This window comes from Streptomyces sp. NPDC043854, from assembly GCF_056436005.1.
Genome location: NZ_JBWKDK010000001.1, coordinates 191352 through 417879, shown reverse-complemented (window position 1 = coordinate 417879; position 226528 = coordinate 191352). Strand labels below are relative to the sequence as shown.

Genomic DNA, 226528 nt, shown 5'->3' with positions numbered 1-226528 from the left:
GGCGTCGAGGTGGGCGCGGGAGGTGGAGTTCTCCGGGAGCCGGATGTGGCGGATGCCGGCCAGGTCGGCGGTGTCGATGCGGGGCCGGGAGGCGAGGGGGTCGTCGGCGCCGACCGCGAGGACCCAGGGCAGTTCCATGACGGGGCGCTGCTCGATGCCGCGCACCGGCTTGCCGATGGTGATCCAGGCGAGGTCCAGGTCGTCGGCGGCCAGGGCGTCGAAGCAGCTGCGGCTGGAGTTCTCGGTCTGGAACTCCAGGCTGATGTTCGGGTGGCGGCGGCGGAAGCCGACGACCGCCTCGGACATGAAGTGCCGCACGGTCGTCGCGCCCGTGGTGATGCGGACCGACCCGGTGTCCCCGCGGACGAGGTCCTCCAGCCGGCGCAGCGCCCGGTCGAGGCCGGAGATGCCGTCGGCGGCGGCCGCCTGGAGGATCCGGCCGGCCTCGGTGGCGACGACGCCGCGGGCGTGGCGGGCGAGCAGGGCCGTGCCGGTCTGCTTCTCCAGGCGGCGGACGTGCTGGCTGACGGCGGACTGGGTGCAGCCGAGGTCGCGGGCGACGGCGCTGAGGCTGCCGGCCCGGCAGACGGCCACGAAGACACGAAGGTCGTCGAGAGTCATGGATCCAAGCTATCGCTTGGAGGTTGATAGGAAATCAGAGGATTGACTTGGATGTACGGGTGGACAACGATCGTTGCGGGTCCCAGGGCGGCAACCCGTCCCCGCCCGCTCCGCCGGTCCGGACGCAGGAGTGGGCGGTGACGGGTGCCGACCCGCCCACGAGAACGGGAATCGAGCCATGGCCACCCCGGCAGCACCGCAGTCCCCCGAGCCCCCGAAGTCCCGGAAGTCCCCCGAGGGCGGCGACAGCCGCGACGGCCGCGCGGCGGGCGCACTCGCGCTGCTGCGCGGGCTGGGCGCCGAGCGGATCCCGCATCCCGGCGGGACGCTCCTGGCGCACCTCACGCGCGTGCAGGCGCTGCTCGCGTCCTGGGGCGCACGGCCCGAGCTGCGGCTCGCCGGGCTGTGCCACGCGTTCTACGGCACGGACGGCTTCGCCACCGCCCTGCTGCCGGTCGGCCGGCGGGCCGAACTGGCCGCGGTCATCGGGGCCGAGGCCGAGGGGATCGCCTACCTGTACGCCGGCTGCGACCGCTCGGCCTCGTACCCCTCGCTCACCGCCGGGCAGCCGGCCTTCCGGGACCGGTTCACCGGCCGGGTCCACGCCCCGGACCTGCGGGCGCGGCGGGACTTCGCCGAGCTGACCGCCGCGAACGAGCTGGACCTCGCCCGCACCGACCCCGCGTTCCGGGCGGTGCACGGCCCGGAGCTGCGCGCTCTGTTCGACCGCTGGCAGGAACTGCTGAGCGGCCCGGCCCTCCTGGAGTGCCGGGCCGCACTCGGGGACGCCTGACGCCCGGGCCGATCCGGGCCGGACCGGATCGGGCCGGTCAGGGCGTGGACGGCAGGCTGGAGGAAGCGGCCGGGACCGGGTCGGCGGCCGGGACGGTGGTACCGGTGGCGGTGACGCTGAACGCGCCCGACTTTGTACCGGACTTCACCCACAGGATGCCGCCGCGGTCGGCGGGGTCGAAGAACCAGCCGGTCGCGGCCGCGTCGTAGGCGGCCTTGGAGGTCAGGCCGACGAGGGCGGCGCCGTCCGCGGTGACCCGGCCGGGGGCGGACGCCACATGGAGGGTGAACTCGTAGCCGCGGGCGGCGGGCTTGCCGGCGTAGTCGCCGGCGGGGGCGCCCACGGAGACGGTGACCGTGCCGGATCCGGCCGTCGGGGCGGTGACGTCGACCTGCTGCCGGGCGTACGCGCCGGACAGGTGGGCGCGGGTGAGCCCGTCGTCCTCGTACAGGCTGAACGAGGAGGCACCGCGCGGGTGGATGTCGTAGGTGAGGGTGGAGACGGGCTTCTCCCCGGTGTGGTTCATCTGCGGCCACATCGGGACGATCGCGCCGCCCTTGACGAACAGCGGCAGGGTGTCGAGGGGCGCCCGGTACCCGTTCAGCCAGCCCGGCCCGGCGTACGTCTTCCCCGTCCAGTAGTCCGTCCACGTCCCTGCGGGCAGGTAGATGCCGTCGCGGACGGAGGTGTCGGAGACGACCGGCGCGACGAGGAAGGAGTCGCCGGCCATGAACTGGCCGCTGGTGAGGTTGCCGCGGGCCACCGGATCGTCGGGGTGTTCGAGGACCATGGCGCGGGTGCTGGGCACGCCGGTCTCGTGGGCGGTGCGGCTCATCGTGTAGAGGTACGGCATCAGCCGCATCTTCAGCTGGAGGTACTTCCGGTTGACGGAGAGGTACGGTTCGGCGAACCGCCAGGGCTGCTTGTCCTGGTAGCCGGCGGCGGGGTTCACCGCGCCCCAGCCGGACATGGTCATGAAGGCGGGGGTGAAGGCCTTCCACTGGAGGTCGCGGGTGTACGTCTGCGGGCTGCCGCCGAAGATGCCGTCGACGTCGCCGGCGGCGTAGTTGAGCCCGGAGAGGCCGGCCCCGGCGATGGCTGGGACGTGCCAGCGCATGTCGTCCCAGGTGCCGTACGTGTCGCCGGTCCAGACGACGGCGTTGCGCTGGGTGCCGGCCCAGCCGTCGACGGTCCACACGAAGCGGCGGGCGTCGGAGTTCTTCTCGATGCCCTCGACGGCCTGCTGGACCCCGTCGAAGGCGTACTTGTGACCGCTGCCGATCCAGGCGACGTCGGTCTTGACCGCCCGGGTGCCGGCGGTGCCGACCTCGTCGGCGATCCCGGACAGCCCGGTGGAGGTCCACAGCCCGGTCCTGAAGCCCTTGGCCGCGAGGGCGTCCACGGTGGGCTTCAGCGGCGTGGTGTAGCCGCAGCCGTAGCCGTCGTTGGGCAGGAACCAGCCGGAGGGCATGTCGGCGGCCCGGGCGTCGGCCGCGTACCCGACCACGTCGGGGGTGGTCTGGTGGCGGGGCCGGCCGTGGTCGCCCTGGTAGTCGGGGTTGGAGGCGTTGAAGCAGTCGGCGTTGCCGAGCTCCAGGCCCCACAGCGGGGCCAGGAACGGCTTGCCGCTCACGTCGGTGTAGCCGTCGAGCACGGATTTCAGGGAGTCGCCGGTGAAGTACCAGGCGTCGAACCGCTTCTCGTCGTGGGTGAGGGTGGTGGGGGCGCCGAAGCCGTACGAGCCGGGGGCCCAGGTGTTGCGCATCACGCCGTAACCGTTGGTGGACATGTAGAAGGGGACCGGACTGGCGTTGCTGTTCTCGCGCCACTTGTTGTCGACGGCCACCGGCACGGTCTTGCCGCGCAGCGCCCACTCCCCGAGCCGCAGGCCGGTGCCGTAGAACTGCTCGTCCGCACCGCGGGTCAGGTACTGGGTGGTCCGGCTGCCGGTCCATGCGGTGGGCCGGCTCTCCTCCCAGACGAGGGTGGCGTTGTCGGCGCGGTAGACGGAGAACTTCAGGGGCGACTTGTGGACGCGGATGTTCAGCGAACCGGTGGTGATCCGGTAGTGGGAGCCCGCGTCGGTCCAGCCGGCGCCGACGGGGCCGAAGTCGGTGGTGGCGGCCAGGTCGGAGCCGGCCGGGTCGTGGGTGAAGGAGCCGTCGGGCGAGAGCCAGAGCCGGAAGATGTCGCCCCGGGCGATGACGACGCGGGCCTTGGCGCCGCTGGACGCGGTGACGGTGAAGGTGTTCCCCGACCGGGAGAACCCGGTGACGTGGCCCGCCGTGGCCATGGCCGCGGCGCGGGCCGGGGCCGCGGCCGCGGCGGCGGCGGGGAGGCTGATCGGCCCGGCGGCGGCCAGCCCCGCCATGGCCAGGCCCCCGGCGGCCAGTGCGGCGAGGTGCCCTCGCCAGCGCGTGCGCGGACTCGTGCGAATGCCGAGCAATGTCATGGTGCAGCTCCTCGTGCGGTCCGGAGTCACGGACACACCGCTTTGGCATGCGCCTGGCAACATAGCGACCCGCAGAGATCAGTTGGAGAAAGCTGCTCGAACTGTCCGATAACCAAGCAGCTTCGAGCACACCCCATGCGCTCGGCCCTACGGAGGAGCAGTCCGCCGGCTCCGGAGGCACGCAGGTGACGATCAGTCGGATCAGGGGTCCCGCATACCACCTTGGCCGGATCCCGCCACCGCCTCCCCGTGCGCCCCGCCCCCGCCCCCGCCCTTACCGCAGCGGGTTCGGCAGCGGGATGTAGCGGGCGTCCGCGCCGTCCGCCCGGGTCCAGCGCAGCAGCAGGTTCGTCTTGGCCGGCAGAGCGGGGGCGGCGAGCAGTTCCGCGACCTCCGGCAGGCCCCGTTCGGCGTCGTAGCGCAGGAACTCCTCGCGCACCGCGGGCCACACCGGCCCGGCCGCGCCGGGGTGCGCCTCGGCGAGGGCTCCGGCCACCTCCGCCAGGTGGTTGACGACCAGGCAGTAGACCAGGCGCTGCCAGGCGGCCGCCCGGTCCGGCTCCGGCAGCAGTTTCACGCCCTCCGCGTCGCGGAAGAGGGCCTGTACCGGCATGCCCTGCCCGTCGAACGCGACCAGGGTGTTCTGGAGGTGGGCCTCGAGGACGGCTCCGTGCCGGGCGAACAGCTCCAGCACCGGCGGCACAACCTGGCGCAGGTAGGCCCGCCACCAGCCGGCCGGGTCGCCGGTGCGGGCGAGCGGGCTGTCCGCGTACCCCTCGGCGAGCGAGGCGGCGAGCACGGGCACGGCCCCGGGCACCAGGTGCGCGCGCAGCCCGTCGCGGACCAGCACCGCGAGTTCCTCGAAGGCGAAGGCGGCGGTGCGGTAGCCGCGGTCGGGGAGCCAGGCGGCGTTCGACCCGGTGCTCCGCAGCGCGGCGAAGCCCGCCTCGACGGCCGCGTCCGTGCGGCGCAGCTTCAGCAGGTCGTGCCGCCACAGCCGGCGTACGTCGTTGGTGATCCGGACGTCGAGGCTGAACTTCACGAAGAGGTCGCCGACGGCCTCACCGGCGGCCCCACCGCCGGCGTCCTCCCCGGCCCCGCCCCCGGGCACGTACAGCGTCCGGACCGAGGCGGTGGGCCAGGCGGGCCGCCTCCCCCGGCCGAGGTGCAGCAGCCGCCCGTCGGCGAACGCCGCACGGACCGCGGCGGAGCCGTCGAGCAGTTCCAGCTGCCAGGGGTGGGCGGGCAGCAGCCGGTAGCCGGCGGGCGGGCGGGGACCGTCCTGGAGGGCGGCCAGGGCGTCGATGGCATCGGCGGCGGCCGGCCCGCCCTCCTCCGCCACCTGGTCCTCGCGGAGCCCGAGGAAGACCAGCGGGAAGCGGGCGTGGGCCTCCGGCGCGTACGGCAGCCAGCGCGCGGCGGGCGCACCGCCCCGGGCCTTGGGCGCGGGGTGGTGCGGGTGGCCCATGACGAGGGACTGCTCGGACAGGACGTACGGGTCCTCGGGCGGTTCGGCGGCGGCCCGGGCGGCGAGCAGTGCGGCGATGGCCTCGCGGCTGTCGGCCATCTCGACCGGGAGCTCGTCGTTCGGTGTGCCCGTGTACCGCAGGAGTTCGTCGGCGACCAGCTTCACCAGTTCGGTGTGGCTGAGCGGGCGCCAGCCTTCGTCCGTGCCCAGTTCGGGGTGTGCGGGCCGGCGGCCGGGGCGCACCCGCAGCAGGCGGCCGCTGCCGCGCAGCCGGTGGACGCCTGCGTCCTCGGGGTCGGCCGCCTCCCGCAGCAGGCAGTTGAGCAGGGGGGCGGCGGCGCGTGCGTCGGCGACGGCGTTGAGGTCCACGGATTCCATTCGGTCCATCCCATGCGCCGGAGGCCCGCTGGGCGGACGACCGGCCGTGATCATCAGTATCCGCGATGATGACGTGATCACCACAACCATCCGCGAGAGCGAGAGGAGCAGGGCCCTGCACCCCAGCATGAGCCTCCCCGACTCCCCGGCCGAAGAGGCCGTATCCGCCGAACTGGCCGACGTGCACCCCGCACTCGGCGCCCCGTACGGGTCCGCGCTCGGCGGTGCGCGGGCCGCGGTGCTGACCCGGCTGTGGCGGGCGCTGGCGTACGAACCGCTGCCGTGGGTGGTGCGCCGCGAGCGGGGCTCCGGCGGCCTGGCCCTGCTGCTGTCCGACGGCAGGCGGCTGGAGGGTCCGCCGCCGGACCCGTACGCGACCGGTTCGCGCGTGACCGAGCTCCTCCTCGACGGCACCCCGTACCGGCAGGCCGGGCGGCTGATGGCGGCCCTGCGGGTGCCGCACGGGAACGCGTTCGCCGCCGAGCTCGACGGCAGCACCGCCTCCCTGGCCCTGTCGCGTGCGGGGCAGCCCCCCGCGGGCGAGCCGGATCCGGATACCGCCTGGAAGTGGGAGCAGCGGGTGGTCGACGGGCACCCGTACCATCCGAACTGCCGCTCCCGCCCCGGGTTCTCGGTGGCCGAGCAGCTGGCGTACGCCCCCGAGCACCGGCCGGTGGTGCAGCTCGGGCTGGTGGCCGTACGGGCCGAGGAGTGCCTGGTCACGGGCGTCTGGCCGGCCGAGCTGCGGGCGGAAGGCCGGATCCTGCTGCCCGTGCACCCCTGGCAGGCGGAGCACGTCTTGAAGCAGATGGGCCTGCAGCAGACGGGCCGGGGCGCGGACGCGCTGCGCCCGGGCGGGGCGGCGCATCCGCTGATGTCGCTGCGCACGCTCAGCCCGGCGGCGGGCGGTCCGCACGTCAAGACGGCGCTGAGCACCCGGCTGACCTCCTCCGTGCGGGACATCTCGGGCTATTCGATCGAGACGGCGGCCGCCGTGTCCGCCTTCGCCCAGGCGCTGGCCGAACGGCTGGACGGACGGCTGCACATCACCCGCACCCTGGGCGCCGCGTCGGCGCACAGCCCGGACCTGGCCGCCGTGCTGCGCGAACCGCCGGAGGTGTACGCGGACGCGGCGGCGGGCGAGCGGGTCGTGCCGGTGGCGGCGCTGGCCGGGGCGCCGTTCGCCCGCTCGGCGGCCTGGCAGGCGGCGTTCGCCCGCCTCGCGCTCTCCGTGTGCCTGCGGGTGCTGGACCTCGGGGTGGCGCTGGAGGCCCACGGGCAGAACCTCCTCGTGGTCCTCTCCCCCGACGACACCCCGCTGCGGCTGGTCTACCGGGATCTGGCCGACATCCGGATCAGCCCGGCCCGCCTCGCCCGGCACGGCCTGCCGGTGCCGCCGGTGTCGGGCCGGCTGATCACCGACGACGTGACCGCCCTGCGGCGCAAGCTGTTCGGCTCCCTGCTGGCCGGATCCCTGGGCGCCACGGCGGGCTCGGCGGCGGCCTTCGCGGAGGTGCTCGGGCGGGCGGTGGCCGGGCTGGCGCCCACCGCCGACACGGGGGCGCTGCTGGGCGCTCCGCTGCCGGCCAAGGCGCTGACCCTGATGAGGCTGAGCCCGGGGATCCCGGGCGACCAGTGGACCGGCCTGGACAACCCGCTGATCGGGGGTGAGCCGGGCGGGCGCGCGGGCTAGTCTCCGGGGGCATGAGCGAGACCTCGTACCTGAGCTCCGTACGGGCGTCCTACGACGCCGTCGCCGTCGACTACGCCCGGCTGCTCGGGTCGGACCTGGACGGCAGACCGCTCGACCGGGCCATGCTGTCGGCCTTCGCCGAGTGCGTGCGGGGCGGGGAGGGCGGCGGGGCGGCCGGGCGGGTGGTCGCCGACCTGGGCTGCGGTCCGGGCCGGATCACCGCCCATCTGGATGCGCTCGGCCTGCGGGCCTTCGGGGTCGATCTGTCGCCGGCGATGGTGGCGGTGGCCCGGCGGAGCTTTCCGGGCCTGCGGTTCGAGGTGGGCTCGATGGGCGCGCTGGACGTGTCGGACGGCGTGCTCGGCGGGGTCCTGGCCTGGTACTCCACCGTGCACACCCCGCCGGCCGGACTGCCGCCGCTGTTCGCGGAGTTCGCGCGGGTGCTGGCGCCGGGCGGGCATCTGCTGATCGCGTTCAAGGCGGGCGACCGGCGGATCCGCCTGGAGCACGCGTACGGGCACCGGGTCGACCTGGACGTGTACTGGACCCCGCCGGACCTGATCGCCGGACTGCTGGCCGACGCCGGGCTGGCCGAGGTGGCCCGCCTGGTGCGGCAGCCCGGCCCCCGCGAGTCGGGCCCGCAGGGCTTCCTGCTGGCCCGCCGGGCCGGCGACGGGGAGCGGACGGCCCCGGAGGCGGAACCCGGAGGCCCCCGGCGGGGGGCGGCTCCGGGGCACTGACGGCCCGCCGGACGGCCGTCGGCCGTTCGGGGGGCAGCGGGGCGGCGGCGGGCCCGCCTGCACGGCGATCGGCGCGGGCGGTGGCAGGAAGGAGGAATGAGCCTCCACCGCCGCCGGCTCCTGGCCGGCGCACCCTTGGCCGTCCTCGCGGCCGCCGGGTCGGCCGCCGGGTCGTCCGCCGGGTCCGGCGCCGGGGCAGCCGCCGGGTCGGGCACGGGTTCCGGCGCCCGGGCGGGCATCGCTTCCGGCGCCGGGTCGGCTGCCCGGGCGGGAGCGCCCGCCCGGGGCCCGGACCACGGGGCGCTCGCCCGCGGCATCGACGGGCGGATCGTCCTGCCGGGCGACCCCGACTACCCGGAGGCCCGGCAGCTGTTCCAGCCGCGCTACGACACCGTCGCCCCGGCCGCCGTGGCCTATCCGGCGCACGCCGGCGACGTGGCCGTCTGCCTGGACTTCGCCCGCCGTTCGGCGGTGCCGGTCGTCCCGCGCTCCGGCGGGCACAGCTACGCCGGCTGGTCGACCTGCGCAGGCGGGCTCGTCGTCGACGTCAGCGCCATGGACGGGGTGGCCGTGTCGGGGACCGGGGTGCGGATCGGCGCCGGCGCCCGGCTCGGCGACGTCAACCGGACCCTCGCCGCACACGGCCGCGGCATCCCGACCGGCCTGTGCCCCACCGTGGGAATCGCCGGGCTCACCCTCGGCGGCGGGCTGGGCCTCGCCTCCCGGGCGTACGGGGCCACCTGCGACCGTCTCACCGGCGCGACCGCGGTCACCCCGGACGGAGTCGTCCGGGAGGTCGACGCCACCGGGGACCCGGACCTGTTCTGGGCCCTGCGCGGCGGCGGGGGCGGCAACTTCGCCGTGGTCACCGAACTCCGCTTCGACACCCACCCGGCCGCGGACTGCGCCTACGCCGAACTCCACTGGTCCGGCACCGACGCCGACTCGGCGGCCGTGCTCCGCGGCTGGCAGCGCTGGCTGGCCGCCCTGCCCGAACCGTTCTGGAGCCAGGTGGAGTTCCTCCTTCCGTCCGGCCCGCCGCCCCCGCCCGCCGTCCGCGTGCTCTGCCTCGACGGGCGCGCCGAGCTGGACCGGCAGCTGACCCGGCTGGCCGACCTGGTCGGCAGCCCGCCCCGGGACTCCCGGGCCGTCGTCCGCGGCTACGAGGAGACCCTGCGGGCGATGTCCGGCTGCCCGGAGCGGTCCGCCGCCCAGTGCCGGCTGCCGGGCACGCTGCCCGGCCGCGGCGCCGAGGGCCGGATCGGCCGGGACTCCTACGGCGCCCGCTCGGACTTCTGGCCGGCCGCGGGGCTCCCGGACGCCGCGGTGGCCGCGGTCCTGGCCCGGATGCGCCGGTACGCACGGGACGTGCCCGCCGGCGGGCTGGGCGTCGTGCAGTTCACCGGGGACTGCGGCGGCGCCGTCAACCGGCCCGCACCCGCCGACACCGCGTTCGTGCACCGCGACAGCGCCTTCCTCACCCAGTACCTGGCCTACTGGCCGGACACCGCCACGCCCGCCGGGACGGCCCGGCACCTGGCCTGGCTCGACGCGCTCTGGCAGGACCTGCGCCCCTGGGCGGGCGGGCGCGCGTACCAGAACTACACCGACCCGAAGCTGACCGGCTGGCGCACGGCCTACTACGGGCCGAACCTCGCCCGCCTCGAAGAGGTCCGGCGCGCCCACGACCCCGGGCGGCTGTTCCGTTTCCCCCAGGCCGTCTAGCGGAGCCCCAAGGAGTCCGACATGCGAAGACTGTTGACGGTGGCGGCGATGGCGGTCGCCCTGCTGCTGCCGGGCGGGCCGCTGCCCGTGGCCGAGGCGGGCAGCGGCCTGCCGCCGACGACCGGCCGGTGGTCCGCCCGGGAGGCGGAGGCGTTCTGGACGGCCGACCGGATGGCGTCCGCCGCCCCCGTCAACGCGAGCGGCCCCGACGGGCCGGCCGCGGCCGCCGACCCCGGCACCGGCAGGGACTTCGACGGGATCCCGGTCGTCGGCCGGATGTTCGTCATGAAGGGCGGCGGCGCATACTTCTGCACCGCCAGCGTGGTCTCCTCCCCCGGCCGCAACCTGGTGCTCAGCGCGGCGCACTGCCTGCTCGGCACCGATGCCCGGCAGGTGGCTTTCGTACCGCTGTACACGGCGGAGAACCCGCAGCCGTACGGCATGTTCCCGGTGTTGCGGGACGCGCAGGGACGGTCGAAGGTGTGGATCGACCCGCGGTACAAGAGCCTCGGGGCGGACGGGGCGGCAACCCTCGACGCGGCGTTCGCGCAGGTCGGCCCGGATGCCGACGGGTTCCCGGTGGAGGAGGTGGTCGGCGGGAACCGGCTGGTCACCGACGCGGGCTACGCGCACCCGCAGGTGACGCTGATCGGCTACCCGGCGTCCGCGGCACGGCCGCGGCTGTGCGTGAACCGCACGACGAGGTTCACCAGCACCGATCCGGGCATCCCGGGGTCGTTCCTGCGGATCGACTGCACCGGGTACCCGGGCGGCACCAGCGGAGGCCCGTTCCTGACCCGCTACGACAAGGAGACCGAGACGGGGGACGTGGTCGGGGTCATCGGCGGCTGGAAGACCGGCGGGGACACCGCGGACACCTCGTACAGCTCCTACTTCGGCGCCGACGTCAGGAAGCTGTACCAGAAGGCCGTTGCCGAGGCAGCGGCGGGGTGACCACCCGCGCCCAGCGGGTCCGCCGCGGGTTGCCCACGCTGCGGGGCGCCGTCGGAACCTCCGCGGCGGTCAGCGGGTCGGCGGGCGCGAGGGAGAACCGGCGGCGCAGGTCGGCGAGGGCGGCGTGGACCGGCGCCAGGATGGCCTCGGCGCTCGGGTGGAGGTACGCCAGCGCGTGTGCGGTGGTCTCGATGGTCTCGGCGGCGTCCTCGGCCGCCGTACGGCTCCACCCGCCGGTCCGGGCGGAGTTCCAGGGGGCGACGGCGTCGTGGAGGTGGCAGGCGGCGTCGGCCGCGGCGTCGGCCCGCTCACCGACGCCCGGGGCCGCGATGGCCGGCAACTGCTCCGGCTGCCTTCCGGCGGTCTCCCCCTCGGCTGAAGCCGAAGGGGGGATCGCTTCGGGGTGCAAGCCCGCTGCTCCGGCGGTGGGTGGGGTCACACCGGGTCAACGAGCGGGACGGCCGCGAGGAACGGGCCGACGTCCCGGATGGTCCGGATGGCGGGCCGACGGCCTGACGGGGCGACGGTCCGGCACGCCTGTCCGAGCCGCAGTGCCGGCCGGGCTCACACCGGCCCGCCGGGCCTCTGTCAGACGGCCGGCCCGGTACGGCGCACGATCCGCCGGGCAGCGGCCTGCGCGCCAGCCGCGGTGGCGGCGGCCAGGGCCAGCCCGAGCACCGCATCGCGCGGCCGCGTCGGCCGCAGCACCCCGGCGCGCCGGAGCCGGCCACGGGCCCAGACGGTGAACGGGACCACGAGCAGCGGCGAGGTGACCACGCCGGGGGTGTAGCCGCGGGTGGCGGCGGCCTGCGCGACGTGGACCAGGCCGTGCAGGCCGAAGGCGTTCAGGGAGGCCTGGTAGAAGGCGGACCTCCCGCCGGTGCGGTGGCCGTCGGCGGCCGCCGCGCCCACCACGACGGCCGCGACGGCGACGGCGGTGGCGAACTCCCGCCCGTCCACCGACCCGAGGCGGTCCCACACCCGGTCGGGCACCCGGGGGTGGCGTGCGCGCAGGACGGGGACCCGGTCGCGGGACCAGCGCCCCATCGTCGCGATCTCCTCCGTGTCGTGCAGGGCCCAGGCGGCCAGCAGGCCGAGCGTGGCGGCGGCCGTGACGCCGGCCGCAGCGGGGGCCGGTGCCGGGGGCGTGGCGGTGGTTCCGGGTGCGCTCATGGGCCACAGTCTGCAAGATCGTCAGCCGCGGCAGGAGCGATATTCGGCCGAACTCCCGTTGCCCGGGGGCGCGATGCCGGTCCGGGCGGCGTGCGGTCCCGGGTCCGGCCCGGCCCCGGCCCGGCGACCGCGCGGCGCCTACGCTGGTCGGACCATGAGCGATCGTGATGAGCCCCGCCGCCGTTCCCGGTTCCGCCGGCGCCCCCGTACGCCCGGGCCCGCCGCCGCACAGAGGGACGCGGCCCCGCCCGCGTCCGGCGTCGCGGCGCCCGCCCCCACCCCCACCCCCGCCCCGGCCCCGGCCTCGGCCGCCGCGCGGGCGACGCCGGCCCGGCTCGGCCGGCTGCTGCTGCGCTCCCCCGCCCGGCCGGGTGAACCCCTGTTCGCGCAGGCGCCGAAGGCCTGGCAGCGGCTGCTGCCCTTCGCCGTCGCCGCAGCCTTCGTGGCGGCCCTCCTGCCGGTCACGGTCGTCGTGCTGACCGACTCCTACGGGGCCGGCGGCGGCTGGGCGGGGGCGCTGGGCGTGGCCCAGACCGTGCCGCTGCTGCTGGCCGTGACACGGCCGGTGCGCGCCTGGGCGATCGTGCTGGGCGCGGACACCGTGGGGGCGCTGGTGGTGCTCGGGTCGGACGGCCTGGCCGGAGTTGCCTGGCCGTGGACCCCGATGGCGATCGTCGGCTACCTGGTGGTGATGGTGTGCCTGGGGCTGCGCGAGCCCGTCAGGACGCTGATCGGGGTCTGGCTGGCCACGGGTGCGGTCGGGGTGGTGCTGGGGTTCTTCCATCCGGCCGGGACGACGGACACCGTCGCCCTCCTCTTCGTCCTCGGCGGGGCCCTGCTCGCGGTGACGGGATCCCTGCGCGGACTCGGCGACGCCCAGCAGCGGATCGCCGAGCAGGAGAGCATCAGCGAGGCGGAACGGGCCCGGCGCACACTGCTGGAGGAACGGGCCCGGATCGCCCGGGAGTTGCACGACGTGGTGGCGCACCACATGTCGGTGATCACCGTGCAGGCGGATTCCGCGCCGTACCGGCTGCCGGGCATGGCGGAGCCGGTGCGCGAGGAGTTCGCGGCGATCGCGGCGAGCGCGCGGGAGTCGCTGGGCGAGATGCGGCGGCTGCTGACCGTACTGCGCAGCGACCGGGCGAGCGGGGCGGACGCGGACGGAACGCCCGGAGCCGACGGCGGATCGGGCGCCGGCACCGGCGCCGAACGGGCCCCGCAGCCCGGCATCGGCCGCATCCAGCAGCTCGTCGAGGCGACCGTACGGGCCGGGCAGCCGGTGGAGTTGTCGCTGGCCGCCGGGGCGGACAGGGCGGCGCCGCCGGCCGTGGACCTGTCGGCGTACCGGATCGTGCAGGAGGCGCTCGCGAACGTGGTGCGGCACGCACCCGGGGCACGGGCCCGCGTCTCGGTGGCGTACGACGCGCAGGAGGTCCTCGTCCTCGTCGTCAACGGGCCCGGCCAGGAGGGTGTGCCGGTGCTGGAGACCGCGGGCACCGGGCACGGCCTGGTGGGGATGTGCGAGCGCGTACGGTTGACGGGCGGGACGCTGGACACCGGTCCGCTGCCCGACGGCGGCTTCCGGGTCGCCGCCCGCCTGCCGCTGAACGGATCGAGCGAGGACACCAGTTGACCATCCGAGTGATCATCGTCGACGACCAGGCCATGGTGCGCGCGGGGTTCGCCGCGCTGCTGTCGGCACAGGCCGACATCGATGTGGTGGGCGAGGCCCCCGACGGGCGGCAGGGGGTGGCCCTGGCCCGGTCGGTCCACCCGGACGTGGTCCTGATGGACGTGCGGATGCCGGAGCTGGACGGGCTGAGCGCGGCCCGGGAGATCCTCGACCCGCCGCCCGGGGTGGTGCACCGGCCGAAGGTGCTGATGCTGACCACCTTCGACATCGACGACTACGTGTACGAGGCGCTGCGCGCCGGCGCATCCGGGTTCCTGCTGAAGGACGCGCCGCCGGCCGACCTGATCTCGGCGGTCCGCGTCGTCGCGTCGGGCGAGGCGCTGCTGGCGCCCTCGGTGACGCGGCGCCTGATCGCGGACCTCGTGCAGCAGCGGCCGGCCCCGCGCCGGGATCCGGCGCTCCGGCTGAAGGGGCTGACCCCGAGGGAGTCCGAGGTGCTGGAGCTGATCGCACGGGGGCTGTCGAACCAGGAGATCGCCGGGCACCTGGTGGTGGCCGAGCAGACGGTGAAGACGCACATCGGGCGGGTGCTGGCCAAGCTGGACCTCCGCGACCGGGCGCAGGCCGTGATCTTCGCGTACGAGGCGGGAGTGGTGCGGCCCGGCGACGGCGGCTGACCTCCTGCCCTGCTGCCGGGCTCCCTCCACCCGCTGCCGGGCTCCCCAACCCGCTGCCGGGGCAGGCACCTGCACCCGCCGGCCGCGGCTCCTCCACCCCCTACCGGGGTATGACATCCGGCTTGGCTCCGCGGTCCGACGCGGCGGCGGACACCTCCTTCCTACCTTCCTCGGCGTCACGAGGAGAGGAGAAGGGGAATGCGCCGCTTCGGAAGGACCCTGGCCACTGCCGCGCTGGCGGTGGCCGTGGTCGCGGGGACCGCCGGATGGGCCGCCGGAGACAGCCTTCAGGAGGCGGTCACCGGCCCGCCGCCGGGCACGTCCGCGTGGCGGGCCGACACCACGTCCGGGCGGCCGCTGCCCGATCCGGCGACCGCGTCCCCGTACGAGGTGGCCCGCTTCTTCGCCGGGCTCGACGAGGCGGGGCGGCGGGAGCTCGCCCGGCGCCACCCGCTGGTGGTCGGCAATCTGGACGGTGCCCCCCTCGCCCTGCGGTACGAGGCCAACCGGCTGGCGGTGGCGGCCACGGGGCAGGCGCGCTTCGCCCCGCTCGCCGCGCCCGGACGGCAGGTCCTCGCCTTCGACCCGCGGGGGCGCGGGCAGGTCGCCGAGGTGTTCGGGGACCTGGAGCGGGCCGCGCACGTCGCGGTGGTGGTACCGGGGTCCGACAACGACGCCGCTTCCCACGACGCCGGCCGCACCCCGCACACCGGCCCGGCCGGAATGGCCCGTTCGCTGCACGCCGCGGCCGGCGGGGACACCGCCGTGGTGGCGTGGACCGGCTACACGACCCCCGTCGGCGTCGGCCTGGACGCGGCCGCCGGCCGGCTCGCGGAGGCGGGGGCGGTCCGGCTGGCCCGGTTCACCGCGGGGCTCGACGCGGTCGGGGCGCCCGATCCGGTGCTGTTCGGGCACAGTTACGGGTCGGTGGTGTGCGGGCTCGCGGCCCGGCACACGGACGCCTCCGACATCGTCGTGTCCGGCTCCCCCGGCCTGCGCGCCGACACCGCCGCCGGCCTGCGCACCCGGGCCCGGATCTGGGCGGCGCGGGGGCCGTCGGACTGGATCGCGGACGTGCCGAACGTGGCGTTCGCCGGGCTCGGCCACGGCGCCGACCCGGCCTCGCCCGCCTTCGGCGCCCGTACGGTGCCGGCCGCCGATGTCCGCGGCCACACCGGGTACTTCGTGCCCGGAACCCAGTCGCTGGCGGCGTTCGCCGCGATCGCGAAGGGGCAGGTGCAGTGAGCGCCGCGGCCGTGCTGCGGCGGACGGCCGACCGCATCGAGCGGCGGACGCCCGCCCACCGGGACCGGGCGCTCGACGGGCTGCGGGCCCTCGCACTGCTGGCCGTGCCGACCGGGCACTGGCTGCTCGGCGGGTTCACCCTCGACCCCGACGGCGGACTGCACAACGCCAGCCCGCTCTCCGCGTTCGCGGCGCTCGCGCCGGCGAGCTGGGTGCTGCAGATGCTCGGCATCTTCTTCCTGGTCGGCGGCCACGCCTCGGTGTTGTCGTACCACCGGCGCGAGGGGTCCACCGGGGCCTGGCTGCGGGGCCGGTTCGCCCGGCTGGGGCGGCCGGTGCTCGGGGTCGCGGCGGTGTGGGCGCTGGCCGCGCCGGTCCTCTACGCGGCCGGGGTGCCGGAGGTGACGCTGCGGACCGCGGCGACGCTGGTGATCCAGCCGCTGTGGTTCGTCGGGGTGTACCTGGTGGTGACCGCACTGACCCCGTACTGCGTGCGGGCCGCCCGGCGGCTCGGCGGGTGGGCGGCGGCCCCGCTGCTCGCCTCGGTCGCGGTGGTGGACTTCCTGCGGTACGGGCCGTTCGCCGGGTCCGTGCCGTCCTGGCTGGCGGTGCTGAACATCCTGCCCGGCTGGCTGTTCGCCTACCAGCTGGGGGTGTCGTGGGGCGAGCGGCGGATCGGGCGGCGCGGGGCCCGGCTGCTGCTGGCGGGCGGGGGCCTGCTGTTCGCGGTGCTGCTCGTGGTGTTCCACTACCCGGCGTCGATGGTCGGCGTACCGGGCGCGGAGCGGACCAACTCGCACCCCCCGTCGCTGCTGGTGCCGGCGCTGGCCGCGGCGCAGTCGGGGGCGGCGATGCTGCTGCGGGACCGGCTGGCGCGGCTGCTGGAGCGGCCGGCGCTGTGGGCGCCGGTGGTGGTGGTCAACCTGTGCGCGATGACGATCCTGTGCTGGCACCAGACGGCCATGCTGGCGGCGGCCGTTCCCGGCTCGTTCGCGGGCGGGGTGGCGGGTCTGACGACGGCTCCGGACAGCCCGGTCTGGATCGCGGCGCGGCTGGCGTGGCTGCCGGTGTTCGCGGTGCTGCTGGTGGGCATCGCCCGGTACGCGCGGCGGTTCGAGGAGCCGTGGACGGGGGCGACGGCGGTGCGGCGGACGGCTGCCGGACTGCTGGCGGCCGGGTACGCGGTGTTCGCGCTGGGCCTGGCCTGATCCCGCGGTACGACGAGAGCGCCGCTCCCCGCCGGGTGCGGCGCTCTCGCGCGGGTGCTCGGGTCAGGCGATCGAGGCCGCGACGATGGCGGCCACGGCCAGGTTGCAGCAGGCCGTCACCCAGACCGCCGGGTGGGGCTCCGGGTCGACCACTATGGCGCCGAGCTTGCCCGGGGTCACCCAGTCCAGCACCAGGAAGGCCAGCGCCATCAGGACCAGGCCGAGGATGCCGAAGGCGGCCGTGGACAGCAGGCCCTTGCCGAAGGTCTCGTACGTCGTCCAGATCGAGGTGAACACGATCCCGCCGATGCCGAGGAGGGCCGAGCTCAGCGTGATGGCCGCGTTGCGGTTGCGCTCCTCCCAGATCTGCTTCGGGAGCTTCCCGGGTGTCAGCACGTCCACCAGGACGATCCCGAGGATCAGCAGGACCAGGCCCAGGGCGCCGTAGGCGCTGGTACGGCCAAGTCCGTTGACGATGTCGCTCATTGTGAAGCCTGTCTTCGCGGGGGTTGGAAGGGAACCGGTGGGAGGGGCCGGGAGTGGCCGAATCTATCGCACCGCCCGGCCCCGGACCATGGGCAGGTCAGGTATGGGTAAAGGCCTTGGGCAGGCGGTGCAGTTCGCGGTGGGGCGCGACGGTTGACCTCAAGATTGGTTGAGGTTCTAGCGTTCCCCTCATGGACATGGAAGTCACCGCCTGGACCTCACTGCGCAGCGTGATCGACGCCCAGCAGGACCGCCGCCCCGTCTCCCGGGCGAGCCTGCGCCGGATCGCCGCGTTCGCCCGCCCGCACCGCCGCGGGCTGACCCTGTTCCTCCTCCTCAGCATCGTGGCCGCCCTGCTCGCGGTCGCCACCCCGGTGCTGGCCAGCCGGGTCGTCACCGCGATCGTCGACGGCCGGGACTCCTCCACCGTCGTCCGGTTCGCCCTGCTCATCGCGCTGATCGCGGTCGCGGAGGCCGGACTCGGGCTGCTGGCCCGCAAACTGTCGGCCACCCTCGGCGAGGGGCTGATCCTCGACCTGCGGAGGGCGGTCTTCGACCACGTCCAGCGGATGCCGGTCGCCTTCTTCACCCGGACCCGGACCGGCGCCCTGGTCAGCCGGCTGGGCAACGACGTCATCGGCGCCCAGCGGGCGTTCAGCAACACCCTGTCCGGGGTGGTCGCCAACACCGTGACCCTGCTGCTGACGCTGGCCGTCATGCTGGGCATCTCCTGGCAGATCACCCTGCTGGCCCTGCTGCTCCTGCCCGTGTTCGTGGTCCCGGCCCGCCGGATGGGGGCGCGCATGGCCGCGCTCCAGCGGGAGGCGTCCGCCCTCAACGCCGCCATGGGCACCCAGATGACCGAACGGTTCTCCGCGCCCGGCGCCACCCTGGTCAAGCTGTTCGGACGGCCGGCCGACGAGTCCGCGGAGTTCGCCGCCCGGGCGGGCCGGGTCCGCGACATCGGCATCCGCACGGCGATGGCGCAGTCGGCGTTCATCACCGCGCTCACCCTGGTCTCGGCCCTCGCCCTCGCGCTGGTCTACGGGCTCGGCGGGTACTTCGCCCTGCGCGGCACCCTGGACGCCGGGAGCGTCGTCGCCCTGGCCCTGCTGCTCACCCGGCTGTACGCCCCGCTGACCGCGCTGGCCGGCGCCCGCGTGGAGGTGATGAGCGCCCTGGTGAGCTTCGAGCGGGTCTTCGAGATCCTCGACCTGGAACCGCTCATCGCGCAGAAGCCGGACGCCCGCAGGGTCCCGGACGGGCCGGTCTCCGTCGAGTTCGACCGGGTCTCCTTCGGCTACCCCTCCCCCGACAAGGTCTCGCTCGCCTCCCTGGAGGATGTCGCGGCCCTCGACGCCCGCGGCGGCGACCGGGTCCTGCACGAGGTGTCGTTCCGGGCCGAGCCCGGCCGGATGATCGCCCTGGTCGGCTCCTCCGGCGCCGGGAAGTCCACCATCGCGCAGTTGCTGCCCCGCCTGTACGACGCGGACGCGGGCTCCGTGCGCCTCGGCGGGGTCGACGTACGGGACCTCAGCGCCGACTCGATCCGCGAGACCCTCGGCATGGTCACCCAGGACGGGCACCTCTTCCACGAATCGGTACGGGCCAACCTGCTGCTGGCCCGGCCCGAGGCCACCGAGGAGGAGCTGTGGGAGGCGCTGCGCCGCTCGCGGCTGGACGGGCTGGTCGCCTCGCTCCCGGACGGCCTGGACACGGTGGTCGGCGAACGCGGGTACCGGCTGTCGGGCGGGGAGCGGCAGCGGCTGACCATCGCCCGGCTGCTGCTGGCCCGGCAGCGGGTGGTGATCCTGGACGAGGCCACGGCGCACCTGGACTCCACCTCCGAGGCGGCGGTGCAGGAGGCGCTGGGCGAAGCCCTGGCGGGCCGGACCGCGGTGGTGATCGCGCACCGGCTGTCGACGGTGCAGGCGGCCGACCAGATCCTGGTGGTCGAGGACGGCCGGATCGTGGAGCGCGGTACGCACAGCGGTCTGCTGGCCGCGGGCGGACGGTACGAGGAGCTGTACCGGACCCAGTTCGCGCCGGCCGGGTACGCGCCGGCCGGGTACGCGCCGGCCGAGACGGCGCCGGCCGGCGCCTGAGGCGGGTGCCGGGCGGGCCCGGCGCGCGGGCCGTACGCGCGTGCTGGGCGGCGCCCGCCGGCCGGCGGGCGCATGATGCGGGGAGGCCCCGCACCGGGCAAGCGCCGAGCCGGCACCGAGCAGGCACCGAGCGAGCACCAAGCGAGCACCGTGGAGCAGGAGATGGACATCAAGCTGGAGCTGGTCGCCGTCCCCGTCACCGACGTCGACCGGGCCAAGGCCTTCTACGAGCGGGTCGGTTTCCACGCCGACCACGACGTCACCGTCAGCGAGGAGATCCGCTTCGTGCAGCTGACCCCGCCCGGGTCCGCCTGCTCGATCGCCCTGGGCAAGGGGCTCACCCGCATGGCCCCGGGATCGCTGGACAACATGCAGGTGGTCGTGGCGGACGTCGAGGAGGCGTACGCGGACCTCAAGGGGCGGGGCGTGGAGGTGAGCGAGATCGAGGACCTGCCCTGGGGTTCGTACGTCCGCTTCTCGGACCCGGACGGCAACCGGTGGGCGGTGCAGCAGACCACCCCGCGCACGGCGGCCCCCGGCCGGTGAGCGGCGGCAGCCGGCAGGTGGCGGTGGTGGTCATGGGGGTGGCAGGCACGGGCAAGACGACCGTGGGCCGGCTGCTCGCGGACGCCCTCGGCGTCCCGTACACGGAGGGCGACGACCTCCACCCGCCGGCCAACGTCGCCAAGATGTCGGCGGGCGTCCCGCTGGACGACGAGGACCGCCTGCCCTGGCTGGACGCCATCGCCGACCGGATCCGCCGACTGCCGGCCGGGCGGGGCGCGGTGGTGTCGTGCTCTGCGCTCAAGCGGGCCTACCGCGACCGGCTGCGCGCCGCCGCGCCCGACGCGGTGTTCGTCCACCTCACCGGCGAACGCACGCTGATCGAGCGGCGGATGGCGGAGCGGACGGGACACTTCATGCCCGCCGCCCTGCTGGATTCGCAGTTCGCCACGCTGGAGCCGCTCCAGGCGGACGAAGCGGGCGTCGCCGTCGACGTCTCCCGCAGTCCCGAGAAGACCGCCGGGCAGGCCCTCGCGGCCCTGGCCGCACTGCCCGCCCCGCACCGCCCCTGAACCTGCCGGACGGCCGGGGATCAGCGGCCGGCGATCAGCAGGGACCGGCTGCCGGCGGGCGGCAGCGGACTCGTTCGTTCACCGCCCCTGGAGCCGGGCCACGGCGAGGGCGAGACCGCTCGCGGCGGTCGCGCAGCGCTCGGCCAGCTCCGCGACCTCGCTCCGGAAGGCGGCGGCGTGCGGGCTGTCCTGCCGCTCCAGTTCACCGGCGGCCGCGGCCAGCCGCTCGGCGTGGGCGCGCAGGGCCGCGCAGTGGGCGCGCAGGCCCTCCACCGGGTCCGGCCGGGACGACCGCAGCCGCAGGGCCGCCCTCACCGGGCGCGCCAGGGCTGGACGAGCAGGAGGCCGCCCGTGCCGAGGAGTCCCATGGTGTGGACGCAGCCCCGGTGTCCGACGGGTGGGGGTGGGGCGGGGGCGGCCCCCGGGTCGCGGCCCGCCCTCCGGCCGGCTCCGCGGCCCGGGGCGCGTCCGCGGGCCCGGTCGCGGTGCAGGAAGGCCCGGACGGCGGCGCCGAGGCCGAGGAGCGGCTCGGCGGTGGCGGCCCGTCCGGTCGCCACCTGCCATCCGGCGTGGTCGTTGAACGGGTTCGCGTCGGTCAGGGCGCGCCAGGCGAACACGTCGGCGAAGGCGGGGGCCAGAGCGGTGAAGGCGTGCTCGGTGCCCTGCTCCCGCACCACCCGGCGGAACACCCGGGCGGCCACGGCCTGCCGGTCCTCGTCCACGGCCCGCAGCAGCGCCGCCCCGTCGGGGTCGGCCAGCAGCTCCGGCCGGTCCAGGCCGGTCGCCCGGATCCGGGCCTTGAGCCCGCAGACGGCGAGGCTGACGGCGAGGCTCTCGCGGCCGGTCAGGATCCCGGCGAGCCAGCCGGCCCGCGCGACGCCCCGGCCGCGCGGGGCCCAGCCCAGGCCCGCCGGGTCGGTGAGGGTGCGCAGCAGCGCGCGGCGGGCGAGCCGGCTCCGGCCGCCGCGGCTGCGGGGGGCGCCGTGGCCGGCGGGGCAGTCGGGGTCTGCGATCGGGATGCGGGGGCCGAGGGCCAGTTCGGAGGCGTAGCGGGCGGCCTCCGCGACGGCGTCGGCGGCGTCGGCGAGTTCGCGGGACACGGCGCCCAGCAGATCGGCGTCCGGGTCGGTGGACACGGAGGAGGTCGCGGCGTCGGACATGGAAATCCTCGCGGGATGTGGTGTCGGGGTAAGGAAGAGGAAGAGGCGGGCGCGCCGTCGGCGGCGGTGTGTCAGCGGCGGGTGAGGGTCAGCCGGATGGCGCGCGGGTCGAGTACGGCGGGCAGCGGACCCGGCGGGTCCAGCACCGGCCGGACGCCCGTGATCCGGCGGCGGCGCAGCACCTCGGCGCACAGTCCGGTGGCCACCAGCAGCCCCAGCCGGCTGCCCGGGCAGCGGCCGGGTCCGTGGCCGAACGGGGACATGCGGATGTCCCCGTCCGCGCCTGGTGTTTTCCAGCGGCCCGGGACGAAGACGTGCGCGGCGGGCACGTGTTCGGGGTCGCGCTGGAGGAAGTGGACGGGCAGCAGCACGCGGGTGCCGGCCGGGTGCCGCACCCCGCGCCACTCGGTCCCGGTCCGGGTGACCCGGACCAGGTCGGGCACCGCCGGGTACAGCCGCAGCGACTCCCGGACACAGGCCTCCAGCCGGGCGAGGCCCTCGGGTGCGGCGCATCCGGCGGCCTCCGCGGCCGCCGCCTCCTGCTCGGCGGGATGCGCGCCGAGCAGCAGCAGGGTGCGCAGGACGGTCGCGGGGACGGTGTCCAAGGCCCGCATCCAGGGGTGGAAGGGGCCCGCGGGATCGGCGTACGGGGCCGTGCGCCGGGCCGGGGCGTGCCCGTCGGCGGGAACCCCGAGCTCCGCGCGGCCCCGGCGGCGCAGCAGGCCGAGCAGGCCCGCGGATGCGCGGCCTCCCGGCCCGGGTACGGGTACGGCGCCCCGGCCGCCGAGCACGATCCGCCGGGCGGCACGGGCCACGGCCTGCCGGACCCGGACCAGTTCGAGGGTGGTGGACGCGGCCAGCTGCCCGGCCTCCTCGGTGACGACGGTGTGCAGTGCCTCGCCGGAGAGCAGCGCGGGCTCCGCGGCTGCGCAGCCCGCTCCGGCGGGAGCACCCGCACCGCCCGCCCCGCCGACCGGTTCGGTGACCGTTTCGGTGACCGGTTCGGCGACCGGTTCGGCGTAGAACTGGCGCAGTTCACGGGGGTCCAGCAGGACGAGCACCGGGCCGGACAGGCCGCGGACCAGGACGGGCGCCCCGCCGTGGCGGGCCCGCAGCTCCCGCAGGGTCTCCGCGGAGAACGCCGGGCGGGCGCCGGGGACGCTGCGGACGAAGAAGGGGATCGCCCGGGTGGCGGCGAACCGCACGGACTCGGCGCGCCCGGCGCGTTCCGTCGGCCCGCGCCTCCCCCGCGTGACGGCCGCCCGGGTCGGCCCGCCGGGGGCGGCGTAGTGGAGCATGCGCATCCGGTACCTCCGCACAGCCGGGAACCAGCGGTCGGTGACTTCGAGCTCACCGTACGTCGATCTTGGAAGGGCCGCGCTCCGAGCACGCGTGGGCCGGGGCCGGGCGGGCGCGTCCGTACGGGCGCGTCCGCGCCGGGGCGGCGGCCGGACCCCGCCCCGGCGGGCACAGCCGTACGGGCGACGCGGCCGCGGCTCCGGCGTGACGGCGGCCGGCCGGCGCTCAGGAACCGGGCGGGGGCGCGAACACCGCCTCGCGGAAGGGCCTGCGCAGCGGGCCCCGGGGGTCGGCCGGGAGCAGGACCGCCCAGCGGTGGCGGGCCGGGTGGACCCAGACGGCGGCGCTGTCGCCGTGGGTCCAGGTGCCGTGTGCGGCGGGATGCCACAGGAGGCCGCGGGGAGGGGTGAGTTCGCCGGTCCGGATGCGCAGGGACTCGGCCGTCCAGGAGCGCGGGACGGGGTGGTCCGCCGCGGACAGCAGGTGGCCGAGGAAGCGGGCGAGGTCGGGCAGGGGGGCGTACAGGGTGCCGTCGGCGAAGCGGGTGCCGGCCATGCCGAGCGGCTGCCAGACGCGGGCTGCGGCGAGTTCGGGGAGCGGGCCGCCGCCGAGGTGCTCGGCGAGGCGTGTGAGTGCGGCGGTCGCGGCGGGGGTGGCGCGGCCGTCCGCGTGGGTGAGCAGGTGGTGGGTGGTGGTGCCGGCGGGGGTTCCGGCGGCGGCCTCGGTCCCGTAGGCGGTCAGCGGGGTGTGCAGGTACAGGGCCTCTTCGGCGACGAGGCTTCCGATCACGGGCCACAGGGCGAGGACACCTGCCAGGGCGCCGACGTCGTACCCGGGGGCGTCGTACCCGGATCCGTCGTGCCCCGGTCCGGTCTCGGGGCCGGTCCCGGGGCTGTCCGAGCGGGCCAGGATCCCGTCCGGTCCGCCGACCGCCCAGACGGCCTCCGGGTCGGCGGACTCCAGCACCCGCCGGATCCGGTCCGCCGCGTCGCCGCAGCCCGTTCGGTCGTCGCTCAGGAGCGTCATGGTGCCCCACGCTAGCGACCGCCGGGCCGCCCTCCCGGGCGCGCCGCAGCAGGGCCGCCGCCCGCCACCCGAATGCACCGCGGCAGCGGAAGGGGGCGGGACGCCCGCGGCGCCCCGCCCCCGGTCAGCCGGAGGAGCCGTGCTCCCCTACCTGGCCGGCCGGTTGCCCGGCTGGTTCTTGTCGGGCCGGTCCGTCACCCGCAGCGTGTTCAGCAGCGGCTTGCCGAAGCCGGTGTGCGTGACGAAGCGGAGGTTGAGGACCCCGTCCGTGACCGTGACCGTGTAGGTGCGGGTCACGGCGGCGTAGCTGCCCGCCTCCAGGGCGATGTCCAGGGACGGCAGGACCTGCGTGCCCTCGGCGAGGACGTCGAAGACCCGCTTGTTCGGCCTGGTGGACGACAGCTCCGCGAAGCCGAGTTCCACCGTGTACGTGCCGTTCGGGACGTTGTCGAAGCGGTACTCGTACATGCCCTCGCGGGCGCTGCGGAAGAGCTGCTGCTCGTCCGTCCCGGCGATGCCGCGGCCGGTGGACCGCACCGAGCCGCTGCCCTGGTAACCGTACGAGCCGGGGGTGTACCTGCGGTCCGGGGACCAGCTCTCGCCCAGGGTGTCCGTGACCGCGCGGTCGGATCCGGCGTCCAGGGCGACCTGGTAGCGCGGGACCACGACCTTCACCGGCACGGTGAGCACCGGGCTGCGGCCGCTGACCGAGCCGATCCGCAGGTCTGCGGTGAGGACCGAGCCGGCGGCCAGGCCGGTGGTGTCGACGTTCAGGGTGACGGTGGCCTTGCCCCCGACCGGGAGGTTCGCCGTGTCGGCGGTGGCCGTCAGCCAGGGCGCGTCCTCGGCCACGGTGAAGGCCGTGTCGATGGTGCCCGTGTTGGTGAGGCCGAGGGTGCGGGTGCGCTTCCGGTCGGCGGCGAGGACGACCTCCACCGACGGCTGGGAGGCGGCGACCCGGCCGGTGGCCAGCGACGGGGTGAGCGTGGTGACGTCACCCGGCTGGACGTGCAGCGCCTCGGTGAGGCCCCGGTACGACTCGGCCAGGATCGTGACGGAGTTGCGGCCGGCGCGGGCCTGGAGGGCGTAGCTGCCGTCGGCCGTGGTGGTCGCCGTGACGGCGTCGCTGCCGATGCCGACGGTGACGGTCGCGCCGGCGACGCCGCCGCCGTCGTTGGCGTCGAGCACCCGGCCCGCGACGACGCCGGTCTTGGTGGTGCGGAAGGAGACGGTCAGGCCGTCACTGATGACGGGCGTGTTGAAGGAGTACGTGAAGGCGTCCGTGCCGGTCGCGTTCTCCACGCCGACCGTGGCGGTGGAGCCGCCCTTGATGCCGGAGCCGCCGGTCCCCTTGTACGCGTAGGTGACGCTGCCGTCCTCGCCGACCGCCGCCGAGAAGGAGAAGGTGTCGGCCTGGGCCGACCAGTGGGCCACGTTCCGCCACTCGATCACGTACTGCCGGTGCGGTGCGGTGCCGGTGACGGCGGTGAAGACGCCCGAGCCGCTGCCGGCCGGGCCGACGACGAGGTCGTCCCAGAAGGGGTAGAGGGCCGCGTTGGGCGTGGCGGTGCTCGGGAGGTCCCCGTTGATGTCGCCGGTGTGGGCGCCGCCGAAGCTGACCGTGCCGTTCGTGCCGATCCAGGCCTGCCCGTACGTCTTGCCGTACAGCGGGAGCGGGAACGGGAGGTCGACGCGCTCGGTGGTGTTGTCGCCGGTCAGCGCGAGCTGCCGGGTGCCGGCCTGGTAGGGGCGGCCGTTCGGGGTGGAGCAGGCGTACCCGTAGCCGTCGGTGCGCTCGGGCAGGGTGATGGCGACGGTGGTGTCGCCGGCGACGACCGCCTGGGCGCTGCCGCCGGTCACGCAGCGGGAGGCGTGGCCGGCCCGGATCTCGTACGTGCCGTGCGGCAGGGTGACCTCGAAGCGGCCCTGGTCGTCGGCTGTCGCGGTCACGGGGGTGTCGGCGACGGTGACGGCGGCGCCCGCGGCGGGCCCGGCGGGCGCGGTGACGGTGCCGGTGACCTTGCCGGAGGGGGCCTGGGTGAGGGTGAAGTCGCCGGTGGCGGTGGTGTTCTCGGTGACCGTCGCGGTGGCGGTCTCCTGGCCGTAGCCGAACTTCGCGGCCGTGAGGGTGTACGAGCCCACCGACAGGGAGCGGAAGGAGTAGGTGCCGTCGGCTCCGGTGGTCGCCGTACGGGCGATCGGGCCGGTGGCGGTGACCTTGACGCCGGCGAGCGGGGTACCGCCGGAGCGGACGGTGCCGCTCAGGGCGCCGGTCGCGCCGCGCGGGGCGGAGGTGACGGCGGCGAGCGCGTCGAGCTTGCCCTCGCCGAAGACGTTGTTGTTGGCGGCGGTGCCGCCGCACTGGTTGTTGTCGGTGTCCTGGGCGGTGGCGCCGAGCAGTGCCTCGGTCTGCGCGATGTCGCCCTCGAGGGCGGGGGCGGCGGACCAGAGCAGGGCGACGGTGGCCGCGGTGTGAGGGGAGGCCATCGAGGTGCCGGAGAAGGCCTCGTAGCCGCCGCCGGGGACCGAGGAGCGCACGTTCACGCCGGGGGCGGCGATGTTCGGCTTGACGATGCCGCCGGGGCCCGCCCCGCGCGAGGAGAACGCGGCGATGGTGCCGTTGATGTCGAAGGCCCCGGAGCTGTAGGAGCCGGGGTAGTCGCCGGGGGATCCGCTCGTGGAGCAGTTGGGGCCGGCGTTGCCGTTGGAGAAGGCGGGGAAGATGCCGGCGGCCCGCCAGGCGTCGACGATCTGGCGGTACCAGTCGTCGTGCGCGGCGCTGCCCCAGGAGTTGTTGACGATGTGCGGGGCGAGGTCGGGGCGCGGGTTCTGCCCGTTCAGGTCGGTCGGGGCGACGATCCACTGGCCGGCGGCGAGGAGGGAGGCCTCGGAGCAGGAGTTGGTCTCGCAGCCCTTAGCGGCGATCCAGCGGGCGCCGGGGGCCACGCCGATCCGGTTGGTGCCGTCGTCGCCGACCATGGTGCCCATGGTGTGGGTGCCGTGGTCGTTGTTGTCGCACGGGGCCGCTGTGGGGCAGATGCCGGCGGGGTCGAACCAGTTGTGGTTGTGGTCGTGGGTCCCGTCGGCGTTCCGGCCGCGGTACTGGGCGTTCACCGCGGGGTGGGTGTGGTCCACGCCGCTGTCGATGTTGGCGACGACGATGCCCTCGCCGCGCACGCCGAACCGGTCCCACACCTGGGTGGCCTTGATCCGGTCGATGTTCCACTCGACGGCGTCGGCCGCCGTCTTCTCCCGCGTGCCGTCGGCGGGCGCGGGGAGGGTGACCTTGTCGTCGGCGTCGATGCGGGAGACCTCGGAGCGCTGGGCGAGGGTGCCGGCGAGCTTCTCGGTGCCGACGACGCGGACCGCGTTGACGATCCAGTACGAGGTGTACTCGGCCTGGGCGCCGTCCAGGGCCTTGAGGAGCCCGGCCTGGCTGCGCGCGGCGTGCTCGCGCTTGCTCCGCAGGACCGTTTCCGCCTTGGCCGCCCGGGTGGTCTGCCGCTGCGCGGCGCTCAGGTCGGCGGCGCTGTCGAGGTAGACCCAGAAGGCGGCTTTGCCGGAGTCGCCGAGCTGGGCGCGGAGCTTGGGCTCGATCTTGCGCTCGGCCGCACTCGGATTGGGGCCGGGTTCCGGTGCGGCGGCTGCGGCGCCCGCGCCGAGGGGCAGGAGCAGCGCTGCGGTGAGGGCGGCGAGCGCCGCGCGTAAGGGGTGCCGGGATCGACGGGATCGTCGGGTGTCGCGTTGGGCCACGTGTGTCTCCTCGTACGCCGTGTGCAGGTCGTGCGGATAGGGCGTGCGTGACGTGCGCGGCAATGGTGAAGGAGACGTCATGCTCACTACAAGAGCGCCTAATGAGACGGAGACACGGCCGCCCGACAGACCGACCGTCCGCCTGTGTGTCCGTGCGTCGGTGTATCCGTCCGTCGTCCGTCCGGGTGGCCTTTCCACGGCGCGGGAGCGAGCCTGGGGACATGAACGGTCCAGCTCCTCGCGAGCCGGCGCCGGACGGCGGGCCGCAGGGGTCCGACGCCGGCCCCGGTGGCCCTTCGGGTGCGACGCCCGATGCCGTGCCCGGCGACGCCTCCGGTGCCGCGCCCGGTGCCGTGCCCGGTGCCGTGCCCGGTGGCGGGAGCGGGCCCGGGGTGGCGCTCGCCTCCGCCCGGGGCCGGTGGATCGTGCTGGTCACGGTGCTCGGCTCGACGATGGCCCTGCTCGACTCCACCGTGGTGAACGTCGCCCTGCCCAGCATCGGCCGGGACTTCGGCGCGGATCTGGCCGTACTCCAGTGGATCGTGAACGCGTACCTGCTGACCCTGGCCGGCCTGATCCTGGTCGGCGGGGCGCTCGGCGACCGGTTCGGGCGGCGCCGGATCTTCGTGCTGGGCGTGGTGTGGTTCGCCGCCGCCTCGCTGCTGTGCGGCATCGCCCCCAACGAGGGGGTCCTGATCGCGGCGCGCGCCCTCCAGGGCGTGGGCGGTGCGCTGCTGACCCCGGGATCCCTGGCGCTGATCCAGGGCTCGATCGCGACCGGGGACCGGGCCAGGGCCGTGGGCCTGTGGTCGGGGTTCGGCGGGGTGGGCGCAGCGGTGGGGCCGTTCCTGGGCGGCTGGCTGGTGGACGGGCCCGGCTGGCGCTGGGTGTTCCTGCTGAACGTGCCCCTGGCCGCGGTGTGCGTGCCGGTGGCCCTGCGGCATGTTCCGGAATCACGTGATCCGGCGGCACGGGGGCGGTTCGACGTGCTCGGCGCGGTGCTGGGCGCGGTGGCCCTCGGCCTGGTGACGTACGCGCTGATCGAGGCGCGCTCCGGGTCGCCCGCGGTGGTCGCGGCGGCGGTCGTCGGCGTGCTGCTGTCGGTCGCGTTCGTGTACGTCGAGCGGCGGCGGGCCGAACCGATGATGCCGCCCGGCATCTTCGCGTCCCGGCAGTTCACCGCGGTCAACCTGGTCACGCTGTGCGTGTACGCGGCCCTCGGCGGGTTCTTCTTCCTGATCGTGCTCCAGCTCCAGGTGGTCTCCGGCTACTCGGCCCTGGCCGCCGGGGCCGCGCTGCTTCCGACGACCGTGCTGATGCTGCTGCTCTCGTCCCGGGCCGGGGCGCTCGGGGAGCGGATCGGGCCGCGGATCCCCCTGACGGTGGGGCCGCTGCTGTGCGCGGCCGGAATGCTGCTGATGCTGCGGGTGGGGCCCGGGGCCTCGTACGCGGGGGACGTGCTGCCGGGGATGGTCGTGCTGGGCATGGGCCTGGTGACGCTGGTGGCACCGCTGACGGAGGCCGTGCTCGCCTCGGTGGACCCGGGCCGGGCGGGCCTCGCCAGCGGCATCAACAACGCCGCGGCGCGGGTGGCGGGGCTGCTGGCCGTGGCGGCGCTGCCGCTGCTGGCCGGGATGGGGCCGGACGCCTACCTCTCGGCGGCCCGGTTCGACAGCGCGTTCGGGCGGGCCATGGTGTGGTGCGCGGGCGCGCTGGCCGTGGGCGCCGCCCTGGCCTGGGCGACCGTACGCGCGCCCCGGCCGGGCGCGTGCCATCCGCAGTGCCGCACCCACTGCTCGCTGGCCGCTCCCCCGCTGGAGCCGCCGAGGGCGGGCCCTCCCCCTCGTTGACTGAATATTCAGTCAAATCCCTGTGGCCTGCCTGGAACTTCAGTCAGACCGGGAGGCGCGGGGAGCCGCCGTCGCGCACGGCGCGAGCGGCCGAAAGTTTCCCGTTCACGGGTAGTGACTTCACCACCCCGTCGCAGTAGAACTCGTTCCCATTCCGTCGAGAGTGAGGAACGTCACATGAGCGACAGGACCCTGCACGGAAACGACTCCAAGGGAATCTCGCGGCGCGGATTCATGGCGGGAACAGGTTCCCTTCTCGGGGCCGCCGCCCTGGCCGGGCACACCCGGCCTGCCCACGCCCGGAGCCGGACCGCCGCGCCGGCCCTCGCAGCCGGGCCGATCGAGTCCGGGGCCCGCGTACCGGTCCTGGTCATCGGTACCGGTTACGGGGGCTCCGTCGCCGCCCTGCGGCTCGCCGAGGCCGGCGTCGACGTCCACATGGTCGAGATGGGCATGGCCTGGGACACCCCGGGCCCGGACGGCAAGGTGTTCTGCAACACCACCAGCCCGGACTACCGCGCGTACTGGCTGCGGACCCGGACGAAGCAGCCGCTGAGCAGCTTCCTCGGCTTCCCCCTCGACAAGGACGTCCCCCGCTACACCGGCATCCTCGACGCCGAGGAGATGGGCGGCATCACCGTCTACCAGGGCCGCGGGGTCGGCGGCGGCTCGCTGGTCAACGGCGGCATGGCGGTCACCCCGCGACGGGCGAACTTCCCCGCGATCCTGCCGTCGGTGGACCCCGAGGAGATGTACGCCACCTACTACCCGCGCGCCAACGCCGGACTCGGCGTCGGCCTGGTCGACCCGGCCTGGTTCGACTCGGTGGACTGCTACCAGTTCGCCCGTGTCGGCCGCAAGCACGCCCAGCGCTCCGGATTCCCCTTCGTCTTCGTCCCGGACGTCTACGACTGGGACTACATGGAGCAGGAGGCCGCCGGCACCGTCCCGAAGTCGGCGGTGGCCGGCGAGATCCTCTACGGCAACAACCACGGCAAGAAGTCCCTCCAACAGACCTACCTGGCCCGGGCCAGGGCCACCGGGCGGGTCACCATCTCCCCCCTCCACAAGGTCGCTTCGGTCGCCCCGGCACCCGGCAGCGGCTACACCGTCACCATCGAGCAGATCAACACCACGGGCACCACCACCGCCACCAAGACCGTGACGGCGGACCGCGTCTTCTTCGCCGCCGGCAGCGTCGGCACCAGCAAACTGCTCGTCAGGCTGAAGGCCGTCGGCGCCCTCCCCGGTCTGAACGACGAGATCGGCAAGGGCTGGGGCGACAACGGCAACGTCATGTGCGGGCGCGCCAACCACCTGTGGGACCCCACCGGCAAGGTCCAGGCCTCCATCCCCTGCGGCGGCATCGACAACTGGGACGCCGGCGGCGCCTTCGCCGAGATCGCACCGCTGCCGACCGGCATCGAGACCTACGCCTCCTTCTACCTGTCGATCACCCGCAACCCGCACCGCGCCGAGTTCACGTACAACGCGTCCTCGGGCCGGGTCGAGCTGAACTGGCAGACCGCCTGGAAGCGGCCGTCCATCGACATGGCCCGGACCGTCTTCGACCGGATCAACGCACGGGAGGGGACGATCTACCGCAGCGACCTGTTCGGCACGCACAAGGTCTGGGGCGACCACCTCACCTACCATCCGCTCGGCGGCGCGGTCCTGAACAAGGCCACCGACAACCACGGGCGCCTGCACGGCCACCCTGGCCTGTACGTGATCGACGGCGCGCTGATCCCCGGCAACACCAGCGTGAACCCGTTCGTCACCATCACCGCCCTCGCCGAGCGCAACATCGAAAGGATCATCGCCACCGACCTGTAGGCGCAGCCGGGCCTCAGCGGGCCGGCAGCACGCACACGCTGTCGAGGCCGAGCACGTGGTTGAGGCGGCCGAAGGCCAGCCAGGACCCGATGCTCATGGTCAGCTCCACGATCTCCGGCTGGCTGTAGTGCGCGGTCATCCGCTCCCAGAACGCGTCGTCGAGGCCGTGGTGGTCGAGGGTGTACCGCTCGGCGTACTCCGCCGCGAGCCGGGTCCGCTCGTCGAAGCGGTCCGTGGTGCGCCAGTCGGCGACCGCGTCGGCGAACTCCTCCTCGACCTTCTCCCCGTCGCGCTCGGTGCGCCAGTCCAGGCAGAAGGCGCACCCGTTGATCTGTGCGACGCGCAGCCGCGCCGCCTCGAACTCGCGCAGCCCCAGGGTGGTGTGGGCGTACACCGACAGCGAGAAGTTCGCGGCGGCCGGCCCGATCCCGGGGACCAAGTCGCCCCAGACGTACTCGATCGGGTGCTGTCCTTCGGGGATGTCGATCCTCATGGCGGTCATGGCCGTTTCCTTCCGAGTCTGCCGACGGCGGGGCGCAGCGGGATGTCCAGGGCGTCGTAGAGGCCCGGGCCGGCGCCCACCAGCCAGTCGATGGCGCCGACCAGGCGGCCGACGGCGGTGGCGTTGCCGCCGGCCGAGCGGTTCCCGCCCTCGTCGGTGGCCTCGACGGTGACCTCGATGCGGGGGCGGCCCTCGATGACCACGCGGTGGGCGCCGTCGCCGCCGTCGGGCGGCATCGGCCAGTCGGGGGCGCAGGAGGGGTGGATGCGGGTGACGTGTTCGATGACGAGGCGGGGTTCGCCGTCGACGATGCCCTGGACCTCGAAGCGGATCGCGCCCTGGGTGCCGGCCTCGAAGACGCCCATGGTGCGGGTGGTGACGGTGTGGTCGAGGGGACGGCGGTCCACCGTCTCGCGGATCCCGTCGAGTCCGACGCCGAGGGCGCGGGCCATCATGCGTATCTGGCCGCCCCACACCATGGTCGGGACGGACGGCATGAGCATCATCGGCTGGTGGTCCATGGGCCGGCCCATGCCGACCAGGTCGCGTACGGAGTCGGGCTGGTCGTAGCCGGAGTAGTCGAATATCTCCTGGCAGCGGATGGCGTCGATGGCGGTGCCCAGTCCGCTGACCAGGAGCGGGAGCACGTCGTTGCCCCAGCCGGGGTCGACGCCGGAGGCGAAGAGCGAGCCGCCGCCCTCCGCGACGGCGGCCGCCACCGGATCGCGGAACTCGGGCGGGGCGCTGCGGTGGTCGTAGAGCGGGTAGAGGGCGGGGCTGACGACGACCGCCCCGGCCCGGATGGCCCGGGTGATGTCGGCGAGGGCGCCGTCGGGGCGGATGTCGCCGGTGGCCGCGTAGACGACGGCGCGCGGCCGGGTCGCGAGGACCGCCTCGGCGTCGTGGGTGGCCGCGACCCCGGTGTCGTACGCGAGGCCGGCGAGCCGGCCCGCGTCGCGGCCGACCTTGTCGGGATGGTGGACGATGACGGCGGCCAGTTCCAGCGCCGGATGGGCCTCCACGGCACGGATGGCCAGACGGCCGACGTTGCCGGTGCCCCAGACAACCGTGGGAATCATGCGCGGAGGGTAGCGACAGGATCCCGAGGTTCCCAGAGCCGCGCGGGGAAATCTCCGCGGGCCGCCGCTACTGGTTCTCCCCGCCGAGGAGGAAGAGGAGGTAGACGAAGAAGGCGAAGAGGTGGCCGACGAACAGGTAGGCGATCAGCCGTATCAGCAGTCCGCGCGGGAACTTCATCTGCATGCGCATGGTGGTGCGGTGCTCCTTGGCTTTCAGTGGTGGGTGGTCGGGCGGCCGCCGCCGCTGCCCGGGCCGGTGCCTGCGCCGGTGCTGCCGCCGCCGAGGCACAGGCCGGCAAGGCTGCTCTGGAGCAGCGTGTGGACGAACAGCAGGTCGGCTCCCGCGCGGGTGGCCGCGGCGATCCGGTGCGGGGTGAGCGAGTCGAAGTGGGCGCTGTCGCCGGGTTCCAGCAGGTACTCGGCCTCGCCCAGGTGCAGCCGCAGCCGCCCCTTGAGGACGTGCAGCCACTCCTCGCCGGGATGGACGCGGACCAGCTCGCCCTGGCTGCGGTCGCCGTACGGGACGTGCACGCGCAGCGCCTGCATGCCGCGGCCGGAGCCGCCGGCCTGCCAGTACGTCCAGCCGTCGGCCTCGCGGGCCCCCGGACCGCCCGCGCGTACGACGGGATCGGCCGCGGCGGGGGTCTCGCCGAGCAGCTCGGAGACCGTCGTACCGTAGGTGCGGGCGAGTCCGAGCAGCAGCGGCAGCGAGGGCTGACGCCGCCCCGTCTCCAGGCGGGAGAGGTGGGCGGGCGAGAGCCGGGCCCGGGCCGCGGCGGCCTCGAGGGTGAGTCCGGCGCGGCGGCGCAGCTCGCGCAGCTGCGGGGCCACGGCGGGCAGCTCGTCGGCGTCGGTGCCGGGCGCGCCCCCTTCGGGGCCGGCCGGACCGGGGGGACCAGGTGTCATGCCCCGATTGAGCCAGAACCTTGCCTCATCGGCAATCCGTCTTGCCTCTGAGGCAAAGCCCTTCCCGATGGCCCGCCCGGTCAGGGCTCCGTCGGCCGGCCTGACCGGCCGAGCACCGTCTCCACCGTGTCCGCCTCGTCCGCGCTCTTGTCGGGCCGGTGCCGCAGCACCCGCGCGAAGCGCAGCGCCACCCCGGCCGGGTAGCGGGGGGAGCGCTGGAGGTCGTCGTAGGCGATCTCGACGACCAGCTCCGGCCGGACCCGCACGGTGTGGCCGTCGTCCGCCACGGCCAGTTCCCGCAGCCGGCCGGTCTGCCAGCGCAGCATCTCGTCGGTCAGCCCCTTGAAGGTCTTGCCGAGCATGGCGTACGAGCCGCCGCCGGCCCGGGCGCCCAGGTGCAGGTTCGACAGGGTCCCCGTGCGCCGGCCGTGGCCCCATTCGGCGGCGAGCACGACGAGGTCCAGGGTGTGCACGGGTTTGACCTTGAGCCAGTGCCTGCCGCGCCGGCCGGCCGCGTACACGGAGTCGAGGGCCTTGGCCATGACCCCCTCGTGGCCGCGGCGCAGCGTCTCGGCCCAGAACTCCTCGGCCTCGTCCGCCTGCGCGGCCGGGTCCTCGACGGCGAGCCGGCGGACCCGGGAGTCCTCGGGCACGAGCACGGCGAGAACGGCGTGGCGCTCGCGGACGGGCAGGTCGAGCAGGACGTCGTCGCCTGCGGCGAGCACGTCGAAGAAGTACGGGGCGACGGGCAGCGCCCGGCGGGCGGTCTCGACGTCGATCCGGGACCCGACCCGGCTCGCGATCTCCTGGAAGGGCACCGGGCGGCCGTCCGCGCCCTGGCCGATGACCTCGCCGTCCAGGATGAACCGCTCCCCCGCGAACCCCCGCGCCGCCTGCACCACCTCCGGCAGTCGGTCGGTGATCTCGTCGAGGGAGCGGGTGTAGACGTGGACGGCGTCCCCGTCGCGGTGCACCACCGGAGAGCAGGCTGCGCAGGAACCGCTGCTCGGGCTCGGTGGCGGCGGCGAACAGGGCGTCGACGATGCGGTTCCGCGCGGCCTGGGAGCCGGGGCCGGCCAGGGCGGCGAGCTCGGTCACCGCCGCGTCGACCTCGGCGACGCCCAGGGTGGGCCGGTCCGCGGGTGCGACGGGCCGGCCCAGGGTGCGCCAGCCCAGGCCCGGCCGGCCCTGCGGGAGCCGCCCGGCGAGGTACGAGATGACCAGGGCGGCCTCGTCCGCGGGCACGGCCGCGAACAGCTCCGCGAGCAGGGCGGTCTTGCGGGACCGGGCGGCGGTCTCGGCGACCTCCCGGGAGACGCGCGCGACCTCGGCGAGCAGCATGCCGCCATCCTCCCGCCGCCCGGGGTGCGGCGCAAAAATCCAGCCGCTCCGGTGTTTGAGGCGCAAGAATCCAGCCCCTCCGGCGTTCGAGGAGCGGGGTCCGGGGGCGGACCCCCGGGGGCCGGGCGCGCAGCGCCCGGCGGGCGGCGGGCGGGGTCGCAACCCCCGGTTTCGGGAAGGGGCGGGGTGGGGGGAAGGACATACCGCGGATGCGGTACACCGGCAGGCGCCCGGCTAGTCCTCAAGGATGTGGGCGGCTCCGCCTGAGGGCGCTCAGCGCGGGCCGGTGATCCGTCTAGGGTGCCGGTATGACGCTCCGACTGCCGAAGCTCCCGCTGCCCCGGCGCCGCCGAAGCCGCCTGATCGCGGGCGCGGCCGCACTCGCCGTCGTCGCGGGCGCCGGGACCTGGGCGGCCGCCGCGTCGGGCGAGGAGCCGCCCGTACGCCGCGAGGACCGGGTGCTCCAGATGGCGGGCGCCGGGATCGACACCTCGTACTTCACCGCCCCGGGCGCGCAGAAGCGTCCGGCGGTGCTGCTGGGCCACGGCTTCGGCGGCAGCAAGGACGACGTCCGCGCGCAGGCGGAGCGGCTGGCCCGGGACGGGTACGCGGTGCTGACCTGGTCGGCGCGCGGCTTCGGCCGCTCGGGCGGGCAGATCGGGCTGAACGACCCCGAGTACGAGGTCAAGGACGTGTGTCCCGGCTGGTCGACTGGCTCGCGTCGCGCCCCGAGGTGCGGCTCGACGCGGCCGGGGATCCGCGGGTCGGCGTCGCCGGGGCCTCGTACGGCGGGGCGGTCGCGCTGCTGGCCGCCGGGTACGACAGCCGGGTGGACGCGATCGCCCCGCAGATCACGTACTGGAACCTCGCGGACTCCCTCTTCCCGCAAGGGGTGTTCAAGAACCTGTGGGCGGGGCTGTTCTTCACCACCGGTTCGGCGGGCGGCATGCAGCCGGGCCGGCCGGCGGAGGCGTCCGCCGACCCGTCGGCGGGGGCGGGGCCCGCCGGCCCGTCGGCTACCGCCGCGGAGTCCGATCGCCGCGCGGACGGCGCCCCTGCGGCTGGCACCACGGCGTGCGGGCGGTTCCTGCCCCAGCTGTGCGCGATGTACGAGCGGGTCGCGGTCTCCGGGAGGCCCGACGCCGAGGCCCGCGCGCTGCTGGAGCGGCGCAGCCCGTCGGCGGTCGCGGACCGGATCAGGGTTCCGGCGCTCATCGTGCAGGGCCAGGACGACTCCCTCTTCCCGCTGGACCAGGCCGACGCCATGGCGCGGGCCATCGCCGCGAACGGCGCGCCCGTGGCCGTGGACTGGGCGGCAGGCGGGCACGACGGCGGGATGCGCGAGGCCGGCCGGGTCGAGGCCCGGGTGGCGGCCTGGTTCGACCGCCACCTCAAGGGCGACGCGGGCGCGGACACCGGCCCGGCGTTCCGCGTCTCCCGCTCCGGGGGCATCGACTCCACCGACGGCGCGGTGCGGCTGCGCGGCGCGACCGGCGAGCGCTATCCCGGGCTGACCGCGGGCCGCCGGGAGTTCGCCCTGGCGGGCGGCGGCAGCGGCCGGGACCGGGACCGGGAGCAGACCTTCGCCAATCCGGCGGGCGGGACGCCGTCCGCGCTGTCCTCCGTGCCGGGGATCGGCGGCCGGCTGGCCGCCTTCGGGGCCGGTCTGTCCCTGGACTTCCCCGGGCAGCACGCCCGGTTCGACACGGAGCCGCTGTCCGAGGAAGTGCGGATCACCGGTGCGCCGACCGTCACGTTGACGGTGCGGTCGACGGCCGCGGACGGATCGGCCGTCCTCTTCGGCAAGGTGTACGACGTCGGGCCGGACGGGCGGCAGCAGGTGCTGCCCCATCAGCTGGTCGCCCCGCTGCGGGTGGAGGACGCGCAGCAGGGCCGGACCGTGGAGCTGCGGCTGCCCGCCGTCGACCACGCCGTGCAGGCCGGTCACCGGCTGCGGCTCGTCGTGGCGGCCACCGACCTCGGCTACGCGTCCCCGGCGGCCCCGGCCTCGTACACGGTCACCGTGCAGGGGCCGCTGGCGGTACCCGTGGCCGACGGGGTGCGGACGGCCGCGGCGGGGCTGCCCGCGTGGACCTGGGGGCTGCCGCTGGGTGCGGTGCTGGTGGCGGCGGCGCTGCTGGGGATCCGCCGGCCCGGCCGGACCGGGGCGCCGGCGTACGCGCCGGAACCGCAGCCGGGGGCTCCGGCGGGCACCGTGCTCCCCGCCCCCGGGCCGGGCGACGACGTACCGCTGGACATCAGGGGCCTGACGAAGCGGTACGCGAAGGGGCAGGACCGGTACGCGGTGCGGGACCTGTCGTTCCGGGTGGAGCGGGGCCAGGTGCTGGGCCTGCTCGGGCCCAACGGCGCCGGGAAGACCACCACCCTGCGGATGCTGATGGGGCTGATCACGCCGGACGCCGGGGAGATCCGGGTGTTCGGGCACCCGGTGCGGCCCGGAGCCCCGGTGCTGTCGCGGGTCGGGGCCTTCGTCGAGGGGGCCGGGTTCCTGCCGCACCTGTCGGGCCGGGCCAATCTGGAGCTGTACTGGCAGGCCACCGGGCGGCCCGCCGGGGACGCGCACATGGCGCAGGCCCTCGAGACCGCCGGACTCGGCGACGCGCTGGAGCGCGCGGTGCGCACGTACTCGCAGGGCATGCGGCAGCGGCTCGCCATCGCCCAGGCCATGCTCGGCCTGCCGGACCTGCTGATCCTCGACGAGCCGACGAACGGTCTGGACCCGCCGCAGATCCGGGAGATGCGGGACGTGATGATCCGGTACGCCGCCGGCGGCCGCACGGTGATCGTCTCCAGCCACCTGCTGTCGGAGGTCGAGCAGTCCTGTACCCATCTCGTGGTCATGGACCGCGGGCGGCTGGTGCAGGCGGGCGAGGTCGCCGAGATCACCGGTGGCGGGGACACGCTGCTGGTCGCCGTCGACGGGCCGGTGGACGAGGGGACCGTCGCGAAGGTGGCGGCCCTGGAGGGGGTGGAGTCCGCCGCGGCCTGCGGGGAGGGGCTGCTCGTACGGCTCGGCGGTGCGACGGCCGCGGAACTGGTCGCCGAACTGGTGCGGCTGGAGGTGCCGGTGAGCGGGGTGGGCCCGCACCGGCGGCTGGAGGACGCATTCCTGACCCTGATCGGAGGCACGGCGTGAGCGGCGCGAGCGGTGTGAAGAGCACGGGCCGTGTGAAGAGCACGGGCGGCGCCGCGGCGGAGGGGGCGCCCGGCTACCGGCCGGGGCGGACCCTGCCGCTGCGGGTGGAGGCGCTGCGGCAGTGGCGCCGGCGCCGGACGCTGGTGATGGGCGGGGTGCTGGCCGCACTGCCCTTCGTGATGATCATCGCGTTCGCGGTGGGCGGCGGCCGGGACGACGGCGGCCGGGACAACCGGATCACGTTCATCGACACCGCGACGGCCTCGGGCACGAACTTCGCGGCCACCTGCCTGTTCGTGTCGGCCGGGTTCCTGCTGGTGGTGCCGGTGGCGCTGTTCTGCGGGGACACGGTGGCCTCGGAGGCGAACTGGTCCTCGCTGCGCTACCTGCTGGCCTCGCCCGTGCCCCGGGCCCGGCTGCTGTGGAGCAAGCTGGTGGTGGCGCTGGGCTTCAGCCTGGCGGCCATCGTGCTGCTGCCGGCGGTGGCGCTGGCGGCGGGCACGGCCGCGTACGGGTGGGGGCCGCTGAAGCTGCCGGCCGGCGGGATCCTGGCGGCCGGGGACGCGCTGCCGCGGCTCGCGCTGGTGGTGGCGTACGTCTTCGTGTCCCAGCTGGTCACGGCCGGCCTGGCGTTCTGGCTGTCGACGCGGACGGACGCGCCGCTGGGCGCGGTGGGCGGGGCGGTCGGGCTGACGATCGTCGGCAATGTGCTGGACGCGGTGACGGCGCTGGGGTCCTGGCGCGAGTTCCTGCCCGCGCACTGGCAGTTCGCCTGGGCGGACGCCCTCCAGCCGAACCTGGAGTGGGCGGGCATGGTGAAGGGGGCGGCGGTGTCGGTGTCCTGCGCGATCGTCCTGGTCGCGCTCGCCTTCCGCGGCTTCGCCCGCAAGGACATCGTCTCCTGACGCCCTCGTCGGAGCCGAAGCCGGCCCGGGACCCGCGCCGGGTCCCGGGCCGGCGGGGTCTCACACCGCCCTGCCGGCGGGTCCGCCCGTAGCCCATGTCCACGCCGTCGTAGCCGAACTTGGTGGCGAGGACGACCTGGTCGCGGCGGCCCTTGAGGGCCTGGCCGAGGTGGACTCGGAGCCTCCGCGGCCGCCGTAGATGTCGGCGGTGTCGAGGAGGGTGATCCCGGCGTCGAGTTGTCCGGTTCATGATCGTTGATCGGGCGGCCCAGGCTAGGCACGGGCGGGCGGGCGGCGGTGGGCCTCGGTCGGGCGGCGGTGGGGACGGTTGGGACGGGTGGGACGGGTGGGACGGTTGGGGCGCGGCCGGCGCTCCGGGTCGGCCGCCCCCCTGCCTCACAGCACGCGGTGGGCGCCGGCCGAGGGCGCCGCCGCGGTGATGCGCGGCGGCCGGTGGCCCGCCCGGGCGAACGCCTCCGTCACGGCGCGCGTCACCGCCGGCTCGGCGTCGGCGTCGATCAGGGCCAGGGCGGAGCCGCCGAAGCCGCCGCCGGTCATCCTGGCCCCGTACGCGCCCGCCGCGGTGGCGGTGGCCACGGCCAGGTCGAGTTCGGGGCAGGACACCTCGTAGTCGTCGCGGAGGGAGGCGTGCCCCTCGGTCAGCAGCGGGCCGGCCTCGCGCAGCCGGCCGGCGCGCAGCAGTTCCTCCACACGGACGACCCGCTCGTTCTCGGTGACGACGTGCCGGACGCGGCGGCGGACGGCGGGGTCGTCGAGTCTGCCCAGGGCCCGGTCGAGTTCCGGGTACGGCAGGTCGCGCAGGGCGGGCAGTCCCAGGGCGGCGGCGGCCGCATGGCAGGAGGCGCGGCGCTCGGCGTAGGCGCCGTCGGCGAGGTCGTGCTGCACGCGGGTGTCGATGACCAGGAGGCGCAGGCCGGCCGCGGCGCAGTCGAAGGGGATGTGCTGCTGCCGGAGGTCGCGGGTGTCGAGGTGGAGGGCGTGCCCGTCGGTGGCGCAGGCCGAGGCCATCTGGTCCATGGCCCCGCAGGGCACGCCGGCGTAGGCGTTCTCGGCACGGCGGGCGAGGGCGGCCAGTTCGGGCCGGGTGAGCGGGATCCCGTACAGCTCGGCGAGGGCCAGGGCGGTGGCCACTTCCAGGGCCGCGGAGGAGGACAGGCCGGCCCCGGTCGGGACGTCGGAGCGGACGTGCAGGTCGGCACCGCCGCGCGGGCTGACCGGAAGGTCAGCGTCCATCAGGGCCCACACGACACCGGCCGGGTAGCGGGCCCAGCCGTCGGGGGCCTGCGGGGGGTGTGCCGGGTCGAGGTCGGCGACGCGGAGGGTGAGCACGCCGGACGGGACGTCGGCGGAGTGGAGCCTGAGCATCCCGTCAGTGCGCCGGGCCGCGGCGACGCGGGTGCGCTGCGGCAGGGCGAAGGGCAGGGCGAACCCGTCGTTGTAGTCGGTGTGCTCGCCGATCAGGTTGACCCGGCCCGGCGCCGCCCAGACCCCCTCCGGCGCGGCCCCGTACAGGCGGCGGAACTCGTCGGCGGCCCGGATCGCGGGCTCGTCCGCGGGTGTGCCGGTGGCGCCCGTACTCCTGGTGCTCTTCGCGCTCATCGGGTCGCCACCTCCCGCAGCCGGGCGGCCGCGTCCTCGGGCCGGACATCGTTCATGTAGGCCTCCATCCCGGACTCGGTCCCCGCCAGGTACTTGAGCTTGTCGGCGGTGCGTCGGACCGTGAACAGCTCCAGGTGGAGGGCGAAGTCGGCCCGGCCCTCGCCCGAGGCCGGCGCCTGGTGCCAGGCGGAGACGTACGGCGTCGGCTCCGGCCTGTCGAAGAGCCGGTCGAAGCGGCGCAGCAGTTCCAGGTACACCCGGGGGAACTCGGCGCGGGCGTCCTCGTCCAGCGTGGTGAGGTCGGCGGTGCGGCGGTTCGGGTAGAGGTGGACCTCGTACGGCCAGCGGGCGGCGTAGGGAACGAAGGCGGTCCAGTGCTCGGCGGCGAGGACGATCCTGGTGCCCTCGGCGCGCTCGGCGGCGAGGACCTCCTCGAAGAGGTTGCCGCCGGTGCGGGCGCGGTGGGCCTCGACGGTGGCGAGCATGCGGGTGGTGCGGGGGGTGAGGAAGGGGAAGGCGTAGACCTGGCCGTGCGGGTGGCCGAGGGTCACGCCGATCTCGGCGCCGCGGTTCTCGAAGCAGTACACCTGCCGGACGCCGTCGCGGGCGGAGAGCTCGGCGGTGCGATCGGTCCAGGCGGCCAGGACCAGCGCGGCGCGCTCCTCGTCGAGCTCGGCGAAGGAGGCCAGGTGGTCCGGCGTGAAGCAGACGACCTCGCAGCGGCCGGTGTCCCCGGCGAGCGAGGGGAAGCGGTTCTCGAAGACCACCACCTCGTAGTCGGCGGCCGGGATCTCGCTCGCCCGGCCCTCGGCGGAGGGGCACAGCGGGCACGCGTCGGCGGGCGGCAGATGGGTCCGGCCCTGACGGTGGGAGGCGATGACGACGGGGTCGCCGAGCAGCGGGTCCCGGCGTACCTCGGAGGCGACGGCGGAGGCGTCGAGGGGGCGGGTGTCGGGGACCGCGCGGGCCCCGCCGTCGCCTGCGTCGTAGTACAGGATCTCGCGGCCGTCGGCGAGGCGGGTGCTCGTTCTTTTCACCGGATACCTCCGAGGACGCCCCGGCCTGCCGGCCCGGGGAGGAATCGACTCCTGCGGAGCAGGGTATGGAACGGTCTTTCGCCCCGGGGCGAAAGACCGCCCGCACAAACGGTGGGCCGCACTCCGTGCGTTGCGGTGGAGGGTGGCCCCGCGGGGGCGACCGGCGCGGGGCGGGGCACCCGGTCCGGTGGCAGGAGGCCGCGGGCGGTGACGTAGCGTGCCTGCATGCATCAGGATCATAGGACCGGACACGGTGAAGGCGCAGCCAGGCGGCGGTTCCTCACCATCGCCACCGGGGCGGCCACCGCGGCCGGCCTCGGAGCCGTGGCCGGCTGCGGGACCGGCGATTCCGGCGGGGTCGGGGGAGCCGGGTCCGGCAAGGGATCGGCCGCGGGCGGACCGTCCGGGACGACCGCACCGGGCGGCTTCGACGTCAAGGCCGAGAACGCCAGGCCCGGGAACGCCGACTGGCACGTCACCAAGGCCGGACCGGCCCGGGCCATCGAGGGCTTCGCCGACAAGGTGAGCGTGCTGCCCGGCGAATCCTTCGGCCTGCACGTGTCCACCGCCGCGCCCCGGTTCACCGTCTCCGCCTACCGGATGGGCTGGTACGGCGGCGCCCGGGCCCGGCTCGTGTGGCGCTCCGAGACCCTGCCCGGGGTGCGGCAGCCGGAGCACACCGTGGACCCCGCGACCCGGACGGTCCGCGCCCGGTGGCCCCGTACGGCCACCGTCGACACCAGGGGCTGGCCCGAGGGCTGCTACCTGCTGCGGCTCGACGCGCAGGGCGGCGAGGGCCAGCGCTTCGTGCCGGTCACGGTGCGGTCGGCGGCCACCGCCGGGCGTACGGTCGTCGTCAACGCGGTGGCGACCTGGCAGGCGTACAACCGGTGGGGCGGCTACAGCAGCTACGACGGCCCGAGCGGCGGATACTCCTCCCGCTCCCTGGCCGTCACCTTCGACCGGCCCTACGAGTACGACGACGGCGCCGGCCTGTTCCTCGTGTACGAGGCCCCGCTGCTCGCCCTGGCCGAGCGGCTCGGCATCCCGCTGGCCTATGCGACGACCACCGACGTGGCGCGCGAGAAGCGGCTGCTGGAAGGGGCCGCGGCGGTCCTGTCCCTCGGGCACGACGAGTACTGGTCGCCGGAGCAGCGGACCCACTTCACCGCCGCCCGCGACGCCGGCACCAACATCGCGGTCCTGGGCGCGAACTGCTGCTTCCGCCGGATCCGGCTGGAGCCCTCCGAGCTGGGGCCCGACCGCACCGTGGTCTGCTACAAGACCGCCTACGACCAGGACCCGGGACACAAGCGGGGCCACCCGGCGACCACCGACTTCCGCTCGGGGCCGGGCGCCGACCCGGAGAGCTCGCTGCTCGGCGTGATCTACGACGGCTACCCGGTGGACGCCCCGTACGTGGTGGCCAACCCGGGGCACTGGCTCTTCGACGGCACCGGCGTGAAGGCCGGCGACCGCTTCGCGCACCTGGTGGGCGTGGAGTACGACAAGGTCGACACCGGCTTCCCGACACCCCGGCCGATCGAGATCCTGGCGCACTCCCCGGTGGTGTGCGAGGGCCGGCCCAGCCACCAGGACACGGCGTACTACACGGTGCCGAGCGGCGCGGGCGTGTTCGCCACCGGGACCATGCGGTGGGTGGAGGCCCTGGACGCGACCGGCGACGGCAGCAGCGGCGCCAACCACGGACTGGACGCGAAGGCGGGCGCACTGACGACCCGGGTGACGGAGAACCTGCTCCGCGCCTTCGCGGCGGGACCGGCAGGCCGTACCCATCCCGCGCAGGACAACGTAAACACGGTGTACGGGCCTTGATCGGTGGACTCCCCCCGGACGGGACGTCTAGGATCGTGATCACGGCATCGCGTGCCGGTCACCGACCGGGTGAGGCATGGAGGTGCCCGTGATGTGCCTTGCGGAGGCATTCACACATGTCCGTCAAGCTGAACCACACGATCGTCCATGCGCGGAACAACCGGGAGTCCGCCGAGTTCCTCGCCGACGTCCTCGGCCTTGAGGTCGGCACCGAATGGGGACCGTTCATCCCCGTGGAGACCGCCAACGGCGTCACCCTGGACTTCGCGACCGTCCCGGCCGAATCCATCACCATGCAGCACTACGCCTTCCTGATCTCCGAAGCGGAGTTCGACGCCTCGTTCGGGAAGATCCGGGCGGCCGGAATCGAGTACTGGGCCGACCCCCAGCAGAAGCACCCGGGCGAGATCAACCACAACGACGGCGGCCGCGGCGTCTACTTCCTGGACCCGTCCGGCCATGCCATGGAACTGATCACCCGCCCGTACGGCTACCAGGAAGGCGCGGCCGGGTAGGCGTTCCGCTCCGGCCGTCCTCTCCCACCCGGCGGAGCCCGGCCGCCCTCAGCCGGCGAGCCGCTCCATCACCGTGAGCGGCAGGGCCGGGTTGGCGGCCGCGGACTCCGCGGTGCCGGTCCCGGCCAACAGCCCGGCCAGGACCGGCACCGGCAGCCGCGGGTGCCGGGCGGCCGCCGCCCGGACACCGGGGTCCGGATCACCGAGCAGCCGTACCGCCGAGTCGGCGGACAGCCGCGGGTCGGTCGCGGCCCGCAGCCGGACCTCCTCGTGGGCATCCCGGCCGAACCGTTCCACCAGTGCGGGTGTGGAGTCCGGGTCGTCCACGGCCAGCTGCCGCAGCCTCGGATGCGGATCGGCGGCGAAGCGGAGCAGGTCCCGGCGGGGAAAGTTGGGGTGCCCGTAGGGGCGGTCGGGGGTGGAGAGGCTCCCGTTCCACCACTGCCACACCTCCAGCAGCCTGTGCGCCGGCGCGTCCTCGCAGCGCTCGGCGAGGAAGAGGCGTACGACCCGGTCCCCGTCACGGGCGAGCCGCTCCACGACGTCCGCCGGCAGCCGCGGTGCCAGCGCCACGCTGCTGCGCAGCAGCAGGTGCGGCGACCCCGCGAGGCGCCTCATCGCCTCCGGGTCCTCGTGCAGGGCCACCACCCACGGAACGGGGCGGCGAGCCGCCTCCGGATCGACGTCCACGTGCACGGCGGACCGCTGCCGGTCCGTCAGCTCCGGCCGTACCGACACCTCCAGGCGTACGCCGTCGTCCGCGTCGGCGGCGAGCACCGCGACGAGGCCCGCGTCCAGGTAGGGGTTCCGGGCCAGGCCGGCCCGGATGCGCGGGTCCGGGTCCTGCGCGAGCCGCTGCGCGAGGTCCTCCGCCAGGCGGCAACGAGCCGCCAGACCGGGCCTTCCCGGTGCCGCATCGAAGAGGCCGGCCGTGAGCGGGACTTCCTCGTGCCGGGCCACCGCGACCGCCCGCCGGACCTGCGGGTCCGGATCCGCGGCGAGGCGTGCCCGGGCCCCCGGGTCGAGTTCCGCCCAGGCGGCCTCGCATGCCGCGGCCCGCACGGCCGCAACCGGATCCGCGGCCAGGGCGGCGCACAGCCCGACCGGCAGGCCGGGCAGCCGGGCGGCCTCCGCGCGCACCGCGTCCACCGGGTCGGCGGCGAGCGCCTCGTAGGCGGCGGCCGTGAGTTCCGCCCGCCCCGCCACCGCCGCCTCGACCAGCAGCTGCCGCCGTGGGCCCGACGGCTCCCCCAGCAGCAGGCGCGACGCCTGCCCGGGCGTCAGCCCTCGATGCATCCGGGCTTCCGCCAACCTGGCGCGTACCTGCCGGTCCGCGTGGTCGACGGCGGCATCCACCACCGCCTGGGGCAGCTCCTGCCGCCAGAGCAGCCCCGGGTGCCGGTCGAGCAGCCGGACGAGGAGTCCGTCGGGAGCCGCACGGTTGCGGGACAGGCCGGCGCACCAGGCCTGCCTGAGTCCGCGCGGGGTGCCCGGCCCGCACTCCAGCCGGTCCCAGCGCCGGTCAGTGGGCTGCTCGCTGCTCATCCTTGGGAAGGTAGACGATGTTGGGGGTGCCGGTGCGGGGGTGGGTCGTGATGTGGGTGCGCACCCCGTAGACCCTGCTCAGCAGTTCCTCCGTCAGGACCTCGGCCGGTGGGCCGGAGGCGGCTACGCGGCCGGCCGACAGGACGTACAGGCGGTCGCAGAACACGGCGGCCAGGTTCAGGTCGTGCAGGACGAGGACGGCCGTGGTGGGCAGGGCGCGCACCAAGGCCAGGATCTCCAGCTGGTAGCGGATGTCGAGGTGGTTCGTCGGCTCGTCCAGGGCGAGCAGGCCGGGGTCCTGGGCCAGGGCGCGGGCGACGAGGGCGCGTTGGCGTTCGCCGCCGGAGAGCCCGTCGAAGCGGCGGTCCGCAAAGACGGCCGCGCCGACGGTCTCCAGTGCGTCGGCGACGCGCCGGGCATCGTCCGGTCCGTCCTGCTCCCAGAACCGCTTGTGCGGGCTGCGCCCCATGGCGACGACCTCGCGGACGGTCAGCCCCGGCATGCCGGTCGCGTCCTGCGGGACGACCGCCGTGCGCCGGGCCCGGTTCTTGACCCCGAGCGTCGCCGCGTCCGCGCCGTCCAGCAGGACGCGGCCGCCCGTGGGCCGCAGGGTGCCGTAGACGCAGCGCAGCAGGGTGGTCTTGCCGCTGCCGTTGGGGCCGACCACGCCGACCGTCTCGCCGGGCCGGGCAGTGAGGTCGACTCCGTGGAGCAGGGTGTGTCCGCCGGTGGTGTAACGCACGCCCTCCACGGCGAGTTCCACCGGGCGGCCGCGCTCGCCCGCGGTCATCCCGCCACCCCCTCGGTGCGCGTGGAGCGCCTCAGCATCCACAGGAAGAACGGACCTCCGGCCAGCGCGGTGACCACGCCGACCGGTATCTCCTCGGGCGCCGCGGCCGTACGCGCAATCAGGTCGGCCAGGAGCAGGAACACCGCCCCGCCCAGTGCGGCGACCGGCAGCAGGGCCCGGTGCCCGGCGCCGACGACCATCCGGGCGGCGTGCGGAACCATCAGCCCGACGAAGCCGATCGCCCCGCTGTACGCGACGAGCACCCCGACGACGAGGGAGACGAGGACGAAGGCGGCGGCGCGGAAGCGGCCCGCGTCCAGCCCGAGGGTGTGCGCGCCCTCCTCCCCCGCCAGGAGCAGGTCCAGCGGCCGGGCGAGGGCGATCAGCAGGGCGGTGCCGGCGAGCAGCACCGCGGCGGGCAGGGCCAGTTCGTCCCGGCGGGCGCCGCCGAGGCCGCCCAGGGTCCAGAAGAGGACGGACCGTACCTGGTCGGGGCGGGCCGCGAGCACCAGCACCAGGCTGGTGAACGCGGACAGGACGTACTGGACGGCGACGCCGGCGAGGACCAGCCGCCCGGTGGTCATGGTTCCGCCGCGCCGGGCCATGGCGTACACGGCGACGAGTGCGCACATCGACCCGGCGAACGCGGCCGCGGGCACTCCGACCCGACCGGCGACGCCCGCGGTGCCGGCTCCCGCCCCGAGGACGATGACGAGGACGGCGCCGGCCGAGGCCCCCGAGGAGGCGCCGAGGAGGAACGGGTCGGCGAGCTGGTTGCGGACGAGGGCCTGCAGGACGGTGCCGGCCACCGCGAGCCCGGCTCCGACGACGGCGCCGAGGAGCACCCGCGGCATCCGCACGTCCCACACGATGGAGGTGAACGCGCCGCCGCCCGGCCCGGGTCCGCGGAGCACGAGCTCGAGCACCTGTCCGGGGGCGATGCGTACGGGCCCCAGGGCGAGCCCCGCCACGGTGGACGCGAGGAGGGCGGCGGTGAGGACGAGCAGGGCCAGGGCGACGGGCTTACGGGGCCGGATCACGGGCCGGGTCACGGGGTGTCGGGGTGGAGCTGGCGGGCCAGCGCCTCGACGGCGTCGGCGACGCGCACGCCGAGGACGGCCGAGGACAGCGGCAGCACGGCGAACCGCCGGTTCTTGACCGCGGGAACCTCGGCGAGCGCCGGATCGTTCAACAGGCGCTGCTTCTTGGCCTCGGCGCTGGTGCTGCCGTAGTCGTAGATGAGGACGACCTCGGGCTTTCGCTCGATGACCTTCTCCCACGACACGTCGCCGAAGGTGTCCTCGAGGTCGGCGAAGGTGTTCGTCCCGCCCGCCAGGGAGACGATCTCGTTGCCGATGCCCTGGCCGCCCGAGGTGAAGGCACTGTCCTCGCCGGAGTCGTAGACGAAGACGGAGGGGCGGCCCCTGTCCTTGACGCGGGCGGTGACGGCGTCGATGCGGCGCTGCTCCTCCGCGATGAGCCGTTCGCCCCGCTCGGGCACGCCGAAGGTGCGGGCGACCTCGGTGATCTCGGTCTTCAGCTGGTCCAGGCCGACCGGCCCGCCGGTGCAGTACTCCACGCTGAGCCGGGTGTTGATGCCCGCCTTGGCGAGGGTCTCGCGGTCGCGGCCCTGCGCCTTGTCGAAGGCGCTGGCGTAACCGCCGTACACGAAGTCCGGGTTGGCGCCGAGGAGCACCTCCTTGGACGGGTACTCCTTGGCCAGTACCTTGATCCGGTCGTACGCGGGCCGGTACGCGGGCAGTACCGAGTCGTCGAGGTAGGCGGTGCCCGCCATCCGGTCCTGAAGGCCGAGGGCGAGCAGCAGTTCGGTGGCGTGCTGGTTCATGGTGACGGCCCGCTGCGGCGGGGCCTGGTAGGTGCTGGTGAAACCGCAGTTGGTGGCGGTGTACGGGAACCCGGGCGCGGCGGCCGCCCCCGAGGCCGTGTCCTGCCCCGCACCGGCCGCCCCGCCGCACGCGGCGAGCGGTATCAGGAAGGGAAGCGGGGCGAGTGCGCGCAGCAGAGCGCGGGAACGCGACATGGCGAAGCCTCTCCGGGGGATCCTCGTCCCCTGGTCGACGTGAAGAGGCGGCGCGTCAGTGTCTGGCTTCCGGCTCCGCGGAGGGGCCGGCCACAGTGGCGGGACCGCACCGGATTCGCACCGGTTTCCTGTCCTGCACCGCCGAGTTGGTCCACATCAGTCTGCCAGACCACCACGAACCCCCAGAAAACGGCCGCCCGCCGACGCGGGCCTGGGGCCGGGAACGCCGAAGGCCCAGGTCCGCCAACCCGGACCTGGGCCTTCGACCGTGAACACCGGTTCACTGTGGCAGGGGCGACAGGATTCGAACCTGCGGCATTCGGTTTTGGAGACCGACGCTCTGGCCAGCTGAGCTACACCCCTTCGATGAGGACAACCATGCCATGCCGCGGCGAGAAGATCCACTCGATTGAGGGTGCGTGTCCGCGGGGCAGCGAGCGGCGCCCCTCAGCGGTCGGGGGCGCTGCGGCGCCGGGTGGGCGGCGGCCACGTCCCGCGCCCCGCCCCCGCCCCCGGAGCCGTTTTCGAAAATCTTCCTCCGAATAAGTGTTATCCCGCCGCCGCTCGACGGTCTCCCAGGTATCGGGCATCATCGACCGCCGGTACGGACAGGGAACCTCATATGACTACACAGCACACGGCAGAGCTGGTCGCGGCCGCCCGCGCGGGCGATCCCCGCGCGCAGGACGAGCTGGTCGGCACCTACCTGCCGCTCGTCTACAACGTCGTCGGGCGGGCCCTGAACGGGTCGGTGGACGTGGACGACGTCGTGCAGGACACGATGCTGCGCGCGCTCGACGGTCTGGGCACCCTCCGCGCGGACGACAGCTTCCGGTCCTGGCTGGTGGCGATCGCGATGAACCGCGTGCGGGCGTACTGGCAGGCCCGGCGCACCGCGCCCGGCGAGAGCGGTCTCGAGGCCGCCTGGGAACTCGCCGACCCGGGTGCCGACTTCGTGGACCTGACCGTCGTACGGCTCCAGCTGGAGGGCCAGCGCCGCGAGACGGCCCGTGCCACCCGCTGGCTGGAGCCGGACGACCGGGCGCTGCTGTCGCTCTGGTGGCTGGAGTGCGCGGGTGAGCTGACCCGGGCCGAGGTGGCCACGGCGCTGGAGCTGTCCCCGCAGCACACGGCGGTGCGGGTGCAGCGGATGAAGGCGCAGCTGGAGTCGGCCCGGGTGGTGGAACGGGCGCTGGAGGCGCAGCCTCCGTGCGAGATGCTCCAGATGGTGACGGCCGGCTGGGACGGGCACCCGTCCACGCTGTGGCGCAAGCGAATAGCCCGGCACGCGCGGGAGTGCATGCGGTGCGCGGGGCTGTGGGGCGGGCTGCTGCCGGCGGAGGGGCTGCTGGCGGGCCTGGCCCTGGTGCCGGTCTCGGTGGCCCTGCTGGACAGCATACGGTCGGCGGCGGCCGTGACGGGCGGCTTCGCCCCAGCGGGCGCGGCCTACCCCGCCTACCCGGGCAACCCCGCCTACGCCGCCTACCCCGGCGAGGCCGCCTACTCGCCCGACAGTGCCTACCCGGCCGGAACCGCATATCCGGGTGATGCCGCCCACCCGGGCGGCGACGGCGGTACGGGTCTCACCGACACGGGCTTCGGCGACCCGGGCCTCGGTCACCCGTACCCCGGCGGCACGGACCTGGCCGATGCCGCCACGCAGCTGTCCCCCGCCGTCTCCGCGCAGGGCGGCCTCCCGGAGCCGGACCCGGCCACGGCCGGCGGCCGCAGCCTGCTGCGCAAGCGCCGGCGCAGCCGCCGCCGGGCGGTCGGCGGTGCGGTGCTCGCCGCGTGCGTCGCGGGCGGCGGGCTCGTCTACCTCGGCGGCTTCCCCGGCTCGGGCGGCAAGGACGGCCAGGACACCGCCGCCCCGGTGAACGCGCTCTCGGCCCCGGAGTCGGCGGCGGCTTCGGCCTCGCAGCCGGCCTCGCCGTCCCCCTCCGCTTCGGCCTCGGCCTCCCCCTCCCCGTCGGCGTCCGCCTCGCCGAGCCCCTCCGTGGACGGCGCGAGCCCGAGCCCGAAGCCGACCCCGTCCAAGCCGGCCCCCCGCTCCTCGGCCCCGGATCCGGCTCCCACGCCCCAGGGGCCCGCGGGGCAGGTGGTGGCCCTGGTCAACGCCGAGCGGGCGAAGGCCGGCTGCGGCCCGCTCAGGGACGACACACAGCTGCGGGAGGCCGCCCAGCAGCATTCCGACGACATGGCGAGCCGGAACTTCTTCTCGCACACCAGCCCCGACGGCACCGACCCGGGAGACCGGACGACAGCCGCCGGGTACCGGTGGTCCACGTACGGGGAGAACATCGCCAAGGGCCAGCAGACGCCCGAGTCGGTGATGAACTCCTGGATGAACAGCCCCGGCCACCGCGCGAACATCCTGAACTGCTCGTTCAAGGACATAGGCGTCGGGATCCACCGGAGTTCCGGCGGCCCCTGGTGGACGCAGAACTTCGGCGCCCGGTGACGCCGCGCGGCCCCGGCCGCCTTCCCTGCGACTGCTTCAGCTTTGGAGCAGGATAGAGTCTGGAGCAGAACGAGCAGATCAGCGGGAAGATCAACGAGAAGATCACAGGGGCACAGGGGAGGCGGGGTGGCACGCACCGCGAGGCTGGAACTGCGGCCGCACCAGCGCGAGGCCGTCGACGCCGTCGTGCGGGCGCTGGCGCTGCCTGCCGGGGGCCGGCTGCCCGAGGCCGGGCTGCGCACCCAGGTCATCATGGCGACCGGTTCCGGCAAGTCCCTGGTCGCCGTGCGCGCGGCCGAGGAGTTGCAGGCCGGGCGGGTGCTGGTCCTCGTGCCCTCCCTGGACCTGCTCGTGCAGACGGTCGCGGCCTGGCGGGCGGGCGGCCGCAGCGGCCGGGCCTTCGCGGTGTGCTCCCTGCGCGCCGAGGAGGCGGGCCTGCCGGCCACCACCGATCCGGCCGAACTGGCCCGCTGGGGCGGCCGGGCGACGGCCCGGCCGACAGAGCGGGTGACGGTCTTCGCCACGTACGCCTCGCTCGGGCTCGGCACGGTCGAGCGCGCCCACGAAGCCGGGCTGCCCGGCTGGGACCTGGTGGTGGTCGACGAGGCGCACCGCACGTCCGGGCGGATCGGCAAGCCGTGGGCCGTGGTCCATGACAACACCCGGATCCCCTCGCTGCGGCGGCTCTACATGACGGCCACGCCCCGGGTCTGGCAGGACGCCGAGGAGCCCCAGGAATCCGGACTCGAGGGCTCCGGCACAGCGGAGGCCGGAGGCGGCGGTGTCCGGGGCCGCGGGGTGCTCGTCGCGTCGATGGAGGACGACCCGGACGGCCCCTTCGGTGCCCGCTGCCACACCCTGACCCTGGCCGATGCCATCGACCGGGGGATCTGCGCCCCGTACCGGGTGGTGTGCGTCGACGTCAGCGATCCCGCGTTCCAGGCAGCGGTGCTGCTGGGCGCCGACGGCCGCTCGGACGAGGTGCGCGGGGTCCGCCTCGCGGCCCTCCAGGCGGCCCTGCTGAAGGCCGCCGCCGACCAGGGGTTCAATCGGACCCTCGTCTTCCACCATCTGACGCGGGAGGCCGAGGCGTTCGCGGCCGGACTGCCGGCGGTCGCGGAGCGGCTGCGCGCGGCGAGCGAAACGAGCCGGACGAGCCGGGCGGCCGCGGAGCCGGTGCCGTACCCCCGTACCGTCTGGGCGGACTGGCTGTGCGGGCAGCACCCGGCGGCGCACCGGCGCCGCGTCCTGGACGAGTTCGCCTCCCACGGGGTCGCCGACAAGGCTTTCCTCGGCAGTGTCCGCGTGCTCGGCGAGGGGGTGGACACCAAGGAGTGCGACTCCGTCTTCTGGGCGGACGTACGCGGGTCCATGCCCGACCTGGTCCAGGCGGTCGGGCGGGCGCTGCGCATCCGGCCCGGCGAGGGCAAGGTCGCCTCGCTGGTGGTGCCGGTGCTGCTGGGTCCGGGCGAGACTCCCGAGTCGATGCTGACCTCACGGTCGTACGGGGACCTCGCGCGGCTGCTGGAGGCACTGCGGGCCCACGACACCCGGCTCGTGGAGGCCCTGGCGCAGCAGCAGGCGCCGAGCCGGCCGGGGCCCGCGGCGATGGAGTCCGTGACGGGCTCCGGCCTGCGCGTCGGTGCGCAGGCGCTGCTGAGCTTCTCCACGCCCCGGGATCCGGCGCTGCTGGCGGCGTTCGTCCGGCTGCGGGTCCTGCGCCCGGAGCACGAGCACTGGCGGCGCGGGGTGGAGGCCGCCCGGATCTACCTCGCGGAGGCCGGGGACCTGAAGGTGCCGTTCGCCTTCCGGGTGCCCGAGCCGGCGCAGCCGGGCGCCGAGGGCTGGCCGCCCGGGCTGGCCCGGTTCCCGCTGGGCCAGTGGATCGCGGACGTGCGCCGGAACCACCGCCGCGGCACCCTCGGCCGGGAGCGGGCCGCGCAGCTCGACGAGCTCGGCATGGTGTGGAGCCACTTCGACGTGGCGTTCGAGGAGGGGCTCGCCGCCGCCCGCGGCTGGGCGGCGGAGCACGGGCACCTGCTGCCGCCGGCGGACGCCACCTGGCGGGGTGCGCCGGTCGGGATCTGGGTGAAGAACCAGCGGGCCGCGGCCCGCCGCGAGGGCCCGGGCTCGCTGTCGGAGGAGCGCCGGGAGGCCCTGGAGGCCGTCGACGCGTCCTGGTGCCCGGCCTGGGAGGTCTCCTGGCAGCGGGCGTTCCACCTGACCCGGGTCCATCTGGACGCGGGCGGCCGCCTGCCGCTCGGCCCGGGCGAGGTCGTCGTCCAGGGCGAGGACCTGGGCCGGTGGGTCCGCGCCCAGCGGCTCGGGTGGGAGCGGCTTACCTGGGCACAGCACTGGCTGCTGGAGCACACCCTGGGCGTGACCGGGGCGGGGGAGGCCGAGCGGCCCCGGCCGCGGCGCAGTCAGGCCGAGAAGTGGGCCGACCACCTGGCCGCGGCCCGGCAGTTCCACGCCCGGGAGCAGCACCTGCGGGTCCCCCGCAAGCATGTGGAACGCGTCGGCGGGCAGGAGTTGCGGCTGGGCTCGTGGATCGCCAACCAGCGCTCCCGCGCGGCCGCCCTCACCCGGGAGCGCGTCGCCGCACTGGACGCCCTGGACATGCGCTGGTCGGCCTCCGACTGATCGGGCTGATACCGAACTGACCGAGCCGACCGAACCGCCCGCATACGCACACTGATCGATCGGATTCGGTCACTTCACGGCAGTTCGGCGGCTTGCGGTGTGATGAGCCGGTGTTCGGAGAAGTACACCCCTGTCAGCGTGCGGTCCGCGCGGCCCGGGAGGCCTGGTGACATCAGCCCGACGCAGTGTCGTCCTCACGGCCGCCCTGTGCGCCGTGCTCGCCCTCGGCGGGTGCGAGGACCCGGACGGAACGCCGGCCGACCAGAGCGGCCGGGCACCCGTGTGGGGGCAGCCCGCGCCGCAGATCCCGTCCGTCCTCATCGGGGACTGGAGCGGCGGAGGCACACGGTTTCCGGTCCTCCGCGTGGAGCTTCCGTGCGGACGGCTCGTACCGGCAGAACATCGGCGGCGGCGTGCTCTCCGGCCGCTTCACGGTCGGCGGGGGCGAGCTGGCGATGTACCCGGACGGCGGGGGCGGCCCCCTCGGCTTCCGGTGGGCCGTCAGCCAGGACGGCCGCACCCTGTACCTCGACGGCGAGAGCTACATCCGCTTCAACTGACCGCGCGGAAGCCGGGACCCGCCGGCCCTGGCCTCGACCACGGCCACGCCCCCGGCCCGTCGCATCCTCAGCCCGCCTCCGGCGCCCGGGGAATGCCCGAGATCAGCATGTCCACCAGGTGTTCCAGGGCCTCCGCCGCACCCTCCCCGTCGGCCACCGTCTCCGGGGCGGTGTCGGGCACGGCCCGGCGCAGCTCGATCCAGCCGAGGTAGGCGGCGTAGGCGGCGACCGCGCGCTGCCGGGCGCTCCGCGGCGGCAGCCCGAGGTCGGAGAAGACGGCGGTGAGGTAGTCCAGCCGGGTACGGGTGACCCGCCGGAGCACCTCGGCGACGGCCGGGTGGTCGACCTGGGCGACGATGGCCGGCTCCAGGCCGGCGATCTCCTCGTCCCCGAGGGCCACGGCGAACAGTGCCCTGACCCGTTTCAGCGGGTCCGGCTCCGCGTTGACCTCCTCGATGACCTCGCCGGTGGCCAGGCGCTCCCACGCCTCCAGCGCGGCGACGAGCAGCGCCTCGCGGTTCTTGAAGTGCCAGTAGAAGCTGCCTCGGCTGACGGCCAGCTCCTTGGCGAGCACGTCCACCGCAACCGCGGCGACGCCTCCCCGGGCGAGCGCCGCGAGCGCCGCCATCGTCCAGTCGTCCTTGGTGACCTTGCCCTTCGCCATGATCCGTACGCTACTGTATGGATTATCCGTACAGCACTGTATGGAACACCTTTCGGGGAAGGGGACTGCCATGCCCGCCAACCAGAGCGAGTGCACGGAACCCGGTGTCAAGGCGGCCGCGGGGGTTGCCGCCACCGGCCTGATCGCCGCGGGGGCGCTGCACGCGCTGTGGACCGTCGACCCGTGGCCGCTGGGCTCGGCGGCCGAGTTCGCCGAAACGGTCGTCGGGGTGCCCGAGGACCAACTGCCCTCCGTTCCGCTGACCCTGGCCGTGGCCGCGGCCCTCGGCGCGGCCGGGTACCTCGTCCTCGGCAACGGCGGGATCGCCCGCACCCTCGGGCCGGAGAAGCTCAACCGGGCCGGGCTGTGGACGCTCGCCGGAGTGCTGGCCGCCCGCGGGGCGGGCGGCCTGGTCACCTCGGGGCTGGGCCTGGGCTCCGCGCCCGAGGTCTACCGGCACTGGGACCTGGTCCTGTACTCGCCGCTGTGCCTGACCCTGGCCGGCCTGACGGGCTTCGTCGCCCGCCGCACCGCCACCGGCCGGACCCGCCGGACCCGCCGGGGCCAGGAGCGACACGAGGCCCAGGCCCAGACCCCGGCATAGACCTCGCGCCGAATCCGGGACCCGAACCCGAACCCGGCGCCCAAGCAAGGCCGCGCGCCACCGCCCGCCGCGCGCAGCCCGCCGCGCCCAGCCCGCCGCGCGACGGCGACGGCTCAGTGGTGGAAGCCCGAGCGGGGCGGCGTCGCCGGCTGCGGCGGGGGCTCGGCCTGGAGGTGTTCGACCGCGCGGCGCAGGTCCTCGACCAGCAGCGCGACCTGGTCCCGGGTCACCCCGTGCCGGATCAGGATGCGCTGGATGACCGTGTCGTCGCGTTCGGGGGGCAGCGGGTACGACGGCACCTGCCAGCCCCGCATGCGCAGCCGGTCGGAGAGGTCGTAGAGGGTGAAGCCCGCCGACGCGGGGTCGGTGAGCCGGTAGGAGACGGCGGGGAGGGCGCCCTGGCCGTCGTAGAGCAGGGTGAAGGGGCCCAGGGCCTCGATCTCGCCCGCGAGGTAGGCGGCGGTGTCGGCGCACACCTGGTGGACCCGCCGGTAGCCGCCGCGGCCGAGCCGCAGGAACAGGTAGTACTGGGCGATGACCTCGCCGCCCGGGCGGGAGAAGTTGAGGGCGAAGGTCGGCATGTCCCCGCCCAGGTAGTCCACGTCGAAGACGAGTTCGGGCGGCAGGAGGTCGGCGGTGCGCCACACGATCCAGCCGACGCCGAGCGGCGCGAGCCCGTACTTGTGGCCGGACGTGTTGATGGACGCGACGCGCGGCAGCCGGAAGTCCCACACCACGTCGGGGTGGAGGAAGGGTGCGACGAAGCCGCCGCTGGCCCCGTCCACGTGGATCGGCACGTCCCAGCCGGACTCGCGCTGGATCCTGTCGAGTTCGGCGGCGATTTCGGCGACGGGCTCGTAGGTGCAGGTGTAGGTGACGCCGAGGATGGCGACCACGCCGATGGTGTTCTCGTCGACGCAGGCGGCGAGCTGGTGCGGCCGCAGGCCGGTCGCGCCCTCCTCCACCGGGACCTGGCGCAGCTCGACGTCGAAGTAGCGGGCGAACTTCTCCCAGCAGACCTGGACGGGACCGCACACCAGGTTGGGCCGGTCGGCGGGCAGGCCCCGGGCCTGCCGGCGGGCGCGCCAGCGCCATTTGAGGGCGAGTCCGCCCAGCATGGCGGCTTCGCTGGAGCCGGTGGTGGAACAGCCGGTGGCGGGGCCGTCCTCGGCCGGGGAGTGCCACAGGTCGGCCAGGATGTTGACGCAGCGGGCCTCGATCTCCGCGGTCTGCGGGTACTCGTCCTTGTCGATCATGTTCTTGTCGAGGCACTCGTTCATCAGCCGGTGCACGCCGTCGTCGGACCAGGTGGTGCAGAAGGTCGCGAAGTTCTGGGCGGCGTTGCCGTCGAGGAGGAGCTCGTTGTGGAGGAGCTGGTAGACCACCTCGGACGGCGAATGTTCCTCGGGAATCCGGTACTTGGGGAGGACCTGGCCGCTCAGGACGGACGTGAACACGTCCGTTTCGGTGTCGGCCTCGTGTACGTCCTTCGTCTCATGAAGAGCCATATTCGGACTATAGGCGACATAACCCCCATATCCCTGCTTCGAGTTCCGGCCGACTCCGCGATGTGACCCCGCACATACCCCCTTGGGTGCAGCAGAAGAAATTACTGTCCAGTAGGATGATTTTCGATGATCTTCCCGTTCCGGCCGTTCAAACCGGCCGGAACGGGAAGATCGACCAAATTGTTCTATTGGCAACTTATCCGCTCATGTCCGGATCACTGCCAACTCTCTGTGATGGCCTGATAACTCTTCGGGCCATGAACAAGATCACCCGCCGGCAGGCCTTGGGCACCACCGCCGGCGCACTCACCGCTCTCGGCATCGCCGGCGCCACCGCGCACGCAGCCGCCACCGACTCCCGCGCCTCGCAACCCGTAGGCGCGGTCGACGAGGTGTACCAGGGTCGCCGTATCCAGATCACCCCCGCCCGAGGCGGCCACCACGGAGGCCACCACGGGGGCGGCCACTCCGCCGGACTGCCCACGGTCCTCATAGACGGCCGCGAGCTCCACGTGATGCGCAACGCCGACGGCACCTGGATCAGCGTGGTCAACCACTACGAGACCTTCACCGATCCGCGCACGCTCGCCCGCGCCGCCGTGCGCGAGCTCCAGGGCGCCGTCCTCGCCCCGTTCGCGCCCATGGGAGGCTCGGCATGACCGTCCGCAAGAACCAGGCCACGCTCACCGCCGAGGAGAAGCGCGCCTTCACCAACGCGGTGCTCGAACTCAAGCGCACCGGCGTCTACGACCGGTTCGTCACCACGCACAACGGCTTCATCATGAGCGACACCGACTCCGGCGACCGGGTCGGCCACCGCTCCCCCTCCTTCCTCCCGTGGCACCGCCGCTTCCTCATCGAGTTCGAGGCCGAGCTCCAGAAGGTGGACCCGAAGGTCGCCCTCCCGTACTGGGACTGGACCACGGACCGCACCTCCCGCGCCTCCATCTGGTCCCCCGACTTCCTCGGCGGCACCGGCCGGGCCCGCGACGGCCAGGTCATGGACGGGCCCTTCGCATACTCGGCAGGGAAGTTCCCCATCAACGTACGGGTCGACGGCCGGAACTACCTGCGGCGCACGCTCGGCTCCAGCGTGGCCGAACTGCCGACCAAGGCCGAGGTCGACGCCGTCCTGAACATGCCGGTCTACGACGCGGCCCCCTGGAACAGCTCCTCGAACGGCTTCCGCAACCACCTCGAGGGCTGGCGCGGCGCCAACCTGCACAACCGGGTCCACGTATGGGTCGGCGGGCAGATGGCCACCGGCGTCTCCCCCAACGACCCGGTGTTCTGGATGCACCACGCCTACATCGACAAGCTGTGGGCCGAATGGCAGGCCCGCCACCCGCAGTCGACCTACCTGCCCGCCGCCGGCACGGCGAACGTGGTGGACCTGAACGACACCATGCGGCCGTGGAACGACGTCACCCCGGCCGACATGCTGGACCACCGCAAGTTCTACACCTTCGACACCGAGCCGGCCGCGGCCGCCGCCAGCCAGCGGTAGTGCAGCTCGGGGCGGCCCACCTGGCCGTACCGGGGGGTGCGGTCCGCGCGGCCGGTGTCCACCAGGTGCTCCAGGTAGCGGCGGGCGGTGATCCTCGAAATCCCGGCCGCCTCCGCCGCCCCGGCCGCGGTCAGCCCCTCGGGCGACGACCGCAGCAGCGCCGCGACCCGGTCCAGGGTCGGCGCGCTGAGCCCCTTCGGGAGTTCGGCGGGAAGCGGCGTGCGCAGGGCGGCCAGCGCCCGGTCCACGTCGTCCTGCCCCGCCGCCTCCCCCGCCGTTGAGCGGAACTCGGCGTAGCGCAGCAGCCGCTCGCGCAGCGTCGGGAAGGCGAAGGGCTTCAGTACGTACTGGACCACCCCGAGCGAGACGCTCTCGCGGACCACGGCCAGATCCCGCGCCGAGGTCACCACGATCACGTCGACCGGATGCCCGGCGGCCCGCAGCCCGCGCGCGAAGCGCAGCCCGTGGCCGTCGGGCAGTCCCAGATCGAGCAGCAGCAGGTCGACCCGGGTCCGCTCCAGGACCCGGGTGGCCTCCGCCAGCGAGTGGACGACGCCGACCGCCGTGAAGCCGGGCACCCGGCCGACGTACAGCGCGTGCGCGTCGGCGGCGACGGGGTCGTCCTCGACCACCAGCACACGCACCGCGGACCCTTGGCCCGCACCCGTCCCGGTCATGCCGGCACCCCCTTCCGAACAGGCAGTCGTACGGTGAACTCGGCTCCCCCGCCCAGGACTTCGGCGGCCTCCGCACTGCCGCCGTGCCGCAGGGCCACCTGCCGGACGAGCGCGAGGCCGAGCCCCCGCCCCTCCCCCTTCCCCGACCAGCCCCGCCGGAACACCTCGGCCGCGGCCCCCTCGGGCAGGCCGGGCCCGTTGTCGGCCACTCGGATCAGCAGCCCGTCCTCCTCCGCACGCACCGTGACCTCGATCCGGGCCCCCGGGACACCGGTCAGCGCGTCCACGGCATTGTCGAGGAGGTTGCCGAGAACGGTGACGAGGTCGCGGGCCGGGAGCGCCTGAACGCCAGTGGCGCCGCGCCCGGGTTCGACCCCGCGGCTGTTCCGGGTCACGACCAGCTCGACCCCGCGCTCGTGCGCCTGGGCGGCCTTTCCCAGCAGCAGCGCCACCAGCACCGGCTCACCGACGGCGGTGACCACCTCGTCCGTGAGGGCCTGGGCCAGCTGGAGTTCGGCGGTGGCGAACTCCACCGCCTCGTCCGCGCGGCCGAGTTCGATGAGCGAGACCACGGTGTGCAGCCGGTTGGCCGCCTCGTGGGCCTGGGACCGCAGTGCCTGCGTGAACCCGCGCTCGTGGTCCAGCTCCCCGGTGAGGGCCTGGAGTTCGGTGTGGTCGCGCAGGGTGACCACGGTGCCGCGGCGGCCGCCGCCCGCGACGGGCGCGCTGCTCAGGACCAGCACCCGCTCCGCCGTCAGGTGCACCTCGTCCACCCGGGGCCGGTCGGCGAGCAGCGCCCCGGTCAGCGGCGGCGGCAGCCCGAGGTCGGCGACCGAGCTGCCCCGCACGTCCCCGCGCAGTCCCAGCAGTTCGCGGCCGGCGTCGTTGATGAGGGTGATCCGGCGCTGCCCGTCGAGCATCAGCAGCCCCTCGCGGACGGCGTGCAGGGCCGCCTGGTGGTAGTCGTACACGCGGCACAGCTCGGCCGCGTTCATGCCGTGCGTGTGGCGGCGCAGCCGGGCGTTGACGACGTACGTGCCCACCGCGCCGAGGGCGAGGGCCCCGGCCGCGACCCAGACGAGGGCCGAGAGCTGCGCGGCGAGGCGGGCGCTGATCACGCGGACCGTGATGCCGGAGCTGACCATGCCGATCACGCGGCCGTCGTCGAGGAGCGGGGTGACCACGCGGATGGACGGGCCGAGGGTGCCGGTGTAGGTCTCGCTGAAGGTCTCGCCGCGCAGGGCGGGGGCGGTGTTGCCCAGGAAGGGCTCGCCGATGCGCCGCGGGTCGGGGTGGGTCCAGCGCCGCCCGTCCGGGGCCATGATCGTCACGAAGTCCACTTCCGAGTCGACGCGGACACGCTCGGCGTAGGGCTGGAGCTCGGCCGTCGGATCGGTGCCGCGCGCGGCTCCCCGTACGGCCTCCAGGACGGCGGGCGAGTCGGCGACGGCGCGGGCCACGGCCCCGGCCTGGCGCCGGGCGGCGTCCTCGGCCTGGCCGTGGGCGGTGGCGTACGCGAAGACCGCACAGCCGGCGACGACCACGGCGACGAGCAGCACCTGCATGGCGAAGAGCTGGCCGGCGAGGCTGCGCGGCGGACGGGGGAAGCGGAGCATGGCGCTCAGTGTGCACGGGGCGTGAACTCAATGAACGCAACGGTGACCGGGGTCACAGTGCTGGGCGATGGTCTGGCGGGACGATTTCCACCACCAGGAGGCGAACGTGGCCGCCAGACGCGACAAGACCCATTACCTGTACATCGCGGTGATCGCCGCGGTGGTGCTCGGCATCACCGTCGGCTTCGCCGCCCCCGGCCTGGCCGTGGAGCTCAAACCGCTGGGCACCGGCTTCGTGAACCTCATCAAGATGATGATCTCGCCGGTGATCTTCTGCACGATCGTGCTGGGCATCGGCTCGGTCCGCAAGGCGGCGAAGGTGGGCGCCGTCGGCGGTCTCGCCCTCGGCTACTTCATGATCATGTCCACGGCGGCGCTGGGCATCGGCCTGCTGGTCGGGAACATGCTGGAGCCGGGCAGCGGCCTGCACCTGACCGAGGCGGCGAAGCACGCGGGCGAGGCGCAGGCCAAGGCGGGCGGGGCGCAGACCACGCAGGAGTTCCTGCTCGGGATCATCCCGACGACGCTGGTGTCCGCCTTCACCGGCGGCCAGGTGCTGCAGACCCTGCTCGTGGCGCTGCTGTGCGGGTTCGCGCTGCAGGCCATGGGCCCGGCGGGGGAGCCGGTGCTGCGCGGGATCGGGCACGTGCAGAAGCTGGTGTTCCGGGTCCTGGCGATGATCATGTGGGCGGCGCCGGTGGGCGCGTTCGGCGCGATCGCGGCGGTGGTCGGGGCGACCGGGATCGACGCCCTGAAGTCGCTGGCCGTCATCATGATCGGCTTCTACGTGACCTGCCTGCTGTTCGTGTTCGTCGTGCTCGGCACCCTGCTGCGGCTGTGCACCGGGATCGGCATCCTGACGCTGCTGCGCTACCTGGGCCGGGAGTTCCTGCTGATCCTGTCGACCTCCTCCTCGGAATCGGCCCTTCCGCGGCTGATCGCGAAGATGGAACACCTGGGCGTCTCCCAGCCGGTGGTCGGCATCACCGTTCCGACGGGCTACTCCTTCAACCTGGACGGCACCGCGATCTACCTGACGATGTCCTCGCTCTTCGTCGCGGAGGCCATGGGCCAGCCGCTCGCCCTGGGCGAGCAGGTCTCGCTGCTGCTGTTCATGATCATCGCTTCGAAGGGAGCCGCCGGTGTGACCGGCGCCGGTCTGGCCACCCTGGCAGGCGGGCTCCAGACGCACCGGCCGGAGCTGGTCGAGGGCGTCGGGCTGATCGTGGGCATCGACCGGTTCATGAGCGAGGCCCGCGCCCTGACGAACTTCGCGGGCAACGCGGTGGCCACGGTCCTCATCGGCACCTGGACCAAGGAGTTCGACCGCGAACGGGCCGCCGAAGTCCTCGCGGGACGGCTGCAGTTCGACGAGGCCACGCTGGTCGACGACGGGCACGGTACGGAACCCCCCTCCGTACCCGGCCAGTCGGCCGGCGCCAGGGACGGCGTACCGGCGTAGCCGGTCCGTCGGCCGCGGGCCGGCCGGGCCGGGCTCGCCCCCACGGTGCCCAGCCCGGTCGGCCCGCCGATTCCACCGATCGTTTTCAGCCATTCGATCTTCAATTCGGCTGCACTAAAAGGTACTTCCGCCAAGGGGCACGCGTCTGACATCTTGCGTCCACCACTCGTTTCGTACTGCCCGGTAACTGCCATCCGCACACCGGGTCATCGGAGGACGCATTGATACCCCACATATCCAGCCGACCCCGACGTACCCTCGTTCTGGCCGCGTCGCTCGGTGCGGCCCTGGCCTTCGGAGCCCCCGCGGCATTCGCCGGCACCCCGGTGGTGCCGTCCGCCCCGGCCGCCAAGGCCCCGGCCAAGGCCCCGGCCGCGGCGCCGACTTCCCAGAGTGCGACCTGGGCTGCCGGCACCCGCGCCTACCTCGTGATCACCGCCCCCGGTGACAACTCCGCCGTGCGCTCGGCCATCACCGCCAACGGCGGCACGGTCTTCTCGGCGTTCGACGCCATCGGCGTGATCGTGGCCCACTCCGCCTCCGCCGACTTCGCGACCGCCATGCGCGGTGTCAGCGGCGTGCAGCAGGTGGGCGCGACCCGTACCTCGGACGTGCCGGCCGATGCCTACAACCCGGCGCTGCCCGCCAACCCGGCGCAGTCGACCACCCCGGCCGGCGAGCCCGTCCGCGCCGACATGAGCCAGATCAAGGCCGACCAGGCATGGGCCGTGACCACCGGCTCGTCGGCGGTCAAGGTCGGCATCCTCGACACCGGTGTCGACGACCAGCACCAGGACCTGGCCCCGAACTTCAACACCGCCGACTCGGTCTCCTGCGCCTACGGCAAGCCCGACACCCGCGCCGGCGCCTGGCGGGACGTCGGCGACCACGGCACGCACGTCGCCGGTACGGTGGCGGCCGCCAAGAACGGCAAGGGCGTCATCGGCGTGGCCCCGAGCGTGAAGATCTCCTCGGTCCGCATCGCCGAGCCGAACACCTCGCTCTTCTTCGCCGAGAACACCATCTGCGGCTTCGTGTGGGCCGGCGACCACGGCTTCAAGGTCACCAACAACAGCTACTACACGGACCCGTGGCAGTTCAACTGCCCGGACAACGCCGACCAGGCCGCCATCATCGAGGGCGTCCGGCGCGCCCAGGAGTACGCCGAGGGCAAGGGCTCGCTCCAGGTCGCCGCGGCGGGCAACGAGAACTACGACCTCGCCAACAAGACGACCGACAGCGCCAGCCCGAACGACTCCACGCCGGTCACCCGCACCATCACCAACGCCTGCCTCGACATCCCGACCGAGCTGCCGGGCGTGGTGACGGTCGCCGCCAACGGCGACGGCGTCACCAAGGCCTCCTTCTCCAACTTCGGCCGCGGCGTGATCGACGTCTCCGCCCCGGGCAGCAACGTCTACTCCACCGTCCCCGGCGGCAAGTACGGCTCCAAGAGCGGCACCTCGATGGCCTCCCCGCACGTGGCCGGCGTCGCCGCGCTCATCGCCAGCACCAACCCCGGCATCACCCCGGCGCAGATCCGCGAGAAGCTGGCCACCCAGGCGAACGACATCCCCTGCCCGGCGGACGGCCGCTGCACCGGCACCACCGCCAACAACGGGTTCTTCGGCGAGGGCCAGGTCGACGCCCTGAAGGCGGTGGGCACGCCGCCGCCCGGCAAGTTCTTCGAGAACCCCGGTGACTTCGCCATCGGCGACAACACCACCGTGGAGAGCCCGATCACCGTCAGCGGCGTCACCGGCAGCGCGCCGGCCGCCCTCAAGGTGGGCGTGAAGATCGTGCACACCTACATCGGCGACCTGAAGGTGGACCTCATCGCTCCGGACGGCACCGTCTACACCCTGCACAACCGGTCCGGCGGCAGCACCGACAACATCAACCAGGTCTACACGGTCAACGCCTCCTCCGAGGTGGCGAACGGCACGTGGAAGCTCCGGGTGAACGACAACGCGGGTGGCGACACCGGCCGGATCGACTCCTGGAACCTCACCTTCTGACGCAGGACGTCACAGCGTCACCACACACAGACGCAGGCCATCGGGGAGCGGCCGTCCGCCCCCGGTGGCCTGCGCCGTTCCCGCCCCGCCCCTACCGGGTCCGCAGCACGCAGTCCCCGCACAGGCCGCCGCCGGCCACCTTGTAGTACAGGCAGCAGCTGCGCCGTACGAAGGCCACCCCCAGGCCCTCCTCGTGGATGAAGGTGCCGGTCCCGCCGAGCGCACCGCCGTCGGCCAGCAGGCCGGCCGCCAGGGCGACCGCCGCGCCGCCCGGCACCCGGTCGAGCAGCACCCGCAGCGCCCCCACCAGCCCGGACGCCGCGTTGCCGCGCAGCACCTTCGGCGACACCCCGTAGCGCTCCCGCAGGCCCGCTTCGAGGAGTTCCAGGTTTCCGAGGACGTTCGCGCCGAGCTCCGCGGCCGGCCGGGCCCCCTCGCCGGGGGCGGGCAGCCACAGCTCCAGCGATCCGGCGGCGGGCAGCCGCCACCACACCCGGTCCGGCGCCAGGTCCGGCACCCGCCCGCCGAGTGCGGCGCAGCCGAGGCCGAGGGACCACAGCCGCGAGGCGATCCCGAACTGCGCCGTCGACGCCGCCACCCGGCCGGGGCCGCTGCCGATCCGCCGGCCCACCTCGGCCACGTACGGCCCGAGCAGATCCCCGTACAGCTCGGTCAGGGGCCGGAATCCGTCGCCGGGCGGCTCCGCTCCGTACGGCACGGCGAAGAACGGCCCCACGGCCGCCAGGCGGCGCAGTACGTCGTCCATGTCCATGGCGAAGATGATCTCAGGCGGCGGGTGCGTCGCCGACGGGGCCCGCCCCCGCCCCCGGCCGCACCGGCTCCCCGGCCGGTACGCCGCCCTGGGCGGGCCCGGCGCCGCGCCGGCCGGCCCCGGCCCACCGGACCGCCGGGCCCATGGCGTACGAGGCGGCCAGCAGCACCGCGCCGAGCAGCAGCCAGCCGGGGATCCCCCACAGCAGGAGCAGGGACGTCAGCACCGTGGGTCCCAGGGTCCGGGCGATCGGCACGCCCGTCCCGAAGAACCCCTGGTACTGGCCGATCCGCTCGGCGGGAGCCAGCGAGAAGCCGATCTGCCAGGACCCGGCGGACTGCCGCATCTCCCCGTCCGCCTGGAGCACCGCGCCCGCGACGAGCAGCGCCGCGGCCGCCCAGCCCGCCCCGGGCAGCGCCGAGAGGGCGAACACCGCGCAGGAGGCGGCCATGACCAGGCCGGACACCCGTACCGCCCGCCGTGCGCTGTCCAGGTCGGTCACCGGCCGCGCCATCCGCACCTGGAACAGCATCACGGCCACCGTGTTGAGCACGAACAGCGCCGAGACCAGCCAGCCGGGGGCGGTGGTGCGCTCCGCGATCCACAGCGGGATCGCCAGGCTGAGCAGCGGCATCCGCAGCAGCAGGACCGCGTTCAGCAGGGTCACCAGTGCGTACGGCCGGTCCCGGAGCACCTCCAGCCGCGGCTCCCCCGCCGCCCGCCCGGGCACGGGGGACACCCGGGGCAGCCGGAGCAGGACGGCGGCGCAGACGAGGAAGCTGACCGCGTCGACGGCGAGCACCGCCAGGTAGGCCCGCTCCGTGCCGGCGCCGAGGGCGAGGCCGCCCAGCGCCGCGCCCAGCGCCAGCCCGGCGTTGAGCACGGCCTGGAGGTGGGCCAGGACGCCGGTGCGCTCCTGCGCCGGCACGAGGCCGGCGAGCAGGGCCTGCCGGGCGGCCGCGAGCCCGCACTGGGCGATGGCGTAGCCGGTGACGGCGACCAGGAAGGCCCCGTACGAGCGGATCAGCAGGAAGGAGGCGACACAGGCGGCGGTGGCCAGCGCCAGCAGCACGGAGGTGCCGCGCGGGCCGCGCCGGTCTGCGAGCGCGCCGAGCGGGATCCCGGCGGCCGAGCCGACGGCCCAGGCGAGGGTGAGGCCCAGGCCGATCTGGGCGGGTGAGAGGCCGACCACGCGGGTGAAGTAGAGGGCCGAACAGACGTAGTAGGCGCCGTCCCCGATCGAGTTGGCGAGCTGGGCGGCGGCGAGTCGGCGGGGCGCTCCGGGCGCGGGGAGTATCCGTGTCGTCACCCGTTCATTCCACCAGCGGAGTGGCCCACGGGAGTGGTCCAATCAGCCGGCGCTTCACCGGGCCAATCCGCGCGGGCCGGGGCCCCTCGGCCCGCTGTCGGCGGACCCGGCGGGATGTCCGGCAACGTCCGGTTGACGGCCGTCGGCCGGGCCGCGTCGGGCGGGTGTCCGGCGGCGACTCGGGGCGCGCGCATCTTCGCAGGTCAGAGGTGATAAAAACGGTCTTCGGCGATCTTCGGGGCGGCCGTCCGGGGGGCCGTCGAAAAACATGGCCGTGCCGTTGCCATTTTGGGGGTTCATGCGAGCCCGTTATCGGGCTACATTGAGCCACTCGCGTTCACCTGACATCTCGTTGCCTTTCACCCACGTTTTGCGCGGGGGGTGACGTCAGGAGCGCACGCTGTACAACCACCCCACCGCCCAGAAGGACCGAAGGCTCCGTGCCCGTACCCGTACTCCTCGCCGGCCGCACCGTGCGGCTGGAGCCCCTCGCCCCCCACCACACCGAGGCCTTGGCCATGGCCGGGGCCGAGGATCGTACGACCTACGCCTTCACCCCCGTACCCCACGGGGTGCAGGCGTCCCACGAGTACATCGAACGTGCCCTCGCCGATCAGGCGGCGGGCCGATCGCTCCCGTTCGCCGTGGTGAGAGCCGCGGACGGCCTGGTTGTCGGTTCCACCCGGTTCCTGGAGCTGGACTACTGGCAGGGGCCCCTGGTGTGGCCCGCCGTGCCGGGCGTCCCCTTCGGTGATCCGCTGACGGCGATCCCCGATGCCGCCGAGATCGGGAACACCTGGCTGTCCCCGAGCGCCCAGGGCACCGGGATCAACACGGAGGCGAAGCTGCTCATGCTGCGCCATGCCTTCGAGACCTGGGGTGTGCGGCGGATCTCCCTGCGTGCGGACGCCCGGAACGTCCGCTCGCGCGCCGCGATGGAGCGCCTCGGGTTCACCCCGGAAGGGGTGCGCCGGGCCCATTCGCGGGGGCTCGACGGCGTCGTGCGCAGCACCGCCTTCTACTCGATCCTCGACGAGGAGTGGCCGGCCGTCCGGTCGATCATCGAGCTGAGGCTCTCGGCCCGCGCTCCGCGCAAGCGCCGGCGCAAGGCGCTCGTTCCGGCGTAACGGTCCTGCACGCGGCTCCCCGCGCGGCCCCGCACGGCCCCCGCCCCGACTCCCGTACGGCATCCGCCGCGGCGGGTCCGGGGCGGGGGCCGCTGCCGTCCGGCGGGCGGGGCCGCTGCCGTCCGCCGACAGAAACGGAATCGGAAGCGTCACTTTCCGGGGGTGTGCGGACCCGCGGGGAGCTCGGCCCGGTCGGGCGCGGAGCTCCGTCGCTCCGTCAGCTGTTCGGCAACGAGCGTCTCCAGAGGAAACCAAGAGCTGGAAAAAAGCGGAACCGGGGAACACGTAGGCTCATCCTTCGAACCGAAGAGACCGACCCCCCGATGGGGCAGCACCAGCCGGAGAGCAACCGCACATGTCGTACTCACCCGACGGACAGCACCAGCCGTACCGGGAAAGGCAGTACCGTCAGCAGCCCTACGGCACCTCGTACGCACAGCCGTACGACCCCCAGGCGCAGCACCAGCCCCCCTACGGGCCCCCGCAGCCGCACCACGGGGAGCAGGAGCCCGAGGACGTCCGGCGGCCGCGGCGCGGCCGCCGCTGGCTGCTGGCGGGCGTGTCCTTCCTCGCCCTCGCCGGCATAGCCGCCGGCGTGATGTGGCACTTCGAGATACCCCCGTTCACCGACAAGGGCAAGGATGTCTCCTTCGGGAAGCCCGCCGCGGACGGCAAGGGCGGGGCCGAGGTCAAGCAGAACCCGAACGCCAAGGCGCTGATGCCGACCGGCCCGAAGGCCGAGTTCAAGAACTCGATGACCTTGAACGACGGCACCCACGTGGCCGTCACCGTGCTGGACGGCAAGAAGTCCGGCTTCAAGGGCAAGGTCTGGGTGTGGGCGCCCAAGGAGTACAACGACCCGAAGTTCGCCAAGAGCGGCTTCCCGGTCCTGATCGCCCTGCCGGGCGGCGCCGGCTACCCCAACAACTACTGGATGGGCACCGACCTGGGCCTCCAGACCAGCATCAGCAAGTGGTACGCCGAGGGCAAGAGCAAGCCGTTCCTGCTGGCCATGCCGGTGCTCAACCCGTCCGGTGACGAGAAGGGCATCTACTGGGACGGCTCCGACATCCCCGGCCAGCCCAAGATGGGCACCTGGCTCACGGAGGACGTGCCGGACTTGATGAAGGCGAACTTCCGCACCATCAAGTCCCGTGACGGCTGGGCCTTCATGGGCTCCTCCACCGGCGGCTTCGCGAGCCTGAAGTCCGTGCTCAAGCACCCGGACAAGTTCAAGGCCGCCATCTGCTCCGGCCCGGACGTGGTGCCGGACTCCCCGCTGTGGAAGGGCCACGAGAAGGAGAAGGCCGAGAACGACCCGGGGACGCTGGCGAAGGCCCTGATCGACAAGAAGGGCCCGGAGGTCTACCTCGCCTTCCAGGTCGGCGACAACGAGAACAACAAGAAGACCCTGCCCGACGTGCAGAAGTGGATCGCGACCTACGGCAAGGGCCCCGTCCACACCAGCATGAGGGTCATCCCGAACGGCCAGCACAACGCCAAGACCTACGTGCCCAGCATGGGCGAGGGCCCGATCCAGTTCATCAGCAAGGTCATCGAAGGCCCGGTGGAGTAACGGCAGGCACCGACTCCTCCGTCCGAGTACGCCGCGGCCCGCCGAACACCATCGGCGGGCCGCCGCCGTCCCAGGCCGCCCAGCCGGGGCTGCCGGACACGGCGAAGCGCACCCAGGCCGCGTGCATCCGGTCGGCCAGCTCCTGCGGGGCGCCCGGCCCGGCCAGCCGCTCCCCCTCCGGCACGGAGAGGGTGTCGAAGACGAAGCCCAGCTCCAGGGCGTGGCAGGCGCCCAGCCCCGGGATGCCGGACGGCCAGGCGAACTCGTACAGGAACCTCGGCGCCGCCTCCGGGTCCGCGGCGCGCGTGCCGGCGAGGCGGCGCAGCGGGTCGCGCAGCAGCCGGTCCGTGAGCAACTGGCCCGCGATCTCGGCCGGGCTCGCCCCGGGCAGCGCGGCCCGCAGCGCCTCCACCGCGGCGCGGTCCTTGCCGCTGCGGGCCCGGGCCAGCGCCACGGCGAGCGGGCCGAGCCGGTCCAGCAGCCGCATGGCGCCCGTGGGGGCGAGCCAGAGCCGGTACTCCTCGCTGGTCCAGCCGAGCAGCAGCGGCAGGTCCGCGGCCCGGGCGGCGGCCTCCCGCAGGGGGTCGCCGGGCAGTGTGCCCGGATCGGTGACCAGCCCGAAGGCGGGTCCGGCGGCCAGCGGGCTCGAGCGGCGCGAGGCGGCGCCCTGGGTGGCGAGGAGGTCCGGCAGCGGGACCGCGGCGAAGGCCTCGGCGGTCGCGGGCACCTTCAGCAGGGAGGCCATCCGCCGGACCATGGCGCGCACCCGGTCGCGGGGCAGCACCTCGGGAGCCCCGCTCTGCAGGGCGGCCTGCGCGAACAGCCCGGCGGCCCGCGGGGCGGCGAGCAGGGCTCCGACGCTGATCGCACCCGCGGACTCGCCGAACACGGTGACGCGGCCGGGGTCCCCGCCGAAGGCCTCGATGTTCTCCTGCACCCAGGTCAGGGCGGCGATCTGGTCGAGCAGGCCCCGGTTGGCGGGGGCGTCGGGGAACAACCCGTACCCGAGGACGCCCAGCCGGTAGTTGGCCGAGACCAGGACCACCCCGTCGCGGGCGAAGGCGGAGCCGTCGTAGACGGGGACGGCAGAGGAGCCGCGGGTGAGCCCCCCGCCGTGGAGCCACACCATGACCGGCAGCCGCGCCGCGGGGTCCGGGTCCGGGGTCCACACGTTGAGGTTGAGGCAGTCGTCCCCGGGGATGTCCGGGTCGGCCAGCAGGGCGGCGAACTTCGGCGGGTAGGGCACCTTGGGGGCGGTGGGCCCGTACGCCCCGGCGTCGCGGACGCCCTCCCAGGCGGCCGGGGGCCCGGGGGCGGCGAACCGCAGGGGCCCGACGGGCGGGGCGGCGTACGGGATGCCGCGGAAGACGGCGATCCCGCCGGATCCGGTCCGGCCCTCGACCACGCCGTGCCGGGTCCTGGCCATGGGCCGGCCGCCGATGCCCGCTGTGCTCATCGCGTCCTCCGTGGAACCGTTGCGTCCGGCACGTCCGGCGCGGTACTCCAGTGTGCCGTCAAACGCCGCGCACGTTTCGCACAGGCGCCCCACGGGTGACACCACACGTCCGCCACCGCGCCGCTCTCCTCGGAGCCGGGCTGCCCGGGCAAGGCGGCCGCGGTGCTCCGGGCCGGCGCCGGCGGCCGGAGCACACCGCGGTTCGCGTCCGTACGGTCCGGGATCACCGCGAAGGCCCGGCAACCGTGACTCCCGGGCTCCTGCCGCGTTGTATGCCATGTCGAATGCCGCAGATCCTTGCGGCGCCCATCTCAGGAGGAGATTCTTGATGTCGCGTATCGCGAGGGCAATCGCCGTCACCGCTGCCGCCGGTAGCGCCCTGGCCGCCGGTGCGGGTCTGGCCGTCGCCGATGCCGGAGCGCACGCTGCGGCGACCGGCTCGCCCGGTGTCCTGTCGGGCAACGTCGCCCAGCTTCCGCTGCACGTTCCGGTCAACCTGTGCGGAAACACCGTGAACGTGATCGCCCTGCTGAACCCCGCGTTCGGCAACACCTGCGCGCCGGGTGAGGCGTACGACACCGACGGCTACGGCGGCTGATCGCCTTACCGGCCCTGCCGACGCCATGAGGGCCCCCGCCGCGCGGCGGTGGCCCTTCCGTGTGCCGGCCGTGGATCACTCGTAGCGGTACAGGCCCTGGTGGCCGAGCATCTCGCGAGGGGTGACGTTCCACGGCGGCATCGGCTCGTCCAGGGAGATCACCCGGCCGCGCTGCAGGTCGCCGGGCTCCAGGGGGGCGGCGGGCAGGTAGCCGGAGCCCGGGTGCTGCTGCTGCCAGCGGTCCCAGAGCAGGTCGATGAAGGCGTGGTGCAGCCAGAAGGCCGGGTCGTTGGGGGCCGTGCCGCCGGTCATGTGGCCGCCGATCCACTGGTGGACCTTGTTGTGGTTGCGCCAGCGCTCGCTCTTCGGGGCGACCCAGCCCTCCAGCTTGTTGCGGAACCCGCCGTCGGCCGCGGTGGAGTTCCAGGGCGAGGTGTCGTACACCGGGTCGTCGAGCGCCCACTGGAGCTCGGCCCGGGTGGGCAGGGTGATGGGGTTCTGCGGTCGGCCCAGGTTGCGGGTGAGGAAGCGGGCCTCCGAGAAGCCGACCGTGACTTCCCAGTTGCCCTGCCGGTGGGCGAACGGGCCGGTCATCACCTGGCGGTCGCCCTCCCGGCCGGTGCCGCCGAGGAAGTCCTCGGCCCACAGCGAGGAGGCCGGGCTGTTGTCGGTGGTCCAGTCCCAGTACGGGATGCTCACGCCCGGGTCGACGCCCCGGAGCAGCTGCTCGAACTCGAGCAGGTAGCGCCGGTGCCAGGGGAAGAACGAGGGGGACATGTGCCCCACCCGCAGCTTGGTTTCCCGGTCGGGCACGAAGTACTTGTCGTGCGTGCGCACCAGCGCGTCGTACGCGCCGGTGCGCTTGAGCTCCAGGACGGCCGCCGTGAACCTCCTCTTCTGGGCACTGGTCAGATTCCGCTGGTTCTGCCGGGTGTACATCGCGAATTCCCCTCCCGATCCGTGCGTCAGCCGTGGTGCGGGGCGCCGAGTGCCAGCTGCGTGGTGCCGAGTTCGTCGACGGCCGCGCGGGCGAGCTCCAGCGGGGTCGCGAAGGACTGGAAGTGGTTGATCCCGCTGAGGTAGCTGCCGTCGGCGCGGCGCATCACGTGCAGGGGCCGGCCGTCGATGCGGACCCCGGACCCGGTCACGGCGATGTGCCGGCCGCGGTACGTCTCCGTCTCCTCGGCCAGAGGCGCCGGGGTGAGGGTCTGCCGGGGCCGGCGGGCGCGCAGGACGGGCGCCAGGATTGCGGCGGTGCCGGCCAGCACCGCCGCGGTGAAGGCCGTACGCAGGACTGCGCGGCGGGTCGGTCGTGCGCAGGCGGATGCGGCATGCATAATTCTCTCCCTCGCTCGGTGGCTCGCGCTACGGGGTCTAACGCGGCTCGGCGGTGGAGGTCACCTGGGCTGCCCGGGGCGCTTGTAGTAGAGGGTCGTGGGACGGAGGCGGCCCGCCGTGTCGGCGGCGTAGTCGGGGATGGTGCCGGCCTCGGTCCAGCCGGCGGCCCGGTAGACGCGCTCGGCGCCGCTGCCGGTCTCGGTGTCGAGGAAGAGGAGCAGCACCCCGGCGCGGGCGGCGGCCCGCTCGGCCTCGGCGAGCAGGGCGCGGGCCGTGCCGCGGCCGCGGGCCTCCGGGTGGACCATGAGCTTGCGCAGCTCGGCGCGGTGCCGGCCGTTGGGCTTGGCCTCCCGCTGCCAGCTGACGGTGCCGTCGATGCGGGCGCCGGCGGCGAGCCGGGAGACCCACAGGGCGGGGGAGCCGTCGTCGAGGGCGGGCCGGAGCCCCTCCCACCAGGCGGCGGCGCCCGTGTGGTCGAGGTCGGCGAGGAAGCCGATCGGGGCGCCGCCCCCGACCACCGCGAGGAGCAGGTCGGCGAGTTCGTCGCGGTGGAGGGGCAACTGGTCTGCGGTGATACGGGTGATGAGCGCGGTCACGGGCCGAGCATAATGATCGCCGGGAGGGCCCCGCCGGGGCGGATCCTCCCGGCTACGGGGCGGGGAGTTCCGTGAAGTCCGCGACCAGGCCGTGGTGGTGTCCGGCCGTGCCGAGGGCCAGCGAGTCGGCCTTGGCCCGCTTGAGGTAGAGGTGGGCCGGGTGCTCCCACGTCATCCCGATGCCGCCGTGCAGCTGGACGCACTCCTCGGCGGCCCGCACCGCGACGCCGGAGCAGTGGGCCTGGGCCACGGCCACCGTGAGCGGCGCGTCCGGGGAGGCGGTGGCGAGGGCGTCGGCGGCCGCCCGGGCCGCCGCGCGCGCCGAGGCGACGTCCAGCCAGAGCCGGGCGAGGCGGTGCTTGAGCGCCTGGAAGGAGCCGAGGGGACGGTTGAACTGGTGGCGGGCCTTGAGGTGGGCCACGGTCTGCGTCAGGCACCACTCGGCGATCCCGACCTGCTCCGAGGCGAGCAGCCCCGCCCCCGACAGCAAGGCCCCGGCCACGGCCGCGCGGGCCGTCCCCGGGTCGGCGAGCAGCGTGCCGGGCGCCCGGTCCAGGGTGACGTGGGCCGGCGGCCGGGTCAGGTCCAGCGGGACCTGCGGCGCGAGCGAGACGGCGGCCGCCTCGACCGCGTACAGCCCGGTATCCGCGAGGACCAGCAGCACGTCGGCGGCGGCCGCGTCCGCCACCGTCGTGGCCCGCCCGGTCAGGATCCCGCCCCCGGCGTCCCGTACGGGGGCCGGCAGCGGCGCCCCCGGGGCCAGGGTCAGCGGCAGCGCCGGTACGCAGACCCGCCGGCCGGCGGCCAGTTCGCGCAGCAGCGGCTGCGATGCGGCCGGGTCGCAGCCCAGCAGGATCTCGGTCGCGAGCACCGCGCTGGTCAGGTACGGGGCCGGGGCCGCGGCGCGGCCGAGTTCCTCCAGGACGACGGCGGCCTCGCGGTGGCCGGCGCCCTGGCCGCCGAGCTTCTCGGGGACGAGCAGCCCGGCCGTGCCGATCTCCGCGGCCAGGGTGTGCCACAGGGCGGGGTCGTGGGGCCGGCCGGTCTCGATGCGGGCGAGCAGGGCGGCGGGGGTGCAGCGGTCGGCGAGCAGGGCCCGTACGGCGGCGCGGAGGGCTTCCTCGGTGTCGGAGTAGAGCAGGTCGAGCTCGGCCGCGGGGAAGGTCGTCATCGGGAGAGGTCCTTCCAGGGGATGTCCTTGTCGTCGCGCGGCTCGGCGGGCAGTCCGAGGACGCGTTCGGCGATGATGTTCAGGAGGATCTCGCTGGTGCCGCCCTCGATGCTGTTGCCCTTGGCGCGCAGGTAGCGGTAGCCGGCGTCGCGGCCGGTGAAGTCGACGGTCTCGGGCCGGCGCATCGTCCAGTCCTCGTACACCAGGCCGTCCTCGCCGAGGAGTTCCACTTCCAGGCCGCTGATCTCCTGGTTGAGCCGGGCGAAGGTGTACTTCATGCCGGAGCCCTCGGGGCCGGGCTGCCCGGCCGCCAACTGCTGGCGCAGCCGCTCGCCGGTCAGCCGGGCGACCTCGGCCTCGACCCACAGCCGGAGCAGGCGCTGGTGCAGGGCGTGGGTGCGCAGGCCGGGCCGTTCGCGCCAGGCGGCGGTGACGGGTGCGATCATGCCGCCTTCGCGGGGGATGCGCATGCCGCCGATGGAGACCCGCTCGTTCATCAGGGTAGTGCGGGCGACCTCCCAGCCCTGGCCGACGGCGCCGAGCCGGTGGGCGTCGGGGATGCGGACGCCGGTGAGGAACACCTCGTTGAACTCGGCCTCGCCGGTGAGCTGGCGCAGCGGCCGGACCTCGACGCCGGGGGCGTGCATGTCGCACAGGAAGTAGGTGGTGCCCCGGTGCTTGGGCAGGGCCGGGTCGGTGCGGGCGATCAGGATGGCCCAGCGGGCGGTGTGGGCGCTGGAGGTCCACACCTTCTGGCCGTCCACCACCCACTCCCCCGCGGCCTCGTCGAGGACGGCCCGGGTGCCGAGGGCGGCGAGGTCGGAGCCGGCGCCGGGCTCGCTGAAGAGCTGGCACCAGACCTCCTCGCCGACCCACAGCGGGCGCAGGAAGCGCTGCTTCTGCTCCTCGGTGCCGTACGCCAGGATCGTCGGGGCGGCCATGCCGAGGCCGATGCCGATGCGGCGCGGGTCGTTGCCGGGGGCTCCGGCGGCCTCCAGCGCGGTGTCCACGGCGGCCTGGAGGGAGCGGGGCGCGCCGAGCCCGCCGAGTCCTTCGGGGTAGTGGACCCAGGCGAGGCCGGCGTCGAAGCGGGCCCGCAGGAAGGCGGTGCGGTCGGTGGTGGCGGGCGGGTGCGCGGCGAGCAGTTCCCGGACCCGCCCGGCCAGTTCCTCGGCGGTGGTCACCGTCGGGCACCTCCGTCCGGGCCCGGTACGACGACCAGCCGGCCGGTGGTGGTGCCGTCGGCGACGCGCTGCACGGCGTCGGCGGCTGCGGTGAGCGGGACCCGTTCGCTGATCAGCGGTGTGACGGCGCCCTCGGCGGCGAGCCGGGTGAGTTCGGTGTGGCAGGCGAGGACCGCGGCCGGGTCCTTGGCGGCGTACAGCCCCCAGTGGAGCCCGAGGATGGAGTAGTTCTTGACCAGGGCGTGGTTCAGGGCGGGGGTGGGGACGGTGCCGCCGGCGAAGCCGACGACGACGATCCGGCCCTCGAAGGCCACGCACTTGGCGGAGGCGGCATAGGCGCTGCCGCCGACGGAGTCGTAGACGACGTCGGCGCCGCGGCCGCCGGTGAACTCCTTCACCCGGGTGGCGATGTCCTCGGCGGTGCGGTCGATGACGAGGTCGCAGCCGAGTTCCTCGGCGGTGCGGGCCTTGGCCTTGCCGCCGACGACGCCGATGACGGTGGCTCCGGCTGCCTTGCCGAGCTGGACGGCGGCGCTGCCGACCCCGCCTGCGGCGGCGTGCACGAGCAGGGTCTCGCCCGCCCGGAGGCGGGCGCGGCGGTGCAGGCCGAACCAGCCGGTCTGGTAGCCGATGTGCAGGGCGGCGGCCTCGGCGTCGTCGAGGCTGTGGGGGGCCGGCAGCAGGCCGTGGGCGGGGGCGGTGACGTACTCGGCGAAACCGCCGTGGGGCAGGCTGGGGTTGGCGATGACCCGGCGGCCGTCCTCGGTCTCGCCGCAGACCTCGAGACCGGGGGTGAAGGGCAGGGGCGGGCGGATCTGGTACTGGCCGCGTACGAGGAGTGCGTCGGGGAAGTTGACGTTCGCGGCGAGGACGCGCAGCCGCACCTCTCCCTCGCCGGGCACGGGTTCGGGAACCTCTTCGAGGCGCATGGCCTCGCGGGGCTCGCCGGTGGTGTGAACTCGCCATGCCTGCATCCGGGGCCTCCAGCCGCCGTCGGGAACCACGCTCCGCGCGCATACTAAGCGGTCGCTTGCCGTCTTGGGAACGGTGTGACGGGGCTGGGGGGCCGGGAGGGTGGATCAGCGTGAGAAGAGTTCGAACGTCACGGCCGGGCGGCCCCCGAAGCGGGCCGCGGCCCGTTCGGCGAACCCGGTCAGGAAGGTGCGGCAGTACTCGTGCGGATCCTGGTCGGTGAGGACCTCTATGTACGTCTTGTGCTCCATCAGCGACTGGATCGAGCGCTCGAGTCCGGCGGTGGCGTCCGCCGCGTGCGTCGGCGTCGGGGAGCCCGCGACGGCGATCCAGCGCACCCCGTTCCACGGTTCGAGGCCCTGCTCGGTCAGCAGCTCGGGGAAGATCCACCGGTTGCCGGCGTCGGCGGCCGCGTCGAGCGTGGCCCGGCCGACGGCCTTGTGGTCGGGGGTGTTCCAGAACCCGCCGTACTGTCCGCCCCAGCTGTCGCGGTGGTTGAGGGTGATGAGCAGTTCGGGCCGGTGCCGCCGGATGGCGGCCGCGATGTCCCGGCGCAGGTCGAGGCCGTACTCGAGGACGCCGTCGGGGTGGTCGAGGAATTCCACGGTGGAGACCCCGACGACGGCCGCGCTGGCCCGCTGCTCGGCCTCGCGCAGCGGTGCGCACTCCTCCGGCGGGATGGTGTCGATGCCGGCCTCGCCGCGCGTGGCGAGGAGGTATGTCACCTCGCGTCCGCCGTCCGTCCAGTCGGCGATGGCAGCGGCGCCGCCGTACTCCAGGTCGTCGGGGTGGGCGACCACCGCGAGGGCGCGCTGCCAGTCGGTGGGCATGGGCTCCAGCTGCGCGGGCTGTTCCTGATGTTCGGTCATGTCTCGCACAATAGCGAGCGCTCCGTGTTCCCGCCGTCGCGGCGAGTGCGGCGAGGGGGACGTTGAAGCCTCCCCTCCCGACAGGGAGGGGATTCCTCGCACTTCGCCTGACACCTGGCAGATGACAGGTGTCAGGTGTCAGGTGTCAGGTCTTTCAAGATCGGCACTGGCCGGGTCGAGGGCGGAACGGGGGTTCAGAGGACGACGACCGAGCGGAGGACCTCGCCGCGTTCCATCCGGGCGAAGGCGTCCTCGATTCCGTCGAGGGGGATGGTCTCGGAGACGAAGGCGTCCAGGTCGAGGCGGCCCTGGAGGTAGAGGTCGATCAGCAGCGGGAAGTCCCGCTCGGGCAGGCAGTCCCCGTACCAGGAGGACTTCAGGGCGCCGCCGCGGCCGAAGACGTCCAGCAGCGGGAGTTCGAGCTTCATCTCCGGCGTGGGGACGCCGACCAGGACCACGGTGCCGGCCAGGTCCCGGGCGTAGAAGGCCTGCCGGTAGGTCTCGGGGCGGCCGACCGCCTCGATGACGACGTCCGCGCCGTTCCCGCCGGTGAGTTCCTGGATCGCCTTGACCACGTCCTCGGTGCGGCCGTTGACGGTGTGGGTGGCGCCGAGTCCGCGGGCCCACTCCAGCTTCCGGTCGTCGAGGTCGACGGCGATGATGCGGGCGGCGCCGGCCAGCCGGGCCCCCGCCACGGCCGCGTTGCCCACTCCCCCGCAGCCGATGACGGCGACCGAGTCGCCCCGCCCGACGCCGCCGGTGTTCAGGGCCGCGCCGAGGCCGGCCATGACCCCGCAGCCGAGGAGGCCGGCCGCGGCCGGCGAGGCGGCCGGGTCGACCTTGGTGCACTGGCCCGCGGCGACCAGGGTCTTCTCGGCGAACGCGCCGATGCCGAGCGCCGGGGACAGCCGGGTGCCGTCCTCCAGGGTCATCGGCTGGGTGGCGTTGTGCGTGGCGAAGCAGTACCAGGGGCGGCCCCGCTTGCAGGCCCGGCAGGTGCCGCACACCGCACGCCAGTTGAGGACCACGAAGTCGCCGGGGGCGACGGAGGTGACGTCGGGGCCCACCGCCTCCACGGTGCCGGCGGCCTCGTGGCCGAGGAGGAAGGGGAACTCGTCGTTGATCCCGCCCTCGCGGTAGTGCAGATCGGTGTGGCAGACCCCGCAGGCCTGGACACGGACCAGCGCCTCTCCGGGCCCGGGGTCCGGCACGAGGATCGTCGTCGTCTCCACCGGTGCGCCCTTGCTCCGCGCGATGACCCCGCGTACGCGATGCGTCACGTCATACCCCGCTCTGTTCGGATCTGTCTGGATCAACGAACGTACACGGGCGGGGCGGGGTACGGGAGTTGTGTCACGCCCGCGTTTCCGTGGTGGCCAGTTCCGGCGGTACCGCGGCGCGAAGTGCCACCCCGAAGGCGGCCACGGCAGGGTGGGCGGCGGCACCGCTGCGGAAGGCCACCAGCGTACGGCGCTCCATGAGCAGCCGGGTGAGGGCCACGGCCGGGACGGTGTGCCCGGGGATGCCGAGCTGCGGTACGACGGCGACGCCCTGGCCCGCCGCGACGAGGGCGAGCACGGTGGCGAACTCGTCGACCTGGTGGCGCACCCGCGGGGTGAACCCGGCGGCCTGGCAGGCCCGTACGGTCATGGCGTGGCAGAGGGTGCCGGGGGTCGCGGTGATCCAGGGGGCGCCGGCGTGGGCCCGCAGGACGGCGCCCTGGTCGGAGGCCGGCCCGTCCCCGGATCCGGGTCCGGGGGCGGATCCGGGGACGGGTGCGGGGGCGGGTCCGCGATCGGGTGCGGGTCCCGCGGCGGGTGTGACTGCGGATGCGGGTGCGGCTGCGGATGCGGATGCGGCCAGGTACATCGTCTCGCGGTAGAGGGGTGCGGTGGCGAGGCCGGGCTCCGGCGGCGCGGGGACGAAGTCGTACTCGTGCACCAGGGCCACGTCCAGGTCGCCGGCGCGCAGGGCGTGCGCCACGGCCGCCGGGTCGGTCTCCGACACCATCGGCTCCAGCCCCGGATGGCGCCGGGCGAGGGCGACCAGGGCCGCCGGGACGATGGCCCGGGTGGCGGTGGGGAAGGCGCCGATGCGCAGGGCGCCGGCCAGGCCGCTGCGGGCCTCGGCGAGGTCGGCCGCTGCCTCCTCCAGCCGTTCCAGCACGGCCTCGGCATGCCGGACCAGGTTCTGGCCGGCGGGGGTGAGGCGCACGCTGCGGCCGGTGCGTTCCAGCAGCGGGAGGCCGGCCTCGCGTTCGAGGACGGCGAGTTGCTGGGACACGGCCGAAGGGCTGAAGGCAAGTGCCTCCGCCACGGCGGCGATCGTGCCGCGGCGGGCGAGTTCGCGCAGCAGGCGCAGGCGTCGTACGTCGAGCATCGGCCCAGCTTACGGTTCGGGTAAGAAACGCGAACTGGATTCGGCGATCGGGGCGTCCGAGGATCGTCGGCATGGCACAGGACACCGCCCTTCACGGGATTCACGTACCGCTGATCACCCCCTTCACACGCGCCGGGGACGTCGCCGCCGGGGCGCTGGAGGCACTCGCCCACCAGGTGCTCGACGAGGGCGCCACCGGCATCGTCGCCCTCGGGACCACCGCCGAGACCGCCGCCCTGGACGAGGCCGAGCGCGAGCAGGTCACCGACGTCTGCGCCCGGGTCTGCCGGGAGCGGGGGGCGGTGCTGACCGTGGGCGCCGGGGCGAGCGGCACCCGGGCCGCCGAGGCCGCGCTCGGCCGGCTCGCGGACCGGCCCGAGGTACGGGCGGCACTGGTGACCGTGCCGCCGTTCGTACGGCCCGGGGCGGAGGGGGTGGTGGCGCACTTCGCGCGGCTGGCGGAGGTCAGCCCCGTACCGCTGGTCGTCTACCACATCCCGTACCGCACCGGGCAGCCGCTGGACGCGGCCGCACTGCGGCGGCTCGGGGAGCTGCCGGGGGTGGCCGGGGTGAAGTACGCGGCCGGCGGCATCGGCCAGGACGCGGTCGCGCTGCTCGGCGACCTGCCGGACGGCTTCGCGGTGCTGGCGGGCGACGACGTGTACCTGTCGCCGATGCTGGCGCTGGGCGCGACGGGCGGGATCCTGGCCTCGGCGCACCTGGCGACGGCGCGGTTCGCGGAGCTGGCGGCGGCCTGGCGGGCCGGTGACGCGGCCCGGGCCCGGGCGCTGGGCCACGCGCTGGCCGCGCTGTCCGCGGCGGCCTTCGGCGAGCCCAATCCGGCGGTCGTCAAGGGGGTGCTCCACGCCCAGGGGCGGATCCCGAGCCCGGACGTGCGGCTGCCGCTGCTGCCGGCGAGCGCGGGGGCGGTGGCGGAGGCGCTGGAACGGCTGGATCAGCTGGATCGGCTGGATCAGCTGGAGCGCGGGGAGCGGTCGGCGCGGGTCTGAGGCGCCTCGCGGAATGCCCCGACCCATGGCGGGCGCGCCGGAAAGCGCCCGCCGTGGGTGGTTGGGAAAGAACAGCCCGGATGCCCGAATCGGGCGCATTGATGGATGACTTGCCCGTTTTGCTCTCGACGCCCGGAACCCGTGATTTGGGTCACGCGAACAGCCTCAACATCATTTGTCCGGAAGTTCCGGTCCCCTTTCCTGGAAAGGAATTCCGGCATTTCCCGAAGCGGTCTCCAAGGTCATTTCCCGGGCACGTGCGAGCCATTCGATCACCGGGGTGATTTCGAGCCTTGTTCCGTTCCCGCGGACTCGCTTACGGTCACGTCGTTCCCGGCGGGCAGCTGCCGAATCCGGCCGCCGCCAGGGCTCCCCCCGCACCCGCACGTGAGGAATTCCGCCATGCCCGGACACGGCAAGCACCGCCGCCCCAAGCGTCGTCCGATCACCCGCAAGCTGGCCTTCGCGGGCAGCGGCGGCGCTGCCCTGGTCCTCCCGCTGATCAGCGCGACGACTGCCGGTGCGGCCGTCGTCCGGCCGGCCGTATCCCCCGCCGCGACCACCGTGTCGCTGCCTGCGGCGGCTCCTGCCGCAGCGGCGCCCGCCAAGGCTCCCGCGGCCAAGACGGCCGCGGCCCCGACCTACTCCGTGGCCGCCGGCGACACCCTCTCGAAGATCGCCGCCCAGCACTCGGTGACCGGCGGCTGGAAGGCCCTGTACGAGGCCAACCGCAGCGTCATCGGCGGCAACCCGTCGGTCATCCGCCCCGGCACCAAGCTGAGCCTCGGCACCGCGGCGAAGGCCGCGGCGGCCAAGGCGAAGGCCGCGGCCAAGCCGGCCACCGCCTACCCGAACAACCTCGACGGGTGGATCCGGGAGTCCCTGGCCATCATGGCCAAGCACGGAATCCCCGGCACCTACAACGGAATCCACCGCAATGTGATGCGCGAGTCCTCGGGCAATCCGAAGGCCATCAACAACTGGGACTCCAACGCCGCGGCCGGCATTCCCTCCAAGGGCCTGCTCCAGGTCATCGACCCCACTTTCCGGGCCTACCACGTGCCCGGCACCTCGACGGATTCGTACGACCCCGTCGCGAACATCACCGCCGCCTGCAACTACGCGGCCGCCCGCTACGGCTCCATCGACAACGTCAACGGCCCGTACTGACCGGGCCGGACCGGGCGGCGGCCGCCCGGGACGCGCGGGCGCGGGCCAGGGTGCGCAGGGGTGCCACCAGGCCGTAGCCGACGTCGCGGCGGAGGGCGGCCGCGCCGGCCCGCTCCACGGCCGCCAGCTGGTGTCCCATCAGCTCGGTCATCGTGGCGACCACCGGGCGCAGCCCCGGCTCCACCACGTCGAGGATGCCGTCGACGGCCTCCAGGGCGGTCCGGGCGCGCTGCGTGGCCGCGTCGAGGAGGGCGCGTACGGCCGGGGTGTCCCGGGCCTGTTCGAGGTCGGCCCGGGTCACGGAGTGCTCGGCGAGGAGGGCGCGCGGCAGGCAGAGCCGGCCGTCGGCGAGGTCGCCGGCGAGGTCGGCGAGGAAGTCGACGCGCTGGGCGGCGTCCACGAACCGCCGCCAGCCGGCCGCCTGCTCGACGTCGGGGCCGCCCGGGTACTGGAGGCCGGTGAAGGCCATCAGGCCCGGCCAGGCGTAGGCGTCGAGGTAGGCCTGGAAGTCCTCCTCGGTGCCGAAGCCGTCGAAGCCTGCCTCGGCGGTGGCCGCGCCGTCCAGGAACCGGGTGATCCAGTGCGCGGGCAGCCCGCGCGAGGCCACCGCGTGCGCGTAGGCGCGCAGCAGCGGGTCGGGGCTGTCGCCGGTCCGCAGTGCCGTGTCGACGCGCCCGGCCAGCACGGCCAGGCCGTCGTGGCGCTGTTGCGGGGTGCCGGTCTCGGCCACGTCGTCGACCAGGTTCATGAAGCCGACCCCGGCCGTCATCCACGGCACCAGTGCGGGTGCGGCGAGCAGGCGCAGCGTCAGGTACGGGGCCGGTTCCCGGCGCAGGACCCGGCGGGCGGCGCGGGTGTAGTCGTCGCGCAGCCGGGGGTCGCGTATGCCGGCCGCCGTGAGGGTCGTGCGCCAGGTGGGCATGGGGGTCGTGCTCCTCGAACCGTGTCGGACCGTACGCACGCGTATGCGACGTGCGTACGGGTACACGATCTCAGAGGCGGTAGACCTTCTTCACCTTGCCCTGGGTATCGGCGTAAACGTACCCGCCCTGCCCGTACTCGTCGGTGAGGTAGGGCCGCATGGAGGGGGTCTGGTCGAGGAGCCAGGGGTCGATGATGACGTAGCGCGAGGTCGGGTTGGCGACGCCGAGCTCCTGCTTGGCCGTGTCGAGCAGGCCGGGCAGTGCGTCCCAGTTGACGCCGTCCATGTCGATCGGCGGCTCGTTCGGCTTGATGGTGCCGCCGGGGCCGCTGCGCTTGGCCTCGCCGTCGCGGTAGTCCCAGCGGTCGTAGGTCTTGGCGCCGGGGCTGGTCGGGATCGACGCGATGGCGTACTCCTCGTAGACGGTCATCTCCACGAAGGTGGTGGTGCCCGTCTTCTGCTTGAACGCCTCGATCGCGGTGCGGACGTTGGCGGGGGTGAGCAGGCTCCCCTTGGGGGCGGCGGGGCCGCCCTTGGCGCTGGGCGCGGCCGACTTGGCGCCGCCGGTCGCGGCCGGGGTGGCGGGCGCGGAGGCACTGGAGCCGCCGGAGCCGCTGCCGTTCTTGGCGCCGTCCCCGGCATTGCCGCCCGGGAATCCGTTGACGAGGGCGATCGCGCCGCCGACCAGGGCCACCGCGAGGAGGCCGCCGATCAGGGCCGGGCGGCGCCGCGGGGTGTGCGACGCGGGCACGGGCGCGGTGGCCCCGTACGGGGATCCGCCGCCGGGAGTGAACGGCGGCGGCGCGTACGGCCCGGCGGGGGCCGTCCCGCCGGGCGGGGGAACGGCCATCGCCGGGGGTACCGCCACCGCCGGCGGGACGGTCCCGGGCGGCGCCGCGGCGGGCTGTGGCGCGGAGAGCTGGGTGCTCGGCGGGCCGTACCGGCCGAGGCCCGCCGGGGGCGTCCGCGGGGCCGCCGAAGCCCCGCCGAGAGCAGCGCTCGCGTCCCGGAGCAGCTGTTCCAGCCGGGCCGCGTCGGGCCGCACCGCCAGGTCGCGTACGAGCAGCTGCTCCAGGACGGGCCCCAGCGGGCCGGAGCGCACCGGGGCCGGGATCGGGTCCTCCAGCACGGCGACGACGGTGGCCAGGCTGGTGGCGCGGCGCATCGGGTGCGTGCCCTCCGCCGCCACGTACAGCAGCATGCCGAGCGACCACAGGTCGGAGGCCGGGAGCCCCTCCTCGCCGCGCGCCCGCTCGGGCGCGATGTACTCGGGCGAGCCGATGAGCACGCCGGTGGAGGTGAGGGCGGTCGAGCCGTGCAGGGCCGCGATGCCGAAGTCGGTGAGCACGGCCGAGCCGTCGGCCCGCAGCAGCACGTTGGCCGGCTTCACGTCGCGGTGCAGCACCCCTTCGGCGTGCGCGGCGCGCAGCGCGGACAGTACGTCGAGGCCGATCCCGATCACGTCGGCTACCGGCATCGGCCCCGACTCCAGCCGGTCGTGCAGGGAGCCGCCCTTGACCAGCTCCATCACGATCCACGGGTGCCCGTCCGTGCCGGCCGGGGGCTCGACGATGTGGTGGATGGTCACCACGTTCGGGTGCGCGAGGCGGGCCAGGGCCCGGGCCTCGCGCACCGCGCGCTCCCGCAACTGGACGGTGAGGCCGGGCGTGGCCGCGGCCGTCGCCGGGTCCGGCGGGCGCACCTCCTTCAGGGCGACATCGCGGTGCAGGGCGATGTCGCGGGCGCGCCACACCGTGCCCATGCCACCGGCGCCGAGCGGCGCCACCAGTTCGAATCGGCCGTCGACCAGCTGTCTGCCGGCCTCACTTCTGTCCATGGCGGGACATCGTAGGCGGCGCCGCCGTCAACAGCGTCGCCGGTCCTCCGTCAGCAGGCCCTGCACGGTGGTGACGGTGCGGTCGTAACATCCGCGCGGCGCTCCGGCCCCGTACAGCCGGTAGCGCTCGGTGCTGGTGCCGACGGCGTGCCGCTGCTCGCGCGGCACGTTCGCCGTGTAGCTCGCGTCGCCCGTGTACGTGTCGTCGAGGCGGGTGCGGTCCACGGTCCGGCCGCCGCGCAGGGTCGTGGTCTCGGCCCGGTCGCCGAGCGTGATGACGGTGCGCAGCCGGTCCCCGGCGCCGAGGGTGGTCTCGCCGTCCATGGTGTACGTGCGTGCGGTGCGGGTGGTGGCGTGTCCGCGGGTGACGCTCTCCTCGTCGGTCCAGGTGCCCGTCAGGGCGTCCTGGTTCTCGCCGTCCGTCCAGCGGTGCACGGAGGTGTTGCGGACGGTGCGGGTGACGGTGGTGGTGAGCCGGCCGTGGGAGGTGTCGAGCCGTCCGGAGACGGTCAGGCGGTGCCCGCCCTCGGTGTCGAGGCGGTGCGGGGTGCCGGCCGTACCGGGCGTCCAGGGGCTGGAGTTGGCCGGTTCGCCCTCCTCGTGCCGGGTCAGGGAGCCGGTGACGACGGCCCGGCCCTCGTCCTGCCACAGCAGCAGGTTCGCCGGGGTGCTCCAGCCGGTCTGCCCGGCCGGGACGCCGGCGACGGACACCTCGATCCGGTGCTCGCGGCCGTCGTTGAGGAGCGCGGCGAAGGGGGTCAGGTCGTAGACGACCGGCCGGACGTCGAAGGCGCGCGGTGCGGGAACCACGTACCAGAGGAAGGGGTTGGACCAGCCGCCGGTCCACACGTGCGGGAAGGGCGCGGCGATGCCGGCGAGCCGTCCGTCGACGGAGATGCGGACCTCGCGGTAGGGGCCGCCGGAGGCCTTGCAGGAGTACGGGGCGGCGTCGGGGGTGGTCATGTACCAGTACTCCTCGCAGCCGCCGCCGGAGCCGGTCGCGTACACCTCGGCGAGGATCCGCTCGGTGTTGCGCGGGGTGGTGACGGCGGGACTGGTGAGCGGGAGGACCCGGTCGGGGGTGTCGGGGGCCGCGGTGTGCCGCTCGGCGGCGTGGAAGGTGAGGGTGGCCTTGACGTCGATGACGCCGGTGTAGGTGTCGTTGACGACGTTGCCGATCAGCATCTCGACGGGCTGGGGCCGGCTGAGGGTGTCGCGGTAGCGGGTGACGTCCTTCTCGACGGACCAGGTGATGCCGTCGGGTGAGGGCTCGGGGGTGGAGGTGCGCAGGATCTCGACACCGCCGAGGGAGAGGTGGCCGAGGCGGTCGTACTGGCGGCCCTTGACCTTGCCGTCGAGGCGGAGGACCACCTTGGCCCAGGGGCCGGTGCCGCAGCCGGCGGGCGGGGTGTAGGTGCCGGTGTACGGGGTGAAGTCGCGGAACTGGGCCTCGGCGAGGGTCAGTTCGCAGGACCGGGTCGCGGGGCGCTCGATCGGCGGGGCCGCGGTGAGCGGGTCGTGCCAGTCGGTGCCGAACTCGGCGGGCGGCTCGTCCGCGGTGGCGGCGGCCGCCGGAGCGGGCGGGGGCCCGGCGGCGTGCGCGGGCCCGGAGGCCTGCGCGGGGCCCGCGGCGGCCAGGGCGGCTGCGGCGAGCGCGAGCGCGCCGAGCAGGCCGGTGATCCGGTGTCGTGTCATGGCCCCGCAGTGAATCCCGCCCCCACCACCCGCCGCCAGGCCCCCGGCCCGCCCCGTGGCCGGATCCCGCCTCCGTCGGCGGGACCGTCCTGGTGCGGCGGGGCGGGCCTTGGACGGCGGGGTGGTCGGGCGGGGCGGGCGGGTCAAGGCCGGCCGGCTGCCGCCGGGCAGGGCCACGACGCCGTCGTCGTCCGCGCACCCGGTGTCCCCGGTCCGGGACCGGGTCGTCAGGCGGGGTGCTCCCGGGCGATCGCGTGCAGCACGTCCGCGAGCCACACCAGGTGGTGGCCGACGGCGCGGTCCGGGTCCGCGAGCAGGTTCCGCAGGTGCTGCCAGGACTCCGACAGCTGCCCGATCGTCAGCTCGTCCGGCTCCTCGGTGACGTCGAAGCGGCGGTCGGGCGGGACCGACCAGAAGTGCTCGTGCTCCAGGGGCACGGCGCCGTCGGCCGCGGCGGTCTGTTCGAGGTGGCGCAGCAGCACGTCGAACGAGGCGCGCAGTTCGGCGAGGGGGACGTACAGGGGCTGTCCGGTCATGGACGCCATCGTGCGCCCTCTGCGGGGGCGGTCCGGTGTGGCGGCGCCGGGCCGCCCGGTCAGTCGCGGGAGTGGCCGAAGAGGATCCGGTAGCCGATGAGCAGCACCAGCGAGCCGGCGATCGCCGAGCCCCAGGTGGCGGGGTCGTAGAACTCGTTGGCGATCGGCTTGTCCAGGAACTTCGCGGAGAGCCAGCCGCCGGTGAAGGCGCCGGCGATGCCGATGAGCGTGGTGCCGATCAGGCCCCCGGGGTCGCGGCCCGGCAGCAGGAGCTTGGCGACGGCGCCGGCGAGCAGCCCCAGGATGATCCAGCTGACGATCCCCATGCCGTGTGACTCCGCTCTCCCGTGCCTGGTAGCTCTCGGGGAGAAGGACGCAGGGAGTGCCGGAACGGTTCTCAGCCCTGGCGGGTCCCCGCACAGGCGACCGCCGCGACGAGCACCGCGGCCGCGGCGAGGCCCCCGCAGGCTCGCCGGCGGCGCACCGCGCCGTGCGAACAGGAGGCGAGCACCGACCGGTTCGACCGGTAGGACAGCAGCGAGCGGTGCGACAGCGCGCTGAGCGCGGAGCCCGTGCTCAGGCAGGAGCCGGCGGAGCCGAGCGGGAGCGCGGAGCCGACGAGGGGCTCGTGGCGGGCTGCGGACACCCGCCGCCCGGGATCGTACGGGTCGGCACCCGGCGCCCCGGCCCCCTTTCACCCCTGGCGGGTCAGGGCCCTTCGGCGCCCATGACCCGGACGAACTCCTCCGCATCGGCGTCGAAGCCCCGTACGGCGGTGTCCAGCAGCCAGCCGCTCGCGCCGTCGCGCGTGAACCGGGCGACGGTGGCCGCGGTGGCGTGCGGGACGGAGGCGAAGTCGGTCACCGCGAGGTCGGTGTGGCCCTCACGGATCCGGACGCCCGTCCCCCCTATGGCGGCGAACGTCTTGCGGTGGCCGCCGCGCGGGCCGGCGTCCTGGATCAGCACGCCCACCACGACCCGCACCGACTCCGGCCGCATCCGGTCGAGTTCGAGGGTCATCACCTCGTCGAAGCCGAAGCCCTGGCCGGTGCGGCTGTCGCGGTTGAGCGTGATGGTGCCGTCGGGTGAACGGCTGCCGAAGTGGACGACGTGGACGGGCTCCCCGTACGGGTCGGCGGCGCCGTAGACCGCCGCCACGATGTCCATGTCGTTCGGGGGCGTGCCCGCGGGGCTCGGGTCCCACCGCAGCGCGACCTCGACCTTCGCCAGGCTCTTGCGAACTCCGCTCACGGGACCGCTCACCGAACTCCCCCTCCGCATCTCGGGTGTTGCCCGGCCATGCTGTCATGCGGGGGCGGCTCCGGCGCGGGCGACCGCATGTTCCCGGCCATTCGGGAGCCGGGATGCGCGGTCCCGCTCCGGCGGCCCGCCCCTACGATTCGGGGGCGACCCGGACGGTCTCCACCCAGTCCGGGGGCTGCGGGGCCCCCTCGCCGATCAGCGCGGCGATCAGCCGGCAGGACGAGGGCTCGTCGGGCCATGGCGTGAAACCGTCGGTCAGGACGACGACGATGTCGGGCCGGTCCGGCATCGCCAGCGCGGCACCGATCCCGACCCGCATGTCCGTGCCGCCCCCGCCGGCCAGGGCCACCTGGTCGGCGCTGGTGACCCGGGCGACGGCCTGCACGTCCGCGTCGCAGGCCAGCACCGCGACCCGGTTGCCGCGCACCCCCACCTCCCGCAGCACGCCGGTCACTTCGGCGAGCGCGGCGGCCAGGTCGTCCTCCCCCATCGACCCCGAGGTGTCGATGACGATCGCGACCCGCGGCAGCGGCCGGCGCAGGCTGGGCAGCACCACCCGGCCGCCGAGGGCGGGCGTGCGGCGCGAGGGACGCCGGTAGGTGTAGTCGACGGCGCCGGCCGCCCAGGCGGCGGCCTCCCGTACGGCCCCGGTCAGGGCGCGCCGCCAGTCGACGGTGGGCTCCAGCACCTCCATCGCCCAGCGCTGCCAGCCGGCCGGGAGGGTGCCCCGGCTGCGTTCGTGGGCGCGCATGGCCTGGGCGGTCTGGCGGCGCAGCGCCTCCGCCTCGACCGGGCTGATCCGGGCGCCGCCCGCGGTCTCGCCGAGCTCCCAGGGGGCCGGCACGCCGTGGGCGCCCGAACCGCAGTCGACCCGGTGCCGCGGGGTGGGCGGGATCGACGGCAGGTACGTCTCGAACATTCCTCCGGTGGGCAGGCCGAACAGGCGTGGCTCCATCCGCCCCTCGGGCAGGGCCAGCCCGTCGGCGAGGAGGTCGTCGTTGATCTCGCAGTCCTCGGCGATGTTGATCCGGACCTGGTCGCCCTGGTCGGCGGCCGGGAGCCGGTCGGCCCGGCCGTGGTGGTCGCGCAGCAGGTGGGCCGCCTCGTGGATCCACACGCCGGCGAGTTCGGCCACGGGGGTCGCGTCCACGAAGGCGGGCGAGACGTAGCAGCGCCAGTGCCGGTCCACGCCCATGGTCGGGACGGCCGTCGAGGGGACCACCGTGAGCGCGTACAGGGCCGAGGCCAGGTAGGGCCTTTCCTCCGCCGCCCGGTAGCGGGCGGCGAGCAGCTTGGCCCGGTCCAGGCGGGGCTGCGCCGTGTCCACGGCCGTCAGCCGCTGCCGGGCAGCGCGCCGGAGAGCTGGAGCAGTTCGACGAACGCGTCGATGCCGGAGGGCACCGGCCAGTCCAGGTCGCGCATCGCGGCGAGGTCGGCGGCGGCTCGCGCGGCCACGTCCGGCACGCCCGCGTCCACGGCCTTGGCCAGCACCGTCCAGCCGGCCTCCCAGCGCGGGCGGGTGAGCTCGCCCTGGACGGCCGCGACCACGGCGATGAGGAAGGCCAGCTGCCGGTCGCCGCGTTCGGGCAGGGCGAAGGCGTCCGGATCGGCCAGTACCCGGTCGGGGTCGGGCAGGTCCAGGTTCTCCAGGTACGACAGCAGCTCGATGCCGGCGGCCTCGCCGACGGCTCCGGTGAGCGCGGTGGCCAGGGCCTCCCGGCCGGCCCCGGCCGCGTACCCGGTGGCCAGCAGGCGCAGCGCCATGTCCCAGGTGCGCGGGGACGGCCAGGCGCGGCCGCGGCCCTCGGCCTCGGTCGGCATGTGGTGGACGAGGCCCGGCCGGGCGGTCAGGAAGCCGGAGACCACGCCGCGGGCCCGGGCGACGGCGCCGGAGACGCGGGCCGGGTCCACGGCCGGGAGGGCCACCTCGGGCCAGGTGCCGGCCATGCCGCGGGCGACGGTGCGCGGGCTGTGGGTCCAGTCGAGGTGGACGAACCGGTTGGCCAGGGGCGGGCTGAGGTGCCAGCCGTCCGCGGCGCTGGAGGGCGGGTTGGCGGCGGCCACGATCCGTACCGATTCGGGCAGGACGAGGCTGCCGACCCGGCGTTCGAGGACCACGCGCAGCAGGGCCGCCTGCACGGCGGGCGGGGCGGAGGACAGCTCGTCGAAGAAGAGCAGGCCGTGTCCGGTGCGGGCGAGGCGTACCGCCCAGTCCGGCGGTGCCATGGGCACACCGGTGGTGGCGGGGTCGTCCCCGACGATGGGCAGGCCGGCGAAGTCGGAGGGCTCGTGGACGCTGGCGATGACCGTCTCCAGCCCGATGCCGAGGGCATCGGCGAGCTGCTGCATGCCGGCGGACTTGCCGATGCCGGGCTCGCCCCACAGCAGGACCGGCTGGTTGGCGGTCACGGCCAGGGCGAGTGCTTCCAGTTGGGGGTTGGTGGCGGGCTCGGTGCGGGTGGCGCGGAGCCGGGCGCCGAGGTCGTCGGCGGCCGCGAGGGGGCCGGGCGGCTGGGGGCTCATGCGTCGTCGTCCCCGTATTCGGCCTCGTATTCGGCGTTCATGGCGTCGCGCTCGTCCATGTACTCGTCGAACCATTCGGAGCCGATGCCTGGGAACTCCTCCTCCACCCGGGCGCGCAGGAAGGCGAGATCGGTGCGCTGGTAGCGGCGGATCACCTGGGCCAGCGACAGTTCCATGTCGTCGATGACGTCGATCCGGGAGCCGGCCTCGATGAGCGCCCGCACCAGGTCGGCGGAGCCGCCGTTCTGGACGGCCACCTGCAGCGGGGTGAGGCCGGCCTTCGACTCGGTCTCCACGTCCAGCCCCGCCGCCAGCAGCCGCGACAGCAGCACCTCGTGGTCCATGAGGTGGAGAACGTGCAGCAAGGTGTGCCCGCGCCGGTCCCGGACCCGCGGGTCCATGCCGGCGTCCAGCAGCGCGACGACTCCCGGGGTGTCGCCGTGCTGGGCGCGCAGGAACAGGTCGCGCATCTCGGCCCGCAGGGCACGCGGCAGCCGCCCCTCGCCCGTGGTCCAGTCGTGCTGTACGGCGAAGCAGCCGGCGACGGCGCCGCCGAACGCGCGCATGGCGCGCTCGCGCTGCTGCTCCTCCGCGGTGTGCGCCGGCAGGTCCAGTGCGCCGCCCTGCGCGCGCACCTCGTGCCACTCGCCGCGGCAGCGCACCCGTACCGGCTGCGCCGGGGACGTTCCGGGCGGGCCGGAGGCGGGTCCGGCCTCGGGGAAGAGTGCCTCGGCGACGAGGGGGTGCAGTTCGCGCGGGGTGATGCGGCCGGTGCGGACCAGTTCGAGGTCGGGCAGCCGCTTCCGGGCGAACAGGGGCATCCTGGCGGTCTCCTGCGGCGTGTCCCATCCCGTTGCGACGGCGGACAGGCGCACGCCGTGCGCGCCCACCGGCTCCACCGCCAGGGCGCCGTTCCACTGCACGGGAATCCGGAACCTGCCGCCTTCGCCCGCCTCCGCCAGACGGCGCACCTCCGCTTCGAGGCGGGCCAGATCGAAGACGTCGGTGGCCATCAGCTCCCGCGGGTCCACCGGACGGCCGTACGTCGACGTGGGCTCGGGGACGGCCATGTCCCGTTCGGCGCCGACGGCTTCGTAAGCCGCGTCGTACTCGCCGCGGGCCTGCAGCAGGGCTACCCATTCGGCGTGTGCGGCCGGGTCCGCCGGGCCGGGGTCGGCGGTGGGCAGCTCCTCGGGGCCGAGCGGTGTGCCGTCCGGGCGGAAGAACGGCAGCCGGTCCGCGCCGCCGGTGAAGTGCTCGCGGAGTTCGGCGGTGTGCCGGGCGTCCCAGAGGGATCGGGCGGCGATCCAGTTCTCGGGGGTGTAGCTCGCCCGGTGGTGGTCGACGAGGTGGTTCTCCTCAAGGGGGTCGACAGGGGTGCAGCGCAGCCTCAGCCGCTGCGCCCCGTCGGCCTGCGGGCCGGTCGTGACGGAGAGGACCGGTGCGGCGGGGCCGGCTCCGTAGCGGGCGAGCAGCACCCGCGTCTCGGAGGCGTAGGTGGTACGGCCGCCCAGGAGGCGGGGCAGGTGCCAGCGGACCAGGTCCGGGGCGAGGTGGTGCAGGTCGTCCTCGACCGCCTCGGCGACCGGCCTGCCGTGGTCGGCGGCGATTTCGGACAGGTCGAAGGTGACGTCGACGGCGGCGGCCGCGCAGGCGGCGCGCCAGTCGCCGGCGAGCCGGTGCCCGGTCGCGCGCTCGATCATCCAGCCGGGCACGGCGTAGCGGCGGATCCGCTGCCATGCCGGGCCGTCCTCCTGGAGGAAGCCGCCGGGCAGCCGGTCGAGGGCGCGGTCCTCGGGGCGCGCGTTCATCGGTACACGCTCGTGATGGCGCTGAGGTCGGGGTGGGCGCCGCGGGCGGGGCGCAGCCGGCCGGCGAAGGAGCGCTTCACCTTGCGGGGCAGGCCGGGGCCGAGGCCCACGTACTCCAGGGGCGAGCCGTCGGGGACGGCGGCCAGCAGGCACTTCGCGCCGCGTCCGGTGAGCCCGGTGTGGCGCAGCTCCAGGCGGCGCAGCGGGCTGCCGGGCAGGGCGGCGGCGAGCGCGTACGCCCCTTCGTCGCCGGTGGTGTTGCCGGTGGAGCCGAGGCTGCGCTCGGACAGGGCCCGGCCGAGGTCGAGGGCTTCGATGCCGCCGAGGGCGTCGGCGAGGGCCCGGGCGCCGGCGGGGCCGATGCCGTTGCCGCCGAGTCCGAGGCGGACCGGGCGGGCGGGGTCGGCGGCCGCGGCGGCGGCCAGGACGGCGGTGCCCTCGTCGCCGAGGTGGTTGGCGGGGAGGTACAGCTCGCGGACGCCGGCCTCCCGGATGAGGGCGGCGAGGAGCGGGGCGTCGTCGGCGGTGAGGCCGTTGCCGCCGAGGAAGAGGCGTTCGATCGGGGTCTCGCGGGTGCGGAGGGCGTCGAGGAGGAGGCGTACGCCGTCGCTGCCGATGCCGGTGTTGACCAGGTCGAGGGTGCGCAGGGTGCGGTTGCGCCGGAGCAGGGCGGCGAGGGTCGCGGCGCCGTCGGCGAGGACCGGGTTCCGCTTGAGCCAGAGGGCCTTGACGGAGGTGTCGTCGGCGAGGGCGTCCGCGAGGGCGGCGACGCCGTCCGGGCCGATGCGGTTGCAGCCGAGGTAGAGGGTGTGCAGGCCGTGGCCGTCCGCGAGGGCGCCGGCGAGCGCACGGGCGCCCTCGTCGCCGATGGAGTTGGTGCCGAGCAGGAGGTGCCGGGCGTGCGGGGAGCCGGCGGCGACGGCCGCGACGCGGGCCGCGCCCGCCGGTCCGAGGCCCTGCTTGCACAGGTCGACGCGGCCGTCGGCGCGCAGGGTGCCGATCGTGAAGGCCTCGTCGGCCGCGACCTCCTCGGCCGCGGCGAGCCGCACGAGCAGCGGGTCGAGGCCGGCCGGGTCGGCGAGCGGCAGGTCGGGGTGCTCGATCGCGGGGCACCGTACGGGTATCGACCGTGTCATCACCACTCCACCGGTTCCTTCGCCGGTGCCCGGCGTCCACTGCGGCATGAAAGAAGGCGCAAGACCGGTCGGATTCGAACCGACGTCCTCCAGCTCGATGCTTGGGCGCGACGACCTCTGCGCTACGGCCTTGCTGCGGAGATCATAGCCGCTTTTCGGCCACAGTCGATCACAAGTTTGAATCCGTGGCCGATCGACTGCCACTGATGGCGGGCGCCCCGCGGGGCCGCCGTCGCCACACCCGGTGTTGGACCTGGCATCAGGTCACCGGCCGGCGTTCTGCATGGCTTTGCCCGGACTCGCGGCGTTTCCGGGAGGCGAGCCACTCCGGCGGCACGATGTCCGGATAAATCGGATGCATGCCCCTTTCGCCAATAAACAGGGCATTTCCATTGACCTGCCCCGAAGGGGGCACCCCGCGCGCGCCCTTTTATCCCGTTCGAAGGCGCAATCGACGCAGAAATGTCGGTCGAGCCGGATCGTTACCTCAAGTTTTGCTCAATTCCAGTGACACCGCGGCGGCGGCATTCCTAGCTTCCTCGTACACGCGTCTTGACGCTTTTCACGTTCCCGCGGTTTCACGCGTTCCGGCGATCCCGCTCCGCGTCCCGCGTCCCAAGGAAAGAGTGCACAACATGAGGGTTCCCAAGGCTGGTGCGATGGCCGTGGTCGTCGGCATCGCCCTGACCGCCACCGGCTGCGGCGGCGACGAAGGCCCCAAGGGGACCCTGCCGATCGGCATCAAGTTCGACCAGCCCGGTGTGGGCCTGCGCGAGACCGGCGGCGTCTTCTCCGGCTTCGACGTGGACGTCGCCAACTACATCGCCAAGGAGCTCGGCTACAAGCCCGAGCAGGTCGAGTTCAAGAAGGTCGACAGCTCCGACCGCGAGCTCCTGCTCCAGTACAACGAGGTCAAGTTCGTCGCCGCGAGCTACTCGATCAGCGACAAGCGCAAGGAGAAGGTCGACTTCGCCGGCCCGTACTTCACGGCCCACCAGGACCTGCTGGTCCGCGCGGACGACGCCACGATCACCAAGGCCGAGGACCTCAACAACAAGAAGCTGTGCTCCGTCTCCGGCTCCACCTCCGCGCAGAACGTCAAGGAGAAGCTGGCGCCCAAGGCGAGCCTGCTGGAACTCGGCGGCTACTCGGAGTGCGTCATCGCCCTCCAGGACGGCCTGGTCGACGCCATGACGACCGACAACGCCATCCTCGCCGGTTACGCCGCCCAGAAGGCCAACATGGGCAAGTTCAAGCTCGTCGGGCTGAGCCTGAGCAACGAGAGCTACGGCATCGGCGTCAAGAAGGGCAACAAGGAGCTGGTCGACAAGGTCAACGCCGCCCTGAAGAAGATGGTCGCGGACGGCTCCTGGGACGCCGCCGTGAAGAAGAACTTCGGTCCGGCCAACTACCGCAACGAGCCCGCCCCGCAGATCACCACGGGCAGCTGACGACGCTCGGCGCGGTGGCGGGGTCCGACCGGTCGGAGTCGAAGGCGGCGTTGACCGCCCACAGGCGCCCGCCGTGCACCGCCGCCGCCGTCGGCTCGTCGTAGCGCGGGGCGGTGACCGCGGTGGTGGAGCGGCTCCGGTCGGTCCTTCCCGGCTCACCACACCGTCGCCGCCCCGTCAGTCCCCGGCCCGGACCTTCACGGGCAAAGGGGGAGCGTCCCCTTCTCCACCGAGGGGGTCAGGCCGTCGAGGCCTCGACGGCGAGGACCTTGAGGAACTCGCGCATCCACGCCGGGTGGTCGGGCCAGGCGCGTGCCGAGACCAGCTTGTCGTCGACGACGGCCTCGGAGTCCTCGAAGTCGGCGCCGGCCGCCTTCATGTCCGGCTGGAGCGCCGGGTACGCGGTCACCCGCCGGCCGTCCAGCGAACCGGTCGCCGCGGTGATCAGCGGGCCGTGGCAGATTTGGGCGATCGGCTTGCCGGAGGCGGCGAAGGCGCCCAGGATCCGCTGCACGTCGACGTTGTTGCGCAGGTACTCCGGCGCCCTGCCGCCCGGCACGACGACGGCCGCGTACCGCTCCGGGTCCACGTCGGCGAAGGCCACGTCGGCGGGCCAGGTGTAGCCCGGCTTCTCGGTGTAGGTGTCGAAGCCCTCCTCGAAGTCGTGCACCACGAACCGCAGCTGCTTCACCGCGGGCGCCGCGATGTGGACCTCGTACCCCTCCTCGCGCAGGCGCTGGTACGGGTAGAGGACCTCCAGCGACTCCGCCGCGTCGCCGGTCACGATGAGGATCTTCACTGCCATGGGCTGCTCCCGGTAGGGGTGTTCGCACGGTCGTGGTCTTCGCATCCGCCCGGTCGCTGCCGAGCCCCGGCCACCCTGCCCGTGCTCCGGGCTCCTGCCAAGAGGGCCATCACCCGATCGGATGAGCGGGACGAAAAGAAAGTCCGGGCTCCCTGCATGTGGGCCTCACGGAGAACCTCCTCGGCCGTCCGCCCCGCCGGCGCGACCCGATCGCCGTACCGGCCGCTGCCGCGCACCGCGGACGCGGCCGTGGACGACCACCCGGAGCGGGTCGACTCCGTCCGGTGACCCAGGGTTGGCCGCCTTGCGGACCGGGTATCCGCAGGTCAGAGGCTGCGGCAAGCACCCTGCGGCGGCAGCCGACGGAGGTCGTCATGGACGATGCCGGACTCTCCGACCGCGAGCAGCGCACCCTCTCCGCGATCGAGGCGGAACTGAGTCAGGACCGCTCGCTCGACCGGATCCTGCGCTTCGGCCGGCTGCGCCACCGTGCGATGGCGGCGTGCGCGCTCGGCGCAGTGACGGTGGGACTCCTGATCGCGGCCTCGATCACCGTGTCCCTGCCGCTGATCTGGGGCTTCGCAGCAGCTTGGACCCTGACGGTGGCCATGGCGCTGCCGCTGCTCGCCCAGTGGCTCCGGCACCGCTGGCAGGTCCGGGACCACACGGACCGGGCGGGCTGAGGCCGGCGGACTGAAGCCCGGAAGCCTAGGACCCGGCGGGTTGGAGCCGGTCGGCGAGGGCCTTGAAGCCGGACCACGGCTGCTGTGGGGGCCGGGCGTCCCAGACCTTCTGGGACAGCGCGGCCAGCGGCAGCCGGATCCCGTCGGCCACTTGGGCCTGGGTCTGGGCGCCGGCGAGGTCGCTCCAGACGGCGAGCCGGGCGCCCAGGATCTGCTGCCCGTACCGGGCGGGCACGGGGGTGGTGCCGCGCAGGACCAGCGGGGTCCACTCCTCGTAGATCCGCCGGCCGGTGGGGTACGTGAACTGGTTCGGCTGCCCCAGCACGTAGTACAGGTACTCGTCGTTGAGGTTGACGACCTTGCGGCCTTCGTCGAGGTACGAGAGCGGCGGCCGGGCCCCGATCTCGCGGCCGGTCCAGTACTCGGCCTGGATGTCGCGGGCGGGCCGTGCCACCCCGCCCGCGAACAGGCCGTCGTTCCACGCCTTGGGCACCCTGCCCGCCGGGCGCACCACGCCCGCCCGGTCGTTCAGCCAGCCCGTGGCGAGGTCGCGCACCCGCGCCGAGGACCCGTACCGCTGCCGCGCGGCCTGTGCGAGCTGCGGGAAGGAGGCCTCCGGGTCGCGGTAGACCAGTGCCTGGTACTCGTCGGCCCCCAGGTGCCAGGTGGTGCCGGGGAACAGCGGCAGGTACTCGCGGAGCAGTTCGTCGACGAGCCGGGCCGCGGCCGGGTTCGAGATGTCCACGGCGCCCTTGACCGCCCGGCCCTGTACGTCGCGCAGCTGGAGGTCGGGGTGGGCGCGCAGCACCGCGCCGAGGTGGCCCGGGGAGTCGATCTCGGGGACGACGGCGATGTGCAGGCGGGCGGCAAGCCCGTTGATCCGCCGGACCTCCGCCTTGGTCAGGTGGGGGGTGGAGACGATCTCGGGGTGGGTGTCGGACTGGATCCGGAAGGCCTGGTCGTCGGAGAAGTGCAGGCCGAGCTGGTTGAGCTTGAGGTCGGCCATCTCGCGCAGCCGGGCCTCGATCCAGTCCGCGGTGTAGTTCTTGCGGGCGATGTCGAGGTTCAGTCCCCGCTGCGGTTTGGCCGGCGCGTCGCGCACGGTGCCCTCGGGGGCCGAACCGGCCGCCTTCACCGCCTGTTTGAGGGTCCGGGTGCCGTAGAAGACCCCGGCCTGGTCGGGTCCGGTCACCCGGGCGCGGCCGTCCCGCACGGTGAGGGTGTACGACTCGGGGGGCCCGGAGGCCGGTGCGGCGAGGGCGAGTTCGACGTCTCCGGGGCGTGCGGCGGCTTTGTCGGAGAAGCCGAGCCGGAGTTCGCCGGCGAGCAGCCTGCCCTCGTCGGCGAGGGCCGCGCTGTTGGCCGCCGGTACGACGACCCGCGCGCCGGGGGCGGGCTGCCATCCGGGGCCGCGGGCGGGGGTGTGCTCGCGTACGGCCGGGATGGTGCGCGGGGCGGAGGACAGCGGATGGGCCGGTGTCGGCGAGGGGGCGGCCGGCCCGGTCGCCGGGCCGGTGCCGGGGGCCTGCCCGGTCGGGGCGGTCGGGGCCGCGGGGGCGCCGCCCGGGCCGCGGCCGTCGTCCGGGGCGGCCGTGCAGGCAGGGACGGCAAGGACGACCAGCGCGGCGACGGTGGCCGTCGCGAGGGCGTGGCCTCTCCTGTACTGCCGGTACCGCGTCATGATGCACCCGTGTCCCCTGTTACCAACGTGGCACGGGGGACACGGGCTCGCGACTCGGCGTGGATCGGCGGGTCAGCGGCGGGCGGCCGCGGGCGCCGGGGCGCCCTGGGCGGCTGCGGAGGCGGCAGCAGCGGCGACGCGCCCCGGGCGGGGAGCCGTGCGCCGTTCCAGCGCGCCGGAGACGAGCGCGAGGACCAGGGCGGAGCCGGCCAGGGCGGAGCCGACCCAGTTCGGGGCGGTCCAGCCGAACCCGGCGGCGATGACGAGCCCGCCCAGCCAGGCGGCGAGCGCATTGCCGAGGTTGAAGGCGCCGATGTTGACGGCGGAGGCCAGGGTGGGCGCGCCGGCGGCCTGGTCGAGGACCCGCTTCTGGAGCGGGGGCACGGTCGCGAAGCCGAGGGCGCCGATGAGGACGACGGTGATCGCGGCGCCGGCCTTGGAGTGGGCGGTGAGCGTGAAGAGGGCCAGGACGAGGGCCAGGGCGCCCAGGGAGGCGTACAGCATCGGCATCAGCGCCCGGTCGGCGAACCGGCCTCCGAGGAGGTTGCCGGCGACCATGCCGAGGCCGAAGAGGACGAGGAGCCAGGTGACGGAGGTGTCCGCGAAGCCGGCGACCTCGGTCATCATCGGCGTGATGTAGGTGATGGCGGCGAAGACCCCGCCGAAGCCGAGGACGGTCATGGCCATCGCGAGCAGCACCTGGACGTTGGTGAAGGCGGCCAGCTCGTGGCGGATCCGGACGCCCTCGGGCCGGGGCAGCTCCGGGACCAGGCGGGCGATGCCGAGCAGGCCGAGGGCGGCGACGATCAGGAAGGTCGTGCGCCAGCCGAGGGTCTGGCCGACGAGGGTGCCGAGCGGGACGCCGACGACGTTGGCCACGGTCAGGCCGGTGAACATCATGGCGATGGCGCCGGCCTTCTTCTCGGGGGCGACGAGCTCCGCGGCGACGACCGAGCCGATGCCGAAGAAGGCGCCGTGGGCGAGGGAGGCGACGACGCGCCCGGCCAGCATGGCGCCGAGGACGGGGGCGAGCGCGGAGAGCACGTTGCCGACCACGAACAGGCCCATGAGCAGCATCAGCATGCGCTTGCGGGGGAGGCGCGTGCCGAGGACGGTCATCAGCGGGGCGCCGAGGACGACGCCGAGGGCGTAGCCGGTGACGAGGAACCCGGCGGTCGGGATGGAGACGCCGTAGTCGGCGGCGACCTCGGGGAGCAGGCCCATGATCACGAATTCGGTGGTGCCGATCCCGAAGGCTCCGATGGCCAGGGCGAGCAGTGCGAGAGGCATGAGGGGGGTTGCCCTTCAGGGGTGGGGTGGTGCGGGCGCGGCAGCAGCCAGAACGATTGCGATCGCCGATTGCCTGCGTCCACATTAATTGCAGACGCGGAATATTTGCAAGCGCGGGCTATTGCGTCCGTCGCCTATCCTGGAGGCACCCGCGTACGGGGGAACCGGCCCGGACCGGGGATTGACCTGCAAGGAGGAGCCCATGACGGCCACGGACAGCGCGCCGACCGCCCTCGCCCAGGGCTGGTGCGCCCTCTCCCTGCTGCACGGGCGGATCGAGGCGCACATCGAGCGGGCCCTTCAGGCCGAACACGGGCTGAGCGTCCGCGAGTACTCGCTGCTCGACGTCCTCAGCCGCCAGCACAGCGGGCCGGGCGGCCACCTGCGCATGAACCAGGTCGCCGACGCGGTGGTCCTCAGCCAGAGCGCCACCACCCGGCTGGTGAGCAGGCTGGAGGACCGCGGGCTGCTGAACCGCTACCTCTGCGACACCGACCGGCGCGGCATCTACACCGACGTGAGCGAGGCCGGCCTGGCCCTGCTGGCCGCGGCCCGGCCGACCAACGACACGGCGCTGCGCGAGGCCCTGGACGAGGCCAGGCTCAACCCCGGGCTCGCCCCGCTGGTCGCCGCGGTGGAAGACATCCGGCCGCCCGGCACGGGCGCTCCCGCAGGTGGGGCATGATCGAAGCATGTCTGAACGGATCATTGCCGCCTGCGACGGGGCGGCGAAGGGCAACCCGGGGCCGGCCGGATGGGCGTGGGTCATCGCCGACGCCGAGGGCCGCCCGGAGCGCTGGGAGGCCGGCCCGCTGGGCCGGGCCACCAACAACGTGGGCGAGCTGACCGCCCTGCAGCGGCTGCTGGAGGCCCTCGACCCGGGGACGGCCGTCGAGGTGCGGATGGACTCGCAGTACGCGATGAAGGCCGTCACCCAGTGGCTCCCCGCCTGGAAGCGCAACGGGTGGAAGACCGCGGCGGGCAAGCCGGTGGCCAACCGGGAGCTCGTCGAGCGCATCGACGAGCTGCTGGCGGAGCGGGACGTCGAGTTCCGCTACGTCCCTGCGCACCGCACGGACGGCGACCGGCTGAACGCCATCGCCGACCAGGCCGCCAGCGACGCGGCCGTCTCCCAGGAGGCCGCCGGCACCGCGCTCGGCAGCACCGACCTGCCCGTGCCGGAGCCCGGCCGCGCCGCCCCCGCCCGCCGGCCCTCCGGCACCCCGGCGAAGAAGACGGCCGCGGGCCGCGGCCGCGCCTCCGTCAAGGCGAAGTTCCCCGGCAGCTGCCCCTGCGGGAAGCCGTACGCCACCGGCGAGACCATCGCCAAGGTCGGCGCCCGCTGGGGACACCTCGCCTGCGCCACCGCCTCCGGCCCGGCCGGGGCCGCTTAGCCCGCGCTTAGCCCGGCCTGCTCGAGCTCGGGCTTGGGCTCGGGCTCGGGCTCGGGCTGCGGAGCGGCGAGGACTGCACCGGGGTCCCCGGCGGCGGCGCCGACGGGGACACGGACCGAGCCGGGCCCGTCGGGGGTGCCGACCGCTCCCCCGACGGGCCCGGCGACGCACCGGGGGACGGCGTCGACCGGGTCCCCGGCCCCGTGGGCGGGGACGACGGCACCGCAGACGGCTCCGGGCTGCCGGACGGGCCCGGCCCCGGGCCCGGCGAACCCGGGTCGGGCGGGGAGGCCGGCGGCACCGGGCGGGCGGGCGGCGACTCCGGGGCCAGGACGGCGTACCCGGCCACGGCCGCGGCCGCCGCGGCCAGTCCCGCCAGCGGCACCGCCCAGCGCCGCGACCGCAGCCACGACACAGGCGCCGGCCGGCGGGTGTGGGGGCCCGGCGGAGCCGCGGGGCGCAGCTCGCGGACGGTGACCGAGGCCGCCCGGGCGTCGAGGGCGGCACGCAGCCTCCGCTCGACCGGGTGCTCACCCGGGTGTCCGCCCGTGGCCCCGCCGGGGCGCTCGCCGTACGTCATATGCGTCCCTCCAGAATCCGTTCCAGCGCGTCCAGGGCGCGGCTCGCGTTCGACTTCACCGCGCCCCGGCTGATCCCGAGGGTGGTGGCGATCTCCGCCTCGCTCAGCTCGGCCCAGTAGCGCAGCACCAGGACCTGTCGGCGGCGCGGGGTCAGCCGGGCGAGCGCGGCGAGGACCTCGCGGTGGGCCTCGTCGAGGACCACGTGCTCCTCCGCGGACGGCAGGTCCTGCGCCGCGGGCGGGGTCCAGGCGCGGGCCGTGCGCCTGCGGCGCAGGACGGACCGGGAGGTGTTGACCACGGCCGTGCGCAGGTAGCCCAGGGCGTTGTCGACCTCGGCGATGTGCTCTCCGTGGCGGCGGTACAGGGCCGTGAAGGCGTCCTGCACCACGTCCTCGGCGGTGGCCAGGTCGTCGACGAGCAGCACGGCCAGGCGGACCATCGGCAGCCGGTGGGCGTGGTAGAGCTCGGAGACCGTCGGGCGCGGCGGATCGCCGTGGTCGGCCCAGGTGCCGTCGTACCCGGACCCGGACCCGCCCCGGTACGCGGACCCGGCCCCGTACGGCGGCGCGGCGGCCTGCGGCGGGACGGCCGGGGCGGGCCGGTCACGGCGCAGAGCCCACGCCCGCAGGCCCCGCCACGCCCGGCCGAGGCCGGGCGCGAGGGGGCGTGCGAGGGGGCGTGCGAGGGGTGCCGGTGGTGCGAGGCGGAGCACGGAAATCCTCAGCCGTTGGCGCGGCGCCGGACGGCGTACAGGGTCCCGCCCCCGGCGGCCAGCAGTACGGCGGCCCCGGCCCCCAGGGCGACGGTGGAGGCGGAGGATCCGGTCTGCGCGAGCTCGTTCCCGGCGGGCGAGGGGGTCGCGGACGGCGTCCGGCCCGGCGGCAGGCTCGGCACCGCGCTGGGGGCGGCGCTCGGCACGGCCGTCGGGGGGACGCTGACCGAGGGCGTCGGCCGGCCGCCCGGGGCGGTGCTCGGCGGCGCGCTCGGCACGGCGCTCGGAGCCGTGCTGGGCACGGGGCTCGGCGGCACGCTGCGCGTCGCGGTGGGCGCGGGCGACGGCGTGGCCGAGGCCGCGTGCGCGGCGGACACCGGCCCGGCGAGGGCGGCCGCCGCCCCGGCGGCCACGACGGCGGCGGCCGCCCGGCGCAGCGGCAGGCGGGTGGGCACGGAAACGCGCTGGGGGTTGGTCACGGTGGTTCTCCACGGTCGGGTCGAGGACGCGGGACGACGCCCTTCACCCCCGCACGACGCGCGACCCCCCGGGAGGTTGCCGCCCTCTGCGGAGAAATTTCTGCGGACTTCCGGGTGGGCGGCGCGCGGCCGGTGCACGTCCGGGTTCACCCCGCCGACAGCGGGATCCGGCGCACGACCTCGAAGCTGAGGTTGCCGTACGCGGTGAAGAAGGGCGCGGCCGCGAGCTCGGTGGCCCCGCCCGCCTCGCGGGCCAGGACCTTGGGCCGGCGGGCCGTCCGGTCCAGCTCCGGCGCGTGCCGGCGGCCCAGCCGGACGGTGCGCGCCACCCCGTCCGCGCGCACCTTCAGGAAGCAGTCCCACAGGCCCGGCGGGAGCGGGTCTCCCCCGGCCACCGTGGCCAGGTCGAACTCCGCCAGGAACCCGGCCATGTCCAGCTCGGGATCGCGCTCGGCGAGTTCGGGGGCCGGGCACGGGGCGGCGGGCACCGCGTACTCGTGTCCCGTCTCCCGCTCGCGCAGCAGGAGTTCGCTGGCCATGCGGTCCGTGCCGAGGCTCTGGATGTAGGCGTGCCCGGCCAGCCGTACCCGGCGCCCCTGCCAGGTCATCGATGACAGCTGGTGCTGGGTCTTCAGCTGCCCGGTCACGTCGAAGAGCACGTCGGGCAGGCCCGCTGCCGGGTCCCGGAAGAGCGGGTAGCAGCGGTACACGCGGCCGTTCTCCACGACCTCCCGCGGCGCCGGCTCCTTCGCCGGGTCGTACTCCATCAGCTGCTCGAAGGCGGGGAGGGGGCCGCAGGCGAAGGCGTACAGCCGGATCCAGTCGATCCGCGGCAGCTCGCCGCCCATGTCGGGCGTCCAGTAGGTCTCCACCAGCGTCCGCGCCCGCGTGTAGACCTCGGCCGTGTAGGCGGGGTCGCCGTGGCGGGCGGCGACGGCCGGCCGCAGGGCCGTGCGCAACAGGCTGCGGAAGTGGCGGCCGAGCATCCGGCGCCGCCCCACCGGGTCCTGCACGCGGTCGGCGACCAGCGCCATGACGCGTTCGATGTGGGCGACGGTCTCGTGGGCGGTGCGGGTGCGCGAGGTGAGGTTGCGGCCGTCGTCGCGGCGGCGCAGGTAGTAGCAGTCGTAGTCGCCCACCACGGATATCCTCCCGGCGGCCAGGAAGACGGAGGTGACGAATATCTGGTCCTCGCCGTACCAGAGGTCCTCCGGGTAGCGCAGTTGCGCGTCCTCGATGGTCCGGCGGCGCATCAGCTTGGCCGAGTGCAGCGAGCGGTAGACCTCCGAGGTGTAGAGGTCGGCCTCGGGGGCGTGCCTGTGGGCCTTCTCGGAGACGGTCCGGCCGAGGCCGACCTGCTTGGCGAGGACGAGGTCGCTGCCCTGGGTGTCGGCCATGGCGACCAGCCGGCGGAGGGCCTCGGGGCCCAGGTAGTCGTCGGCGTCGGCGAAGAAGACGTACCGCCCGCGGGCCAGGTCGAGGGCGCGGTTGCGCGGGCCGCCGGGGCCGCCGGAGTTCGGCTGGTGCACCACGCGGATCCGCGGGTGGAGTGCCGCGAAGCGGTCGAGTTCGGCCCCGCTGCCGTCCGTCGACCCGTCGTCGACGGCGATGACCTCCAGGCGCTCGGACCCGAGTGTCTGCGTCATGACCGATTCGAGGCATTCGGTCAGATACGGCATCGCGTTGTACACGGCGATGATCACGGACACGTCGGGCTCGTACGGGTGGTGCATGCCCTGAGCATAGGGTTCACCGCGCATTGCTCCCGCAGCCGGGATCCGGCCGAGGCGAAGGGGCGGGTGCTACGGGCCGGCCGGGACGAGGGCGACGGCGGTGCCGTACGCACACACTTCCGTGCCCACGTCGGCGGCGTCGGTCACGTCGAAGCGCATCATGAGCACGGCGTTCGCGCCGCGCGCCTTGGCCGCCTCGATGAGCCGTTCCATGGCCTGGTTGCGGGTCTCGACCAGGGTCTTGGTCAGGCCCTTCAGCTCGCCGCCGATCATCGACTTCAGGCCGGCGCCGATCTGGCTGCCCAGGTGGCGGGAGCGGACGGTGAGGCCGAAGACCTCCCCGATCACCCGCTCCACCCGGTATCCGGGGACGTCGTTGGTCGTCACGACCAGGACTCCGGTCTGCTGGGCCCCGGGGCCGCCGGAATAGTCGTCGATACCCATGGCACCCACTGTGGCGGGGGGGGGGGGGGGGGGGGGGGGGGGGGGGGGGGGGGGGGGGGGGGGGGGGGTTGGGGTGCCTCACCCCCCCCTCCCCCCCCCCCTCCCCCCCCCCCCCCCCCCCGCCCCCCCCCCCCCCCACCCCCCCCCCCCCCCCCCCCCCCCCCCGCCGGGTGTCGGCCGGATGCCGGACCGGTTCCGCCGCCAACCTCCTTGACTACGCCCCCGGTTGTACAGGAGGGCCGTCCTGGGGTGTAGGTGGTTTTCACCCTGCGGAGGGGTGAGCGCGGCGGCCCCGTCCGCGTACATTCGCCGTGCCGGCGGTGTCCGGCACCGGCCCCGGTCTCCGGGGCCCTGGTGCGAGGCCGTGCCCGTACGGGGGGCGGGCACGGCCCCACATAGACCAAAGCGTACATATGGGGCATTTCGGACGAAACGGCGGAGCGGCATCGAGGCGGCGCGATACGCCCTCGTCATAGTCGTCCCTGGCGACCGCCCGGTCGCCGCTGCGGACCGCGGCGCATCGCGGCCGAGCGGATGCCAACACAGAGGAGCCAGCACATGCTGAAGCCCACCCGGACCGTCCTCGCTCTCGCCGCCGGAAGCCTGGTGCTCGGCTTGGGCGGCGCGGGCGCCGCCGTCGCGGACGGGGGCCGGGGCGGCGACCAGTCGTCGCACGACCTCCGCCTCGTCGAACCGGAGCACGGGTCGTCTGGTACGTACCAAGACGAGCACTACACCGTCGGCAAGGTCGTCTCCCACAGCTCGCTGCAGCTCAGGAGCCAGCCGACCACCGACTCGGCCTCCGTCGGCGAGGTCAAGTCGGGCAGCAAGGTCGCGATCCTGTGCAAGGTGACCGGCCAGAAGGTCGACGGCAACAGCGTCTGGTACCGCCTCCTGGTGGAGGAGGACGAGGAATCCCACAAGGGCCGGAAGGACAAGGAGCGGGAGAACAAGCGCAAGGACCAGCGGGACGAGCGCGAGCAGCGGGAGCACGACCCGCGGGAAGAGTACGACCCGCGTGAGTACGACCCGCGGGAAGAGTACGACCCGCGTGAGCACAACCAGCGGGAAGAGTACGACCCGCGTGAGCACAACCAGCGCGAACAGCGGCACCAGCGCGAGGAGTACCCCGGCGGCTGGTCGGCCGAGGAGGAGGACGAGTTCGGAAAGCACTACGGCGAGGAGAGGGCCGCGTCCGCCAAGCGGGCGAGCGACGGCAAGGGTGAGGAGGACAGCCACGAGGTCTGGGTCGCCGCCCGTTACGTGAAGAACCTGGAGCAGGTCGACACCTGCGACTGACCCGCCCGAACCCCGGAGTCCCCGGACTCCCCCGGCTCCCCGGTCAGTCCTCCGGGCGTACGGCACGCGGCCCCACGCACTGCGCTCCGTACGCCCGGACCCGTTCCCGCAGCTCCCGGTCCGCCGTGACCACGGTGCAGCCGCCCCCGCTGTCCGCGAAGGAAGCCACCAGCTCCACGATCCGGTCGTCGCCGCTGCCGGGCGCCGAGTCCACCCGTACTCCGGGCACGGACTCGACCCCCCGGGCGGCGCCCTCGACGACGAGGACGACCTCCTCACCCGCCACCGGCCGACGCCGCGCCAGCCGGTCGCGCAGCCGTTCGGCCGCGCCCCGCCGGTCGCGCCACCAGCCGTCCGGGACGGACCCGACGACGTTGGCGCCGTCCACGATCAGCACGCTCACGGTCCCAGTATGGGCGGCCGGCTAGAAGTCGCCGTAGTTGACCTGCCAGGTGGGCAGGCCCATCCGGCGCCAGACCGCGACCACCCGGTCCCGGTCGTCCAGCGACACCCGCACCGCGTACCGGTGCCGCACGTGGGCGTCGAACAGCTCGGCCTTCACGACGTCGTCGCGGCGGGTGTCCCCGGCCGGGCGCATCCACAGCTCGTCGTACGGCACCCCGTGGCGGGCGAGCCACGCCTCGGTCTGCGGACGGTGCTCCTCGCCGCGCCCGGACAACAGCACGATGGTGTCGCCCTCGGCGCGCCGGAAGGCGTCCAGCGCGTAGCGCACCGGCTCGTTCAGCCCGTCGATCTCGCAGCGCGAGAAGTCGTACGGGTTGCGGTCGCCGGTCAGGGCGAGGGTGCCGTCGATGTCGCACATCACCGCCGGGGGCAGCGACGGGTCGGCCACGTACGGCTGCACGGCCGGCTCGTCGTTCAGCCACTCCGCGGTGAGCCGCCACCCGCCCTTGCGGGCACTGGCGTGCTTCTCGGCGAGGATCCGGATGACCTCCTCGCCGACCGGCCGCTCGCGCTCGGCGTCGCGGCGCAGGCACTCCTCCACCGGCACGTGGGTGAAGTCGTGCACCACGAAGGCGGCCCGCCCGGCGACCGCGGCCTTGAGCCGCTTGGGGATGTGCGAGGTCAGGTGGGTGTTGTCGACGACGACGTCGAAGCCGTCCTCGACGGCCGCCCTGACCGCCGCGTCCTGGATGGCCAGGACGGTCTGCTCGTGCCGGTACGAGCGGCCCCGCCCGGGGTCGGGCACGTCGAGCATGGTGCGCAGGTCGTCGAGGTTGACGCGGCGCATCCGGCCCGCGGCCTCGGACTGAAGGGCGCGCGCGGCGGTGGTCTTCCCCGACGCCGGCAGCCCCGTCATGACGTGGACGACGGGGCGTGCGGGCTCCTCGGGTCGTGCGGACACTGGTCAGTTCTCCTCATCGGTCGTGAACGGGTCGGACGCCTGCGGCCGCAGGTGGCGCCACACGGCGAGCTCGGTCGGACGGTTGTCCAGACGCAGGAACACCGCCGCGCGGATCCCGCTGTCGGGCAGCGCCTTCGCGGCGCGCGCGAAGGCGCCCCGGTCGGAGGCGAGGTGGGCCAGCTGCCCGAAAGCCTCGTCGATGGCCTGCTCGCGCCGTGCGGCCTCGTCCTCGAGGCGGGCGATGACCTCGCGCACCCAGGCGTCGAACTCGTCGGGCACCTGCTCCAGCAGCGCGTCCAGCGGCTTGCCGCCCGAGGCCCCGACCTCGGCGAGGGGGCAGCCCAGCGCCTGTGCGACCTGCGGGGCGGGCAGGTCGGCGAACCGCTGAATGCCGTGGCTGCGCCAGATGTCCCGCTCCGTGACGCCGGTCAGCACCTTGTGCAGGCGTACGTATTCGGACAGCTTGGCCTTCGCGCGCACGCCGGAGGCGAAGCGCAGCACGAAGCCCTCGGCATCGGTGCCGGTGGCGGCGCGGCCGCCGGGCATCGTGCTCGCCTCGGTCAGCGCGACGAGCTCGTCGATCGGCATCGCGGGCCACAGGGTGACGACCGATCCGATGCCCTCCCAGTGGCCGGCGGCCTCGGCGAGCGGGACCTCGGTGCCGTCGGGGCCGAACGCGGCGAGGAGCACCAGGTCCCGCCGGTCGCCGTAGTCGACGACGATACGATTCTGCGGGTACAGGATCTCGGCGAGGTAGGTCGTGCCGGGCACGAGGGCCGAGGTGTCCCGGCCGTCGAGGCGGCGCTGCGCCCAGACCGCCTGCGTGCTGATGAACGAGCCCTTGGACGCGACGCGCCAGGCGCCCGCGTAGTGGAAGACCACGGCGAGGCTGCCGTCGACCTTCTCGTACACCTCGAACGGCTCCTCGGGCAGGGCCGGGGCGTAGGGCTGTCCGGACTCGTGCTCGCCGACGTTGAAGAACTTGGGCAGCGGCAGGGCGACGACGGCACCGGTGGTGTCGTCGGCGACGAGTCCTCGGCAGCGGACGGTCACCTGGTTCCAGACCCGCTCGTACTGTGCCGTCCGGGTGTACGTGTAGATGGACAGCGGCAGTTCGGGGTGTGTCTTGCGGCTGACGTGGCCGGCGTCGATGGCTGCCGCCAGCTCCTGCCGCGGCATCAGGTCGTCCAGAGTCAGGTAGGCCTGGCTGTGGCCCATGGGGTCCCCTCCCGTTTCGAGATGTCTCATTCTCGACTGCGGGAGGGAGTGCTCGGTACCGAATTACCGCTGGTCACGGAGGTGCGAGGACGGCGCCGTCCCCGATGGGGTCAGTGGGAGACGCAGAGTTCGCCGCCCTCCGGGTCGGTCAGGGCGGTCCGGGTGAACGGGCCCTGGCGGGCAGCTCGGCGGGCAGCGCGGGCCGGGGAGGGCACCTCCCGGCCGATCAGGTACAGGCCCACGGAGAGACGGAGGGGATGCCGGGGGCCATGACGGCGCAGCCGGGGGCCGGGGCGGGTCCGTGCACCACGCCGGGCCGGGCCGGGCCGGGAGCGCAGCCGCTCTACCCGCGTCAGCCGGCCTGGGCCCGGGCGGCCGTCAGGGTGAGCATGGCGCCCTCGGGATCGCGGATGGTGACCCAGCGCTCGGCGGCGCTGGAGACGATCGTCGACAGGGTGGTCCCGCCGGCCGCGATGGCCGCGTCGATGGCCTCGTCGAGGTCCGCGACGCCGAAGTAGACGTGCCAGCGGGGCCTGGACTCGGGGGCGTGCGATGCGGCGTCGGGGCCGAGTCCGCCGTTCAGCCGGGCGACGGGCTCGCCGGCCTGCCGCAGCACGACTTGGTCGTCCTCGTACGAGACCTCGCAGCAGCCGACACGGCCGGTGGCCCATTCCAGGATCTCGCCGTAGAACATCGCGGCCTCGAAGGCGTCGCGGGTGCGCAGTTCCAGCCAGGCCGGCGCCCGGCCGCGGCCCACCCGCCATTCGGAGGAGACCCTGCCCTCCCAGATGCCGAAGACGGCGCCGTCCCGGTCGGCCGCGACGGCGCCCCGGCCGCCGCCGGCGAAGGTGACGGGGCCGACGGCGATCGTGCCGCTGCGCTCGCGGATCCGGTCAGTGGCCACGTCGGCGTCGTCGACGGCGAAGTACGGCGTCCAGGTCGGGGCGACGGCCAGGTCGCCGGCCAGTGCCCCGATGCCGGCAACGGCCACCCCCTCCAGTTCGGCGATGGCGAACGCGTCGCCCAGGCGGGCGGGCCGGAACTTCCAGCCGAGGACCGCGCCGTAGAACTCCTGTGCCTGTTGAAGATCGCGGGCCATCAGGCTCACCCAGCACGGGGCGCCGAAGACCTCTCTCGTAGAAATCTCCACGACTCACGCTCCGTCCTTGTCCCGCCCCCATCCTCGCGTCAGGGGAGGTGGCCCGCACGTCGGGCACGTCGGGCACGTCGGCGAGGGAGCACGGACACCCCTGTCCGCGCGCCCATCCGGTGGTGGTACCACCATCATGCGCCTCGGACCGGGAGCCCGTGTCTGAATTGATCCGCATTGACCACTTTCTGTAGCGTTGCGGCTACTCCGGGCGCCTCGCCCGGCCCTCCCCTCCCCCTCCCTGCGACGGCGAGGGCTCCGACAGGAGGTGCACCGGGTGCGGGCGTCGACGCGGACGACAGGACGGAAGGCCAGGGCGCGGCGCGCGGTGGTGCGCGGGGCGGAGGGTCTGGACGCTCGGCTCCCGCTGGCGGAGCTCACCCGGTCGGTGCTGCGCAAGGTCTTCCCCGACCACTGGTCGTTCCTGCTGGGCGAGATCGCCCTGTACAGCTTCGTGGTGCTGATCCTGACCGGGGTGTACCTCGCCTTCTTCTTCGACCCGTCGATGGCCGAGGAGGTCTACCGGGGCTCGTACGAGCCGCTCCAGGGCGTGCTGATGACCCGGGCGTTCGACTCCACGCTGCGGATCAGCTTCGACGTGCGGGGCGGGCTGCTGGTCCGCCAGATGCACCACTGGGCGGCCATCGTGTTCGTCGCCGCGATCGGGGTGCACATGCTGCGCGTCTTCCTCACGGGCGCCTTCCGCAGGCCGCGCGAGCTCAACTGGACGATCGGCGTCACCCTCTTCCTGCTGGCGCTGCTGGAGGGGTTCGCCGGCTATTCGCTCCCCGACGACCTGCTGTCGGGCACCGGTCTGCGGATCGCCCAGGGGATCATGCTGTCCGTTCCGGTCGTCGGCACGTACCTGAGCATGCTGGCCTTCGGCGGCGAGTTCCCCGGCGAGGACCTCTTGCCGCGGCTGTACGCCCTGCACATCCTGCTCGTCCCGGGCCTGCTGGTGGCCCTGGTCACCGTGCACGTGCTGCTGGTCTTCGTGCTGAAGCACACCCAGTGGCCCGGCCGCGGCAGGACCGGCCGCAACGTCGTCGGCCTGCCCTTCTTCCCGAACTACGTGGCCAAGTCCGGCGGGCTGTTCCTGGCCGTGGCCGGCGTGCTCGCGGTCCTCGGGGGCGTCGCGCAGGTCAACCCGATCTGGGTGTACGGCCCGTACCGGCCGGACCTGGTCTCCACGGGCGCCCAGCCGGACTGGTACATCGGGTTCCTGGAGGGGGCGCTGCGGCTGATGCCGGGCGTGGAGACCCGCGTCTGGGGCCACACGGTGAGCTGGAACCCCCTGGTCACCGCGGTGGTCCTGCCGGGACTGCTGTTCGCGGTGCTGTTCGCCTACCCCTACTTCGAGCGCTGGATCACGCCCGGGCCGGGCGAGCGGCACCTGTGCGACCGGCCGCGCGACCGGCCGGTGCGCACCGGGCTGGGGATCGGTGCACTCTCCTGCTACGCGGTGCTGCTCGTCGCGGGCGGCCAGGACATCCTGGCGTTCGTCTTCGACGTGCCGGTCGCCGGGGTGACCTGGACGCTGCGGGTGGCGTTCTTCGCCGTGCCGGTTGCGGTGTTCTGGACGATCCGGCGGCTGTGCCTGGCGCTCCAGGCGCGGGAGGCCGCGGAGCTGGCCGGGGGCACCGAGTCGGGGCTGGTGGTCCAGGGGGTGGAGGGCGGCTTCCACCCGCAGCACCGGGCACTGTCGGCCGACGAGCGCTACGGATTGCTCGTACGGGAGCGGCCGCGGCCCCAGTCGGCGGGCCCGGCGCCGGCGGCCGGTGCGGGGCGGCCGCGGCGCCTGGCGCAGCGAACGCGGTCCGCGCTCTCCGCCTGGTACTACGCCGACCGGGTCCGCTACCCGGCGACGGCCGGGCAGCGCCGCACGATCGAGGACATCCTGGCCGGACCGGGCCGGCAGCCGCCCTCGGACGGGGCCTGAGGACCCGGCCCCGTAGCCGGATCCGCCCCGGGCCGGGGCGGATCCGGCTACTGCGGGTGGTCGAGGGTGCGGAAGGCGAAGCCGACCACCGCGGGCAGCAGGATGCCGAACCCGATCAGGCACAGCCACAGCCCCTGGACCACACCCAGGCCGATCAGGGCACTGCCCGCGGCCGCCGTGACCGGCAGGTAGGTGCGGGCCGGGAAGAACTCGCGCCGCCCGCCCGCCTCCTGCACCTCGGCCGTCCTGCGGTCCTCCGGCCGGCGGCCGCCGCGCCGGTACTGCCGCCACAGGAACGCGGCGACGAGGGCCGTCATGAGGAACGAGACGGCCAGGGCGGCGGTGCCCGCCGGCTCCCCGGAGAACCAGGCGTAGACGGCCATGGTGACCGCGAAGAACAGGGCGCTGCCGGTGAACAGCCAGGCCTCACCCTTCACGGGTCACCTCCGGGTGGTGCAGGTCGAAGGCCGGGGATTCGGAGCGGATCCGCGGCAGGGTGTGGAAGTTGTGCCGGGGCGGCGGACAGCTGGTCGCCCATTCGAGTGAGCGCCCCCAGCCCCAGGGGTCGTCGACGGTCACCCGCGCGCCGCGGGTCTGCGTCCGCCACACGTTGTAGAGGAACGGCAGGGTGGACAGCCCCAGCAGGAACGCCCCGATGGTGGAGACCGAGTTGAGGACCGTGAACCCGTCCCCGGCCAGGTAGTCGGCGTACCGGCGGGGCATGCCGGCCTCGCCGAGCCAGTGCTGGACGAGGAAGGTGGTCTGGAAGCCGATGAAGAGGGTCCAGAAGTGGATCCGGCCGAGCCGCTCGTCCAGCATCCGGCCGGTGAGCTTGGGCCACCAGAAGTAGAAGCCGGCGAAGGTCGCGAAGACGATCGTGCCGAACAGGACGTAGTGCAGGTGGGCGACGACGAAGTAGCTGTCCGTCAGATGGAAGTCCAGCGGCGGGGAGGCCACGAGGACGCCCGTCAGCCCGCCGAGGAGGAAGGTGACGAGGAAGCCGACGGACCACAGCATCGGGGTCTCGAAGGAGAGCGAACCGCTCCACATGGTCCCGATCCAGTTGAAGAACTTCACCCCGGTCGGTACGGCGATCAGGAAGGACAGCAGGGCGAAGAACGGCAGCAGCACCGCGCCCGTCGCGAACATGTGGTGCGCCCACACGGTCGCGGACAGCCCGGTGATGGCGATGGTGGCGGCGATCAGGGAGGCGTAGCCGAACATGGGCTTGCGGCAGAAAACGGGCAGGATCTCGCTGACCACCCCGAAGAACGGCAGGGCCACGATGTAGACCTCCGGGTGGCCGAAGAACCAGAAGAGGTGCTGCCACAGCAGGGCGCCCCCGTTGGCCGCGTCGAAGACGTGCGCGCCGAACTTCCGGTCCGCTTCGAGGGCCAGCAGGGCGGCGGCGAGCACGGGGAAGGCCAGCAGCGCCAGGATCGACGTGAACAGCACGTTCCAGGTGAAGATCGGCATGCGGAACAGGGTCATCCCGGGCGCGCGCAGGCAGACGATGGTGGTGATGAAGTTGACCGCGCCGAGGATGGTGCTCACACCGGACACCGCCAGCCCCATCACCCACAGGTCGGAGCCGGGGCCGGGCGCGTACACGGCCCCGTTGAGCGGGGCGTACGCGAACCAGCCGAAGGCGGCCGCCCCTTGCTCGGTGAGGAACCCGGACACGACCATCAGGCCGCCGAAGAGGTACACCCAGTACGTGAACGCGTTCAGCCGGGGGAAGGCGACGTCGGGCGCGCCGATCTGCAGCGGCATGACCGCGTTGGCGAAGCCGGTGAAGGTCGGGGTGGCGAACAGCAGCATCATCACCGTGCCGTGCACGGTGAACAGCTCGTTGTACTCCTGGCTCGACAGGATCTGATGGCCGGGGCGGGCGAGTTCGGCCCGCATGAGCAGGGCCAGGACCCCGGCGAACAGGAAGAAGGCGAACGCCGTCACGAGGTAGAGGTTGCCGATCACCTTGTGGTCGGTGGTCGACAGCCAGCGCAGCACCGCCGCGCCCTGTCCGATGCGCCGTTCGGTGCGCTGCCCGGCCGCCGGCCGGGCGGACCCCTCGGGCACGGAGGGCGCCCCGTGGGGTGAGGGGTCCACCGACGTCATCCGTCCTCCCGAGCCTCGCCACCGCACCGCGGCCCGGCGGCCGCCGTACCGGTACCCCCTCTGCTACAGGCTGCGGGGGCGCGGCGGGGTGGCGGCGCGCCGCAAAGTGGCCCGGTCGGACCGGTCCGGCCGGGCGCCGCGGGCGGGCGCCGGGCGCGGGCCGGCCGGCGGGGCCGGCGGGCGGGGCGTACCGCCGCGGGCGCCGGGTCAGTCCGCGCCGTCCTTGGTGGTGATGAGGTCGGTGAGGGCCTGTATCCCGCCGTCGGTGAAGGCACGGCGCTGCCGGTCCGCGGGGGTGCCCTGCTGGAGCAGCCGGTGCAGCAGGGCGCTGACCTCCCGCAGGTCCCCGGCCTCCTCCAGGGCCGGGGTGATGTGCTGGACCAGCATGTACAGCACGTCCCCGGCGCTCTGCCGGTGCCCGTGCGGGTCCAGGAGGGTGCCGCCCAGGCCGTACCGCGCCGCGTGCCACAGGGAGGCCTGGAGCAGTTCGGGGGCGCAGCAGGGCGGCGGGGCGCCCGCCTTCTCCTCGTTGACCGCGGTGGTGATCAGGGCCCGGACGATGCCGGCGAGCAGCACGGCGTCGTCGGCCTCCAGCTGCACGTCCAGGCACCGCACCTCGATCGTGGGATAGCGGTCGGACAGCCGCGCCTGCCAGTACAACTGGCCCCGGTCGGCGATCATCCCGGACTCCACGAGCGCGTCGACCCGCTGCTCGTAGTCGGCGACCGAGTCGAAGTGCGGCGGCAGGCCGCTGACCGGCCAGCGGCCGAAGACGATGGTGCGCCAGCTCGCGAAGCCGGTGTCGCGCCCGTCCCACATGGGCGAGTTCGCGGACATCGCGAGCAGGGTCGGCAGCCAGACCCGCAGCCGGTTCATGGCGGCCACGCCGCTGTCCCGGTCCGGGATCGCGACGTGTACGTGCATGCCGTTGATCAACTGCTCGTCGACCAGCCGGCCGGCCTCCTCGCGCATCTTCAGGTACCGGGTGTCCCGGGTGACCGGCACCGGCACGCCGTCCCGGAGCGGCACCGTGGCGGTCTTGGCGACCAGGCAGCCCTCCTGTTCGGCGGCGGCCGCCACGGCGTGCCGCAGCCGCAGCAGGTGGCCGCCCACCTCCTCCAGGTCCGTGCAGATGGGCGTGGCCACCTCCACCTGCGCCTGGAGCAGCTCGTGCTGGACCTCACCCTCGTCCACCCAGGCCCCGAGGCCCGCCCGGGTCCGTACCTCCTCGGCGCAGGCCACCGGGAGGTGGGTGGCGGGGTCCAGCAGTACGTACTCTTCCTCAACCCCGACCGTGGTCATGTCCCGCCGAACTCCTCGCCGAAGTACCCGCCTCGAACCCCGTGTCGAACTCCCTGTCGAACTCCTTGACGAGCGCCCCGCAGAAGGCGTCCAGGTCCGCCGGTTTTCGGCTGGTGACGAGGGTGGCCGGGGCGGCGCGGCACACGTGGACCTCCTCGTCCACCCAGGTGCCCCCGGCGTTGCGGATGTCGGTCGCCAGGCTCGGCCACGAGGTCAGCGTGCGGCCCCGTACGACATCGGCCTCGACCAGGGTCCAGGGCGCGTGGCAGATCGCCGCGACCGGTCTGGCCGCGTCGAAGAAGCGCCGGACGAACCGGACGGCCCCCTTGTGCAGGCGCAGGGCGTCCGGGTTGGCCAGGCCTCCGGGCAGGACGAGCGCGTCGAAGCCGTCCGCGGCTGCGGCCGCGTCGTCCCCGAGCACGTCGTCGACGTGGTGGCGGCCGGCCTTCTCCAGGTGCCGGAAGGCGCGGACCTCCCCCGGCTTCGTGGAGACCAGCCGCGGTTCCCAACCGGCGTCGAGCACGGCTTTCCACGGCTCGATGAGCTCGATCTCCTCGACGCCCGCGGGCGCGGTCAGAAAAGCGATGCGCACCAGGCTCACTTCCTTCGGTCCGGGGCCCGGGCGGCCGGTGCCCCCGGTGGGTTCCGCGCCTGCCCGGTAGGACTCACCTCAAGCATGGCAGGGATGCCCGCCCGCGGAACTCCGGGAATGCGGGCATCCGGCGGCCGGCGGCCACCTTCGGGCGAATCTGCCGGCGGGTGCGTGCGCCGTCCGGCCCTGCGTGGCACCTCACAGGGCGACAGACCTTCGCCACCGGCAGAGGCGGTACACGCGTAGATGAGCAGGCGATCCGCGGCACGGCCGGACCGCCGCCCGGCGGGGCCGCGCGGGGACGGCCCGCGCTCCTCCGTCCGGGTGGCGGCCCGCCGCACCCGCTCCCGGTACGGGCCCGGGGCCCGGGCCGGGGCCGGTGCGCGCGGCCGCAGGCCGCCGACCGCCGGCTGGGGCAGGGGCACGGGCCCGGGCGCGGTGTCGCCGCCGCTGCGGACGGCCGCGGCGTACGCCTGGCGGCTGCTGGTGGTCGGCGCGGCCGTGTACGCGGTCTTCGCGGTCCTGGGCCGGTTCCACGAGGTGGCGGTGGCCGTCTTCCTCGGCCTGGTCGGGGCCGCGCTGCTGCGTCCGCCGGCGGACCTGCTGGACCGGTGGATGCCGCGCCCGCTGGCGGTGGCCTGCGCGGTCGTCGGGAGCATCGTGCTCCTGACGGGTGTGCTCGCCGGCATCGGCGAGACGGTGGCCGTGCAGTGGGAATCGCTGGTCGCGGAGTTCCGGGTCGGCCTGGGCCGGCTCCAGGAGTGGCTGGACCGGGCGCCGTTGGGACTGGCCCCCGACGCGCTGACCGACCTGCGGGAGCGGATCGGCTCGTACCTCACCAGCCACCGCACGTCGCTGCTCAGCACGGCCGTGGACAGCGCGGGCCGGGTGGCGCACGCGCTGGCCGTCGGGGCGCTGGGGCTGTTCTGCGCGGTGTTCTTCATCGCGTCGGGCGAGCGGCAGTGGAACTGGCTGTGCGGCCAGCTCCCGCCGGGCGGGCGGGACCGGGCCCGGGTCGCCGGCCGGGCGGCGTGGCGGGCGTTCACCGGGTACACCCACGGGATCCTGCTCGTCGCCGCGACGAACGCGGTGCTCGTCGGCGTCGCGCTGTACGCCCTGGGGGTCCCGCTGGCGGTGCCGCTGGCGCTGCTGGAGTTCTTCCTCGCGTTCATCCCGCTCATCGGGTCCCCGATCGCCCTGGCGGTCGCCGTGGTCGTCGCGCTGGCGTCCAGGGGGCCACTGGTCGCCGCCCTCGTGGTCGGGCTGATCGTGCTCATCGGGCAGCTCGAGGGGCATGTGCTGCACCCGATGGTGATGAGCTGGGCGGTACGGCTGCACCCGGTCGTCGTGGCGCTGTCGGTGGCGGCGGGGACCATCGCCGCGGGGCTGGTGGGCGCGGTGGTGGCCGTACCCCTGGTGTCGGTGGTGTGGGCGGTCCGCCTGTCCCTGCGGAACCGGTCCGGCGGGGCCTGATCCGGGGGCCTGATCCGGGGGCAGGTCGGACGGGCTGCTTTCACGGCGGTCCGCTGCGGGTATATCCCTCAGGAAAGCTCACGAGACGGCCGGGTCGTACAGCGGTGCGGCGCGACCACCCGTCGGAGGAGCCGACATGCTGCATGCCGAGGCCACCGAAGGAATCCCGCAGGACACGCTGAGTGTGAGCACCGGCGAGGCCCGCGCCCTGTCGGAGACCCTTTTCCGCAGACTGCGGGCCCTGGAGGAAGGCACGGCCGAGTACTCCTACGTGCGCAACACCCTCGTGGAACTCAACCTCAGCCTGGTGAAGTACGCCGCGCGCCGCTTCCGCGGCCGCAGCGAGCCCATGGAGGACATCATCCAGGTCGGGACGATCGGCCTGATCAAGGCCATCAACAGGTTCGACCCGGAGCGGGCCGTGGAGTTCACCACGTTCGCCCTGCCGACCATCACCGGGGAGATGAAGCGGTTCTTCCGTGACACCAGCTGGGCCGTCCGGGTGCCCCGGAGGCTTCAGGAGCTGCGGATCGGCGCCGCGAAGGCGCACGACGCCCTGGAACAGGACCTGGGCCGCGAGCCCACGGACGGCGAGGTCGCCGAGCACCTGCACGTGAGCGAAGAGGAGTTCGCAGAGGGGCAGAAGGCGGCGCACGCGTACTCGGCGCGCTCCCTGGACGCGCCGGCGCGGGAGGACGGAGACCGGCAGCCGGGATCCGAGCGGCCCTCGCTCGGCGAGGAGGAGACGGCGTACGACCGCATCGAGTGCCTGGAGTCCCTCAAGCCGGTGCTGGCGGCGCTTCCGGCGCGCGAGCGCACGCTGCTGTCGCTGCGGTTCGGGGACGAGCTGACCCAGTCCGAGATCGGGGAGCGGCTGGGGCTCTCCCAGATGCACGTCTCGCGGCTGCTCAGCCGGACCCTGGCCGCGCTGCGGGCGAGCCTGCTCGAGGACGGACCCGTGACCGCTCGAGACGACCCGTGACCGCGCTTCCGACGCGCTGCGTCTAGCGCTGTCCCTTCGGGAGCGGTGTCTGGCGCTGTCCTCCCTTCGGGAGCGGCGACGGGACCTCCGCCGGGAGCGGTGACGGGACCTCCGCCCAAACCGTCTTGCCGGTTCCGTCCGGGCGGGGCTCCCAGCCCCAGGCCCGGGCGAGCCGATCCACCACCAGCAGGCCGTGCCCGCCGGGGAGGGCGGGGTCCGCGGCCGTTCGGCCGCGGCGGGGGCGCTCGGGGCTCCCGTCGCCGACCTCCACCCGGAGCCGGTCGGAGGTGCGGCGCAGGACCAGCTCGCTGGGGCCGCCCGCGTGCACGCAGGCGTTGCTCACCAGTTCGGAGACCATCAGCAGCACGTCCTCGACGGCTTCGACCCGGTCCGCGTCCTCGCCGTCCGCCTCGCCGCCGTACTGCCCGTCGGCATGTTGCCCGTCGGCGGCCTCCCGGTCGTCACCGGGCGGTCGGGCGATCCACTGCCAGGCGGTGAGAGCGGCCAGGGTGAAATCGCGGCAGCGGGCCACAACGCCTCCGGTTCCGCCGCCGAGAGTCAGCCTGCGGGTCTCCTCGCTCATGGCATGGTCCCCGTTCCTCCTTGCCGCGCGACCTGCCGAAATCCGCCTACCCGGCCGGGCCGAGAACATTCGCCGGGGCGGGTTCAGGCGACGGGCGCGGCGCCCGCGCCCGCCGGGAGCCGGGGCCCGGCGGGCGCGGCCAGGACGGTGTCCAGCCGGCGGAGGGCGGCCCTGCGCTGGACGAGGGACAGCCCTGCGACCGCCGCGCCCAGGGTGACCCAGCCGGCCGGCCCGCCTGCCATGACGGCGCCGGTCAGCAGCAGCGGGCCGACGGCTTTCTGCACCGACGGGGAGATCCCGGCCACCCCCAGGTACGAGGCCCTCGCCTGCCGGGGCGCGAGCGACACCGCGAGTTCCCAGGAGCTCACGGAGCGCACCAGCTCCGCCGCGGTGACCAGCACCGCGGCGGCCAGCAGGGCGAGCGAGGCGGCCCAGGCTCCGTGGGCGGGGGTGAGGGCGACGACGGCGCAGCAGGCGAGGAGGAAGAGCCCGTACCAGGCGGCGGCGCGGGCGGCCTGGTGTGGCTGTTCGACCTTGGCTGACACGGTCAGCTGGAGGGCGACGACGAGCACGGTGTTGGTCGCGAGGATGGCCGGCACGAGGGCGTGGGGCGCGTCGGTGTGGTGGACGAGCCACAGCGGCAGTCCGACGTTGAGGATGGCGTCGTCGAGGTTCAGCGGGATGTCGAGCAGCACGAAGCGGAGGTAGCCGCGGTCCCGCCACGGGCTCTGCCCGCCGCCCGCGGGCGCGCTCTGCGCGGCCGGGGCCGTCGCGGTCAGGCGGCCGTGGCCGTGCGGCTCCCGGGTGCGCCACACCAGTACCGCGGCCGCCAGGAACGAGACCGCGTTGCCGAGGATGAGGCAGGCGTACGCCTCCCGGGTCCCGACGGCGAGGCCGAGGGCGGCGATGCCCGCGCCGATGGCGTAGCCGGCGTTCGCCGCGCTGCGTGAGAGGGCCTGGTAGGTGGCGCGCCGCTCGCCTGCGACCCGGGTGGCGAAGAGCATCTCCAGCGTCTTGGCGGCGCGGTCCCCGAGGTGGGTGAGGGCGACCACGAGCACCAGCACGTCGAACCGGGTGACCGCGAGCAGGGCGCAGAGAGCCGCGAGGCGGACGAGGTGACAGGCGATGAGCAGCGGGCGCAGCGGGAAGCGGTCGGCGAGGTGTCCGGCGAGCGGTGATCCGGCGATGCCCGCGATCGCGCCGGCCCCGAGCAGCAGGCCCAGCTGCCGGGCGTCGAGTCCGACGGCGAAGGTGAAGAACAGGACGGAGGAGGCGGCCCATACGCCGGTACCCGTCCGGTCCAGGAGCTGGCCGAAGAGCATGATCCGGGCGTCGCGGCCGCCGGGCGGCCGGCGCAGCTGTGCGATCAGGCCCCTCCGGCCTACGTCTTCCCCGCCGGTATGTCCCCCGCCGCGCCGCTTCATGCCAGGCCTCCGAGTCCCCCGTGAAAGGTATCTCGATGTCGAGATACCTCGTGGCAGCCTGCCGGACATCAATCTCGACGTCAAGATACTTAGCGCCGCGCTACGCTACGCTGGCGCCAGAGGCCGCAGCGGGCCGAAGGGCCAGGGGAGTTGGGCCCGGGGGGCCTGGGGCCGGGGCACCGGAGCCGAGGGAGGAACCGTGACCGAGCGCAAGCCACCGGGCGTCGGCTTCGAGTCCTGGGTGGACCGGCAGATCCGCGAGGCCGCCGAGCGCGGCGCGTTCGACCGGCTGGAGGGCATGGGCAAGCCGCTGGCCTCCGCCGACGCCCCGTACGACGAGATGTGGTGGGTCAAGGAGAAGCTGCACCGCGAGGGGTTCGCCGCCCTGCCGCCGGGCCTCGCCCTGCGCAAGGAGGCCGAGGACGCGATGGAGGCGGTGCGCGCGGCCCGCTCGGAGCGGCAGGTGCGCGCCATCCTCGCGGAGATCAACGAGAAGATCCGCGCGGCCCTGCGCAGGCCGCCGCCCGGGCCGCCGCTGCGCCTGGCCGTCTTCGACATCGAGGAGGTCCTCGCCTTCTGGCGCGCGGGGCGCACCGGCTGACCCGCGGGCCGGGGCCGGGGCCGGCGGCATCGGGGGCGCGGCGCCGACGTGCCCGTCCGGTACTCCCGGCCGACAGCCATAGACAGTGCTACAAATGGTCTCGTGGCCCATCCTTGCAACCCGTACCGGGGACGTCGGTGCGGTCACTGAGCGGGAAGCGCCCGCGGAGCGTCGCCAGACAGGTATTCGTCCTTCAGGTGGCGATCGTGGTGCTGCTCGCCGCCGGTGCGGTGCTGGCCCTCGTCCTCCAGTCCCGCCACGACGTCGACCGGGAGGCCCGCAACCGGTCCGTGGCCGTCGCCGAGACCTTCGCGCACTCCCCCGCACTGCGCGAGGCGCTGCGCTCCCCGGACCCGTCCAAGGCCCTCCAGCCATTGGCGGAGCAGACACGGAAGGCCGCCGGGGTCGACTTCATCGTCGCGATGGACACCAACGGCATCCGGTACTCCCATCCGCTGCCCGACCGGATCGGCAAACGCTTCGTCGGAACGATCGAGCCCTCGCTGCAGGGCCGCGTGCACACCGAGAGCGTGGAGGGCCCGCTGGGCAAGGAGATCCAGGCGGTGGTGCCCGTCTTCTCCGAGGGCGACAAGGGGAAGGTCGAGGCGCTGGTGTCGGCGGGCCTCACCGTGGAGAACGTGACCGGCGTCGTCGACCGGCAGCTCCCGGTGATCCTCGGCACCAGCGCGGCCGGCCTGGCCCTCGCCACCGCCGGCGCCGCACTGATCAGCCGGCGCCTGCGCCGCCAGACCCACGGCCTCGGCCCGCTCGAGATGACCCGGATGTACGAGCACCACGACGCGGTGCTGCACTCCGTACGCGAAGGGGTACTGATCACGGACGGCGGCGGGCGGCTGCTCCTCGCGAACGACGAGGCGAAACGGCTCCTCGGCCTGCCGCCCGACGCGGAGGGCCGGCACATCCGCGAGCTCCCGGAGCTCGACGGGCACCTGGCCGACCTGCTGCTCTCCGGCCGGGAAGCCACCGACGAGGTGGTGGAGGCCGGAGAGCGGCTGCTGGTCATCAACCAGCGGCGGACCCGGCCCTCGGGCAGCAGGGCCGAGGGCATGGCCGTCACCATCCGGGACTCCACCGAGATGCAGGTCCTGACCACCCGGGCCGAGGCCGCCCGCAGACGGCTGAGGCTGCTGTACGACGCCGGGGTCGGCGTCGGCACCACCCTCGACGTGGAGCGGACCGCCCAGGAGCTCGCCGACGTCGCCGTACCCCGCTTCGCGGACTTCGTCACCGTCGACCTCGCAGAACCGGTCCTGCTGGGCGACGAGCCGACCGCCGCGGCCGTCGACCTGCGCCGCACCGGCGTGAGCGGCATCCGCGACGACGTTCCCCTCTACCCCCGCGGCCGGCTGATCGACTTCCTGCCCTCCACCCCGCAGGCGCGCGGACTCAGCAGCGGCAAGGCCGAGGTGATCGCCGACCTGGCCGACGCCCCCGGCTGGCACGCGCAGGACCCGCCGCGCGCCCGGGCCATCATCGAATACGGGGTCCACTCCCTGATCACGGCCCCGCTCAAGGCCCGCGGCGTCGTCCTCGGCGTGGTCAACTTCTGGCGCTCCGAGAAGCCGGAGCCGTTCGACGAGGAGGACCTCTCGCTCGCCGAGGAGCTCGTCGCCCGGGCCGGGGTCAGCATCGACAACGCCCGGCGCTACACCCGCGAGCACGCCCTCGCCGTCGCCCTCCAGCACAGCCTGCTGCCGCGCGACCTGCCCGAGCAGAACGCCGTCGAGGTCGCCCACTACTACCTGCCCGCGCAGTCCGGCGTGGGCGGCGACTGGTTCGACGTGATCCCGCTCCCCGGCGGCCGGGTCGCGCTCGTCGTCGGCGACGTGGTCGGCCACGGACTGCACGCCGCCGCGGCCATGGGCCGGCTGCGGACCGCCGTACTGAACTTCTCCTCCCTCGACCTGCCGCCCGACGAGCTGCTGGCCCGCCTCGACGACCTCGTGCAGTACACCGACCAGAGCGGGGAGGGGGACGGAGCCGAGGGCGGCCTGCTCGGGGCCACCTGCCTGTATGCCGTCTACGACGCCGTGGCCCGGCGCTGCACGGTGGCGCGCGCGGGCCACGTACCGCCGGCGGTGGTGTACCCGGACGGCCGGGTCGAGACGCCCGACCTGCCTGCCGGAGCGCCCCTGGGGCTCGGCGGGTTCCCCTTCGAGGCGGCGGAGCTGGAGCTCGCCGAGGGCAGCCAGCTCGTGCTGTACACCGACGGGCTGATCGAGGACCGCGCCCGCGACATCGACGAGGGCCTCGACCTGCTGCGTTCCGCGCTCGCCCACGCCGACCGCAAGCCGGAGGACACCGTCCAGGCGGTGCTGCAGGAACTGCTGCCGGTGCGGGCACGCGACGACGTGGCCCTGCTGGTCGCGCGGACCTCGGTACTGTCGGCGGACCGGATCGCCGAGTGGGACGTGCCGTTCGAGCCGAGCGCGGTCGCGACGCTGCGCGCGGTCGCCATGGAGAAGCTCGACGAGTGGGGGCTGTCGGAGCTGTCGTTCAGCACCGAGCTGGTGCTCAGCGAGCTCATCACCAACGCGATCCGGCACGGCGCGGAGCCGGTGCGCGTACGCCTCCTCCGCGACCGGGTGCTGACCTGCGAGGTCTTCGACGGCAGCAGTAGCTCGCCGCGCCTGCACTACGCGACGACCACCGACGAGGGGGGCCGCGGACTCTTCCTGGTGGCCCAGCTCAGCCGGCGGTGGGGGGCGCGGTACACGCCGGAGGGGAAGGTCATCTGGTCGGAGCAGCCGCTGCCGGGCGACGGGGAGGACTGAGCGGGCCTCCGGGCGACGGGCCGGGACCGGTGGCCGACGGCCCGCGCCGGGGTGTGCTCCGGAGCCGCCCCGCCCTCGCGGTCACCGCGCTCGACGGCATCACGGCCATCCGGTTCGAGGCGCCGGCCGTGGCGGTCCCGCTGTGGCCGGCGCGGGCGTACGGAGGTCAGCTCGCGCCGTAGCGTGCGCCGATGCCGTCGAGGATGAGCTGGAGCCCCTCCTCGAACTGGGCGTCGTAGTCCTCGAAGAGGTGCGTTCCAGCGGCTGCGGCGAGCGGGTAGTCGGCGAGGCGCTCGCCGCGTTCGGCCAGGTCGAAGCCCTCCCGCCGCTCGCCCGGGACGGGGTGGACGCCCTGCTCCTCCGTGACGAAGCCCAGGGTGTAGACGAAGGTCGTGGCGAGGGCGCGGACGGCCTGCGGCAGGTCGAGGCCGGCCTCCTGAAGGGCCCGGAGGTGGGCCTCCACCTGTTCGCCGTGCCCGGTGCCGGTGAAACGGGAGCCGCTGAAGACGCGCGCGCCGTCGCGGTAGGAGAGCAGCGTGCGCCGCAGGTGGCGGTTGCCGGCCAGCATCATCGCGCGCCAGGCGGGCCCGTCCGCTCCGGCCTCGTGCGGCTGCGGCACGGCCGCCGGGTCGGCGGTCATGCGCCGGTGCATCTCGGTGGCCATCTCGTCGATGAGCTCTTGCTTGTTCTTGAAGTGCCAGTACAGCGCGGGAGCCTTCACATCCAGTTCGGCCGCGATGGCCCGCAGGGTGAGCTTCTCCAGCCCCGTCTCGTTCAGCAGGCGCAGGGCGGCCTCGGCAACGGTTTCGCGGCTCAGCGGCGGGACGCGGGGCGGCGTGCGGTCGGGCTTGGGGGTCATCGCCGGCCTCTCTCCTGCGGGCGCGCGGACGTGCGGCGTCCGGATCATCGGGGTTGACAGCTTAACAACGTTAAGGACATCCTGGTGACATCAGCTCCTTAACGACGTTAAGGAGAGTGGGAGCGGGGAAGCGGGGCGGGCGCGCAGTGCGCCCGGACGACGAACGGGGATGACGATGAGCACGAAGGCGAACGCAGGGGTGAGCGGGGCCCGGAGCGGGGACGTGGACGTGGACGGGGCCGGAGGCGCGGACGGGTCGGGCGGCGGGACCGATGTGCTGGTGGTGGGCGCGGGCCCGACCGGCCTGGCCCTGGCCTGCTGTCTGGCGCGGCGGGGTGTGCGCCCGCTGGTGGTGGAGCGGGCGGCGGGGCTGTTCCCTGGCTCGCGCGGCAAGGGCATCCAGCCGCGGACGCTGGAGGTCTTCGACGACCTCGGCGTGCTGGAGGAGGTACTGCGCCGGGGCGGCCCGGCCCCGGTCGGGATGGCCTGGCAGGACGGCGTACGGCTCGGCGAGCACAACATGTTCGACGAGGCGGACCCCACCGAGCAGGACCCGTATACGGGCCCCTGGATACTGCCGCAGTGGCGTACGCAGGAGATCCTCCTGGCCCGCCTGCGGGAACTGGGCGGTGACGTGCGGTTCGGCACGGAGCTCACCGCTCTCACGCAGGACTCCGACGGCGCCGAGGCCCTCCTCTCGTCGGACGGCGGCCCGGCCGCAGCGGTCCGCGCGCGGTACGTGGTCGGCGCCGACGGCGGCCGGTCCACGGTCCGCCGGCTCACCGGCATCAAGATGTCCGGCGAACGCATCGACCCCACCCCGCTGGTCGTGGCCGATGTGGTCGTCGACCACCTGGACCGCGACAACTGGCACCTCTTCCCGCCGGCCGAGGACGGCAGCCGGGGCTTCGCCGCCCTGTGCCCGCTGCCCCACACGCAGGAGTTCCAGTTCGTCGGCCAGTACCGCGAGGTGCGCGCCGACCTCTCCGCCGACGACATCCGCGCCCTGGTCGCCGAGCTCACCCACGTCCGGGCCGAGGAGGTCCGGGAGGTTCGCTGGGCCTCGGACTTCACGGTGAACGCGGCGCTCGCCGACCGGTTCCGGGAGGGGCGGGTCTTCCTGGCCGGCGACGCCGCGCACATCCACTCCCCCGCCGGCGGCCAGGGCCTCAACACCAGCGTCCAGGACGCCTATAACCTGGGCTGGAAGCTCGCCGCCGTGCTGTGCGACGGCGCGCCCGAGGCCCTGCTGGACACGTACGAGGAGGAGCGCCTGCCCGAGGCGGCCGCCGTGCTGGGACTGTCCACGCGCATCCACCGCGGCGAGGCGCGCCGCGGGGCCGCCACCCGCCAGCTCGGCATCCACCACCGGGGCTCGTCGCTCTCCCGCGAGAACCGGTCCGGCCTGCCTGAGGAGGCCCTCACCGCGGGCGACCGCGCCCCCGACGGCCGGCGCGACGGGCTGCGGCTGTTCGACACCTTCCGGGGACCGCACTTCACCCTGCTCGCCGTCGACACCGACCTGCCGGAGCAGCTCCCGCCGCTGCCGCAGCTGCGTACGGCCCGCATAGGCGCCTACGAGGGATACGGCCGCGGACTGTTCCTGATCCGCCCCGACGGCTACACGGCCTGGGCCGCGTACTCGGCCGCCGAAGCGGCCGACCTGGCGGACTGGTCGACCCAGGTCACGGGCCCGGCGGCAACTCCCATACCGGCCGCCGGCTGACCGCCGGAGCCGGATCGGGACGGCTGCGCGGCGGCGGGGCCGCACAGTGCCCGGTCGGGCGGACGGTTCGGGCGACCCCGGGGGCCGGGGGGCCGGGCCGGGATGCGTACGCTCACCTCTCCACACCAGGGGAGGAGACATACATGCAGGTCAAGTCCAGACGACAGGTGCTCGCAGCGATCGGGGCGGCCGCGCTGGCGCCGGCGACTGCCGGATGCCTGCCGCTGGGAGGGTTGGACAGGGGCGAGCGCGGTACCGGGCCCATCGGGCCCGTGGCGCAGGCACTGGGCTCGGACGGAACCACCATCGTGGTCGGTGACCCGTCGGCGAAGCTCACCGTCAAGCTCTTCGAGGACCCGAGCTGCCCCGCCTGCGCCGAGTTCGAGATCACCGGCACCGGCCCCCGCCTGCTCCGGATGGCAGCAGCGGGCGAGCTCCAGCTCCAGTTCGCGCTGGGCTCGTTCCTCGGCCCCGGGTCCAAGCGGGCCGTCAACGCCCTGCGGGCGGCGCTGGACAAGGGCAAGTTCGTCGACCTGCACCAGGCGGTCTACGACGGCCAGGCGTCGGCCAAACGGCGCGGCGGCTTCAGCACCAACGGCCTGCTCGGCCTGGCCGCCACGATCGAGGAACTGCGCGACGCCGCCTTCGACGACGCCGTGCGCACCGCACGGCACCGAGAGTTCGTCGAGGCCGCCGACCAGGCCCTCGGCAAGTCCTGGGTCCGCGGGACCCCCGCGATGGAGGTCAACGGGTGGCCCGTGGGGGAGGGCGACCGCGATGTCATGGACGACGGGGCCGCCCTCCGCAGGTACCTGAAATCGGCCGCCAAGCGCCCGCCGCGCCGCTGAGCGTCGGCGCGGGGGCGCGGGGTGCGGGGTCAGGTGTGGCTGTTCTTCGCGTAGTAGTGCTCGATGATCTGGATGGCCGCCATGTCGTCGTTGTGCTGGCCGTGCTCGAACTCGGGCGCGTCCTTGACCTCGGCCCGCGTGGCGGACAGGTGGACCGTCTTGTTCTCCTCGTCCACCCGGGTGACGACCGAGGCCGGCACCAGGACATGCCGTCCGAAGATCCACGGGCCCGTGTCCACGACCATGTACTGCCGCCCGACGTACTCGCTGTGCCGGTCGATCCTGCCGATGGTCCCGTCGGAGGCCTCGACCTTGTAGCCGATGAGGTCGGCCATGTCAGCGGCCATACGTCCTCACCTCTCCTTTGGGCTTCGCACGCGTCTACCCCGCCCGGCCGAGGGCATGCACCGTCCGGCCCGGGCGGCTGTCACACAGTTGCTCTGCCCGCTGGACACGGCTCCACACAGGGAGGCGGCGGGCGCGGCCCCACCGGGGTGTCCGGCAGGGCCGCGCCGTGGAGTGCGGGAGGAGGAGGCGGTGTCAGGTGCGGAAGGGGCCGGCCACCTCGTAGGTGATGCCGCCGGAGGAGCTGCCGCTGGTGCCGCGCTGGCTGGAGAAGTACAGCCGGTTGCCGGCGGGCGAGAAGGCGGGCCCGGTGATCTCTGACGACGACTGTCCGGTGATCCGCAAGAACGGGGCGACGACGTCGTCCGGGGTGATCACGCAGATTTCCATGTTGCCGCCGTCCTCGGCGACGTACAGGTCGCCGAACGAGGACCCGGTGACGTTGTCGACGCCGGTGAGCGGGGCGCTGCCGCCGACCACGAGCGAGTCGTCGTAGGCCAGCTCGTAGGTGTTGTCGGCGAGGTTGAGCTGCCAGACGCGGTTGTCGCCCTTGGTGGTGAACCAGACCGTGTCGTTGGCGTAGTGGCAGCCCTCGCCGCCGTTGAAGCGCTTCGCCCCGGACACCTGGTTGCGGGTGGTGGTGGGCGAGCCGTCCGGGTCCGGCACGTTCTGCCAGCCGAAGGACCCCGAGGTGCCGGAGCCGGCGACCAGGACCTGGAGGGTGCCGGAGGAGAGGTTGCCCCAGGTGGTGGGGAGGAAGCGGTAGAAGCAGCCGTCCGACTCGTCCTCCGTCAGGTAGACCGCCTGCCGGACCGGGTCGGCCGCGGCCGCCTCGTGCTTGAACCGGCCCATCGCGGGCCGCCGGACGGCCGCGTTCACGCCCCACGGGTCGGTTTCGTAGACGTAGCCGAGGCTGACCTCCTCGCAGGAGAGCCAGGTGTTCCACGGTGTCTTGCCGCCCGCGCAGTTCTGGCGGGTGTTGGAGAGGATCCGGTACGCGGAGGTGATGGCGCCCGACGAGTTGAAGCGGACCGCGCTCGCCCCGCCGGACGGGTTGATCTCCGAGTTGGACACGTAGATCCAGCCCGTGCCGTCGGCGTAGCACGCGCCGCCGTCGGGGGCATTGTGCCATGTGTAGGAGGTGCCGGAGACGGTCTGGCCGGAGCGGGCGATGACCCGGCTGGTGAAGCCGCTGGGCAGCATGATTCCGTTCGCGTCGGCCGGGCCGAGCGCTCCGTACGGGCCGGGCCCCGGCTGGGCGGGGGCGGCGTAGGCGGCGCCGCGCATGAGCGTGCCGCCGAAGGCGGCGGCGGAGGTGCCGACAACAGCGCCGCGCAGGAAGGTACGACGTTCCACGGTCACTCCTCGAAGAGGGGGAGAACGGGGGGGTAGCGGGGGGAGCGCTGAGGAAGTTAGAGGCTGGGTGTGGCGTCCCTGCCAACGCCGGGTGTCGCGGGGACGGCCGCTGCCGGACCCCGAGGCGATCGGGAGGGCGGCGAGAGGGTACCGCCGGACCCTTGAGGTGTCCCGCCCCGCGTCCCAGGAAATCGATGGCCGGGGAAGGGGATCGGGCGCGCAAGATCCTGGCCCCGGTGACCGGTTCCGACGGCGGCAGCGGCGCCGACTGGAAGACATACATGGCCGCTTAGCCGCCGGTCGCCGAGAAGTGCTGGTAGTCGGGGTTGGACCAGCGGCCGCCCCAGCGCCAGCCGACCTCCTCGAAGGCCCGGGTGACGGCGTCGCCGGGGCGGATCACGCCCGGCGCGGTGCGGTCGCGACGGAGGTAGGGCCGGCCGGCGGGCGGGTGGGCGGTGCCGTTCCGGTCCACGTACGGGTTCTCCACGGTGTTGATGTCGACGGCGTCCCCGTAGGCGTGCCGGGAGAGCCGGGAGGCGTCCCCGGTGACCCGGCGGCAGTTGAATGCGGAGGTGTTGTCGTCGGCCATCGACTTCGCGTCGTCGCCGCCGTACGCCGAGACGGGCCGCATCCGGCGGATCGGGAACCGGGCCCGGAAGGCCTTGCCGAAGACGTACAGCAGCGGGCGGACCACGCGTTCGTGGACGACGAGTTCCCCCCGGTGCACCTTGCCGTCGAAGCCCCAGTGGTTCATCCGGACCAGCCGCAACCGGTCGGGGCCGACCGGGCAGCCGGGGCGGTACGTGGCCGCGAGCGCGGCCTGCGGGACCCCCGTCACGTGGGCGGCCAGGTCCCGGGCCGGGGCCTCCACGGGCAGAGCGGGCGGCGGGAGCGACGCCGTCCGCGTACAGGACGGGGTGGTGGCACCGAGCACGACGACCACGGCGACGGCGAGGGGGGCGATGCGCACCGGCCCACGGTAGACGGGCCGGGCCCGCCGCCCCGCACGCCACGCGGACCGCACGGGCCGGGCGGGCGGCGTCCTCCGCTCCTCCCGGGCCCCGCGGAGGTCGGCGAGCGGTGCGCGGGCAGTGCTCCGGCGGGGGAGGTCCTCTTGCGTGAGAGCCGCCGAGCCGCTTTGGTGATCCGGATCACCGACAGGGCGAACGGGAAGGCGGCCACGGATGGCGGACACCACCCAGACCGGCACCGGAGCGGGCGAGAACCAGACGCCACGCAAACCGAGTTGGCGGTCCGTCGGTCCGGGGTTGGTGGTCGCGGCGACCGGCGTCGGCGCCGGAGACCTCGTCGCCACCCTCATCGCGGGCAGCAAGTTCGGCTACACCCTGCTGTGGGCGGCGGTCATCGGCTGCCTGGTCAAGATTTCCCTCGCCGAGGCCGTCGGCCGCTGGCACCTCGCCACCGGCCGCACCCTCTTCGACGGCTGGCGCAGCCTCGGTTCCTGGACCAGCGTCTACTTCGCCGGGTACGTCGTCGTCTGGGGGTTCGTCTACGGCGCCGCCGCGATGTCCTCGAGCGCGCTCCCGCTGGCCGCGCTGTTCCCGGGCGTGCTGGACCTGAAGGTGTGGGCGGTGCTGTGTGGCCTGTCCGGGCTGGTGTTCGTGTGGTTCAACCGGTACGCCGTCTTCGAGAAGGTCATGACGGGCCTCGTCGGCGTGATGTTCGCGGTGACCGTCTACCTCGCGATCCGGGTCACGCCCCACCTCGGCTCGGCACTCGCCGGCCTCGTGCCGGTCCTGCCCGACGGTTCGCTGTTCTACACGCTCGGTCTGATCGGCGGCGTGGGCGGCACGATCACGCTCGCCGCGTACGGCTACTGGGTCAACGCCAAGGGCTGGACGGGCACCGGATGGATGGGGGTGATGCGGCTCGACAACCGGATCGCCTACCTCACCACCGGCGTCTTCGTGGTCGCCATGCTGTTCGTCGGGGCCGAGCTGCTGTACTCGTCCGGCGTGGCGCTGGCCAAGGGCGACAAGGGGCTGCTCGACCTGAGCGGCGTCCTGGAGGACCGCTACGGGGCGGCGACCGCCAAGCTGTTCCTCGTCGGCTTCTTCGCCACGTCCTACACCTCGCTGATCGGTGTCTGGCACGGCGTCAGCCTGATGTTCGCCGACTTCGTCGCCAAGTACCGGCCGTCCCTCGTCGCCGCGGGGACGAGCCCCGAGCGGTCGCTGCCCTTCCGCGCGTACCTGCTCTGGCTCACCTTCCCGCCCATCAGCCTGCTCTTCCTGGACCAGCCCTTCGGGCTCGTCGTCGTGTACGGGGTGATCGGCGCGCTCTTCATGCCGTTCCTGGCCCTGACCCTGCTGCGGCTGCTCAACTCCGCGCGCACGCCCGCCGCCTGGCGCAACGGGCCGCTGAGCAACGCGATGCTGGGGGCCGCCGGGCTGCTGTTCGTGGTGCTGTGCGTACAGCAGCTGCGCGACCTGACCGGGTAACGCCCCGGACGCCCCGGACGCCCCGGGGATTCCGGAACTTCCGTCTCCGGAACTGCCGCCTCCGGGACGGGAGTCCGCAAAGCCCCGTGCGTCCGCCGGGACTGCCGCGCGGGGTCAGACGATGCCGGGGATCCGCCGGGCCTCGAACGCGTCGCGCACGGCGTTCGCGGCGCCCGTGCCGTACTTGCCGACCCGGTCTGCGTACACCTTGCCGCGGTCGGTGCGCCGCAGGGAGTGCGGGGCGGCGGCGTACGTGACCGCGCTCCCCCGCCCGCCGCGGGCGGCGGTCAGGGGGAGGCCGGGTGGCCGGCGCGCAGGATGCCCTCGAGTTCCGCCCGGATCCACATCCGCTCGACGTCGTCGTGTCGCGGGACGGTGTCCTCGACGACCGCCCAGCCCGTGTCGCCCTCGGGGGCGGCGAGTTCGACCAGGTGGTGGTCGAGCCGCCCCGTGATCATCACCGCGAGCAGGGAGACGTACTCGCGTTGCAGGTCGGGGGTCAGCTCGCTGCCGCCGGGCACTTCGAGTACGGCCTGGTGGTGGCCCTCCCCCAGCAGGGCGCAGGTGGTCTGGACGGTGCGGATGAGCACGTCGAACCGCTCCCCGCTCAAACGGGCCCGCACTCCTTCCAGATAGGAGCCCAGGACTTCGGCCTCGGGGCCGCCGTCATCCGGTTCCGCCGGACGATTCTCGACCACGTTCCCCACCCCTCCCGGACGGCCGTGTCCACCCGCAGTCTAGGCAGAACCCCCTGTCTCCAAGGCGCTCTTCGGGCACTTGCCCGCTCTCCCGCAGCATCCCGGCCAACCGGCACCGGCGGTGCGCACCCGCACTGGCAGCCGTCGGCGACTATGCCATCCGCATATTCTGTACGAATAGACAGCACAGATTTTCGGGATCAATTCACCCTCCCCCGCTGTCCCACATTGACAGCGCTGTACCCCCTGAGGGTTAATTGCTTTGCAGATGACCGGATCCGTTCGACATACGACCGATTCCTCCCCACAAACATCACACATCCCCATGAAAATTCCGTCGCAAATGGGGAACACTCCAGGTCGCAGCGCTCATGTTCCACAGTGGGCGCATACTGACAGACGAGACTTCTTCACGGGGGGGGACCAAATGTTCGGGCTCACCGGTTTAACTGTTCCGGATTTTCATCTGCCTTTCGGGAACACGAAGCACCCGCATGCCGCGCACGCCAATGCGGAGGCCACGTCCTGGGCGGTGCGTCACGAACTCGTCACCGATGCCGTGGACCAGTTTGCGGGCATCGGATTCGGCCACCTCGCGGGCCGGGTGAGCGGCGAGGTGCCGTACGAGACGATCGTCCTGCTCGCCAAGTGGATGGCCTGGTCCTTCGTCCTGGACGACCAGCACGACCACCTCATCAGGAACGGCCGGCTGGCCGACTGGCAGCCCGTCGTCGGCGCCATCACCGAGTACCTGGGGACGGGGCGGGTCAACAGCGCACCGGCGCACGGGAATCCGCTCGTGCGCGGGTTCACCGAGCTGTACGACCGGATCCTGGCCGGGCTGTCCGAGCCGACGGCAGCCCGCTTCCGGTCCCATTTCCGGCTCGTGCTGCGCTCGTTGGACCGGGAGGCGGGCAACAGGCGGGCCGGCAGCCGCCCGACGGTCGAGGAACACGTCCTCCTGCGCCGGCACAGCACCCAACTGCTGCCCATGATGGACATGGTGGAGGCCGGACTGGGCATCGACCTGCCGCAGCGGATCCACGACCTCCCCGAGTTCCGGGAGGTCGTCGCGAGCGCCTTGGACGTCATCGGCTGGGAGAACGACGTGTTCTCGCTGCCCAAGGAGCACTCCTGCGGGGACAACAACAACCTCGTCTCCCTCATCGCCGCCTGGGAGCGGTGCTCGCTCGCCGACGCGCTGCGGGCGGTGGAGGACCGCATCCACGACCGCATCGACGAGTACCTCGACTGCAAACAGCGCCTCCTCCGGGTCCTGGACGCCGGGGACGGGACCGGGGACCCGGCCCTGCGCACGGCGGTCTCCCGGTGCGTGCGCAGTTATGAAGACTGGATGATCGGCGCGGATCTGTGGCAGCGTTACGAGTGCACGCGGTACAGCGACGAACGGTTCGCGGCCGGGCTGGAGTCTGCGTACACCCGCCCGGACCTGGTATCGGTGGCATGACAGGGGGTCCGCCCATGGCACACGTGGAACAAGGGGGCCCCGCGGCCGGCGCCCCCGTGGCCCCGGGGCGGTTACCGCTCCTCGGCCACGCCCTGCAACTGTGGCGGCGGCCGATCGCCTTCCTGGAGTCACTGCGGGACCACGGCGAGGTCGTCCGGATCGACATCGGCACCTGGCCCGTCCACGTCCTGACGACCCCTGAGCACGTCCACTCCGTACTGGTCCAGCAGGCACAGCGGTTCGGCCGCGGGCGGATCTTCGACAGGCTCCGCCCCGTCTTCGGCAACGGGATCGCGACGACCGACGGCGACTTCCACCGCGCGCAGCGGCGGATGATGCAGCCGGCGTTCCACCGGAACCACATCACCGAGTACGCCGAGGCGATGTGCCGGCAGGCCGAGGCGATGTCCGCGTCGTGGACGGACGGACGCGAGGTCTCGATCGTCACCGAGACCCGCCGCTACGCGATGTCCTCGGTCGCCGAGATGATCTTCTCGGGGGAGCTGAGCCGCCCCGCCGTCGCGGAGGTGCAACGCTCCCTGCCGGTCGTCCTGGAGGGCATGCTGCTGCGCGCGGTCATGCCCAAGTCCCTGGACCGGCTGCCGATTCCGCTCAACCGCCGGTTCGACACGGCCGCCGAGCGCCTCCGCGGGATCATCGACGAGGTGATCGCCCAGTACCGGGCCCAGGACGCGGAGGGCCGCCACGACCTGCTCTCGCTGCTGCTGTCGAGCAGGGACCCCGAGACGGGCCGGACGATGGACCCCGAGCAGGTACGGGACGAGGTGATCGCCATCATGCTCGCCGGCACGGAGACCAGCGCGACCACCCTGGCCTGGATGTTCCACGAGATCGGCCGCCACCCGCAGGTCGAGGAGCGCCTGCACGCCGAGGTCGACGCGGTGGTGGGCACCCGCCCCGTCCGCCCCTCGGACCTGTCCGGGCTGACGTACACGCAACACGTCTTCCAGGAGGCGCTGCGGCTGCACTCGCCGCTGCTCTTCACCCGGCGCGCCCTGGCCCCGCTCACCCTCGGCGGCGTGTCCGTCCCCGAAGGGGCCGAGCTGGCCTACAGCCCGTACTCGCTGCACCGGGACCCCGCGCTGTTCCGCGACCCCGGGGTCTTCGATCCGGACCGCTGGGCGCGGGACGGGGGCGAACGCCCGCGCGCCCACCGGTACATCCCGTTCGGGGCCGGCCAGCACAAGTGCATCGGGGACTCGTTCGCGGTGGCGGAGATCCTCACCGTGGTGGCGAGCGTGGTCTCCCGGTGGCACCTCCGGCCCGCCCCGGGGGTCGCCGTGCGCGAGGTTCCCGCCGGGATCCCCCAGCCGAGCGAACTCCCCATGATCCCGGTCGCGCGCCGCTGACCGTCCGACCCACTCGTACCGTCCGCGCCGGACCACCGGCGCGGTCCGATCGTCCGCGTTCTCCCGCCGATCGCTTCCCGCCATTTCTCGATCAATGCACCGCGAGAAGGTGCGCGGAGGGTACAGCATGCACTCGCACGGGTGGCGGGATACGGAGAATACAAGGTGAATCGGCAACGTCTCGTCCCCAGAGCCATACACTCGGCCGCACGCGCAGGAGGGGGCAGGAAATGTCGTATGCCATGGAACCCAGAGGAGGGGCGGCCGAGCCCCTGCTCGAGCGGGAGTCCGAAATGCTGGCGATCCGACGCGCAGTGGACGATCTGCGCGGCGGATCCGACCAGGTCCCGGGTGCGGCCCCCCGCCGTGGAGGCGTGCTGACCTTCGCGGGGTCGGCCGGCATCGGCAAGACCACGCTGCTCGGCGCGGCCCGCCGGTACGCCGTGGGCCAGGGCTGCACCGTGCTGTTCGCACGCGGCGGCGAACAGGAGCGGCAGGTGCCGTTCCACGTGATGCGACAGCTCATCCAGCCGGCTTTCGCCGCCATGGCCGAGGACGAGCGGCGTGCCGCCCTCGGCAACTGGCGCACCATCGTCGCCCCGGCGCTCGGCCTGACCGCGGCCCGGAAGGGTGCGACGGCGCCGGATCCGCAGGGTGTTCGCGACGGCCTGGACTGGGTCGTCACCCAGCTGACGGTGCGCAGCGCGCCGGTCGTCCTCATCCTCGACGACGCGCACTGGGCGGACGCGGAATCGCTCGCGTGGCTGACGGCGTTCGCGGCGCGCGCCGAGGAACTGGCCATGCTGATCATGGTGGCCTGCCGTCCGGACGAGATCCCCACCGATGCCGGCGGCCTGCGCAACCTGATGGGGCGGCGTGGGACCCGGCCGCACGACCTGGCTCCGCTCACCACGGGCGCGGTCACGCAGATCGTCCGCGACGCCCTCGGGTCGAGCGCCGACGACGTGTTCTGCCGCGAGTGCTGGGCCATCACCGGCGGCAATCCCTTCGAGGTCGTCGAGTTGGCGATGAAGGGCCGCGACCGCGGGCTGAAGCCGCACCAGGACAACATCGCGCAGCTGCGCGACCTGGCCTCCGCCGTCAAGGGCAGCGGTCTCATCGAACGCCTGGAGCAGCTCGGGACGTCGACCGTCCGGTTCGCCTGGGCCGCCGCGGTGGTGGGTACCGCGGTCCCGACCGGCATCGTCGGCCGTGTCGCAGCGCTGGGCGAGGCGCAGGCCGCCGATGCCATCGAGCAGCTGCGCGCCGCCCGTATCCTGACCGTCCTGACCGGCCTGCGGAGCAAGGAGGTCGTGGAGTTCTTCCACCCCCTCATCGCCACCGCCGTCTACCGGTCGATCCCGCCCGGCGTGCGTGTCGCCATGCACGGCGTGGCCGCACAGGCCCTGATCGACGACGGGCACGGCACGTCCGCCGCCGCGCGCCATCTGCTGGAGATGCACCCCGAGGGCGACCCGTGGGTGGTGCAGCAGCTGCGGCAGGCCGCGCGCGACAGCTTCTCCGCCGGGGCGCCCGACGCGGCGCGCCGCTATCTCGCCCGTGCGCTGCGTGAACCGCCCGAGGCCGAGGACCGGGCCGAGGTGCTGTTCGAACTCGGCTCGGCGAACCTCCTGCACGACCCCGTGACGACCATCAACCAGCTCCGAACGGCACTGGAGGAGCCGCAGATCGCCCAGGGCCTCCGGGAGTCGATCACGTACCGGCTCGCGCAGGCGCTGGCGCACACGGGTCAGCTGGCCGAGGCGTCCGGGCTGCTGGCCGACGAGGCCCAGCGTGCCACGAGTTCCCGCACCCGGCTGCGCATGCAGGCCGAGCAGTTCAAGTGGAACGCGGTCCGGGTCGACGAGGAGAACTCGCCCGCCAGGTCGCGGCTCCTCGCCCAGTTCGCCAAGCGGCTGGTCGGCCGCGGCTTGGCCGAGCGGCACATCCTGGGGCTGCGCGCCTGGGACGCCGCGATGCGCGGGGAGCCCGTCGCCACCTCCCTCGACTTCGCGGAGCAGGCGCTCGACGGGGGCATGAGCTGGACCGACCAGGACTTCGGCTTCGAGGTGCCGGCCGTCATCGCGGTCACCCTCATGTACTGCGACCAGCCGGGCCGCGCCGAGGAGTTGTTCAACCAGGGCATCGTCGAGTTCGAGTCGAAGGGGTGGCGCGGCGCGCACCTGTCGTTCGTGTACACCCTGCTCGGGTACGTCCGCTACCGGCGCGGGCGGTTCGCCGAGGCCGAGGACTTCGTGCGCAGCGGCCTGGAGATCGCCAACCGCATCGGGCACGACATCCCGGCGCAGTGGTACGCCATCGGCACCCTCATCGAGACGCTGCTCGCCCGCGGCCACCTCGCCCAGGCCGAGAAGGTCGCCCGCACCTACCGGCTGGCGGAGGGGTTCCCCCGCGCCATCGTCTATCCCGACCCGCAGGCCGTGTGGGGCAGGCTCCTGCTGGCGCAGGGCCGGTTCGAGGAGGCCGAGCAGCAGCTGGCCGCCGCGGGCAGGCGCTTCGATCTGCGCGGTACGCGGAACCCCTCGTGGAGTCCCTGGCAGCTCGACCTGGCCCTGGCGCAGGCGACGTACAACCCGGAGCTGGCTCGGGCCACGGCGGCCGAGGCCGTGGCCCGCGCCCGCGTGTTCGGCGCGCCCAGTGTGATCGGCCAGGCGCTGCGCGTCGCGGCGGCGACCACGGACCCGGTGCAGGCGACCGTCCTGCTGCAGGAGGCGGTCTCCCACCTGGAACAGTCCCCGGCCGCCTACGAGTTCGCGCACGCGCTCATCGACCACGGCACGGCCCTGCAGACCCTCGGCGATCCGCACCGGGCGGCCCAGCAGCTCTACCGGGGCATGGAGAGTGCGGTCGCGTGCGGTGCGGAGGACCTCGCCCAGCGGGCCCGCACCCAGCTCGCATCGGCCGGTATGCGCCCGCGCCGGCTGCACACCTCCGAGCAGGACACGCTGACGGTCGCGGAGAACGCGGCGGCCCGGCATGCCGCCCTCGGCCTCGACAACGCGGCCATCGCCAAGGAGCTGCGCATCGAGGGCCCGGCGGTCCCGGAGCTGCTGTCCGCGGTCTTCACCAAGCTGGGCACGGACCGGGTCGGGCTCCGTCGGGCACTCGGCATGTGACGGCCGCCCGGGAACACCGTCGAGCACCGTCGAACACCCCCGTCCCCCGTTCCGGGCGGGGGTGTTCGAGCGTCCCGGGCGGGAAGAACCCCCGTACGGCACGAGCGGCGGGGGCGGATGCCGCACGGACGAGGGCGGGACGGACCGGGGGAAGGCGGGGACGGGCAGCCGGGCCGACCCGAGGGCCCGAACGGCCTCGCGGACGCGGTCGGGTGCCTCGGGTGGATCCTCGCGATCACGGCGCTGATCGTGGGGGCGTCCGGCGGGCCCTGGCCGCCGGCGGTGGCGTCACCGCCGTCGCGGGCTCCCGGCTGCGCTGGCAGCGGATGGAGCGCTACGGCAGCCTCCAGGTCCCGGTCGCCCCGGACACGGCCGTGCCCAAGCCGCAGCCCGAGCCGGGGCCGGGGCCGGCGTACGCGTACGCGCCCGACGGCGGCTACGACACGGACCCCGCCCGGGGTCCGCACCCCTACCCGCACACCCCGCAGCGCCGCATCCGGCCCTCGGACGGGCCGGGCGGCACCCACCGCTGAACCCGGACGGACCACCAGGCGTGCCGAGCACTCCCGCCCGGGCGCCAATGGAGGCAGAGCGTCCATCTGCCCTGGAGCTGCCATGTCCTCTCCGAACGAACCGTCCGCTCCGGAACCGCCGCCCTCCGGGAGCGCGGCGCGCGAGGCGAACGGCGGGGCACGCGGATCGCCGGCGGGCCGCATGGTGCAGAGCGCGGTCTCGGCGGTCATCCTCGTCCTGACCTGCATCCTGGTGCCCGTCTCGGTGGTCACCGTGTGGGTGCACGACATCGTGCTCGACACCGACCGGTACGTGGCCACGATGGCCCCCCTCGCCAGGAACGAGGCCGTCCAGGACGCCGTGGTCCACCGGGCCACCGAGGCCGTCGCCGTCCGCGTGGACGCCCGGGCGGTCACCGACGACGTGGCCGACTGGCTGGAGTCGCAGGGCCTGCCGCCCCGGGCTGCCGACGCGGTACGGGCTCTGGCCCCGCAGGTGGACTCCGCCATCGACGAGGCGGTCGGCAAGGTGGCCACCCGCATCGTGGAGAGCGACCAGTTCGCCGACGTCTGGACGGGCGCGAACCGGGTCGCGCACACGGCCGTCGTGCACGCGCTCACCGGCCAGGGGCGCGGCGCGGTCGGCGTCTCCGACGGCACGGTCACCCTGGACATCGGCACGCTCGTGGAGCAGGTCAAGGACGCTCTCGTGAACGCCGGACTGTCCCCGGCGAGCAAGATCCCGGAAGTGAACAAGCAGATGGTGCTGTTCCACTCCGAGGAACTGGGCAAGATCCGCGACGCCGCCCACCTGCTGGACGTGCTCGGGAACTGGCTGCCCGTCATCACCGTGCTGCTCGGCGCGGGCGGGGTGCTGCTGGCCCGGCACCGGCGCCGCGCGCTCGCGTGGACGGCGCTGGGCGCGGCGTTCGGCTGCCTGCTCGTTGCCATCGGCCTGGTCATCGGCCGGCGCTACTACCTCGACCACCTGCCCGCACAGGTGCAGTCGCCGGCCGCAGCCGCGGCGATCTTCGACACGGTGGTGCGCTTCCTGCGGGTCAGCCTGCGCACCACGATCGCCCTGGGCATCGTCATCGCCCTCGGCGCCTATCTGATCGGCCCCGGCCGGCTGCCGCAGGCCGTACGGGCCGGCTCCGACCGCACCGCGGACTCCGCCGCGCTGTGGGCGGACCGGCACCGGATCCACACGGGCAGGGCCGGGACCTGGGTTGAGGCCCACCGCCGCTGGATCACCCTCGGCGCCATGCTGGTGGTGGTCCTGGTCTTCGCGCTCTGGAACCACCCGACGGTGCTGACCATCCTGCTGCTGGTACTCATCCTGCTCGTGCTGCTCGCCCTGATCGCGCTGCTCGCCGCGAGCGGCCGCGTGGGCACGGGCTCGGGCACGGGCGCGGGCGCGGGCGCGGAACGGCCGACCGGGCCGCCCCCGGACGGCGGATGAGCCGGCTCCGCCCGCATCACCCGGAGCGGGTGGCAGGGCGTTTCCGGTCGGGCGGGCTCCCGGTCACTCCGGGAGCCGGCGCATCTCCACCACGTGCAGGCCGAGGGCCTGGAAGCGGGCGAGCAGCCCGTACAGGTGGGCCTCGTCGGTGACGGGGCCGAACAGGACCGTCTCGTCGGTGATGACGAAGTTCTTCAGCTCGGGGAAGGCCCCGCTGAGCGTCTCCGACATCTGCCCGTCGATGCGGATCTCGTATCGCATGAGCGCACTCTTCTCCCTGCCGGGAAGGCTCGTTCCCTCCATGCTGGCCACGTCACGGCCCGCGGGCATCACCCGGTGGAGGTGAGCCGGCCCCGGCGCGCCGCGTGCGCGCGTCCGGGTCAGAGCAGCTCCAGCTCGCGGGCCCGCCGCACCGCTTCGCCGCGGCGGTTCGCGGAGAGCTTGCGGTAGATGCTCTTGAGGTGGGTCTTGACCGTGTTGACGGAGAGGCTCAGCTCGGCGGCGATCTCCTCGGTGGACAGCAGCCGCGCCGCGCAGGCGAGGACGTCGTGCTCGCGTTCGCTGAGCGGTTCGACCACGAGGACCGCCCCCGCCGCGGCGGGCTCCGCGGGACGGGATCCGGCTCCGGCCACGGCTCCGGCTCCGGCTCCGGCTCCGGTGAGCCCGGGCGCCAGCCAGTCGTGGCCGGGAACCGGGCGGGCGTGCAGGGCCCGGCGCAGCCAGGGTCCGGCGTCGAGGAAGGGCCGGCGCAGCCGGTCGGGGCGGGCCAGGCCGAGGGCGCGGACGACCAGGCGTCGTGCCGCCGTCGGGTCGCCGAGGCCGTCCGCGGCTCCGGCACGCGCCAGCAGTGCGCGTACGGTCACGGCGGGGCCGGCGGCCTTGCCGGTGGTGAGGGGGTCCAGGACTTCGATCGCCGGCCCGGTCTCGCCGCACGCGATCCAGGCGCGGGCCGCGGCGACGGCGTATTCCGGGGCGCAGGCAGCCCCGGCCGGTGCGCCGGCGGCCTCGGCGTCGGGCAGCGCCGCGGCGGTGAGGAACCCGGCCGGATCCCCGAGGGCTTCCAGCGCGGCCTTCGGGTCTCCGAGGGCCAGGTGCGCGGCCGATGCGGCCAGGGCGAGGTGGGCGTCCACCCAGGGGGAGCGCTCTCCTTCCGGCGGTTGGGCGACGGCTCCGGCCAGCCGCTCCAGGGCTGCCGACGGGTCTCCCCCGGCCAGCAGCAGGCGGGCGCCCAGGATCGCGAGACCGGCGGCGACGACGGGGTCGTGGCGGGCGCCGGCGGACGCCTCGGCCCGTTCCAGGGCGGCGCCCGCGGCCGCGAGGTCGTCCTGCTCGATGGCGACGGCGGCCGGCACCAGCTCGGCCGCCCCGCTGCAGTGGGCCGGCAGGAGGCCGTTCCGCGTCGCCTCGGCGGCCGCCTCGCTCGCCCGGGCCCCGGCCCGGCCGAGCCTCCCGTGCAGGAGGTCGATCAGGGCGAGCCGGGCCAGGGCCTCGTGCCGCGGGGACGCCAGATCCGGGCCTTCGGAGGCCTCGACGGCGGCGGACAGCGCCTCCGCCGCGGCATCGAGGTTCCCGGCCCACAGCCGCGCGGCCCCCAGGCCGGTCAGCAGCAGGGCGGACAGTTCGGGATGCTGTGCGAGGTGCTCGGACGGCACCCGCCGGGTCGTCTCGGCGGCGTCCGCCGCGGCCGCCTCGGCCATGGCCGGCGAGCCGAGCAGCCTGCCCGCCACCACGCGCAGGAACGCGCGGGTCAGCTGCAGCGCGGGCAGCTCCTGCGCGTTCTGCGGGTCGTGCGGGTCGTGCCGGCCGTGCGGGTCCCGCGCCGGCCGCGCCTCGGCCGCGCGCAGGCGGGCCAGGCCGCCGGTGACGTCGTACCGGGCGAAGTCGAGTGCGGCACGCACCAGTTCGGGGGCGGGACCCGGCGTACCGGGGGCCATCGCGGAGAAGACCTCGCCCAGCCGGTCCGCGTCGAGACCGGTGAACAGGCGGCCGATGGCGAGGCGGCCGACGAACTGCGAGGCGGCGAACTCCCAGTCGCCGGCCGCGGCGGCGTGCGGCAGGGCGCTCACGAGCTGCCCGGCATCGCAGAGCCAGCGGGCCGCCGTACGGTGCAGCTCCCGCTCCAGCCCGGGCTGCCCGGACCGCAGGTGGACCCGCAGGATCTCGGCGAACAGCGGATGGTGCCGGTACCAGGAGTGGCCGACGGCCGTGACGAAGGCGTTCGCCCGCTCCAGCGGGGCCAGGATGGCCGCGCCGTCCTCGCGGCCGGTCAGGGCGTTCGCCAGGTCGGGGTGGGTCTGCTCCAGGATGCTCGTGCGCAGCAGCAGGTCCTGGGTCTCGAAGGGCTGCGTGGCCAGCACCTCGCCGAGCAGGTAGTCGGCGATGGTGCTGCGGCCCGCCTCGAACTCCTTCAGGAAGCGGGCGGGGTCGTCGGTCTCGTGCATGGCCAGGGCGCACAGCCGCACCCCGGCGGCCCAGCCCTCCGTCCGCTCCGTCAGCAGCCGCGCCGCCTCGGCGCCGCCGTCCAGGCCGTGGCGGTCCAGGAGGGCGGCCGTCTCATCCCGGTTGAAGGCCAGGTCCGCGCCGCGGATGTCGGCCATCTCGTCGCCGGCGCGGTACCGGTGCAGGGGCAGCAGCGGCTCCGTACGGCTGATGAGGACCAGGTGCAGGGCGGGGCGGGAGTGCTGGAGGACGAACTCGACCTGTTCCGCGATCACCGGCGCGGAGACGCGGTCGAACTCGTCCAGGACCAGCAGGACCGGGTCGCGGAGCCCGCTCAGGTACGCGGCGAAGCGTACGAGCAGCGCGTGGTCGACCTCCTCGGCGCGGGCCGGGGTGCCCACGTCCTCGGGCAGGGACAGCCCGTGGTGGCGCAGTGCCTCCAGGACGTAGGCCCAGAACATGCCCGGGGCGTTGTCGTCGGCCTCGGTGGTCAGCCAGGCGACCGGCCACGGGAGGGGGTCCTGGGCGAGCCAGTCGGCGACCAGCAGGGTCTTGCCGGCGCCGGCCGGGCCGTTCACCAGGACCAGGGGGCGGCCGACCCCGTCGGCAAGCCGCTGCGTGAGGCGGGGCCTGCGGACGAAGGTGTGCGGGACGGAGGGGACCGCGAAGCGGGTGGGCAGGACCGGGACGCCGAAGGCCCGGGGGCCATGGGACTCCCGTGCTGCCGTGCGGGGGGTGGAGCGGGGGGCTCGTGTCTCACCCATGCCAATCACCAGGAGGACGGGGCGGCCGCGCGTGCGGATCCCTTTCGGCATGATCGTACGTCGCGCTCCGACGGGGCACCTTTCGGATCACCTGTGCCGGGTGATGCCCTGGAGCCGTACTTGCCGCGGACGCGCCGCGTACCGGAGGCGGACATCGTGGCTGCACGCGCGCTCCGAACCGGGCGACCGGTTAGGCCCGGTCACCCGATGGCGTGAGAAAGCGCGGATACGCCACTCATGCGGGTGATCTCGAGGGGGGCGGCGTCGTCCGGGGTGTCACGATCGCCGCCGGCTCCGTGTCACCGCGGCCACTGGCTGCCCGATCGTTCGAGGACCGGCCTTGACTGTCACCGCCCCTTCCGCCCCGCCCCGCATCCGCCTGGCGGTGCGCTGCCGGGCCGTCGTCGACTCTCCCGCCTTCGGGGCGGGCGTCCTCGCGCTGATCCTGTGCAATGCGGTACTGCTGGGCGCGGAGACCTACCGCGGTTTCGCCGCCGGTCACCGCGAGCTGCTGGCGGGCGCCGAGAACCTCTTCCTGACCCTGTTCGCGGTGGAGCTGGCGGTGCGCGCCGCCGCGTGTGCCGACCGGCCGAAAGCTTTCCTCCGGGACTCGTGGAACCTCTTCGACCTGGCCGTGCTGCTGGCCGCGTTCCTGCCGCTGATCCGGGAGAACACGAGCGTGCTGCGGCTGCTGCGGCTCAGCCGGGTGCTGCGCACCGCCCGGTTCCTGCCGCAGCTGCGGGTCCTGCTGATCGCGGTGGGGCGCGCCGTGCCGGGCACGCTCAGCTTCCTGTGTGTGGGCGCGCTCGTGGTGTACGTGTACGCGATGGTCGGCTGGATGTGCTTCGCCGACAGCGACCCGGTGCACTTCGGGTCGGTGGGCCGGGCCTGCCTCACGCTGTTCCTGCTGACCACCATGGACGGCTTCGCGGACGCGGTGCGGGCCGGGCTGGAGCTGTCGCGGCTGACGCTGCTGTACTACGCCTCGTACGTGCTGCTGGCGTCGTTCATCCTGGTCAACGTGTTGATCGGGGTGGTGCTGGGCTCTCTGGAAGAGGCCCGGGAGCAGGAGCGGAAGGCCCGGCTCGACCTCAAGCAGCGGGGTCGCCCCGAGCCGGACGGCCCCACGTCCGCCGAGCTGCGGGCCCGTCTGGCGGAGGCCCGGCGGGCCCTGGACGAGGTGGAGGCCGCGCTGGCCCGCACCCCGCACCCGGCCCGGGCCGACCGGCCCGACCGGCCCGACCGGCCCGACCGGCCCGACGGCACGGCCGCCGCGGTCCCGGCCGAGCTCCAGGCGGTGGCCGGGCGGCCGCCCGCCTGAGCGGCCGCGCGGTGCCGATGTCTCTGCGCGTACTTCTCTACACGGCGTGGTGTTCCGGCGGGCACGATCGGCTCATTCGACGAGGCCGCCCGAGTTTGGGGGAACGCACATGCGGACGCCCACCCTTCCCGCGGATCTGGCGGGAGGGCTGCTTCCCGGGCAGGTGCGTGTACCGGCGGGGCCCGGCTTCATCGAGGTCAGGGACCGGCGGTTCGGGGCGCTCGCCCTGTTCACGATCGACGAGCCGCATTTCCTCGACGCCGTCGGCGCCCTCCGCGACGGCGCCCTCCGCGACGGCGCCCCCGCCGACGGGGTTCCGCAGGACGTACGGGAGGACCTCGCCGAGGCCCGTCCGGTCGGCGAGCACGGCGGCCTTCAGTGGTGGCTCCCCCTGCCGGTGCACCGCTGGCCCTTCGGCTCGTTCGTCCTGTGAGGGCCTACCCGCCGGCGGTCGCGGTCCAGGAGAGCAGCATCCGCAGGGTGTCGTGGGAGGGGCTGCCCGGCTCGGCGGCGTACGTGATCAGCGCCTGGCCGGGGTCGTCGGCGGCGCGCAGGGTCTCGTAGCAGAGGACGAGGTCGCCGACGACCGGGTGCTGGTAGAGCTTCGTGCCGGAGGTCTTGTCCTGGACGGGGTGTTCGGCCCACCAGCGCCGGAAGTCCTCGCTGCGCTCGGACAGTTCCGCGACGAGCCGGGCGAGCCGGCGGTCGCCGGGCCTGCGGCCCGCCTCCAGCCGCAGGAAGGCGGCGTTCTCCCGGGCGCAGGACTCCCAGTCCCCGTACAGGCTGCGGGACGCCGGGTCGAGGAAGGTGATGCGGGCGATGTTGCGCTCGGCGGGGTCCAGGGCGCCGTAGTCCCCGAAGAGCGCGGCCGCCGCCCGGTTCCAGGCGAGGATGTCCATGCGTTCGCCCATCACGACGGCGGGCAGGTCGTGGAGTTCGTCCAGGAGCCGGCGCAGCATGGGGCGGACGCGCTGCGCCGCGGGGGCCCCGCCGTCCGGCGGCGGCGCGGGGCGGGCGGGCCGCGCGGGGCGGGCGAGACGGTGGAGGTGGCGGGTCTCGTCCTCGTCCAGGCGCAGCGCGCGGGCGAGTGCGTCGAGGACCGCTTCGGAGGGGTTCGGTACGCGGCCCTGTTCCATCCGGGTGTAGTAGTCGACGCTGACGCCGGCGAGCTGGGCGATCTCCTCGCGGCGCAGCCCGGCGACGCGGCGTACGCCGCCGAAGTCGGGCAGCGCCACGTCGCCGGGGTGCAGGAGGGCGCGGCGGGTGCGCAGGAAGTCGCCGAGGCCGCCGGTGGGGGTGGCTGTGGTGCTCATGCACACGATTCTCACCGGCGGCGCGGCGCGCAGCCTGGCCCTGCGGGACCCCCTCAGGCGGCTGGGAGGGCGCCCACGAGCCCGCCGTCGATGACGAGGTCCTGTGCGGTGATGTAGGAGGAGCGCGGGGAGAGCAGGAACGCCACGGCGTGGGCGACGTCCTCGGCGGTCCCGATCCGCCCGAGCGGGATCCGGGCGCGGATCGGCTCGTGCTCGGCGGGGTCGGGGACCAGCCCGTGGAACATCTCGGTCCCGATGTAGCCGGGGCTCACGGAGTTCACGCGGATGCCGCGGGGGGCGAGATCGCTGCCGAGGGTCCGGGCGAGGTTGTGGACGGCGGCCTTGGTGGCGGCGTAGACCGGCGCGACGGCCATGCCCCGGTGCAGGGTCCAGGAGGCGTTGACGACGACGGACCCTCCCCCGGCGGCGTCCAGCAGCGGCAGCGCCTTCTGCACCGTCAGGAAAACGCCCTTGAAGTTGACGTCGACCAAGCGGTCGAAGTGCCGTACGTCCGCCTCGGCGGCCGGCTTGAGGTCGGCGATACCGGCGTTGGCGAAGACTCCGTCCAGCCGTCCGTACCGCCTGCGGACCTCCTCGGCCACCCGCTCCGTGTCCGCCTCGTCGGCGACGTCACCGCGTACGGTGACCAGCCGGTCCCCGCCCGCGAGCCGCTCGGCGGCGCGGACGAGCCGCTGCTCGTCGCGGCCGGTGATGACGACGTGGGCCCCGCCGTCGAGCAGGACCCGGGCGGTGGCGAGGCCCATACCGCTGGTCCCGCCGGTCACCAGGATGATCCGGTCCTGGAATCCGGTCGCGTCGGCGGCGGTTCCGTTGCCCTTGGTGTCGGTGTTCTCGTTCATGGCTCCACCCTCCCCGGCACGCCGCCCGGCAGCCAGGCCCTGCCGGTCCCAGGCTCGGCACTCCCCGTCAGCGGCAGGGCATGCTCATGTAGAGCGCCTGCTCCCCCTCGGATGCGGTGCCCTGGTACAGGCTGGTGTCCAGGCCGCAGAAGGCGAAGCCCATCCGGCGGTAGGCGTGGATGGCGGGGGCGTTGACGTTGGTCACCTCCAGCCAGATGTGCCCGGCGCCCCGCTCGCGGGCGAAGTCGGCCGCGTGCCCGATGAGCGCGCGGCCGACGCCGCGGCCCCGGTGGTCTGGGGCGACCTCGATGTCCTCGACGGTCAGCCGCCGGTTCCACGCGGAGTAGGAGACGGCGGCGAAGCCGGCGAGGGCCCCGTCGTCACCGACCGCGACGAACGTGCGGTCGTCGTCCGCACGGCCGCCGTCACCGCTGTCGTCGTCGAATCCGTCCTCGGGGAACACCTTGACCAGCGGCGGGTCCACGGGCACCTCGCGGAGCGCGAACCCGCCGTCGGTGACGGCCACTTCGAAGACGGTGGAGGTGGTGAACGACCCGTCGAGGGCCACGATGGCCTCTGCGTCCTCGGGTCGGGCGGTGCGGAACCGGTACGTCGTGTTCTTGGTCGCGGTCATGCCATGAGGCTATGCCCGGGCCGCCGGGGACGGGGAGGGTTCCGGCTACGGGCGGGCCAGGATGTCGCTCAGCCGGTGGGCGTAGACGACGCGGCCGCAGGGCGACCCGGTGTCGGTGCAGCCCGGCGTCCCGTCGGCCCGGTGCTCGGTCAGCGACCAGAGGTACCGAGTGCCGCCGCCCGGAACGCTCTGGCCGTGCTCGAGGTACAGGTCCTCCGGACCCACCGCGTTGGTGATGTTGCCACCGAGGTCCACCAGGCGGCCGCCCGTGACGGTGGCCCGGCGCAGGCTTCCGCTGTGGTCCGTCCAGCTGCGGTTGAAGTAGTACGTGCCGTCGTAGCGGGCGGCGCCCTGGGTGAGGTCGCGCGGCAGGTGGTACGCCGAGGTCGCGGCCACCACCCCGCCCGTCGTCTTCAGCAGACCCGTGGCGTCGTCGATGGGCAGCGCCCCGACCCGGCCCTTCTCAGGGTGGTCGGTGTCGGAGTCGCAGTACTCACCCATGATCAGCGCGGGGGCGGCGGTGTCGCTGCGGTCGACGGAGATGTACGAGGCCTTGGGGGCGCCGGTGGCGGCACAGGTCCTGGCGGAGGTGTTGCCCTGGGCGGCGGCGAACTTGTACGAGGCCACCTGCGGCAGCACGTACCGGTAGGTGTGGCCGTAGTAGACGTTGTCCTGCCGGCCGATCCTGGTCTCGTCCCGGACGTTGCTCTTGAGGCCGTTGAGCGTGGCGTCGTCGACCGAGGCGTCCCGGTCCGGGTTGAGGTCGAGGATGTTGCGCAGGTCGAAGACGCGCAGACCGTTCAGCGTGTCGGCGACGTAGAGGTGGTACTTGTACCAGGCGATGCCCCCGGCGTGGACCTCGACCGACCGGTAGGACGCGTTGCCGTACGAGTTGTAGTACGGCTCCGCCAGCAGCACGTGGCGGTAGCGGCGCCCGTCGGGGTCGCCCGGCACCGGTGTCTCCGGGTCCAGGAAGGACAGCCGTACGCCCTTCGCGCCGGCCTTATCGTACCAGGCCGTGACCAACGGCTTTCGGGTGCCCCAGAGTTCGTCGGCCTGGGCGTCGGAGACGCCGGTGATGCCCTGCGGGATCCATTCCGGGGTGTCGGCGTCGCCGCCGTCCCAGCAGAACTTCCGTGCCGGGGCGAGCACGGTGCCGTTGTCGCCGGTGCCGAAGGGGTCGGCGGTGCACGAGGCGCCGGTCTTCGCGACCCGGTTCCCTTGGTCGAGCAGGTCCTGGACGCCCTGGGTGGGCAGGGCCGCCTTCAAGTCGGCGACGTGGCCGTGCAGATCGGGTCCGGGCTTGAGGTTGAAGGAGGAGGCGGTGGCCGGGTCGCCGGGCGCGGCGTGCGCCGGTCCGCCGAGGACGGGTATGGCGAGGAGCGCCGCGGCGAGCGCGGCGGCCCAGCCGGCGCAGCGCCGCGGGGGACGGGCCGGGGAGGGTGTCGTCATGGATCTGACCTCTGGTCAAGTGGCAGCAGGAAGCACAGAGATCATGTCAATCCGGCGTCCGCCGGATCCGGGCGGGTGTCCGGTTCGCCCGTGCCGCGGGCCCGGGCGCGGCGGTGTCGCGCGCGCCCGGACGCGCGGCGTCGGCACGGCGGGACGGCCGCGTCAGCCGCCGGCCGCCTTGCGCATGCTCCTCGGCGCGCCGCTCGAACTCCTCGTGCGGCACGTCCTCGATGTGGGTGGAGCAGGCGATCTCAGCGGCCCCCGCGGAGTTCCGCGAGCAGGTGGAGAGCGCGGCCCACGCCGGCTTCGCGGCATCCCTCAACGACCTGCTGCTCGTCAGCGGCATCCTGGCGCTGGTGGGCGGTGTCCTGGCCTTCGCCCTCATCCGCGCCAAGGACTTCGTCCCCCAGGGTCCCCCTGGCGGCGGGCCCGGCCGGCCCCCGGCCCGGCCCGGCCCCAGAACACCGAGGCCTCCCCGGCCCGCTGACCGCCCGCAGCCCCTGACCGCGCCTCCCCCGAAACAGCACTGCACACGACAGGCCCGTCGTGTGCAGTGCTGTTTTCCGTACCGGCCCCCGCGGTCTAGCGGGAGTCGGTGGCGTGGCGGCGGCGTTGTTCGATGAACGGGGCGAGCAGGCCGGGCACCGCCTCCTCCGCCAAGGCGAGGCCCTCCGACACCGATACGTCGCGGACCTTGTAGACGCCGTTCCCGGCAGCCGTGGCGGCACCGAGGGTGAGCAGGCCCGCCCGGCGCTGGAAGAACGAGCGGGTGATGGACCAGCCGATGATGCCGTCCCGCTGGAGGGCGGCGGTACGGCGGTTGAAGGTGCCCGAACGGGTGACCAGGTACCCGCCGTGGACGGCGTGGCCGAGGCTGCGGTAGGCGTCGAAGGCGAAGGCCGCGCCGACGGCCAGCAGGGCCAGGCCGGTGATCCAGCCGGTGTGGACGAGCACCGGTGTCAGCCACAGGCCGAAGCCGGTGAACAGCGCGGCGACCAGGGCCGCGTACGTCAGGGCACGGTTGAGCCTGCGCCGCAGGGCGGCCCGCGGGTGCGGTACGAGCACCGCCTCGGCCGTCGGGGAGACGGCCTCGCCCAGGACGTCGGCGGCGATCCGGCCGGACAGGGCCAGGGGTACGGGCGGGGTGAGCCGGCTGCGGCTGCTGTTCTCGTCGGCGTCGCCGAGGCCGCTGGCGACGGCCTTCAGGCGGGCTCCGCCGGCCCAGCGCAGCAGCAGCGGCTCGGCGACCTCGGCGCCGCGCAGGCGCTGCTCCTCGATGCTGACGGAGCGGGTGATCAGCAGGCCGCGGCGGATGCGGAGCATGCCCGCCTCGGCGCGCTCGAGGCGGTAGCCGCCCCAGCCCTCGATGAACGTGACCGTCGACCCGATGACGCCGATCACGACGATGATGACGAGGGTCACCAGGATGCCGAACCAGAGCGGCACCGAGCCGAAACGGTCCGTGATGTCCTTGACGATGCCGAGTTCCAGGGGGTCGATCTTCATCTCGTGCAGCGTGCGGTAGGTGCTGGCGACGGCGATGAAGACACCGCCGACGCCCCAGACCGTCAGCGGCGCGTACCGCAGCCACGCCCAGTCGAGTTCGGCGATGGCCGCGTCGGCTCCGGCTCCGTCGGACGCCAGGCCGCGGCGGGCCTGGCGGAGTTCGGTCAGCTGCCGGCCCAGCGCGGCGGCGTCGCGCACGCTGAGGCCGTCCAGGGAGAGTCCGCCGGCCTCGGAGCCGCCCTGCTCACCGGTGGCGACCTTCAGCGAGGTGAGGCCGAAGATCCGGTGCAGGGGGTTGGCGGTCAGGTCGACGCTGCGGATGCGGTCGACGGGCACCGAGCGCTGGCTGCGGAAGAGCAGCCCCTTGTGGACCTCCACCCGGTCCCCGGTGATGCGGTACCGGGTGGTGACGAGCCGCATCAGGCTGATGCCGGCGATGACGAGGCAGGTGATGAAGAACGAGGCGAGCGTGATCAGGGCCTGGAGGTTCGGCTCGCCGCCCGTGAGGACGGAGGTGGCGCCGAACATGGCCACCGGAGCGGCCATCACGCTCAGGTTGACGAGGATCAGGCGGGGGCTGAGCCGCCCCCACGCGTCCGGCCCGGCCTCGTCGCCCGGGCGCCGTACCGAGGCGTCGTGCGTCATGTGGCGTCTCCCGGTACGGCCTGGGTGGACCTGGTCAGGTGCTCGACGAGCCCAGTGGCGACCTGGTGGTCCAGCCCCTTGATCTTCACGGCGCCGGCCGAGGAGGCGCTGGTGACGGTGATCCCGGAGAGCCCGAACATCTGCTGGAGCGGGCCGCGGAGCATGTCCACGGTCTGCACGCGGGACAGCGGGACCACCCGCCACCGCTGCCAGAGCCATCCGGAGGCGGCGTAGACGGCGTCCTCCGTCATCTCCCAGCGGTGCACCCGGTAGCGCCAGACGGGCATGGCGGCCATGTACAGGAGCCCGGGCACGAGCGTGCAGAGGAAGAGCCAGCCGAACACCGTCCGCGCCGGCGGGATGCACAGGTAGAGCACACCGAACACGAGCGGAAGCGGAAGGGCGAACAGGGAGGCCTGGAGGGTCCACCAGCCGATCGCTCGGCTCTCGACCCGGTTGCGAGGCGGCCGGAGCCTCAATTCATGGTTGTCTGACACTGCTTCACCAAATTCCTGTACGGTCTCAAAACCTCGGCGGACAACGGTCGAGTCGACGGTCGACTCGCATCGCACTGCTGTCAGTTCGCCCTCCCGTCCCGCTCGGCCACCGGCCCCGCCCCGGCCCGTACGGCGCGCAACCGCGACACCACGACCGCCGTCCGGGCCACCACCGTCGACAGCGACATCACCGCGAGCGCGCTCACGAGCACCTCGGTGCCGCTGAGCTGGAAGTCGGCGGTGAACCGGGCCATGCGTGCGCCGTACCAGTGCTCGCAGCCGTACGCGAAGAGGACCTGGAGGCCGGACAGGAGGACCCAGGCCGCCGCGTGGCCGATTCCGCCGGTGCTGCGGATGTCCCCCGCACGGTCCCGGTGGGCGGAGAGCGGGGAGGCCGCGACGAGCCCGCAGATGCCGCCCACGCCGAGTGCGGCGAGGTGCAGCGAGGTGTCGTTGCCCGCCGTCGGAAAGGAGTGCACGCAGGCGCCGATGACGGCGACGGCCGCCAGTGGGGGAATGGCGATCCGCACGGCGGTGATGCGCCGGCTGCCGGAATCGGTCGCGAGGATGACGGCCAGGACCGTTCCGCAGATGATGACCGCCGTCGTGAACTGACCCATCTGACCGGACCCACCCTTTCCGCACTCCCCGTCAGCGCTTGCCGCGGTTCTCCTTCCGCTGCTTCCAACGTAGGAGGGGCAGTCCGGCCGCAGGGACGACCGATCGGTGGGACCGGCTGTCAACCGGTCGACGGACAGCCGCACGACGCGTGGTAGGACTGGTGCCGTGCACATACACCATCGGGAGGAGGCTCCCCGGTCCCCGCGGGCGACCGCGCAGTACGGCCCCGAGTCGGGGAGCCGCTGGTTCGGACTGTGGGACGGCTACTTCGCCATCTCGTACCTCGTCACCGTCATGCTGCTGTTCACCTCCGACGAGGACCAGGTCCACCGGGCGTTCGCCGTCGGCGCGCTGACCCTGATCGTGCCCTGGTACGCGGGTCTCGGCCGCAGGCCCATGATCCTGCGGACGAAGAGCCGGCGGAACACGGTCTTCTCCGCCGGGCTGTTCCTGCTCTTCGCCACCTCCAGCACGCTCGACCTCGGGGGTTCCTTCGCGCTGTTCGCGGTGGTCCCCATGCTCATGATGAGCCTGCCGATGCCGTCCTCGATCGTGCTGGTCGTCCTGGCCAACCTGTGGCCGGTGATCGTGGTGTGGCTGCGGGGCGGGCAGTTCGATCCCCACATCCTGTCGGTGCTGCCCATCTCGCTGCTGGGCATCGCCCTGTCGGTCCTGCTCGGCCTGTGGATCACGCGGGTGGTGCAGCAGAGCGCCGACCGGGCCGCGCTCATCGACGAACTCCGGCGCAGCCGGGAGCGCGAGGCGCGGCTGTCCCACCAGGCCGGTATCTCGGCCGAGCGGGAACGGCTGGCCCGGGAGATCCACGACACCCTGGCGCAGAGCCTGACCAGCATCATCAGCCTGGTGCAAGCGGCCGAGTCGGAGGTGGCGGCCCATCCCGAGCGGGCCCGCTCCCGGCTCGGGCTGGTCGGCCGGGTCGCCCAGGACAGCCTGGCCGAGGCCCGCCACTTCGTCTCCGCGCTCACCCCGCCCGCGCTGCGGGAGAGTTCCCTCGTACAGGCCGTACGCCGACAGGCCGACCTGCTGCAGGAGGAGACGGGGCTGACGGTACGGTGCACGGCCCGCGGGGAGGAGCAGCCGCTGCCGATGGCCGTCAGCGTGGTGCTGCTGCGCTCGGCGCAGGAGGCGTTCGCCAATGTGCGCAAGCACGCGCGGCACGCCCGTAGGGTGGAGGTGCTGGTGGCGTACGCACCGGACGCGGTACGGCTCGTGGTCCGCGACGACGGCGCGGGCTTCGACGCGGGCGCCGACGCCGACCCGGCTGCCGCCGACGGGCAGGGCACCGGCCGGGACGGCGGCGGTCGGACGGACGGCGAGCGGAACGGTTTCGGGCTGCGCGGGATGCGGGCCCGGGTGGAGGAGATCGGCGGAATGGCAGAGGTCAGCAGCAGCCCGGGGGCGGGCACGGTCATCGAGGTGACGGTGCCTCTGGCCCCGGTGGCGCAGGAGTCGGCCGATGAGTGAGCGCGAGCCGATCACGGTGCTGCTCGTTGACGACCACCCGGTGGTCCGGGAGGGCCTGTCGGCGATGCTGGAGCTGGACGAGGGCATCCTGGTCGTGGGGCAGGCCGGCTCCGGTGAGGAAGCGGTGCTCCAGGCCGCCCGGTTGCGGCCGGACATCGTCCTGCTCGACCTGCGGATGGGCGCGATGGACGGGGTGGCCGCGACCGGGCACGTCCTGCGGGAGTCGCCGCGGACCAAGGTGGTCATCGTGACCACGTACGAGGACGACGCGGACATCCTGCGCGCGGTGGAGGCCGGCGCGGCGGGCTACCTGCTCAAGGGGAGTTCCCGCGAGGAGCTCGTGCACGCGGTGAAGGCGGCGGCGCGCGGGGAGACGGTGCTGACGCCGTCGCTGGCCCCGAAGCTGTTCCGGGCCGCCCGGGTGCCGGAGGCGCCGGTGCTGTCCGAGCGGGAGCGCGAGGTGCTGCAACTGGTCCGGCAGGGCCTGACCAATGCGGACATCGGGCGCCGGCTGTTCATCAGCGAGGCGACGGTGAAGACGCACCTGCTGCGGTCGTTCAAGAAGCTGTCGGTGTCCGACCGTACGGCGGCGGTGGTCACGGCCCTGGAGCGGGGCCTGTTGTCCTGACGAGACACGGGCAGATCGCGGTTGGGTTCCGATCGGGACTCCGGTCGGCAACAAAAGCCCTGCTCATAGCACGTACAGGTAACGGATTCAACGTATCCGTACCCGCCGCGTGGCTGGTTATGATCAGCGCCACCGACTGGCTGTCCCCCGCTCCCGTCCACTGCCCGGCCGCCCCCGAGGAACGATGTCTTCCACAGAACCCGAAGGCCCAGCAATACCCGTGACGCCCCGGCAGCGGCAGCCGCGGCGGCGGACGGTGCGGCTGCGCACCCTGCTCGTCCTGCTGGCGGTGGCCCCCACCGTGGCCATGGGCACCCAGACCGTTCTGAGCGCCGATCGGCTGCTGAAGCAGTCGGCCCACCTGCGGGCCGATGTGGCGGCCAGCGAGCAGATCGGCATCCCGCTGTACACGCTCCTGGTCGACTTGCAGGCCGAGCGCACCGCGACGGCGGCCCGGTGGGCGGGCACCTCCGGCTCCGAGCAGGAGCTGCGGCAGCGGCGGCTGGCCACGGACCGGGCGGCGGCCCAGGTCCGCCGGGTGGCCGCCGAGTCGACCGCGTCCCTCGGGGACGTGACCCGGCGCCTCGCCGACCTGCCCGGATACCGGGAGCGCTCGGACGCCCGCACCGGAACCCCCGACCGTCTGCTCGGCTACTACACCGGGGCGATCAACGAGATCATCCGCGTGTACCAGCAGGAGTTCAGCCACGCGGAGGACGCCGAGCTCACCCAGGCGAGCCGCCCCGTGGTGTCGCTGCTCTCGGCCTCCGAAATGGTGGCGCGCGAGGACGCGGCCCTGGCCCTGGCCGGCCCCTCCCGGGAACTGAGCGCCACCGGCTTCGACCAGTTCACCAGCTCCGTCGGCGCCCAGCGCTACCTGTACGAGACCTGGGTCGAGCCGTACCTGCCCGAGCGGGACCGGCAGTTCTACGAGCGCATCGTCGCCTCCCCGGACTGGCAGACGAAGGTCCGCATCGAGAACGCGATCATCCACGAGAACAAGGACACCGACACCGGCATCAAGCTGCCCGCGGAGGTCGGCGGCTGGAGTGCGGCGCACAGCAACGTCTCGGTGCAGATGGCCACGCTCAACACCGACCGCGCGAAGGGCGTCCTCGCCCTGGGCGCGGCGAAGGCCGACGCGCTCCAGACCGAGGTCGCCTGGCTGGTCGGCGGGAGCGGGGCCGGGCTCCTGCTGGTCGTGACCGTCGTCGTGCTGACCACCCGGTCGGTGCTGCGCCGGCTGGACGGCCTGCACCGGCGTACGGTGGCCGTCGCCGAGCGGATCCTCCCGGACGTCGTGGCCCGGCTCGACAGCGGCCGGCCCGTCGACGAGTCGGCGCTGCCGGCGGTCCGCGGGCACCAGGACGAGGTCGGGCGGATCAACGACGCGTTCGCGCGGGTCGTCGCCGTGTCCGTGGACGGGCACCGCCAGCTCGCGGCCGAGCGCCACGGCTTCGGCGCGTTCGCCTCGGGCATCGCCTCGCGCACCGGGAACCTGGTGAGCCGCCAGCTCGCCCTCACCGAGGACATCCAGGACGCCTTCGGCCACGACGAGGCCCTGCTCGCCCAGCTGATGCGCTCCGACCAGCTGACGGTCGGCATGCGCCGCCAGACGGAGAACCTGCTCATCCTGTCGGGCGGCGAGATCCCGGACCCGCACACCGAGCCCATGCGCATCGCGGACCTGCTGCGCGAAGCCGCCGCTGAGGTGGAGGACTTCCGGCGGGTCGAGCGGCAGGCGCTGGACGAGGCCAGCGTGGAACCGCAGTTCATCAGCCAGATCAGCCACCTGCTGGCGGAGCTGCTGGACAACGCCACCCGGTTCTCCCCGCCCCGCTCGAAGGTGGTGATCCGCGCCGAACTGGTCGCGGACGGGCTGTCGGTGGAGATCGAGGACCGCGGGCCGCGCGTGGCCGGCTCCCGCTACGAGGAGATGAACCGGCGCCTGCACACCGCGCCGCCGTACGCCGTCCTCGCCGAGAATGCGCACCGGCTCGGCCTGTTCGTGGTCGGGCACCTCGCCGATCAGCTCGGGGCCACAGTCACGCTGCGGCGCTCGGTGTACGGGGGCACCTCGGCGGTCGTGGTACTGCCGGGCAAACTCCTGGTCCCGGCAGCCGCTCCCGCGCCGGAGCCGGCACCGGCGGCTGCGCCCGAGCCCGCCGCCGACCCGGACCGCGCCCGGGAGCCGGCCCCCGCCGCCGTACCGGCCCCCGCACCGGCGTCCGCACCGGCGTCCGTGACCGGCCCGCGGGCGGCCGAGCCGGCGCCGCTGCCCACCGCCGCCGGGCTGCCGAGCCGCCGCCGGACCGAGCCGCCGACCGCCCTCGGCGGCGGCGGTCCGCGCCCCGCCCTGCCTGCGCGGGGGCCGCGCCCCGCCCTCCCCGAGCGCGTCCCGCAGACCCACATGACGGAACAGCTGCGCGGGCCGCGGGCGCCGGAGACGGCCGCCGCACCGGACCCGGCGACGCCCGAAGAGGTGGCCGACGCCTGGGCGGACTACGAACACGGGACCCAGAAAGTGGAAGAAGAGCTCCGACAGGATCAGCCATGACGACGACACAGAACGACATGATCTACAGCGTCCTGGACAACAACCTGAGCAGGATCGCCGGCATCCAGGGCGCCGTGCTCCTGTCCAACGACGGGATCGGGCTGAGCGCCTACCTGCTCGACCGGGACCAGGCGGAACGTATCGCCGCCGCCTGCTCCGGGGTCGCGTCCACCATGAAGGCGATCTCCAGAGAGATCGACGGCGGCCGGGTGATACGCCAACTCGTCGAGATGGACGACCGCTACCTCTGCATCGTCGGGTGCGGTGAGGGCAGCACCCTCATCGTCGTGACCTCCCGCAAGGCGCGCCTGGGAGAGCTGGGCGGCGAGGCCGTACGGACCGCCCAGGCGCTCGGCGAGTGGCTGGGCACCCCGGAGCGCGAGCAGGCGCAGCCTCCGGCGTCGTAATGCCGGACGAAGTGACGGACACGGCAGCGGACGGCGAACCGCGCGACCCGGCGGACACGGCCGGGCCGTCGGCCCCGGCCGAGCCGGAAGAGCCCGCGGAACCCGGGGAGCCGCCGCGCGAGCCGCGGCCCCGGGGCCGCCGGCGGACGCGGCTTTACGCGCTCACCGACGGCCGGACCGCCGCCTCGTGCACCGTCCTCACCATGGACACCACGATCACGGCGGCGGTCACCGAGGACGCCTGGAGCGGGCTGCCCACCGAGTGGCGGGCCGTCCTCGCCATGTGCCCGCCGTCGGACGGGCGGGCGGTCGCCGAGATCGCAGCACGGATGCACATCCGCCTGACCCCGATGACGATGCTCCTCGGCGAGCTCGCGGACCGCGGGCTGATCCACCACCAGCCGCCCCTGGAAGGCACCGAGACCACCAATGTCCACCTGCTCATGAGAATCAGGGACAACCTTGCCCGGATATGACCACCCTGCCCGGCAGGCGGCCGCCATGAAGATCCTCGTCGCCGGGGGGTTCGGGGTCGGCAAGACCACCTTCGTCGAGACGATCTCCGAGATCGAGCCGCTGCGCACGGAGGAGCGGCTCACGGCCGCGGGAGTGGGCGTCGACGACCTGGACGGCATCGAGTCCAAGGCGGTCACCACCGTCGCGATGGACTTCGGCCGGATCACCCTCACCGAGGCCGGGGTGGTGCTGTACCTGTTCGGCACGCCGGGCCAGGAGCGCTTCTGGTTCATGTGGGACGACCTGCTGGGCGGGGCGCTCGGCGCGATCGTCCTGGTCGACACCCGCCGCCTGGACCGCAGCTTCGCGGCCGTCGACTTCTTCGAGAGCCGCGGCCTGCCGTTCGTGGTCGGCGCCAACTGCTTCCACGGCGAACAGCCCTACACCGCCGAGGAGATCGCCGCCGCCCTCCACCTGCGCAACCCCGACACACCCGTCCTGATGCTCGACGCCCGCGAACGCGACGACGTCCGGGGTGTCCTGCTCGCCCTGCTGGACATGCTCATCGCCACGGCCGGCGCAGCCCCCGGCCCCGGCCGGCCGAAGGCCACGGCAGCGGCTGCGACAGCGGCAGCGGCAGCCCGCTGACGACCCGGCGGGCCCGGGTCGGGCCGTGTCGCCCCCTGAACGCCTACCGGGAGATCAGCCGGCCGTGGCCTCCCCGGGTCCCCCGTGGGCGCGACGCCGGGTTCGAGGACTGAACTCACGGGACCTTTGCATAGGCTCGCTCCGGCGCCCCTATGACCGAGGAGGACCCCATGAACCCCGCCGGGGAAGGGCTACAGCAGTTGGACGCGGTGAGCGTCCTCAACGCGAAGACGACCCTCGTCCAGCTCCTGGTCCGGGCGGGGGTCCACCCCGGTGACGCGGGGGAGCTGATCGGGCTCGTCGAGGCCGGCACACTCGCCGTCGCACACGCGCAGATCCGCGGGAGCGGAGGAACCGCCCGGACGGGGAAGGGCGAGCTCTATACGTCCGGCTGGCTCGACGGCGCCCGCGCCGTCGCCGACGAGCTGGGCGACATCGCGGAACGGGCGCTGCGGGACGCGCTCGGCGCCGACGCGTCGGGGCACGCCCTGGACGCCCGTCCCCCCGCCGGGAGGATGGAGCTGGAGCGGGCGAAGGTGGCCGTGCTGCCGCTCTACCTCTCGTTCACCGCGGTCTCCGACCTCGATCCCGAGGTCTCCGAGCAGGTGCTCACCGCCGTACTCGGCACGATGACCACCAGGGAGCGCACGGGGTACGCGGGGCGGCTGACGCGGTTCGCCGCCGCCCACCGCGTACGCCTGGAACGGCTGTACGCGGAGTACGGGCCCGGTAGCCCCATCGCGATCCACGGCCGCTACTCCCTGCTCCACTCCCCCACCAGCATCGCCGTACTGGAGCGCCTCCTCACGGCGCCGTCGGCGCTACGGGAGGAGTGGGACGCGGCCGAACTGCCCCCCGCATGGCTCGAGGGACTGACGACGGCCTGGGGCGCACCCGGTTCCTGAGCCCGTCCGGCCCCGGCGGCGCGCGGCCGCCCACTGCACGCAGCCCGGTTCGGCCCAGCGCCGACGGACGTCGGAGCACGAGCCGTCCCGAAGGGGATGACCGCCACATACGTGCAGGTCAGCGCACTCGCCCACGCGGCTTCAGCGCTACGACCTCCCGGCACGGCTCGGCACGGCCCGGTTTCCGGTCGTGGGCCGGCCGCGGCTCTTCAGGCCGCAGTCGGTCGCCGGGAGGCACCCGCGTGGAGCAGCTTCAGACCCGGAGCCGGCCCCTTGCCAGTGCGTCCTTGACCTCCCGCGCCACGCGGGCCGCGTCCTCGGGGTTGTTCACCACATCCGTGTGGCTCATGTCGACGACGAGGACTTCGCTGGCCGAGTAGTGCTTGTGCACCCAGTCGTCGTAGCCGGACCACAGCGTCCGGTAGTACTCCACGAGACTGCCGTCCTGCTCGAAATCACGGCCCCGCAGCCCGATACGGTGCAGCACCGTCTGGAAGTCCGCCTTGAGGTAGACCATGAGATCGGGTGCCTTGCGGTACGGCAGACCGTCGATCTCGCGCATCATCTCGTCGAGCAGTCCCTCGTACACCCGCATCTCGAGGGAGCTGATCCGGCCCAGATCGTGATTGACCTTGGCGAAGTACCAGTCCTCGTAGATGGACCGGTCCAGGACGTTGTCGCCCTGCTTGTACGCCTCCTTGATCGAGGCGAACCGCGTCTGCAGGAAGTAGAGCTGGAGCAGGAAGGGGTAACGCTTCGCCTGGATCTCCTCGGGGCTCGCCGTGTAGAAGAGCGGAAGGATCGGATTGTCTTCCACGCTCTCGTAGAAGACCTTGCTGCCCAGCTCCTTGGCCAGCATCTCGGCCACGCTCGTCTTGCCGATTCCGATCATTCCACCGACGCAGATCACCGGCATACCTCACTTCTCCCTGGGGATCTTCTGTTCACGGGCGGGCGGGCCGGACACCCCCGCACCACTGAGACGCATGTCGGCGGTCACTCGATTCCCCGGGATCTCCATGATCAGGTTCGTGCGGTCCCCGTCCGGACCGAGGCTCCGACGCGGGCCGCCCCCATCGCCTGGCCTTGACCGACCATTTCGCATGTGCCGCAGAGCGCGAGCCACCGCCTCGCGGCCGTCTTGAAGCATAACCGCGCCCCGGCGTGCGCCGACACGCAGGTCAGCCGCGCCCGTTCGGGCACGGACGACTCCGAAACGTCGGGAAGCTCGGCGTCCGGCCGCAGCGGATGCGGCTCCGGTGCGGTCTTGGGAGGAAAAGGCCCGCGCGACGGTGTTGGTGGATCTCGGCCGGTGTGTTCACGGCGTGGCTAACATGAGAGACCGAGGCCGACCTCCTGACCGCTGGGGGAAGAGGACACGTGTTGCTGAGCAGGTCATCGGACGGCATGCCGCGGAAGCTGCGCAAGGCCCTCAAGGCGGTCGAGCAGCGCTTCGGACCGGCCGGACCGGCCGGCAGGGATCTCGACCGCGCCGCCGTCGCGTACGGACAAGCGCTGACGGAAGCGCTCGGCCACGATTCCGCGGTGGCCCTGCGGCTCTTCGAGCAGTACGACGCCCGGTTGCCCGCCGAGGGGTATCCGCGGGCCTTCGGCCCGGCCGAGCGGGCGGTGCTGCGCGGCGCGGTCGGCCGGCGTGAGCGGTCCGCACTCACCGTGGTCGCAGGGGTGGCCGGCCGCCTGGGCGAGCGTGAACTGGAGCGCTCCGCCTACGGCTTGCTGTCCGTACTGGTCGGCGAGAGCGATGACGCCGACGCCCTCGTCTCGCTGCTGCGGGCCCGGCAGAAGGCCGACCTGCTCGACATCGGCCTGATGACCGACGCGTTACGGGCGTACACCGCACGCGCCACGCTCGCACGAGATGCCGCACTCTGGTCGGCGTTCTTCGCCCACCTCGCCGACTCCCTGCTTCCGGACCTGTTCCCGGTACGCCTGTTCCTGGGTCGGGGAGCCGACGCCGTACGGCTGGCCGACACCGAGGTACGCAAACGGGAGGCGCTGGAATGCTGCGCCGCCTCGCCCCGGCTGGACGACGTACGGGCCGGGCTGCTGCTGGCCCGTACGCCGGGCGCGGGCGTCTCCGACCACATACGGCTCCTGGAGGAGCGGGCCGGAGACCTGCTCCTCGCGGCCGGCCGGCCGGACGAGGCGCTGCCGCACTACGAACAGGCCGGGCGCCGCGACCAGGTGAGCCGCTGCCACGAGGAACTCGGCGATCCCTACGCCGCGTTGGAGACCTGCCCGGAGGACGAGCCGGAGCGGGCGGCGGCCCTGGCCGCAGCCTGCCGGCCCGGGATCGACGCCGCGGTCGAGCGGGAGGAGCGCGGCGAGGCCGTACGGCTCGTCTCGGTGGTCCTGGGGCACCTCCGGCGAGTCGTGCGGGCTGCCGCCGTGGCCCGTGAGGAGGAGGAGCTGCGCAGCCTGCGCGGCGCCGTCGTGGCCGTCGAACGGCGCCGCCTGGACGCCGCGTTGCACGTGGCGCCGGACTCCGGCGGCCGGGCCGCCGTGCACCGGGAGTGGAGCCTGTTCGAGGAGGCCGCCGCAGAGCCCGTGGAGGCCGCCCGGCACGCCGAGGACGCCGGTGACCTCTACCGCGCGCACCGCCTGTACCGCGCGGCCGAACGGTTCGGCGACGCCGACCGGGTCCTCAAGGACGAGGACTCCGCCCAGGGGCGGGCGGCGCGCGCCGCGGCCCGCGAGGCCGGCGGCGACCTGCTCGGCGCGGCCCGCCTCCACGAACAGGACGGCCGCCACGAGGAGGCCGTGGCACTCTACGCCCGGGCCGGGGACCCGGCGGCGGCCGCCCGCGGCCTGATCCGGTGGAAGGGCGAGGAGGCGATCGAGGACCCCCGGCTGAGCGGATTCCTGCGCCGGGCGGGCGACGTCGGCGAACTCGTCCGCCGCTGCCTGGACGCCGTGGAGCTGCGCGGCCGCGCCACGGCGGCCGTCGAGGTGCTGCGTTCGCTGGTGGAGCAGGACGACACCGCCGTTCCCGAACTGCTCCGCGGCCGGGTCCGCGAGGTGCTGGACGCGGTCGGGGCCGCCGGCCGGGGCGCGTTCGAGGAGCGGGCCGAGGCGTGGGTGGAGAGCGCCCGGGCCGAGGTGGACCGCCGCTTCGCCGCGATCTGGGGCCTGGACCTGGGAACCCACTCCTGCGTCGCGGCCCTCTACGACAGCGAGACCGAGCAGCCGGTCATCTGCCCGGACGGCACCAGCACCCAGTTCGCCTCGACGCTGACCCTCACGGAACAGGGCGAGGAGATCGTCGGACTGACCGGCGATCAGGTTCTCGCCCCCTGGGTGGTCGGCCACATCAGCGCGGCCAAGCGCCGCATGGGTGACGGCGTCTCCTTCCGTATCCGCGACCGTGCGTACCGGCCGGAGGAGGTTGCCGCCCGCCTGATCCGGCATGCCAGGGCCCTGGTCGAGAAGCGGCTTGCCGAGCAGGTCCGCGAGACGGTCGCCGGGCTGGCCCGGGCCGAGCTCGGGCAGGTCAGGGACGAGTGGCTGGCCTGGGCGGCCGAGCATTACGACTTCACCGTGGCGCGCCCCCGGGCGATCCTCACCATCCCTGCGTACTTCCTCAACAACGCCAAGCGCGCCACCCGCGACGCCTGCGAGATCGCCGGGGTCACCCCCGTGCGGCTGATCCACGAACCGACCGCCGCCTGCATGGCCGCCGCCTCGCAGCGCCGGCTCGAGGACGCCGTCGCCGTGGTGGACCTGGGAGCGGGCACGCTCGACATCAGTGCCATCGATGTCGGCGACAACGTCTACGCGGTCCAGCAGATCGTCGGCGACAACCAGTACGGGGGCCACGACTTCGACCGTGTCATCACCGGGGAGCTGACCGAGCGGCTGCGCAGCCGCGGCCTGGAGGTCCCGGCCACCCGGCGGGCCCGGCGCCGGCTGGAACTGGCCGCCGAACACCTCAAGATCGCCCTGTCCTCGCAGGGCGAGGCGGAGTACACCCTCAACGCCTTCCTCGGCGAGCCGGAGGTACGCCTGGAGCTGAGCCGAGCGGACCTCGCCCGGGTGCTCGCCGACTCGCTGGCCACGCTGCGCGAGGTCTGCGAGCGGATGAAGGCGGAGATGGACGGCCCGGCCGATCATCTGGTCCTCGTGGGCGGCCCCATGCTCTCGCCTCTGGTGAGCGGGGTCGTGGAGGAGGTCTTCGGAGTCAAGCGCACCGTGCTCGCGGATGCCCGTACCGCCGTGGCCTACGGCGCGGCGCTTCAGGGGGCAGTGCTCTCCGGGTACCTCAAGGACTCCCTGCTGCTGGACGTCACGCCGTTCCCGCTCGGCATCGCGGTCCGGCAGGAGAGCGGTGAACTGGGCTTCTCCGAACTGCTGAAGCGCAACACCACCATCCCGACCAGGACGTCGAGCATGTACACCACGGTCCGCGACAACCAGGCGCAGGTGCTGATCGAGGTCTACAACGGGCAGATCGAGCCGCGGTCGAAGATCGGGGTCGTCCCGCTGACCGACATCCCGCCCCTGCCCAAGGGCAAGCCCGAGATCGAGGTGACCTTCGACTTCGACGCGAGCTGCCTGCTGACGGTCACCGCGACGGACATCGGCACCGGCAACAGCAAGACCGTCGAGTTCAGGGACACCACCCTGCTCTCGCCGCGGGAGATCAAGGCGATGGCCGAACGGCACACCGGCCAGCGCGAACTGGAGGAGCTCCTGCGCGAACTGCGGGCGCTCGCGGAGGAGGCCGAATCCCTTGAGGACTGCGAGCCGGTGTGCCGGGAGTTCCGGGAACGGCTCGGCGCCCTGCGGCCCTCCCGACAGCCCCTCGACGAGGCCACCCAGCGCACGCTCGCCGGGATGTACGGTCCCGAGGCGGCCGAGACGGAGAGCGAACTGCTCTCCCTGCGCGCCCCGTTGCGCGATCTGCTGACCACCGTACGGGAGTACCTCGCCCAGCCGGTCTCCACGGCCGGGATGCCCGCGGGGCGTCACCTCGCCGGGCTGCTCGGCGAACACCTCGGGCGGATGCGGCAGGGTATGGCGCGGATGGCGGGCTGGAACGACGTACTGGCCGCGCTCGCCGCCGCGGACGCCGACCCGCTCCAGCGCTTCCGGGCCCTGCACGACGCCGGCGACCACGGCCGGGCGCTGCGCGTCCTCGGTGAACTCACCGAGCCGCTGACCGAGCCGGAGGACCTGCGCAGGCGGCTGCGCTGCCTGGCCGGCGACGGCGACGTCGACGGCTACCGGCGGACCCTGCTCGCCGACGCGGCCCGGCTGTCGGCGCTCGTCCTGGACCCGGAGCACCCGGAGCGTTTCGTGGCGGCGGCCGCGTCCGCCCTGGTCCGGGTGGAGCACGGGGGCGGCACGCCGGGGAGCGGGTTCCTGATCTCCGACCGCCACGTGCTGACCAGCCGGAAGTGGCTGGCGCAGGGAGATGCGCCGACGACCGTACTCCTGGCGGACGGAGAGCGGTTCGTACGGCGGGTGTTCCTGCCCGACTCCGCCGCCGTCGACACCGCCGTGCTGCTGCTGGCGGAACCGGTGTCGGAGCGGCCGCTGCGCCTGGGCTTCCCCCGGCTCACCCACATCGGTGACCTGGCCTGGGCCGCCGCCCCGGACGACGTACTGCTGCCCGGGATCGTCGAGAAGTTCGAACCGTTCCCGGAGCACGGCCTCCAGCTGTACAAGACCGACCTGCGGCTGCCGCCCGAGGCCGCCGGCGGGCCCCTGCTCAACGAGCTGGGCGAGGTGATCGGCGCGCTGGTGCTGCGGAGCGAGGAACAGCCCGCGTTCGCCGTGACCGTCGACTCCCTGGCTCCGCTGCTGGCGAGCGCCGGCTTCGGGCTGACGGGCGCGGCCGGCGGAGAGGGCTGGTGAGCGTGGCCGCCGCGGGGGGCGCCCTGGACGGCCGGGACGGCCGCCTGTTCGGCGACCGCTACCGGCTGCGGGTGCCGCTCGGGGCGGGCGGCATGGGCGAGGTGTGGCGGGCGGACGACGAACGGCTGAGCCGGCCGGTCGCCATCAAGCTGATCCGCGCCTCGGGAGCGGAGAGCGGACAGGCGCTGGCCCGGTTCCGGCGCGAGGCGAAGATCACCGCACGCCTGTCCGGCCATCCCAACATCGTCACCGTGTACGACTTCAGCGAGGACCCCCTGTACGTGGTCATGGAGGTGATCGAGGGCTCCTCGCTGGACACCCTCGCCGGCGCCGGCGAGCGGCCGCCCTGGGCCGAGGTGGTCGGCTGGATCCTCCAGGCCTGCGAGGCGCTCGGCGCCGCCCACGCCGCCGGCATCACCCACCGGGACCTCAAACCGTCGAACCTCATGCTCACCCGCTCCGGCACCGTCAAGGTGCTGGACTTCGGCATCGCCGGGCTGCACCAGGGCGGCGAGCCGGCACCGGGCACCAAGGGCTTCACCCGCCTGACGATGAGCGGGTGCTTCCTCGGCAGCCCGCCGTACGCCGCGCCGGAGCAGATCCGGGGCGGCCGCACCGACCCGCGGACCGACCTCTACTCACTCGGCTGCCTGCTCTACGAGCTACTCACGGGCGTGCCGCCGTTCGGCACCGGGCCGCTGCACTCCGTCCTCGTACGGCACCTCCAGGAGCCGCCGCCGTCCCCGCGTGCCCTGCGGCCCGACCTGCCCGGCGAGCTCGACCGGCTCGTCCTCGATCTCCTGGTCAAGGACCCGGCGGCCCGGCTCCCGGACGTCGGGGCAGTACGGCAGCGCCTGCACCGCCTCGCCCCCGCCGCCGCGTACACGCCAACCGTCGCCGACGGCACCGTCCCCGTGGCAGGGGGCGCGGATCAGGCCGGCGGACTGCGGCTGGCCCGGGTCTTCGACCTCACCGCGCCCGACGGCCGCCCCGCGATGGCCCCGGGCCGCGAGCGCGTCACCTCCGTCGAGGAACGGACCGCCTTGCTCCGTTCCCTGCGGGCGGCTCCGGTCGCCGTGCACGCCCTGGGTCCCGAGCCCGACCGGGTCGAGCCCGCCCGGGGCACAGTGGTGCCCGCCGGTTTCCGGACCGACGGCGTCTGGGTCTGGTCCGACCAGATCGCCTACTACCTCGACCGCTACGGGCTGGCACCGGAGCCCGCGCTCCGCCACCACCTCACCGCGCAGGCGCCGCGCCGACCCGCCGTCCCGGCCCGGATACTGAGCGCGGCCGGCAAGCTCGTGCGAACCGAACCCGAGGGATCGCTGACGGGCCGCCCGGCCTCCCACCGAGGCGCCGCCGGGCGGGTGTGGTGACCGAAGCCGTCCCGCCGCCGGCGCGCAGGCGACCGGCAGGCGCTTCGGGACGCTGACCGGACTGCGGCACCCAGCCGAGCCGATGTCTGCCTCCGCAGGTCAGCGCACTCGGCCCCGCGGCTTCAAAAGGTCAGAGCGTTTCGAGTCCTTCAAAGTCAGCAAAAGTCAGCATCAGAGCGCTCTGTTACGGGCGCAACCAGGAGGATTTGTTCCTCCTGCAACTGGATCGCAGCAGCCGCGAGACCGCCCTCGCACTGGGCGGGCCGGTGGACACTTGCCTGCCGGAGTTGCTGCCCGACGACTGATCACCAGTCCGGCTTCGACTGGTGATGCAAGAGGTGGCTGGATGCCCTGATCCGTCTCGCCCCTGCCGAACGGAACAACCACGCCTCCTCGATCGCAGCACGATGGGCGCGGGGTATCCGTGAAGATGCCGTCGCGGCCGACACCAGGCCGGCGCCGCGTCCCGCACCCCAGCACTCGCCTCGCGCCTACCAGCCTCCGGTTCCCCTCACCCAACCGCGGTCCCGCGTCTCCTGAGTGCGCAAGGGCTGGGGCTGGCCCCGGAGGAACAAGAGCTTCAGCAGCGAGCAGGAGCAGGAGTCAGCCTCGAGCGGAGGCCCGCATGTGCGCCGAGGCGGATGAAGCGGTAGCCGTAGGCTCTGTCACGGTTCAGCTTGGATGGCTGGCGCCACCGAGGCCGCAGGCGCCAGCGGATCGGCGGCATCGCCTCGACGAGCGGAATCAGGCTTGGCTGTTTTGCGTGTTGAGACCGGAGATCATGAGCGAAACGGGCAGATCGGTGTGCTCGGTGAGCCATTCGACGACCCCGCCAGAGGAGCGTGTCCGGGGATGTTCCCGCTCTATAAGGGCCCGGACGCGGTCCTGGGCCTGCGGGTCGAGCTTCAGCAGCAGGTCCTCGCCGACGACTCCGTCGCGCCGCCAGATGGTGCAGAGGGTCTCCAGACCCGCTTCGGCGACCTCCGGCTCCGCGTCGGCCGAGGTCTGCACCAGGGCTTCGACAACCGGCCTGCCCTGCAATCCCGCGACCGCCCGTGCCATCCGGGCCCGCTGCTCCGCGGGGACGGCCGGGTCGGCGAGCGAGCGCAGCACGTCCGCCGTGTCGCGGGCGTCCTGGCAGGGCAGCACCCACACCAGGTACACGAGCTGCGCGCCGAGCACGATCAGGTACTGCAGTGGCACGAGCAGGGCCACGGGCAGCAGCAGGACCAGGGGCAGCGCGATCAGCCAGCCGCCCCGGATCCGCGAGGGACCGCCGGTCGGCGGCTCGAACCGCCGACCGGCCAGCAGGACGAGTACGAACATGGTCACGACCGTCAGGAGCGGCACCACGATCAGCCCCACTCCCAGCCCCGCGCCGAACGACGCCCAGAAGGGATCATCGCCCAGAACGGGCAGCACCAGGGCCGCGGCCACCCAGCCGAGAGCGGCGGTCATGACGTAGCGCTGTAGGCAGACCCACAGCCATCTTCCTGTACTCATAGCAGCTTCCTCATCTCAGCAGCTCTTCGTGCAGGTGCCATTGACCCACGTCCGGTCATCACGGTCCTTGTAGAAGAGGCCGTCAAGACCGTCGGGGGCATCGTAGCCGCTGGTGTGGGCCATGCTGTCGTGGGCGATCCACCGCGGCTTCTGGTGCTTCTGGTACTGCACGACCTCCATGTCCGGATACGCGTTGCCCGTGCGGCTCACCGACACGGAATCCTTGGTGGGCTTGACGTTCAGCCAGTTGTCGACCAATCCGACCCACATGACCGGCTGCACGCCGTGCACGCTCACCTTCAGGGACTCCGAGGTGGAGCCGTGGTCCTGGAGGACGTTCTTGCCGGTGAGCGTCCGGAAGGCGCTGTGTTCGAACAGGATGGGGAGGGCCGGGACCATCTGGGAGGCCACGTCCACCTCCATAGGGGCGCCGCCGGTCGCGTACGACGAGATGGTGCGCTTGCCCGGCATGGTGTGGGACGGCGCCACGTTGAAGACGACCTCGCCGGAAGCCGTGTCCCACCAGAGGACCATCCGGTAGGCGGCGTTCGGGTCGTCGGTCGGACCGCAGTTGTCACCCAGCAGCATGGGGAACTTCGGGATCATCGACATGGCGCCGTACGTGTGGATGTAGTACCGGATCATGATGATGCCGCGGTCTTCGCCCGGGTCCACGTACGTCGTGAAGGTCTGGTCTCCGTCCTCCGTGCCGCCGTGCATCGAGTCGTCGGCGTCGTTGTAGTCCTCGTTGTCCTCCGTCATGTCCTCGATGTGCTTGCCGTTGGTCCAGCCGCCGCCACCGCAGTAGCCGTAGCTGCCGCAGCTCTCGAGACCGGTCGGGTCGCTGAAGGTGACCGGACTGTTGTTGGCGTAGCTGTAGCCGTTGAGCGACTGGTGCTGGTCGAGGCTCAGCACCGGGTCGACGCTGAGGAACTGGCCGAGGGCCGAGTCGTACTCACGCGCGCCGATGTGGGTCAGGCCCGTGCTCTTGTCCTCCGGCTTGCCGAGGAACCGCTTGTCCTCCGGCCAGTTGGCCACCGCGGGTCCGCGTGCGGATCCGAAGGGGGTCGTGTACCGCTTGGACACCGTCTGGGTGTCGTCCGCGGAGACCGCGAAGGAGGACGTTCCGTGTGCGTCGCCGGCCACGAAGGAGAGCTTGGCGGTGCCGGATTCGTTGGTCAGGACCGCGACCTTGACGCCCGAGATGCTGTACGAGCGGGTGGCCCACTTCTTGGCGCCCTTGAGGTGCACCTCGTTGGAGCCGGTGTACAGGATCGTCTCACCGGCCGGGTCGCGGCGGATCAGGAGTTCGCCCTCCGCGTCGTAGACGTAGTCCGTGGCAGCGGCTCCCTCTGTCAGGTTGCCGAGCTTGCCCTCGGCGCCCCAGACGAGGTCCTGGGAGGTGGCGCTGCCCGGGGTCTCGGCGCGCTTGGTGGTGTTGCCCGCAGCGTCGTAGGTGTACTGCGGGGTGACACCCGCGCAGGATCGAACGCTTTTGTTAGGGTCAAACATGCTGATCATCTGTCGACCCGGAGCTCAGGGCAGGGAGGCATCGTGGATAACCCAGATCTCTCGGTGGAGGCCGAGCGGCTCAAGAGTCTCGCGCGCGACCTCGACGCGATGCAGGAAGTTCTGACGAAACAGCTGCTGCGCATGGACAAGATCGTGGACGCCATCGAGGCGCGCTGGCGGGGGCCGGCAGCGGAGGCGTACCGCGCTCGGCATCGCGCGGCAGCGGAGGACGCCGTAAGGATCAGAGGGACCATGAGGCTGCTCGCCGAGGCGGTGCGCCTCAGCGAGGGCGGCTTCACGGCGCAGGAACTCGAAGTCCTGCAGCAGTTCAGACGGGTACAGGCCGGGGCTGACGCGTCAGCGGAGGCGGACGTCCTCTCCACACCGAACGTCACACCAGTCGCCGCGCCACGCAGCCGCGTGGCCGACCTGTGAGCAGGTAACACCGGCTCGACCGGCCATCAAGGACACGAGGGGGAACCGTGCCGTCTGGTGACGACGGGATATCAGTCGACTTCGCGACGCAACAGCAGCTCGCGGGCGACCTTGAGGCCATCCTCAAGACACTCAACAAGCAGCTGGACGCACTCTACGAACGGGCCGAGAAGGTGGTGTTGACCTGGGACGGCGAAGCCAGGCAGTCGTTCATCGACCAACTCGACCGATGGGACCAGTCGGCGCAGGACCTGGTCGCGACCCAGGCCTGGCTCCACGACATCGTCGTCAACGGGCACCACAGCTACGCGAACGCCCACAAGGCCGTGCTGCGCGGATGGGGAGCGGCCTGATGGCAGGGACTCCACCGCCCCCGCCGAACCAGAACGGCGGCTTCGACGTCCAGCCAGTGCACGTCTACCACGCCTCGGAGCTGGTGAAGGATGCGCAGTCGGCCCACGCCGACCGGGCGTTCGTGCTGGTCGACGCGCTGAACAAGCACAGCCAGTCCGCCGGCCGAGGCTGGGGTGCCCACAACTTCGCGGTTGCCTACATGATCGTGACGGAGAAGTTCTTGGAGTGCTGGGGCAGGAGCGTGGTCAGCGTCGGCGGCGCCTCCGTGGGCCTGACCATCACCGCCAACCACTATGTGCTGGCCGACTGGGAGGCGAGCGGTCGCAAGGGTACGCAGCCGAGGAACGCCCCGGAGCCCGTCGTCATCAACCAGCCACCTCGGTACGGCCCCGTCAACAGCATCAAGTGGTCGGGCACCGGAGAGGACGCCGACTCGTGGTGGATCTCCGGGATCCTCGGCGAGTTCCCCGACTGGCTCGCCCTCATCGTCGGGCCCTCGTTCCAGCATCTTCTGCGCCTCGGGAAGGCACACGAGATCACTCCCGGCTTCAAGCAGGAGGACGGCCGGGACATGGCCAAGTCCTGGCGCCTCATCGCGGGCGAAACTACCAAGGCTTCGGACGAGTTCACCGATGCCATCTCCACCATCACCGACACGCGCGGCAATAGTGAATGGCAGCGCGCGATGCGCGCGTTCGGACAGAGCATCTGGGGCTCGACCGAGTGGGGCAGGGCCCTCGACGAAAACCGCAACAGGGCGGAGACCGGTCGTAGTTGGCGGACCAATCGGGATCTGCCGCCCGCGGGCCGGCGTCCCATCGTCGACGTGCTGAAGAAGACGGCGGACACGCTACAGGAGACCCTCGACCACCTGGCCCAGGTCATGGACACCACCAGGGCGACGACCGAGCGCTGCGGCAGAGAGGCCGCTAGGGCCACGGCCAAGGACTTCACGACCGGCCTGGACCTGAAGGACTTCACCAAGCTCGCGGTCGGCGCCGTCGTCGGCGAAGTCATGCTGTCGTTCCGGTCCCATATGGACCAGGCGACCGTGGACGCAGCCGTCGAGCATTACCACAGCGAGTTCGACGCAGCGGCCGACAAGCTGATCAAGCTCGTACCGGAATTGGAAGAGGCGATTCTCAGCGCCCCGACGTACCAGTCCGAGATCGCGCGCGCCCAGGGGTTCGGTGCGCGGTCGCTCAACGAGTTCAAGCAGGAACACAGCTGGCAGCGCGGCGGCGAGAGTCCCACCCCGTTCATGTACTCGTTCGACCTGGCGACGAACGAGGACCTCGGGGGCGGGCACACCCTGGAGAAGCACGTCGGCAAGACCGATGAGCAGCTGCTGCAGAGGCACCGGGACCAGACCAAGCCGTCCGGGAAGCTCGAGCTCATGTCGGCGTCGAGCTTCACCGACTTCGAGTCCGCGCAGAAGTACACTCAGTACAACATCCGCCACAACACCGCGGAAATCCAGGAGTGGCTGAAGAATCCTCCCCCGGCCAAGCGTGCACTGTCCATCGTCGTGCCATCGATACCGTTGGAAGGCCCGCTCACCGGAGACGCAGTGACCGGACGGACCTCGCGGGGTGTGAACAACGTGCCGATGCCCGTTGAGGATGCCAAAGGTGTGAGAACACGCCTTCAGTACGACCCGAACCTGAATCCGCCTTTCGTCGTCCACACATCGTCACCTGAGTAGTGGAGTGAATGATGACTGAACTCACCGCGGAGGCGTGGGCGGACGCGCTCGAGCTCTACCAATACAGCTATACCTCCGTATCCGTTGTCCGCCGGGAACACGAGGAGTGGTGGCTCGACGCCGCCTCGATCATGCGCGGCCAGACCTCCGACCCACGGGGGTGGCGATCGCTCGATCCGGACGAAGACGAGGACGAACGACGGGACGATCCGCTGTTCCCCTTCGCCGAGGCCCCGGCCACACCCGAAGACGTGGTCCGCTTCCGGCAGCGAGTGACCGAGCTTCCCCGGAGCTCGGTCCAGTCGCTGGTCGTCCTGCTCGGTATTCCCGGCCTGGAAGTGGCCAAGGCGGTGGATTTCGACCGTGATCGGCCCGAAATGGAACGCCGAGCGCGTCTGATCCTCTCGCGTTTCCCCCACTGCACGCGCTTCTACTCCAATGTGGGGTGGAAGGCCGAGAACCCGGACTTCTACGAGCAGCCCGTCCGCCTGACGGATCCGTTCAGCCGCTACGGCTGGGATGCCGGTCTGATTGCCGTGAACGACGCCGAAGTCGCGATGATCTGGTACTTCGACCCCACCTGATCAGAACCACCGAACTGGGAATCCATGCTGACGCGAACCGCCACCTACCCCGACCGGGAAACCGCCCAATGGGCCACCCAGGAGGTCATCACCCGTAACGAGCAGGCCATCCACCGCTGGCTCACCCAGGGCACCCGCCTCCGGATCACCCTCGAAGCGGCCTGGCCCTCCCGTCCCGATCCGGTCGGCCGCGTCCTGCTCCAGGCCATGGCCTTCGCCGGGCGCGGGCCGCTGGACGTACGGGCGGCACGGGTCGTGCTCCGGCGCGAGCCCGGAGCGCCCCACGGTTTCGTCGTTCACACCACCGTCCCGATCTACCTGTAGAGGCCGTCCCCGATGTCCATGAAGCCCATCGACTTCGACCGCCGCTACGGCGAGCTGGGCCAGGTGGTCAGCGCGTACCTCGGTCAGCCCGCCGACGACGAGCAAGACCGGCCGAGCCGCGCTCTCCGGGCCTACCTGCGGCACACCTGGCACACCCGCCCATGGGCCCTGTCGGTCGCGGAGCAGCAGCTGCGCGCCTATGCGCACAATCCGCCCGGCCGACTGCGGCAGCGGCTCGGCGAGTTCTACCCGGTTCCAGACGTCGGGCTGCCGGAGTCAGAAATCCAGGGGTGGCTCCTGCTGCTCGCCGATCACATCAAGCAGAGCATCAAGAACGGCGAGGTGCCACGCCCGTCACCGCTGCCCGAGACCCACTGGGAATGGCACGCACGCTTCCCCGAACTCGGCCAGTTCCTCGGCGGCTGGTTCTCCCAGGACATGCCGGACGAGTTCACCGACCACGAGGCGGCCGTCCGCGACTACGCCGACTCGACAGACCGCACCCTCGTGGCCCGCGTCGTCGGCGAGATCCGCGAGCTGCTCGCACTCGGCCTGGACGAGGCCGACCACGCCCTTGCCGTGGCGGAACTGGGGATGGAGCTCGAACCGCCCGGGGACCACTCGACAGGCAGCTGGCTCAGCACCGTCGCCGTCGAACTGAGCCACTTCCGGCCCGAGTACGCGTAGCCGTCTGCCTCCAGTGTCAGGGCGCGGCTGCGCACTCCACCCAGAGCCGCTTGCCCGCGTATCCCCCGTCGAGGCAGTATGAGCCGTCCTGTCCGCGCACAGACGTACGAGGACCAGCCCGCGCCCGTCCTCGGCTTCGGGAGCGGGCGGTGCGGGGTCGCCTGCGAAGGGGGGCCGGGATGTGCGGGTTGGTGTCCCAGACGCCGACCCGGACCCGGTCGGCCGCAGCCGGAGCGCGCAGGGCCCATACGAGTGCCGGAAGGCGTTGGAGACCAGCTCGCTCGCCAGGAGGCTCGGCGGTGTCCGCCGGGCCCTGCATGCCGTGGCTCCGGAGCACCGCTCGCAGTGTGGAGCGGGCGATTCCCGCTGCGCGGGGATCGTGCGGGAGGTGGAGGCTGGTCAGGTGCCCGCGATTTGGGTTTCGAGGTCGGCGACCCGCCGGTCCTGGAAGCGGAGGTTGGACCGGGCGGCCTTCAGCCGCTCGTCGAGGGTGCGGTTGTCGGCCGTGAGCCGGCGGACGCGCTGTTTGAGGGCGGTGTTCTCGGCGGTGATCCGTTGGATGGTCTCCTCGGTCCATTCGGCTTCCAAGTCGCGGACCTCGCCGAGAGGTTCACCGATGCGGGTCCGCTGAGCAAGTATCTCGGTGTGCGCTGCCTTGAGGCCCTCCTCGGCGAGCACCCCCAACCGTCGTTCGCCGGCCTCCGTCATCGCCGAAGCGACGGCGGCCCGGGCATCGGCGTTGTCATAAAGGAAGGTGCGTGAGACGTCTGCGCGGCAGGCGACGGCGGCGACGCTGACCTGAGCCTTCTCGCGCCGCAGTCGGGCGATGGCCTCGTGAACGGGCTGGAGGGCGGTTTCGGTCTTCTGACGGCGGGCCGCCAGGGCGGCGGCCGTGCGCGGGGCGGGGACAGTGGCGGTGTTCATGCGACGTCCTGTTCGTGGTCGGTGTCCTCGGTTGTGCATGTATCGCTGTACTCGCACTCCTCGTCGGTGCCCGCGTCGGCGAGGTCGGCGGCGCGAAAGGCGGTGGACCACACACGGTGGAAGTAGTCCTGGGGTTTGCGCAGGTCCAGGGCGAGGGCGTCGTCGAGGAGGCCGAGGCCGGCCAGGGCCTTCTCCAGACCGTCGATGGCGCGAGCGGTGGGCTCGAAGTAGCGGTGGAGGTAGTCGGCGGTGGCGTCAGCGGGGGCGCCCTCGGCCAGCAGCCGCCACTGCTCGCGCTTGCGCCGCCAATAGAGCAGGTCAGCGCCGGACAGCACGAACTTATCGCAGTTGTGGCAGTCCAGGTTCCAGGGACAGGAGCCGCCGTCGACGACGGGCTGGAAGGTGCAGAAGCCACCCTCGGCGGGGGTGCTGCGACGGGACAGGTCGATGGCCAGGGCCTGGGCCTGCTCGCGGGTAAGCGGGGTGGTGTCACTGGCGAGGATGTCGCCGGGGTTGGTGGTGCCCGGTCCGGCGACCCACACGTGCTGGAGGACGTTCTCCAGGTCCGACTGGGTCAGGTGGACGTAGTGCTCGGCCATGCGTTCGGAGACCTGGCCGAGGTAGCGGCGGATGTGGGTCAGGGTCGCACCATGTCGCAGCAGCCGGGTGGCCAGCGTGTGCCGGGCCTGGTGGGCGACGTAGTGACCGCCGAGGTCGAGGTCGGTGAGCCAGCTGCGGAAGCCGGTGTGGAACCAGGTGTAGGACAGGGCGCGGCGGCCGTCAGCGTTGAGGATGTCGGTGGGGAACAGCGCCAGGTGGGCGCGCTCGGCGGGGGTGGGTTGGCGGCCGGCGTGCCGGTCGGCGTAGTGGGCCAGGGTCTTTTGGCGGCGCGCTTCGAGCCGGTCCAGGAGTTGGTCGGGGATGCGGACGGCCGCGTTCAGGTTGCCGACCTTGGTCTGGTCATGCCAGAGCAGGGGCAGCCCGCCGTAGCGGCCGACGCAGTCCAGGCGGAGCCGGATGACCTCGCTGGCGCGCCGGCCGGTGACGATGATGGTCTCCCACACGTCCCGCAGGCCCCGGTCGTGCGGGTCGTAGCCGACGGCGAGCTGCTGCAGGTTGGCCTCGTCCGCGAGGGCACGGGCGACCTCGTCGGGGAAGGGGTTCCGGCTGCGGGGGGTGCCCCGGCCACCGACCGGCATGGCGGCGATGAAGGCGCGGTCCAGGCCGATTCTCTCGGCGCTGCCGCTTTCCAGCGCGCCGCGCAGCAGGGACCGGCCGTAGTTGAACACCATGCGGCGCGAGTTCTCGGTGACCCTCGACTTCTTGCCGTCCAAGCGGACCTGGCCGCGGAAGGCCAGGCCGAGGCGTTCGCGGTTGCGCAGGTCCGCGACAAACCGGTGGACGTGCCCGCCGCACAGCACGGTGGGGTCGTGGCCGCCGCCGGGCGCCTCCGCCTCCAAAACGCGGACAGTTCGGCGGCGGCGCGGCGCACGAAGTCCACCGGCTGGGCGCTGCGCGGGCAGGTGGGCGAGCGCAGCACGTCGGCGACGTGGTCCCACAAGAGGTCGCGCAGCCACCGCTGGGAGATGCGGGTCAGGTCGACGTAGCTGGAGCGGCCTGGGAAGCGGACCCCGAAGTGCTCGGTCTCGATGTAGCCGGCATCCCGGGTGTCGGAGGGGGTGAAGTAGATCTTCCGCAGGGCTTCCTGTATCTCCGGAACCATGCGCTGGTGGTAGGCGCGGCGGAAGAGGGACGGGTCCAGGCCGGCCAGGGATGCCACGTCGCGGCGCTGGCACTCGTCCGCGAGCGACTGCACCCACGTCAGGTGCCACACTGCGACGGGCTGCAGGCCGTGGACATGCATGCCCCACTGCAACTCCGCCTTCAGCAGCGGGCGCAGACCGCGCAGGTTGACCTGCCCGGTGCGGTGCACCGGCAGCTGTGCGCGGCACCAGGCGCGGAAGGCGACTTCGTCCTCGCAGGTCACCGGGACAGGGCGATCGCGGCGCTCGCAGGTGGCGAAGAAGTTCTTCGGCAGCTTCGCCCCACCCGGCCGCCCGGCCCGGATGTAGCCGCGCTCGTGCGCGCCGCACAACCCCAGCGGCGAGGCGGCCAGCTCGTCACACACGTCCGCACGGCACTCCCCATAGCCCGGCAGCGACGGCTGGTCGGCCAGCCACCGCTCGAACTCCACCTCGCCCCTGCCGGGAAGCCGCTTCAGGTAGCTCAGCCACCGGTTGCGGTGCCGGAAGCACAGCACCAGCTGCAGGCTGAACGCCGGACGCTCGGGGCAGATCCGGCACATCATCGCCTCCGGCATCTCCGTGGCCGGCAGCGGCTCCGCACTCCGCAGGAACTGAGCCCGGCTCATCCCGCGCGCCTCCGCCTCCTGCCACTGCTCGGCGTGCACCGAGCACATCGCGTAGCGCCGCCAGCAGGGCCGTTCGCAGTCGACGACCGTGCAGTTCCACGGATAGACCGGGTGGGTCGGTGGGATCTTCAGCACCCCGCCGCGCAGCACCGGGTCGGACTCGGGCCCGTTGATCAGCGCGGTGAGTACCTCCAGCCGGTCCCGTCGCATGCGGGCATCCTGGCGCGGCAGCTGCGACGGCGCGGTCACTTCGTCTCACCCCAGACCGTGCGCAGGGCGGCGTCGAAGACCGGGTCGTGGACATCGACGTGGCCGTAGACCTCATCCACCATCGCGGCCGAGGCCCAGCCGCCGGCGTCCCGGGCGATCAACAGGTTGCCGTCGGCGGCGTCGAGAACCGCGGAGGTGAACGAGTGCCGGAAGGCATGGGGCTTCACGACCCCGAGGCTGGCGCGCTTTCCAGCCCGGCCGAGCATCCGCCGGGCCCCGACCGGCGCCCACGGCTGTCCGGTATCGGCGCCGTGCAACTGGACCAGGAGCATGCCGTGCCCGGCGCCGCGCGGGTACTCGGTGGTGAGGTACTCGAAGTAGGTGTGCACCATCGCGGGACTGACCCGTTTGATCAGCCCGCCGGTCACGGTGCCGTGCTCGACCCGCCAGGGGTGCTTCGTCTTGGCCTCGGCCCGGTTCGGATTACCGGGCCGGTGGCAGACGTGCAGGTGAGGGGCGCGGCACTCGCCGCAGCCGGCATTCTCGCGCAGGTGCAGGTCGACCAGGTGGAGCCCGCAGAGCTCCCCGATCCGCAGGCCGCCGTCGGCGAGCCAGGTGACCACCAGCCGGTCGCGGGCGGCGTTCACCGTCTCCAGCAGCCTCTCCCGGGCGCCGTCCGGGAGCATCTTCGGATGCCGGCGGTACGGCCCCTTCGGCGCCAGCGGGTTTGTGGGCAGCGACGACTTCACGTGCCCGAGGAACGAACGCCGCCGGTCCACCTGCCGAGTTCGCCGTTCACACCGAGGGAGGACTGGTGCAGGTAGAAGCCCTTCAGGCAGGCTGCCGCAGTCGACAGCGCGGAGTGGCCGTAGGGGCGCTTGCCGACCCGCCACGGCTCGCCGAGCGGCATGCGGACGTCGGCACCGACGACGCCCATGTACCTTTCCAAGTCCCGCAGTTGGACTGCGGCGAAGGCCAGGCACTCCCGCTCCAGCCACCGCAGATGGTCCACCAGCAGATACGCGTACGCCGCAGGTATGCCTGCCAGAGTCTGTCGGCGTCTGCCGCGGTGGCGTCGGTGCCTGACCACCACAGCCAGACCGGCTTGGGGGTGGCTCCGCTGGGCAGGCGGTCGGTGTCCAGGCGGATGACGGTGCCCTCGATGACCGGAAGGATGCCGTCGGCCGCGGCCCATACGACGATGTGGATCGTGGCGGTCGCCCTCCGGGTGGCCGAGGATCGCAACCAGTATCCGGGCTCCCCGTTGTCGAGCATCCCCGCGAGTGGCGGTCGCCCTTCGGGGTGGCCGAGGATCGCAACGCCCGATAGTTGGCGTCGGCCCGCGTCTGCGTGCCGGTAGTGGCGCTCATCCTCCGGGAGCCGAGGATCGCAACACACCACCCTCGCCCGAGCTGGATGATCAGGACCCGATGGCGGTCGCCCTCCGGGGCAGCCGGGGGCCGCGTTGTGATTCTACGCCGCAGTGCGCGGTATGTGAGCCCCCTTCCGCGCCAGGACTCACGAGGTCATCCTGGTGACATGGCGACCCTCCCGAAGGCTCCCTGCCCCTCTTGCGCCGTCCCGCACGCCCTGCTGCCTACGAAACGAATCGGGTACGGGTCGGTCAAGGACCACAAGATCGAGCCCCGGGCCCTGGTGCTGTGTCCGGGCAGCATGGTCCACGTCGCTTACGCCGAGGCGCGGGCGTGGCAGCTCGAGTTCGAGCGCGCCCAGCAAGACGCAGCAACGTCGGCCGCGGTGGAAGAAAGACTCTTCGAGGGATGACGATCAGACAGCACCCCTATTCAACTCATCGCGGCAACAACGAGGAGAGCGCGAGGGTGACCGGCCACAACGGCCCGTCGGCCATCGCCCACCTCCTCGCCCCGACGACGGGAGTGTCGTGAGTGACGGAGAGGCATCACTGAACAGCAATACTGCCCCTGCGCCTTGGGTCGCAGGTGCGGTTGTGGTTCACCAGGGCCGCGTATTGCTCGTACGCCGACGGGTCGCGGATGGCCAACTCTCATGGCAGTTCCCGGCGGGCAAGGTCGAGCCGGGCGAGTCCTTCGAGAAAGCCGCCGTCCGCGAGGCGAAGGAGGAGGCCGGGGTGGACGTGTTCGCCGTGGCCCCACTGGGCGAGCGGGTCCATCCGATCACCGGCCGACGGGTCTCGTACACGGCCTGCGAGCTGGTCGGCGGGACCGCGCATGTCGCGGACGTCAACGAGATCGCCGAGGTCTCGTGGGTGACCCTGTCAGAGATCCCGCGATACATCCCGTACGGACTCTTCGAGCCGGTCCAGCGACACCTGAACGCCGTCCTTCAATCTTGACCACAGCTACCAGGACGAGAGCCGCTGCTGCTTGACCCAAGCCAGCACGTCCGACACGTCGTTCCGAAGGGCAGCCGCCACCGCCCAGTTCGGGAGCGGCCCAGACTTCTCCTTCCAGTTGCGATCCTCGGCCGTCCCGAGGGACGACCGCCACCCTCGGAGGCGCAGATCATAGAGCGCACCACTGACATGTTGCGATCCTCGGCCCTCCCCGAGGACGACCGCCACTGGGCACGCTCTCGAGCGGCAGGCCACCGCCCAGGACGTTACGATCCTCGGTCTTCCCGGAGGACGACCGCCACCTTGGCCCCGACGCCAAAGGCGGTCTCGGTGTCGAGGTTGCGATCCTCGGCCGTCCGCAAGGACAACCGCCACCTGCCCGAGCCCGGCTCCAGCACCCGGCCTCCGTCGTTGCGATCCTCGGCCGTCCGCGAGGACGACCGCCACGTCAGGGCGGCAGGCCCGGACACCACCCACACCCACCGGTTGCGATCCTCGGCCGTCCGTGAGGACGGCCGCCACGGTGCCTGACGTGCATGATTCAGGCTAACCGGATAAGCCAAGAGGTCGGCGCCTCGGGGCAAATACTGCCAAATTGGGTGTTTCCAGCTCGGTGAAAGCAACTTGTTCCGTGTGTACTTGTGGTTCCGAAGTACCTGGCATCTGGGCCAGGTGGGTTTGTCAGTGCCCCTTCGAAGGCTGTCTGGCTATGTCGAAGATATCTGTGGAATCCCGAGACGACGGTGAGCTGCCCGGCCAGCCGTTGTGGGCTCACAGCCGCAGTGGGGTGACCGGATTACGTCATACGCTGCAGGACCACCTATGGGGATCGGCTTCGCTGGCCTGTGCTTTCGGGACGGTTTCGGGCTGGGGCTTGCAGCGGAGTATCTCGCACTCGTGCACGAGCATGCACGCCCGGGCAGTGCGGTTTCGGTCGTCAGCGGATTGGGCAGAGGATGGACGCCGGGCGACCACGGTGCGGACCGCGGCGCCTTATGCCCGGCGAGTTCGGCCCGGCTGCGGCCAGGATGCTCGCCCATTGAGCAAGGAATGTTGCCGCTGGCGGCCGTGGCGTCATGCCGCGCTCAGTCACCAGCAGGCCGCGGACACTCTTATTGCAGCGCCGTTCATCGCCCTGCCTCCCAGAAGCCCACCTCGCCGAGACGGCACGGCGGACGCCGCTGCGACGACCGCTGCAGGGGTTGTCGGCTTCCTACAAGCGGTGACGCCCAGGCGATCAGACTCTCAGTCCGGCCCTTGCGGAGCGCCGGGGGCAAGCCGACCGGCACGTAGCCGGGAACACCTTCCAGACAAGCGCGGATCGCCGACGAAGTCGATTCGGCGGCTACACCTGCCCAAAGCCTCACCTGACACGGCGTCAGAAAAGTCAGCATTGGGTCAGCATTCGTCGACACACACCCACCCACGGACGCCCACAGAGGGGGACGGCCCCGCACCATCGAAGGGCCGGCGCGGGACTCGATCCGCAGTGCCGAGGGTTCAGCAACCGGAAAGCGCCCGACCCACACCCAGCGGGGCCGCCTCTCACCAGTTACCGCAGGTCAGCGCACTCGGCCGCGTGGTTTTAGGTGGGTCGGGGGCAGGTCAGGAGCCGGAAGCGGAGGGCCGTCATACCCCTTCACCTCGCCGAATCTCGTCCCATTCATCCAGTCCTCGCGGGCCTGTGCGATATCCTCATGGGACCGGCCGATCCAGTTCCAGAACATCACGATCTCCTCCTCGAACGGCTCGCCGCCCAGGAGCATCAGGCCCGCGTCCGAGGCCGCGCGCAGCGGGAGTTCGGTGCGGCCGCAGCCGAGGTAGAGCATGGAGCCGGGGAGGACCGGGACGCCGTCGACGTGGGCCTCGCCGGACATCGACAGGACCGCGTACTCGAAGTCCGGCTCCAGCGGGAGCCTGGCCTCGGCTCCGGCCGCCAGGGCGATGTCCGCGCCGACGATCGGGCTGTACGCCGTGCCGGGCGAGGTCGCCGTGTCGAGGGTGCCCAGGATCAGCGTGGCGCTCAGGCCGGGGGCGGTCACGTGCGGCAGCTCGGCGTGGTGCTGGAAGTGCGGCTCCACGTCGCGGTGGGCGTCGGGGAGGGCCACCCACAGCTGGGCGCCGTGCAGGAACCGGCCGTGCGTGCGGGGGCTCTCCTCCGAGTGGCTGATCCCGCGGCCGGAGGTCATCAGGCCCAGCTCGCGCGGCCGGATCGTCTGGAGGCTGCCGACGCTGTCGCGGTGCAGCACCTCTCCCTCGTGGAGCCAGCTCACCGTCTGGAGGCCGGAGTGGGGGTGGGGCGCAACCTGCATACCGGGTTCGCCCGCGATGTCGTCCGGGCCGTAGTGGTCGACGAAGCACCAGGCGCCCACCATGCGGCGGCCCAGGTTCGGCAGGAGTCGGCGGACCTCGGTGGATTCCCCGAGCTTGACCGTGCGCGGGCTGAGGAGCTCGCGCACGGGTTCGGCGACGACGAAGCCGCGGCCGCCGCAGGCGGAGAGAGCGGGCTGGCGATCGAGATTGCTCATGCGGACCAACTTAGTACCGCCGCCGTCGCCGTGTTCCGTGGAATGCCGGGCTCCCGTGACGTGTTGGAGGGGGCGGACGCAGCACCGGAGCAGCGGAAGGAACCCGATGGACGCGCCGACGACGTACTACGGGCAGGGGACGGCGGCCGAGCGCTGGGCGCGCGCACGGCTCTTCTTCGACGCGAAGGAGTACGCGACGGCCGTGAAGGTCCTGCACACGCTGGCGGCCGAGGTCCCCGAGCAGCTGGCGCCGCGGCTGCTGCTGGCCCGCGCCTGCTACCACTCCGCGCAGCTCTCGCGCGCCGAGCAGGAGCTCCGCGCGATCCTGGAGCGCTGGCCGGTGGAGGACTACGCGCAGCTGATGCTCGGCCGCACCCTGGAGCGCCAGGGCCGCGCCGCCGCGGCGGCCCCGTACCTGCGGCTGGCCTCGGCGATGGCCGGGGAGTTTCCCGGGTAGCACCCCGGCGGGCCCGTCCGGCCTCCACCCCGCCGCTCCTGCCCTGCCCGCCCCGCCCCGCCGCGTGCGTGCGGGGGCGGGCGGCCGGCTCGGTTAGCCTGGGGGCACGATGAACCGTCTGACCACGCCTTTCGGCTCCTACGAGCTCACCCGCTTCCCCGCCGACCCGCGCGACCGCCTCCGCGCCTGGGACGCCGCCGACGAGTACCTGCTGCGCCACCTGGACGCCGGTACGGGCGAGCACGGCCCGGTGGACCTGGCCGGCGCCGGGCAGATCACGGTGCTCGGGGACCGCTGGGGGGCACTGGTGACGGCGCTGGCCGCGTACCGGCCGACGCAGATCACCGACTCCGCCCTGACCCGCGCCGCCACCGAGGCCAACCTGGCGCGCGCCGGTGCCGCCGAGGGCGCGGTCACTCTGCTGACCACGCAGGACGCGCCGCCGCAGCGGATCGACCTCCTGCTGGTGCGGGTGCCCAAGAGCCTGGCGCTGCTGGAGGACCAGCTGCTGCGGCTGGCCCCGCACGTCCACGCCGGCACGGTCGTGGTCGGCACGGGCATGGTCAAGGAGATCCACACCTCCACGCTGAACCTGTTCGAGCGGATCCTCGGCCCGACCAGGACCTCCCTCGCCGAGAAGAAGGCCCGGCTGATCTTCTGCACCCCGGATCCCGCGGTCACCGCGGCCGCGGCAGCGTCCGCCGCCGCGCCGGCCGGGGGCGGCTGGCCGCTGACGTACACGCTGGACCGGGACGCCGGTTCGGGGGCGGGTCTTACCGCCGTCAACCACGCGGGGATCTTCTGCGCGGACCGCCTCGACGTCGGCACCCGGTTCTTCCTCCAGAGCATTCCGACCAACACGGACGGCGCCCGCGTCGTCGACCTGGGCTGCGGCAACGGCATCGTCGGTACGGCGGTCGCGGTCGCGGACCCCGACGCGGAGCTCGTGTTCGCGGACGAGTCGTACCAGGCGGTGGCCTCCGCCCGGGCCACGTACGAGGCGAACGTCCGGCGCGGCCGCCGCGGCGGGGCCGAGTTCCTCGTCGGCGACGGGCTCGCGATGCTGCCCGCCGGGTCGGTGGACCTCGTCCTGTGCAACCCGCCGTTCCACTCCCACCAGGCCACCACGGATGCGACGGCGCTGCGGATGTTCGCGCAGTCGCGGCGGGCGCTGCGGCCGGGCGGCGAGCTGTGGATCGTCGCCAACCGCCACCTCGGCTACCACACGCATCTGCGCCGCCTCTTCGGCAACAGTGAAGTCGCCGCGAGTGAACCGCGGTTCGTGGTCCTGCGGGCCGTGAAGCGGGAGAACCGTCCGCGCCCCATGTGACCAGCCGGTACGTCCTACACTCGGCCGCGTGAGCAGCCTGGTGCGGGACGACGTGAACGGCGTGGACGGCGAAGACCGCGAGGACACCGACGCGGGCGCGGATGCGGGTACGGGTACGGGTACGGGTAGGGGTACGGGCAGCACCGGTGCGGGTGCGGCCGCGGGTGCGAGGCGCTATCGCCGGGAGGAGTTGGCGCAGGCGGCCGGCGTCAGGGTGCGCAACCTGCGCTACTACCAGGAGCGCGGGCTGCTGCCGCCGCCGCGCCGGGAGGGCCGCATCGCCTGGTACTCCGAGGACCACCTGACCCGGCTGCGCCTGATCAGCGATCTACTCGGGCGCGGCTACACGGTCAACGGCATCGGCGAGCTGCTGCACGCGTGGGAGGCGGGCGGGGGCCTGTCCCAACTGCTGGGCCTGGAGCGGGCGATGACCCGGGACTGGGTGCAGGAGGAGCCGGTCACCATGACCCTGGCGGAGCTGGCCGAGCTGTTCGGGCCGGCGGCGACCGCCGAGGACACCCGGCGGGCGGCCCGGCTGGGGTACCTACGCATCGACGGCGACCGGGTCACGCACCGGAGCCGGCGGCTGCTGGAGGCGACGCTCACGCTGGTGCGGCAGGGCGTGCCGCTCGCGGAGATCCTGGACGCGGGGGACCTCGTCCAGACGCAGGCGGCGGCGCTCGCGGACCGGTTCGTCGGACTGTTCCGCCGGCATGTGATCGGCCCGGACGGGCTGGGGCACCTTTCGGCCACGCAACTGGATCACATCAGCAGCGCGGCGTCGGCGCTGCGGCCGGTCGCCGGCGAGGTCGTGGCCGCGGAGTTCGCCCGGGCGATGGCCCGGAGGGTGGAGGCCGAGGTCACCGAACTCCTGGGCACCGAGCGGTAGGTGGGGCGGGACCGACGGGTAGGACTCGGCCGAAACGGTACGCCCGAGCAACCTTGCCAACCCCCATTGGCACTCTTACATTCAACTCGTCGGTAACAACGGTGCACAGCCGAAAACAAGGGGCGATCCCATGACCGATTCCCCGCACTTATCGGACGTATCCGGCCCGCCCGGCAGAGATGCGTCAGCCCCCGACGAGGGGGCCGGACGGGTCCGCTGGCGCCGCTTCGCCGTGCTGGCCGTCCCCGCCGTCGCCGTCACCGCCGGCCTCGGCATCGCCCTCGCGCAGGGCGTTCTCGCCGCCTCCTTCGCCGTCTCCGGCCAGCAGTTCAAGGTCGCGGCGTCGAGCCTGGAGGGCGAGGGCTTCGCCCAGTACGGCAGCATCGACGTCAACGCCCGCCAGGAGCTCATCCCGGTGGCCGTCACCGCCGTCAAGGAAGCCCGGCTCCACAACCTCTGCCAGTCGGTGGTGACCTCGCTCCCCCTGGTCGGCGACATCTCCCTCAACCTCACCGCCGGCAAGAAGACTCCGGTCGAGGCGAGCAACCTCTTCGTCGACGCCACCCAGCTCTCCGGCAACGCCGTCTTCACCAACATCGAGATCGGCCGCGACGCCTCCACCCTCGACAAGGGCCCGGCGGAGGCCGTGGGCATGCAGGACCTGTTCGCGCAGCAGGCGGACACCGTCAGCATCACCGACCTCCAGCAGACCGCGTGGGCGACCAACGCGGGCACCTTCAAGCTCGCCGGGCTGAGCATGAACATCAGCAAGGGCAAGAAGGAATGCTTCTGATCCGCTGGCGGCGGTGGCGGCGTTCCAGGCCGTTCTGGGGCGGGCTCCTCGCCGTCCTCGCCGGGGCCGAGATATGCGTCCTGCCGCTGGCACCGTTGAAGGTCATGCTCCAGCAGGGCGTGGCGGGCATCCCGTCGGTCCTCATGGGAATCGTCATGATCGTGCTCGGCCTCACCGCCTGGTTCGCCCCCGCCCAGCGCGGCCTCGCCGGGGTCCTGACCACGCTCATCGCGACCGCCTCGCTGGTGCTGTCCAACCTCGGCGGCTTCCTGATCGGCACCCTGCTCGGGATCCTCGGCGGCGGCCTGATGTTCGCCTGGCAGCCGTACGCCGCCCCGCGCCCCGCGCCCGCGGAGGGCTCCCCCACACCCCCGCAGGCCCCCGCTCAGTCCCCTCCCGCTCACGCTCCCGCTCCCACCCGCACCCCCACCCCCACCCCGCACCACGATCCCCAAGGAGCCCAGCCATGAGCCGAAAGCGCACCGCGCTCGCCCTCGGGATGGCAGCCGCCGGAGTGCTGTCGGTGGCCTCGGCCACAGCCACCGCCACCGCCGTGCCCCGGCCGCTCGCCGAGTCGACGACCGTCACCCCGGCCGGCCACTCCTTCACGGCCGCCCTCAGCGGGAAGGCCACCCTCAAGGCCGGCGCGGTGACGGTGACCTGCACGGTCTCCGTCGCCACCGGCACCGTGCCGGACGCCCCCGGCAACCAGAACCCCGCCGGGCCGGTCTCCTCCCCGATCACCCCGCCGACCTACAGCTCGTGCACGTCCAGCATGCCGGGCGTGACGCCGACGGTCACGACCAGCGGTTCCTGGTCGGTGTCGATGCAGCACGGCTCGCCCGTCACCGCCACCATGACGGTCCCGGCCGGCGGGCTCGTCCTCCGGACGAGCGGCCTGGCCAACTGCACGGTCACCGCCGCCCCCGCCGGCCCGGCGAACGTCTCCGGGACCTGGGCCAACGGAGCCCCGCCGAGCCTGACCTTCACGGGCGCCACCGTGCCGGTGACGGTCACGGGCGGGTTCGGCTGCCCGACGAGCGCGACCACGTCGACGTTCAACGCCGTCTACAAGATCACCGACACCACCGACCCGGCGCAGCAGATCACCGTCGGCCCCTGACCCCCGCCGGCCGGCGCACCGGGCAGGCCCGCCCGCCCCGGACCGTCCGGGGCCGGGTGGGCCTGCCGCGCGTACGGGGCCGGTGGCGCGAGCAGCGGGCCCGGGAGCGGGGGCCGGGGCCGCGGCCGGGTCATCCCCGGTAGGCCTCCAGCAGCCTGAGCCACACCTCGCTGATCGTCGGGAACGCCGGAACGGCGTGCCACAGCCGGTCGACCGGGACCTCCCCCGCGACCGCGATCGTGGCCGCGTGCAGCAGCTCGGCCGCGCCCGGTCCCACGAAGGTGGCGCCCAGCAGCACCTCCCGCTCCAGGTCGACGACCATCCGGGCGCGTCCGCGGTAGCCGTCGGCGTACAGGCCGGCGCCCGAGACCTTCCCGAGCTCGTGGTCAACGGCCCGGGCCCGGTGGCCTGCCCGCTCGGCCTCGGCCAGGGTGAGGCCCACCGCCGCCGCCTCCGGATCGGTGAACACCGCCTGCGGCACGGCCCGCCGGTCGGCGGTCGCCGCGTGCGCACCCCAGGGGCCGGTGTCGGGCTCGGGGGTGCCGGCCGCCCGGGCGGCAATGGCGGCGCCCGCGATCCGGGCCTGGTACTTGCCCTGGTGGGTGAGGAGGGCCCGGTGGTTTACGTCCCCGACCGCGTACAGCCAGTCGTGCCCCGGCACCCGGCAGCTGTCGTCGACGTCGATCCACCCGCCCGGTGCCAGCCCGACGGTCTCCAGCCCGAGGTCGTCGGTCCGCGGCGCCCGGCCGGTCGCCATCAGCAGCTCGTCGCCCTCCACGATCTCGCCGCCCTCCAGCACCACCCGGACCGGGCCGGACGGCCCGTCCCGGACGACCGCCTCGGCGACGACACCCGTACGGACCTCCGCGCCGGCCTCGCGCAGCGCATCCGCGACCAGCTCCCCGGCGAAGGGCTCCATTCGCGGCAGCAGCCCGGAGCCGCGGACGAGCACGGTGACCCGGGAGCCGAGCGCCTGCCAGGCCGTCGCCATCTCGGCGGCCACCACCGAGCCGCCGACGATCACCAGCCGGCCCGGCACGTGCCGGGCGGAGGTGGCCTCGCGGCTGGTCCACGGCCGCGCCCCGGCGATCCCGGGCAGCGGCGGGATCACGGCGCGGCTGCCGGTGGCGACGACCACCGCGTGCCGGGCGGTGAGGACGTGGTGCTCGCCCTCGGCGCCCTCGACGGCGACCGTCCGGAGCCCGGCGAGGCGGCCGTGGCCCCGGTAGGTGTGGGCCCCGATGGAGTCGAGCCAGTCGACCTGGCCGTCGTCCTTCCAGTTCCCGGTCCAGTGGTCGCGGTGCGCGAAGACCGCCTGCGCGTCGAGGGCGCCCGTGACGGCGCCCGCCAGCCCGGGCACCCGGCGGGCGTCCGCCCTGGCCAGCGCGGGGCGCAGCAGCGCCTTGCTGGGGATGCAGGCCCAGTACGAGCACTCGCCGCCGATGAGCTCGGCCTCCACCAGGGCGGTGCTGAGCCCGGCGGCGCAGGTCCGGTCGACGACGTTCTCGCCGGCCGGTCCGCCGCCGAGGACCACGACGTCGTACTCCACCGCTTCCGACATGCGCGCCTTCCAGGGTGTCGGGGCCGGGGGTCAGGCCCCGCCGGTCCCCGTCACATTAGCCGCGGTCCTGCTGCGCGGCGGCGATCTTCGCGCGGACTTCGTCCATGTCGAGGGCGCGGGCCTGGCCGATGAGGTCCGCCAGGGCCGGCTCGGGCAGCGCGCCGGGCTGGGCGAAGACGGCCACCTGATCCCGGACGATCATCAGGGTCGGGATGGAGGTGATCTGGAAGGCCGCGGCGAGCTCCGGCTGGGCCTCGGTGTCCACCTTGGCGAACACCAGGTCGGGGTGGGCCGCGGAGGCCTTCTCGTACACCGGGGCGAACTGCAGGCAGGGCCGGCACCAGCCCGCCCAGAAGTCGATCAGCACGAACGGGTTCTCGCTGACCGTTTGGTCGAAGTTCTCTTTGGTGAGCGCGACGGTAGCCACGTTTCCAGACCTCCTCATTGCCTCGTACGGTCCTTGAACGAACGACCCGCCCCGCGCATTCCGGCCACGGGAACCGGACCGCCAGTCGGGTGGCGGGGTGGCGGAGCACGCGGCGGGGTGGCGGGGCGGGGTAGCGCGGCTGGGCGGTGCGGACCGGCTGAGCGGCCTCGGGGAAGTGGGGTGCGTTTCCGCGTCGTCCGGTGCGGTGCATCGGCGTGCAGCCGCATCGCCCTCGTACTGGACGTACTTGGGTGATGTGGCAGTGCGGCGAGGTGCCATGCCGGGCGGCGCGGGGGCGTGCCCCACTTCCCCGAGGCCGCTTAGAAGGGGTGCCCGGCGGGGCCGGACCGCAGGGTGGTCCAGCGCAGCTCGGTGAACGCGTCCAGGTTCGCCTCCCCGCCGAACCGGACCCCGGTGCCGGAGGCGGCGACCCCGCCGAAGGGGGCCACGGCCTCGTCGTTCACCGTCTGGTCGTTGACGTGCGCGATCCCGGTCGGGATCCGCCCGGCGAGCTCCAGCCCGCGCGCCGCGTCCCGGGTGACGATGCCGAGGGAGAGGCCGTACGGGCCGGCCGAGGCCAGCTCCACCGCCTCGTCCTCCGACGCGAAGGACCGGACGGGCGCCACGGGCCCGAACACCTCCTCCGCATAGGCCGGGGTGTCGTCGCCGACGCCGGCCAGCACGGTCGGCCGGTAGAACAGCCTCTCGTACGTGCCGCCGGCGACCAGCTTGGCGCCCTGCCCGGCACTGGCCTCGATCAGCGCGTGGACCCGGTCGAGCTGGGTCCGGTCGATCAGCGGTCCGAGGTGCACCTGCTCGCGGTACGGGTCTCCCACCGCCAGCGACTCGGCGCGCGCGGCCAGGCGTTCGACGTACTCGTCGTACAGGGAGGCGTGGACGATGTGCCGGCCCGTGGTCATGCATATCTGGCCCTGGTGGAAGAAGGACCCCCAGGAGGCCTGCGCGACGGCGGCCTCCACGTCGGCGTCACGGAGGACGACCAGGGCGGAGTTGCCCCCCAACTCCAGGTGCAGCCGCTTGAGGTGACGGCCGCCCAGCTCGGCCACGGCCCGGCCGGAGGCCGTGGACCCGGTGAACGACACCACCCGCACCAGCGGGTCGGCGACCAGCGCGGCTCCCGTGTCGGCGCCGCCGGGCAGCACCTGCAACAGCCCAGCGGGCAGGCCCGCCTCGGCGAACACGGCGGCGAGCGCGAGGCCGCCGCACACGGCGGTCCGGTGGTCCGGCTTCAGCAGGACCGCGTTGCCGAGGGCGAGCGCCGGGGCGACGGAGCGGACCGACAGGATCAGCGGGGCGTTGAACGGGGCGATCACGCCCACCACCCCGGCGGGCACCCGGCGGGTGAAGGAGAGCCGGGGCGCCTCGCTCGGCAGCACCTGTCCGGCGGGCCGGGAGGCCAGGGCTGCGGCCTCGTAGCACTCCTGGGCGGCGACGTGCAGCTCGAAGTCCGCCTTGCCGGGTATGGAACCGGACTCGCGGACCAGCCAGTCGCGCAGCTCGGCTGCATGGGCGGCGAACAGGTCCCCGGCCCGGCGCAGGACGGCGGCGCGCTGGGTGTGGGCGGCCAGGGCCCAGTCCTGCTGTGCGGCCCGGGCGCGTACGGCGGCCTCCGCGACATCGGCGGGTGCGGCCAGGTCGAGGGTGGCGAGGGTGCGGCCGGTGGCGGGCTCGACGACCGGCGCGGTACCGCCGGTGAGGGTCGGCCCGTCCTGCCAGAGCGTCGGTTCGAGGAGCGGCATGACGCGGGGCCTCCGGGAGGGGGTCGGCGGAGCGGCTGGCGGCGGGGGGCGGCGGAGCAGCACGCGCCATCGTGCCAGACCGGAGGCACCACATCTGTTCGGTTATTGGGCAGTTGAGGGGGCGCGGTGACCGGAAACGATCGCCGCGGCCCCGTCATCGGCCCCCGTCGCCGCTCAGCGCTCCAGGACCAGCGCGATGCCCTGCCCGACCCCGATGCACAGCGCCGCCAGGCCCTTGCCCGAGCCGGCCGCGGCGAGCTGGTGCGCCACCGACCCGGCCAGCCGGGCGCCCGAGGCGCCGAGCGGATGCCCGATCGCGATGGCCCCGCCGCGCGGGTTGACGACCGCCGGGTCCAGCTCCGGCCAGGCGGCGAAACAGCCCAGCGCCTGCGCCGCGAAGGCCTCGTTCAGCTCCATCACGGAGAGGCCGGCCAGGCCGGTGCCCGCCTTGGCGAGCGCCCGCTGCACGGCCTCGACCGGGCCCAGCCCGAACAGCTGCGGCTCGATCCCGGTGACCGCGGAGGCGCTGATGCGGGCCAGCGGCTCGCGGCCGGTGGCCGCCAGCCCCGCCTCGTCGGTCAGCAGCAGCGCCGCCGCGCCGTCGTTGAGCGGGGAGGCGTTCGCGGCGGTGACCGTGCCGGTGCCGTCGGTCCGGAAGACCGGCTTCAGGCGGGCCAGCGCCTCGGGGGTGGACCCCTCGCGGATGCACTCGTCGCGGACGAGGCCGACGCCCGGGTACGGCACGACCTCGTCGTCGTACAGCCCGGCCGACCAGGCCTCGGCCGCCTTGCGGTGGCTCTCGAGCGCGAACAGGTCCTGCGCCTCGCGGGTGATGCCGTGCTTCTCCGCGATGAGCTCGGCGCCCTCGCCGAGTGAGACGGTCCACTCGTCGGGCAGTCGCGGGTTGGTCATCCGCCAGCCGAGCGCGGTCGACCACATCTGCTGGTGGGTGGCGGGGAAGGGGCGCTCGGGCTTCTGCACCACCCAGGGGGCGCGGGTCATCGACTCCACGCCGCCCGCGATGGCGACGGACGAGTCGCCCAGGGCGATGGACCGGGCGGCCTGGATCACCGCTTCGAGCCCCGATCCGCACAGCCGGTTGACGGTCACGCCGGGCACGGTCACCGGCAGGCCCGCGAGGAGGACCGCCATGCGGGCCACGTCCCGGTTGTCCTCGCCGGCCCCGTTGGCGTCGCCGAAGACGACGTCGTCGATCCGGGCCGGGTCGAGCGAGGGCGTACGGTCCACCAGCGCGCGCACCACGTGCGCGGCGAGGTCGTCCGGGCGGACCCCCGCGAGGGCGCCGCCGAACTTGCCGATCGGGGTGCGGACGGCGTCGACGACGTACACGTCGCGGACGGTGCGGATGCTCATGGTGTTCTCTCCTGGGCGGATCCGTACGGGCGGCGGCGAGACGGTGCCGCCGTCGGCACCGGGCACGACGCCGGGCGCGCCCGGTGGGGCGCGCCCGCAGTCTCCGTCCGCCGGTCACCGCCTGTCAACGGCGTCCGGGGGTGCGGGCGGCACGGCGTGCCGGGGGCGGGCGGACCGGGGGTGGAATCGGCGGGTCGGCGGGAACGGCCAGGTCGGGAGGGTCGGCGAAGCGGGCGGGGCGGCGGCAGCAGGATGCGGAGGCAGGATGCGGCGGCAGGATCAGGTGGACTCGCGGTGGACGGCGGTGGCGGTCACCGGGCCGTGCCGGTCGGCGGTCCCGGCCGGCTCCCGTACTGCCCGGTCCACGAGCTCCGCGAGGTGGTCCCCGGTCGGCATCCCGATCCGCACCGTGCTCAGCCGGGGCCTCAGCAGCCGTCCGAGGAGCAGGTCGTCCGCTCCGATGACGGCCACGTCCTCCGGGATCCGCAGCCCCTCGTCCAGCAGGGCGCGCATCAGCAGCACCGCGTACTCGTCGTCGTACGCGAACACCCCGTCCAGGCGGAGCGAGCGCCAGCGGGCGGCGAGCTCCGCGGCCGACTCCTCCGTATAGGCCATGGCGAGGGGTACGACGGCGGGGCCGGAGGCGCCCGAGCGGGCGGTCGAGCGGGCTCCCTCGAGGCGGGCCGCGGCGAGGAGGGCCTGCCCCTGCTCGACCGGGACGACGACCCCGATCCGCCGGCGGCCGCGTTCCAGCAGATGGGCGGTGGCCCGAGCGCCGACCTCGGCCTGGTCCGTGATCAGAGTGTGGGCCCCGGGGACCCTGGCCGGCCCCATCGTGATCACCGCGCGGGCCCCGGCCCGCTTGAGGGTGTCGACATCGTGCGCCGACAGGGTGATCCGCCCGAGGCAGACCACGGCGACGGGACGCAGCTCGGCCCAGGCGCGGGCCGCCTCGTCGCCGCTCAGGCCGAGGCTGCCGTACTGGACCACCGTGTAGTCGAGGCGGCGCAGCGCCCGCTGGAGCTCGTTGAGGAAGGCGCTGTGGAGCGGGCCGACCGGGCCCTCGGGGGCGGGCAGCAGCACGATGCGGGTGTGGCCGGCGCGCAGGCTGCGCGCGGCGGCGTGCGGTACGTACCCGAGCTCCTCGGCGGCCTGGCGAACCTTGCGGCGGGTCGGTTCGCTGATGCGGACCGCTGCTGCGTTGTTCAGGACGTACGAGACCGTCGCGCGCGAGACGCCGGCGAGGCGGGCCACGTCGGCGCTGGTGGGCACGGACGGCGGCGTCGGCGCCGGGGTGGACGGCTTCGGCGGCTTCGATGACTGTGACATTGCCGTGGCATCCTTCCAGACCGGTTGCGGCCGGGGCCGGGCGTTTGGCCGGATGTGGGTCCGCGCAGCGGCGCCGGGTCCTCGGCCCGGTGGACGCCGCCTTTCCGTTGGGACGGGACCCGTCCGGACCGCCCCGAACTCCCCTCGGACCGCCCCGGGAGCGGACGCGGCCCTTCCCCGACGGGTGCCGGTGTCCCTCACCCGTGGTCGCGGGGCTCTGGCGCGAACACGCCGCTTCGCGGGCCGGCGGTGGCGACAATGCCGGTGTACCGCAGGCCTGTTCGCCGGGAGGGCGGGGCGGCGGCATGCAGTTGTACACCGCCGGACACACCATCCACCGCGACGACTTCGCCGGATTCACGGCGTCGTTGGAGGGATGGGTCTGGGGAATCCCCGCCCCCAGGCGTTACCGTCGGTTCGACTGATCGGTAACGGGGAGGGGTTGAGGGGTCATGGCCGTCTCATCGGGTACGCAGGCACCGACCGCCGGCCTGGCGGCCATGGCACAGGATCTCGCCGAAGGGTCTGTCTCCTCACGGGAGTTGACGCAGCGGGCGCTGGACCGGATCGCCGCCGCCCAGCCCCGCCTCAACGCCTTCCGCATCGTCCGCGTCGAAGCCGCGCTGGCCGAGGCGGACGCCGCGGACCGGCGGCTGGCCGCCGGCGAGCGGCTGCCGCTGCTCGGTGTGCCGCTGGCCGTCAAGGACGACATGGACGTCGCCGGGGAGCCGACCGCGTTCGGCTGCGCCGGGGACTTCCCGCCGAAGGCCGCCGACAGCGAGGCGGTACGCAGGCTGCGCGCGGCCGGCGCGGTCATCGTGGGCAAGACCCACACGCCGGAGCTGGGGCAGTGGCCGTTCACCGAGGGGCACGCCTTCGGTGCGACCCGCAACCCGTGGAACCCGGACCACACGCCCGGCGGCTCCTCCGGCGGCTCGGCGGCCGCCGTCGCGGCGGGCCTGGTCCCGGCGGCGCTCGGCTCCGACGGGGCGGGGTCGGTACGGATCCCGGCGGCCTGGACGCACCTGGTCGGGGTGAAGCCGCAGCGCGGCCGCATCTCCACCTGGCCGGAGCCGGAGTCGTTCCACGGGCTCACCGTGAACGGCGTACTGGCCCGCACCGTCGCCGACGCCGCCCTGCTGCTCGACGCGGCGAGCGGATCGCACCCCGGCGACCGGCACCGGCCGGCCCCGATCCCGGCGGTCGAGGCCGCCCGCCGCACCCCGCGGCGGCTGCGGATCGCCCTGTCGTTCGGGATGGCGTTCACGGCGACCCCGAAGTCCCTTGACCCGGAGGTGCGTTCGGCGGTGGAGCGGCTCGCGGGGCGGCTGGAGTCGCTGGGCCACGAGGTGGTCCCGGAGGACCCGCGGTACGGTCCGATCGGCCTGGCCTTCGTCCCCCGGGCCACGAAGGGCGTACGGGACCACGCCTCCCGCGTGCCGGACACCGAGCTGCTGGACCCCCGCACGCACGGGGCGATGCGCACGGGCCGGATCCTGGGCGGGCTGCCGCTGCGCGCGTCGCTGCGGGCGGAGCCGTACCTGCGGTGGCGGATCGGGGAGGTCTTCGGCCGGTACGACGTGGTCCTGACCCCGACCACGGCCACACCACCGCTGCGGATCGGGGCCCTGGCCGGACTGAGCGCGATGGCCACGGACCGGGCGATGATCGCCGCCTGCCCGTACGCCTGGACATGGAACGTCCTGGGCTGGCCGGGGGTCGGCATCCCGGCGGGATTCACGGCCAAGGCCCTGCCGATCGGAGCCCAACTTCTGGGCCCGGAGTCCTCGGAGCCCCTCCTCCTGAGCCTGGCCGCCCAACTGGAGTCAGCGGAACAGTGGCAGCGGCAGTGGCCGGAGGATGGGGTGTAAGGCGGGGGGAGGGCTCAGGCGCGAGCGCACATGTAAGTTCCCATCGGGGACTTACATGACGCACGAGAGCGCACGAGAGCGCAGTACAGGGAGCAGTGATGGATCAGCAGACGTGGACGGCCGTGGACGCATACTTCGACGGGCTGCTCGTCCAGGAGGACCAGGCGCTCCTCGGCGCCGTCGCCGACTCCATCGACGCCGGGCTGCCTGCGCATCAGGTCGCCCCGAGCCAGGGGAAGTTGCTGAACCTCCTCGCCCGCATCCACGGCGCCCGCCGCATTCTGGAGATCGGTACGCTCGGCGGCTACAGCACCATCTGGCTCGCCAGGGCCCTGCCCGACGGCGGGGAGCTGGTGACACTGGAGGTCGACGACGTGTGCGCCGACGTCGCCGCCGCGAACATCGCGCGGGCCGGACTGGAGGACGTCGTGGACGTCCGGCGCGGGCCGGCCCTCGAGCTGCTGCCCGGGCTCGCCGGCGGCGCCCCCTTCGACCTCGTCTTCATCGACGCCGACAAGCCGTCCAACCCGGCCTACCTGGAGTGGGCCCTCAAGCTCACCCGTCCGGGCAGTGTCATCATCGGCGACAACGTCGTCCGTGACGGCGCCGTCGTCGACGGCGCCAGCGACGACCCCCGCGTGCAGGGTGTCCGGCGGTTCGCCGAACTCATCGCCGCGCACCCCCGGTTGACGGCCACCGCCCTGCAGACCGTCGGCAGCAAGGGTTACGACGGCCTGATCCTCGCCCTCGTCACCGGCTGACGCCCCCAGCCGCCCCGGCACCGCCCGCGAAGGCCCGTTCGAAAGCCTCCCGCGGCGCCGGGTCGCGGTCCAGGACCGCGAAGACCACCCGTTCGAAGACCCCGGCGAAGCGGCCCGCCAGAAGACCCCGGAAGGCCTCCGCAACGCCCGCCGGGTCGTTGCGGAACACCCCGCACCCCCACGCGCCCAGCACCAGCCGCGGGTACCCGTGCAGGGCCGCGGTTTCCAGGACCCGCTCCGCGCGTCGGGCCAGGGCGGCCGGGATTTCGGCGGCGCGCTCCGGTTCCTGGCGGCGGATCGTGCCGGCGTTCGGGGCCGGGGAGGTGAGGAAGCCCACCCTGAAGGGCTCCTCCAGGAGTTCGCCGCGGTCGTCGCGGAAGACGGGCACTCCGGGAGAGTGGATCACCCGGTCGGTGTAGAAGGCGCTGCGTTCCGCGCGGTGGATCTCGTAGTACTCCGGGGCTTGGAGCAGCGTCTCGTACAGGGCGGACGCCCGGCACAGCGCTTCCTCCTGGGCCTTGGCGCCCCGGACGTAGCCGCCCCCGGGGTTCCGGGCCGAGGCGAAGTTCAGGACGGCCACCGCGGCCGGTCCGGGAGCGTCCGCGGCGAGCCTGCGGGCTGCGACCGTGCTGCTCTCCCCCGTCACCTCGATGGCGGTCTGGTAGCTTCTGGCCGGAAGTTGCCCGTCTGGAATGACCTGGTTCGTCCCATATATTCTGGTTCCTGCCTTGGCCTCCGCCAGGGCGGCGGCCAGGGAGACCTGCCGTCCCGACCGTGTGCGGTACCCGCCGGACGCCAGGATCTTCGTGTTATCCCGCGCGATTTCACGCAATCTGCTGCTCACCAGGCCATCATCGGCGCCGGGTACGACCTGAGACCACTCACTTTTGCGGAAACGGACCGGATTCGGCTCTTCGGCCCTACGAGGACGGGTAGGCATGGTCAGGTCACAGTCCAGGACAGGAGATTCGGCCATGCCCCAGGGCTCATCCGCTCCATCCGCTCCATCCGCTCCATCCGCTCCATCCGCATCACCGTCGCCCGCCCCGTCCGCCATCACCGAAGCCGCCGCCGAGGACCTCGTCCACGGCATCTGCTTCAAGACCGGCCCGCCGCAGGTCCTCGGTGCCGAGCTCGAATGGCTCGTGATGGACGCCGAGCGGCCCGGTGAACCGCTGCCGCCCGACCGGCTGACGGCCGCGCACGACGCGGCCCGCGCCCTCCCCCTGCACTCCCGCCTCAGCATCGAACCCGGCGGCCAGCTCGAGCTCAGCTCGGCCCCCGCCCACTCCCTCTCCGCCTGCGTGGACAGCCTGCAGGCCGACCTCACCGCCGTACGGAGCGCACTGCGCTCCCAGGGCCTGCTCCTGCGCGGCCTCGGCCGCGACCCCCGCGCCCCCGCGCACCGGCTGGTGAGCAGCCCCCGCTACGACGCCATGGAGGCGTACCTCGACCGCTTCGGCCCGGCCGGGCGCGCCATGATGCGCACCTCCGCTTCCGTACAGGTCTGTGTGGACGCCGGCTACGAGGAGCCGGGCCCGCTCGGTCACGGGCGGCGCTGGCGGCTGGGCCATCTGCTGGGCGCGGTGTTCGTGGCGGCCTTCGCCAACTCCCCCGCGACCGTGGGTCCGTACTCCGGATGGCGGTGTGCCCGTCAGGGAATCTGGCGGGACCTGGACGCCCGGCGGGCGCTCGCCCCGCCGCTGGACGCCGAGCCCCGGTCGGGGTGGGTCCGGCACGCGCTGGACACCGAGGTCATGTGCATGCGGTCGTACGGCGACGGGCCGTGGACGGCGCCCCGCGGGATGACGTTCCGCGACTGGCTGCGCGCCACGTCCCCCTCCCCATCACCGTCCCAGTCCCCGCCCTCCGGCGCGCTGCGGCCGCCGACCGCCGAGGACCTCGCGTACCACCTGACCACGCTGTTCCCGCCGGTGCGCCCGCGCGGCCACCTGGAGCTGCGGATGATCGACGCGCAGCCCGGGGACGACGGCTGGCTGGTCCCGGTGGCCGTCGTGCACGCGCTGTTCGACGACCCGGAGGCCGCGGAGGCCGGGTACCGGGTGGCGAAGGCACTGGCCGACCGGTGCGGGCCGGTGCGCGCGCCCCGCAATCCGCTGTGGCAGTCGGCGGCCCGGTACGGCCTGGCCGATCCCGAGCTGTGGGCGGCGGCCGCCTTCTGTTTCCGGGCCGCGGCCGAGGCGCTGCCCCGGCTCGGGGCGAGCACGCACGTGCAGGACACCGTGGGCGCCTTCATCGAGCGTTTCGTGCTGCGCGGGCGCTGCCCGGCCGACGAGAACGCGTACCAACTCACCGGGACGGGAGCGCGCCCATGACCGCTGAATCGTTTGTGCCCGCATCCGAATCCTTTGGTCCCGGCGCGTCCGCGGACCTCCGCGAGCGGGCCCTGGAGGCCCTGGCCGCGGCCCGGGTCCGCACGGCCGGGCTGACCGATGCGGTGACCGACGAGGACCTGACGGCCCAGCACTCGCCGCTGATGTCCCCGCTGGTGTGGGACCTCGCGCACATCGGGAACATGGAGGAGCTCTGGCTGCTGCGCCGGATCGGCGGCCGGGAGGCCATGCAGCCGGAGATCGACCCGCTGTACGACGCGTTCGAGCATCCGCGCTCCGAGCGACCGAAGCTGCCGCTGCTCGGGCCCGCGGAGGCCCGCCGGTACGCGGCCGAGGTGCGCGGGCGGGTGTTCGACCTGCTGGAGCGCACCCCGCTGGAGGGCACCGCGCTGCTCGATTCCGGCTACGCCTTCGGGATGATCGCCCAGCACGAGCAGCAGCACGACGAGACGATGTTGATCACGCATCAGCTGCGGCGGGGCGCGGCGGTGCTGGCAGCCCCGGATCCGGCCCCGCCGCCGGGTCCGCCGCCGGCGGCGTCCGAGGTCCTGGTTCCCGGCGGCCCGTTCACCATGGGGACCTCGGCGGAGCCCTGGGCGCTGGACAACGAGCGGCCCGCGCACGTCCGGGAGACGGGGCCGTTCTGGATCGACACGGTGCCGGTGACGAACGCCGCGTACCAGGCGTTCATCGCGGACGGCGGCTACCTCCACAGCCGCTGGTGGGCGCCGGAGGGCTTCGAGCAGGTCCGCCGGCACGGGATCGGTGCGCCGCTGTTCTGGCACCGGGAGGCCGGCCAGTGGCTGCGCCGCAGGTTCGGGGTGACCGAGCCGGTGCCGGACGAGGAACCGGTCCTGCACGTGAGCTGGTACGAGGCGGACGCGTACGCGCGCTGGGCGGGCCGCCGGCTGCCGACGGAGGCGGAGTGGGAGAAGGCGGCCCGGCACGATCCGGCGACCGGGCGCTCCACCCGCTACCCGTGGGGGGACGCCGACCCGACGCCCGCGCACGCCAATCTGGGGCAGCGGCACCTGCGTCCGGCGCCGGCGGGCAGCTATCCGGCGGGGGCCTCCCCGCTCGGGGTGCGCCAGCTGATCGGCGACGTGTGGGAGTGGACGTCCTCCGACTTCCTGCCGTATCCGGGGTTCCGGGCCTTCCCGTACCGGGAGTACTCGGAGGTGTTCTTCGGGCCGGAGTACAAGGTGCTGCGCGGCGGCTCGTTCGCGGTGGACCCGGTGGCCTGCCGGGGCACGTTCCGCAACTGGGACCTGCCGGTGCGGCGGCAGGTCTTCTCCGGGTTCCGGACGGCGAGGGACGCCTGATGTGCCGCCATATCGCCTTTGTGGGGCCCGAGGTGCCCCTGGGACGGCTGCTGAGCGATCCGGAGTATTCGCTCGTACGGCAGTCGTGGGGTCCGCGGCGGCAGCGCCACGGCACGGTCAACGCCGACGGATTCGGCGTGGGCTGGTACGCGGAGGGGGACCCGGTGCCGGCCCGCTACCGGCGGGCGGGGCCGGTATGGGGTGACCTGACCTTCGCCGACCTGGCCCGGGTGGTGCGGGCCGGGGCGGCGCTGGCCGCCGTACGGGATGCCACGCTGGCGGGGGCGGAGGGGGAGGCCGCGGCCGCCCCGTTCGCGGGCGGCCGGTGGCTGTTCAGCCACAACGGCGCGATACGGGGCTGGCCGGGCACGGTGGCTCCGCTCGCGGCGGCGGCCCTCCCGCCGGACGAGGTGCTGTCGCTGGCCGCGACCACGGACTCGGCCCTCGTCTGGGCGCTGGTGCTGCACCGGCTGCGGCGGGGGGACGGCCTGGGCACGGCGCTCGCCGAGCCGGTGCGGGAGCTCGCCGAGGCCGCACCGGGTTCCCGGCTGAACCTGCTGCTGACCGACGGCCGCGCGATCGCCGCCACGGCCTGGGGCGATTCGCTGTGGTACCTGGCCGATGCGGCCGCGCAGCGCGTCGTGGTGGCGTCGGAGCCGTACGACGACGACCCGCGCTGGCACGAGGTGCCCGACCGGACCCTGCTGACCGCCCATCGCACCCGGGTCGTCCTGACCCCGCTCAAGGAGACCGTCCAGTGAGTGACTTCCAGTTGACCCGCACCCTCGACGAGCACGCCTCCGATTCCGCGCTGCGCGAGGACGTGCTGAACGGGCTGACGCGGTCGCCGAAGGTGCTGCCGCCCAAGTGGTTCTACGATGCCCGCGGCAGCGACCTGTTCGACGAGATCACCCGGCTGCCCGAGTACTACCCGACGCGCGCCGAGCGGGAGATCCTGCTGGCGCGGGCCGGGGAGATCGCCGCGGTGAGCGGGGCCCGCACCCTGGTGGAGCTGGGTTCCGGTTCCTCGGACAAGACCCGGCACCTGATCGATGCGATGCCCGCGCTGGACACGTACATCCCGGTGGACGTGAGCGCGAGCGCGCTGGAGGGGGCGGCGCAGACCATCCAGGAGGAGCATCCGGGGCTGCGGGTGTGCGCCCTGGTGGCCGACTTCACCAAGCCGCTGCGGCTTCCGCAGGCGCCCGGGCCGCGACTGGTGGTGTTCCTCGGGGGGACGATCGGGAACCTGCTGCCGGCGGAGCGGGCAGTGTTCCTGTCCTCGGTACGGGCGATGCTGTCGCCGGGGGACGCACTGCTGATGGGGACGGACCTGGTGAAGGACGAGTCCGTGCTGGTGGCGGCGTACGACGACGCGCAGGGGGTGACGGCCGAGTTCAACCGGAACGTGCTGGCCGTCATCAACCGGGAGCTGGGCGCGGACTTCCGCGCCGAGGATTTCGCGCACGTCGCCGTGTGGAACCGGGAGCAGGAGTGGGTCGAGATGCGGCTGCGGGCCCGGTCGGAGCTGGTGGTGAAGGTCCGGGCCCTGGATCTGCTGGTGCCGTTCGAGGAGGGTGAGGAGATCCTGACGGAGGTGTCCGCGAAGTTCCGTCAGGAGGGCGTCCGGAAGGAGCTGGCGGCGGCCGGGCTGGAGCTGACCCGGTGGTGGACGGACGCCGAGGGCCGGTTCGCGCTGTCCCTGTCGGTGGCCGACGGGGAGTTCGGCTGGGCGGGCAGGCCCGGCAGCGGTGCGGAGGGGGTGGGGACGGAGGCCGGGTCGGCGGAGGCGATCGCGGCCTGAGCCGCGGCCGCGAGGTCCCGCCGGTGCGCGTACCGGCCCGGCGGGATCCGCGGCAGCAGCCGTACCTCGGCGTGGATGCCGCGGGCGCGGAGTATCCGCCACAGGGAGGCGGTCAGCGGGTCGTCGCCGACGAAGGAGGCGGCCCCGGCTGTGTCCCCGCCGGGCAGGCGGTAGTCGAGCCGTACCGGCTGGACGGGGACGCGGGCGTCGAGGGCGGACTGGAAGGCGGCCCGCCGGAAGGGCCCCCGGGCGCGGCCGCACCAGGTGCTGCCCTCGGGGAAGACGGTGACCCGGTCGCCGGCCAGCAGGGCGCGGGTGAGGGTGGCGACGGTGTCCGGCAGGGCGCGGATCCGGTCGCGCTCGATGAACAGGGTCCCTGCCTGTGCGGCGAGCCGGCCGAGGCCGGGCCAGGCGCGGATGTCGCTCTTGGCGAGCATCCGGGAGGGCAGGACGGCGGCAACCAGCGGGATGTCCAGCCAGGAGATGTGGTTGGCGACGACGAGGCGGGCGCCGTCCGCGCCCGCGCTGCCGCGGACGGTGATCCGCAGCCCGAAGGCCCGTACGAGTGCGGCCGACCAGGCCTGTATCAGGGTGTGCCGGGGGCCGGCCGGCAGCAGCCGGACCGGTGGTGCACCCAGGATCCCGAGGAGGATCAGGGCGGCTGCGCCGGCGAGCCGCAGGACCGCGCGCGGGATGCCGACGGTGTGCCCGTCGCGGTCGGCGCAGTCCTGCGGGGTGCAGGGCGAGGTGGGCAGCCAGACGCTCATGACGCCGGGACGAGCGAGAGGAAGTGCTTGAGGTAGCGGGGGTTGGTGCGCCGCAGCGAGAGCAGGACGTACAGGTCGGCGCAGCCGAACTCGGCGTCAAGGGCGGGCTCTCCGCAGACCCAGGCGCCGAGGCGCAGGTAGCCGCGCAGCAGCGGCGGGAGCTGGGTGCGCTCGGGGAAGGTGATGCCCTCGGCGTTCCAGGGGATGTGCGGGGTGACGCGGTACTCGGCGGGGGCCAGGTTGCCGGGCAGGACGTTGGCGCGGGTGGCGGCGGCGAGGACCCCGCCGTCGGCGAGCGGTATCGAGCAGCAGCCGGCGAGCCAGTTGTGCCCGGAGCGGTCCATGTAGCGGGCGAGGCCGGCCCAGATCAGGGCGATGGCGGCGCCGTTGCGGTGGTCGGGGTGAACGCAGGAGCGGCCGACCTCGACGAGGTCGGGGCGAATGGGGGCGAGGGCGGAGAGGTCGAACTCGCTCTCCGAGTAGAGGCGTCCGGCGACGGCGGCGCGCTCCGGGGGCAGCAGCCGGTAGGTGGCGACGACCTGTTCGGTCTCCTCCTCGACGACGAGGAGGTGGTCGCAGTACGCGTCGAAGGCGTCGGAGTCGAGGCCGGGCTCGGGTCCGTCGAGGCGGGCGCCGAGTTCGCCGGCGAAGACCTGGTGGCGCAGCCGCTGGGCGGCGCGCACCTCGTCCTCGTTGCGGGCGAGGCGGACGGCGTACCGGGGGGTGACGGCGGGCTCGGCGGGGGTGAGGGCGGGGGCGGGGGCGGGAGCTGCGATGGGGGGAAGGGCGGACGGCGAGAGGGGGGCGATGGTCATGGCGGCTCCTGGTCCGGGCACGGAGTGCGGGCCGCAGGCGTGGCGACCCGGCTCCTTTACTTCTTCCGTGACCGGCTGGATTCGACATGACCGCTTCGCGGCCCGCGGATGTGCGGAGTCTGAACTCGCCGGGGTCAGCGGGCCGGGTTCAGCACCCTGCTCATGGCTCTTTCACCCGGGAGTTTTCGTGGCAAAGTTCGCGCACAGGGCCGTATTGGGGCACGGTAGAACACGACAAAGCCCCCACGCTCGGGAGACCTCCATGTCCAACCACACCTACCGGGTGACCGAAATCGTCGGTACATCCACCGAGGGCATCGATCAGGCCATCCGCAACGGGATCGCCCGGGCCAACCAGACCCTCCGCAATCTGGACTGGTTCGAGGTGACCCAGATGCGCGGCCACCTGGAGAACGGCCAGATCGCGCATTACCAGGTGGGACTGAAGGTCGGCTTCCGCCTCGACGAGGAGGACTGAGACGAGGCGGGCCCCCGGGGACACACCCCCGGGGGCCCTGCGGCTGGTCGGCCCGGTCGGCCCGGCGGCCCGGCGGCTCGGGGGGTGCCTGGCGGCGCGAGCCCGCCGGCCGGGGATCAGGTGCGGCCCTCCGCCTCCTGCGCGGCCCGGAGCTCCGGCACGTCCGCCGCCCAGATCGCCGGCACCACCCTGAAGCCCGCGGCGCGCGCCGCCTGGCACACCAGCTCGTCGTCGTCCACCAGCATGCGCACCTCCCGGCCGCGGGCGAGCCGCTGGAGCACCTCCAGCTTGGTCGTACGGGCGGGCCGGCGGTCGCCGTTCCGCCGCATCCACAGCCGACCCTCCGGCAGACCGTGCCGGGACAGCCACTCCACCGTGTCCGTCCGGCACCGCTCCGGGCGGCCGGTGAGGTACACGATCTCGCAGTCGGCCGCGCGTTCGGCCGCCAGGGCCACCCCGCGTGCGAGCGGCGGATCGGCCGGGGCCGCGGCGAAGAAGCCCTCCCAGTCCCGGGGGCGGCGCTCCAGGAAGTGCTGGCGGTGGTCGGTGTCGGCGAGGGTGTTGTCTATGTCGAAGACGGCCAGCGGCCTGCGGTCGGATCGCTCACTCATACGGCCAGCCTAAGGAGTTGCCACGCGGCGGCCTGCGGGCGGCGGCCTGCGGGCGGCGGCCTGCGGGCCGCGGTAAATCGGTACGCGGTGCCGTGCCGGCCGTGCGAGGCTGGCGGGCTGACGGACCGTCCCTCCTCCCCGGCCGCCGTGCGCGGCCGGCTCGCCACAGGAGCAGCTTTGACACCGCCCCGCCTGATCCCCCTCCTCCAGCAGTTCGACTTCGCGTACGAGCGCCTCGCCGGCCGCATGTCGGGGCCCGTCATGGACAGCGGCGACGGCGCACAGACGCAGGTCGGCTCCCCGCTGACCGACGAGGAGTACTTCTGGGAGCCGGTGCCGGGCTGCTGGTCGGTGCGACGGCGTACGGACGGGCCGGGACCGCGGGCGACCCTGCTGGCCGGCGCCGGCACCGGGGACTGGGGCCGCGACGCCGCGGCCTACCCGCACCCCTGGCCGCCGCCGTTCACCACCCTGGCGTGGCGCCTGAGCCACCTCGGCGAGATGCTGGCCCTGCGCGCCGACCACACGGCCGGCAGCCACGCCCTGACCCGGGACGACCATCCGGTCAGCGGGACCGCGGCCGAGGCCGTCGCGGCGTTCGAGGCCGGGGCGACGGCATGGCGGAAGGCACTGCTCGGCCTCGACGACACCGCGCTCGACACCACCGGGTACTGCACCTACCCGCACGGCAGCGACCCGGAGGAGCCGCTCCTCGACATCGTGTGGTGGGTCAACCAGGAACTGCTGCACCACGGGGCCGAGATCGCTCTGCTGCGCGACCTGTACCGCTACCGCGTCGCACCGCAGCACTGACGCCTCCGCAGCACTGACGCCTCCGCCGCCCCGCCGCGGGGGCGGCGCCGCCCCGGGCGGGGAATCCTGGCGGACGCGAGACGTTGAGACGTGTGTGATCCGCAGAATCTCCGTCCTCGACCGGTCCCGCACCCGCGCGGGCCACCCCGCGCCCCAGGCCCTGCGCGACACCGTCGAGCTCGCCCGGCAGGTGGAACGGCTCGGCTACCACCGGTTCTGGGTGTCCGAACACCACAGCGTGCCCGGAGTCGCCGGCTCCGCGCCGACGGTCCTGGCCGCCGCCGTCGCCGGCGCGACGAGCCGGATCCGGGTCGGGACCGGCGGGGTGATGCTGCCCAACCACCGGCCGCTGGTGGTCGCCGAGCAGTTCGGGGTCCTGGAGTCCCTCTTCCCCGGCCGCATCGACATGGGGCTCGGCCGCTCCGTCGGCTTCACCGGCGGGATCCGGCGGGCACTCGGCCGGGACACCGGTGACGCCGACCGGTTCGAGGAGCAGCTCGCCGAGCTGCTGGGCTGGCTCGACGGCACCCAGCGGGCCCACCCCGAGGTGCACGCCCGCCCGGCCGAGGGGCTGTCCGTCCCGGCCTTCGTCCTGGCCACCGGCGAGGGCGCGCAGATCGCGGCCCGCGCCGGGCTGCCGCTGGTGGTGGGCGACCTGCGGCGCCGGGACCGGGTCGCCGGGATCGTGGACGGGTACCGCGCCGGGTTCCGCCCGTCCGCGCGGCACGCGGAGCCGTACGTCGTGGTCTCCGGGACGGTCGCCGTCGCCGCCTCCGAGGAGGAGGCCCGGCGGATCCTCGTGCCGGAGGCCTGGTCGCTCGCGCACTCCCGGACCCGCGGCAGCTTCCCGCCGCTGCGCCCGGCGCAGGAGATCGAAGCCCTGGAGATGACCGCGAAGGAGCGCGAGCTGTACGAGGGCGCGTTCGCCGGGCACATCCACGGCACCGAGGAGCAGGTGGCGGCCGAGCTCGCCGAGGCGGCCGCGCTGACCGGGGCGGACGAGCTGCTGGTCACCACGTCCACGTACGACCGTGCCGCCCTGCTGGACTCCTTCGGGCGGCTGGCCCGCCTGGCCGGGCTGGACGGATCCTGAACTGCGGCTCCCCCGTAAAGTGGGGCGAATGCACCAGACCGCCGAGCCGCCCCCGGCCGCCCCGCCCCGCAGCCCTGACCCGTTCATCCGGGTACGGGGCGCCCGGGAGCACAACCTGCGCGGCGTCGACGTGGACATCCCGCGCGACGCCCTGACCGTCTTCACCGGGGTCTCCGGCTCCGGCAAGAGCTCGCTGGCCTTCGGCACGCTCTACGCCGAGGCCCAGCGGCGCTACTTCGAGTCGGTGGCTCCGTACGCCCGGCGCCTGATCCACCAGATCGGCGCGCCGAAGGTCGAGTCGGTCACGGGCCTGCCGCCCGCCGTCTCACTGGAGCAGCGTCGCTCCTCCCCCGGCTCCCGGTCCTCGGTCGGCACGGTGACGCTGCTGTCCAACTCCCTGCGCATGCTGTTCTCCCGGGCCGGAACCCACCCGGAGGGTGCCGAGCGGCTCGACTCCGACGCCTTCTCCCCCAACACGGCGGCCGGGGCCTGCCCTTCCTGCCACGGGCTCGGCAGCATCCACCGCACCGGTGAGGAACTCCTCGTCCCCGACCCGGGGCTGTCGATCCGTGAGGGCGCCATCGCCGCGTGGCCCGGCGCCTGGCAGGGCAAGAACCTGCGGGACATCCTGGAGGCGCTCGGCCACGACGTGGACCTGCCGTGGCGGGAGCTGGCGGCGGCCGACCGGGAGTGGATCCTGTTCACCGAGGAGCAGCCGGTGGTGACCGTGCACCCGGTGCGGGACGCGGACCGGATCCAGCGGCCGTACCAGGGCACGTACATGAGCGCCCACCGCTATGTGATGCGGACCTTCTCGGACAGCAAGAGCGCCACGCTGCGGGCCCGCGCCGAGCGGTTCCTCACCGATTCCCCCTGCCCGGTGTGCGAGGGGCGGCGGCTGCGGCAGGAGGCGCTGGCGGTGACATTCGCTGGCCGGACGATCGCGGAGCTGGCGGCGCTGCCGCTGACCGCACTGGACCGGGTGCTGGCGGAAGCCGCGCCCACCGCGTCGGGTCCGTCGGAGGCATCGGGCGGGTCGGGTGCTTCGGACGCTTCGGATGCTGTGGGCGGGTCGGGCGCGGAGGCAGCGCGGGTGCTCGCCGAGGACCTCCGGTCCCGGATCGGGCCCGTCGTCGAGCTCGGCCTCGGCTATCTGAGCCTGGACCGCACCGCACCGACCCTGTCGGCGGGCGAGCTCCAGCGGCTGCGCCTGGCGACGCAGCTGCGGTCGGGCCTGTTCGGCGTGGTGTACGTGTTGGACGAGCCGTCCGCGGGGCTGCACCCGGCCGACACCGAGGCGCTGCTCGGCGTACTGGACCGGCTCAAGGCGGCGGGGAACACGGTGTTCGTGGTGGAGCACCACCTGGACGTGGTGCGGCACGCGGACTGGCTGGTGGACGTCGGTCCGCGGGCCGGCGAGCACGGCGGGCGGGTGCTGCACAGCGGGCCGCCGCACGAGCTGGCCGGGGTGGCGGAGTCGGCGACGGCACGGTACCTGTTCGGCGCGGGCGGGGACGGACGGGTGCACGAGGAGCGCGAGGGGCGTGTGGTGCGGGAGGCGACGGGGGCCGTCCGGCTGGAGGGCGTCGACCGGCACAACCTGCGGGGTGTGGACGTGGAGTTCCCGCTCGGGGTGTTCACGGCGGTCACCGGGGTGTCCGGGTCGGGCAAGTCGACGCTGGTGGGGCAGGTGCTCGCCCGGGAGGTCGGCGAGCGGCTCGCCGAGCCGGACTTTCCCGTGCGGCGGCTGGTGGAGGTGGACCAGAAGCCGATCGGCCGCACTCCGCGGTCCAACCTGGCCACGTACACCGGGCTGTTCGACGTGGTGCGCCGGCTGTTCACGGCCTCCCCGGAGGCGCGGGCGCGCTGCTGGAAGGCGGGCCGGTTCTCCTTCAACGTGGCGGGTGGCCGGTGCGAGACCTGCCAGGGCGAGGGCTTCGTCTCGGTGGAGCTGCTGTTCCTGCCCAGTACGTACGCCCCGTGCCCGGAATGCGGGGGCGCGCGGTACAACGCCGAAACGCTTCAGGTGCGGCACGAGGGGCTGAACATCGCGGAGGTGCTGGCGCTGACGGTGGAGTCCGCGGCCGCGTTCTTCGCCGGGGTCCCGGCGGCGGCGCGGAGCCTGCGGGCGCTGGAGGGGATCGGGCTGGGCTACCTGCGGCTGGGGCAGCCGGCGACCGAGCTGTCGGGCGGCGAGGCCCAGCGGATCAAGCTGGCGACGGAGCTCCAGCGGCAGCGCCGCGACCACACCCTGTACCTGCTGGACGAGCCGACGACCGGGCTGCATCCGGCCGATGTGCGGGTGCTGCTGCGGCAGTTGCACGGGCTGGTGGACGCCGGGCACTCGGTGGTGGTCGTCGAGCACGACATGGACGTGGTGGCGGGCGCGGACTGGGTGGTGGACCTGGGGCCCGGCGGCGGGGCGGACGGCGGCCGGATCGTGGCCGCGGGCACGCCGCAGCAGGTCGTACGGGCGGGGCAGGGCCGGACGGCGGGCTACCTGGCCCGGGCGCTGGGCACGGCGTAGGGGCCGGGCGCCGGCGGACGGCCGCGGCCGGGTCGTGGCCGACCGCGGCGCCGTGGCTGCCAAGCGGCCTCGGGGAAGTGAGGCACGCCCCCGCGCCGCTCAGGCGTCGCCGGGGAGCAGGTGTTGCGGGACCTCGCGGAAGCTCCAGCGGCCCTGGCTGCGGGTGAACATCCACACCAGGTCGTGGCGGTCGGGCCAGGCGGCGGGGACGCCGAGCACCCGGTGCGCGCCGAGTGAGCGGATGAGGCGCGGGACGCCCTGGTGTTCCCAGCAGACCAGCACCGGCGTGGGGGCGGCCAGCACGGCGCCGGCCAGGGCGGCTTCGGCGCCGACGGCGAACTCGGTGCGGACGCGGGTGTGCAGGGCGGCGGCCAGGGGGGCGACGGTCTGGCGGCAGCGGGCGGGTGCCGCGGATCCGCCGGCGGCGAAGACGGCGGCGGGGCGGGGCAGCAGGGCTCTGCGGGTCGGGGTGAAGAGTCGGGGCAGCTCCGCGGCCCGGCGCCGGCCGCGTCCGGCGAGGAAGCCGGGGCTCTTGTTGCCGTCGGCGTCCTCACCGGTGTCCCCGGCGTACGGCTTCTCCGCGTGCCGGATCACCATCACCAGCGCGTCCTTGGCCGCGGCTCCTCCGGGGCCCCGGGCCGGGGGGCGGTCCTGTTCCTCCCCGGTACAGCCGGCCGTCGCGAGCGCGGTGAGGGCGGCGGCCAGCACGGTTCGGCGTCGCGGCCCGGACCCGCGGAGGGCTTCTGGCATGGGGCCACTGTTCCCCATGGGCCGGAGCGGGCGGGGCGCGGCACGTCGTGCCCGGGGCACGAGCGCCCGGTCGGCCGAGCGGATCGGCCGACCGGATGAGCCGACCGGATGAGCCGATCGGCGCGGGCCGGCAGGGCGTGGGGGCCTGGGATCAGCTTCGGGCCTTTCCGCGTTTGCCGAGGGCGCGGAGCCACTCCCGGTTCATGGCGGCGATGGACGGCAGCGGGATGCCCTTGGGGCAGGCCGTGGCGCACTCGCCGGCCAGGGTACAGCCGCCGAAGCCCTCCTCGTCCATCGCGGCGACCATGTCCAGGACACGGGTCTCCCGCTCGGGCGAACCCTGGGGCAGCACGTTGAGGTGGTTGATCTTGGCGGAGGTGAAGAGCATGGCGGAGCCGTTGGGGCAGGCCGCCACGCACGCGCCGCAGCCTATGCACTCGGCGTGCTCGAACGCGTGGTCGGCGGCGTCCTTGGGCACGGCGCTGGCGTGTGCCTCGGGTGCGGAGCCGGTCGGGGCCGTGATGTAGCCGCCGGCCTGGATGATCCGGTCGAAGGCGCTGCGGTCGACGACGAGGTCCTTGACCACCGGGAAGGCGGCGGCGCGCCAGGGTTCGACGTCGATGGTGTCGCCGTCGGTGAAGGACCTCATGTGCAGCTGGCAGGCGGTGGTGCGCTCGGGTCCGTGGGCGTCGCCGTTGATGACGAGGCTGCAGGCGCCGCAGATGCCCTCGCGGCAGTCGTGGTCGAAGGCGACCGGGTCCTCGCCGCGCAGGATGAGGTCCTCGTTGAGGGTGTCGAGCATCTCGAGGAAGGACATGTCGCGGGAGATGCCGTCGACCTCGTAGGTGACCATGGCGCCGGGGGTGTCGGGGTTCTGCTGGCGCCAGACGCGCAGGTTGAGCCTCATGCGTAGCTCCGCTGGGTGGGGTGGACGTACTCGAAGACGAGGGTTTCCCTGTGGAGGACGGGCGGGGCGCCGGTGCCGCGGAACTGCCAGGCGGCCGCGTAGCCGAACTCCTCGTCGCGGCGGGCGGCCTCGCCGTCCGGGGTCTGGGACTCCTCGCGGAAGTGGCCGCCGCAGGACTCGGAGCGGTGGAGGGCGTCGAGGCACATCAGCTCGGCGAGTTCGAGGTAGTCGACGATGCGGTTGGCCTTCTCCAGCGACTGGTTGAACTCCTCTCCCGTGCCCGGGACCTTGATGCGCCGCCAGAACTCCTCGCGGATCTGCGGGATCCGGGCGAGGGCCTTGCGCAGTCCGGCGTCGTTGCGGGCCATCCCGCAGTACTCCCACATGAGTTCGCCGATCTCGCGGTGGAAGGAGTCGGGCGTGCGGTCGCCGTCGACGCAGAGCAGCCGCTCGAGGCGGTCGCGGGTCTCGCGGACGGCGGCGGCGACCTCCGGGTGGTTGTCGTCGACGGGGTCCTGGTGGGGGTGGCGGGCCAGGTAGTCGTTGATGGTGGAGGGGAGGACGAAGTAGCCGTCGCCGAGGCCCTGCATGAGGGCGGAGGCGCCGAGGCGGTTGGCCCCGTGGTCGGAGAAGTTGGCCTCGCCGATCGCGAACAGGCCGGGAACGGTGGTCTGGAGGTCGTAGTCGACCCAGAGGCCGCCCATCGTGTAGTGCACGGCGGGGTAGATCCGCATGGGGACCTCGTACGGGTCCTCGGCGGTGATCCGCTCGTACATCTCGAAGAGGTTGCCGTACTTCTCGGCGACCCGGTCCCTGCCCATGCGGCGGATGGCGTCGGCGAAGTCCAGGTAGACGCCCTGGCCGCCGGGGCCAACGCCGCGGCCTTCGTCGCAGACGTTCTTGGCGGCGCGGGAGGCGATGTCGCGGGGGACGAGGTTGCCGAAGGAGGGGTAGATCCGCTCCAGGTAGTAGTCGCGCTCCGCTTCGGGGATGTCGGCGGGCGGGCGGGTGTCGCCCTTGGCCTTGGGGACCCAGATGCGGCCGTCGTTGCGCAGGGACTCGCTCATGAGGGTGAGCTTGGACTGGTGGTCGCCGGTGCGCGGGATGCAGGTGGGGTGGATCTGGGTGAAGCAGGGGTTGGCGAAGTACGCGCCGCGGCGGTGCGCCCGCCAGACGGCGGTCGCGTTGGAGTTCATGGCGTTGGTGGAGAGGTAGAAGACGTTGCCGTAGCCGCCGGTGGCGAGGACGACGGCGTCCGCGTGGTACGTGGAAATCCCGCCGGTGACCAGGTCGCGGGCGACGATGCCGCGGGCCCGGCCGTCGACCGTGATCAGGTCGAGCATCTCGGTGCGGGCGTGCATCTCCACGTTGCCGGCGGCGATCTGCCGGGACAGCGCCTGGTAGGCGCCGAGGAGGAGCTGCTGGCCCGTCTGGCCGCGGGCGTAGAAGGTGCGGGAGACCTGGACGCCGCCGAAGGAGCGGGTGTCGAGGAGGCCGCCGTACTCGCGGGCGAAGGGGACGCCCTGGGCCACGCACTGGTCGATGATCTCGACGGATATCTGCGCGAGCCGGTGGACGTTGGACTCGCGGGCCCGGAAGTCGCCGCCCTTGACGGTGTCGTAGAAGAGCCGCTGGATGGAGTCGCCGTCGTTGCGGTAGTTCTTGGCGGCGTTGATGCCGCCCTGCGCGGCGATGGAGTGGGCGCGGCGGGGGGAGTCGGAGTAGCAGAACTGGACGACGTGGTAGCCCTGTTCGGCGAGCGTGGCGCCGGCGGCGCCGCCGGCCAGCCCGGTGCCGACGACGATGACGGTGTGCTTGCGGCGGTTGGCCGGGTTGACGAGCCTGGCCTCGAAGCGGCGGCGGTCCCAGCGCTCGGCGATGGGGCCGTCCGGGGCCTTGGTGTCGGCGAGGGGCTCGCCGGTGGTGTAGTGCGTGTAGTCGTTCACGGTCAGTTCACCACTCCGGTCATGACGGCGACGGGGACGGAGACGAACCCCGCGAAGAGGAGCAGGGCCAGGGCGTTGGCGAGGGCTTTCAGGGTCCGGTCGCGGCGGGCGCTGCCCGCGCCGAGGGTCTGGGCGGCGCTCCAGAAGCCGTGCCGGACGTGCAGGCCGAGGGCTGCCATCGCGGTGATGTAGATGGTGTTGCCGTACCCGGTGGAGAAGGTGGCGAGGACGTTCTCGTAGGGGTGGCCGGCCCAGGCGCGCTCGTTGACGGTGAGCGTGGTGAGGTCGAGCAGGTGCCAGACGATGAACAGGCCGAGGATGACGCCGCCCCAGCGCATGGTGCGGGTGGCGTAGCTCGCGCGGCGGCGCTTGCGGGCGTATCCGACCGGGCGCGCCTTGATGTCGCGGCGGCTGAGCTGGTAGGCGGACACGGCGTGGGCGACGACGGCGGCGAGCAGCACGATGCGGGCCGCCCACAGGCCCCAGTGGCTGTGCAGGAAGGGCTCGCCCATGTGGCGGAGCCAGCGCCCGTAGGCGTTGAACTCCTGCGCCCCGAAGAAAATCTTGAGGTTGCCCATCATGTGGACGACCAGGTAGCCGAGCATGATCAGGCCGGAGACCGCCATCACGGCCTTCTTGCCGACGGTGGATTCCCAGAGCGTGCGCGTGGTGGACGGCCGTCGGCCCGTCCGCGTTGCCAGAGCCATGGAACAAGACGGTAGGGACCGGGACCCCGAGAGGTCCAAGACATGATGGTATTCATATCGATAGGTGTGGCCTATGGAAGGCGCTAGCCTGGGGTGATGCAGTTCCAGCAGCTCCTGTACTTCGTGGCCGTCGCCGAGACCCGGCATTTCACGCGGGCGGCGGAGCGGGTGCATGTGGCCCAGCCGTCGCTCTCGCAGCAGATCAAGGCGCTCGAACGGGAGCTGGGGGCGGAGCTGTTCAGCCGGGCGCGGGGGAACATCGCGCTGACCGATGCAGGCGAGGCGCTGCTGCCGCTGGCGCGGCGGATCCTGGCGGACGCGGACACCGCGCGGCTGGAGGTGCAGGAGCTGGCGCAGCTGCGGCGCGGGCGGGTCCGGCTGGGTGCCACACCGAGCGTGTGCACGGGTCTGCTGCCGGACGTCCTGCGCGCCTTCCACACGGCGCATCCGGGGATCGAGCTGCTGATCGAGGAGAGCGGTTCGCTGGATCTGGTGCGGGAGCTTGCACGCGGGGCCTTGGACCTGGCCTTGATCGCGCTGCCGCTGCCGCCCTCGGCGCCGGCGCTGGACACGGTGGAGCTGCTCACGGAGGACCTGGTGGTGGTCTCCTCGGCGCAGCTGCCGCCGCCGGGGGGCGGTGGTCCGCTGACCGTGTCGGGCCTGCGGGACGAGCCGATGGTGATGTTCCGCCATGGATACGACCTGCGGGACCTGACGGTGGCGGCCTGCCGGGCGGAGGGCTTCGAGCCGGTGTTCACGGTGGAGGGCGGCGAGATGGACGCGGTGCTGGGCTTCGTCCGCGCGGGTCTCGGTGTCGCCGTGGTGCCGGCGATGGTCGTCGGCCATGCCGGGCCGGGGCTGCGCAGCACTCCGCTGGAGGGTGCGCCGCTGCGCCGCACGATCGCGCTGGCCCATCGCACGGACGTCGCACCGCCGCGCGCGGCCCGCGAGCTCAAGCGCATCCTGCTGGGCTGACCGGCGGGCCGGCGGCGCGGCCGGGGCGGGGGGCGGGGCGGGGGGCGGGGGGCCTTCAGGCGCGGGATATGGGCAACTCCTGGTCGAGCCCGCCGGCCAGCATGGCGAAGGCCAGGTCGGCGTCGGCGACGGCCGCGGGGTGGGCCTCGTCGGCACTCTGACCGGCGGCGATCCGCTGCCAGTTCTCCCGGCCCAGCTCGTGCCGGACCGTCACCAGGTGTGCCGCCGCCAGGCGCGACGCGAGCGGCGGGACCGATTCCGCCTCCAGTACGGCGGCGAGCAGCTCGACCTCGCGGGCCGTGTAGTGCAGCAGCCGGGATTCCAGGCTGGCGGTGGCGTGGAGGAGCTGCTGGAAGGCGACCACTTCCGGGTGGTCGCACAGGCCGGTGATCGGGTCGTGCTCGGCGAGGGCGGCCAGGAAGTGCGCGTGCACTGCGGCCACCGGGGTCTGGCCGGAGGGCCGGTCGCGCACGATGCGGGCCGCCTCGTCCTGATGGTCGGCGAACCGGTCGAGGACCAGGTCCTCCTTGCTCGGGAAGTACCGGAAGAGGGTGGGCTTGGAGACCTCGGCCGCCGCGGCGATGTCGGCCACCGACACCGCGTCGAAGCCCCGCTCCAGGAAGAGCTCCAGCGCCGTCGCCGCCAGCTGGCGGCGGGTACGGAGCTTCTTGCTCTCGCGCAGACCCGTCGTGTTCTCCATGCGCAGACCCTAGCACAGCTTCGTGACCAAGTAAATTTTTTAACCGGGTTGCCTTTTCCTCCGAAAGCCGCTTTCCTTGAGGCAACGACGAGGAAAGGACATCCGATGACCGACGTACTCATCGCGGGCTCCGGCCCGACGGGACTCACACTCGCCTGCGGTCTGGCCCGGCGCGGCCTCCGCGTGCGGATCGTGGACCAGCGCCCGGAACCGCACCGCGAATCCCGCGGCAAGGGCCTGCAGCCCAGCAGTCTGGAGGTCTTCGCCGAACTCGGCGTGGCCGAGCGCATGGCCGCCATCGGCCGGAAGGGGCTGGTGCTGCGCAAGTACTTCGACGGTGCCCACGTGCGCGACACCTCCACCCCCGGCGACGGCCTGCTCGTGGGGCAGTGGCAGGTCGAGTGGGTGCTGCGCGACCGGCTCTCCGAGCTCGGCGTGCACGTCGAGTACGGATCCCGACTGGCTGTGATCCGGCAGGACGCGGCGGGGGTCGACGCCGAGCTGGCGGACGGCACGGTGGTCCGGGCCGCGTACCTCGCCGGGTGCGACGGCGGGGGCAGCACCACGCGCAAGCTCCTCGGGATCCCCTTCGAGGGGCACACCGCACAGGAGGAGGAGATGGTGCTGGGGGACGTGCGGGCGTCAGGGCTCAGCCGGGAGTTCTGGCACCAGTGGTTCACCTCGGAGGAGGGCGGGATCCTGCTCTGCCCGATACCGGGGACGGACGTCTTCCAGCTCCAGGCCTCGCCGGAGCGGGACGAGGAGGGCAGGCAGCTGCCGCCATCGCTGGAGGGCTTCCAGCGGCTCTTCGACCGGCACGCCCGGATGCCGGGCATCCGGCTGGCGGACCCCACGTGGCTCTCGTCCTGGCGGATCAACGTCCGCATGGCCGCCCGGATGCGCGAGGGCCGGGTCTTCCTCGCGGGCGACGCGGCCCACGTCCACCCGATAGCCGGCGGGTTCGGCATGAACACCGGCATCCAGGACGCGGCGGCCCTCGCCCGGACGCTGGCCTGCGCCCTCACCGGGACCGCCGGGCCGGAGGTGCTCGACGCCTACCAGGCGGAGCGGCTGCCGGTCGCGGCCGAGGTGCTGGCCGACACCACGCGGCGGTACGAACGGGTCGTCGAGGCGGTGCGCACCCCCGGCCGCGGGACCGAGGCCGGCACCGAATAGCACCCCGGCCGGGCAGGCCGGGGGCGGGTCAGGAGGGTGTCGGGACCGCGTCGGAGAGGGAGAGGGCGTGGATGCGGTCGGGGGCGCCGGGGCGGGCGTAGTACCAGCCCTGCGCGGTGTCGCAGCCCAGTGCCCGCAGCTGGGCCGCCTGGGCTCCGGTCTCCACGCCCTCGACGGTGACGGCGAGTTCGAGGCTGTGCGCCAGCGCGACGATCCCTTCCACGATCTTGACGTCGACCGGGTTGGCGGGCTGCTGCTGCATCCCCTGGGTGAAGGAGCGGTCCAGCTTCAGCACGCTGACCGGCAGGCGGCGCAGGTTCGCCAGGTTCGAGTAGCCGGTGCCGAAGTCGTCCAGCGCGATGTCCACGCCGAGCTCGGCCAGCCGGTGCAGCGGTTCGAGGAGCTCGTCGTCGGCGCCGATCAGGGCCGACTCGGTGACCTCCAGGCACAGCGCGCCGGGGGCGAGGCCCGCGCTCTCCAGCACGGCGACGGTGTCCGCGACCAGCCCGGGGTGCTGCAGCTGGGTCGGCGAGAGGTTGACGTTGACGCGCAGCGGCGAACCGCCGTGCTCGCGCTGCCAGGTGCGGGCCTGGCGGACGGACTCCTCCAGGACCCAGCGGCCGAGCGGCACGATCAGCCCGGTGCGCTCGGCGAGCGGGATGAACCGGTCCGGGCCGAGGACCCCGTACTGCGGGTGCTCCCATCGCACCAGCGCCTCGGCGCCGCGCACGCTGCCGTCGTGCATGTGGACCAGCGGCTGGTACTCGATGAAGAACTCGCCGCGTTCCAGCGCCGCGGGCAGGGCGTTGGTCAGGCCGTGCCGGGTGATGGCGCGGGCGTCGGCCTCCGCGTCGGCGAACTCGAAACGGCTGCCGCCCGCCGCCTTCGCCCGGTACATGGTGATGTCGGCGCTGCGCAGCACCTCGGCCGGGGTGCGCTCCCCGGCCGGGCCCTCGACGATGCCGATGCTGCCGCGCACCGACAGCTCCCGGCCCTCGATGCGGATCGGGGCCGAGAGGGCGGACAGGATGCGCACCGCAAGCTCGGTCACCTTCTCCTCGGTGTCCGGGCCGGTGGTGAGGGCCACGAATTCGTCGCCGCCGAGCCGGGCGACGACCTCGCCCTGGCCGGTGACACAGCTCTGGAGCCGGTCGGCGACCTCCACGAGCAGCCGGTCGCCCGCCGAGTGGCCGAGGCTGTCGTTGACCGCCTTGAACCCGTCGAGGTCGAGGTAGCACAGCCCGAAGCGGCTGCCGCCCGCCCCGCCCAGGGCCTTCTCCAGCCGCTCGAAGAACAGGGTCCGGTTGGGCAGGCCGGTCAGCGCGTCGTGGGTGGCCTCGTAGCGCAGCCGCAGGTTCAGCAGCCGGCGCTCGGTGGTGTCCTCCATCAGCGCCAGCTGGTACTGCGGGGTGCCGTCGGCGTCGCGCAGCAGCGACACCGTCAGATTGGTCCACAGGACGGTTCCGTCGTGCCGGTAGTACGGCTTCTCCACGCGGTAGCTCTCGCGTTCGCCGCGGACGAGCTCGCCGTACATCCGCCACACCTGCGGGGCGTCGTCGGGGTGCCCCCACTCGCTGACATTGCGGCCGTGGACGTGCCCGCCCATGCCGCCGAACATCTGCAGCAGCGCGTCGTTCACTTCCAGGACGTTGCCCTCCAGGTCGGCGATGCCGATGCCGACGGCCGCGCCCTCGAAGACCGCCCGGAAGCGCTCCTCGCTCGCGTGCAGGGCCTGCTGGGCGTCGACGCGGGCGGTCAGCGCGGAGCGGGCGATGGCCTCCTGCTCCCTGAGGGTGCGCTCGCGCAGGGCCCGGGCAAATCCCGCCGCGATCTGGTGCTGGAGCCGGGCGCACCGGGACCGGTACTCCTCGGCGCCCTCCACGCCGACGCCGTCGGGGCCGCAGTAGAGCACGAGGTACGACTCGACCACGCCGAGCGTGCCGGCCAGCGCCTCCGGGTCGGTGCAGTGCACGGCGACGAGGTCGGCACCGACCTCCTGGGCGGCTGCCGCGTCGAAGGGCCGGGCGTGCAGGGCCTCGGCGAGCGTGCGGGTGAGCGGCACCAGGTGCTGCTCGAACTCGACGCGGGTCAGCGAGGTCGCCGTGAACGGGAAGATGGCGCGGCCCCAGATCGTGGCGAAGCGCGCGATCCGGTCCTCCAGCCCGCTGCGCAGCGCGGCGGGGCCCGCCGGGGTCGTCGGCGGGCCGGCGGGCGGGTCCTGGAGGGGTGCGCCCTGCGCTGTGCGCGCGTTCTTCGGGGTCGGTGTGCCGGGAGGCACCGCGGCCGGGGATCTCACGCCTTGCGTCCCACTCCGCCGAAGCCCGCGAAGGCGTACGGGTCCTCCGGCATCTCTCCGTCCCGCGGGGCGGCGAGGCCGTCGGGCTGCCAGTTCGGCATCGACACGAGCCCGGGGTCGACCAGCTCGAACCCGTCGAAGAAGCGGGCGACCTGCTCGCGGGAGCGCATCACGAGCGGGCGGCGGATCTCCCGGTAGACGTCGACCATCCCGCTGGCCTGCTCCTCGGACAGCGGCAGCCCCTCGTAGGACGCGTGGGTGACGACGAGCAGGCTGCCGGAGGGCAGTGCGTCGCGCAGCTCGGCGACGGCGGCGTACGGGTCGTCCGCGTCCTCCAGGAAGTGCAGGACGGCGACGAGGAGCAGGGCGACGGGGCGTTCGAGGTCCAGCAGCCGGGCGACCTCGGAGGAGCCCAGGATGTCCTGCGGCTTGCGCAGGTCGGCGGCGACGACCCCGGCGCGGTCGTTGCCGGCGAGCACGGCCTTGCTGTGCGCGACGGCCACCGGGTCGTGGTCGACGTAGACGACGCGGGCCTCGGGGCTGGCTTCCCGGGCGACCTCGTGGACGTTGCCGAAGGTGGGGATGCCGGACCCGACGTCGAGGAACTGGGTCACGCCCTGGCCGACGGCGTAGCGGACGGCGCGGCGCATGAAGGCCCGGTTCGCCTGCATGATCTTGGGCAGGCCCGGGGTGAATTCCATGGCGCGGCGGGCGGCCTGGCGGTCGACCTCGAAATTGTGCGAGCCGCCCAGGTAGTAATCGTAGATCCGGGACACGCTCGGCACCGATATGTCGATCCCTGGCGGGGCCCAGGCGGGGCGCTCCATCGCGGTCTCCAAGCCGTTGTCCGTGGCGGTCGTCCGGGGTCGGACACCTGTCCGAGCCGAATGTACTGATCATTGCCCAAGGGGGCGAGCAAAAGCGGAAATTGGTGATCCGTTCTTCATCACACACCAAAGACCTCTGCGGCCCCCGCCGCCACGAATGACCGAGACCGACAAGTCTCTTATGGGAAGCGACGGACTTGCGACCGGGTCGCGTCGTTTCGTGGCTCAAACCTCTACGGTCCTCATGCCACCTGTTCAGGCGAACCAGGGCCGAGCGCCGCGTGCGCGGGTGCGCGCGAGCCCATGATCCCCGCGTGAACAGAGCCTCTGCCAGGCACCTGCTGGTGGCCCCGGCCCTGGTGTGGGCGGCGTTGTCCGCCACTCCGGCCGTGGCTGATAGCTGCGCCTACGCGACGATCCAGGCCGGCGACGGCGCGGCGGCCGTCAGGCTGGTCGCGGTCGCCGGCAGCGGGGCGGGCTCCGGGGTCCCGGGTGGCGCACATCACGGCGACAGTCCGTCAGACGACCGCGGAAAGGGCCGGGGAACCGGCCACGGCGGCAGCCACGGAAAAGGCCACGAGAAGGCCCGCGGAAAGGGCCACGGACGGCACCACTGTCCGCCGCCTCCCCCGCCCTGCCCTCCGAAGCCCACGCCGAAGCCCACCCCGACTCCGAAGCCCACGCCGAAGCCGACCCCGCCGCCCGAGCCGACGCCCCCGCCCGCCCCGAAGCCCACGCCTCCGCCGCCCAAGCCCGCGCCCCCGGCGCCGCGGCCGCCCGAGCCGGCTCCGCCGAAGCCGCCGCCCGCCCCGCCGGAGTACGCGGCCCCGGTGGTGCCCCCGCCCCCGCCCCCGCCCCCGCCGCCTCCGTCCCCGCCCGCTCCGCCGCCCGCGAAGAAGCCCGTGGCCAAGCCGGTCTACCGGGCTCCGGCCCCCAAACCGGTGGAGCACCACATCTCACCGGTGACCTTCACGCTCATGACCGCGGCCCCCGCGGTGCTCGCGATGGCCGCGCTGCGCCCGCGCTGAGCGCCCCGGCCCCGTCCACCCGTGCCCCCTTGGGAGTCATCTTGTCGGAATGGCTCGTCCTGACCCTCGCGATGGCCGCGGCCTGCGCCGTGGTGCTGACCATCGTCTTCATCAACCACCGGAGGATCGGCGACGACGACGATCCCAGCGAGACCCCGGACGTCATCGAGTACATGACGATGATGATCGGGGTGATCTACGCCATCGTGCTGGGCCTGGCCATCGCGGGCGTCTGGGAGGGCCGGGGGGCCGCCCAGGAGTACGTGCGCCAGGAGGCCCAGGCCCTGCACGAGATCAGCGTCCGCTCCGAGGTGTACCCGGCCGAGGTGCGGAAGAAGATCCGGGCCGACGTCGACGCGTACGTGTCCTACGTGGTGGACACCGAGTGGAAGCAGATGACCGAGCACGGCACCCTCACGGACCGCGGCGCGGAGCTGCTGGAACGTATCCGCCGGAGCGTGACGGACTACGAGCCGCAGACCGACCACGAGGGGCAGGCCTACCAGCCGCTGGTGGACCAGGTGGCGCTGGTCGACGACGCCCGCAGCTCCCGGGCCGGGAACGCGGGGGCGACCATGCCGGGGGTGGTGTGGTTCGGTCTGATCACCGGGGCGCTGGTGACGGTGGGCCTGATCTTCACCCTCCAGATCCGGCGCTCGTTCCGGGAGTTGCTGCTGGCGGGTCTGTTCAGTGCGCTGATCGCGTTCCTGCTGTTCCTGATCTGGGACTTCGACGCACCGTACGGGCGCGGCATCGCGGCCACCGCGGAGCCGTTCCTCACCCAGTTCCCGCACCTGGACCTGGGCGGCTGACCGGGCCGGCAAACCGGGGAGGGGCCTGCCTTCCCCGGTTCGGCCCACTGCTGTGCCCCATTCGCCCGTTCCTGATCGCGGGCCACCCGGCCCACGCCTAGCGTGGCGAGCGTCGAGGTGCATCCCCCTCCCCGTGCGGAAACGGTTCCGCGGCTGCTCCTCGGGATCCGGAGAACCAATCATGGGTGCGATACGTACCTCCGCCACTGCCCTGATCGGCGCCGGCGCCGCGGGCGCCGTGCTGGCGCTCGGCGTTCTCGGCGTGCCCGGCGCGGGGGCGGCCCGGGCCCAGCCCGTCACCTCGTTCGGCTTCGCCGTCACCCCCTCCACGGTCGCCCCGGGCGGCCAGGTGACGCTCTCCGTCAGCGGCTGCAACGCCGCCACCGCCACCGCCTCCTCCGGGGTCTTCGACACCGTGGCCATCGAGCGCGGCAGGACGGCCCGGGCCACGGTGGACCGCGACGCCCGCCGCGGGGCCGTGTACTCGGTCACCTTCACGTGCAGCGGCGAGAACGGCTCCGCCGACCTCACGATTGCCGGCGGCTCCAGCCGGCCCACCACGAGTTCCACGTTCGCGGCCACGACCCTCGCCGTGCCCACCTCCGTGCAGAGACCCGCGCGCGGGGTCCGGGGCGGGCTGGGCGGCAGCGTCGCCGGGATGGACCCCTGGGCGGTCGGCGCGGGCGCGGGCCTCTTCCTCGCCGCCGCGGCCGGCACCGTGTACGCAGTCCGACGCCGCGAGGGCGCACGCGGACACTGACGGCGTGCGCGCACCGCGGGCCGCGGGCCCTGGAACCCGGTCGTGCACCGCACCCGACCCCGCACCGCACACCGCAGAGGCGCGGGCTCAAGCCCAGGCGCGGGTGCCCCGTCGCCGGAGCACGAACCGCCGGTCGGCTGGGGTCCTGGCCAGGACCCGGGTCGACCGGCGGTTTTCCGGGGCTGCGACTGGGGAGGCCGGCCGGTCGTCAGGCCCGGTTGCGGGCCGGGCGGCGCCGGCGCAGCACGTGGACGCCCGCCCCGAGGGCCGCGACGCCCACGAGGCTCGCGCCGATGGCGGTCTCGGCGACGGACGGCCCGATCGAGCCGCCGAGGCCGCCCTGCGCGCCCCTGCCTTCGAGGATGGTGAAGCGGTGCGTGGCGACCAGGCTGTTGTCGTCGCACTTGACGGACAGCGTGTGGTTGCCCGGCGAGGCGTGGTTGAAGATCCGTACGGTCGCGAACCCGATGGACCCGGCCGACAGCCGCGTCTGCTGAAAGTTGTTGGGCGACCAGACGGTGCCGCCGCGCAGGCAGCCGGCCGCGGTGACCTGCATGGTTGAGCCCTGGTGCACGGAATACGGGTTGACCGTGACGTTGCTGGGCCCGTGGCCGCCGCCTGCCGGCGATCCGCCCACCGGCGATCCGCCTGCCGACGATACGCCCGCCGGCGAGCCGCCCGCCGGCGATCCGCCCGCCGGCGAGCCCCCCGCCGGCGAGCCCCCCGCCGGGGAGCCGCCTGCCGACGATACGCCCGCCGGCGAGCCGCCCGCCGGGGAGCCGCCTGCCGGCGATCCGCCCGCCGGGGCGCCACCCGCCGGGGAGCCGCCTGCCGGTGAGCCACCCGCCGGCGATCCACCCGCCGGGGAGCCACCCGCCGGGTTGTTGTCCGCCGCGGCGAGGGGCGTACTGAGGCCGATGGCGGCGCAGGCCGCAGCGGCCACGGTGAGAGCGCGCAGAACACGCATGGTGGAACCTCCAGCGGAAAGCGCCCCGGAGCGGTCGCCCGGGATGATCGACGAGAACGCCTCCCACGACGACCCTCGGGTCGGCCCGCAACCAGCGCATGTCCGGCTTTGCGCCGCACGGTTGAGCGACACGCCGAGCGGTGCGCGCGTCATCTGACGGATCCGCAGGTCACGACCCGTCAGATGTTCATGTGATGAATACCTGGATGGGCGCACCCCGTCGCGCCCCGCCACCCGTTCGCCCTTCACCGATCGCCGTCTTGCGGAGACGGCCTTAGCGTGCGGGGGAGAAGGGCGTACCGGGGTGGGACGCGAACGCGGGTCGGGACCCCCGCGTCGGGAAGGGATAGCCGTGACCGAGGACGAGAGCGAGCTGCCACGCAGGAGATGGTCGCCCTGGGGCGTGCTCGCAATGGTCATGCTCAGTGGCCTCGCCATGATGCGCAACGGAGCGGACGTCGGGGACGGTCCGCCGCAGCCGACCGCCGCCGCCGCGGTGTCGGTGCCCGCGGGGCAGCCGCCCGGCGCCTTCGCCCCGGCGGATCCGGCCGCCCCGCCGCAGGCGCTGGACCACTCGTCGGTGCAGCGCATCCGCATCCCGGCGATCCGGGTGGACGCGCCGGTGATGACCGTCGGCCTCGACCCGCAGGGCTGGATCGACGCCCCGCCGGCCGAGGACCCCAACCTGGCCGGCTGGTACCTGAACGGCATCTCGCCCGGCCAGCGCGGATCCTCGGTGATCGTGGGCCACGTGGACAACGCCAGCGGGCCGGCGGTCTTCTACGGCCTCGGCGCGCTGCGCAAGGGCCACCGGATCGAGGTGGACCGCTACGACGGTCGCACGGCGGTGTTCGAGGTGTACGGCGTGGAGGTGTTCTCCAAGGACACCTTCCCCGGGTCCCGGGTGTACGGGGACACCGGGCACCCGGAGCTGAGGGTGATCACGTGTGGCGGCGGCTACTCGAAGGCCAGGGGCTACGACGGCAACGTGGTCGTCTTCGCCCGCATGGTGGCGGCCCGCTGAGGGCCCTCCCCGGCCTCCCGCCGACGCCCGCCGCCCCGCCGCCCCGCCGGAGAAAACGTATCCTCAGCGGGGCGGCAGCGCGGGCAGCGTCATCCGGTAGCCGCGGGCGAGCAGTTGGGGCAGGTAGGTGTCGAGGGCCCGGACGCTCTGCGAGCGGTCGCCGCCGGCGTCGTGGTTCAGCACGATCACACCGGGGGCGGCGCCCTGGAGGACGCGCGAGACGATCACGGACGTGCCGGGCTCCTTCCAGTCCAGGGTGTCCACGGTCCAGGCGAGCGGCTCCATGCCCAGCTCGGCGCCGATCTCGAACGCGGCCCGGTTCCACGCCCCGTAGGGCGCCCGGAACCACACCGGCGCCGCCCCCACGGTCTTCTCGACGAGCTCGCTGGTGGGGGCGATCTCGGCGGCGAGGCCGGGCCGGCTGAGTTGGGGGATCCGGGGGTGGGACCAGGTGTGGTTGCCGATGACGTGGCCCTCGTCGGCCATCCGGCGCAGCAGGTCCCGGTTCTCGTCGGCCTGCTCCCCGCAGACGAAGAAGACGGCGGGGACTCCGTACCGGGCGAGGGTGTCGAGGATGGCGGGGGTGTAGCGCGGGTCGGGGCCGTCGTCGAAGGTGAGGACCATGCCGCTCGCCGTGCCGGCCGCGGCCGGGAGTTCCAGGATGGGCCGGGTGCGCACCGCGGGCCTCGCGGTCGGCGGGCGCAGCGGCGCCTCGGCCGTCATGGGGCTCAGCCGGTACGCGGTGCGGCCCGGGGTCTGCGGCCGCACGACGCGGACGCCGCCCGGTCCGGCGCCTCCCCCGGGGCCAGGCTGCCCGAGGGCGGATCCCGCGCTTCCGCCTGCGCCTGCGCCTGCATCGGCGCCGGGCCCGCCGCCCGCGGGGGGCTGTCCGAACAGTCCGTCCTCTCCGGCGGTGAGGAGTCCGGAGGCGGCGGCGATTCCGAGGAACACGGCGGTGCGCAGGAACACGCGCCGCCCTACTGCCGGCTCGTCATTTTTCATTATTACTACGTATCAACGACATCGTCGCAGATGTCGAGAGGCGCGGACACGCCCCCTTCCCCTCACCCGTTCAGCCGCGCCGTACCAGCGGGAACGGCAGCGTCTCACGGATCGTCAGGCCCGTGAGGAACATGACCAGCCGGTCGACGCCGATGCCCAGACCGCCGGTCGGCGGCATCGCGTACTCCAGCGCGTCGAGGAAGTCGTTGTCGAGCTCCATCGCCTCCGGGTCGCCGCCCGCCGCCAGCAGCGACTGGGCGGTGAGCCGGCGCCGCTGCTCGACCGGGTCGGTCAGCTCCGAGTAGGCGGTGCCCAGTTCGGTGCCGAAGGCCACCAGGTCCCAGCGCTCGGCGAGGCGCGGGTCGCGCCGGTGCTGCCGGGTGAGCGGGGAGACTTCGGTCGGGAAGTCCTTGTAGAAGGTGGGCAGCGTGGTCTTCTCCTCCACCAGCCGCTCGTACATCTCCAGCACCACGTCGCCCCGCGCGTCGTCGGGGGCGTGCGGCACCTCGGACCGGTCGCACAGCCGGCGCAGCGTGTGCTCGGCGGTGTCGGCGCCGACCTGCTCGCCGAGAGCCTCGCTGATCGCCCCGTACACCGTCTTGACCGGCCAGGGGCCGGAGATGTCGTGGACGGTGGGCTTCCCGTCCGGGCCGGCCCGGTGGGCGACGGGCGTGCCGAACGCGGCGGTCGCGGCGCCCTGGATCAGTTCGCGGGTGAGGTCCAGCATCACGTCGTAGTCGGCGAACGCCTGGTACGCCTCCAGCATCGTGAACTCGGGGTTGTGCTTGTAGGAGACGCCCTCGTTGCGGAAGGTGCGGCCCATCTCGAAGACCTTCTCCAGGCCGCCGACGCACAGGCGCTTGAGGTACAGCTCGGGCGCGATGCGCAGGTACAGGTCGAGGTCGTAGGCGTTGATGTGGGTGCGGAAGGGCCGGGCGTTGGCGCCGCCGTGGATCTGCTGGAGCATCGGGGTCTCGACCTCCAGGTAGCCGCGGTCCAGCAGCCCCTGGCGCAGCGCCTGGACGGCTGCCGAGCGGGCCCGTACGACGTCCCGGGCCCCCGGGCTGACGACCAGGTCGAGGTAGCGGCGCCGGACCCGGGCCTCGGGGTCGGCGAGGCCCTTGCGCTTGTCGGGGAGCGGGCGCAGGCATTTTCCGGTCGGCAGCCAGGAGGAGACCACGAGGGAGAGCTCGCCGGTCCTGCTGGTGCCGATCCCGCCGGTGACGAGGACGTGGTCGCCGAAGTCGACCCGGGAGGCGAAGGAGTCCAGGACGCCGGGGCCGGCCTCGTCGCGGGTGAGCATCAGCTGGAGGTCCCCGGACCAGTCGCGCAGGACGGCGAAGACGATGCCGCCGAGGTCGCGTACGACCATGACCCGGCCGGCGAGGGTGGCCCGCTCGCCGGTGCGGGTGCCGGGCGGATGGCCGGGGTGGGCGGCCCTGAGGGCGGCGACGGTGTGGGTGCGCTGCGGGATGCCGACGGGGTACGGGTCGACGCCGGCGGCGCGCAGCCGCTCCAGTTTGTCGTGCCGGACCCGCACCTGTTCCGGGAGCCGCTCGGCGGGGACGCCCGGCTGCTCCTCCTGCACGCCGTCGAGGCCGAGGGCGTCGAGCGAGGGCAGCCCTTCGGTGGTGGCGGGGGCGGTGAGGCCCTTGGGGTGTCCGTTGCCCCAGAGTTTGCGCAGGCTGGGTACGGAGACGAAGCCCTCGGCGATGCCGGAGGCGAGGCTGACCCGGGCGAGCGAGCCGGCGTCCTGGTAGCAGAGGAACCGCGGGTACCACTCGGGGCCGTACTTCACGTTCGAGCGGTACAGGGCTTCCAGCTGCCACCAGCGGGACAGGAACAGCAGCAGCCTGCGCCACAGCTTCAGCACCGGGCCCGCACCGATCCGGGCGCCCTCCTCGAACGCGGACCGGAAGACGGCGAAGTTGAGGGAGATCCGGCGTACGCCCAGGCCGGGCGCGGCGGCGCACAGCTCGGCGACCATGAACTCCATGACCCCGTTGGGGGCGTTGCGGTCGCGGCGCATCAGGTCCAGGGAGATGCCGTCCCTGCCCCAGGGGACGAAGGACAGCAGGGCGATCAGCTCGCCCTCCCGGTCGAAGGCCTCGACGAGCAGGCAGTCCCCGTCGGCGGGGTCGCCGAGCCGGTCCAGGGCCATGGAGAAGCCGCGCTCGGTCTCGGTGTCGCGCCAGGTGTCGGCGCGGTCGATGATCCGCTGCATCTCCTCCTCGGCGAGGGCGGAGTGGCGGCGGATCAGGGTGGTGGCGCCGGCCCGCCGGACGCGGCTCACGGCCTGGCGGGTGACGCGCATGTCGCGGCCGTCGAGGTCGAAGCGGCCGACGTGGAGGATGGCCTCGTCGCCGAGTTGGAGGGCGCCGAGCCCGGAGCGGGCGTAGGCGGTGGCGCCGTCCTCGGAGGCGCCCATGACGGCGGGCTGCCAGCCGTGGCGCCGGGCGAGGCCGAGCCAGGCGTCGATGGCGGGGCTCCAGGCGGCGGGGTCGCCGACGGGGTCGCCGCTGGCCAGGCAGACGCCGGCCTCGACGCGGTAGGTGACGCAGGCCCTGCCGTTGGGGGCGAAGACGACGGCCTT

Annotated in this window: 198 protein-coding genes, 2 tRNA genes, 4 pseudogenes and 1 riboswitch (2 of these 205 only partly in view); of the genes and pseudogenes, 92 read left to right on the top strand and 112 right to left on the bottom strand. The window is 73.8% G+C overall.

From position 1 onward, the window contains the following. Positions 1-621, bottom strand: partial view of a LysR family transcriptional regulator gene (locus AC068A_RS01865; protein WP_478579285.1) — the 5' portion only. It extends 288 nt beyond the left edge of the window; 621 of the gene's 909 nt are visible here — the first part of the coding sequence; it begins with the start codon at positions 619-621; the stop codon falls past the left edge of the window. A gap of 178 nt (positions 622-799) precedes the next feature. Between AC068A_RS01865 and AC068A_RS01860 the strand changes: the two genes are divergently transcribed. Continuing rightward, positions 800-1414: a DUF6817 domain-containing protein gene (locus AC068A_RS01860; RefSeq protein ID WP_478579282.1), complete on the top strand. Its 615-nt coding sequence runs from the start codon at positions 800-802 to the stop codon at positions 1412-1414. A 37-nt stretch (positions 1415-1451) separates the two neighbouring features. Here the strand turns inward: AC068A_RS01860 and AC068A_RS01855 are convergent, their stop codons facing one another. Both AC068A_RS01855 and AC068A_RS01850 read right to left on the bottom strand, forming a co-directional pair. Beyond that, on the bottom strand, positions 1452-3866 hold the full coding sequence (locus AC068A_RS01855; protein ID WP_478579279.1) for a glycoside hydrolase family 31 protein: 2415 nt from the start codon (positions 3864-3866) through the stop codon (positions 1452-1454). Positions 3867-4140: 274 nt separating this feature from the next. Further along, positions 4141-5721, bottom strand: coding sequence for an IucA/IucC family protein (locus AC068A_RS01850; RefSeq protein WP_478579277.1), 1581 nt, complete (start codon positions 5719-5721; stop codon positions 4141-4143). Between the two features lie 118 nt (positions 5722-5839). Here AC068A_RS01850 and AC068A_RS01845 point away from each other — a divergent pair, with 118 nt between their 5' ends. The 4 genes from AC068A_RS01845 (at position 5840) to AC068A_RS01830 (ending at position 10824) form a co-directional block, all read left to right on the top strand. Further along, positions 5840-7405: an IucA/IucC family protein gene (locus tag AC068A_RS01845; protein ID WP_478579395.1), complete on the top strand. Its 1566-nt coding sequence runs from the start codon at positions 5840-5842 to the stop codon at positions 7403-7405. 11 nt (positions 7406-7416) lie between these two features. Continuing rightward, entirely contained in the window at positions 7417-8145 is a 729-nt protein-coding gene (locus tag AC068A_RS01840) for a class I SAM-dependent DNA methyltransferase (RefSeq protein WP_478579275.1), read from the top strand. Between the two features lie 96 nt (positions 8146-8241). Beyond that, positions 8242-9870 carry an FAD-binding oxidoreductase gene (locus AC068A_RS01835; protein WP_478579273.1) on the top strand — a complete coding sequence of 543 codons (1629 nt, stop codon included), beginning with the start codon at positions 8242-8244 and terminating at the stop codon, positions 9868-9870. Positions 9871-9891: 21 nt separating this feature from the next. Further along, positions 9892-10824: a serine protease family protein gene (locus tag AC068A_RS01830; protein ID WP_478579272.1), complete on the top strand. Its 933-nt coding sequence runs from the start codon at positions 9892-9894 to the stop codon at positions 10822-10824. On the opposite strand, the gene AC068A_RS01825 is transcribed toward AC068A_RS01830, so the two are convergent. Then, a complete protein-coding gene (locus AC068A_RS01825; RefSeq protein WP_478579269.1) occupies positions 10778-11164 on the bottom strand; it encodes a hypothetical protein in 387 nt (128 codons plus the stop codon). The two genes, AC068A_RS01830 and AC068A_RS01825, sit on opposite strands and share 47 nt — an antisense overlap. Before the next feature lie 248 nt (positions 11165-11412). Then, the gene (locus AC068A_RS01820; protein WP_478579267.1) at positions 11413-11997 is read right to left on the bottom strand and encodes an HXXEE domain-containing protein; all 585 of its coding nucleotides are present in this window, start codon (positions 11995-11997) and stop codon (positions 11413-11415) included. A gap of 154 nt (positions 11998-12151) precedes the next feature. Here AC068A_RS01820 and AC068A_RS01815 point away from each other — a divergent pair, with 154 nt between their 5' ends. The 4 genes from AC068A_RS01815 (at position 12152) to AC068A_RS01800 (ending at position 16763) form a co-directional block, all read left to right on the top strand. Further along, positions 12152-13633: a sensor histidine kinase gene (locus AC068A_RS01815; protein WP_478579264.1), complete on the top strand. Its 1482-nt coding sequence runs from the start codon at positions 12152-12154 to the stop codon at positions 13631-13633. After that, positions 13630-14310 carry a response regulator gene (locus tag AC068A_RS01810; protein WP_478579261.1) on the top strand — a complete coding sequence of 227 codons (681 nt, stop codon included), beginning with the start codon at positions 13630-13632 and terminating at the stop codon, positions 14308-14310. The genes AC068A_RS01815 and AC068A_RS01810 overlap by 4 nt, the downstream gene beginning before the upstream one ends. 198 nt (positions 14311-14508) lie before the next feature. After that, positions 14509-15555, top strand: a complete 1047-nt coding sequence (locus AC068A_RS01805; RefSeq protein WP_478579259.1) for an alpha/beta hydrolase — start codon at positions 14509-14511, stop codon at positions 15553-15555. Continuing rightward, complete coding sequence (locus AC068A_RS01800) at positions 15552-16763, top strand: acyltransferase family protein (protein WP_478579257.1); 1212 nt, start codon at positions 15552-15554, stop codon at positions 16761-16763. The genes AC068A_RS01805 and AC068A_RS01800 overlap by 4 nt, the downstream gene beginning before the upstream one ends. 63 nt (positions 16764-16826) lie before the next feature. Here AC068A_RS01800 and AC068A_RS01795 read toward each other — a convergent pair whose 3' ends face one another. Then, the gene (locus tag AC068A_RS01795; RefSeq protein WP_478579255.1) at positions 16827-17249 is read right to left on the bottom strand and encodes a DUF350 domain-containing protein; all 423 of its coding nucleotides are present in this window, start codon (positions 17247-17249) and stop codon (positions 16827-16829) included. A 191-nt stretch (positions 17250-17440) separates the two neighbouring features. Here AC068A_RS01795 and AC068A_RS01790 point away from each other — a divergent pair, with 191 nt between their 5' ends. The 3 genes from AC068A_RS01790 to AC068A_RS01780 all read left to right on the top strand — a co-directional run bounded on the left by AC068A_RS01790 (position 17441) and on the right by AC068A_RS01780 (position 20430). Then, the gene (locus AC068A_RS01790) at positions 17441-19354 is read left to right on the top strand and encodes an ABC transporter ATP-binding protein (RefSeq protein WP_478579253.1); all 1914 of its coding nucleotides are present in this window, start codon (positions 17441-17443) and stop codon (positions 19352-19354) included. Positions 19355-19516: 162 nt separating this feature from the next. Next, positions 19517-19900 carry a VOC family protein gene (locus AC068A_RS01785; RefSeq protein WP_478579250.1) on the top strand — a complete coding sequence of 128 codons (384 nt, stop codon included), beginning with the start codon at positions 19517-19519 and terminating at the stop codon, positions 19898-19900. A gap of 32 nt (positions 19901-19932) precedes the next feature. Beyond that, a complete protein-coding gene (locus AC068A_RS01780) occupies positions 19933-20430 on the top strand; it encodes a gluconokinase (protein ID WP_478579394.1) in 498 nt (165 codons plus the stop codon). 78 nt (positions 20431-20508) lie between these two features. On the opposite strand, the gene AC068A_RS01775 is transcribed toward AC068A_RS01780, so the two are convergent. From AC068A_RS01775 to AC068A_RS01755, 5 genes are all read right to left on the bottom strand, one after another. Beyond that, positions 20509-20745 (bottom strand): hypothetical protein, encoded by a 237-nt coding sequence (locus AC068A_RS01775; protein ID WP_478579247.1) that lies wholly within the window; start codon positions 20743-20745, stop codon positions 20509-20511. Continuing rightward, complete coding sequence (locus AC068A_RS01770; RefSeq protein ID WP_478579245.1) at positions 20742-21590, bottom strand: hypothetical protein; 849 nt, start codon at positions 21588-21590, stop codon at positions 20742-20744. The genes AC068A_RS01775 and AC068A_RS01770 overlap by 4 nt, the downstream gene beginning before the upstream one ends. 71 nt (positions 21591-21661) lie before the next feature. Beyond that, on the bottom strand, positions 21662-22894 hold the full coding sequence (locus AC068A_RS01765) for a cytochrome P450 (protein WP_478579242.1): 1233 nt from the start codon (positions 22892-22894) through the stop codon (positions 21662-21664). 220 nt (positions 22895-23114) lie between these two features. Beyond that, positions 23115-23915, bottom strand: a complete 801-nt coding sequence (locus tag AC068A_RS01760) for a serine hydrolase domain-containing protein (RefSeq protein ID WP_478579239.1) — start codon at positions 23913-23915, stop codon at positions 23115-23117. Between the two features lie 147 nt (positions 23916-24062). Then, complete coding sequence (locus AC068A_RS01755; RefSeq protein WP_478579238.1) at positions 24063-27668, bottom strand: S8 family serine peptidase; 3606 nt, start codon at positions 27666-27668, stop codon at positions 24063-24065. Positions 27669-27889: 221 nt separating this feature from the next. Between AC068A_RS01755 and AC068A_RS01750 the strand changes: the two genes are divergently transcribed. Together AC068A_RS01750 and AC068A_RS01745 are read left to right on the top strand one after the other, a co-directional pair. Then, entirely contained in the window at positions 27890-29518 is a 1629-nt protein-coding gene (locus AC068A_RS01750; protein ID WP_478579235.1) for an MFS transporter, read from the top strand. Positions 29519-29695: 177 nt separating this feature from the next. Further along, positions 29696-31354 carry a GMC oxidoreductase gene (locus tag AC068A_RS01745; RefSeq protein ID WP_478579232.1) on the top strand — a complete coding sequence of 553 codons (1659 nt, stop codon included), beginning with the start codon at positions 29696-29698 and terminating at the stop codon, positions 31352-31354. A 13-nt stretch (positions 31355-31367) separates the two neighbouring features. Here AC068A_RS01745 and AC068A_RS01740 read toward each other — a convergent pair whose 3' ends face one another. The 5 genes and pseudogenes from AC068A_RS01740 to AC068A_RS01720 all read right to left on the bottom strand — a co-directional run bounded on the left by AC068A_RS01740 (position 31368) and on the right by AC068A_RS01720 (position 35182). After that, entirely contained in the window at positions 31368-31847 is a 480-nt protein-coding gene (locus AC068A_RS01740; RefSeq protein ID WP_478579392.1) for a carboxymuconolactone decarboxylase family protein, read from the bottom strand. Between the two features lie 5 nt (positions 31848-31852). Further along, complete coding sequence (locus AC068A_RS01735; protein WP_478579230.1) at positions 31853-32935, bottom strand: NAD(P)H-dependent amine dehydrogenase family protein; 1083 nt, start codon at positions 32933-32935, stop codon at positions 31853-31855. 67 nt (positions 32936-33002) lie between these two features. After that, a complete protein-coding gene (locus tag AC068A_RS01730; protein ID WP_179171901.1) occupies positions 33003-33125 on the bottom strand; it encodes a DUF6126 family protein in 123 nt (40 codons plus the stop codon). Between the two features lie 23 nt (positions 33126-33148). Further along, on the bottom strand, positions 33149-33841 hold the full coding sequence (locus tag AC068A_RS01725; RefSeq protein ID WP_478579226.1) for a helix-turn-helix domain-containing protein: 693 nt from the start codon (positions 33839-33841) through the stop codon (positions 33149-33151). 80 nt (positions 33842-33921) lie between these two features. Further along, a pseudogene (locus AC068A_RS01720) lies at positions 33922-35182 on the bottom strand (ATP-dependent DNA ligase). A 308-nt stretch (positions 35183-35490) separates the two neighbouring features. Here AC068A_RS01720 and AC068A_RS01715 point away from each other — a divergent pair. The 3 genes and pseudogenes from AC068A_RS01715 to AC068A_RS01705 form a co-directional block, all read left to right on the top strand. Next, a pseudogene (locus AC068A_RS01715) lies at positions 35491-35814 on the top strand (alpha/beta fold hydrolase); the annotation flags it as partial. A gap of 62 nt (positions 35815-35876) precedes the next feature. Beyond that, positions 35877-38339 carry an ATP-binding cassette domain-containing protein gene (locus tag AC068A_RS01710; RefSeq protein ID WP_478579225.1) on the top strand — a complete coding sequence of 821 codons (2463 nt, stop codon included), beginning with the start codon at positions 35877-35879 and terminating at the stop codon, positions 38337-38339. Positions 38340-38371: 32 nt separating this feature from the next. Further along, complete coding sequence (locus AC068A_RS01705) at positions 38372-39244, top strand: ABC transporter permease (protein ID WP_478579389.1); 873 nt, start codon at positions 38372-38374, stop codon at positions 39242-39244. A 396-nt stretch (positions 39245-39640) separates the two neighbouring features. Here AC068A_RS01705 and galK read toward each other — a convergent pair whose 3' ends face one another. Both galK and galT read right to left on the bottom strand, forming a co-directional pair. Beyond that, the gene (gene galK, locus AC068A_RS01700) at positions 39641-40864 is read right to left on the bottom strand and encodes a galactokinase (protein WP_478579222.1); all 1224 of its coding nucleotides are present in this window, start codon (positions 40862-40864) and stop codon (positions 39641-39643) included. Then, positions 40861-41901, bottom strand: coding sequence for a galactose-1-phosphate uridylyltransferase (galT, locus tag AC068A_RS01695; protein WP_478579220.1), 1041 nt, complete (start codon positions 41899-41901; stop codon positions 40861-40863). Before galT ends, galK begins: the two co-directional genes overlap by 4 nt. 225 nt (positions 41902-42126) lie before the next feature. Here galT and AC068A_RS01690 point away from each other — a divergent pair, with 225 nt between their 5' ends. Both AC068A_RS01690 and AC068A_RS01685 read left to right on the top strand, forming a co-directional pair. Continuing rightward, complete coding sequence (locus AC068A_RS01690; protein WP_478579218.1) at positions 42127-43737, top strand: N,N-dimethylformamidase beta subunit family domain-containing protein; 1611 nt, start codon at positions 42127-42129, stop codon at positions 43735-43737. Between the two features lie 116 nt (positions 43738-43853). After that, on the top strand, positions 43854-44252 hold the full coding sequence (locus tag AC068A_RS01685; protein ID WP_478579216.1) for a VOC family protein: 399 nt from the start codon (positions 43854-43856) through the stop codon (positions 44250-44252). Positions 44253-44300: 48 nt separating this feature from the next. On the opposite strand, the gene AC068A_RS01680 is transcribed toward AC068A_RS01685, so the two are convergent. The 5 genes from AC068A_RS01680 to AC068A_RS01660 form a co-directional block, all read right to left on the bottom strand. Then, entirely contained in the window at positions 44301-45797 is a 1497-nt protein-coding gene (locus tag AC068A_RS01680) for a PE-PGRS family protein (protein ID WP_478579214.1), read from the bottom strand. Continuing rightward, positions 45775-46587 carry an ABC transporter ATP-binding protein gene (locus AC068A_RS01675; protein WP_478579211.1) on the bottom strand — a complete coding sequence of 271 codons (813 nt, stop codon included), beginning with the start codon at positions 46585-46587 and terminating at the stop codon, positions 45775-45777. Before AC068A_RS01675 ends, AC068A_RS01680 begins: the two co-directional genes overlap by 23 nt. After that, on the bottom strand, positions 46584-47639 hold the full coding sequence (locus tag AC068A_RS01670; RefSeq protein ID WP_478579209.1) for a FecCD family ABC transporter permease: 1056 nt from the start codon (positions 47637-47639) through the stop codon (positions 46584-46586). The genes AC068A_RS01675 and AC068A_RS01670 overlap by 4 nt, the downstream gene beginning before the upstream one ends. Beyond that, complete coding sequence (locus tag AC068A_RS01665; protein ID WP_478579206.1) at positions 47636-48628, bottom strand: ABC transporter substrate-binding protein; 993 nt, start codon at positions 48626-48628, stop codon at positions 47636-47638. Before AC068A_RS01665 ends, AC068A_RS01670 begins: the two co-directional genes overlap by 4 nt. Positions 48629-48665: 37 nt before the next feature. Then, a riboswitch (cobalamin riboswitch) is annotated at positions 48666-48820 on the bottom strand. A 94-nt stretch (positions 48821-48914) separates the two neighbouring features. After that, a tRNA-Trp gene (locus AC068A_RS01660) sits at positions 48915-48991 on the bottom strand. A 259-nt stretch (positions 48992-49250) separates the two neighbouring features. Between AC068A_RS01660 and AC068A_RS01655 the strand changes: the two genes are divergently transcribed. The 3 genes from AC068A_RS01655 to AC068A_RS01645 all read left to right on the top strand — a co-directional run bounded on the left by AC068A_RS01655 (position 49251) and on the right by AC068A_RS01645 (position 54292). Next, a complete protein-coding gene (locus AC068A_RS01655; RefSeq protein WP_478579203.1) occupies positions 49251-51089 on the top strand; it encodes a sigma-70 family RNA polymerase sigma factor in 1839 nt (612 codons plus the stop codon). A 126-nt stretch (positions 51090-51215) separates the two neighbouring features. After that, positions 51216-53732 carry a helicase associated domain-containing protein gene (locus tag AC068A_RS01650; protein WP_478579200.1) on the top strand — a complete coding sequence of 839 codons (2517 nt, stop codon included), beginning with the start codon at positions 51216-51218 and terminating at the stop codon, positions 53730-53732. Between the two features lie 413 nt (positions 53733-54145). Further along, positions 54146-54292: a hypothetical protein gene (locus AC068A_RS01645; RefSeq protein ID WP_478579198.1), complete on the top strand. Its 147-nt coding sequence runs from the start codon at positions 54146-54148 to the stop codon at positions 54290-54292. Positions 54293-54359: 67 nt separating this feature from the next. Here the strand turns inward: AC068A_RS01645 and AC068A_RS01640 are convergent, their stop codons facing one another. Next, entirely contained in the window at positions 54360-54956 is a 597-nt protein-coding gene (locus AC068A_RS01640; RefSeq protein WP_478579196.1) for a TetR/AcrR family transcriptional regulator, read from the bottom strand. Positions 54957-55026: 70 nt separating this feature from the next. Between AC068A_RS01640 and AC068A_RS01635 the strand changes: the two genes are divergently transcribed. After that, a complete protein-coding gene (locus tag AC068A_RS01635; RefSeq protein WP_478579194.1) occupies positions 55027-55560 on the top strand; it encodes a DUF3995 domain-containing protein in 534 nt (177 codons plus the stop codon). Between the two features lie 113 nt (positions 55561-55673). On the opposite strand, the gene gad is transcribed toward AC068A_RS01635, so the two are convergent. Then, on the bottom strand, positions 55674-57068 hold the full coding sequence (gad, locus tag AC068A_RS01630) for a glutamate decarboxylase (RefSeq protein WP_478579191.1): 1395 nt from the start codon (positions 57066-57068) through the stop codon (positions 55674-55676). Between the two features lie 257 nt (positions 57069-57325). Between gad and melC1 the strand changes: the two genes are divergently transcribed. Together melC1 and melC2 are read left to right on the top strand one after the other, a co-directional pair. After that, complete coding sequence (gene melC1, locus AC068A_RS01625) at positions 57326-57727, top strand: apotyrosinase chaperone MelC1 (RefSeq protein WP_478579188.1); 402 nt, start codon at positions 57326-57328, stop codon at positions 57725-57727. Next, positions 57724-58575, top strand: a complete 852-nt coding sequence (gene melC2 / locus AC068A_RS01620) for a tyrosinase MelC2 (RefSeq protein ID WP_478579185.1) — start codon at positions 57724-57726, stop codon at positions 58573-58575. The genes melC1 and melC2 overlap by 4 nt, the downstream gene beginning before the upstream one ends. Here the strand turns inward: melC2 and AC068A_RS01615 are convergent. Then, positions 58527-59252 (bottom strand): response regulator, encoded by a 726-nt coding sequence (locus AC068A_RS01615; protein WP_478579183.1) that lies wholly within the window; start codon positions 59250-59252, stop codon positions 58527-58529. The two genes, melC2 and AC068A_RS01615, sit on opposite strands and share 49 nt — an antisense overlap. Next, positions 59249-60868, bottom strand: a complete 1620-nt coding sequence (locus tag AC068A_RS01610; RefSeq protein ID WP_478579180.1) for a sensor histidine kinase — start codon at positions 60866-60868, stop codon at positions 59249-59251. The genes AC068A_RS01615 and AC068A_RS01610 overlap by 4 nt, the downstream gene beginning before the upstream one ends. Before the next feature lie 67 nt (positions 60869-60935). Here AC068A_RS01610 and AC068A_RS01605 point away from each other — a divergent pair, with 67 nt between their 5' ends. Both AC068A_RS01605 and AC068A_RS01600 read left to right on the top strand, forming a co-directional pair. Beyond that, positions 60936-62330: a cation:dicarboxylate symporter family transporter gene (locus tag AC068A_RS01605; protein ID WP_478579177.1), complete on the top strand. Its 1395-nt coding sequence runs from the start codon at positions 60936-60938 to the stop codon at positions 62328-62330. A 221-nt stretch (positions 62331-62551) separates the two neighbouring features. Continuing rightward, on the top strand, positions 62552-64348 hold the full coding sequence (locus AC068A_RS01600; protein ID WP_478579175.1) for a S8 family serine peptidase: 1797 nt from the start codon (positions 62552-62554) through the stop codon (positions 64346-64348). Between the two features lie 91 nt (positions 64349-64439). Here the strand turns inward: AC068A_RS01600 and AC068A_RS01595 are convergent, their stop codons facing one another. Together AC068A_RS01595 and AC068A_RS01590 are read right to left on the bottom strand one after the other, a co-directional pair. Then, positions 64440-65120: a (2Fe-2S)-binding protein gene (locus AC068A_RS01595; RefSeq protein WP_478579173.1), complete on the bottom strand. Its 681-nt coding sequence runs from the start codon at positions 65118-65120 to the stop codon at positions 64440-64442. Positions 65121-65133: 13 nt separating this feature from the next. Then, positions 65134-66429, bottom strand: a complete 1296-nt coding sequence (locus AC068A_RS01590; RefSeq protein WP_478579171.1) for an MFS transporter — start codon at positions 66427-66429, stop codon at positions 65134-65136. A 440-nt stretch (positions 66430-66869) separates the two neighbouring features. Between AC068A_RS01590 and AC068A_RS01585 the strand changes: the two genes are divergently transcribed. Both AC068A_RS01585 and AC068A_RS01580 read left to right on the top strand, forming a co-directional pair. Then, positions 66870-67556, top strand: coding sequence for a GNAT family N-acetyltransferase (locus AC068A_RS01585; protein WP_478579169.1), 687 nt, complete (start codon positions 66870-66872; stop codon positions 67554-67556). Between the two features lie 355 nt (positions 67557-67911). Further along, positions 67912-69132 (top strand): alpha/beta hydrolase, encoded by a 1221-nt coding sequence (locus AC068A_RS01580; RefSeq protein ID WP_478579167.1) that lies wholly within the window; start codon positions 67912-67914, stop codon positions 69130-69132. On the opposite strand, the gene AC068A_RS01575 is transcribed toward AC068A_RS01580, so the two are convergent. Then, on the bottom strand, positions 69110-70588 hold the full coding sequence (locus AC068A_RS01575) for a carboxylesterase/lipase family protein (protein ID WP_478579165.1): 1479 nt from the start codon (positions 70586-70588) through the stop codon (positions 69110-69112). The genes AC068A_RS01580 and AC068A_RS01575 overlap by 23 nt on opposite strands. A gap of 328 nt (positions 70589-70916) precedes the next feature. Here AC068A_RS01575 and AC068A_RS01570 point away from each other — a divergent pair, with 328 nt between their 5' ends. Further along, a complete protein-coding gene (locus tag AC068A_RS01570) occupies positions 70917-71186 on the top strand; it encodes a chaplin (protein WP_478579163.1) in 270 nt (89 codons plus the stop codon). Between the two features lie 75 nt (positions 71187-71261). On the opposite strand, the gene AC068A_RS01565 is transcribed toward AC068A_RS01570, so the two are convergent. The 9 genes from AC068A_RS01565 to AC068A_RS01525 form a co-directional block, all read right to left on the bottom strand. Continuing rightward, positions 71262-72125, bottom strand: coding sequence for a tyrosinase family protein (locus AC068A_RS01565; RefSeq protein WP_478579162.1), 864 nt, complete (start codon positions 72123-72125; stop codon positions 71262-71264). A 26-nt stretch (positions 72126-72151) separates the two neighbouring features. Beyond that, a complete protein-coding gene (locus tag AC068A_RS01560; protein ID WP_478579159.1) occupies positions 72152-72523 on the bottom strand; it encodes a tyrosinase family oxidase copper chaperone in 372 nt (123 codons plus the stop codon). Positions 72524-72583: 60 nt separating this feature from the next. Then, positions 72584-73120, bottom strand: a complete 537-nt coding sequence (locus tag AC068A_RS01555) for a GNAT family N-acetyltransferase (protein ID WP_478579157.1) — start codon at positions 73118-73120, stop codon at positions 72584-72586. A 52-nt stretch (positions 73121-73172) separates the two neighbouring features. Continuing rightward, positions 73173-74291 (bottom strand): acyl-CoA dehydrogenase family protein, encoded by a 1119-nt coding sequence (locus AC068A_RS01550; protein ID WP_478579155.1) that lies wholly within the window; start codon positions 74289-74291, stop codon positions 73173-73175. Beyond that, complete coding sequence (locus tag AC068A_RS01545; protein WP_478579153.1) at positions 74288-75475, bottom strand: acyl-CoA dehydrogenase family protein; 1188 nt, start codon at positions 75473-75475, stop codon at positions 74288-74290. The genes AC068A_RS01550 and AC068A_RS01545 overlap by 4 nt, the downstream gene beginning before the upstream one ends. Beyond that, positions 75472-76449, bottom strand: a complete 978-nt coding sequence (locus AC068A_RS01540) for an NADPH:quinone oxidoreductase family protein (protein ID WP_478579150.1) — start codon at positions 76447-76449, stop codon at positions 75472-75474. Before AC068A_RS01540 ends, AC068A_RS01545 begins: the two co-directional genes overlap by 4 nt. Positions 76450-76554: 105 nt before the next feature. Then, positions 76555-77316 carry a PIG-L deacetylase family protein gene (locus AC068A_RS01535; RefSeq protein ID WP_478579147.1) on the bottom strand — a complete coding sequence of 254 codons (762 nt, stop codon included), beginning with the start codon at positions 77314-77316 and terminating at the stop codon, positions 76555-76557. Between the two features lie 194 nt (positions 77317-77510). Then, on the bottom strand, positions 77511-78596 hold the full coding sequence (locus AC068A_RS01530; protein ID WP_478579145.1) for an S-(hydroxymethyl)mycothiol dehydrogenase: 1086 nt from the start codon (positions 78594-78596) through the stop codon (positions 77511-77513). Positions 78597-78669: 73 nt separating this feature from the next. Next, positions 78670-79695, bottom strand: coding sequence for a LysR substrate-binding domain-containing protein (locus AC068A_RS01525; protein WP_478579143.1), 1026 nt, complete (start codon positions 79693-79695; stop codon positions 78670-78672). 71 nt (positions 79696-79766) lie between these two features. Between AC068A_RS01525 and AC068A_RS01520 the strand changes: the two genes are divergently transcribed. Both AC068A_RS01520 and AC068A_RS01515 read left to right on the top strand, forming a co-directional pair. Then, positions 79767-80705, top strand: coding sequence for a dihydrodipicolinate synthase family protein (locus tag AC068A_RS01520; protein WP_478579140.1), 939 nt, complete (start codon positions 79767-79769; stop codon positions 80703-80705). Between the two features lie 402 nt (positions 80706-81107). Next, positions 81108-81875 (top strand): transglycosylase SLT domain-containing protein, encoded by a 768-nt coding sequence (locus tag AC068A_RS01515; protein WP_478579137.1) that lies wholly within the window; start codon positions 81108-81110, stop codon positions 81873-81875. Here AC068A_RS01515 and AC068A_RS01510 read toward each other — a convergent pair. The 12 genes from AC068A_RS01510 to AC068A_RS01455 form a co-directional block, all read right to left on the bottom strand. Continuing rightward, positions 81859-82797 (bottom strand): squalene/phytoene synthase family protein, encoded by a 939-nt coding sequence (locus tag AC068A_RS01510; protein WP_478579134.1) that lies wholly within the window; start codon positions 82795-82797, stop codon positions 81859-81861. The two genes, AC068A_RS01515 and AC068A_RS01510, sit on opposite strands and share 17 nt — an antisense overlap. Positions 82798-82867: 70 nt before the next feature. Further along, the gene (locus tag AC068A_RS01505; RefSeq protein ID WP_478579131.1) at positions 82868-84634 is read right to left on the bottom strand and encodes a serine/threonine-protein kinase; all 1767 of its coding nucleotides are present in this window, start codon (positions 84632-84634) and stop codon (positions 82868-82870) included. A gap of 27 nt (positions 84635-84661) precedes the next feature. After that, complete coding sequence (locus AC068A_RS01500) at positions 84662-86329, bottom strand: peptide-N4-asparagine amidase (RefSeq protein WP_478579129.1); 1668 nt, start codon at positions 86327-86329, stop codon at positions 84662-84664. A gap of 227 nt (positions 86330-86556) precedes the next feature. Further along, on the bottom strand, positions 86557-86865 hold the full coding sequence (locus AC068A_RS01495) for a hypothetical protein (RefSeq protein WP_478579127.1): 309 nt from the start codon (positions 86863-86865) through the stop codon (positions 86557-86559). A 59-nt stretch (positions 86866-86924) separates the two neighbouring features. After that, positions 86925-87191: a GlsB/YeaQ/YmgE family stress response membrane protein gene (locus AC068A_RS01490; RefSeq protein WP_478579124.1), complete on the bottom strand. Its 267-nt coding sequence runs from the start codon at positions 87189-87191 to the stop codon at positions 86925-86927. 71 nt (positions 87192-87262) lie between these two features. Then, the gene (locus AC068A_RS01485) at positions 87263-87511 is read right to left on the bottom strand and encodes a hypothetical protein (protein ID WP_478579121.1); all 249 of its coding nucleotides are present in this window, start codon (positions 87509-87511) and stop codon (positions 87263-87265) included. Between the two features lie 62 nt (positions 87512-87573). Further along, positions 87574-88146, bottom strand: a complete 573-nt coding sequence (locus AC068A_RS01480; protein ID WP_478579118.1) for a TerD family protein — start codon at positions 88144-88146, stop codon at positions 87574-87576. A gap of 112 nt (positions 88147-88258) precedes the next feature. Further along, complete coding sequence (locus AC068A_RS01475; RefSeq protein ID WP_478579116.1) at positions 88259-89455, bottom strand: vWA domain-containing protein; 1197 nt, start codon at positions 89453-89455, stop codon at positions 88259-88261. 5 nt (positions 89456-89460) lie between these two features. Continuing rightward, complete coding sequence (locus tag AC068A_RS01470) at positions 89461-90651, bottom strand: AAA family ATPase (protein ID WP_478579113.1); 1191 nt, start codon at positions 90649-90651, stop codon at positions 89461-89463. Next, the gene (locus tag AC068A_RS01465) at positions 90648-92462 is read right to left on the bottom strand and encodes an ankyrin repeat domain-containing protein (protein WP_478579111.1); all 1815 of its coding nucleotides are present in this window, start codon (positions 92460-92462) and stop codon (positions 90648-90650) included. The genes AC068A_RS01470 and AC068A_RS01465 overlap by 4 nt, the downstream gene beginning before the upstream one ends. After that, entirely contained in the window at positions 92459-93598 is a 1140-nt protein-coding gene (locus AC068A_RS01460) for a leucine-rich repeat domain-containing protein (protein ID WP_478579108.1), read from the bottom strand. Before AC068A_RS01460 ends, AC068A_RS01465 begins: the two co-directional genes overlap by 4 nt. A gap of 59 nt (positions 93599-93657) precedes the next feature. Continuing rightward, positions 93658-93730 (bottom strand) — tRNA-Arg (locus AC068A_RS01455). Positions 93731-94233: 503 nt separating this feature from the next. On the opposite strand from AC068A_RS01455, the gene AC068A_RS01450 reads away from it, so the two are divergent. After that, positions 94234-95049, top strand: a complete 816-nt coding sequence (locus AC068A_RS01450; protein WP_478579106.1) for a glutamate ABC transporter substrate-binding protein — start codon at positions 94234-94236, stop codon at positions 95047-95049. A 238-nt stretch (positions 95050-95287) separates the two neighbouring features. On the opposite strand, the gene AC068A_RS01445 is transcribed toward AC068A_RS01450, so the two are convergent. After that, positions 95288-95854 (bottom strand): DJ-1/PfpI family protein, encoded by a 567-nt coding sequence (locus AC068A_RS01445; RefSeq protein ID WP_478579103.1) that lies wholly within the window; start codon positions 95852-95854, stop codon positions 95288-95290. Between the two features lie 374 nt (positions 95855-96228). Between AC068A_RS01445 and AC068A_RS01440 the strand changes: the two genes are divergently transcribed. Next, positions 96229-96537, top strand: coding sequence for a DUF3040 domain-containing protein (locus AC068A_RS01440; RefSeq protein ID WP_478579100.1), 309 nt, complete (start codon positions 96229-96231; stop codon positions 96535-96537). A gap of 25 nt (positions 96538-96562) precedes the next feature. Here AC068A_RS01440 and AC068A_RS01435 read toward each other — a convergent pair whose 3' ends face one another. Both AC068A_RS01435 and AC068A_RS01430 read right to left on the bottom strand, forming a co-directional pair. Then, complete coding sequence (locus AC068A_RS01435; RefSeq protein WP_478579097.1) at positions 96563-98218, bottom strand: beta-N-acetylhexosaminidase; 1656 nt, start codon at positions 98216-98218, stop codon at positions 96563-96565. A 72-nt stretch (positions 98219-98290) separates the two neighbouring features. Further along, complete coding sequence (locus AC068A_RS01430) at positions 98291-99508, bottom strand: MFS transporter (protein ID WP_478579094.1); 1218 nt, start codon at positions 99506-99508, stop codon at positions 98291-98293. A 202-nt stretch (positions 99509-99710) separates the two neighbouring features. Between AC068A_RS01430 and AC068A_RS01425 the strand changes: the two genes are divergently transcribed. Both AC068A_RS01425 and AC068A_RS01420 read left to right on the top strand, forming a co-directional pair. After that, the gene (locus tag AC068A_RS01425) at positions 99711-100193 is read left to right on the top strand and encodes a MarR family winged helix-turn-helix transcriptional regulator (protein WP_478579091.1); all 483 of its coding nucleotides are present in this window, start codon (positions 99711-99713) and stop codon (positions 100191-100193) included. A 7-nt stretch (positions 100194-100200) separates the two neighbouring features. Continuing rightward, positions 100201-100902, top strand: coding sequence for a ribonuclease H family protein (locus AC068A_RS01420; RefSeq protein ID WP_478579088.1), 702 nt, complete (start codon positions 100201-100203; stop codon positions 100900-100902). 576 nt (positions 100903-101478) lie between these two features. Here AC068A_RS01420 and AC068A_RS01415 read toward each other — a convergent pair. The 4 genes from AC068A_RS01415 to AC068A_RS01400 all read right to left on the bottom strand — a co-directional run bounded on the left by AC068A_RS01415 (position 101479) and on the right by AC068A_RS01400 (position 104851). Then, the gene (locus AC068A_RS01415; protein ID WP_478579085.1) at positions 101479-102195 is read right to left on the bottom strand and encodes an RNA polymerase sigma factor; all 717 of its coding nucleotides are present in this window, start codon (positions 102193-102195) and stop codon (positions 101479-101481) included. An 8-nt stretch (positions 102196-102203) separates the two neighbouring features. Continuing rightward, positions 102204-102674 (bottom strand): LAETG motif-containing sortase-dependent surface protein, encoded by a 471-nt coding sequence (locus tag AC068A_RS01410; RefSeq protein ID WP_478579082.1) that lies wholly within the window; start codon positions 102672-102674, stop codon positions 102204-102206. Between the two features lie 146 nt (positions 102675-102820). Further along, the gene (locus AC068A_RS01405) at positions 102821-104407 is read right to left on the bottom strand and encodes a glycosyltransferase family 2 protein (RefSeq protein WP_478579080.1); all 1587 of its coding nucleotides are present in this window, start codon (positions 104405-104407) and stop codon (positions 102821-102823) included. Between the two features lie 69 nt (positions 104408-104476). Continuing rightward, positions 104477-104851 (bottom strand): YbjQ family protein, encoded by a 375-nt coding sequence (locus tag AC068A_RS01400; RefSeq protein WP_478579078.1) that lies wholly within the window; start codon positions 104849-104851, stop codon positions 104477-104479. A 558-nt stretch (positions 104852-105409) separates the two neighbouring features. Here AC068A_RS01400 and AC068A_RS01395 point away from each other — a divergent pair. Beyond that, positions 105410-106150 (top strand): SH3 domain-containing protein, encoded by a 741-nt coding sequence (locus tag AC068A_RS01395; protein ID WP_478579075.1) that lies wholly within the window; start codon positions 105410-105412, stop codon positions 106148-106150. A 43-nt stretch (positions 106151-106193) separates the two neighbouring features. Here AC068A_RS01395 and AC068A_RS01390 read toward each other — a convergent pair whose 3' ends face one another. The 5 genes from AC068A_RS01390 to AC068A_RS01370 all read right to left on the bottom strand — a co-directional run bounded on the left by AC068A_RS01390 (position 106194) and on the right by AC068A_RS01370 (position 109884). Continuing rightward, entirely contained in the window at positions 106194-106553 is a 360-nt protein-coding gene (locus tag AC068A_RS01390) for an NYN domain-containing protein (protein WP_478579072.1), read from the bottom strand. Between the two features lie 21 nt (positions 106554-106574). Beyond that, positions 106575-107516 (bottom strand): phosphatase domain-containing protein, encoded by a 942-nt coding sequence (locus AC068A_RS01385; protein WP_478579070.1) that lies wholly within the window; start codon positions 107514-107516, stop codon positions 106575-106577. 3 nt (positions 107517-107519) lie between these two features. Then, positions 107520-108734: an RNA ligase gene (locus AC068A_RS01380; protein ID WP_478579067.1), complete on the bottom strand. Its 1215-nt coding sequence runs from the start codon at positions 108732-108734 to the stop codon at positions 107520-107522. Between the two features lie 110 nt (positions 108735-108844). Continuing rightward, positions 108845-108976, bottom strand: a complete 132-nt coding sequence (locus AC068A_RS01375; RefSeq protein ID WP_478579064.1) for a hypothetical protein — start codon at positions 108974-108976, stop codon at positions 108845-108847. Between the two features lie 110 nt (positions 108977-109086). Continuing rightward, positions 109087-109884 (bottom strand): VOC family protein, encoded by a 798-nt coding sequence (locus tag AC068A_RS01370; RefSeq protein ID WP_478579061.1) that lies wholly within the window; start codon positions 109882-109884, stop codon positions 109087-109089. A gap of 277 nt (positions 109885-110161) precedes the next feature. Between AC068A_RS01370 and qcrB the strand changes: the two genes are divergently transcribed. Next, positions 110162-111823 carry a cytochrome bc1 complex cytochrome b subunit gene (gene qcrB, locus AC068A_RS01365; protein WP_478579058.1) on the top strand — a complete coding sequence of 554 codons (1662 nt, stop codon included), beginning with the start codon at positions 110162-110164 and terminating at the stop codon, positions 111821-111823. Between the two features lie 47 nt (positions 111824-111870). Here qcrB and ctaF read toward each other — a convergent pair whose 3' ends face one another. The 4 genes from ctaF to AC068A_RS01345 form a co-directional block, all read right to left on the bottom strand. After that, on the bottom strand, positions 111871-112260 hold the full coding sequence (gene ctaF / locus AC068A_RS01360) for an aa3-type cytochrome oxidase subunit IV (protein ID WP_478579056.1): 390 nt from the start codon (positions 112258-112260) through the stop codon (positions 111871-111873). Then, positions 112250-113941: an aa3-type cytochrome oxidase subunit I gene (gene ctaD / locus AC068A_RS01355; RefSeq protein WP_478579053.1), complete on the bottom strand. Its 1692-nt coding sequence runs from the start codon at positions 113939-113941 to the stop codon at positions 112250-112252. The genes ctaF and ctaD overlap by 11 nt, the downstream gene beginning before the upstream one ends. Before the next feature lie 207 nt (positions 113942-114148). Beyond that, positions 114149-115243: a carboxylate-amine ligase gene (locus AC068A_RS01350; RefSeq protein WP_478579050.1), complete on the bottom strand. Its 1095-nt coding sequence runs from the start codon at positions 115241-115243 to the stop codon at positions 114149-114151. Further along, entirely contained in the window at positions 115224-115835 is a 612-nt protein-coding gene (locus tag AC068A_RS01345; protein ID WP_478579047.1) for a type 1 glutamine amidotransferase domain-containing protein, read from the bottom strand. The genes AC068A_RS01350 and AC068A_RS01345 overlap by 20 nt, the downstream gene beginning before the upstream one ends. 246 nt (positions 115836-116081) lie before the next feature. Between AC068A_RS01345 and AC068A_RS01340 the strand changes: the two genes are divergently transcribed. Next, the gene (locus tag AC068A_RS01340) at positions 116082-117308 is read left to right on the top strand and encodes an AI-2E family transporter (RefSeq protein ID WP_478579045.1); all 1227 of its coding nucleotides are present in this window, start codon (positions 116082-116084) and stop codon (positions 117306-117308) included. A gap of 136 nt (positions 117309-117444) precedes the next feature. Continuing rightward, the gene (locus AC068A_RS01335) at positions 117445-118290 is read left to right on the top strand and encodes a SigB/SigF/SigG family RNA polymerase sigma factor (RefSeq protein ID WP_478579043.1); all 846 of its coding nucleotides are present in this window, start codon (positions 117445-117447) and stop codon (positions 118288-118290) included. Positions 118291-118312: 22 nt separating this feature from the next. Here AC068A_RS01335 and AC068A_RS01330 read toward each other — a convergent pair whose 3' ends face one another. Then, on the bottom strand, positions 118313-118873 hold the full coding sequence (locus AC068A_RS01330) for an ATP-binding protein (protein ID WP_478579040.1): 561 nt from the start codon (positions 118871-118873) through the stop codon (positions 118313-118315). Between the two features lie 83 nt (positions 118874-118956). Beyond that, positions 118957-120195, bottom strand: coding sequence for an MFS transporter (locus tag AC068A_RS01325; protein ID WP_478579037.1), 1239 nt, complete (start codon positions 120193-120195; stop codon positions 118957-118959). Positions 120196-120496: 301 nt separating this feature from the next. Here AC068A_RS01325 and AC068A_RS01320 point away from each other — a divergent pair, with 301 nt between their 5' ends. From AC068A_RS01320 to AC068A_RS01310, 3 genes are all read left to right on the top strand, one after another. After that, positions 120497-120898: a DnaJ family domain-containing protein gene (locus tag AC068A_RS01320; protein ID WP_478579034.1), complete on the top strand. Its 402-nt coding sequence runs from the start codon at positions 120497-120499 to the stop codon at positions 120896-120898. Between the two features lie 137 nt (positions 120899-121035). Further along, positions 121036-123693, top strand: coding sequence for a SpoIIE family protein phosphatase (locus tag AC068A_RS01315; protein ID WP_478579032.1), 2658 nt, complete (start codon positions 121036-121038; stop codon positions 123691-123693). A 29-nt stretch (positions 123694-123722) separates the two neighbouring features. Next, a complete protein-coding gene (locus tag AC068A_RS01310) occupies positions 123723-123875 on the top strand; it encodes a hypothetical protein (RefSeq protein ID WP_478579029.1) in 153 nt (50 codons plus the stop codon). Here AC068A_RS01310 and AC068A_RS01305 read toward each other — a convergent pair. After that, complete coding sequence (locus AC068A_RS01305) at positions 123860-124552, bottom strand: TetR/AcrR family transcriptional regulator C-terminal domain-containing protein (RefSeq protein ID WP_478579026.1); 693 nt, start codon at positions 124550-124552, stop codon at positions 123860-123862. The genes AC068A_RS01310 and AC068A_RS01305 overlap by 16 nt on opposite strands. A 175-nt stretch (positions 124553-124727) precedes the next feature. Between AC068A_RS01305 and AC068A_RS01300 the strand changes: the two genes are divergently transcribed. Continuing rightward, positions 124728-126278, top strand: a complete 1551-nt coding sequence (locus AC068A_RS01300) for an FAD-dependent monooxygenase (RefSeq protein WP_478579024.1) — start codon at positions 124728-124730, stop codon at positions 126276-126278. Positions 126279-126421: 143 nt separating this feature from the next. Continuing rightward, positions 126422-127126, top strand: a complete 705-nt coding sequence (locus AC068A_RS01295) for a DsbA family protein (protein WP_478579021.1) — start codon at positions 126422-126424, stop codon at positions 127124-127126. A gap of 29 nt (positions 127127-127155) precedes the next feature. Here AC068A_RS01295 and AC068A_RS01290 read toward each other — a convergent pair whose 3' ends face one another. From AC068A_RS01290 to AC068A_RS01280, 3 genes are all read right to left on the bottom strand, one after another. Then, the gene (locus AC068A_RS01290; protein ID WP_478579019.1) at positions 127156-127473 is read right to left on the bottom strand and encodes a PRC-barrel domain containing protein; all 318 of its coding nucleotides are present in this window, start codon (positions 127471-127473) and stop codon (positions 127156-127158) included. Positions 127474-127666: 193 nt separating this feature from the next. After that, positions 127667-128827, bottom strand: coding sequence for an alkaline phosphatase PhoX (locus tag AC068A_RS01285; RefSeq protein ID WP_478579016.1), 1161 nt, complete (start codon positions 128825-128827; stop codon positions 127667-127669). 289 nt (positions 128828-129116) lie between these two features. Then, the gene (locus AC068A_RS01280) at positions 129117-129797 is read right to left on the bottom strand and encodes a M15 family metallopeptidase (RefSeq protein ID WP_478579013.1); all 681 of its coding nucleotides are present in this window, start codon (positions 129795-129797) and stop codon (positions 129117-129119) included. Between the two features lie 214 nt (positions 129798-130011). On the opposite strand from AC068A_RS01280, the gene AC068A_RS01275 reads away from it, so the two are divergent. Next, the gene (locus AC068A_RS01275) at positions 130012-131289 is read left to right on the top strand and encodes an Nramp family divalent metal transporter (RefSeq protein ID WP_478579010.1); all 1278 of its coding nucleotides are present in this window, start codon (positions 130012-130014) and stop codon (positions 131287-131289) included. A gap of 287 nt (positions 131290-131576) precedes the next feature. Here AC068A_RS01275 and AC068A_RS01270 read toward each other — a convergent pair whose 3' ends face one another. Then, positions 131577-131987, bottom strand: coding sequence for a hypothetical protein (locus AC068A_RS01270; protein WP_478579007.1), 411 nt, complete (start codon positions 131985-131987; stop codon positions 131577-131579). A gap of 532 nt (positions 131988-132519) precedes the next feature. Between AC068A_RS01270 and AC068A_RS01265 the strand changes: the two genes are divergently transcribed. From AC068A_RS01265 to AC068A_RS01245, 5 genes are all read left to right on the top strand, one after another. Continuing rightward, on the top strand, positions 132520-133455 hold the full coding sequence (locus tag AC068A_RS01265; protein WP_478579004.1) for a terpene synthase family protein: 936 nt from the start codon (positions 132520-132522) through the stop codon (positions 133453-133455). Positions 133456-133469: 14 nt separating this feature from the next. Then, positions 133470-134825: a cytochrome P450 gene (locus AC068A_RS01260; protein ID WP_478579001.1), complete on the top strand. Its 1356-nt coding sequence runs from the start codon at positions 133470-133472 to the stop codon at positions 134823-134825. A 242-nt stretch (positions 134826-135067) separates the two neighbouring features. Continuing rightward, a complete protein-coding gene (locus AC068A_RS01255; protein ID WP_478578998.1) occupies positions 135068-137962 on the top strand; it encodes an ATP-binding protein in 2895 nt (964 codons plus the stop codon). A gap of 221 nt (positions 137963-138183) precedes the next feature. Next, entirely contained in the window at positions 138184-138495 is a 312-nt protein-coding gene (locus AC068A_RS01250) for a hypothetical protein (RefSeq protein WP_478578996.1), read from the top strand. Between the two features lie 82 nt (positions 138496-138577). Then, a complete protein-coding gene (locus AC068A_RS01245) occupies positions 138578-139936 on the top strand; it encodes a hypothetical protein (RefSeq protein ID WP_478578993.1) in 1359 nt (452 codons plus the stop codon). Between the two features lie 63 nt (positions 139937-139999). On the opposite strand, the gene AC068A_RS01240 is transcribed toward AC068A_RS01245, so the two are convergent. Continuing rightward, positions 140000-140197 (bottom strand): hypothetical protein, encoded by a 198-nt coding sequence (locus AC068A_RS01240; protein ID WP_385422656.1) that lies wholly within the window; start codon positions 140195-140197, stop codon positions 140000-140002. Positions 140198-140316: 119 nt separating this feature from the next. Next, positions 140317-143139 (bottom strand): helix-turn-helix transcriptional regulator, encoded by a 2823-nt coding sequence (locus AC068A_RS01235; RefSeq protein WP_478578989.1) that lies wholly within the window; start codon positions 143137-143139, stop codon positions 140317-140319. A 340-nt stretch (positions 143140-143479) separates the two neighbouring features. Here AC068A_RS01235 and AC068A_RS01230 point away from each other — a divergent pair, with 340 nt between their 5' ends. Together AC068A_RS01230 and AC068A_RS01225 are read left to right on the top strand one after the other, a co-directional pair. Then, positions 143480-144460 (top strand): ion transporter, encoded by a 981-nt coding sequence (locus AC068A_RS01230; protein ID WP_478578986.1) that lies wholly within the window; start codon positions 143480-143482, stop codon positions 144458-144460. A 109-nt stretch (positions 144461-144569) separates the two neighbouring features. Next, a complete protein-coding gene (locus tag AC068A_RS01225) occupies positions 144570-144893 on the top strand; it encodes a DUF5825 family protein (protein ID WP_478578984.1) in 324 nt (107 codons plus the stop codon). A gap of 4 nt (positions 144894-144897) precedes the next feature. On the opposite strand, the gene AC068A_RS01220 is transcribed toward AC068A_RS01225, so the two are convergent. From AC068A_RS01220 to AC068A_RS01185, 8 genes are all read right to left on the bottom strand, one after another. Next, entirely contained in the window at positions 144898-145773 is an 876-nt protein-coding gene (locus AC068A_RS01220) for a helix-turn-helix transcriptional regulator (protein WP_478578981.1), read from the bottom strand. Between the two features lie 53 nt (positions 145774-145826). Beyond that, a complete protein-coding gene (locus tag AC068A_RS01215) occupies positions 145827-146633 on the bottom strand; it encodes an SDR family NAD(P)-dependent oxidoreductase (RefSeq protein ID WP_478578978.1) in 807 nt (268 codons plus the stop codon). 67 nt (positions 146634-146700) lie between these two features. Beyond that, the gene (locus tag AC068A_RS01210) at positions 146701-147267 is read right to left on the bottom strand and encodes an N-acetyltransferase family protein (protein WP_478578976.1); all 567 of its coding nucleotides are present in this window, start codon (positions 147265-147267) and stop codon (positions 146701-146703) included. Positions 147268-147312: 45 nt separating this feature from the next. Further along, the gene (locus AC068A_RS01205) at positions 147313-148719 is read right to left on the bottom strand and encodes a hypothetical protein (RefSeq protein ID WP_478578974.1); all 1407 of its coding nucleotides are present in this window, start codon (positions 148717-148719) and stop codon (positions 147313-147315) included. Positions 148720-148765: 46 nt separating this feature from the next. Continuing rightward, positions 148766-149065 (bottom strand): hypothetical protein, encoded by a 300-nt coding sequence (locus AC068A_RS01200; RefSeq protein ID WP_478578971.1) that lies wholly within the window; start codon positions 149063-149065, stop codon positions 148766-148768. A 236-nt stretch (positions 149066-149301) separates the two neighbouring features. After that, on the bottom strand, positions 149302-150870 hold the full coding sequence (locus tag AC068A_RS01195; protein WP_478578968.1) for a PH domain-containing protein: 1569 nt from the start codon (positions 150868-150870) through the stop codon (positions 149302-149304). Next, entirely contained in the window at positions 150867-151367 is a 501-nt protein-coding gene (locus AC068A_RS01190) for a PH domain-containing protein (protein WP_478578965.1), read from the bottom strand. The genes AC068A_RS01195 and AC068A_RS01190 overlap by 4 nt, the downstream gene beginning before the upstream one ends. An 80-nt stretch (positions 151368-151447) precedes the next feature. Continuing rightward, positions 151448-151987, bottom strand: coding sequence for a hypothetical protein (locus AC068A_RS01185; RefSeq protein WP_478578962.1), 540 nt, complete (start codon positions 151985-151987; stop codon positions 151448-151450). Between the two features lie 166 nt (positions 151988-152153). Here AC068A_RS01185 and AC068A_RS01180 point away from each other — a divergent pair, with 166 nt between their 5' ends. From AC068A_RS01180 to AC068A_RS01150, 7 genes are all read left to right on the top strand, one after another. Beyond that, the gene (locus AC068A_RS01180; RefSeq protein WP_478578959.1) at positions 152154-153473 is read left to right on the top strand and encodes a sensor histidine kinase; all 1320 of its coding nucleotides are present in this window, start codon (positions 152154-152156) and stop codon (positions 153471-153473) included. Beyond that, complete coding sequence (locus AC068A_RS01175; protein ID WP_478578957.1) at positions 153466-154101, top strand: response regulator; 636 nt, start codon at positions 153466-153468, stop codon at positions 154099-154101. The genes AC068A_RS01180 and AC068A_RS01175 overlap by 8 nt, the downstream gene beginning before the upstream one ends. A gap of 184 nt (positions 154102-154285) precedes the next feature. Beyond that, the gene (locus AC068A_RS01170) at positions 154286-156658 is read left to right on the top strand and encodes a sensor histidine kinase (RefSeq protein ID WP_478578954.1); all 2373 of its coding nucleotides are present in this window, start codon (positions 154286-154288) and stop codon (positions 156656-156658) included. Further along, complete coding sequence (locus AC068A_RS01165) at positions 156655-157065, top strand: roadblock/LC7 domain-containing protein (protein WP_478578952.1); 411 nt, start codon at positions 156655-156657, stop codon at positions 157063-157065. Before AC068A_RS01170 ends, AC068A_RS01165 begins: the two co-directional genes overlap by 4 nt. An 11-nt stretch (positions 157066-157076) precedes the next feature. After that, positions 157077-157541, top strand: coding sequence for a DUF742 domain-containing protein (locus AC068A_RS01160; protein WP_478578949.1), 465 nt, complete (start codon positions 157077-157079; stop codon positions 157539-157541). A 25-nt stretch (positions 157542-157566) separates the two neighbouring features. After that, the gene (locus AC068A_RS01155; protein ID WP_478578946.1) at positions 157567-158169 is read left to right on the top strand and encodes a GTP-binding protein; all 603 of its coding nucleotides are present in this window, start codon (positions 157567-157569) and stop codon (positions 158167-158169) included. A 170-nt stretch (positions 158170-158339) separates the two neighbouring features. After that, complete coding sequence (locus AC068A_RS01150) at positions 158340-159074, top strand: hypothetical protein (RefSeq protein WP_478578943.1); 735 nt, start codon at positions 158340-158342, stop codon at positions 159072-159074. Between the two features lie 253 nt (positions 159075-159327). Here AC068A_RS01150 and AC068A_RS01145 read toward each other — a convergent pair whose 3' ends face one another. Continuing rightward, positions 159328-159990 carry a deoxynucleoside kinase gene (locus AC068A_RS01145; RefSeq protein WP_478578941.1) on the bottom strand — a complete coding sequence of 221 codons (663 nt, stop codon included), beginning with the start codon at positions 159988-159990 and terminating at the stop codon, positions 159328-159330. Positions 159991-160457: 467 nt separating this feature from the next. Here AC068A_RS01145 and AC068A_RS01140 point away from each other — a divergent pair, with 467 nt between their 5' ends. Continuing rightward, positions 160458-164951 (top strand): Hsp70 family protein, encoded by a 4494-nt coding sequence (locus AC068A_RS01140; protein WP_478578938.1) that lies wholly within the window; start codon positions 160458-160460, stop codon positions 164949-164951. After that, complete coding sequence (locus AC068A_RS01135; RefSeq protein ID WP_478578935.1) at positions 164948-166327, top strand: serine/threonine-protein kinase; 1380 nt, start codon at positions 164948-164950, stop codon at positions 166325-166327. Before AC068A_RS01140 ends, AC068A_RS01135 begins: the two co-directional genes overlap by 4 nt. Before the next feature lie 744 nt (positions 166328-167071). On the opposite strand, the gene AC068A_RS01130 is transcribed toward AC068A_RS01135, so the two are convergent. Further along, a complete protein-coding gene (locus AC068A_RS01130; RefSeq protein WP_478578933.1) occupies positions 167072-167830 on the bottom strand; it encodes a hypothetical protein in 759 nt (252 codons plus the stop codon). A gap of 15 nt (positions 167831-167845) precedes the next feature. Next, positions 167846-169342 (bottom strand): RHS repeat domain-containing protein, encoded by a 1497-nt coding sequence (locus tag AC068A_RS01125; protein WP_478578930.1) that lies wholly within the window; start codon positions 169340-169342, stop codon positions 167846-167848. Between the two features lie 42 nt (positions 169343-169384). On the opposite strand from AC068A_RS01125, the gene AC068A_RS01120 reads away from it, so the two are divergent. The 6 genes from AC068A_RS01120 to AC068A_RS01095 are packed head-to-tail and all read left to right on the top strand — an operon-like array spanning position 169385 to position 173431. Then, the gene (locus AC068A_RS01120; protein ID WP_478578927.1) at positions 169385-169777 is read left to right on the top strand and encodes a WXG100 family type VII secretion target; all 393 of its coding nucleotides are present in this window, start codon (positions 169385-169387) and stop codon (positions 169775-169777) included. A 47-nt stretch (positions 169778-169824) separates the two neighbouring features. Beyond that, positions 169825-170130, top strand: coding sequence for a WXG100 family type VII secretion target (locus AC068A_RS01115; RefSeq protein ID WP_470159745.1), 306 nt, complete (start codon positions 169825-169827; stop codon positions 170128-170130). Next, positions 170115-171836, top strand: coding sequence for an RNase A-like domain-containing protein (locus AC068A_RS01110; RefSeq protein WP_478578922.1), 1722 nt, complete (start codon positions 170115-170117; stop codon positions 171834-171836). The genes AC068A_RS01115 and AC068A_RS01110 overlap by 16 nt, the downstream gene beginning before the upstream one ends. Before the next feature lie 11 nt (positions 171837-171847). After that, positions 171848-172420, top strand: a complete 573-nt coding sequence (locus AC068A_RS01105) for a hypothetical protein (protein WP_478578919.1) — start codon at positions 171848-171850, stop codon at positions 172418-172420. Between the two features lie 24 nt (positions 172421-172444). Beyond that, the gene (locus AC068A_RS01100; RefSeq protein ID WP_478578916.1) at positions 172445-172744 is read left to right on the top strand and encodes an RNase A-like domain-containing protein; all 300 of its coding nucleotides are present in this window, start codon (positions 172445-172447) and stop codon (positions 172742-172744) included. Positions 172745-172756: 12 nt separating this feature from the next. After that, on the top strand, positions 172757-173431 hold the full coding sequence (locus AC068A_RS01095) for a contact-dependent growth inhibition system immunity protein (RefSeq protein ID WP_478578914.1): 675 nt from the start codon (positions 172757-172759) through the stop codon (positions 173429-173431). Positions 173432-173830: 399 nt separating this feature from the next. Here the strand turns inward: AC068A_RS01095 and AC068A_RS01090 are convergent, their stop codons facing one another. The 5 genes and pseudogenes from AC068A_RS01090 to AC068A_RS01070 all read right to left on the bottom strand — a co-directional run. Then, positions 173831-174355 carry a DUF6262 family protein gene (locus AC068A_RS01090; RefSeq protein WP_478578912.1) on the bottom strand — a complete coding sequence of 175 codons (525 nt, stop codon included), beginning with the start codon at positions 174353-174355 and terminating at the stop codon, positions 173831-173833. After that, positions 174352-175815 carry a tyrosine-type recombinase/integrase gene (locus tag AC068A_RS01085; protein ID WP_478578909.1) on the bottom strand — a complete coding sequence of 488 codons (1464 nt, stop codon included), beginning with the start codon at positions 175813-175815 and terminating at the stop codon, positions 174352-174354. The genes AC068A_RS01090 and AC068A_RS01085 overlap by 4 nt, the downstream gene beginning before the upstream one ends. Positions 175816-176971: 1156 nt before the next feature. Beyond that, on the bottom strand, positions 176972-177715 hold the full coding sequence (locus AC068A_RS01080) for a hypothetical protein (protein WP_478578906.1): 744 nt from the start codon (positions 177713-177715) through the stop codon (positions 176972-176974). Beyond that, on the bottom strand, positions 177682-177948 hold the full coding sequence (locus AC068A_RS01075) for a hypothetical protein (protein ID WP_478579399.1): 267 nt from the start codon (positions 177946-177948) through the stop codon (positions 177682-177684). Before AC068A_RS01075 ends, AC068A_RS01080 begins: the two co-directional genes overlap by 34 nt. Before the next feature lie 14 nt (positions 177949-177962). Continuing rightward, positions 177963-178136 (bottom strand): annotated as a pseudogene (locus AC068A_RS01070) (NF041680 family putative transposase); the annotation flags it as partial. A 769-nt stretch (positions 178137-178905) separates the two neighbouring features. On the opposite strand from AC068A_RS01070, the gene AC068A_RS01065 reads away from it, so the two are divergent. Next, the gene (locus AC068A_RS01065; RefSeq protein ID WP_478578904.1) at positions 178906-179271 is read left to right on the top strand and encodes an NUDIX hydrolase; all 366 of its coding nucleotides are present in this window, start codon (positions 178906-178908) and stop codon (positions 179269-179271) included. A 330-nt stretch (positions 179272-179601) separates the two neighbouring features. Next, on the top strand, positions 179602-179802 hold the full coding sequence (locus AC068A_RS01060; RefSeq protein WP_478578901.1) for a hypothetical protein: 201 nt from the start codon (positions 179602-179604) through the stop codon (positions 179800-179802). A gap of 1031 nt (positions 179803-180833) precedes the next feature. Here the strand turns inward: AC068A_RS01060 and AC068A_RS01055 are convergent. Continuing rightward, positions 180834-181799: a pirin family protein gene (locus AC068A_RS01055; protein WP_478578899.1), complete on the bottom strand. Its 966-nt coding sequence runs from the start codon at positions 181797-181799 to the stop codon at positions 180834-180836. 106 nt (positions 181800-181905) lie between these two features. Between AC068A_RS01055 and AC068A_RS01050 the strand changes: the two genes are divergently transcribed. The 6 genes from AC068A_RS01050 to AC068A_RS01025 all read left to right on the top strand — a co-directional run bounded on the left by AC068A_RS01050 (position 181906) and on the right by AC068A_RS01025 (position 186391). Next, positions 181906-182256, top strand: a complete 351-nt coding sequence (locus tag AC068A_RS01050) for a tetratricopeptide repeat protein (RefSeq protein ID WP_478578896.1) — start codon at positions 181906-181908, stop codon at positions 182254-182256. A 118-nt stretch (positions 182257-182374) separates the two neighbouring features. Continuing rightward, complete coding sequence (locus tag AC068A_RS01045; RefSeq protein WP_478579386.1) at positions 182375-183586, top strand: methyltransferase; 1212 nt, start codon at positions 182375-182377, stop codon at positions 183584-183586. A 28-nt stretch (positions 183587-183614) separates the two neighbouring features. After that, positions 183615-184475 carry a MerR family transcriptional regulator gene (locus AC068A_RS01040; protein ID WP_478578894.1) on the top strand — a complete coding sequence of 287 codons (861 nt, stop codon included), beginning with the start codon at positions 183615-183617 and terminating at the stop codon, positions 184473-184475. Positions 184476-184605: 130 nt separating this feature from the next. Further along, entirely contained in the window at positions 184606-185268 is a 663-nt protein-coding gene (locus AC068A_RS01035) for a DUF6230 family protein (RefSeq protein ID WP_478578892.1), read from the top strand. Then, a complete protein-coding gene (locus tag AC068A_RS01030) occupies positions 185259-185738 on the top strand; it encodes a DUF6114 domain-containing protein (protein WP_478578889.1) in 480 nt (159 codons plus the stop codon). Before AC068A_RS01035 ends, AC068A_RS01030 begins: the two co-directional genes overlap by 10 nt. After that, entirely contained in the window at positions 185735-186391 is a 657-nt protein-coding gene (locus AC068A_RS01025) for a hypothetical protein (RefSeq protein ID WP_478578887.1), read from the top strand. The genes AC068A_RS01030 and AC068A_RS01025 overlap by 4 nt, the downstream gene beginning before the upstream one ends. 130 nt (positions 186392-186521) lie before the next feature. On the opposite strand, the gene AC068A_RS01020 is transcribed toward AC068A_RS01025, so the two are convergent. From AC068A_RS01020 to AC068A_RS01000, 5 genes are all read right to left on the bottom strand, one after another. Then, positions 186522-187952, bottom strand: coding sequence for a dihydrolipoyl dehydrogenase family protein (locus tag AC068A_RS01020; protein WP_478578884.1), 1431 nt, complete (start codon positions 187950-187952; stop codon positions 186522-186524). Between the two features lie 55 nt (positions 187953-188007). Further along, positions 188008-188379 carry a thioredoxin family protein gene (locus tag AC068A_RS01015; protein WP_478578881.1) on the bottom strand — a complete coding sequence of 124 codons (372 nt, stop codon included), beginning with the start codon at positions 188377-188379 and terminating at the stop codon, positions 188008-188010. 320 nt (positions 188380-188699) lie between these two features. Beyond that, a complete protein-coding gene (locus tag AC068A_RS01010) occupies positions 188700-190139 on the bottom strand; it encodes a benzaldehyde dehydrogenase (RefSeq protein ID WP_478578878.1) in 1440 nt (479 codons plus the stop codon). A 174-nt stretch (positions 190140-190313) separates the two neighbouring features. Next, positions 190314-191513 carry a thiolase family protein gene (locus AC068A_RS01005; RefSeq protein WP_478578875.1) on the bottom strand — a complete coding sequence of 400 codons (1200 nt, stop codon included), beginning with the start codon at positions 191511-191513 and terminating at the stop codon, positions 190314-190316. 279 nt (positions 191514-191792) lie between these two features. After that, the gene (locus tag AC068A_RS01000) at positions 191793-192842 is read right to left on the bottom strand and encodes a LacI family DNA-binding transcriptional regulator (protein WP_478578873.1); all 1050 of its coding nucleotides are present in this window, start codon (positions 192840-192842) and stop codon (positions 191793-191795) included. Between the two features lie 452 nt (positions 192843-193294). Between AC068A_RS01000 and AC068A_RS00995 the strand changes: the two genes are divergently transcribed. Both AC068A_RS00995 and AC068A_RS00990 read left to right on the top strand, forming a co-directional pair. After that, on the top strand, positions 193295-194713 hold the full coding sequence (locus AC068A_RS00995; RefSeq protein ID WP_478578870.1) for an amidase: 1419 nt from the start codon (positions 193295-193297) through the stop codon (positions 194711-194713). Between the two features lie 98 nt (positions 194714-194811). Then, complete coding sequence (locus AC068A_RS00990; protein ID WP_478578868.1) at positions 194812-195474, top strand: O-methyltransferase; 663 nt, start codon at positions 194812-194814, stop codon at positions 195472-195474. On the opposite strand, the gene AC068A_RS00985 is transcribed toward AC068A_RS00990, so the two are convergent. Further along, on the bottom strand, positions 195464-196318 hold the full coding sequence (locus tag AC068A_RS00985) for a TIGR02452 family protein (RefSeq protein WP_478578865.1): 855 nt from the start codon (positions 196316-196318) through the stop codon (positions 195464-195466). The two genes, AC068A_RS00990 and AC068A_RS00985, sit on opposite strands and share 11 nt — an antisense overlap. A 130-nt stretch (positions 196319-196448) precedes the next feature. Between AC068A_RS00985 and egtA the strand changes: the two genes are divergently transcribed. Genes egtA through egtD form a run of 4 tightly spaced genes read left to right on the top strand, consistent with a single transcriptional unit; the run spans position 196449 to position 200954 of the window. Beyond that, positions 196449-197810, top strand: a complete 1362-nt coding sequence (egtA, locus tag AC068A_RS00980; protein WP_478578862.1) for an ergothioneine biosynthesis glutamate--cysteine ligase EgtA — start codon at positions 196449-196451, stop codon at positions 197808-197810. Next, entirely contained in the window at positions 197807-199150 is a 1344-nt protein-coding gene (gene egtB / locus AC068A_RS00975) for an ergothioneine biosynthesis protein EgtB (RefSeq protein ID WP_478578859.1), read from the top strand. The genes egtA and egtB overlap by 4 nt, the downstream gene beginning before the upstream one ends. Further along, positions 199150-199911, top strand: coding sequence for an ergothioneine biosynthesis protein EgtC (gene egtC / locus AC068A_RS00970; protein ID WP_478578856.1), 762 nt, complete (start codon positions 199150-199152; stop codon positions 199909-199911). The genes egtB and egtC overlap by 1 nt, the downstream gene beginning before the upstream one ends. Continuing rightward, complete coding sequence (gene egtD, locus AC068A_RS00965; protein WP_478578854.1) at positions 199908-200954, top strand: L-histidine N(alpha)-methyltransferase; 1047 nt, start codon at positions 199908-199910, stop codon at positions 200952-200954. Before egtC ends, egtD begins: the two co-directional genes overlap by 4 nt. Positions 200955-201193: 239 nt before the next feature. On the opposite strand, the pseudogene AC068A_RS00960 reads toward egtD, so the two are convergent. Beyond that, positions 201194-201721 (bottom strand): annotated as a pseudogene (locus AC068A_RS00960) (lysophospholipid acyltransferase family protein); the annotation flags it as partial. Next, positions 201718-202536, bottom strand: a complete 819-nt coding sequence (locus AC068A_RS00955; protein WP_478578851.1) for a GNAT family N-acetyltransferase — start codon at positions 202534-202536, stop codon at positions 201718-201720. The gene AC068A_RS00955 and the pseudogene AC068A_RS00960, both read right to left, overlap by 4 nt. A 262-nt stretch (positions 202537-202798) precedes the next feature. On the opposite strand from AC068A_RS00955, the gene AC068A_RS00950 reads away from it, so the two are divergent. Further along, the gene (locus AC068A_RS00950) at positions 202799-203014 is read left to right on the top strand and encodes a dodecin (RefSeq protein ID WP_478578848.1); all 216 of its coding nucleotides are present in this window, start codon (positions 202799-202801) and stop codon (positions 203012-203014) included. Positions 203015-203130: 116 nt separating this feature from the next. Here AC068A_RS00950 and AC068A_RS00945 read toward each other — a convergent pair whose 3' ends face one another. Continuing rightward, positions 203131-203625, bottom strand: coding sequence for a phosphatase domain-containing protein (locus AC068A_RS00945; protein ID WP_478578845.1), 495 nt, complete (start codon positions 203623-203625; stop codon positions 203131-203133). Between the two features lie 177 nt (positions 203626-203802). On the opposite strand from AC068A_RS00945, the gene AC068A_RS00940 reads away from it, so the two are divergent. The 3 genes from AC068A_RS00940 to AC068A_RS00930 all read left to right on the top strand — a co-directional run bounded on the left by AC068A_RS00940 (position 203803) and on the right by AC068A_RS00930 (position 208058). Further along, positions 203803-204438, top strand: coding sequence for a DinB family protein (locus tag AC068A_RS00940; protein ID WP_478578842.1), 636 nt, complete (start codon positions 203803-203805; stop codon positions 204436-204438). A 94-nt stretch (positions 204439-204532) separates the two neighbouring features. Continuing rightward, positions 204533-205531, top strand: a complete 999-nt coding sequence (locus AC068A_RS00935; protein ID WP_478578839.1) for an LLM class flavin-dependent oxidoreductase — start codon at positions 204533-204535, stop codon at positions 205529-205531. A 28-nt stretch (positions 205532-205559) separates the two neighbouring features. Continuing rightward, entirely contained in the window at positions 205560-208058 is a 2499-nt protein-coding gene (locus tag AC068A_RS00930) for an excinuclease ABC subunit UvrA (protein WP_478578836.1), read from the top strand. Between the two features lie 99 nt (positions 208059-208157). On the opposite strand, the gene AC068A_RS00925 is transcribed toward AC068A_RS00930, so the two are convergent. The 4 genes from AC068A_RS00925 to AC068A_RS00910 form a co-directional block, all read right to left on the bottom strand. Continuing rightward, entirely contained in the window at positions 208158-208808 is a 651-nt protein-coding gene (locus AC068A_RS00925) for a hypothetical protein (protein ID WP_478578833.1), read from the bottom strand. A 151-nt stretch (positions 208809-208959) separates the two neighbouring features. After that, positions 208960-209715 (bottom strand): succinate dehydrogenase/fumarate reductase iron-sulfur subunit, encoded by a 756-nt coding sequence (locus tag AC068A_RS00920; RefSeq protein WP_478578830.1) that lies wholly within the window; start codon positions 209713-209715, stop codon positions 208960-208962. Then, positions 209712-211661: a fumarate reductase/succinate dehydrogenase flavoprotein subunit gene (locus AC068A_RS00915; protein ID WP_478578827.1), complete on the bottom strand. Its 1950-nt coding sequence runs from the start codon at positions 211659-211661 to the stop codon at positions 209712-209714. The genes AC068A_RS00920 and AC068A_RS00915 overlap by 4 nt, the downstream gene beginning before the upstream one ends. Before the next feature lie 2 nt (positions 211662-211663). Then, a complete protein-coding gene (locus AC068A_RS00910) occupies positions 211664-212368 on the bottom strand; it encodes a succinate dehydrogenase (RefSeq protein ID WP_478578825.1) in 705 nt (234 codons plus the stop codon). A 96-nt stretch (positions 212369-212464) separates the two neighbouring features. Between AC068A_RS00910 and AC068A_RS00905 the strand changes: the two genes are divergently transcribed. Further along, positions 212465-213343, top strand: coding sequence for a LysR family transcriptional regulator (locus tag AC068A_RS00905; RefSeq protein ID WP_478578823.1), 879 nt, complete (start codon positions 212465-212467; stop codon positions 213341-213343). Positions 213344-213398: 55 nt separating this feature from the next. On the opposite strand, the gene AC068A_RS00900 is transcribed toward AC068A_RS00905, so the two are convergent. Next, positions 213399-214043 (bottom strand): TetR family transcriptional regulator, encoded by a 645-nt coding sequence (locus AC068A_RS00900; RefSeq protein ID WP_478578820.1) that lies wholly within the window; start codon positions 214041-214043, stop codon positions 213399-213401. A gap of 105 nt (positions 214044-214148) precedes the next feature. Between AC068A_RS00900 and AC068A_RS00895 the strand changes: the two genes are divergently transcribed. Next, complete coding sequence (locus tag AC068A_RS00895; protein ID WP_478578819.1) at positions 214149-215219, top strand: FAD-dependent monooxygenase; 1071 nt, start codon at positions 214149-214151, stop codon at positions 215217-215219. A gap of 28 nt (positions 215220-215247) precedes the next feature. Here AC068A_RS00895 and AC068A_RS00890 read toward each other — a convergent pair whose 3' ends face one another. Next, positions 215248-217392, bottom strand: a complete 2145-nt coding sequence (locus AC068A_RS00890; RefSeq protein WP_478579383.1) for a putative bifunctional diguanylate cyclase/phosphodiesterase — start codon at positions 217390-217392, stop codon at positions 215248-215250. Between the two features lie 119 nt (positions 217393-217511). Beyond that, the gene (locus AC068A_RS00885) at positions 217512-218342 is read right to left on the bottom strand and encodes an SAM-dependent methyltransferase (protein WP_478578817.1); all 831 of its coding nucleotides are present in this window, start codon (positions 218340-218342) and stop codon (positions 217512-217514) included. Between the two features lie 902 nt (positions 218343-219244). On the opposite strand from AC068A_RS00885, the gene AC068A_RS00880 reads away from it, so the two are divergent. The 3 genes from AC068A_RS00880 (at position 219245) to AC068A_RS00870 (ending at position 220942) form a co-directional block, all read left to right on the top strand. Beyond that, complete coding sequence (locus AC068A_RS00880; RefSeq protein WP_385669568.1) at positions 219245-219370, top strand: hypothetical protein; 126 nt, start codon at positions 219245-219247, stop codon at positions 219368-219370. Positions 219371-219411: 41 nt separating this feature from the next. Then, on the top strand, positions 219412-220182 hold the full coding sequence (locus AC068A_RS00875) for a bestrophin-like domain (RefSeq protein WP_478578814.1): 771 nt from the start codon (positions 219412-219414) through the stop codon (positions 220180-220182). A gap of 181 nt (positions 220183-220363) precedes the next feature. Beyond that, the gene (locus AC068A_RS00870; RefSeq protein WP_478578813.1) at positions 220364-220942 is read left to right on the top strand and encodes a hypothetical protein; all 579 of its coding nucleotides are present in this window, start codon (positions 220364-220366) and stop codon (positions 220940-220942) included. A gap of 208 nt (positions 220943-221150) precedes the next feature. Here the strand turns inward: AC068A_RS00870 and AC068A_RS00865 are convergent, their stop codons facing one another. Beyond that, positions 221151-221516: a hypothetical protein gene (locus AC068A_RS00865; RefSeq protein WP_478578810.1), complete on the bottom strand. Its 366-nt coding sequence runs from the start codon at positions 221514-221516 to the stop codon at positions 221151-221153. A 745-nt stretch (positions 221517-222261) separates the two neighbouring features. Here AC068A_RS00865 and AC068A_RS00860 point away from each other — a divergent pair. Next, positions 222262-222933, top strand: a complete 672-nt coding sequence (locus AC068A_RS00860; protein WP_478578807.1) for a class F sortase — start codon at positions 222262-222264, stop codon at positions 222931-222933. A gap of 63 nt (positions 222934-222996) precedes the next feature. Here the strand turns inward: AC068A_RS00860 and AC068A_RS00855 are convergent, their stop codons facing one another. Together AC068A_RS00855 and lysX are read right to left on the bottom strand one after the other, a co-directional pair. Continuing rightward, positions 222997-223935: a polysaccharide deacetylase family protein gene (locus tag AC068A_RS00855; RefSeq protein ID WP_478578804.1), complete on the bottom strand. Its 939-nt coding sequence runs from the start codon at positions 223933-223935 to the stop codon at positions 222997-222999. A gap of 70 nt (positions 223936-224005) precedes the next feature. Then, positions 224006-226528 carry the 3' portion of a bifunctional lysylphosphatidylglycerol synthetase/lysine--tRNA ligase LysX gene (gene lysX, locus AC068A_RS00850; RefSeq protein ID WP_478578801.1) on the bottom strand. 780 nt of this gene lie beyond the right edge of the window, so only the last 2523 of its 3303 coding nucleotides appear in the window; its start codon lies off the right edge, out of view — the gene reads right to left on this strand; the stop codon is at positions 224006-224008.

Excerpts from the sequence above, each read along its gene's own strand:
- AC068A_RS01750 (WP_478579235.1), top strand. The coding sequence starts at position 27,890 with ATGAACGGTCCAGCTCCTCGCGAGCCGGCGCCGGACGGCGGGCCGCAG.
- AC068A_RS01210 (WP_478578976.1), bottom strand. The coding sequence starts at position 147,267 with ATGACCGCGACCAAGAACACGACGTACCGGTTCCGCACCGCCCGACCC.
- AC068A_RS01840 (WP_478579275.1), top strand. The coding sequence starts at position 7,417 with ATGAGCGAGACCTCGTACCTGAGCTCCGTACGGGCGTCCTACGACGCC.
- AC068A_RS01580 (WP_478579167.1), top strand. The coding sequence starts at position 67,912 with ATGTCGTACTCACCCGACGGACAGCACCAGCCGTACCGGGAAAGGCAG.
- AC068A_RS01765 (WP_478579242.1), bottom strand. The coding sequence starts at position 22,894 with ATGCGCATGCTCCACTACGCCGCCCCCGGCGGGCCGACCCGGGCGGCC.
- AC068A_RS01010 (WP_478578878.1), bottom strand. The coding sequence starts at position 190,139 with ATGCCGCTCCTCGAACCGACGCTCTGGCAGGACGGGCCGACCCTCACC.
- AC068A_RS01470 (WP_478579113.1), bottom strand. The coding sequence starts at position 90,651 with ATGAGCCCCCAGCCGCCCGGCCCCCTCGCGGCCGCCGACGACCTCGGC.
- AC068A_RS01240 (WP_385422656.1), bottom strand. The coding sequence starts at position 140,197 with ATGCGATACGAGATCCGCATCGACGGGCAGATGTCGGAGACGCTCAGC.
- AC068A_RS01340 (WP_478579045.1), top strand. The coding sequence starts at position 116,082 with ATGAGCAGGCGATCCGCGGCACGGCCGGACCGCCGCCCGGCGGGGCCG.
- AC068A_RS01290 (WP_478579019.1), bottom strand. The coding sequence starts at position 127,473 with ATGGCCGCTGACATGGCCGACCTCATCGGCTACAAGGTCGAGGCCTCC.
- AC068A_RS01570 (WP_478579163.1), top strand. The coding sequence starts at position 70,917 with ATGTCGCGTATCGCGAGGGCAATCGCCGTCACCGCTGCCGCCGGTAGC.
- AC068A_RS01740 (WP_478579392.1), bottom strand. The coding sequence starts at position 31,847 with ATGAGGATCGACATCCCCGAAGGACAGCACCCGATCGAGTACGTCTGG.
- AC068A_RS01260 (WP_478579001.1), top strand. The coding sequence starts at position 133,470 with ATGGCACACGTGGAACAAGGGGGCCCCGCGGCCGGCGCCCCCGTGGCC.
- AC068A_RS01395 (WP_478579075.1), top strand. The coding sequence starts at position 105,410 with ATGCTGAAGCCCACCCGGACCGTCCTCGCTCTCGCCGCCGGAAGCCTG.
- AC068A_RS01525 (WP_478579143.1), bottom strand. The coding sequence starts at position 79,695 with ATGCTCGACGTACGACGCCTGCGCCTGCTGCGCGAACTCGCCCGCCGC.
- AC068A_RS01495 (WP_478579127.1), bottom strand. The coding sequence starts at position 86,865 with ATGACCGGACAGCCCCTGTACGTCCCCCTCGCCGAACTGCGCGCCTCG.
- AC068A_RS01350 (WP_478579050.1), bottom strand. The coding sequence starts at position 115,243 with ATGACCACGGTCGGGGTTGAGGAAGAGTACGTACTGCTGGACCCCGCC.
- AC068A_RS01330 (WP_478579040.1), bottom strand. The coding sequence starts at position 118,873 with ATGAGCGAGGAGACCCGCAGGCTGACTCTCGGCGGCGGAACCGGAGGC.
- AC068A_RS01655 (WP_478579203.1), top strand. The coding sequence starts at position 49,251 with ATGACTACACAGCACACGGCAGAGCTGGTCGCGGCCGCCCGCGCGGGC.
- AC068A_RS01490 (WP_478579124.1), bottom strand. The coding sequence starts at position 87,191 with ATGGGGATCGTCAGCTGGATCATCCTGGGGCTGCTCGCCGGCGCCGTC.
- AC068A_RS01050 (WP_478578896.1), top strand. The coding sequence starts at position 181,906 with ATGGACGCGCCGACGACGTACTACGGGCAGGGGACGGCGGCCGAGCGC.
- AC068A_RS01110 (WP_478578922.1), top strand. The coding sequence starts at position 170,115 with ATGGGGAGCGGCCTGATGGCAGGGACTCCACCGCCCCCGCCGAACCAG.
- AC068A_RS01255 (WP_478578998.1), top strand. The coding sequence starts at position 135,068 with ATGGAACCCAGAGGAGGGGCGGCCGAGCCCCTGCTCGAGCGGGAGTCC.
- AC068A_RS01305 (WP_478579026.1), bottom strand. The coding sequence starts at position 124,552 with ATGACCCCCAAGCCCGACCGCACGCCGCCCCGCGTCCCGCCGCTGAGC.
- AC068A_RS01575 (WP_478579165.1), bottom strand. The coding sequence starts at position 70,588 with ATGAGCACAGCGGGCATCGGCGGCCGGCCCATGGCCAGGACCCGGCAC.
- AC068A_RS00910 (WP_478578825.1), bottom strand. The coding sequence starts at position 212,368 with ATGGCTCTGGCAACGCGGACGGGCCGACGGCCGTCCACCACGCGCACG.
- AC068A_RS01760 (WP_478579239.1), bottom strand. The coding sequence starts at position 23,915 with ATGACGCTCCTGAGCGACGACCGAACGGGCTGCGGCGACGCGGCGGAC.
- AC068A_RS01220 (WP_478578981.1), bottom strand. The coding sequence starts at position 145,773 with ATGAGCACCACAGCCACCCCCACCGGCGGCCTCGGCGACTTCCTGCGC.
- AC068A_RS01730 (WP_179171901.1), bottom strand. The coding sequence starts at position 33,125 with ATGCGCATGCAGATGAAGTTCCCGCGCGGACTGCTGATACGGCTGATC.
- egtB (WP_478578859.1), top strand. The coding sequence starts at position 197,807 with ATGACCGCTGAATCGTTTGTGCCCGCATCCGAATCCTTTGGTCCCGGC.
- AC068A_RS01165 (WP_478578952.1), top strand. The coding sequence starts at position 156,655 with ATGACGACGACACAGAACGACATGATCTACAGCGTCCTGGACAACAAC.
- AC068A_RS01275 (WP_478579010.1), top strand. The coding sequence starts at position 130,012 with ATGGCGGACACCACCCAGACCGGCACCGGAGCGGGCGAGAACCAGACG.
- AC068A_RS00900 (WP_478578820.1), bottom strand. The coding sequence starts at position 214,043 with ATGGAGAACACGACGGGTCTGCGCGAGAGCAAGAAGCTCCGTACCCGC.
- AC068A_RS00870 (WP_478578813.1), top strand. The coding sequence starts at position 220,364 with ATGGGTGCGATACGTACCTCCGCCACTGCCCTGATCGGCGCCGGCGCC.
- AC068A_RS01435 (WP_478579097.1), bottom strand. The coding sequence starts at position 98,218 with ATGACGCGGTACCGGCAGTACAGGAGAGGCCACGCCCTCGCGACGGCC.
- AC068A_RS01465 (WP_478579111.1), bottom strand. The coding sequence starts at position 92,462 with ATGAACGCGCGCCCCGAGGACCGCGCCCTCGACCGGCTGCCCGGCGGC.
- AC068A_RS00920 (WP_478578830.1), bottom strand. The coding sequence starts at position 209,715 with ATGAGGCTCAACCTGCGCGTCTGGCGCCAGCAGAACCCCGACACCCCC.
- AC068A_RS01020 (WP_478578884.1), bottom strand. The coding sequence starts at position 187,952 with ATGTCGGAAGCGGTGGAGTACGACGTCGTGGTCCTCGGCGGCGGACCG.
- AC068A_RS01325 (WP_478579037.1), bottom strand. The coding sequence starts at position 120,195 with ATGCTCTTCGGCCAGCTCCTGGACCGGACGGGTACCGGCGTATGGGCC.
- AC068A_RS01175 (WP_478578957.1), top strand. The coding sequence starts at position 153,466 with ATGAGTGAGCGCGAGCCGATCACGGTGCTGCTCGTTGACGACCACCCG.
- AC068A_RS00955 (WP_478578851.1), bottom strand. The coding sequence starts at position 202,536 with ATGACCATCGCCCCCCTCTCGCCGTCCGCCCTTCCCCCCATCGCAGCT.
- AC068A_RS01540 (WP_478579150.1), bottom strand. The coding sequence starts at position 76,449 with ATGCAGGCATGGCGAGTTCACACCACCGGCGAGCCCCGCGAGGCCATG.
- AC068A_RS01225 (WP_478578984.1), top strand. The coding sequence starts at position 144,570 with ATGCGGACGCCCACCCTTCCCGCGGATCTGGCGGGAGGGCTGCTTCCC.
- AC068A_RS01595 (WP_478579173.1), bottom strand. The coding sequence starts at position 65,120 with ATGGACATGGACGACGTACTGCGCCGCCTGGCGGCCGTGGGGCCGTTC.
- AC068A_RS01770 (WP_478579245.1), bottom strand. The coding sequence starts at position 21,590 with ATGTCCGACGCCGCGACCTCCTCCGTGTCCACCGACCCGGACGCCGAT.
- AC068A_RS01745 (WP_478579232.1), top strand. The coding sequence starts at position 29,696 with ATGAGCGACAGGACCCTGCACGGAAACGACTCCAAGGGAATCTCGCGG.
- AC068A_RS01605 (WP_478579177.1), top strand. The coding sequence starts at position 60,936 with ATGGTCTGGCGGGACGATTTCCACCACCAGGAGGCGAACGTGGCCGCC.
- AC068A_RS01155 (WP_478578946.1), top strand. The coding sequence starts at position 157,567 with ATGAAGATCCTCGTCGCCGGGGGGTTCGGGGTCGGCAAGACCACCTTC.
- AC068A_RS01405 (WP_478579080.1), bottom strand. The coding sequence starts at position 104,407 with ATGCACCACCCGTACGAGCCCGACGTGTCCGTGATCATCGCCGTGTAC.
- melC1 (WP_478579188.1), top strand. The coding sequence starts at position 57,326 with ATGAACAAGATCACCCGCCGGCAGGCCTTGGGCACCACCGCCGGCGCA.
- galK (WP_478579222.1), bottom strand. The coding sequence starts at position 40,864 with ATGAGCGCGAAGAGCACCAGGAGTACGGGCGCCACCGGCACACCCGCG.
- AC068A_RS01505 (WP_478579131.1), bottom strand. The coding sequence starts at position 84,634 with ATGGACAGAAGTGAGGCCGGCAGACAGCTGGTCGACGGCCGATTCGAA.
- AC068A_RS01030 (WP_478578889.1), top strand. The coding sequence starts at position 185,259 with ATGCTTCTGATCCGCTGGCGGCGGTGGCGGCGTTCCAGGCCGTTCTGG.
- AC068A_RS01790 (WP_478579253.1), top strand. The coding sequence starts at position 17,441 with ATGGACATGGAAGTCACCGCCTGGACCTCACTGCGCAGCGTGATCGAC.
- AC068A_RS01835 (WP_478579273.1), top strand. The coding sequence starts at position 8,242 with ATGAGCCTCCACCGCCGCCGGCTCCTGGCCGGCGCACCCTTGGCCGTC.
- melC2 (WP_478579185.1), top strand. The coding sequence starts at position 57,724 with ATGACCGTCCGCAAGAACCAGGCCACGCTCACCGCCGAGGAGAAGCGC.
- AC068A_RS01815 (WP_478579264.1), top strand. The coding sequence starts at position 12,152 with ATGAGCGATCGTGATGAGCCCCGCCGCCGTTCCCGGTTCCGCCGGCGC.
- AC068A_RS01025 (WP_478578887.1), top strand. The coding sequence starts at position 185,735 with ATGAGCCGAAAGCGCACCGCGCTCGCCCTCGGGATGGCAGCCGCCGGA.
- AC068A_RS01560 (WP_478579159.1), bottom strand. The coding sequence starts at position 72,523 with ATGCATGCCGCATCCGCCTGCGCACGACCGACCCGCCGCGCAGTCCTG.
- AC068A_RS01805 (WP_478579259.1), top strand. The coding sequence starts at position 14,509 with ATGCGCCGCTTCGGAAGGACCCTGGCCACTGCCGCGCTGGCGGTGGCC.
- AC068A_RS00990 (WP_478578868.1), top strand. The coding sequence starts at position 194,812 with ATGGATCAGCAGACGTGGACGGCCGTGGACGCATACTTCGACGGGCTG.
- AC068A_RS01535 (WP_478579147.1), bottom strand. The coding sequence starts at position 77,316 with ATGACCGAACATCAGGAACAGCCCGCGCAGCTGGAGCCCATGCCCACC.
- AC068A_RS01055 (WP_478578899.1), bottom strand. The coding sequence starts at position 181,799 with ATGAGCAATCTCGATCGCCAGCCCGCTCTCTCCGCCTGCGGCGGCCGC.
- AC068A_RS00855 (WP_478578804.1), bottom strand. The coding sequence starts at position 223,935 with ATGAAAAATGACGAGCCGGCAGTAGGGCGGCGCGTGTTCCTGCGCACC.
- AC068A_RS01610 (WP_478579180.1), bottom strand. The coding sequence starts at position 60,868 with ATGCTCCGCTTCCCCCGTCCGCCGCGCAGCCTCGCCGGCCAGCTCTTC.
- AC068A_RS01300 (WP_478579024.1), top strand. The coding sequence starts at position 124,728 with ATGAGCACGAAGGCGAACGCAGGGGTGAGCGGGGCCCGGAGCGGGGAC.
- AC068A_RS01675 (WP_478579211.1), bottom strand. The coding sequence starts at position 46,587 with ATGACCGCGGGCGAGCGCGGCCGCCCGGTGGAACTCGCCGTGGAGGGC.
- AC068A_RS01690 (WP_478579218.1), top strand. The coding sequence starts at position 42,127 with ATGCATCAGGATCATAGGACCGGACACGGTGAAGGCGCAGCCAGGCGG.
- AC068A_RS01335 (WP_478579043.1), top strand. The coding sequence starts at position 117,445 with ATGCTGCATGCCGAGGCCACCGAAGGAATCCCGCAGGACACGCTGAGT.
- AC068A_RS01245 (WP_478578993.1), top strand. The coding sequence starts at position 138,578 with ATGTCCTCTCCGAACGAACCGTCCGCTCCGGAACCGCCGCCCTCCGGG.
- AC068A_RS00930 (WP_478578836.1), top strand. The coding sequence starts at position 205,560 with ATGCACCAGACCGCCGAGCCGCCCCCGGCCGCCCCGCCCCGCAGCCCT.
- AC068A_RS01100 (WP_478578916.1), top strand. The coding sequence starts at position 172,445 with ATGCTGACGCGAACCGCCACCTACCCCGACCGGGAAACCGCCCAATGG.
- AC068A_RS01640 (WP_478579196.1), bottom strand. The coding sequence starts at position 54,956 with ATGGCGAAGGGCAAGGTCACCAAGGACGACTGGACGATGGCGGCGCTC.
- AC068A_RS01855 (WP_478579279.1), bottom strand. The coding sequence starts at position 3,866 with ATGACATTGCTCGGCATTCGCACGAGTCCGCGCACGCGCTGGCGAGGG.
- AC068A_RS01105 (WP_478578919.1), top strand. The coding sequence starts at position 171,848 with ATGACTGAACTCACCGCGGAGGCGTGGGCGGACGCGCTCGAGCTCTAC.
- AC068A_RS01090 (WP_478578912.1), bottom strand. The coding sequence starts at position 174,355 with ATGAACACCGCCACTGTCCCCGCCCCGCGCACGGCCGCCGCCCTGGCG.
- AC068A_RS01235 (WP_478578989.1), bottom strand. The coding sequence starts at position 143,139 with ATGGGTGAGACACGAGCCCCCCGCTCCACCCCCCGCACGGCAGCACGG.
- AC068A_RS01170 (WP_478578954.1), top strand. The coding sequence starts at position 154,286 with ATGTCTTCCACAGAACCCGAAGGCCCAGCAATACCCGTGACGCCCCGG.
- AC068A_RS01440 (WP_478579100.1), top strand. The coding sequence starts at position 96,229 with ATGGACGATGCCGGACTCTCCGACCGCGAGCAGCGCACCCTCTCCGCG.
- AC068A_RS01685 (WP_478579216.1), top strand. The coding sequence starts at position 43,854 with ATGTCCGTCAAGCTGAACCACACGATCGTCCATGCGCGGAACAACCGG.
- AC068A_RS01445 (WP_478579103.1), bottom strand. The coding sequence starts at position 95,854 with ATGGCAGTGAAGATCCTCATCGTGACCGGCGACGCGGCGGAGTCGCTG.
- AC068A_RS01295 (WP_478579021.1), top strand. The coding sequence starts at position 126,422 with ATGCAGGTCAAGTCCAGACGACAGGTGCTCGCAGCGATCGGGGCGGCC.
- AC068A_RS01125 (WP_478578930.1), bottom strand. The coding sequence starts at position 169,342 with ATGTTTGACCCTAACAAAAGCGTTCGATCCTGCGCGGGTGTCACCCCG.
- AC068A_RS01480 (WP_478579118.1), bottom strand. The coding sequence starts at position 88,146 with ATGCGGAGGGGGAGTTCGGTGAGCGGTCCCGTGAGCGGAGTTCGCAAG.
- AC068A_RS01820 (WP_478579267.1), bottom strand. The coding sequence starts at position 11,997 with ATGAGCGCACCCGGAACCACCGCCACGCCCCCGGCACCGGCCCCCGCT.
- AC068A_RS01500 (WP_478579129.1), bottom strand. The coding sequence starts at position 86,329 with ATGACACGACACCGGATCACCGGCCTGCTCGGCGCGCTCGCGCTCGCC.
- AC068A_RS01420 (WP_478579088.1), top strand. The coding sequence starts at position 100,201 with ATGTCTGAACGGATCATTGCCGCCTGCGACGGGGCGGCGAAGGGCAAC.
- AC068A_RS01780 (WP_478579394.1), top strand. The coding sequence starts at position 19,933 with ATGGGGGTGGCAGGCACGGGCAAGACGACCGTGGGCCGGCTGCTCGCG.
- AC068A_RS01450 (WP_478579106.1), top strand. The coding sequence starts at position 94,234 with ATGAGGGTTCCCAAGGCTGGTGCGATGGCCGTGGTCGTCGGCATCGCC.
- egtC (WP_478578856.1), top strand. The coding sequence starts at position 199,150 with ATGTGCCGCCATATCGCCTTTGTGGGGCCCGAGGTGCCCCTGGGACGG.
- AC068A_RS01005 (WP_478578875.1), bottom strand. The coding sequence starts at position 191,513 with ATGAGCATCCGCACCGTCCGCGACGTGTACGTCGTCGACGCCGTCCGC.
- AC068A_RS00895 (WP_478578819.1), top strand. The coding sequence starts at position 214,149 with ATGACCGACGTACTCATCGCGGGCTCCGGCCCGACGGGACTCACACTC.
- AC068A_RS01520 (WP_478579140.1), top strand. The coding sequence starts at position 79,767 with ATGGCACAGGACACCGCCCTTCACGGGATTCACGTACCGCTGATCACC.
- AC068A_RS01400 (WP_478579078.1), bottom strand. The coding sequence starts at position 104,851 with ATGGGTATCGACGACTATTCCGGCGGCCCCGGGGCCCAGCAGACCGGA.
- AC068A_RS01150 (WP_478578943.1), top strand. The coding sequence starts at position 158,340 with ATGAACCCCGCCGGGGAAGGGCTACAGCAGTTGGACGCGGTGAGCGTC.
- AC068A_RS01145 (WP_478578941.1), bottom strand. The coding sequence starts at position 159,990 with ATGCCGGTGATCTGCGTCGGTGGAATGATCGGAATCGGCAAGACGAGC.
- AC068A_RS00995 (WP_478578870.1), top strand. The coding sequence starts at position 193,295 with ATGGCCGTCTCATCGGGTACGCAGGCACCGACCGCCGGCCTGGCGGCC.
- AC068A_RS01665 (WP_478579206.1), bottom strand. The coding sequence starts at position 48,628 with ATGTCGCGTTCCCGCGCTCTGCTGCGCGCACTCGCCCCGCTTCCCTTC.
- AC068A_RS01515 (WP_478579137.1), top strand. The coding sequence starts at position 81,108 with ATGCCCGGACACGGCAAGCACCGCCGCCCCAAGCGTCGTCCGATCACC.
- AC068A_RS00925 (WP_478578833.1), bottom strand. The coding sequence starts at position 208,808 with ATGCCAGAAGCCCTCCGCGGGTCCGGGCCGCGACGCCGAACCGTGCTG.
- AC068A_RS01215 (WP_478578978.1), bottom strand. The coding sequence starts at position 146,633 with ATGAACGAGAACACCGACACCAAGGGCAACGGAACCGCCGCCGACGCG.
- AC068A_RS01205 (WP_478578974.1), bottom strand. The coding sequence starts at position 148,719 with ATGACGACACCCTCCCCGGCCCGTCCCCCGCGGCGCTGCGCCGGCTGG.
- AC068A_RS01795 (WP_478579255.1), bottom strand. The coding sequence starts at position 17,249 with ATGAGCGACATCGTCAACGGACTTGGCCGTACCAGCGCCTACGGCGCC.
- AC068A_RS00885 (WP_478578817.1), bottom strand. The coding sequence starts at position 218,342 with ATGGAGCGCCCCGCCTGGGCCCCGCCAGGGATCGACATATCGGTGCCG.
- AC068A_RS01380 (WP_478579067.1), bottom strand. The coding sequence starts at position 108,734 with ATGGGCCACAGCCAGGCCTACCTGACTCTGGACGACCTGATGCCGCGG.
- AC068A_RS01635 (WP_478579194.1), top strand. The coding sequence starts at position 55,027 with ATGCCCGCCAACCAGAGCGAGTGCACGGAACCCGGTGTCAAGGCGGCC.
- AC068A_RS01850 (WP_478579277.1), bottom strand. The coding sequence starts at position 5,721 with ATGGACCGAATGGAATCCGTGGACCTCAACGCCGTCGCCGACGCACGC.
- gad (WP_478579191.1), bottom strand. The coding sequence starts at position 57,068 with ATGGCTCTTCATGAGACGAAGGACGTACACGAGGCCGACACCGAAACG.
- AC068A_RS01200 (WP_478578971.1), bottom strand. The coding sequence starts at position 149,065 with ATGCCGCTGACGAGCAGCAGGTCGTTGAGGGATGCCGCGAAGCCGGCG.
- AC068A_RS01430 (WP_478579094.1), bottom strand. The coding sequence starts at position 99,508 with ATGCCTCTCGCACTGCTCGCCCTGGCCATCGGAGCCTTCGGGATCGGC.
- AC068A_RS01830 (WP_478579272.1), top strand. The coding sequence starts at position 9,892 with ATGCGAAGACTGTTGACGGTGGCGGCGATGGCGGTCGCCCTGCTGCTG.
- egtA (WP_478578862.1), top strand. The coding sequence starts at position 196,449 with ATGCCCCAGGGCTCATCCGCTCCATCCGCTCCATCCGCTCCATCCGCT.
- AC068A_RS01615 (WP_478579183.1), bottom strand. The coding sequence starts at position 59,252 with ATGACCGGGACGGGTGCGGGCCAAGGGTCCGCGGTGCGTGTGCTGGTG.
- AC068A_RS01035 (WP_478578892.1), top strand. The coding sequence starts at position 184,606 with ATGACCGATTCCCCGCACTTATCGGACGTATCCGGCCCGCCCGGCAGA.
- AC068A_RS00950 (WP_478578848.1), top strand. The coding sequence starts at position 202,799 with ATGTCCAACCACACCTACCGGGTGACCGAAATCGTCGGTACATCCACC.
- AC068A_RS01195 (WP_478578968.1), bottom strand. The coding sequence starts at position 150,870 with ATGACGCACGACGCCTCGGTACGGCGCCCGGGCGACGAGGCCGGGCCG.
- AC068A_RS01185 (WP_478578962.1), bottom strand. The coding sequence starts at position 151,987 with ATGGGTCAGTTCACGACGGCGGTCATCATCTGCGGAACGGTCCTGGCC.
- AC068A_RS01735 (WP_478579230.1), bottom strand. The coding sequence starts at position 32,935 with ATGATTCCCACGGTTGTCTGGGGCACCGGCAACGTCGGCCGTCTGGCC.
- AC068A_RS01565 (WP_478579162.1), bottom strand. The coding sequence starts at position 72,125 with ATGTACACCCGGCAGAACCAGCGGAATCTGACCAGTGCCCAGAAGAGG.
- AC068A_RS01725 (WP_478579226.1), bottom strand. The coding sequence starts at position 33,841 with ATGACACCTGGTCCCCCCGGTCCGGCCGGCCCCGAAGGGGGCGCGCCC.
- AC068A_RS01460 (WP_478579108.1), bottom strand. The coding sequence starts at position 93,598 with ATGACACGGTCGATACCCGTACGGTGCCCCGCGATCGAGCACCCCGAC.
- AC068A_RS00945 (WP_478578845.1), bottom strand. The coding sequence starts at position 203,625 with ATGAGTGAGCGATCCGACCGCAGGCCGCTGGCCGTCTTCGACATAGAC.
- AC068A_RS01845 (WP_478579395.1), top strand. The coding sequence starts at position 5,840 with ATGAGCCTCCCCGACTCCCCGGCCGAAGAGGCCGTATCCGCCGAACTG.
- AC068A_RS01510 (WP_478579134.1), bottom strand. The coding sequence starts at position 82,797 with ATGCCCACCTGGCGCACGACCCTCACGGCGGCCGGCATACGCGACCCC.
- ctaD (WP_478579053.1), bottom strand. The coding sequence starts at position 113,941 with ATGACGTCGGTGGACCCCTCACCCCACGGGGCGCCCTCCGTGCCCGAG.
- AC068A_RS01785 (WP_478579250.1), top strand. The coding sequence starts at position 19,517 with ATGGACATCAAGCTGGAGCTGGTCGCCGTCCCCGTCACCGACGTCGAC.
- AC068A_RS01425 (WP_478579091.1), top strand. The coding sequence starts at position 99,711 with ATGACGGCCACGGACAGCGCGCCGACCGCCCTCGCCCAGGGCTGGTGC.
- AC068A_RS01550 (WP_478579155.1), bottom strand. The coding sequence starts at position 74,291 with ATGACGACCTTCCCCGCGGCCGAGCTCGACCTGCTCTACTCCGACACC.
- AC068A_RS01130 (WP_478578933.1), bottom strand. The coding sequence starts at position 167,830 with ATGAGTACAGGAAGATGGCTGTGGGTCTGCCTACAGCGCTACGTCATG.
- AC068A_RS01680 (WP_478579214.1), bottom strand. The coding sequence starts at position 45,797 with ATGAGCAGCGAGCAGCCCACTGACCGGCGCTGGGACCGGCTGGAGTGC.
- AC068A_RS01095 (WP_478578914.1), top strand. The coding sequence starts at position 172,757 with ATGTCCATGAAGCCCATCGACTTCGACCGCCGCTACGGCGAGCTGGGC.
- AC068A_RS00905 (WP_478578823.1), top strand. The coding sequence starts at position 212,465 with ATGCAGTTCCAGCAGCTCCTGTACTTCGTGGCCGTCGCCGAGACCCGG.
- AC068A_RS01000 (WP_478578873.1), bottom strand. The coding sequence starts at position 192,842 with ATGTCACAGTCATCGAAGCCGCCGAAGCCGTCCACCCCGGCGCCGACG.
- AC068A_RS01860 (WP_478579282.1), top strand. The coding sequence starts at position 800 with ATGGCCACCCCGGCAGCACCGCAGTCCCCCGAGCCCCCGAAGTCCCGG.